Origin of the sequence: Paenibacillus polymyxa M1, from assembly GCF_000237325.1 — a bacterium.
GTDB lineage: Bacteria > Bacillota > Bacilli > Paenibacillales > Paenibacillaceae > Paenibacillus > Paenibacillus polymyxa_C.
In genome coordinates this window covers 57,672-288,357 of sequence record NC_017543.1, presented here as the reverse complement: position 1 = coordinate 288,357, position 230,686 = coordinate 57,672, and the positions used below count along the sequence as shown (strand labels likewise).

The 230,686-nt window shown below is 38.4% G+C and carries 186 protein-coding genes and 3 pseudogenes (1 of these 189 running past the window's edge); 79 read left to right on the top strand and 110 right to left on the bottom strand.

The genetic code is table 11. The annotated features are described in order from the left end of the window. Positions 1-248: 248 nt before the first annotated feature. From PPM_RS27580 to PPM_RS27535, 11 genes are all read right to left on the bottom strand, one after another. Complete coding sequence (locus PPM_RS27580) at positions 249-884, bottom strand: hypothetical protein (RefSeq protein WP_025677241.1); 636 nt, start codon at positions 882-884, stop codon at positions 249-251. 198 nt (positions 885-1,082) lie between these two features. Next, the gene (locus tag PPM_RS27575) at positions 1,083-2,240 is read right to left on the bottom strand and encodes a DUF262 domain-containing protein (protein WP_014600269.1); all 1,158 of its coding nucleotides are present in this window, start codon (positions 2,238-2,240) and stop codon (positions 1,083-1,085) included. Positions 2,241-2,604: 364 nt separating this feature from the next. Beyond that, positions 2,605-3,882, bottom strand: coding sequence for a DUF2325 domain-containing protein (locus PPM_RS27570; protein ID WP_014600268.1), 1,278 nt, complete (start codon positions 3,880-3,882; stop codon positions 2,605-2,607). A 624-nt stretch (positions 3,883-4,506) separates the two neighbouring features. After that, positions 4,507-4,971, bottom strand: coding sequence for a GNAT family N-acetyltransferase (locus PPM_RS27565; protein ID WP_014600267.1), 465 nt, complete (start codon positions 4,969-4,971; stop codon positions 4,507-4,509). A gap of 259 nt (positions 4,972-5,230) precedes the next feature. Continuing rightward, entirely contained in the window at positions 5,231-5,413 is a 183-nt protein-coding gene (locus tag PPM_RS27560; RefSeq protein WP_014600266.1) for a hypothetical protein, read from the bottom strand. Positions 5,414-5,453: 40 nt separating this feature from the next. Continuing rightward, complete coding sequence (locus PPM_RS27555) at positions 5,454-5,747, bottom strand: hypothetical protein (protein WP_014600265.1); 294 nt, start codon at positions 5,745-5,747, stop codon at positions 5,454-5,456. Between the two features lie 33 nt (positions 5,748-5,780). After that, positions 5,781-5,930: a hypothetical protein gene (locus PPM_RS29490; RefSeq protein ID WP_155252305.1), complete on the bottom strand. Its 150-nt coding sequence runs from the start codon at positions 5,928-5,930 to the stop codon at positions 5,781-5,783. 73 nt (positions 5,931-6,003) lie between these two features. Next, positions 6,004-6,198 carry a hypothetical protein gene (locus tag PPM_RS27550; RefSeq protein ID WP_025677237.1) on the bottom strand — a complete coding sequence of 65 codons (195 nt, stop codon included), beginning with the start codon at positions 6,196-6,198 and terminating at the stop codon, positions 6,004-6,006. Positions 6,199-7,224: 1,026 nt separating this feature from the next. Continuing rightward, entirely contained in the window at positions 7,225-7,647 is a 423-nt protein-coding gene (locus tag PPM_RS27545) for a disulfide oxidoreductase (protein ID WP_329799643.1), read from the bottom strand. After that, positions 7,644-8,330: a DsbA family protein gene (locus tag PPM_RS27540; RefSeq protein ID WP_014600262.1), complete on the bottom strand. Its 687-nt coding sequence runs from the start codon at positions 8,328-8,330 to the stop codon at positions 7,644-7,646. Before PPM_RS27540 ends, PPM_RS27545 begins: the two co-directional genes overlap by 4 nt. 419 nt (positions 8,331-8,749) lie before the next feature. Further along, on the bottom strand, positions 8,750-9,217 hold the full coding sequence (locus PPM_RS27535) for a hypothetical protein (RefSeq protein WP_014600261.1): 468 nt from the start codon (positions 9,215-9,217) through the stop codon (positions 8,750-8,752). Positions 9,218-9,625: 408 nt separating this feature from the next. Between PPM_RS27535 and PPM_RS27530 the strand changes: the two genes are divergently transcribed. Both PPM_RS27530 and PPM_RS27525 read left to right on the top strand, forming a co-directional pair. Next, on the top strand, positions 9,626-10,942 hold the full coding sequence (locus tag PPM_RS27530; RefSeq protein ID WP_014600260.1) for a hypothetical protein: 1,317 nt from the start codon (positions 9,626-9,628) through the stop codon (positions 10,940-10,942). A 25-nt stretch (positions 10,943-10,967) separates the two neighbouring features. Further along, positions 10,968-12,764, top strand: coding sequence for a DNA/RNA non-specific endonuclease (locus PPM_RS27525; RefSeq protein WP_014600259.1), 1,797 nt, complete (start codon positions 10,968-10,970; stop codon positions 12,762-12,764). A gap of 98 nt (positions 12,765-12,862) precedes the next feature. Here the strand turns inward: PPM_RS27525 and PPM_RS27520 are convergent, their stop codons facing one another. From PPM_RS27520 to PPM_RS27380, 28 genes are all read right to left on the bottom strand, one after another. Next, positions 12,863-13,354: a hypothetical protein gene (locus tag PPM_RS27520; protein ID WP_025677229.1), complete on the bottom strand. Its 492-nt coding sequence runs from the start codon at positions 13,352-13,354 to the stop codon at positions 12,863-12,865. Positions 13,355-13,383: 29 nt separating this feature from the next. Beyond that, complete coding sequence (locus tag PPM_RS27515; RefSeq protein WP_014600258.1) at positions 13,384-13,869, bottom strand: hypothetical protein; 486 nt, start codon at positions 13,867-13,869, stop codon at positions 13,384-13,386. A 66-nt stretch (positions 13,870-13,935) separates the two neighbouring features. Continuing rightward, complete coding sequence (locus PPM_RS28140; protein ID WP_014600257.1) at positions 13,936-15,765, bottom strand: bifunctional lytic transglycosylase/C40 family peptidase; 1,830 nt, start codon at positions 15,763-15,765, stop codon at positions 13,936-13,938. Positions 15,766-15,833: 68 nt separating this feature from the next. Beyond that, entirely contained in the window at positions 15,834-18,128 is a 2,295-nt protein-coding gene (locus PPM_RS27505; RefSeq protein WP_014600256.1) for a hypothetical protein, read from the bottom strand. After that, a complete protein-coding gene (locus PPM_RS27500; RefSeq protein WP_025677225.1) occupies positions 18,129-20,198 on the bottom strand; it encodes a VirB4 family type IV secretion system protein in 2,070 nt (689 codons plus the stop codon). Beyond that, positions 20,179-21,063, bottom strand: a complete 885-nt coding sequence (locus PPM_RS27495; protein WP_014600254.1) for a hypothetical protein — start codon at positions 21,061-21,063, stop codon at positions 20,179-20,181. Before PPM_RS27495 ends, PPM_RS27500 begins: the two co-directional genes overlap by 20 nt. 21 nt (positions 21,064-21,084) lie before the next feature. After that, positions 21,085-21,396, bottom strand: a complete 312-nt coding sequence (locus PPM_RS27490) for a PrgI family mobile element protein (protein WP_014600253.1) — start codon at positions 21,394-21,396, stop codon at positions 21,085-21,087. Between the two features lie 60 nt (positions 21,397-21,456). Continuing rightward, a complete protein-coding gene (locus tag PPM_RS27485; protein ID WP_025677223.1) occupies positions 21,457-21,834 on the bottom strand; it encodes a TrbC/VirB2 family protein in 378 nt (125 codons plus the stop codon). A 214-nt stretch (positions 21,835-22,048) separates the two neighbouring features. Then, positions 22,049-22,444, bottom strand: a complete 396-nt coding sequence (locus PPM_RS27480) for a hypothetical protein (RefSeq protein WP_025677221.1) — start codon at positions 22,442-22,444, stop codon at positions 22,049-22,051. 247 nt (positions 22,445-22,691) lie between these two features. Continuing rightward, positions 22,692-23,414, bottom strand: coding sequence for a hypothetical protein (locus PPM_RS27475; protein ID WP_014600250.1), 723 nt, complete (start codon positions 23,412-23,414; stop codon positions 22,692-22,694). Positions 23,415-23,997: 583 nt separating this feature from the next. After that, complete coding sequence (locus PPM_RS27465; protein ID WP_014600249.1) at positions 23,998-25,161, bottom strand: hypothetical protein; 1,164 nt, start codon at positions 25,159-25,161, stop codon at positions 23,998-24,000. 525 nt (positions 25,162-25,686) lie between these two features. After that, positions 25,687-25,950, bottom strand: coding sequence for a hypothetical protein (locus PPM_RS27460; RefSeq protein ID WP_014600248.1), 264 nt, complete (start codon positions 25,948-25,950; stop codon positions 25,687-25,689). Between the two features lie 80 nt (positions 25,951-26,030). After that, complete coding sequence (locus PPM_RS27455; RefSeq protein WP_014600247.1) at positions 26,031-26,618, bottom strand: hypothetical protein; 588 nt, start codon at positions 26,616-26,618, stop codon at positions 26,031-26,033. 217 nt (positions 26,619-26,835) lie between these two features. Next, positions 26,836-28,122 carry a DNA cytosine methyltransferase gene (locus PPM_RS27450; protein WP_230493820.1) on the bottom strand — a complete coding sequence of 429 codons (1,287 nt, stop codon included), beginning with the start codon at positions 28,120-28,122 and terminating at the stop codon, positions 26,836-26,838. A gap of 168 nt (positions 28,123-28,290) precedes the next feature. Then, complete coding sequence (ltrA, locus tag PPM_RS27445) at positions 28,291-30,213, bottom strand: group II intron reverse transcriptase/maturase (protein WP_014600245.1); 1,923 nt, start codon at positions 30,211-30,213, stop codon at positions 28,291-28,293. Between the two features lie 761 nt (positions 30,214-30,974). Beyond that, complete coding sequence (locus tag PPM_RS27440) at positions 30,975-31,214, bottom strand: hypothetical protein (RefSeq protein WP_025677216.1); 240 nt, start codon at positions 31,212-31,214, stop codon at positions 30,975-30,977. Positions 31,215-31,351: 137 nt separating this feature from the next. Next, positions 31,352-31,912: a hypothetical protein gene (locus PPM_RS27435; RefSeq protein ID WP_014600244.1), complete on the bottom strand. Its 561-nt coding sequence runs from the start codon at positions 31,910-31,912 to the stop codon at positions 31,352-31,354. Between the two features lie 336 nt (positions 31,913-32,248). After that, positions 32,249-32,686 carry a hypothetical protein gene (locus PPM_RS27430; RefSeq protein ID WP_014600243.1) on the bottom strand — a complete coding sequence of 146 codons (438 nt, stop codon included), beginning with the start codon at positions 32,684-32,686 and terminating at the stop codon, positions 32,249-32,251. Between the two features lie 157 nt (positions 32,687-32,843). Further along, positions 32,844-33,695: a DNA cytosine methyltransferase gene (locus PPM_RS27425; RefSeq protein ID WP_014600242.1), complete on the bottom strand. Its 852-nt coding sequence runs from the start codon at positions 33,693-33,695 to the stop codon at positions 32,844-32,846. 725 nt (positions 33,696-34,420) lie between these two features. After that, the gene (locus PPM_RS27420; protein WP_014600241.1) at positions 34,421-35,020 is read right to left on the bottom strand and encodes a DNA cytosine methyltransferase; all 600 of its coding nucleotides are present in this window, start codon (positions 35,018-35,020) and stop codon (positions 34,421-34,423) included. 70 nt (positions 35,021-35,090) lie between these two features. Beyond that, positions 35,091-35,612, bottom strand: a complete 522-nt coding sequence (locus PPM_RS27415; protein ID WP_014600240.1) for a hypothetical protein — start codon at positions 35,610-35,612, stop codon at positions 35,091-35,093. A gap of 23 nt (positions 35,613-35,635) precedes the next feature. Next, positions 35,636-35,941, bottom strand: coding sequence for a hypothetical protein (locus tag PPM_RS27410; RefSeq protein WP_025677212.1), 306 nt, complete (start codon positions 35,939-35,941; stop codon positions 35,636-35,638). Positions 35,942-36,090: 149 nt separating this feature from the next. Continuing rightward, on the bottom strand, positions 36,091-36,717 hold the full coding sequence (locus tag PPM_RS27405; protein ID WP_025677211.1) for a hypothetical protein: 627 nt from the start codon (positions 36,715-36,717) through the stop codon (positions 36,091-36,093). Between the two features lie 73 nt (positions 36,718-36,790). Continuing rightward, the gene (locus tag PPM_RS27400) at positions 36,791-37,450 is read right to left on the bottom strand and encodes a hypothetical protein (RefSeq protein ID WP_014600237.1); all 660 of its coding nucleotides are present in this window, start codon (positions 37,448-37,450) and stop codon (positions 36,791-36,793) included. A 701-nt stretch (positions 37,451-38,151) separates the two neighbouring features. Next, positions 38,152-38,505 (bottom strand): hypothetical protein, encoded by a 354-nt coding sequence (locus tag PPM_RS27395; protein WP_014600236.1) that lies wholly within the window; start codon positions 38,503-38,505, stop codon positions 38,152-38,154. Between the two features lie 717 nt (positions 38,506-39,222). Beyond that, positions 39,223-39,471, bottom strand: coding sequence for a hypothetical protein (locus PPM_RS27390; protein ID WP_014600235.1), 249 nt, complete (start codon positions 39,469-39,471; stop codon positions 39,223-39,225). Between the two features lie 183 nt (positions 39,472-39,654). Continuing rightward, positions 39,655-40,020 carry a hypothetical protein gene (locus PPM_RS27385; RefSeq protein ID WP_014600234.1) on the bottom strand — a complete coding sequence of 122 codons (366 nt, stop codon included), beginning with the start codon at positions 40,018-40,020 and terminating at the stop codon, positions 39,655-39,657. Between the two features lie 274 nt (positions 40,021-40,294). Next, a complete protein-coding gene (locus PPM_RS27380) occupies positions 40,295-40,558 on the bottom strand; it encodes a hypothetical protein (RefSeq protein WP_014600233.1) in 264 nt (87 codons plus the stop codon). A 283-nt stretch (positions 40,559-40,841) separates the two neighbouring features. Here PPM_RS27380 and PPM_RS27375 point away from each other — a divergent pair, with 283 nt between their 5' ends. Beyond that, positions 40,842-41,894 (top strand): hypothetical protein, encoded by a 1,053-nt coding sequence (locus tag PPM_RS27375; RefSeq protein ID WP_014600232.1) that lies wholly within the window; start codon positions 40,842-40,844, stop codon positions 41,892-41,894. A gap of 649 nt (positions 41,895-42,543) precedes the next feature. On the opposite strand, the gene PPM_RS27370 is transcribed toward PPM_RS27375, so the two are convergent. From PPM_RS27370 to PPM_RS27340, 6 genes are all read right to left on the bottom strand, one after another. After that, the gene (locus PPM_RS27370; protein WP_014600231.1) at positions 42,544-43,791 is read right to left on the bottom strand and encodes a hypothetical protein; all 1,248 of its coding nucleotides are present in this window, start codon (positions 43,789-43,791) and stop codon (positions 42,544-42,546) included. A gap of 719 nt (positions 43,792-44,510) precedes the next feature. Next, positions 44,511-44,951 carry a single-stranded DNA-binding protein gene (ssb, locus tag PPM_RS27360; RefSeq protein WP_014600230.1) on the bottom strand — a complete coding sequence of 147 codons (441 nt, stop codon included), beginning with the start codon at positions 44,949-44,951 and terminating at the stop codon, positions 44,511-44,513. Positions 44,952-45,055: 104 nt separating this feature from the next. Next, positions 45,056-46,357: a DUF3854 domain-containing protein gene (locus tag PPM_RS27355; RefSeq protein WP_014600229.1), complete on the bottom strand. Its 1,302-nt coding sequence runs from the start codon at positions 46,355-46,357 to the stop codon at positions 45,056-45,058. Between the two features lie 571 nt (positions 46,358-46,928). Next, a complete protein-coding gene (locus PPM_RS27350; protein WP_014600228.1) occupies positions 46,929-48,074 on the bottom strand; it encodes a replication-relaxation family protein in 1,146 nt (381 codons plus the stop codon). A gap of 2 nt (positions 48,075-48,076) precedes the next feature. Continuing rightward, complete coding sequence (locus PPM_RS27345; RefSeq protein WP_419185398.1) at positions 48,077-49,006, bottom strand: 30S ribosomal protein S1; 930 nt, start codon at positions 49,004-49,006, stop codon at positions 48,077-48,079. A gap of 153 nt (positions 49,007-49,159) precedes the next feature. Beyond that, positions 49,160-52,222 carry a TraM recognition domain-containing protein gene (locus PPM_RS27340; RefSeq protein WP_014600226.1) on the bottom strand — a complete coding sequence of 1,021 codons (3,063 nt, stop codon included), beginning with the start codon at positions 52,220-52,222 and terminating at the stop codon, positions 49,160-49,162. A 599-nt stretch (positions 52,223-52,821) separates the two neighbouring features. On the opposite strand from PPM_RS27340, the gene PPM_RS27335 reads away from it, so the two are divergent. After that, positions 52,822-53,283, top strand: coding sequence for a hypothetical protein (locus PPM_RS27335; RefSeq protein WP_014600225.1), 462 nt, complete (start codon positions 52,822-52,824; stop codon positions 53,281-53,283). 74 nt (positions 53,284-53,357) lie between these two features. Beyond that, positions 53,358-53,792, top strand: coding sequence for a hypothetical protein (locus tag PPM_RS28135; RefSeq protein WP_014600224.1), 435 nt, complete (start codon positions 53,358-53,360; stop codon positions 53,790-53,792). Positions 53,793-53,888: 96 nt separating this feature from the next. Here PPM_RS28135 and tnpB read toward each other — a convergent pair whose 3' ends face one another. The 6 genes and pseudogenes from tnpB to PPM_RS27300 all read right to left on the bottom strand — a co-directional run bounded on the left by tnpB (position 53,889) and on the right by PPM_RS27300 (position 61,645). Further along, entirely contained in the window at positions 53,889-54,977 is a 1,089-nt protein-coding gene (gene tnpB / locus PPM_RS27325; protein WP_014600223.1) for an IS200/IS605 family element RNA-guided endonuclease TnpB, read from the bottom strand. 250 nt (positions 54,978-55,227) lie between these two features. Continuing rightward, positions 55,228-55,935 (bottom strand): hypothetical protein, encoded by a 708-nt coding sequence (locus PPM_RS27320; RefSeq protein WP_014600222.1) that lies wholly within the window; start codon positions 55,933-55,935, stop codon positions 55,228-55,230. A 236-nt stretch (positions 55,936-56,171) separates the two neighbouring features. Further along, positions 56,172-56,759, bottom strand: a pseudogene (locus PPM_RS28985) (hypothetical protein); the annotation flags it as partial. A gap of 1,071 nt (positions 56,760-57,830) precedes the next feature. Beyond that, positions 57,831-59,375 (bottom strand): hypothetical protein, encoded by a 1,545-nt coding sequence (locus PPM_RS27310; RefSeq protein ID WP_014600220.1) that lies wholly within the window; start codon positions 59,373-59,375, stop codon positions 57,831-57,833. Positions 59,376-59,965: 590 nt separating this feature from the next. Next, positions 59,966-61,192 (bottom strand): hypothetical protein, encoded by a 1,227-nt coding sequence (locus PPM_RS27305; RefSeq protein ID WP_025675998.1) that lies wholly within the window; start codon positions 61,190-61,192, stop codon positions 59,966-59,968. Positions 61,193-61,309: 117 nt separating this feature from the next. Further along, a complete protein-coding gene (locus PPM_RS27300; RefSeq protein WP_014600218.1) occupies positions 61,310-61,645 on the bottom strand; it encodes a hypothetical protein in 336 nt (111 codons plus the stop codon). A gap of 330 nt (positions 61,646-61,975) precedes the next feature. Between PPM_RS27300 and PPM_RS27295 the strand changes: the two genes are divergently transcribed. Further along, positions 61,976-62,260 (top strand): hypothetical protein, encoded by a 285-nt coding sequence (locus tag PPM_RS27295; RefSeq protein ID WP_014600217.1) that lies wholly within the window; start codon positions 61,976-61,978, stop codon positions 62,258-62,260. A gap of 206 nt (positions 62,261-62,466) precedes the next feature. Here the strand turns inward: PPM_RS27295 and PPM_RS27290 are convergent, their stop codons facing one another. Next, a complete protein-coding gene (locus tag PPM_RS27290) occupies positions 62,467-62,730 on the bottom strand; it encodes a hypothetical protein (RefSeq protein WP_025675997.1) in 264 nt (87 codons plus the stop codon). A 379-nt stretch (positions 62,731-63,109) separates the two neighbouring features. On the opposite strand from PPM_RS27290, the gene PPM_RS27285 reads away from it, so the two are divergent. After that, a complete protein-coding gene (locus PPM_RS27285) occupies positions 63,110-63,970 on the top strand; it encodes a hypothetical protein (protein WP_014600216.1) in 861 nt (286 codons plus the stop codon). A 69-nt stretch (positions 63,971-64,039) separates the two neighbouring features. On the opposite strand, the gene PPM_RS27280 is transcribed toward PPM_RS27285, so the two are convergent. From PPM_RS27280 to PPM_RS27215, 14 genes are all read right to left on the bottom strand, one after another. Beyond that, positions 64,040-64,939, bottom strand: a complete 900-nt coding sequence (locus PPM_RS27280) for a hypothetical protein (RefSeq protein WP_014600215.1) — start codon at positions 64,937-64,939, stop codon at positions 64,040-64,042. Between the two features lie 146 nt (positions 64,940-65,085). Then, positions 65,086-66,576 carry a DNA cytosine methyltransferase gene (locus PPM_RS27275; protein ID WP_014600214.1) on the bottom strand — a complete coding sequence of 497 codons (1,491 nt, stop codon included), beginning with the start codon at positions 66,574-66,576 and terminating at the stop codon, positions 65,086-65,088. A gap of 335 nt (positions 66,577-66,911) precedes the next feature. Continuing rightward, on the bottom strand, positions 66,912-67,535 hold the full coding sequence (locus tag PPM_RS27270) for a hypothetical protein (protein WP_014600213.1): 624 nt from the start codon (positions 67,533-67,535) through the stop codon (positions 66,912-66,914). A 543-nt stretch (positions 67,536-68,078) separates the two neighbouring features. Continuing rightward, the gene (locus tag PPM_RS27265) at positions 68,079-68,975 is read right to left on the bottom strand and encodes a hypothetical protein (protein WP_014600212.1); all 897 of its coding nucleotides are present in this window, start codon (positions 68,973-68,975) and stop codon (positions 68,079-68,081) included. Between the two features lie 307 nt (positions 68,976-69,282). Beyond that, positions 69,283-69,720, bottom strand: coding sequence for a hypothetical protein (locus PPM_RS27260; protein ID WP_014600211.1), 438 nt, complete (start codon positions 69,718-69,720; stop codon positions 69,283-69,285). 155 nt (positions 69,721-69,875) lie between these two features. Next, positions 69,876-70,205, bottom strand: coding sequence for a hypothetical protein (locus PPM_RS27255; RefSeq protein WP_014600210.1), 330 nt, complete (start codon positions 70,203-70,205; stop codon positions 69,876-69,878). A gap of 379 nt (positions 70,206-70,584) precedes the next feature. Next, entirely contained in the window at positions 70,585-70,767 is a 183-nt protein-coding gene (locus PPM_RS27250; RefSeq protein ID WP_014600209.1) for a hypothetical protein, read from the bottom strand. A gap of 422 nt (positions 70,768-71,189) precedes the next feature. Next, positions 71,190-71,846 (bottom strand): hypothetical protein, encoded by a 657-nt coding sequence (locus tag PPM_RS27245; protein WP_014600207.1) that lies wholly within the window; start codon positions 71,844-71,846, stop codon positions 71,190-71,192. 63 nt (positions 71,847-71,909) lie between these two features. Next, on the bottom strand, positions 71,910-72,530 hold the full coding sequence (locus tag PPM_RS27240; protein WP_014600206.1) for a hypothetical protein: 621 nt from the start codon (positions 72,528-72,530) through the stop codon (positions 71,910-71,912). A 14-nt stretch (positions 72,531-72,544) separates the two neighbouring features. Continuing rightward, a complete protein-coding gene (locus tag PPM_RS27235; protein WP_014600205.1) occupies positions 72,545-73,126 on the bottom strand; it encodes a 4Fe-4S single cluster domain-containing protein in 582 nt (193 codons plus the stop codon). 6 nt (positions 73,127-73,132) lie between these two features. Next, a complete protein-coding gene (locus PPM_RS27230; RefSeq protein WP_014600204.1) occupies positions 73,133-73,342 on the bottom strand; it encodes a DUF2997 domain-containing protein in 210 nt (69 codons plus the stop codon). Between the two features lie 5 nt (positions 73,343-73,347). Beyond that, positions 73,348-73,722, bottom strand: a complete 375-nt coding sequence (locus PPM_RS27225; RefSeq protein ID WP_014600203.1) for a DUF1257 domain-containing protein — start codon at positions 73,720-73,722, stop codon at positions 73,348-73,350. Between the two features lie 43 nt (positions 73,723-73,765). Further along, entirely contained in the window at positions 73,766-75,412 is a 1,647-nt protein-coding gene (locus PPM_RS27220; protein WP_014600202.1) for an AAA family ATPase, read from the bottom strand. A 227-nt stretch (positions 75,413-75,639) separates the two neighbouring features. Further along, positions 75,640-76,320: a DsbA family protein gene (locus tag PPM_RS27215; protein ID WP_014600201.1), complete on the bottom strand. Its 681-nt coding sequence runs from the start codon at positions 76,318-76,320 to the stop codon at positions 75,640-75,642. Positions 76,321-77,283: 963 nt separating this feature from the next. Here PPM_RS27215 and PPM_RS27205 point away from each other — a divergent pair. Further along, positions 77,284-78,732, top strand: a complete 1,449-nt coding sequence (locus tag PPM_RS27205) for a hypothetical protein (protein ID WP_346836072.1) — start codon at positions 77,284-77,286, stop codon at positions 78,730-78,732. A gap of 596 nt (positions 78,733-79,328) precedes the next feature. On the opposite strand, the gene PPM_RS30450 is transcribed toward PPM_RS27205, so the two are convergent. Then, complete coding sequence (locus PPM_RS30450; RefSeq protein ID WP_268988022.1) at positions 79,329-79,457, bottom strand: hypothetical protein; 129 nt, start codon at positions 79,455-79,457, stop codon at positions 79,329-79,331. A 417-nt stretch (positions 79,458-79,874) separates the two neighbouring features. Here PPM_RS30450 and PPM_RS27200 point away from each other — a divergent pair, with 417 nt between their 5' ends. Beyond that, positions 79,875-81,080: a hypothetical protein gene (locus tag PPM_RS27200; protein WP_014600198.1), complete on the top strand. Its 1,206-nt coding sequence runs from the start codon at positions 79,875-79,877 to the stop codon at positions 81,078-81,080. Positions 81,081-82,328: 1,248 nt separating this feature from the next. Here the strand turns inward: PPM_RS27200 and PPM_RS27195 are convergent. After that, on the bottom strand, positions 82,329-82,928 hold the full coding sequence (locus tag PPM_RS27195) for an AraC family transcriptional regulator (protein ID WP_014600197.1): 600 nt from the start codon (positions 82,926-82,928) through the stop codon (positions 82,329-82,331). Positions 82,929-83,748: 820 nt separating this feature from the next. Here PPM_RS27195 and PPM_RS30725 point away from each other — a divergent pair. Both PPM_RS30725 and PPM_RS30720 read left to right on the top strand, forming a co-directional pair. Further along, positions 83,749-83,862 carry an IS3 family transposase gene (locus PPM_RS30725; protein WP_158309136.1) on the top strand — a complete coding sequence of 38 codons (114 nt, stop codon included), beginning with the start codon at positions 83,749-83,751 and terminating at the stop codon, positions 83,860-83,862. A 235-nt stretch (positions 83,863-84,097) separates the two neighbouring features. Beyond that, positions 84,098-84,373, top strand: a complete 276-nt coding sequence (locus PPM_RS30720) for an IS3 family transposase (protein WP_080567904.1) — start codon at positions 84,098-84,100, stop codon at positions 84,371-84,373. 2 nt (positions 84,374-84,375) lie between these two features. On the opposite strand, the gene PPM_RS27190 is transcribed toward PPM_RS30720, so the two are convergent. The 11 genes from PPM_RS27190 to PPM_RS27145 form a co-directional block, all read right to left on the bottom strand. After that, the gene (locus tag PPM_RS27190) at positions 84,376-85,164 is read right to left on the bottom strand and encodes a peptidase (protein ID WP_419185394.1); all 789 of its coding nucleotides are present in this window, start codon (positions 85,162-85,164) and stop codon (positions 84,376-84,378) included. A 60-nt stretch (positions 85,165-85,224) separates the two neighbouring features. Further along, entirely contained in the window at positions 85,225-85,647 is a 423-nt protein-coding gene (locus PPM_RS27185) for a hypothetical protein (RefSeq protein WP_014600194.1), read from the bottom strand. A gap of 351 nt (positions 85,648-85,998) precedes the next feature. Further along, complete coding sequence (locus PPM_RS29485; RefSeq protein ID WP_155252290.1) at positions 85,999-86,172, bottom strand: hypothetical protein; 174 nt, start codon at positions 86,170-86,172, stop codon at positions 85,999-86,001. Between the two features lie 42 nt (positions 86,173-86,214). Further along, a complete protein-coding gene (locus PPM_RS27180; RefSeq protein ID WP_014600193.1) occupies positions 86,215-87,333 on the bottom strand; it encodes a phosphoadenosine phosphosulfate reductase family protein in 1,119 nt (372 codons plus the stop codon). A gap of 36 nt (positions 87,334-87,369) precedes the next feature. Next, positions 87,370-88,230, bottom strand: a complete 861-nt coding sequence (locus tag PPM_RS27175) for an N-6 DNA methylase (protein ID WP_014600192.1) — start codon at positions 88,228-88,230, stop codon at positions 87,370-87,372. A 376-nt stretch (positions 88,231-88,606) separates the two neighbouring features. Next, complete coding sequence (locus PPM_RS27170) at positions 88,607-89,350, bottom strand: hypothetical protein (protein WP_014600191.1); 744 nt, start codon at positions 89,348-89,350, stop codon at positions 88,607-88,609. 461 nt (positions 89,351-89,811) lie between these two features. Continuing rightward, positions 89,812-90,204, bottom strand: coding sequence for a hypothetical protein (locus tag PPM_RS27165; protein ID WP_014600190.1), 393 nt, complete (start codon positions 90,202-90,204; stop codon positions 89,812-89,814). An 82-nt stretch (positions 90,205-90,286) separates the two neighbouring features. Beyond that, a complete protein-coding gene (locus PPM_RS27160) occupies positions 90,287-91,357 on the bottom strand; it encodes a hypothetical protein (RefSeq protein WP_014600189.1) in 1,071 nt (356 codons plus the stop codon). A 436-nt stretch (positions 91,358-91,793) separates the two neighbouring features. Beyond that, positions 91,794-92,609: a hypothetical protein gene (locus tag PPM_RS27155; protein ID WP_025675992.1), complete on the bottom strand. Its 816-nt coding sequence runs from the start codon at positions 92,607-92,609 to the stop codon at positions 91,794-91,796. A 264-nt stretch (positions 92,610-92,873) separates the two neighbouring features. Further along, positions 92,874-93,710: a hypothetical protein gene (locus PPM_RS27150; protein WP_025675991.1), complete on the bottom strand. Its 837-nt coding sequence runs from the start codon at positions 93,708-93,710 to the stop codon at positions 92,874-92,876. 808 nt (positions 93,711-94,518) lie between these two features. After that, a complete protein-coding gene (locus PPM_RS27145) occupies positions 94,519-97,638 on the bottom strand; it encodes an S-layer homology domain-containing protein (protein ID WP_014600186.1) in 3,120 nt (1,039 codons plus the stop codon). Positions 97,639-98,595: 957 nt separating this feature from the next. Between PPM_RS27145 and PPM_RS27140 the strand changes: the two genes are divergently transcribed. Continuing rightward, entirely contained in the window at positions 98,596-98,856 is a 261-nt protein-coding gene (locus tag PPM_RS27140; RefSeq protein ID WP_025675990.1) for a hypothetical protein, read from the top strand. Between the two features lie 436 nt (positions 98,857-99,292). On the opposite strand, the gene PPM_RS27135 is transcribed toward PPM_RS27140, so the two are convergent. The 15 genes from PPM_RS27135 to PPM_RS27065 all read right to left on the bottom strand — a co-directional run bounded on the left by PPM_RS27135 (position 99,293) and on the right by PPM_RS27065 (position 112,812). Further along, positions 99,293-99,943 carry a hypothetical protein gene (locus PPM_RS27135; RefSeq protein ID WP_014600185.1) on the bottom strand — a complete coding sequence of 217 codons (651 nt, stop codon included), beginning with the start codon at positions 99,941-99,943 and terminating at the stop codon, positions 99,293-99,295. A gap of 91 nt (positions 99,944-100,034) precedes the next feature. Then, positions 100,035-100,748, bottom strand: a complete 714-nt coding sequence (locus PPM_RS27130) for a hypothetical protein (protein WP_014600184.1) — start codon at positions 100,746-100,748, stop codon at positions 100,035-100,037. Positions 100,749-101,610: 862 nt separating this feature from the next. Next, the gene (locus PPM_RS27120) at positions 101,611-102,909 is read right to left on the bottom strand and encodes a hypothetical protein (protein WP_014600182.1); all 1,299 of its coding nucleotides are present in this window, start codon (positions 102,907-102,909) and stop codon (positions 101,611-101,613) included. Between the two features lie 241 nt (positions 102,910-103,150). After that, entirely contained in the window at positions 103,151-103,495 is a 345-nt protein-coding gene (locus PPM_RS27115) for a hypothetical protein (protein ID WP_014600181.1), read from the bottom strand. Positions 103,496-103,642: 147 nt separating this feature from the next. After that, complete coding sequence (locus PPM_RS27110) at positions 103,643-104,248, bottom strand: hypothetical protein (protein WP_014600180.1); 606 nt, start codon at positions 104,246-104,248, stop codon at positions 103,643-103,645. A 214-nt stretch (positions 104,249-104,462) separates the two neighbouring features. Beyond that, the gene (locus PPM_RS27105; RefSeq protein ID WP_014600179.1) at positions 104,463-104,864 is read right to left on the bottom strand and encodes a hypothetical protein; all 402 of its coding nucleotides are present in this window, start codon (positions 104,862-104,864) and stop codon (positions 104,463-104,465) included. Between the two features lie 477 nt (positions 104,865-105,341). Continuing rightward, complete coding sequence (locus tag PPM_RS27100) at positions 105,342-105,674, bottom strand: hypothetical protein (RefSeq protein ID WP_014600178.1); 333 nt, start codon at positions 105,672-105,674, stop codon at positions 105,342-105,344. Between the two features lie 41 nt (positions 105,675-105,715). Continuing rightward, positions 105,716-106,780, bottom strand: a complete 1,065-nt coding sequence (locus tag PPM_RS27095; protein ID WP_014600177.1) for a hypothetical protein — start codon at positions 106,778-106,780, stop codon at positions 105,716-105,718. A 121-nt stretch (positions 106,781-106,901) separates the two neighbouring features. Next, complete coding sequence (locus tag PPM_RS28960; RefSeq protein ID WP_049825419.1) at positions 106,902-107,246, bottom strand: DNA methyltransferase; 345 nt, start codon at positions 107,244-107,246, stop codon at positions 106,902-106,904. Beyond that, a complete protein-coding gene (locus PPM_RS28955; protein WP_014600175.1) occupies positions 107,246-107,812 on the bottom strand; it encodes a hypothetical protein in 567 nt (188 codons plus the stop codon). Before PPM_RS28955 ends, PPM_RS28960 begins: the two co-directional genes overlap by 1 nt. Positions 107,813-108,128: 316 nt before the next feature. Next, positions 108,129-108,896, bottom strand: a complete 768-nt coding sequence (locus tag PPM_RS27085) for a DNA-methyltransferase (RefSeq protein ID WP_014600174.1) — start codon at positions 108,894-108,896, stop codon at positions 108,129-108,131. Between the two features lie 292 nt (positions 108,897-109,188). Then, entirely contained in the window at positions 109,189-110,064 is an 876-nt protein-coding gene (locus PPM_RS27080; RefSeq protein ID WP_014600173.1) for a hypothetical protein, read from the bottom strand. A 454-nt stretch (positions 110,065-110,518) separates the two neighbouring features. After that, positions 110,519-110,698, bottom strand: coding sequence for a hypothetical protein (locus PPM_RS27075; protein ID WP_025675987.1), 180 nt, complete (start codon positions 110,696-110,698; stop codon positions 110,519-110,521). Beyond that, on the bottom strand, positions 110,695-111,258 hold the full coding sequence (locus tag PPM_RS27070; protein WP_014600172.1) for a hypothetical protein: 564 nt from the start codon (positions 111,256-111,258) through the stop codon (positions 110,695-110,697). The genes PPM_RS27075 and PPM_RS27070 overlap by 4 nt, the downstream gene beginning before the upstream one ends. Before the next feature lie 396 nt (positions 111,259-111,654). Beyond that, a complete protein-coding gene (locus tag PPM_RS27065) occupies positions 111,655-112,812 on the bottom strand; it encodes a TerD family protein (RefSeq protein WP_014600171.1) in 1,158 nt (385 codons plus the stop codon). A 478-nt stretch (positions 112,813-113,290) separates the two neighbouring features. Here PPM_RS27065 and PPM_RS27060 point away from each other — a divergent pair, with 478 nt between their 5' ends. Next, positions 113,291-115,138: a hypothetical protein gene (locus PPM_RS27060; protein ID WP_014600170.1), complete on the top strand. Its 1,848-nt coding sequence runs from the start codon at positions 113,291-113,293 to the stop codon at positions 115,136-115,138. Positions 115,139-115,467: 329 nt separating this feature from the next. Here PPM_RS27060 and PPM_RS27055 read toward each other — a convergent pair whose 3' ends face one another. Together PPM_RS27055 and PPM_RS30445 are read right to left on the bottom strand one after the other, a co-directional pair. Next, complete coding sequence (locus tag PPM_RS27055; protein ID WP_014600169.1) at positions 115,468-116,475, bottom strand: hypothetical protein; 1,008 nt, start codon at positions 116,473-116,475, stop codon at positions 115,468-115,470. A 664-nt stretch (positions 116,476-117,139) separates the two neighbouring features. Next, a complete protein-coding gene (locus tag PPM_RS30445) occupies positions 117,140-117,262 on the bottom strand; it encodes a hypothetical protein (RefSeq protein WP_268988020.1) in 123 nt (40 codons plus the stop codon). Between the two features lie 143 nt (positions 117,263-117,405). On the opposite strand from PPM_RS30445, the gene PPM_RS27050 reads away from it, so the two are divergent. Together PPM_RS27050 and PPM_RS27045 are read left to right on the top strand one after the other, a co-directional pair. Further along, positions 117,406-118,074: a hypothetical protein gene (locus PPM_RS27050; protein WP_014600168.1), complete on the top strand. Its 669-nt coding sequence runs from the start codon at positions 117,406-117,408 to the stop codon at positions 118,072-118,074. 26 nt (positions 118,075-118,100) lie between these two features. Then, complete coding sequence (locus PPM_RS27045; RefSeq protein ID WP_014600167.1) at positions 118,101-118,370, top strand: hypothetical protein; 270 nt, start codon at positions 118,101-118,103, stop codon at positions 118,368-118,370. A 190-nt stretch (positions 118,371-118,560) separates the two neighbouring features. Here the strand turns inward: PPM_RS27045 and PPM_RS27040 are convergent, their stop codons facing one another. The 4 genes from PPM_RS27040 to PPM_RS27025 form a co-directional block, all read right to left on the bottom strand. Next, entirely contained in the window at positions 118,561-119,916 is a 1,356-nt protein-coding gene (locus tag PPM_RS27040) for a replication-relaxation family protein (protein ID WP_014600166.1), read from the bottom strand. 1,474 nt (positions 119,917-121,390) lie between these two features. Next, positions 121,391-121,612, bottom strand: coding sequence for a hypothetical protein (locus PPM_RS27035; RefSeq protein WP_014600165.1), 222 nt, complete (start codon positions 121,610-121,612; stop codon positions 121,391-121,393). Positions 121,613-122,301: 689 nt separating this feature from the next. Then, positions 122,302-122,727 carry a hypothetical protein gene (locus PPM_RS27030; RefSeq protein ID WP_014600164.1) on the bottom strand — a complete coding sequence of 142 codons (426 nt, stop codon included), beginning with the start codon at positions 122,725-122,727 and terminating at the stop codon, positions 122,302-122,304. A gap of 57 nt (positions 122,728-122,784) precedes the next feature. After that, the gene (locus PPM_RS27025; protein WP_014600163.1) at positions 122,785-123,978 is read right to left on the bottom strand and encodes a ParM/StbA family protein; all 1,194 of its coding nucleotides are present in this window, start codon (positions 123,976-123,978) and stop codon (positions 122,785-122,787) included. A 723-nt stretch (positions 123,979-124,701) separates the two neighbouring features. Here PPM_RS27025 and PPM_RS27020 point away from each other — a divergent pair. The 25 genes from PPM_RS27020 (at position 124,702) to PPM_RS26900 (ending at position 147,859) form a co-directional block, all read left to right on the top strand. Further along, positions 124,702-125,487, top strand: a complete 786-nt coding sequence (locus PPM_RS27020) for a hypothetical protein (protein ID WP_014600162.1) — start codon at positions 124,702-124,704, stop codon at positions 125,485-125,487. 171 nt (positions 125,488-125,658) lie between these two features. Further along, positions 125,659-125,871 (top strand): helix-turn-helix domain-containing protein, encoded by a 213-nt coding sequence (locus PPM_RS27015; RefSeq protein WP_025675983.1) that lies wholly within the window; start codon positions 125,659-125,661, stop codon positions 125,869-125,871. 13 nt (positions 125,872-125,884) lie between these two features. After that, on the top strand, positions 125,885-127,321 hold the full coding sequence (locus tag PPM_RS27010) for a hypothetical protein (protein WP_014600160.1): 1,437 nt from the start codon (positions 125,885-125,887) through the stop codon (positions 127,319-127,321). A 159-nt stretch (positions 127,322-127,480) separates the two neighbouring features. Further along, positions 127,481-128,578 carry an SAF domain-containing protein gene (locus PPM_RS27005; RefSeq protein ID WP_014600159.1) on the top strand — a complete coding sequence of 366 codons (1,098 nt, stop codon included), beginning with the start codon at positions 127,481-127,483 and terminating at the stop codon, positions 128,576-128,578. Between the two features lie 11 nt (positions 128,579-128,589). Beyond that, complete coding sequence (locus tag PPM_RS27000; RefSeq protein ID WP_014600158.1) at positions 128,590-129,318, top strand: hypothetical protein; 729 nt, start codon at positions 128,590-128,592, stop codon at positions 129,316-129,318. Then, positions 129,319-130,152, top strand: coding sequence for a hypothetical protein (locus PPM_RS26995; RefSeq protein ID WP_014600157.1), 834 nt, complete (start codon positions 129,319-129,321; stop codon positions 130,150-130,152). Beyond that, positions 130,152-132,017 carry a pilus assembly protein CpaF gene (locus PPM_RS26990; protein WP_014600156.1) on the top strand — a complete coding sequence of 622 codons (1,866 nt, stop codon included), beginning with the start codon at positions 130,152-130,154 and terminating at the stop codon, positions 132,015-132,017. The genes PPM_RS26995 and PPM_RS26990 overlap by 1 nt, the downstream gene beginning before the upstream one ends. Next, complete coding sequence (locus PPM_RS26985) at positions 132,014-134,089, top strand: hypothetical protein (RefSeq protein WP_014600155.1); 2,076 nt, start codon at positions 132,014-132,016, stop codon at positions 134,087-134,089. Before PPM_RS26990 ends, PPM_RS26985 begins: the two co-directional genes overlap by 4 nt. 97 nt (positions 134,090-134,186) lie before the next feature. Beyond that, positions 134,187-134,603 (top strand): hypothetical protein, encoded by a 417-nt coding sequence (locus PPM_RS26980; RefSeq protein ID WP_014600154.1) that lies wholly within the window; start codon positions 134,187-134,189, stop codon positions 134,601-134,603. A 69-nt stretch (positions 134,604-134,672) separates the two neighbouring features. Then, positions 134,673-135,056 (top strand): hypothetical protein, encoded by a 384-nt coding sequence (locus PPM_RS26975; protein WP_014600153.1) that lies wholly within the window; start codon positions 134,673-134,675, stop codon positions 135,054-135,056. 17 nt (positions 135,057-135,073) lie between these two features. Next, positions 135,074-135,628 (top strand): hypothetical protein, encoded by a 555-nt coding sequence (locus PPM_RS26970; protein ID WP_014600152.1) that lies wholly within the window; start codon positions 135,074-135,076, stop codon positions 135,626-135,628. Continuing rightward, positions 135,615-136,589, top strand: coding sequence for a hypothetical protein (locus PPM_RS26965; protein ID WP_014600151.1), 975 nt, complete (start codon positions 135,615-135,617; stop codon positions 136,587-136,589). Before PPM_RS26970 ends, PPM_RS26965 begins: the two co-directional genes overlap by 14 nt. A 247-nt stretch (positions 136,590-136,836) precedes the next feature. Continuing rightward, positions 136,837-137,778 carry a stalk domain-containing protein gene (locus PPM_RS26960; RefSeq protein ID WP_014600150.1) on the top strand — a complete coding sequence of 314 codons (942 nt, stop codon included), beginning with the start codon at positions 136,837-136,839 and terminating at the stop codon, positions 137,776-137,778. Positions 137,779-137,782: 4 nt separating this feature from the next. Next, positions 137,783-140,983 (top strand): DUF5704 domain-containing protein, encoded by a 3,201-nt coding sequence (locus PPM_RS26955; RefSeq protein WP_025675982.1) that lies wholly within the window; start codon positions 137,783-137,785, stop codon positions 140,981-140,983. A 163-nt stretch (positions 140,984-141,146) separates the two neighbouring features. Further along, the gene (locus PPM_RS28115; protein ID WP_014600148.1) at positions 141,147-142,256 is read left to right on the top strand and encodes a GGDEF domain-containing protein; all 1,110 of its coding nucleotides are present in this window, start codon (positions 141,147-141,149) and stop codon (positions 142,254-142,256) included. A 103-nt stretch (positions 142,257-142,359) separates the two neighbouring features. Continuing rightward, positions 142,360-143,373, top strand: coding sequence for a hypothetical protein (locus tag PPM_RS26945; protein WP_014600147.1), 1,014 nt, complete (start codon positions 142,360-142,362; stop codon positions 143,371-143,373). 244 nt (positions 143,374-143,617) lie between these two features. After that, a complete protein-coding gene (locus PPM_RS26940; RefSeq protein WP_014600146.1) occupies positions 143,618-143,860 on the top strand; it encodes a hypothetical protein in 243 nt (80 codons plus the stop codon). After that, positions 143,860-144,252 carry a hypothetical protein gene (locus PPM_RS26935; protein WP_025675981.1) on the top strand — a complete coding sequence of 131 codons (393 nt, stop codon included), beginning with the start codon at positions 143,860-143,862 and terminating at the stop codon, positions 144,250-144,252. The genes PPM_RS26940 and PPM_RS26935 overlap by 1 nt, the downstream gene beginning before the upstream one ends. Positions 144,253-144,576: 324 nt before the next feature. Continuing rightward, on the top strand, positions 144,577-145,326 hold the full coding sequence (locus PPM_RS26930; RefSeq protein ID WP_014600145.1) for a VWA domain-containing protein: 750 nt from the start codon (positions 144,577-144,579) through the stop codon (positions 145,324-145,326). Positions 145,327-145,350: 24 nt separating this feature from the next. Then, entirely contained in the window at positions 145,351-145,635 is a 285-nt protein-coding gene (locus tag PPM_RS26925) for a hypothetical protein (protein WP_014600144.1), read from the top strand. Positions 145,636-145,793: 158 nt separating this feature from the next. Further along, on the top strand, positions 145,794-146,114 hold the full coding sequence (locus tag PPM_RS26920; protein WP_014600143.1) for a hypothetical protein: 321 nt from the start codon (positions 145,794-145,796) through the stop codon (positions 146,112-146,114). A 252-nt stretch (positions 146,115-146,366) separates the two neighbouring features. Continuing rightward, on the top strand, positions 146,367-146,792 hold the full coding sequence (locus PPM_RS26915; protein ID WP_148266427.1) for a hypothetical protein: 426 nt from the start codon (positions 146,367-146,369) through the stop codon (positions 146,790-146,792). 46 nt (positions 146,793-146,838) lie between these two features. Beyond that, positions 146,839-147,126 carry a hypothetical protein gene (locus PPM_RS26910; RefSeq protein WP_014600141.1) on the top strand — a complete coding sequence of 96 codons (288 nt, stop codon included), beginning with the start codon at positions 146,839-146,841 and terminating at the stop codon, positions 147,124-147,126. Between the two features lie 32 nt (positions 147,127-147,158). Next, positions 147,159-147,320, top strand: a complete 162-nt coding sequence (locus PPM_RS29740) for a hypothetical protein (RefSeq protein WP_173364609.1) — start codon at positions 147,159-147,161, stop codon at positions 147,318-147,320. A 263-nt stretch (positions 147,321-147,583) separates the two neighbouring features. After that, positions 147,584-147,859, top strand: a complete 276-nt coding sequence (locus PPM_RS26900; RefSeq protein ID WP_014600139.1) for a hypothetical protein — start codon at positions 147,584-147,586, stop codon at positions 147,857-147,859. 370 nt (positions 147,860-148,229) lie between these two features. Here PPM_RS26900 and PPM_RS28110 read toward each other — a convergent pair whose 3' ends face one another. Continuing rightward, positions 148,230-149,036 carry an HD-GYP domain-containing protein gene (locus PPM_RS28110; RefSeq protein ID WP_014600138.1) on the bottom strand — a complete coding sequence of 269 codons (807 nt, stop codon included), beginning with the start codon at positions 149,034-149,036 and terminating at the stop codon, positions 148,230-148,232. A 329-nt stretch (positions 149,037-149,365) separates the two neighbouring features. Here PPM_RS28110 and PPM_RS26890 point away from each other — a divergent pair, with 329 nt between their 5' ends. From PPM_RS26890 to PPM_RS26870, 6 genes and pseudogenes are all read left to right on the top strand, one after another. Then, positions 149,366-149,560, top strand: coding sequence for a hypothetical protein (locus PPM_RS26890; RefSeq protein WP_025675190.1), 195 nt, complete (start codon positions 149,366-149,368; stop codon positions 149,558-149,560). Between the two features lies 1 nt (position 149,561). After that, on the top strand, positions 149,562-150,158 hold the full coding sequence (locus tag PPM_RS26885) for a hypothetical protein (protein ID WP_014600137.1): 597 nt from the start codon (positions 149,562-149,564) through the stop codon (positions 150,156-150,158). A gap of 79 nt (positions 150,159-150,237) precedes the next feature. Then, positions 150,238-150,489: a hypothetical protein gene (locus tag PPM_RS26880; RefSeq protein ID WP_014600136.1), complete on the top strand. Its 252-nt coding sequence runs from the start codon at positions 150,238-150,240 to the stop codon at positions 150,487-150,489. 465 nt (positions 150,490-150,954) lie between these two features. Continuing rightward, positions 150,955-151,053: pseudogene (locus PPM_RS28950) on the top strand (TerD family protein); the annotation flags it as partial. Between the two features lie 168 nt (positions 151,054-151,221). Further along, positions 151,222-151,797 (top strand): RNA polymerase sigma factor, encoded by a 576-nt coding sequence (locus PPM_RS26875; RefSeq protein WP_014600134.1) that lies wholly within the window; start codon positions 151,222-151,224, stop codon positions 151,795-151,797. Positions 151,798-151,832: 35 nt separating this feature from the next. Next, positions 151,833-152,033 (top strand): hypothetical protein, encoded by a 201-nt coding sequence (locus PPM_RS26870; protein WP_014600133.1) that lies wholly within the window; start codon positions 151,833-151,835, stop codon positions 152,031-152,033. 852 nt (positions 152,034-152,885) lie between these two features. Here PPM_RS26870 and PPM_RS26860 read toward each other — a convergent pair. The 6 genes from PPM_RS26860 to PPM_RS26835 form a co-directional block, all read right to left on the bottom strand. Further along, positions 152,886-153,545 carry an ABC transporter ATP-binding protein gene (locus PPM_RS26860; protein ID WP_014600132.1) on the bottom strand — a complete coding sequence of 220 codons (660 nt, stop codon included), beginning with the start codon at positions 153,543-153,545 and terminating at the stop codon, positions 152,886-152,888. 5 nt (positions 153,546-153,550) lie between these two features. After that, positions 153,551-154,837 carry an ABC transporter permease gene (locus tag PPM_RS26855; RefSeq protein ID WP_014600131.1) on the bottom strand — a complete coding sequence of 429 codons (1,287 nt, stop codon included), beginning with the start codon at positions 154,835-154,837 and terminating at the stop codon, positions 153,551-153,553. Continuing rightward, positions 154,834-155,886 carry an ABC transporter permease gene (locus tag PPM_RS26850; RefSeq protein WP_014600130.1) on the bottom strand — a complete coding sequence of 351 codons (1,053 nt, stop codon included), beginning with the start codon at positions 155,884-155,886 and terminating at the stop codon, positions 154,834-154,836. The genes PPM_RS26855 and PPM_RS26850 overlap by 4 nt, the downstream gene beginning before the upstream one ends. 96 nt (positions 155,887-155,982) lie before the next feature. Then, entirely contained in the window at positions 155,983-156,387 is a 405-nt protein-coding gene (locus PPM_RS26845) for a hypothetical protein (RefSeq protein WP_014600129.1), read from the bottom strand. A 488-nt stretch (positions 156,388-156,875) separates the two neighbouring features. Beyond that, positions 156,876-157,766, bottom strand: a complete 891-nt coding sequence (locus PPM_RS26840) for an alpha/beta hydrolase family protein (protein WP_025675187.1) — start codon at positions 157,764-157,766, stop codon at positions 156,876-156,878. Positions 157,767-157,798: 32 nt separating this feature from the next. Continuing rightward, positions 157,799-158,674 carry a GyrI-like domain-containing protein gene (locus tag PPM_RS26835; protein WP_014600127.1) on the bottom strand — a complete coding sequence of 292 codons (876 nt, stop codon included), beginning with the start codon at positions 158,672-158,674 and terminating at the stop codon, positions 157,799-157,801. Positions 158,675-159,445: 771 nt separating this feature from the next. Here PPM_RS26835 and PPM_RS28105 point away from each other — a divergent pair. From PPM_RS28105 to PPM_RS26730, 18 genes are all read left to right on the top strand, one after another. Continuing rightward, the gene (locus PPM_RS28105) at positions 159,446-160,036 is read left to right on the top strand and encodes a hypothetical protein (RefSeq protein ID WP_014600126.1); all 591 of its coding nucleotides are present in this window, start codon (positions 159,446-159,448) and stop codon (positions 160,034-160,036) included. A gap of 218 nt (positions 160,037-160,254) precedes the next feature. Next, positions 160,255-161,907, top strand: a complete 1,653-nt coding sequence (locus tag PPM_RS28100; RefSeq protein ID WP_014600125.1) for an LPD1 domain-containing protein — start codon at positions 160,255-160,257, stop codon at positions 161,905-161,907. Positions 161,908-162,075: 168 nt separating this feature from the next. After that, positions 162,076-162,429, top strand: a complete 354-nt coding sequence (locus PPM_RS26820; protein ID WP_014600124.1) for a hypothetical protein — start codon at positions 162,076-162,078, stop codon at positions 162,427-162,429. Positions 162,430-163,058: 629 nt separating this feature from the next. Continuing rightward, positions 163,059-163,238 (top strand): hypothetical protein, encoded by a 180-nt coding sequence (locus tag PPM_RS26810; protein ID WP_014600122.1) that lies wholly within the window; start codon positions 163,059-163,061, stop codon positions 163,236-163,238. Between the two features lie 105 nt (positions 163,239-163,343). Then, entirely contained in the window at positions 163,344-164,102 is a 759-nt protein-coding gene (locus PPM_RS26805) for a helix-turn-helix transcriptional regulator (RefSeq protein ID WP_014600121.1), read from the top strand. 358 nt (positions 164,103-164,460) lie between these two features. Further along, positions 164,461-165,036 carry a hypothetical protein gene (locus PPM_RS26800; protein ID WP_014600120.1) on the top strand — a complete coding sequence of 192 codons (576 nt, stop codon included), beginning with the start codon at positions 164,461-164,463 and terminating at the stop codon, positions 165,034-165,036. Position 165,037: 1 nt separating this feature from the next. Next, the gene (locus PPM_RS26795) at positions 165,038-165,373 is read left to right on the top strand and encodes a hypothetical protein (RefSeq protein WP_025675185.1); all 336 of its coding nucleotides are present in this window, start codon (positions 165,038-165,040) and stop codon (positions 165,371-165,373) included. A 183-nt stretch (positions 165,374-165,556) separates the two neighbouring features. Continuing rightward, entirely contained in the window at positions 165,557-169,627 is a 4,071-nt protein-coding gene (locus PPM_RS28095) for a DNA topoisomerase 3 (protein ID WP_014600118.1), read from the top strand. A 151-nt stretch (positions 169,628-169,778) separates the two neighbouring features. Next, positions 169,779-170,120: a hypothetical protein gene (locus PPM_RS26780; RefSeq protein WP_014600117.1), complete on the top strand. Its 342-nt coding sequence runs from the start codon at positions 169,779-169,781 to the stop codon at positions 170,118-170,120. A gap of 270 nt (positions 170,121-170,390) precedes the next feature. Next, entirely contained in the window at positions 170,391-171,032 is a 642-nt protein-coding gene (locus PPM_RS26775; protein ID WP_014600116.1) for a hypothetical protein, read from the top strand. Positions 171,033-171,692: 660 nt separating this feature from the next. Then, on the top strand, positions 171,693-173,060 hold the full coding sequence (locus PPM_RS26770; RefSeq protein ID WP_014600115.1) for a helix-turn-helix domain-containing protein: 1,368 nt from the start codon (positions 171,693-171,695) through the stop codon (positions 173,058-173,060). Between the two features lie 471 nt (positions 173,061-173,531). Further along, positions 173,532-174,611: a hypothetical protein gene (locus PPM_RS26765; RefSeq protein ID WP_014600114.1), complete on the top strand. Its 1,080-nt coding sequence runs from the start codon at positions 173,532-173,534 to the stop codon at positions 174,609-174,611. Positions 174,612-175,342: 731 nt separating this feature from the next. Then, positions 175,343-176,287 (top strand): ATP-binding protein, encoded by a 945-nt coding sequence (locus PPM_RS26755; protein WP_014600113.1) that lies wholly within the window; start codon positions 175,343-175,345, stop codon positions 176,285-176,287. A 320-nt stretch (positions 176,288-176,607) separates the two neighbouring features. After that, entirely contained in the window at positions 176,608-177,711 is a 1,104-nt protein-coding gene (locus PPM_RS26750; RefSeq protein WP_014600112.1) for a hypothetical protein, read from the top strand. 346 nt (positions 177,712-178,057) lie between these two features. Next, positions 178,058-179,455: a helix-turn-helix domain-containing protein gene (locus PPM_RS26745; RefSeq protein WP_014600111.1), complete on the top strand. Its 1,398-nt coding sequence runs from the start codon at positions 178,058-178,060 to the stop codon at positions 179,453-179,455. A 585-nt stretch (positions 179,456-180,040) separates the two neighbouring features. Further along, positions 180,041-181,072 carry a ComEC/Rec2 family competence protein gene (locus PPM_RS26740; RefSeq protein WP_014600110.1) on the top strand — a complete coding sequence of 344 codons (1,032 nt, stop codon included), beginning with the start codon at positions 180,041-180,043 and terminating at the stop codon, positions 181,070-181,072. A gap of 125 nt (positions 181,073-181,197) precedes the next feature. Beyond that, complete coding sequence (locus PPM_RS28090) at positions 181,198-183,486, top strand: ThiF family adenylyltransferase (protein ID WP_231860501.1); 2,289 nt, start codon at positions 181,198-181,200, stop codon at positions 183,484-183,486. Further along, positions 183,483-184,160: a hypothetical protein gene (locus PPM_RS26730; protein WP_014600108.1), complete on the top strand. Its 678-nt coding sequence runs from the start codon at positions 183,483-183,485 to the stop codon at positions 184,158-184,160. The genes PPM_RS28090 and PPM_RS26730 overlap by 4 nt, the downstream gene beginning before the upstream one ends. A 674-nt stretch (positions 184,161-184,834) precedes the next feature. Here the strand turns inward: PPM_RS26730 and PPM_RS26725 are convergent. Together PPM_RS26725 and PPM_RS26720 are read right to left on the bottom strand one after the other, a co-directional pair. After that, entirely contained in the window at positions 184,835-185,170 is a 336-nt protein-coding gene (locus PPM_RS26725; protein WP_014600107.1) for a DUF4181 domain-containing protein, read from the bottom strand. Between the two features lie 78 nt (positions 185,171-185,248). Continuing rightward, a complete protein-coding gene (locus PPM_RS26720; protein ID WP_025675183.1) occupies positions 185,249-185,611 on the bottom strand; it encodes a hypothetical protein in 363 nt (120 codons plus the stop codon). Between the two features lie 118 nt (positions 185,612-185,729). Here PPM_RS26720 and PPM_RS26715 point away from each other — a divergent pair, with 118 nt between their 5' ends. Together PPM_RS26715 and PPM_RS26710 are read left to right on the top strand one after the other, a co-directional pair. Continuing rightward, positions 185,730-186,629, top strand: coding sequence for a copper amine oxidase N-terminal domain-containing protein (locus PPM_RS26715; protein ID WP_014600106.1), 900 nt, complete (start codon positions 185,730-185,732; stop codon positions 186,627-186,629). A 603-nt stretch (positions 186,630-187,232) separates the two neighbouring features. After that, the gene (locus PPM_RS26710; protein ID WP_014600104.1) at positions 187,233-188,108 is read left to right on the top strand and encodes a copper amine oxidase N-terminal domain-containing protein; all 876 of its coding nucleotides are present in this window, start codon (positions 187,233-187,235) and stop codon (positions 188,106-188,108) included. Positions 188,109-188,275: 167 nt separating this feature from the next. On the opposite strand, the gene PPM_RS26705 is transcribed toward PPM_RS26710, so the two are convergent. Beyond that, complete coding sequence (locus PPM_RS26705) at positions 188,276-188,734, bottom strand: AbrB/MazE/SpoVT family DNA-binding domain-containing protein (RefSeq protein ID WP_043921466.1); 459 nt, start codon at positions 188,732-188,734, stop codon at positions 188,276-188,278. A 537-nt stretch (positions 188,735-189,271) separates the two neighbouring features. On the opposite strand from PPM_RS26705, the pseudogene PPM_RS26700 reads away from it, so the two are divergent. The 13 genes and pseudogenes from PPM_RS26700 to PPM_RS26645 all read left to right on the top strand — a co-directional run. Then, positions 189,272-189,884 (top strand): annotated as a pseudogene (locus PPM_RS26700) (recombinase family protein). 863 nt (positions 189,885-190,747) lie between these two features. Next, on the top strand, positions 190,748-190,990 hold the full coding sequence (locus PPM_RS26695; protein WP_148266426.1) for a hypothetical protein: 243 nt from the start codon (positions 190,748-190,750) through the stop codon (positions 190,988-190,990). A 168-nt stretch (positions 190,991-191,158) separates the two neighbouring features. Beyond that, positions 191,159-191,734 carry a sigma-70 family RNA polymerase sigma factor gene (locus PPM_RS26690; protein ID WP_014600100.1) on the top strand — a complete coding sequence of 192 codons (576 nt, stop codon included), beginning with the start codon at positions 191,159-191,161 and terminating at the stop codon, positions 191,732-191,734. Beyond that, a complete protein-coding gene (locus PPM_RS26685) occupies positions 191,724-192,791 on the top strand; it encodes a hypothetical protein (RefSeq protein ID WP_014600099.1) in 1,068 nt (355 codons plus the stop codon). Before PPM_RS26690 ends, PPM_RS26685 begins: the two co-directional genes overlap by 11 nt. A gap of 513 nt (positions 192,792-193,304) precedes the next feature. Next, a complete protein-coding gene (locus tag PPM_RS29480) occupies positions 193,305-193,460 on the top strand; it encodes a hypothetical protein (RefSeq protein WP_155252318.1) in 156 nt (51 codons plus the stop codon). Positions 193,461-194,557: 1,097 nt separating this feature from the next. Next, entirely contained in the window at positions 194,558-195,565 is a 1,008-nt protein-coding gene (locus PPM_RS26680; RefSeq protein ID WP_014600098.1) for a hypothetical protein, read from the top strand. A gap of 1,123 nt (positions 195,566-196,688) precedes the next feature. Then, positions 196,689-197,468 (top strand): hypothetical protein, encoded by a 780-nt coding sequence (locus PPM_RS26675; protein ID WP_014600097.1) that lies wholly within the window; start codon positions 196,689-196,691, stop codon positions 197,466-197,468. A 50-nt stretch (positions 197,469-197,518) separates the two neighbouring features. After that, positions 197,519-197,863 carry a hypothetical protein gene (locus PPM_RS26670; RefSeq protein WP_014600096.1) on the top strand — a complete coding sequence of 115 codons (345 nt, stop codon included), beginning with the start codon at positions 197,519-197,521 and terminating at the stop codon, positions 197,861-197,863. 153 nt (positions 197,864-198,016) lie between these two features. Beyond that, entirely contained in the window at positions 198,017-207,733 is a 9,717-nt protein-coding gene (locus tag PPM_RS26665) for a hybrid non-ribosomal peptide synthetase/type I polyketide synthase (protein WP_014600095.1), read from the top strand. Between the two features lie 38 nt (positions 207,734-207,771). Beyond that, positions 207,772-215,058 (top strand): non-ribosomal peptide synthetase, encoded by a 7,287-nt coding sequence (locus tag PPM_RS26660; protein ID WP_014600094.1) that lies wholly within the window; start codon positions 207,772-207,774, stop codon positions 215,056-215,058. Further along, positions 215,058-222,491 carry a hybrid non-ribosomal peptide synthetase/type I polyketide synthase gene (locus tag PPM_RS28940; RefSeq protein ID WP_014600093.1) on the top strand — a complete coding sequence of 2,478 codons (7,434 nt, stop codon included), beginning with the start codon at positions 215,058-215,060 and terminating at the stop codon, positions 222,489-222,491. Before PPM_RS26660 ends, PPM_RS28940 begins: the two co-directional genes overlap by 1 nt. 45 nt (positions 222,492-222,536) lie before the next feature. Beyond that, positions 222,537-230,360 carry a hybrid non-ribosomal peptide synthetase/type I polyketide synthase gene (locus PPM_RS26650; protein WP_014600092.1) on the top strand — a complete coding sequence of 2,608 codons (7,824 nt, stop codon included), beginning with the start codon at positions 222,537-222,539 and terminating at the stop codon, positions 230,358-230,360. A 35-nt stretch (positions 230,361-230,395) separates the two neighbouring features. After that, on the top strand, positions 230,396-230,686 hold the start of the coding sequence (locus PPM_RS26645; RefSeq protein WP_014600091.1) for a non-ribosomal peptide synthetase. 5,373 nt of this gene lie beyond the right edge of the window; the window shows 291 of its 5,664 coding nt (coding positions 1-291); its start codon is at positions 230,396-230,398; the stop codon falls past the right edge of the window.

The window sequence follows — 230,686 nt, the reverse complement described above, 5'->3', positions numbered from 1 at the left end:
TATAAGACTCGACTATTACTGAGAATATATCTTTGAAAGAAAATGTCGCTCCTTAACCGCTCATAAACAGGTTGATCATTTAATAATCACTTAGGATATTAATCACTTATATAATTAAAAATGATGTATAGTATTTAAGTTAGAAAGGGTAAAGATAATAGTCCCCCTTTAGGGGATTTCTATAGATTATGGAATAAAGTAGTCTCGATACATAGAGCATCTTATATACGAAATAAAAATCTAGTAACTCATATAACCTCAATCATTGATATATCTATCATATACTTCCGTTGTGTACCATTAATACTCTGAATGGCTTGATTCAGCTCAGCAACAATCTCTTTTGTCCCCATTTTTCCACTTAGTTTAAATTCAAAGAACTTAGCATCATCAGCTACTAGATCACTTAATGACAAACTTGTGCCTTCCAGTTCAATAGTAGACACCGGCGTACAATCTGTAGGTCTTTGTAAATCTATTTTCGAAATAGGAATTTCGTATTGATCCTCATCCAATAGATCGAGTATAGGCAAATCCATCTCATTTAAGAAAAAGTTCAACTCATCAATTGATCCCACATCCCAAGCTTCTAAAATTTCTTCATTCTTAAACCTACTTTGCCATTCTAACCAACACCGGAAACGAATATCACGCGGTAGCAGTTTCAATTGTTCTATAGGAATTATATTTTCATAGATATTGTATGTTGAACTCACTTCGCTACGAGAATATTCCTTCTGTTGCGCTTTCGTCATAAGTGAGTACGCAGTGACCATTCCTCTTCGGCTCCCATTCACTCTGGAAAAGACTCCGTTAGCTGTTCGCTTTTTAGCTTTACTATCGTCCGAAAAAACCTTCCTTATATCTTCGTGCAATCTTTTCAATCTTTTCAATCCTTTCAAATATTAATTAAATCCGTTTATGACACAAAAGTTCAAACAATTCTGTTATATCAAATTTCTAAATTTTCTAGAAACACCCTCCCATTTTTACAAGCAACTATTCAGCAAAATAATATGTGAATATCTTTATAATCAAAAAAACAACCCGCTTTAAAAGCGAGTTGTCTGGGTTGTAGTAATCTATTTTAGTGAAAGAAGGTACTGTCTCATATGTACCAATGGAGCAGAATTACGAGCTTTTACCCTATCCCCACTTGTTGTACCAGAAGTTGCATTTGGTATTGCTATTTCTCTGGTATAATACTGGGTTGCCCACTCAAGAAAAGTTTCTTGATTATCTGGGAGAATTTCCTCGTCCCGCGCTTTTGATACAACGTACATAAGAGCGATAGTCTTTGTTTTATTAAAAATTTTGTTTCGTAACTTAGTCTCCTCAATACTTGTATAAATATCATTTAAGTATGTTGAAGCAAAGCTTACTTTTTCGATCACTTCAGTAGAAAAATCATAATGTATGGCTGAAATGGTCTTCATACTCAATCCCGTATTGTTGTCAGTATTTATAACTGCCATGGATTGTAGAATGGCCATAAGGTTCTCCTCGCGATCAACTTTTTTGGGCGAGAGGCCAGCTTTAAAGATTTCTTTCTCTTTTAAAGTTACCGTTGCCAAAAGCAATGGATCACTTAACTTAGATTTTAGTTTTTCAATTGGCGTTAAGGATTCACCGTTATTCCAGCGAGAGAACAATACCTTTTTAATTTCCGGATTATCAAAATAATATTCTTCTACTTCGAAGTTGTAACTATAAATACGATTTTGAATTGTAACAGGAAGATCCTTAAAGTAGAGTCCAGATATATCTAGGTATACCTTATTATCCTCATTATCGACCCCCTCAACAAACAATCCTTCAACGTAGATCGTGTTCCCTTCAGCATCTTTCTTGGCTTCGCCATCATCACCCTCCACAGCATATCGGAGCTTGGCCAAGGGTTTCAAATTTCGAATAATATTCTTTATCCAAGTCAATCTCTGTGCACCATCAAGGACGATATAATTTCTTCTTTTTGCTTTTAAATTTTGAATAACCTGTGTTTTTATCGAACCTATGGATACTCGTTCAATGATTGAAGCAAAGAGTTCCGAACCTTGTTCGTCAGACCAAGCAGTGTTGTTCCGCTGAATAGGATCATTCGTAATAAATATCGTTGGGCGCTCCATATATTCAGCTATAGTCCAAGTTCTTCCTCCAGCCTCCAAACCAAAGTCAAAAAATCCATTGATTTTATCCATCTTTACAATCGGAACATTGGGGTCAATTTTTATTGACAACATAATGAATCACTCCTTATTTGTCATAACGACAACTATTATGGGTTGTGAACAAAAGTTACATTAGTTCTCCGTTTTCCTCTAAATTACCTTTTACTATACTACTATTTTGTTGCACGTTCGAGTAGTACATCTCTTGCTAGATTCTTTTTAAAAAAACTATTAAAATAATTATTTTCAAAAAGAAAACACCAACCAAGTTATTGCACCTAAAAAAATAAAAGGTAGCAACAAAAACTTGAATTGGTGTATGTTCACACTTAATAAGATGGTATCGCCTGACTCCATCCCCAAAAAATTATTTTATGCTTCTATTATATGGTCTACTACTTTTTATGTAAAGTGAAGGTGAGATCCAGATCGATGATTAACTAGACTGAATTCGAAAACCAGTTTCATGGCTTTGTTTAATATATTGAAGTAATAAGCCTTCGAATGTAGTTACTCCCTTCGTATTTACATAAATAAAAGGGATATCCTTTGTTTTTGCTGCATTTAAAGCATCTCTCCAGTGAACGTGACCTGCAATTCCACTAAGAAAGAAAACCACGTCACTTTTTAAAACGGCACCTTCTACTAGACTAAGCTTATCTTCAGGAACAAAGTTGATCTCCCCATTATACCGTTTTACAATTTCTCTATAATGACGCTCCCTATTACCTCCAATGATCGCAAGGGTTTGGCCAGCTAAATCGCTTTTTTCAGGGATAATGTCTTCAATAAAAGACTTTTGCCGTAGAGTATTAATAGTTTCCTGATAATAGGCTCGCTCTTCTTCAAACATCTCTCTTATATAGGATAATTCCAGATTATGATCCTGTTTCAACTGTTGTAATTGCCTTTTAAGATCTTCGATCTGCTTAACAGCGTCATTGTATAAGTCATGCATTTGTGTAAGAAGAGCTTTTTCATTCATTTCTTTCTCATGAATAGTTCGTCGAAGTTTACTTGTATTATTAATGGCTGTTTTAAGATTTTTATGAAGTTTCTTATTTTCTTGTTGTATTTGATTCTTCTTGAATGACAATTCATAAGGCTTATCCATGATGATCTCATAATCCATAGTTATATAACACATTAAACACTTCCATAAAAAGAGGGCATAATCCTTCGGATAACTCTCTTTAAGATGTTGTAATAAATCTTCCCTTTGTGACTGATACAAAATAATCCATGCAAGAGTTTCTAGTTTAATCTCTGAAACTAAGGCATTTAAAGACCCATCTGGTTCACGTTTAAAAACATCAATACTTTCCGCGTGACTAAAAACTAAATAGTTAGAAAAATAATTTGTAACGTTTTTCCTGTGATATTTTCCTAGCAATCTTTGTATTATTCCGTCTTTCCCCTTTTTCAGATCTTTTGCCGTGTAAGTAATCCCTAAATTATTTGCGTGTTTTTTTAATGACTCAACCTCACATTTCAACAAGAATTCAACAATTTTAAGAAATAGAGTTGCCTCCTTCACCCCATATTTTAGGTCACACCATATTTCTTCAAAAATTGTTATAACTTTCACTATGTCAAGATCGTCATGGGTTTCTTTATCTATATTTTCTAAAAACAAATTTATTAAGTTTACATTTTCTTCAGATGTTTTTCCAGAAAAAATCTTAGTTGAATTCTCAACGATAAGATTATCCAATTATATCACCCTACACTACTATAAAATAATTTAGAAATAAAATCACGAGATGGAGAATCATTAGTCTGTTTTTTCAAAATGATTTCCTTGCATCAATCAATGATTGTTACTACCCAACTATCCCCTCTTTTATAATTTATAATTAGTTGCATAAAAGTCTGTTGATTCTAAAGTGGTTAGTCTCAAATTCTTTGAAATATTTGTAGTAGTGTTATGTAAAAAAGACACCATATGCAATGCAAGTGGCGTCTTTTGATAGATACATATTTTGAACCTTTCAATCAACACTCGCACATATGGCGAGAGACAATTCCCAAAAGAAACTAATCCACATATTACCTCACATATCTTTCCAAGTCAATAGTAAAGCTTACGTACCAGTTCCATATTGAAGCCATCGATCATTTCTCCGTCTGTACCGGCAGTCATGTTCCCTTCCTTCCCTTTAATTTTGGCATATGCCTTAAATAGAAGTCATGGTTAAATAGAATGCGGTAAAGATCGGTAAAGAGGTAATCTTCCTTTTGGGCGTTCTTGATTAGATTGACTAATACAAGTTGGGATTTCTCATGGTCTCACACCTCTTCCTAAACTTTTAATCAACACCTGTCTTCCTTCACCAGCTCACACGTTTTTGAGGAAAGAGAGATACGCTAAATATTGATTAAAGTTATCGAATGAGTGGCAGTTCGTGATTGTTTTTTTACGAATTATTTTCAGTCTAGCTGCCTTACCTTCAACAGTAAGATCGGTCCCTATTACGACATTATTGGGACTCAAAAGACCGTTCAATGTTCTGTAGAGACTCTTAGCAATTCCCTGCCTTTGGTGGTCTTTTCTAACATCGACATACGAAATACTGTACGTTAAAGGGTGTTGAGGATCTCGATAAAGCAGCATTACTCCCCGGACGTCTACCCCTTCGATAGCTATTACACAGTAATATTCCATTATCGATGCCATATTAAAGTCATGAGGAGAGAAAAAGTGAAAACGCTCGTAAACCTTACTACCGTTAACATTCTTTCCTTCATTTAAGCCGTCTGTGATTCCCATCAAGTCAATGAGAGGTAAAAAAACATACTTCACTATCTTCACCTCTCAATGATTTGTGAATGTCCCATATTCTCCAATTTAGGTGTACTAATGTTTTCCCTAGCTCGGACACTATGAAAACTCCGTTACCATGCCAGATATTCAGACCCCGTGGCATTAGCCCAATGGCTTCTTGGTCTAGGTAATCTCCGTTTAGCGCTATGAGCACATAGCTTGTTGTAATGTCGGATGCGACTTTCTCTATGCACATATCTATTTAGGCACAGACTAAAAGCACATTTTTATGAATGAATTATTTCGAAGTTCTCCTTGCTTTATTGAATTTCTCTCTGAATCGATCTAAAACCCAATCCTTTTCGTAATGGTTTGTATCTGCAACATCATCGCAAATTTTAAAAACCTCTTCTACAAGTTCATCAATTCGTCTCATCGCTTGTTTGTATATGCGATGAAGCTCTTCCTCTTCTTTCGACAAGCGACCACTCCCCCTATGTTGTATTGAATCAAGGTGTATTTTAGACTGAAATTTTGTCACTGAACTTGTTGAGGTCACGGATATTGTCCTTAAAATATGTTAAACAAGCATCGAAACCCTGCTCGATGATTTCTTTGTACTGTTTACGATGATCCCCATTCAAGATGAAGAATAAGTCCATTTGTCCAAGCACAAGGGCGGTTGTATCTGCACCATAAATAGCGCGGTCATGACTATTATAGCTGACATAGAACCCTTTATGTGTTTTACCACCTATTTCAATAAGAAGGTTATTGCCTTCAATTACTGAATTATATTTATCGACTGGAATCATTTTCTCCCACTCCATTCTGTATTGAATCAAGTTTTATTTAGACTTACGAAATTCAGTTTCCAATTCCGTCCATCTGCCAACAATTTCCCAACCATCATCAATCATTTGCTTTTCATGTTTTATAGCTTCTTCAGTATCTTCATAGTTATAGGTTTCATGTTCCCACTTAGATTCTACTATCACTGTTTCATTCTCCACTCTGATTAAAAGTTTGAATAAAGGTTTTTTATTTAGAATAACAAGTGTCAAAACAACTTTATTTTTTACACACCTCTATCAATTTCCATTGCTGCCCATAATTGCTTCCGTTTAATATAAAAAGTTTCATTTCAAATTTCCCTTTGTTCCTTGCAATAAAATCGTTGGCGTGTTCCAAAGCAGTTTTAAAACTATGCTGAAAGAAAAAAAACTCGTTATTGTTATATTCAATTTTAGCTTCTTGTTTTTCCATTTTTACATTCTCCATTCTGAACTTCTATTTGGCTTTTTTATCATGAACCCTTAGATGCTTTCTATGAGCCTGTTGAACACGATAAAAATCGATTACTGCCTTTAACAATAATTGAATTTTTACACCACAAAAATTACTCATTACATCCAACACTGCCGAAACAGCAGTCTGCATTTCTACATACAGAATCTCTAGACACGTACACTCGGAAGTTCGTCTATACCCAACTATGTAGTAATGGGCGAATTCGCATCATAAGACTCCAAGCACCACTTGATACAACCTTCCCCTCGGGATCAGTTTTTCAAACTAATTTATTATAAAGTCCTCATAAACAGAAACTTTATAGATCTCTCTCAGAATAAAGCTTCAAGTAAATTTACAGATTTATTCCTTTGCTTCATATAATATATAACGAGAAAAATCAAACATTCTCCATATTAAATTCATCTTTTCTACCTGAATAGCTTCTTAACGTGCTCCCACTCCTTTAGCGAAAAAGACCACAACTTTCCCATTTGGGATTCTGTGGTCTTTCAAAATTTAATTCATTATGCTTTATACTATTTCACTTCAATTTTTATTATCATCATCTCCTTTCTATTGGGGACAAAAAAGAACCCACGTTAAAGAGACTATTCTACTTATTAAGAAAAGTAGTAATTCTCTTAAAGAGGGTTCTTTAAAAACAGTCAGCAGATATGTCCCAGGACTTCGCCAAAAAGTTAAAGGTAATATAAAAATTATAATCGGTAATTTCTAATTTGAGAAGCACACTAGAAATTTAGGATTCGTTCTTAACAAAATATCCTGCAGAAATTCTCAAAAGAAATGCTATGGTGTCCATTACTAGCTGAATTCCTTTTGATTTTCTAAAGTAACGTTAAATACACGAGTTTTCAAAAATACTTATAAAGCTTGCCCGTAAATAAAATTCCCTCCTGTAAATGTAGACCACTTTTTGAGTGTTTTGATTTGGCCGAGGACTAAGGAATGTTTTAATATTTTTCCGTCCACCATATAGTTCTAGGAGACCTTTTTATTAGTCATCCATAATAATGATAATATAAGTGTAAAAGCTGTTAATGCCATCAAAGGTATTGTTATAAAACCGAGCCAGTTAGTGTAGTCTGTTTTACATGATACTCCTATATTGCAAGATAGCATTCTTTCAAGAGACACAAACTTTTGGCCTAAATAATGATACATCGCAATACCTAAACCAATAAATGAAAGCAAGAATGCAGGACGAGCATATTTCTTATCCTCAGTTAATGCTGCATATCCCAAAATCACAGTTAGAGGATACATACAAATTCGTTGCAACCAACATAATTTACAAGGTTCATAATGTAGAATCTCACTAAAATAAAGGCTACCGCATGTAGCACAAATTGAGACAAACCAAGCCATCAGAATTCCATAATACTGATACGTTTTTTTGATCACTTTCTTTCCTCCGTTTTATTAATGACATCATTTATTGCGCTCCTAATCTGTTCATAATCAAGGCCACCTGTTTCAATGACCATTCCGTTTACAACAAGTGTAGGTGTCTGCCGAATCCCCAATCCACGAGAAAAATTCAAGTCTTTATTTACCATTTCATCAAATTCTCCTGCTTTTAGCGATCTCTCCATTTCGTTATAATCGACTTTGACCTTTGCAATCTTTGCTATTTCAACTAAATAAGCAATTGTGGCCCAGTTTTCAGATTCATCTTTTTGAAGATTATAGATTTGCTCATAGTAGACCCAGAAATCTTCAGGGCTATTCTTTGCTACATATTCACCAGCCGCTGCTGCAGTCAAGGAGTCAGGACTAATGAAAGGAAAATTCACAAATTTGAAGTTTGCCTTTCCAGTATTAATATATTCCTTTATCAATTTTGGATAGATATCTGAGGCGAAGTGCTTGCATCCAGGACATTTAAAGTCGCCAAATTCAATTATAGTAGCAGGAGCATCCTTTTTACCTAAGACCGGCTGATTATCGAAATGATCTAACGATATTCCCGATTTAACCGCCTTAGGCTGGTTGTCCTTACTATTCGCATAAACCATTGCAACCATAAGACAGAATACCAACAAAACAGATACAGAAATTACTACAGCTTTAATTTTTCTTTTCAAAACTTCTCCCCCTTTAAATGAACAAAAGCACTCAGTGAAGACACTCCTTTTTAGAGTGTAATCACCGGTGCTTCCGATTTTTTTAATATTAATTTTGAACTTGAATCAATAAATCTAGTTGACGCTTTAATTTTAATCAAACATGTTGAACTATGATACTTCACTGATAAAGGATTCTTATTAGAGTATATCTTAATCTTTATTATTCGAGAAATAAGATTAAAAATCATAATTTTTTATATGCAATATAGCAGTTTAATGCGTTCAAGTAAGGCCCAAAAACTTCCTTTGAATAAAAGAGAAACGAGTGTCCGCCCTCAGACAAAGGAGATCGATGTATTATTTACAGCACAGTATTTCTTAACTGGGGTCTATAGTTCCGGAAGAACACACATAGAAAAGCTTTTTCTATAAACCATCTACGTCCATACCTCAATTGGATATTCGCTCATCCAATATAAATTCTTTAATGGTTGCTCCCCTTTTGTACATCCGTATTTCTCTTTAGTGTTCTCCTTATATTCTTCTTCTGGTAATACATACAACCGAATACCTTTGTTGTTTGCAATTTCGGTAGCTACCCTAAGTCCATATTCATGAATGAGCTCTCTCTGTCCCTGATATGTAAAAATCGATTCGACTTCACCCTTGCTATTGCATCTTAACGACAGATCTAATTCCGGATATGCAGGAATAGCACGCTCGATACCTCTTTTTGTAACCACCGTTAAAGTTCTTCTATTAAAAGATTTTATTTGAGGTAATAAATTCATATAGCGAATAAAATAAGCGCAATTTTTGGAAGTAAAATCAAAAGAGTTCGCTTGCAGTTGGCAAGACTCTTCACGAGGATTATAATTCGCACACAATTTACATTTTTTGTTCAAATAGAAGTCCCTCCATCTTAAAATTTCGTATATGTTTATCTATAAATCATTTAACTTATTTCCATTTTATAACATACCTATAAAAAACACAATATGATAAATGTTAATTCTAATTAAGTTGTTATATTTAGACACTAATTCAGACGGTAATAACAGATAATCGTCTTATAATGTTTTACCTTACTTCTATGACTTACTCATTAGTTACCAATGATTTTAGAAATGTCGGTTTTGTTATTTACACTTTTGTAAATATTCTCTTCTTAATAAAGGTTAGTCTTCCTAAAACTTCATCAAACCCTCCTTTATTACAAAACGTATTCATTTCAAGTTCAAACCATCAAATGAATATACAGCTTGCCTGAGGGACACGATATCGAATAAATCCATAAGAAAGGTTTGATGCAAGTGTCTGTTCTTGATGAAACGGCAGCTATTCGGCAACCCCATTACCCTCTTATATCAGGATCAATACCACATCATTATGTGGATACAAAAACGCGCCCTACCCTTGAATCAACCCGAATCATTGAAGCTCATTTAAAGACTCCCCAGTTGATAAGCTCATCTGAAGGTGCCTTCAAGAAAATATTGTTTACCATTCCCTCTTATGCCGTTCATGATCCTGAACAAAGAAAAAACCCCTACAAGGCAATTTACATGGATTTGTTGCATAAGCTTCCCGAGTATGTGGAACTGATTATTATTGTTAACAAGGGCAGTGAAGAGGAAGTACAATCTTGGTTGCAAGAAGTGAACCGGGATGAAAAATCAACCATAATAGTCTTACCAGACAATTTACATTTTAGTGTATGGGCGGAGGATGCTTACACCATCGTGCATGACTCCGATACCAACAAACATTACTTTTTGGAACCTCTCGATTTTATTCGCTATGCAGATTCCATGGTTGCAGAATATATCTCTAACGAAACGGAATTTGATTCTCTTCAAACTCCACTTCACTTTCAGGGGGGGAATATATTAATTGGTGATACCTTTTTTCTTATCGGAGCCGATTATCCAGCTTTGACTTTGAAATATGTAAATGACACCATACTTCCAAGCGGCGATGAAACGCCTCAACAAACGGTCTATCACGCATACGGACAGTATCTAGATACCACAAGAGAATTGTTTTACGTTAAAAGTAATGTACCTGTTCCGATCGAACGGTCAAGAAGGGTGACCATTGGTGGAGAATTGTGGACGGAACATATTTATTACGGAAACATAGATGGAACCCAACAGCCCCTCTTTCATATTGATATGTTTGTTACGCTTATTGGACGAAATCAAACAGGTAAATATGTAGTTCTAGTTGGCAGCCCCAAGTTGGCAGCAGATTTACTGGCTGTTCCTCTGTGGGATCACTCCATGAATGATGTATTTGACAGTGTGGCCGAACAATTAAGACGGGATGGGTTCGAAGTACAACGCAACCCGCTCCCATTGGCATATTTTGATGATAAGGAAACGAAGACAAGGCAGTGGTATTTTTGCACCTACAATAACGCATTAGTGGAGCGAACACCAACGAGCAAAAAGGTATGGCTTCCAACATTCGGATATGGAGAATGGGGTGAATTACAAAAAACTGACTTAGAAAATAAAACGCTTTGGGAATCAATGGGATATCAAGTAATTCAGATCACAGATTGTCATGTGCTTGCTTCAAATTTAGGCGTCCTACATTGTATAAAAAAATATTTAGAACGTAGCTAATAAATAGAAATAGGAGATGAATTACATGTCTATTCTTACAGTTGATGAAAAAACAGCAAAACAGGCTCAGGAACAATCAGCAATGCAACGTTATGTTGAAAGAATCGCAATAAGAGAACAAAACTTAGTGGGGTTACAATCTAAAACACCTATTGAAGTTGATACTCCCGAACGAGTAAATTCAAGAAAAAAGATGATCCAGCCAGGAGATGAATATACTTTGGAACGAATGGTGGGCGGAAACGATTTATTTCCGTTTCATTATTTGGAGAAGGGTACTATAGCAGGAAAATCGGTCTGTCGAATTGTTATTCATGATGGTAGCGGAAGAGAGCCTGGGCATGGTACCGGGTTTCTAGTTTCTCCCCAACTACTTCTAACGAACAATCATGTACTGAAAAATCAGGAAATCTCAAGAATGAGTACTGCCCAATTTGACTATGAACAAGATATTAATTTCAAGGATCGAGTTTATCAAGAATTCAGTTTAGCACCGGAAATCTTTTTTATGACTGATTCAAAGCTCGACTTTACCTTAGTTGCTGTACAAGAAAAATCGGCAGCAGGGAAGAGCATTCAAGATTATGGTTTTCTGCCACTTGTGAAACAAACTGGGAAAATTCTGTTAGGGGAATACGTCTCTGTTATCCAGCATCCAGAGGGAAACCATAAAGCAGTAGTCATCCGAGAGAACAAAATTACCGATATGCTTGATAACTTTATTCATTACACTACCGATACCTGCAAGGGATCTTCTGGTTCGGCAGTTTTCAATGACAATTGGGATGTTGTTGCTCTACATCATGCAGGTGTTCCCGATCCAGATCATTCCGGTAAATTTATCGCCAATGAGGGAGTCCGCATCAGCAGCATTTTAAATTATATAGAACAGAATATGTCTTCTCTTTCAGAGCAGCAAAAAACACTAATTAAAAATTTGAGCCACAATGTACCTATTGTTCCCAACCAAGAAGAAAGCATGGTTGTAGGAGAACCTTTCAACTTGGAATGGTTCGAGGGTTCTACCGGGTACGATTCCACTTTTTTAGGAGACGGACAGGATGTTCCTCATCCCAAGCTCAGCTCAGCTTTAGCAAACGATGTAGCGAAACTAAATAATGGAGAAAACATCCTCAATTACACTCATTTTTCCATCGTGATGAGTAAATCTCGACGCCTAGCAATTTATACTGTTGTGAATATTGACGGAAAGAAATTAAAAGATGTTGGAAGAGATGACAATTGGAGGTACGATCCAAGAATTGACGAGAGTTATCAATGCGGCAATGAGCTGTACAAAAGAAATAAGGTTGATAGGGGCCATTTGGTTAGAAGAAGAGATCCAGTTTGGGGTAATAATTCCGAAGAAGCGAATATGGATACATTTCATTTTACTAACTGTTCACCCCAACATTGCAACTTTAATCAAAGCAACAATTTATGGCTCGGTCTCGAGGATTACCTTCTGAAACATGCAAAAAACAATCAACAAAAAATGACTGTATTTAACGGCCCTATTTTTCGAGAGAACGATATCGTTTACCGTGGCGTTCGAATTCCAGAGGAGTTTTGGAAGGTTGCGGTAGTTGTAAAGGATAACGGAGAGCGATCCGCTACTGCATACCTCGTTTCACAGAAGCCTTTCCTCAATGATCTAGAGGCAGACGTTCCAGGAGCATTCATGACTTTTCAGGTGAAAGTATCATTGATCGAAGGTTTAACGGGACTCGATTTTAACGATCTTCGCAATTATGACCCATTGGAACGACAAGAGTCGACCATAGGTAATCCAATTGAACGACTAGAGGACATTCAACTATAGTTTTAATCCACACGAGGAATCGACTACACCGATTCCTCGTATTAACATATATATTGATGGATAAATGTGAGTTAGGGTCAAACTTTATCCTATACACTTTACAACATATGAGACAGCTTTGGTACTACATATGCCGCCAATAAGACTATAGGACTAAATAACATCATTCCTATTCCCAACCTCTTTTTCTGTGGATTTTTGGCAGCTGACAACCGTACTAAAAGACCATAGTAAAACATAGTAAATACGATTGGAATCGAAATATACCAGACACCTGTAAAGAGCTGAGGCCCAATGGAGCCTGCACCGTTGACCATATTCTCCACACTATCTCCAACATGTGCTGATTGCGGCCCTAGTCCCATAAATGAGTGTGCAATTAAAGGTGTATATGCAATAAGTAAGGCTCCACTACCGAATAAAACTACAAAGACATAACCCGTTTTCTTTCTCCGTGGATTCTTGCCTGACGTCAACAAAAGTAAAAAGCCTACAATAATCAAGACTGTGAAAATTGGTAGACCCACCAATTGCAATAGTCTAACTAGTTGCTCTACAAGAACTTTCAATCCGTCAAATAGATCATCCAACCGAAACATCCTTTCCTTCAAGATATTAATTACTTATTCTCATTTCCGAGCGTTGTGATGAATTGAACATCATCCACCTGCCACCCTTTTTCTTCTGAGTAAAGCAACACCGTGTGAACTATAATTGTTTGAGAGGTTTCGACATTATTGAAGGATGTACTCACCTTAAATTGATTTATGAACTCAGCTCTATCTCTATCTACAACATTCTGGAATGGCTGCAGTTTACTCATTTTTGATGATACTGAAGGAGTATTTTCATCATACTGAGGTAAATCAATTTCAGAAGGAAGGGCTGCACTAAACCCTTCTGTGGTCATCAATGGTTTTATTTGATCATAACGCTGCATTGTATTTGGATACGTAAAAAACTTTTCTATAAATTCTTTATTTGCATTTTCCGCTCCTTCCTGAACAATCTGTTCTTTTAGCTGCGCTTTTAAGTGTTGACTATACACCAATTGAGTAACATTTAAGAGAAACAAAACAGCCATCAAAAAGTATATTTTTTTCATGTCTCTTCTCCTAATCCTAGTTTTTTAAAGAAAGACTTAATGATCAGTTCATACTGAGCTATTTGATTATTTTACAATTCGTCTATATCCCAAGAAAGGATAAAGTTTGTTCCAGGTGTTTATTGAAGAAATGCTAAGCCCGTGGCTATTGTTAGAATTGATGAACTTATCATTGCCCAGATACATACCAACGTGAGTAGGTGCACTTCCTTTGGTCACCCAGAAAACAAGATCACCAGGCATAGCTTCTGAAGGATTTACCGGAACTGTTTTGTTATATTGTACTTGAGCCGTACCGTACATATTGATACCAATCTTATTAAAGGAATATTCCAATATCCCCGAACAATCAAATCCACCATGCTCCGGTCTTCGACCTCCCCAAACATAAGGCCTACCCATGTAATTACTCATGACATTAAGCACTTCCTGCACGTCAAAAATCTGTCCATCCGAACTTACCTGTAAACTTCCAGTTTCTGAATAATATCTAAGTACATGTTCCACGTAATTTACATCACCGTATCTTCTCCAACCATTTTTATCAGCCATCATCTCACTAAAAGCAACGGCGTTTTCTTTTGAATATCCCCCACGTTTTTTTGCATAATCTATGAATCCACCCCCAAAATTGTATGCTTGGAGGGTTAACTTGATATCCCCTCCCGCAGACCTAAATACTGCTGCGAAATGACGAACTCCATACATGATTGAAATCTCAGGATCTGTTAACGTATTGGGTGGTAATCCAGCTGATTCAGATGATTGCATTACATCTAAGGAATTCCCCCCAGATTCTTGTTGTATTAATGCCAGTATAAGATTCACTTGATCTTCAACACCGTTCAATTCGGCATATTTACGAACTAAGGATTCATAGCGCATAACAGCTTCTGTGACCTGGGCCTGTCCAAAATAAGTACCTGCATTAATCCCCCTGTAACCACCATACAGCATAGAGTTCCAACTTGGATCTGCAGTTTTGATAAATTCGTATACCAGTTTCATATCTGATTTTTTTATACCTTGATTGATTAGTATCTGTTGAAACTCTGGAACATCAATGTTGAGAGATGGTACAAAACGATCGTCAACCATCGTTTTTTCGTATTGACGATAGCGAGTAATTGTACAATCATCGCTTTTATCTCTCCAAACAAGTTCCCACTCACTCGGCCTAGTAGTGCCTCCACCTGGATAATATCTTTTTAAGGGCTTAATTACCATTCCCCCGTAATCGAAGCTAACTTTTGATAGAACATCGTGGTCTTCTCGAATATAGGTTGAATATTCTATGTCAGTCCCTGTGTTTGCACATGCTGTGATAGTTTTTGTCCACTCTTTATCATTTTTAATAGTCGTATATTTATACTTCGGTTTAAAAAACTCAATTAATTCATTAGGATCATAATCTGAGTATTCTACTTTTTTATTTTTTGCAACAATATGATATCTAACCAGTGCTGAAGGTATCCCCCAACTAGGTTTGATAGTATTTATGAGTTGTGTCTTCCATGATGCATCTGCATCTATTCCGTATATTTCTTCTACTGTTTTATCAGCAGCAAGTTTAAATTTTTGCTCGTATTCAATATCAGCCTTTTTTTGAGCCTCTGTTCTCGAGCCACCACCCAAAAACCAGTCTGAATAAGGGATGGCTGTGAGTATAACAGCAATTAGTATCACTACTGCAATTATCGCTAACCCGTAAGGTCCTATAAAGGCTAATAAACTCTTTCCTAAAGCCAGCAATAATTTCTTTATGAAATCCTTTGCTATTTTTTTCAGAAATTTTGCTGCTTTTCCTGCTGCTTTCCTTGCTACCTTCCTAGCAATTTTTTTACCGGCTCCACTTGCTTGTCCGGCAGCATCATTCGCTAGGTCCTGTGCGTTCATTTCACCACCGTCCATTCATACAACATGAGGATGATTCGGAAACTATCCAAATCATCCTCGCAATAAATCTATAGCACAATTTTGTTCTTCACTCGTTCTTTTTCGTGTGAAGCCTGATTTGCCATACTGTTTAAACTCTTCACTTTATTTGCAGGAGGGGAATATTGAGTATTCGATTGTGTTTTACGTGACAAAAGGTCTGCCCCCTTATCAGACCAATCTCTACGGTCAGCACCTTTTATATTATGAGAGAAGTAACTATCAGGATTAAGCTTGCCAGCATCAACCCGATTATCCTCATACCTTGACCCATCTTGACCTCTGATATAAGTTCCTGAGGTTCTTGCGAGATTTTCGGTTGAACCGCCTGGTAATCCAATCGGACCAGGATTTATGTTTTGAGATCCAATTGGACCAGGTATATTCTGAGATGCAGGAACAGGTAATCGATATGAGCCATTCGGCTGGCGTTCATATTTTTCGTTGTGCCCAGGAAACTTGTAATCCGCTGCCCTGATTTCTCCTCGTTTTAGAGTCGGATCAGCTGCACCATAGTTACTAATCCGTTGTTTTCCAGTTGGGGTTTGGACATAAAAAGCAGAACCGCTATTGCTTTGTTCCCAAGTAGCATTCAATCCAGCATATTTTTTTGCTAGGTCAGGCAATTGCATATCATTCATACCGCCATACATTTCGCTAGCCGCTTGAATTCGACCTCTACTTGCTCCAGAAAGCATATGACCTACCTGCTGTCCAATACCAGCAGCACCAACCATGCTTCCAACAGACTCACCCATGTTGCCCATAAATTTTCTTCGTTCACCCAAGTTGTTCCACATGTTCGAAAAATTCTCTTTACCCATAGAACCCAAAGCTTTCATATTGCTTACAAATCCTGATCCTTCACCAGAAGCCGATTGATAAGCTTTTTTTATACCTTCAGGATAAAAAGCGGCCTTTACCGTTCTTGTTGTGTTAGCAAGACCTGCGCTTACATTGCGAGCACCCTGCATGGTTGTTGTCACGGCCGTGGAACCTAATTTCGCTCCGACTGCTACTCCAGCTGGTCCGAGAGTTACCCCCATCGCACCACCAGCACCAGCTCCAAACTTACCGGCTATGGATTTAAATTTATGCCAACCTGAACCACCTTTCGCCGCCATGGAAAGAGCTGTCATTCCTGCATCACTCCCCATATCATTCCCGGGTCCAGGTACACCTGGGCTACTTGATCCTCCGGGTGACGTCTGACCAAGAGCTGATGCACCAGATCGCCTGCCTCCCATCATGTTTCCAGCTCCCTTAGCTAGCATCATAGCCCCAGCAACAGATCCCGCGCCCATCATTGTGGCCGTTTGGCCAAGCTTGGAACTGGAATCTCCCAAGTTCAACCATCTAGAAATCATTCCTGTAATAGGGATAAACATAATTAGCAGCCCAAGTTTATAAATAATAGCAAAGAAATTAGCCGCTCCCCCACCAGCCATACTCGATAGTTCGGCGAAGACGAAAATTGTAATTGCGTGAATGGATTGAAGAAAAATGTTGCCGGCTAATTCTTTCATCCATGTCCCAAAAAACGCTCTAGTTTTGGGAAAGATCAAACTATAAGCAGCAAAAGGAGATAGAACTACCAAGAAGATAATAATTACTTTCCTAGCAATATAAATGACGTTAAGGTACAGCGTAAGTCCAAATTCGGCCAGATAAACAATTGCATTACCGATATTGAAACTTCCCGCACTTGCTATTAGTGATACTCCGTTCGTATCTACACCCGTTCCCTGTAATGTATCGTATAATGAGGACACTAAAGCAAGATTCAAGCTCATCATAACCTTAAATATCAACCAAAAGCTCCCCATAAAAAATGCCGAAAGTACCCACATATTTATATCAGTCCAAAAATCAGCTTTTGCTTGTGGGGAATATGCTTTTAATCCGAATTTTGCGGATGACACCATAATTGCAGCTGTTAGTATTAATCCATAAAGTCCTGTTAGTAACCCTATTAACGGATTAATAATTTTATCCATTTCACCTTGGCTAAAGATTCCGTAATTCAAAGTTCCAGAATCACCATAAGGATTTCCAAAAATAAGTGTAGGCAAGCTGCTAATATGAATGGTTTTAAATAAACTCAAAATGAATCCAAGCATAATTCCATCAGTTAGGCTCGCGTTTTCTTTATCCTTTTCCATTTGCTCAATTTTAGAATCGTCGAATAGTTTCCCATCACCAGAGCCTTGCGTAGAACCAATAGGACCTATAAGACTTGTATCATTTGCAGCAAAGGTCGTGTTCTGAATAAAAAATATTGAGAGAATTACGGCTAGTAAAACCATTGATAATCTGCGTTTCACTTATGCCACTTCCTCTCCCTCAGAGTTGACCTGACGCTCAAGGAATTCAATCATATCCTCCCTTGAAGCTAATTTTTTATGAGGAGGGCCCATTTCAATGTTTTGGTTTGTATTCAGATATGCCCATTCATCAGGTGTTGGCTCAGACCTAAAACTTACAATCTGCTTACCAGCCTTCATGATTACGTCACCGGTATTTGCTGTACGTATCATATTTCCAACATCTTCAGATAATCGATACGTATTTAAAATTGGCATGATATCTTGATCAGATTGTTTCAAGAAGCATACCGTTTCGAATTGGGCAACGACATCCCGAGCTGCTTCCGTTCGATCAAACATTTCATAACGTTGACTTACAAGAGTAAGAGAAACGTTCCATTTCCGTCCGCGTGCAGACAGTTGCTTTAACCATTCCATCATCGTATTATACTTAATCATCATCCATGCCTCGTCTATGATGACTCGTTTTTTCACTTTTGGATCAGAAACGATAAATCTGTTCCATACCCATGTCATAAGAACGTGCTGTGCAAGCGGTCTTTCTATCCCATTTGAACTTAACTTTGAAATATCAAAAGTGACCACAGGGGCTGCATCAAGTGATATACCAGAATCAGATACAATTTGAGTTTGACCATCGAACATCCCAAAAGCTTTTTTTCGTGTAAACAGATGAACAATCGTGCACAGTTCTTTTATTTCAGGATAATGTTCATCCCGAATTTTACATAATTTCTCGTATGTTTCTGAAATGGTTGGCATGTCAATATATTTGCGACGGTATGTGATTCTTCCCTCAGCATCTATATCTTCTACGTTTTCGTAAATACTATCTGGATCTTCTGTAATGCCTCGGGAAAGATACATTTCTTCCAAGACATCATCCAACACTTCTATTTCAATCGGAGTTAACCCATGAGAATCACGAGTTAACGATTCTTTCATAACTTTGAAGAACTCCAAAAGTTCCTTAACTTTCTCATTTATATTGATCTTTTCAACTGTGTACTCGTTCTCTTCACCTTGATTTATGACTTCCTTTTCAGGAAATATATCGTATGGATTGATTCTGCTTGCTTGCTCTGATTTGGAAGGATATATGGGTATGACAATGCCTCCGAGTACCTTTGTCAATGCGATGTATTCGGGTTCACAGTCAATAATTACATTCTTCATAATCCCATCCATAAATCCTCGTCCAATGATCTGCTTGACCAATACAGACTTACCGGACCCAGAGACCCCAAAGATACCCATACTATAGTTATTTAGACTAATGTCGAAATTATTGTAGTAAACATAATCTCGACCAAATCGACCTATAGGAAAGCCACCCTTATGATTAAGTTTTGAACTAGCGTGAGGAAATATGGCTGTTAATGACAATTGGTCAAGGTTGCGATCTGTTTTCTCTAAATAATTCTTGCCAAGCGGTAAACAAGACAAGAAGCCCTCTTTTTGTCGACCATAAGCATTAATGATTTCAATGGATTCTCCGCCTAAAATACGTTCGATTTCGCGCGATTTCGCATTCAAGTCATTTAAATTACTTGCAAAAATTGTTCCTTGAACCGATACGTAGTAAAGTCCGTTCTGATTATTTTTGATTTGCCTTTGTAAAAACTTTGCATCATCACGCTTTTGTATCGAGTCTTCAATCTTTGCCCCTTCGTTGCGGTTTGCAGCTGAATAGACAACGGTCTCAAACTCGTCTATTTTCTTCTGCAACTTTTTAATTGCGGCCGTCCGATCTAGTGGTTCAATATGAACAGAAACGTCCATGTCATCGCCAGAGAATAGACCTTCTAACCAGCCAATTCTAACCGTTCTTGGATATCCAGAAGGTTTGACAAAAAATGACCGGCCATATTTCACATCGCCTAATCCCGTTTGAATCTCAAAATGATCCTTTGCAAAAGTAATTCCTTCATTAGCAAGATTATCAATCATACTTGGGAAAGAGAATTCACGTGAATCTTCTTTTCCTTTGTCCATAGAAATTCGGTCAGATAGGGCTGAATCATTCCTCGGGACTTTATTCTTTCTGTTAAATAGCTTCTTTAGCATAGTCCCGTACCTCCTCCACATCATTTACCAGCTCCTCATAGCCTGGTAGGGTTGTTGGGTCAATGGTTACATATAGAGAGCTGAGTTTTTCACGTTCTAACACATCTTGAATTGGATTTACAACCATCCGGTCCCTGTTCAATGCGCGTTTTATTAATTCCATTGCACCAAGACTATCTAAAATCTCCGAATCAATGTCACTCTGGCGCAGCATTTGAACGACTGTCCAAGCTCTTTGGTACAATTCATCTCGAATATCTTTGGCCTTATCTTTTGGTGATAACGATCCCATTCTTCCTGTTTGAGGAACATAAGAAACAATGTAATAAACTTTACGAGAGATACGAAACTCATCTTGAGACCGCTCTTTGATATGTTGTATGACCGATTTATTGTACTCACGAGTTTGCAAATTACATTGATCTAAATTTGCATAAAATCTTTCTTCTTCTTTTCGAAGATCTTGTGTAACGGCTTGCCCTAAAATTTGAACCGGGAAACGAATAACTCTAAATAAGGAGCTATATCCAAGAATAATAGCTTGTCTTGCTCCTTCGGAGAGCAAGTCGTAGTTTACCGAACTCGCTTCCAGCACCACGCAGTACTCATTGTGCTTTTTTTCAAAGATTCCAGCTTCAATATTTTCAATCCCCAACATGTCTATAACTCTCTCGGAGCCTTTTTTTAGTTTAAGAGGACCATTAATATTTCCATGAGCCAAAGCGTTTTCCTGTAAGTGTTGCTTTCTAGCCCAACCAAAAACGGGCTCATTACGATCCATTCGTTTTTTTGCAAAAATCACAAAAATGAATGTTAAAACCAAGAGGCCCATAGTGCAGTAAATTAAAATATCAAAACCATCCACGATGTAGCGCCCCCTCCTTTTTTACCAGGACAGATATGTTTTCTGAGATCTTGCAAATTTCCAATTTACTTTTATAAAATCACTTAGAAACATTTCGTACTTATCAAGTTTGAAAAACGCCAATAGAACAGCGAACCCTGTTACTCCTAAAAACATAACAAGCCGAACAATGAAGTCAGTTAGTCCATCTATAAAAGGAATGCTTCCCCAAATAATAAATGCGATCATGAAGAAGCCAACAGGTACCACCAAGAAAAATTGACGCAATGAAAAAATTGCTAAAACACTCTTTTCTTCTTGCGTTATATCAATCGGCACCAGTATTTCGTTCATCGCGCTCACCTCCATAGAAAAAACATTTCGAGCGGCGTATACCACTCGAAATGCTACAAATTAACATCCAGATCCATTTTGAGCAAGCTCGGCAATTGCTCCAGCAAACTTATATCCACTAAAGAATACGAATGCACCTGCAAAACAACCAATCAGTGCCGTCCAATACGTACCACGTTTTTGCGTACTGATAGAACCAAAAATAATCATGACGGCGATGACCATCACAGCCAGAGTAAATAAAAGGCCTCCAACACCGCCAATTATTTTAATTATAGATTGTAACGTAGTCTTAATTGTTGAATCTGCAGATCCAGATGATGCACCAAAAGCATCTGAGCATGTGACATCACCCGTTCCTGCAAAAGCAGTCAATGGGGCTATAACTGTCATGCATACCAATAAGAGCAGTAAAATACTCCCAACCTTTTTTTTCAAACCTTCCAATCTCCCTTCGTTTTTTCGAACTACTCATTTGTGTATCAAAAGGCCTACGAAAATGACCACCTCTTTCCTGAAAACGCAAAAAAAGCACAGCCTAATTCAGGTCAGTATTGACCTGAATAGGCGGTGCTTCCGCTCTTGTTAAAATATTTAGTTGAAAGGTGTGTGCCCTGCGAACATTATCATTGGTTCTAATCCTTTTGTCAAGTTAGAATCTTTTAAAGTGTTGCTCAACCTGGACTGAAATTGTGATATCCTTTATGTCTCCATTACCATCCAGATAAATTTTTAATCTTATCGTAGCATAATCTAGTGGTTTCCATTTAGTCAGTCGTTCCTCAGTTTTTTTCAAAAGAATTTCTAAGCCCTTTCGTGAAAATGCAACATCCTTTACATCGTCCTCTAAGAGACTTAATTTACGAATTTGAATATTTCTTTGAAGTTGCCCACCACGAACATGGTATTCAATTTCCCCATGGCCATTCGGGAAATCGCTGAACAGTTTTTGATGATAATCTCCAATGATGCAAAGGCGAATCTGCTCAATTAACTTATTATTACTTAGAATCTCACTACCACCGCGATTATGCTTATATGCTGACATCAAACTAACTCCCCCTCAAAAAACCTGCTTTTGGCTTTAAAAGTATGTAATTCAAATCAAGGATGAATATTCAAATGAATGTTCATTTTATCCTGTGATGTAATTTTACTACAAGTAAAGGTATGTTGTCGATACCCAACATAGGAAAATAATCCTATGTTAAAATAAGGCGAAAGTTACTTCCGCTTTTTTCAATCTATTTCTTTTGAAATAGATTGAAAAAAGCGAGGGAATTAACAAATTCCCTCTAACTTCCATATTGTAAATCCAGTTCTTGTTTACTTCTTTCAATCCTATCGGTTTCTTGTACGAAAAATAGCTCACTGTCAAGGAAAAATCCTTTGACCATGACAACTTCCCCGTCCATTTCCCGCTTAATGCTTTCTCCCTTTAAAAAAACAGATTTTCTATTATAAGTTAACTGACAGTCAGTCGTTTGATAATTGAGTCTTCCCATCATAATATCAACCTCATTAAGGGAAGGACCTAATTCAGGTGTTGTTGTTACCTGATCTGCAAAATCATACCCATAAAATCTGCCAATTGCATTATATTCGTCAGCAGGTAATTTAAGAGGCGGTGTTTCGTAGACTTCTTCATTGCTTTGATTATCAAGTAATGTTGGAGGTATATCTGAATCACTAGGAGGAGCCAAGAATCGTTGGCTTTCAGGCTCCACATTGATTTGGTCTTCCTGAACGGATTGATCGTTAGCTAATTCCTTAAGAAGTTGTGAAAGACTGTGCTCCACTGCAGGTGGAAGTGATGAAATTTCCGGTAAAGGTGATTGACCATTAGACTCTTGTGACTCTTGAGTTAATGGAGTTGGTCTACATACATCTTCATTGCTAATATCAAGTTCCTGAATAATTTCAGACCTATCTACTGTCATTGTATTTGTTAAAAATCCACTACAAAAGCCTACAATAATAGGAATAATGAAGACCAGAATAATGATTAATAATTCCATTTCCTAATCCCCCTATAATTGTATGACTATAAAGGTTACTTCTATAAATATTAAGACAATAATTATTCCTAACAATATCATTGCCTCCTGAAAAAACCATCTTACCCGTTGTTTGAACGCCTTCGCTTTTGCAATGGATCGGAGTAAGGTTATAGGACGTGCATGATTATTGTTGAGTTCCTGAGTGAGGTAAAATTTCTGTAGATCGTCTAAATCATGATCAATTGATAGATACGTAGTATTCGCCCACGTTACTTTTTTCATTTAGTAAAACCTCCCAATATGAGGTCTATACCATTTCCCATTATAAGAACACACGCATTACTGTCAATGGATGGCATAGCCATGTAAAAAATGAAGAAAATCAAAAAGCTGCATCATTAACAATTTGAAATTCTTAAATTCCAATATAAAAAACCCCAAAAGTGAAATGCGTCATAAAGACACAATTACACCTTTGGGGGTGAATGGCTGTGCATGAAATAAACCCTCATTAGTCGCTTGACGGAGGGAAAAGGAATAAATGTTTACATGAATATTTTATCATTGGCTAGCTACATAAACAACCTTTATTTTCTAATGCTCAGACAGAGACAAACTCCTTAAGATCTGCATTCAGTCCAGAGATACTATATGGCGATATAGCCATCTGAATATCAGGGGACTCATCGCAGCCTATAGTAATAGGACGATTAGGATCTTCAAGATATAAAGTCACTTCATCTTCAGCCTCAAAAAATTTAATGCAATCGAAAAGTTTCTCAGCATTTACAGCAAAGCTCCACTTTATTCCTTCTACTGAAGCGCCAATTTGTTGCTCCAAGACGTTAGGTACAACAGCAAAAACGATATTTTTACGGTTTTCGAATATTACCATCTTGGTGCCTGTTTCAGTGATCTTTTGTACTCTAGAGCAAAGTTCCATTAACTCCGGCCGATCAAAAGTGTATTTACATTTGACCTCATAGTTAAATAATTGGTCAGTTTTTGGATATATACCACTCAATACTCGACAGACACAAGTAGTATCCTTTGACTGGAAGATTACTAGGCCTGATTTTTTACTCACACCTACTTCAACATCTGTTTTCGTCGATATGAGATTGGATACACCTGACAAATGATCCGTATCCAAAATTACATCATCCTTAACCCACTGATAATCTGATATATATTTTACCATTATCTTTCTATCGGCTGCTCTTAGAATACATTGACCCGTTTGAGACTGTGACATAAATATCCCGGACAAAACAGGGGATTGTTTTGCCTCATCACTCGATGATTTTAAAGTAAAGGCTTTAAACTTATTAACCAGTTGAGACAAAAGGTTGGGGCCCCATAGAACTTTTTCGCTCAGAACTGGAACTTCTAAGAATTCTGTATTTTCGTTAAGGGTTTGAACGAAAATATTGCTTCGTCTACCATGACTCCCCCATAACATTTCAACATAATGAACACTACCACCTTTTGATTGTACATCTTTAAATTGAATTTCTTCATTGTTGGGCAGGCCAGCTACTTTTTTGGCCAGTTCTCTCATACTAATTGTTATATTGAAGCTAGACTCAACTTGAGCTGGGATACGTTTCTCCGCTGAGAGTTCTGGAGAGTTAAAGTAAAATGAAACAATCCCCAAATCAATATTTTTAATATAAACATTTCGTTCACCAATCCCAGAATCTTTTATTGCTTTAGCCATAGCTGCTACAACCGGTTGCAAAATATTTGAATTAATCTTAAACATCTTTATTACCTCCTGTTAGTGGTTTATTCTTTATCACAAGTGCGCTGGGAATAGATAAGATGAAGAGAATCTTAGACGTAAGTAGCGCAAAAAAGCCCTGTGAATGACATGAGCATAAAAATGCTAAAGTCACCCACAGGGCGTAATCTTATACATAACCTCTCTAAGCCGCATGGCAAGAGGACAAACAAATAATAAACTACTTAAATAATAAATCATTCTTCACTTGATATCAAGTTACCTGATGACATTTTAATTATTCTATCTTTCACCTTTCTGGAAAGATCGCTTGGCAATTCAAAAGGCAAATAAGAATTTAAAAAAGCTAAAGTAAGAATCACTTCCTGGTCTCCATTTTTCTTCATTTGATAATTTATAGTTAACCATTAGAAAGAACAAATCTTCTTTTTTTCGGAACAACAAGAGGGTGAAATCCTTTTCGATGCTAGCATAATCTCTACATTAGATGAATTATAGTGTTTTAGAAACTGATTCTACCCACATCATAAAGATAGTTGTTCCATTCTATGTACCTTCCTGAACCGAATAAACGAATTCATACTGTGAATTTTGAATACAAAATAAGCTTGCTACTGGCAGTTCCGAGATCAATTCAAGTAGAAGTAGGTTTCCTTTAGAAACCATTAATGCATTTTCGCAAAAGAAAAAGTTAATTTCCAATAACTCATGGGGAGTATGAATGCTCTGAAATAAGTAGTCATTCCTTTCAAGTACCTCCACGATTTTTACTGCATGTTTTGGATCAGTGAATGTTATTATGAACTCCATGATTTTCCTCCCGATGTGAAAACCCCCTGATTTTTAATCTCAGAGGGTTTTTAATAAATGTATTTTTGTTAAGCAGAAAATTAAAAAATTTGGCCAACAGGACGATAAACTATAAATGGTTTCTTATCAGCCCATTTTAATCCACAATTTAAAATGCATTCGTCAACTTTACCGTACTTGGCCATTTTTCTTATAAAACCATCTTTTCTTGTGGATTCTAACCATATGTTCGTGTCAATATTGATATAGCCCTCCCAAATAATAAACGTTTTATTTGGGTTTAAAATAACTTCGGTCCCCCGACGCTGGTTTTTTACTCGAAATGTTAAATGCAAGGCTTCTTCGTATTCCGAAGCAGGTGCTACAAAAACCTTCTGCATTGTGAGTTGAGTTGCGACTGGAAATCCTGTTAGATCATCATAAAAGAGTAGAGTATACCTTTGCTTAGTTTTCAATATTTCTGATATCTCTTTTATTTTTATATACTTTTCCTCACTAGTGTTTGTAAATTCTAATGACAGTTGAACACCAGTGTAGTCCACAAAAAATTTTTTGTTTGCTTCCACAAAAGGATCTATATGATTACCATCCAAGACAGTAGTTGCTACATCCATTTGTTCCGTGATTAATAAACTCTCATTAAAAGAAAATGAAAGTTGAGTTCCCATAAGATCGCTCCTTAATCAATTCTCCATACGCCCAATTACCTAAATAACACAACAAAAAAACGCCCATCTGTTACTACCATAAGTAGTGTTTTTCACAGATTAGACGCTTGTTAGCGAATTTAGATCAAGTGCTTCATTGCCGCATGGCGGAAGCAAACTAAAACCAAAGTATGGAGCTATCGTAACATGATTTAATCCGACAGAGAAGAAATAGCATTTAAACGAGCTGTAAGCCATTAAAGTTGGTTAGAGCATCGTTAAACCGCTGGATTGAGGTTTTTATAGCTTCAGCCACTGAGCGCATTAGGCGAACAGGAACAGCATTTGCAATCTGTTGCTGCATTGATGAAAGTTTACCTTTAAATTCGAAATTGTCGCTTACATCAAAAAGTCGAGCACATTCACGTACAGATAGAATCCGATCTTCTTCAGGATGAAGGATGCAAGATTTCCTTGGGTTGACGATCGTAACTGATGGTTTATCCCATTCCAATCTTTTATACATATCAGAATGTTGACCTTTGGGTCGAATGTTATCTGGAATACTAAATACATTCCCCCCTGGAGGAACTGCACTCATTCTTTCAAGCGTTACTTTTTTTGGTTTTGATACATGACGTTGATTTGGGATAGTATCATGTAAACCTTTAAACGCCTCTCTAACAGTCTTGTATTCCTCCGGCTTTAGTAGAGGAGCTGGCAGTTCAATTTTACCTATTTTACTTCCTATGAATATCGCACGTTCACGAGCTTGTGCACTTCCCATATCTGCAGACGACATGATACCAGCTGTTATTTCAAAATCAGATAGAACATTAAATATTTCATCCTTGAACTTCCCCTCTCCTGCTGTCAAAATGCGAGGTACATTTTCGAGTACGAATACCTTGCAATTTTTATTATTTTTAATTGAATCGATGAAATGTTTAAGCAAAAGGTTGTTGGGATTATCTAAGTAATTTGTATAACGATTGGAGTTGCTAAGTCCTTGGCAAGGGCTTCCCCCAATCATTATCGGAGCCTTGACTATCCTGCTTTTATCGATTTTAGTGATATCTCCTTGAATGACATGAGAACCAATATTATGTCGGTAAGTCTCAACAGCGTCCTTATCGAGTTCCAGAGCAAAAACAACATCGAAACCAGCTTCTAAAAAACTTAGATCCATTATGCCCGCTCCACTAAAAAGACTCGAAATTTGTAAAGGTATTTCTAAATTCGATAAGCTTGGTGCCAAATAAGCATTTGAACTGCTTGTTAAGTTTTCACCAAGATCAAACTCAAGTTGTTCATATCCAAGATATCCTGAGGCTTTACGAAATGATTTTCGAGAAAGGAGAATTTCATTTTTCTTTACAACAGAGAGGATGTCTGTTATATCCCTGACTTTCCTCTTTAACCCACATACATTGTCTACAACACGTTTCATTTTTTGAATAGGGGCAGAGTTAGCCTCAATATAACCTTGAACAACAACATGCTCTCCAAAGATATCGACTTGCAAATAGTCGCATCCATGAAAGGCAGCCAACGCATCCTATTGCGATAGGTAAGGTTTTGAGATTATCTCCACCTTTTCCCCCGCATCACACCGGGCATGCAGCTTTCACTGCACCCGGCGTTCCCTCTTATTCCAAACGACACATAACATCCTGACGATATGGTTAGTTTATTACCCAGCCACGGGTAGCGCTGCTTTGATGGCCTCCCTACCAGCTTTTCTACGAAGCCGGTTGAGGCTGACCAGATTTTTGCTATCTAGGTCAAGGATCTTCAACAAAGCATCGATTTTGGTCTGGTCGGTCATGTGAATCAGACTGTGAATGTCTCCATCCACTATGACAAGGTTTGAGAATCTGTCGTCTTTGGAGATATGGAACGGGACAACGTGGTGGCAGTGCCATCCGTGAAGCCCTAGTTCCCTTCCTGTGACGTAACACTTCCCATACTGGGCGAGGAACTTGGATATACGATTATCGTGGTACTCTATGCTTTTATCCGGAATATTTGTGAGCCCGAGTGCAAGTACATGCGCTGCAGAGCTGACTAATTTGTTGTGGATAAGATCTCGACCATCCGCGGTGAAGCCACACACTTTCTGGTTGAAATTCATTGGGGGTACATTCCTCTGCGCATGAATTGGCACAAGGGCGACACCGCCAAGGGCATGGAGCTTGCAATCATAATCCTTGTATCGTTCCTTCTGTGAATCAGTAAGATCCTTCATGGTGGCTGGTACCATATTGTTCTTTAGTCGATTAAAGATTCTCATCCGACAAGTAAAGTTAATTTCCGCCAGATCTAAAGAAATCAGGCTAGCTGCCCTATAGTAGTTTTGAATTCCCATCACTGTTGTGTTGAATCTTTGGACTTGCTTAACGGTGGTGGATTTTTGTAGTCGGCTGACAGCGTCTGATATTTTCAATCTCGCGTTGGTCTTTGCTTTGTGCGACATTCTGGATATACACACAAATTTGGGTATTTTCTTAACACCAGTGATAACCGTCTTGCGGATTTGCTTACCAGTGTTTTTGTCATACCCGCGGGACTCTCTTTTGGAGAGTTTCACCTCGTCAAAGCCTTTGCGTTGGGCTTTAAGTTGAAAGCCCAAGAACTCTGACCATTGCTTTTTGAGGTTTATAACTTTCGACTTTTCCTTTGAACACTCAAGATTGAGACGCTCTTTTAGGAACTTTTCGACAGCTATTCTCACCCTAATGGCTTGGTTACGAGTTCGGCAGAGAATTTTGAAATCATCGGCGTATCGTACAATGAAGGCTTCCTTTAGTCCGGTCTTCTTCATTGCTCGGTACTTCGCTAGGTCAGCGTACTTATGTTCGGTTTCAAAGGTTTCCCATTGGTTGCTTACCCACCAGTCTAGTTCGTTAAGTACGATGTTCGACAGTAGGGGCGATAGAATACCGCCTTGTGGGGTTCCTTTCAGAGGAACACCCTCTCCAGTTATCTCGGCCTTTATGAGCGCAGAGATGATGGACAAGAGTTTTTTGTCTCTGATACCAATGGTCCACATTTGTTTCAGGAGCTTACCATGATGCACGTTATCAAAGAATCCCTTGATATCGACATCTACGCAATGATGGAGTCCACCCAGGTTAATGAGTGATTTCATCCTAGCAAGCGCGTGGTGAGTGCCTCTGTTTGGCCTAAAGCCGTAGGAGTGATTGTGGAACTTAGCTTCGCAGATGGGTTCGAGCACTTGTAAGATGCACTGTTGAAACAGCCTATCCCAAATGCACGGTATCCCCAAAGGCCTTTGCTTACCATTCCCTTTGTCAATCATTTTCCTTCTAACCGGTTTGGGCACATAAAACCTGAACATATCTTGGACTCGTGCTACAACCTCATCCGGATGGAGTTTGGCTATGTCTTGCATAGTCAATCCATCTACACCAGGGGTATTTCTACCTCCATTGCGTTTGATGTTGCGGTATGCTAGCAGGATGTTCTTTTCATCTTTCATCGTCTGTATCAGGTTGTTGAAGTATTTTCCTTGTTGACTCAATGTGTACAACTCATCCAAAATATCTTGGAAGTTGTAGTACTCGTTGTGTCTGAGCTTCAGTCTTTTCGCCAAGTCGCTAATCCCTCCTTTGCAGGAGATTTCACTTTCTTAGTCGTACCGGAACCTTGGGAATCGACTAAAGTAGGTTAGGAGATATTGTCGTCCTTCATAAGACTAGAGGCTATCCCTCCACCGCTTGTTATCACGGCTTCACTGGTACTATGCCTCCACTTTCACTGATATAAAGTTGAGTTATCCTTTATGTGCTAGTCTCACACTATAAGTTTTCCTCAACACCGCTTCGCAGACAGTAAAGTCTCCACGTTATCAGCTTCCCACGTTCCACAGAACCTATCTGAGTGGATACCTTTAGGTGCTTCCTATGAGCCCGTCTACTTGATAACGCCTGTAACGTTATAAGGATTTTCATGGAAACAATGCTTACTCATCCTCATAGACAACTCCATATGGAGCAAGAGCCTTTCGACTCCTCTATTCTCAAGACCCGTACAATCGGAAGTTCGTCTGTGCGCTATGCTCTTAACATATCCAGCACATTCTCACCATGGGTATCCAAGACCACCGGCCTATATCACACTCGACCATCTCTGGTTCGCTTTTCCTTCGGCTTTGCCAATTAGGGTGTGACCACAGCCGACTTCACCGAGCTTCCAACACGAGAGTATTTACTTACCCTTGTGCTGGTCGGAGATTATGGAGAGCTCTTCGGGGCGTTACTCCGTCATTTAGCTCTTCGGTTCTATAGTTCTCCCACACAATGTGTGGTGTCTAAGCTTTACCATATTGATAGCATAGCGCTACCTTCTGTTGACTTAGAAACGTGTCGCACTATTCCGAATATCAATAACAGGCTTTATACCCTTTTTTAATTGTCGACGCGAAACAGTGTTATTCGTATCAAGTTCAGAACCTAAAATAATGATTTTCTTTGCCTTTTGATCAATCAGATACTTGAAATGAGTTCCAGGCTGGAATATCGTCTCTTGTAATATCTTGTCCTGAAGATATACCCCACGAAGAGAATTTTTTGCTTTTCTAGTTTTCAACAGCATATTTTAATATCCTCCTTTTATAAATGGATAAAAAAAGAAGGTAAGGATTGTCCTTTACCTTCTCTATTTTTAAATTTATAAATTTCATTTATTCAAGAAACGAATTAGCTCCATATCTGACTTTTAGTCCGAAATAGTTATTCTGGAGAAACTGGAATCGCATCAAATAGATGTTTTTTTAATTGTATATCAGTAAGATTGTATCTCTCACTTCCATTGATTCTGTATGCAGGGGTTTTTCCATTTTTCTCTCTACCTAATATGACGGGAACATAATCGTCTTTATATCTAAGAAAACCGACATTTCCCTCAGACCATTCTGATTTCAAATTCTTATCCCTAGAAGCGAACAAAAGTAACTCTTCAATTGCTAACTCACCATCTGTAAGAGCTGGAAGTTTACAATTAATGCGTCCCTGGGGAGTAATCACTGAATAAGATGATTTATTAATGCTACAAATAACTCCATGTTTCTTTAAATTTGGGATAAACACTATCTTTCCCGGGTATGCCTTCTCAAGGGAGAGTGCAATTCCATCTGTAATGGAATATTTGAAATAGCTTGGGAAGTCATTTTGAATTTTCTCTGCAACTTTCAGTTTAGCTGCCGCAAGCAGCTGTTCAACATCATCTCCATTTACCTGAACAGTAACTTCAAGACTAAGTGTAACGCTTTTAATACCTTGATTTTGACTCATAATTAATCCTCCTAAAATGGGTTGTGGTATAGTAGAACGCAAAAAAGCGCTCTTCCTTACGTCCAATCTCTTGAATCTCACGAGATTAGGCGTCAGGAAAAACGCTCTTTTAAAACTCCGTAGGCCGCATGGCAGGAGCTGAAAAAAATTAAATAACTAATAAGACTTACAATAACATATTTTGAATTAAAAGAAAACATTGAAATGTGATATCATGGAAAGAATCCATCTTACCCTCATTTCGCTCCTCTAATATGAGTTTCTTCTTACCATTTAGCAGTAGTAAATTCCGAGGGAAGAGTCCCTTACATTTCATAGTATAATGCTTTACTCAAATTAGAAACCTGTTGCCGGCATACTCATGACGGATTCAATGCGAAAATTCATGCGTTCGAGGACCATTCTTATCTCTTCGTCACCGAATTGCTCTAATTTCCGGACTGGATGGATACCTCCAAGGTTGGTTAATACTAAGTTGTAGAGTTCTTCTTGAGCTAATACATATAACTGACCGATAAACAGACTAAATGGCTCTGTTACACTCATCCAAGAAGTTATTGGAGAAAGAATCTCTTCCTCCGTAAAATCTTCACCACGTGATGTAGTATATACAATCTCCTTTGTAAAGATAGAATGTTCTTCAATCGTACCATTGTACAGTCCGATTTGTTCCAATATATCGGTGATGATTTGATTCATTTTTACATCTAATAAATACTCATTGGACTCATTAATGGGAATACGGACTCTCATATCCAGATAGCTTTTTTGCAAAACAGATTTCCTCCTCATTTGGATTCTTGCTAATTATAAAACACACTTCAAAAATCGACTAATAAACAAAGGTTCAAACAAAAAAAGGAGCCACTTGATAGCAAGTAAACTCCTCTTTTTGGGTAATTCTCATAGATATCGAAACACAATAAATAAATCAAAACATTATCATTTGTCCCGAGTCATCAAAAGTAAACTCTTTAGAACAATTTCGAAACTCCGATTTTCTTCCATTATCCTTAATAATACTCTTGATTTCACTTACTGAACGATGTAATTTTTCCATTAGAAAATGGTAGAGTTTATCGGTTATTACTTTAAAGGTCTGGATACATACAGATTGACCAATACTCTCAACAACCAATTTATTGCTCTGACCTAAGTAAAGATCCTTTGAAATACCATAAAGCTTTCGAATCTGCTCCCCGTTGAGATACGCATATAAATTTTTATCACTAGGATGACTAATCCAGTTCTCAGGCTGAATTTTATGGTGGGACTTAGTAATTGTCCCGATGTAAGAATCTGTTGTTATATCAAAGGTTGTCATATGGTGATTATGTTTCATTCCTTTTTTTTCGCGGTTGAGAAAATATTTAAGAGTTCCGCTTTCTGAGGGGGTAACCCAGTCTAAGTCCTCAAGTTTTAGCAAACCACTATCTTGAATGGAATTCCTTTGCCGTTCGTGTGGGATGGGAAAGCTAAACCCTTCAAAGATAGTTGCAACCATGAAATACCTTTCCCGCTTAGTCCGGCTACCATAGTCAAGACTATCCAGCCTTGCTCGCGTCACACTAAACCCTTCATCTTTGAAACAAAGTTCTAAGCTATTTCCTGCAACTTTTTCAAATTCAGGTACATTTTCGAGGAGGATAGCTTTGGGTCTTTCTGACTTTTTCTTGTCCCAGAATAAGCGCATCAAATGCATAAACAGATGCATTGTCTGATATTCTTTCTTTGTGCCTGCTGAAGCCTTTGAAAAATCTGTATTCTGATAGGTAACGTTCATCCTCGGCTAAAACGGTGGACTACTTGTTTTCCCCCAGATCACACCGTACGTGAGACTTTTGCCTCATACGGCGTTCCATCAATGGTATGCAAGCATGGAACCAGCATCTCCATTGACTATGCCCCTTCACTCCATGGGCATTACCCCATTTCGCCGCTACTACGGGCAGCTGCCCCTTAGATTCAACAACCATTTCCTGTTGTTTAGGTTCGTAGAATACACTCGGAAAAACAACCTTCTAAGGTTCACACGTTCCTCATTTCTTAGCTTTACATACTACCTTAGCCTTCTCCTATAACCCGTTAGCCATCTCATTATCCATTGTCGGAAGATGCAGAGACACTGTTCCTTTACTGGAGCAATATCGACATAGCAGATTGTAATACCATATCCACGACTAATCCCTTTCTCAAAGGATATAACATCTTCTTAATTAGATGCTTCACTCTTTACGGGCCTTTCAAACGGAGATTCCTGATGTGTAAGCTTAGTAGTTTTGTAGCACCCCGATTACTTCGCTAACCACTTCACAGGTCTGCTTTTCACCGACTTCACCGAGCTTCATACAACCTACGTGTATTCGCAGAATGCATGTCGGAGGATTAGGTACGGTAACCCGACATTATACCGTAGCAGGATCTACCCCTGCCGATTCAGAAATGAAGTTAGACCCGAAAGTCCCTTGGTTTTATCCATTGTCTCCAATGGGATTGATCAAGAACGTGTCACACACAATCAAGAGTTGCTACCCATAAGTCTACTTTTGGTAGGTGATCGGCCTCAAGCATTTGCATTGGAAGATTATACATAATTGTATCGGAATGATTTTTCATATAAATGTCAGAGAATTTATGTTCTTTACCTTCTTTGGGATTCCACTCCACAGCTGCTATCTCTTTGAACCCACTCTCTACTAAACATTGAGAGCTGATTCCTGATCCAGCACAGAATGAGATTGTAGTTAAAGCTTCTGTTTGGTTCATTTTATCGGTTTCATATAAGACATCTGCAGTCAGTTTAATTCCTTCAATGATCACTCTCTCTTGTTCAAATGTCACCTTGATTTGAGCACAATCTTTAAGTGCTGCTCTGATATCGTGACCAGTTTTATCAATAACCGGTACAGGATTTTGATTCCTTAATTTCTTAGATACCTTATTGGGTCCTTTTAAATCTATTTCGAACTCAACAATGTTTTTTTCTTGATCCGTAATAGTACGGTATTTAGCACCAGGCACGAATCCTACTTCGTTTAAAATCGCTTTATCAATATAAATACGTTCACCATTATAAGTCGTTTTCCCAAGAAATTGATGAATAATCACATTTTTTCCCCCAAGAATATATTAGATTTCTCATTAACATTAATATCTCGTGATTCAAGACTTGATTTATTCAAACTGTCTCCGTGAGGATTGCCACTACAATAATATCGTTATCCTTAAGAGTTAAATTAGGTTCAAAATGTTCATCACTTTCGCTTTTTCTCCACATTATCCGGTAATGAGCAAGCTCGGGATAACTAGGGTCCACTTCTTCCACTAAATCAGATATTCTTTTGACGATCTCTGAAGCTGAATTCTTTATGGAAAGTACGGATCGTAAAGCGTTAGTTGAGACGTACGCATCACCTTCGTTGCTCCTTATCATCACACGATCAATCAGGCCAGGTCTAAACACACGTAGTTCCGGTGCTATCTCACCATATCCTTCCGAATGACGATCAAAAGGAATACCTTGTTCAACTAAATATTCTTCCAATTCTTCACGTTGACCATTTGGAGCAAAACCAGAGAAATAATAAGTGTTTTCTAACACTTCTAAACTTACTTTAGCAAGCAAATTCATATCCTCCCAAATATTCTTAGGGTAATCCCCCTTTACAAATTCGATCGAACAATGAAAATAATCAGCCATAAGTACGTGTACTCCTTTATTTTTTACAATTTAGGAAACTCCATGGGTTTTCTTTTAAGTAACTGAGTTTTGGTGTAATTACTATAAATATGGTGCTCCATATGAGTACCCAGGAGAAAATATCCATTGATGGTTCTGCTTTGAGGAACTACAAAGTAGTCAACAGAAAAATCGTGTCCAACAGTCAATGTGTTATCAGACCAGATACGTATTTCATCTATACTTACAGTTCTATATTTGGATAAGTAGGATTGTAATATCTCTTCTTCGCTCATATACCATGTGTTTTTGTGTTCTGTTAATTCATTAAATTCATCGATATTTGGCATCCACATATCCTCATTTCTTGATTTACTAAGAGATTTTTTAGTGTTTAGACAAACTTAGAAAAAGACCACTTCGATTAATTAGGAAGTGGCCTTTCTATTCTAAAAAAGAATCTATTTATTGTTTCGAATGTTCAAAAGCGCCCTATGGTTTATGCAATTTCTTTTATAAGATCTTCATATTCGCTCGAAATGCACTCAGCTATTCCGTTTGTATGAGGGTTACTTCCATAAAAGCCATCGCCGCTATCTATAATTTCCCCATCTAAGTCCTTTAGAATGAAGCTATAAACGTCTCCCCTCAGATAATGATCGTATATTTCAACTTCAAGTTGAAGGTGAGACAGGACCTGAAAACGTAATTTCTTTGACACTCGTTTTACGTTGTACTCTTCCCGGATTTTTTTATTACTTACATAGATCCAGCCTATTTGCCCGCTATCCCACGGACATTGAAATGGAGTAGTACTGATAGTCAGGCTTCCATGATCATATAAGTACACTGGTAAAATCACATAATGCTTTTCTAAGACTTCGAATAGGTTTTTGCGAGAATCGACTCGACATAGTGTCTTTTCTGTGCGTCCCATTTCTTTTAGCAATGTTATGAAAAAATCATTACCATCTTTATACCTATGCTTATCGCCAAGATTATAACGACCATGCCAAAAAACCATTGATCCAAGATGTTCACTTTCAAAACGGGGACACATTGCATCGCTATCATATTCTATTGTTAGTATGGCCTTACCATTTTGAGCTTTTTTATATATAGACATATTATTCATCCTTTTTCATTATTGGGGATGGCATGAATGTTTATCTCATTCATAACCTATAATCATAGAATTGTTATTTATTTTTATCACCTAAGTAATAAGAATTATACTTGCTCCCTGCAAGTTTATTAATAGCTTTTATATGAATCCCTTGCTTTTCAAATGAACGTTCGAAACCCATAAATCCGCCACCAGCATTTAGTCCGTAACAGATATTATTAATTTGAATTAATACATCAAAATCTTCATCCACAATTACAGCAACTCTTTTCAATTCACCTTCTTTGGTATCCCTAATTAAGGGGAAAGAACAGTAAGGCCTTTTTTGAGCGGGCATTGAAATTAAGTGTACATCTGACATATAAAAGTTGAATCCACCTTCTGGATAACCAGGGTAAAAGATTTCATTGTTGATCCTCACAAGTACGCGTTTATTACTAGTTCTTGTTTTCTGAACAATGATTTCCATGCTCTTAAGAATCTCTCCCTTAACTATTAATGGGCTAATTACGTCTACTTGTGACGTCAACGAACCTTTTAAACATAGAGGACATATTAAGTTTACATCCTGAAGATTAAGGCTCTTCTCATTCTTCAGAAGAGTACACGGGTTCTCACCACGTTCTACTTTCCACTCTCGAATCATTGTGATTTCTTTACAAAGTCTGCAAAATAAGTTTTTTTGTGTTTTTTCACACTCCAGAAAATCTTGGGCTACTAAATTGTTTTTCATTTTTTATCCCCCTTGTAATTAATGGTAAAATGCAAAAAAGAGCGAGCATCTTTTAATAAAGACACTTGCTCTTTTTTGAGAGTTCATCTAAGAGTGCATCTCTCTTAAATGACACTATAATTACTTTAATGCATAGACATGGCCAGTGATAATTACAGGCTTGTTCTTAGCAGCAATTCTGCGCTGCATTTTAGAAATAGCGAGAGCTAATTCCCTTTGACTTTTAAACATAAAAAATTCCTCCTTGAAATTGGGTTGTGAAGTGAGCAAAACAAAAAACACCCACTTTTCAAAGAGACCAATCATTCCAATGGAACGCCTACGTATGTAGAGTTTGGTCACCTTGAAAAACAGGTGTTTACGAGTAGCTTGAAGTATCTCCTAAGACCCAGGTCAGAGATTGAAAGTAAAAAAACTTAATAAGTTTATCCTAACACAGAAAAGAAAAAAAGAAAAGTGAATCATATAGATTCTCTTTTCTTTTTATATTCCTGAACACCCTTGCTAAATTCTTTTAATCAACTTTTCTAAAAAACTGATTTTGTTAAATTATTATTAGGTAAATAAGAATTGTTCTTGAAGACACTAAAAGATCACAGAAAACTATTAAAAAATGGATTCTAACTTTAGGAGCCCAGAGATGTTTTACGGAGAATGGAATGGGCTTGACGATCATGATAATAGAGAATCTCGCTGAAATTTTACTTTACTAAACTAATCTTCATCCAATTGAATGGAACAATAGATGTTCTTAATGCAGCCTCCATTGTCTCAAGTGCCCAATCTTCTTGACACTCTCCTTCAAAAAAAGTGTCAATGTTAAAATCAAACACAACTTCTTCTCCCTTACGAACAATGTTCTCTACTTCCATTTCAATCGTTACAATTTTCCGACCGTCTTGTAATTTAATCCCCTGTAGGCGTTTTAAAAACTCATCAAGTAGTAACGAATGATCCATTTTTTTATGTAGAGAAAACTGAAAATGAAATAAAAACTTATTTTGTTCCTCACCCATTAAAGAGGCCCATTGTACTTTACTGTATTTCCTTATCACTCTGTTTTATCCTCCCCGGCGTCGTACATCGCACGTGTATTATAACATAGAGTTTGAATTTGATGTGAAATGTAATCACAATAAAACGTTAGGTATTTTCACCTGTAAATCCCCATTTATGATTATGTTCCATGTTTTAGCAAAACGCAGAGGTCACCAATAAACAAATAAGTTACTAGAGGAATACATCATTTTACTGGGAATATACTTAGTGGTATATAGGTCTTTAGAACGACCATATTAATCCATAATTTACCTTGTATGTACGACTATAGTATCATGTTTGTACATAAATTAAAAGGTATAATAACTTTTCACGTTTCTCGCAGATGTTTCCATATATAATTACTAATATATCAGTTTTTATTAAATACAAAAAAGCCGGATATTCCTCCGACTTTTGGGTATTTAACTTTCGAGGTGAAAATAGTGGAATTAGCCACTAAAAATAATCCATCTCAAAAATGTCTGTAAGTGTGGTTAATCTTTGTAGTGCGTCACACTTATCTCACGTAGTTAACGAATTCTTCGCATGGAGCAGACCAATCCGAAGGACATTCCCGAATGAGCTTGACTCTCAATTTCCTTTTTCGCATCGTCAAGGCTTCCCTTGTTATTTAGTATCTTTGCAATCTCTAAACAGCACCCAAGTTCCATTCCCTGAAACAGATCACCCAACCTAATTGGATAATTCTATCCCAATATTCCCATTTATCCTCATCGAGAATTTCTCTGCCTTTTGCTTTCCTCGATTTCTTTTCGTTGAAAGTCCTCGAATTCGGATTTAGTTTTTCCAGTGATTGCTTTATACGCTCCGTCCATCGTAACTGTATCCGAGTACAGAGTAGTGCCGTTAAAATCACCGCAGACCAGCATTCCTTTAACCTTGAAGTCCAATAGTTGGTTAACTGCTTTTTCAATCGTATTACTCGCCAAAAACCTAATTTTTGAATATTTCGTGTTCATACTAAGTCTCCTATTCTTGTTTCGCAATATCAGTCTTTTCTTCACCTTCAAAGTTCAAGAAGGTTTTGTATTGTAACACTATAAATTTGCGTGAATTTCACCCTTTAAATTCATAATTCCGACTTTTTTGTTTATGCAATCCTACTTTCCTGATCGAACATATACTAAATTTTAAAGTACTTCCTATGCTACCAAAACTGAAACTTTTTTCTTCATTCGCTGTAAATCGCGCATGATACTTATTTGATCATTTAAGTAGGAAAATGATTCAAGCCGGGCCAACTCCATCGGAGTAAAGCCTGCTTCGTTAAGTAAGATAGATATTTTAGACTCTATATGATTTTTTGGCGAGAAAACAACATTTACTATGTTTTGTTCAATTTTTCCCATGTCCGTCTCTTCTATTCCAAGTATAGTATAAAACAGTGTTAAGAAATCACATGATTCTAGCCCTTCCGGGGAATACTGAACTTTTTTTGCATTAGTGTACTGATCAATAACTTTGTTCAATAATTCTAGTTTCTTTGATTGTTCATTTTGTTTAGACATTTTCTCGTCTCCTCTTATGTTTAATTTAAAAAATACTCCACCTCACTGGATTGAAAAAAAACGCACCTTCAGAAAATCAATTCATCATAAAAAATGATGATAATGATCACCCGAAAGTGCGTTATTATATCAATTATCCTTACGCCGCATGGCCAGGATCAGAAAGGTAAAGTATATATTTTGTATTTTATCACTTAAGAGATCAGTTTACAATTTTATAAAAGAACTCTCTCAAATAAAAGCTTGATCTTTCTTGTTCCACTTATGCACAATATCAAGCTCTTTTAACACCTTTAAAAATCCGGTTCGGAGAAATTATTCCGTTTTTTTCTCTCAGCTGAGATAATGCACTACCGAAATACCCTAATTCACCAGAATCCAGCTCTTCTCCTATAATAATCTCTAGCCAATCATCATTTGTAATAAGCCCTTGTCTAACTATCCCAGCTTGATCGATCCATTGTTTAAGAATGCTCTCAAAACACACGCTTAAACTTTTCCCTGTAGCCTCAAAAGGAAGATGGACTCTTAATTTCATGTGATACCCTCCATTCCAGAGTATAACGGCAACAAAAAAAGAACCACGATCAAATGGTCGAAGAAATGACTAAGTCATTACTAGACACATTAAATCGTGGTTCTTAAATGTGAAACTCGGTATGTCGCCTGACTCCGAGATAAATAAATATCTTATATTCTAACTGTACCATAATTTCATTTAACCTACCACATTTCTCATTCAAAAATTGTATATGTCTTCCATACTAATATATAATCGAACCAGCTTAAGTTATGTAACTTTATTAATGGGGTGAAACAAGATGAAGATGAGATCTTCCCTTTCCATTTGGCATATACAATTTTGGGGAGTTATAGTTTCTGCTATCACGTATCTAATTTTCTTTATTATCCAAAATGCAATACCTACCTTGTATCTTTTCACCAGCTATCATAATCTCCTTAAAAAAGTAGGTGATTTTTTAATCACCCATAAAGCATTCTTTCTCGTCATTTTCATATCATTGATCTTTACTGGTTCTAAGCGATATTATAGCGTGACGGCGTCAAAAATAAGACAACGACAACTGGATCAAGAAATAGACAGATGGAAATTAACCCCTTATATCGCTCCACTACATCTGTATTATATGTTTTTTCCACCTCAAACATATAGTCTTAGCAGTTGGGAAGGGTCTCAGGCCATGGATACTTCATATCGTTACACGGTAGAACGTTTTCGTGATCTTATATTAAAACGTTGTTACACTTCCTTAGAAGCCAAAAAAAGACCCACTCTACTTCAAATAATTGGCTTTAAAACAACTGTGGAAATCTTATGCTATTTAATCAGCTTACTTTCATCAGTTTTCATTATGTTATATTTCATAAAAGATTTATCATACTACTCTGGTATGGGATTAGCTATGATACCTATTCAAACTTATCTGATACGCAGAATTTACTGGTTAATAATAGCTATATTCCATTCTGGCGCCACCTATACATATGTCGATAAATTCTTCTTGAATAACTATGGTACCCGGGAACCTTATATAAATTTAAATACCCTTTCTGGTCAAAAAATAGGCGTAAAGATTATGGAGGTTTGGGAAGAGGAATGTCTACGCCGTCAGAAGATCTATAATAAATTCAGGAAAATAGAAACTAATCATGCCATAATTTTCGATTGTCCTACTCTTCCCGAGGCCCCATTTTGTGAAAGGGATGCCATCAGTATTGTTGATGATTTAAGCGAAGATGGAATACGTATAAAGAATCAATCGAAAAAACAACAACTTAATCAATCCCTTATGAACACCGACTTTAATTCAAAAGTCATACATCTGTCCCACTATAAGCGCAGAAAAATTTGACTAGGTCCTTTCCTTGTATTACACTTATCTTATGGATGCTCCTCTCGGGACGACCTCCAGCCCGGCAACCTTGCATCGGTTGTGGAGCAGTGTTTTCTCTCCTTGTTAACAATGGGTTGTGAACAAGAGCGCAAACGGAGGCCAAAAGCACCTCTGGTAACAGAGGTGTTTTTGCTATACATGAGAAAATCTTTTAGGCTTCTATATGGTCTATTCTTCTACTGGTTCTTCAAAAAAAGTATCCAGAAAAATCATCATTGATAAATGGATGATTTCTCTTCTAAGTGGTATATATAAAATATTCACCTAACCCCATCCGTTTTCTACCTTGCTACATGATTTTAAGAAACAACGAATTATCTCAGATATACTGAATATAAAGAGGCTATCAAGTGTTCCACCGATAGCCTGACCTATTTGAATCTGAAAAGGTTTTGTTATATTACAAAAGCCTCAAAAAATTATTTCCACATATATATTATCTTAATCAACGTGATAATTGTAAAAAATATTCCTGATAATTTTCTAATCATTCTCTTCATTTTTTTAGCTAAGATGATTGTAAGCACCAAACCGATAGCAATCAAAATGTAGACTGGTGTATTTAGAAAAGTATTGACGAATTGTTCCAAGTTACTCTCCCCTTTTATTAAAATAATGTTAACGTCTCTGTCGACAAAGATGGCGGAATTAAAAACTCAAGTTGTTCAGAGGAATGGAAATCCTCAAGAGAGGAAAGTCGTTTGATGTTATAAGCAAAGCATTTTTCCTCGGTCCAATTCTGGTTGTTCTTATCCATTTTGATATGACCTTTCTCAGTAATAATAGTCTTATATCTTCGACCCATTAGTGGACCTGTCGAATCACATTGAAAAGTATCCCCATTAAAGATTAAAGGGCTGCTACAACCCAATAAATGAAAGCATTGATGCTCACCATAATTTTTGTTAATTGAACTAACAACCTTACACCGGTCCTCATGTTTCAAACTCAATAAACCACCGATCGCAATTACATCGAAGTTTCGATCATCTTTGATCAGCGCTTCTAAAGCTTCTACAGGCGATTGTGGATGCCATATAGGAATTGCCTTAATTCCTCTCCTATATAAGTAGTTCAAATTAAACATTGATTCTTCAAAATCTCCCGTTCGATCCAGATTAAATACATCATAGAGCACGGATTTATGTCTTAATATAAACTTTGCATAGTCCTCGATTCTTACAGGTTTCTGCATTTTCTTTTCTATTTCTATGAGATCATCAGTCTGCTTCAACCAATTACTTGTACCCTCTTTTAGCTGCAGCAGCTTTGCTCGCATTACTTCCATACGTTTATATAAGCGGTACATACTATACTCGCCAGAATCTAATAGAACTTTTAGGCCAAGCCTTTTAATATGATATCTCCAGGTTTCATGTTTGTCAGAGCGGAGATTCCAATAAGAAAAAAGTACAAAACGTCCACCATGCGCTTTAACCTTAGCCAGGTCAAGAGGGCTTTTACACATCCCTGCAAAAATGAAGCGCGTGCCTTTTAAAACTAACCTTAGGATTTTAGATTTTCCAAGACTTCTTTTTATCCAAGCTAGATCACTCATTTGAATGAATATGTGCCTTAGAAGTCCCATAAGGAAACTATTATACTTGTAAATCTCACCTAGTTTTTCTCGAGTAACCATCCTTCTATACAGAAGATATTCAATAGCTTGACGTATCTTTGCTCTTGGGACTCGAATTGCCTCTTTGCTCTTTTCAGTCTTAAAATATACATACTTACTTGTAATATTATCAATGAAATTTATTTTACCTTTTCCGGTACTGAATCTTGTTCCGTGTTTAGCCTTTCGAATAAATAGTTTTTCTTTTTCAATTGCCTTAATCGTAAAATAATTCATGTATTGATTTCCTCCATAGTTTAATAGTTAAGGGGTATATAAAAGAGCGAAGAAATTATCAGCTCTTTAATGAAAAGAGGACATCTCATCAATAATTTTTTTCTTAATAGATAAGATCTCGCTTTTACTTATATAATCAGGTATGAGTCTGAGTACCGCAGTGTTAAATAAATTATTAACTTTATTCGGATATATTTCCGTAAGCCAATGAGAAATAATTTGCTTCTTAGTCATGAAAGGAAAAATGATAAGTACTCCCATCATAGAAGGTCTTATTGTCAATTGTAATCGCTCATTATAAATTTCTACGCAGATCATGGTTTGATTACTTTGATTTGATATGTGAATATCCTCCTTAACAACTTGATACAAATCACATATATCATGGTTACATATTTTGCAGAGAGACAAATACAAGTTGGTAAATGAAATATCTTTTCTCAAAAATAACTTCGAGCATTTATCACATTTAATCCGTTTATTCTCACAAATACATCGGCTAGTGATGGTTTCTGTTTCCTTTGTCATTAAATATTCAGGCTTTCCGCACTGAGGACAATTTATTATTTCCATGAGAATTATCTCCCCTTTTGATTAAAAAAAAGCTACAACAAAGGCCGTGAGGAGTTTATATACCTTTCCCCACGGCAAGATCTACCTTGAAAATTTACATTTCTTTTTAAATATACAATTGTATTGTTGACTTTTATTTATTATAATTAGAATGGCAAGTCGTCATCTGAGATGTCTATTGGCTTACCATCATCGGGAAAAGGATCGTAATTTCGGTTTGATTGAGAATTTCTATTACTTGATATGTTTTCGTTTCTTCCTTCCCGTTTAGAGGACTCTAGAAAACGAACATTGTCGGCAACTATCTCTGTCACATAAACACGTTTTCCTTCGTTATTTTCGTAGTTGCGTACTTGAATTTTTCCTTCAATAGCAGTCATTCGACCTTTGCGAAGATAATTAGCACAGTTCTCAGCTAATTGCCTCCAAGTAACAATCGGAATAAAATCAGCCTCTTTTTCGCCTCCCTGGTTAGCAAACGGGCGGTCAACTGCAAGTGTGAACTGAGCTACTGCTATCCCAGATGGGGTATAGCGTAATTCTGGATCTTTTGTAAGTCTCCCTATCAAAATTACGCGATTTAACATTTGAACATCTCCTTAATTTTTTATTTGATATATTCATTATTCAAAATGATCGTAGTCTTTTTTATTGCTCAACAATGTAGTGTAAACTTCATATTTTAGTTCTCCTAAAAACGTTCTTTAGTTCTAAGATTTTTTATAGTTGGTAATTTTTTACTTAAAATTAAATCATCTAATCCCTTTCCGTCATCGGGGTTCCAAACCCATAATTCAGAATGAATGTTTTCTTCACTGATGAGGGCTTTGCCAAAACGAACGAGTTGCTTATAAACATTTTCATTCTTACCGGTTTTTTTCTTCTCATCAAAGAAAGCATCAACATCATAAGCAATGGCTACCTCTTGTATTCCCCATTTTTTTAGGAGTGGTATAACGTCGCGAAAGTTTCCAACACCAGGAATCGAAATAACAAGCATGTTTAGAAGCTCTGAAACAATATATCCCTTATGTTCCCCTTCAATAATAAGAACCTTTTTCACATTTATAATGTTAGTGATTTCCGTTCCTGGCTTCCATAAGGCCATTAGCTTTGAAGGAACAATAACATTGACATGGGCACCCGCTCCAGCTCCTCCTCTTCTTATAATTTTTCCTTTATTCATGGGAGCAGAAGAGAACCAAATATACTTCTTCTTATCTTCAAAATTGGTTCTTATTCTCAACCGAATAATTCTCCCCATATCATCACGAATTGGGATGTAATATTTCCCCATTCCAACAATTAACCAGTACCAATCCTGGTCATTTTCCAGGTTCCCATCTTTTCGAAGATACTGTGTGAAACCCGGTACTCTTTCAATTTGATACCCTTCAGAAATTAAGGTATCCACAATTTCCCTCGCTTGATCGATGGTCTTGGGTACTGACCGTAAACCTATTACTTCGACCTGCTCTTTTGTATACTGGCGTTTCGGCCCAAGCCATTCTTCCAAGTGTTCGTCAAATACCGGACATAAGTCTAAAAAACGCCGATATGTTTGGTCACATATATCTGGAGAAGCAGCAGGAATTTCAACAATATTAGGTTTTTCTTTTGGAATGTAAGCAGGACGAGTAGTGTCTTGCGATATTGAACCATCGCTATATTTCACAGGTATGCCCATAAGCCTAGCGATGCCAACAACAGACCGAATAAAATCTTCTTTCGGACTATATCTGCCAAATTGGTGCCAACTGAAAAATTGAATAGCAAAGCCGTCTGCTCCACATCCACCACCGCTATAACATTTAAAGTATCCAGTGCTCATGCTGATATATGTTTGGGGTTCTTTTTCACAGTGGTCTGGATTGGGACATTCAACGTTCCAGTAAGTACCAACTTGCTTTATATGAAGCCCTAGATTATCAGCAACCTCATACACAGATATACTTTTGACAAGTTCAATTGTTTCTTCAGATATAAACTTCATTTAGCCTCTCTCCCTTTGTTAAAATTTGGGTTGTGAATATATAAAAAAGACCATTTAAAATATTAACAATTCCCTTAACAGGAGTTAATACCTTAAATGGTCTTTTTAGCTTGATACTAAAGAAAATAGTCTTTTTGCCGCATGGCGAGACTTGTTATTAAATCATATTTATAAATGAAATAATAACATATTCTAAGAAAAAATAGAAGTAGTATTTCAAGCAACCTTAGGCGATTCTCTTCAACATTTAAGGATAGTTCTATATAGATTATACAGTTAAGTACAAAATGTGGTTCTTGTCCGCACATGCACTACAACAGATTTAAATTACATAAGCTTTCTATGCTTCATTTGGAGGACAAAAGAATCCCAGTAATCTCAACTTTGCAGCATTCTTCGCCCTTTTTTATACCCCACTTTTATTTCCTTTCTTACGCTTCAAAATAGATTTAACTTAATAATGAAGAGAATACTGATTAGTCTTAAAAATCAATTAATATATTATACGGGAACTTCACACTTCCTTATCAATAAAGGGAATACCACGGTAATCCAAGGTATTCCCTTATTTTTACTCTTCAAATTCATCGTCATCAGGCACCATCATTTGTGAGGCTAGATATTCTGATGCAGTCATACCTTCAGAATTAGGCTGGAGAAACCCTATAGATTGTGCTTTAAGACACTTTCCAGTATTATCCCATATTACAAAGGTCTGCTTACCAAGTCCTTGGAGCAGCCGCTCGTCAGTAGTAAATCGAACTTCCACACTCGGCATAAACTCTCGAGCTAATTCGGCCAAATACGGTATTCTAGAATCCCCATCAGCAACTACAATAACACGAGCTGGCTTTTGAAATTCATTAACATATTGTATTGCATTTTGGGTTTTTTGGAATCGGTTTTTGACTTTGCTTACCCAGTCTTTACCTATTCGAACAGTTTCAACCCAGAAAGTACGCATCTCCCCAGCGTCTTTTATAACTTGAAATGTTGATGTGGGATGGTGGATCTGGCCATTCTTCAATCGAACTAACGGATTTCGCTGCCATGAAATAAGACGATCAATTCGAGTTAATTCACAGTGAATTTCGGCCGAGACCAGATCCTGAAAAAGTGGTGTCATTTCCGGTCCACGACCAGCAGGTATCTCGATTGGTTGAAACCAAAAATCGTCTGTAAATTTACGTTTAAGAATGATTTCAGCAGCATCTGCACCAACTCGTGTTAAAGCATATACAAGAGGTTTTTTCCTTTGATCTTTCAAAGGTGTTACCCAACTGAAAGCACAAAGCACACCTGTTCGTCGACACTTCTTCAAAAAATCTACAACCACTCTGTCTTCGTCAGACTCCTTGAATACGGCTCTCCGGATTTGGCTTCGTGTCGCTATACGAACGTTCGAAAGAAAATCAAGCAATCGAATCTCACGTTCGGTGAATGTTCCGTCTTCAATCCTCTCCTCAAGCCAGAACCGGCCATTACGTATTCCCTCTGCCGGTTTGTGATAAAACATGGTAGCATATGGGTCTGAAAATAATCCAAACAACTCACCGTTAGGCAACAAGTAATCCATAATGTCGTTGGGGCATAACGAATCTATATATGGATTTTCTTTTGCCATGGGTGGCGTTAGAATCAGCGATGTAGATCTCTCCGCTGATTCTAATGTACCACCTGTAAATTCATCTTCAAACTTAAGAAGCTCTTGAGACACGATTAACCTCTACTAGCTCCCCGACGTAAAACACTATTTCTAAAGTTCTTACTAGATGCCCCAATTCTATTTCGAGGAAGTATTATTAAACCACGGATTCGACGTTCTTCTTTATCAATGGTGCTAATTTTGACTTCAAGCTCATCGCCCTTTTTAAACTTCTTTCCATGTGCTCCAGGTGGAACATTACATAAAACTGAGAGTCCTGGCTCCAACTCGATAAAAAAGCCCAGATCAGGGCGAATCCTAGTCAATTTCCCCAAATAGAAACTTTTTTCTTTATAATTGATGATATTATCCCATGGGTCTTTATTAAGAATTCGTGCACTTACCTCCAAAAATCCATCAGAAATACCTTCTTCAGGTTTCTCAAGCGTTGTAATCTTAACCTCGATGCTATCCCCAATGTTAAAAATCTCTCTTAGATCCTCATAAAGGCTGTAATCTACTTCTGTACGATGCATTCTAACAGCAACGCCCTCAACAAGTAGGTATAAGTTATAAGGGTCAATACCACGTATAAATGCCTCGTAAATTCGGTCAGTTTGGGCCTTATTCCAGAATCGATTAGCCAGAATTCTCAGTGCTTCAATTCTATTTGCAACAAACGTCCCTGTCTTATTACTTTCTTCCGTGATAAGTTCTTCAACTACAAATTCAAAGGTTTTACCTAAAAAATTGTGTAAACCTTTGAATTCATAATTATCGATTTTGTTTTGAGGGAGATAACCAAAAATACCTTCAAAGTTCAGTTTTAGACATGGCATCGAGAGACTACCGAAAGCTACATCTTCTAAACCAACGGCTCGAGCGAATAAGACACGCTTGCGATTTTTTGCATCTCGAAGTTTTGACCAAGCTACTTCCTCATTGTTTAATCCTTCATATTCTTCCATATTATCAATTCCTAGTCTTGCTGCCAATTGAGGCACCTTCCTTCTGCTATTTTAAAATTTCAAATCAGACGAAAAAGAGCACCTCTAAGGACGGGCTATTAGCCCGTTCCCTAGAGGTGCTCCCTCTTTTTGTTTCGTATGCGTCGTCTATCTAAAACATATATTATTTAGTTCTAAACTAATTGTCAACTACAGGTCGTCTGTTTCAACATCCAATAGATTATTTACCTTTGAATTTGCAAAGGTTTGTTCTTGAGATTTAGCCGATGAAGATTGGTAAGAGGCACTTTCTCGAGTTGTATCATCAGTAGTCTGAATGTTCTGTGTAGTAAAAAATGAATTTTCATCGGACTCCCCTGATACGGGTAGTTCAACATCACTTGCAACCAAATCAAATATGTTCCATTCTTCCATTGCTTTTTGATTTTTTTGCTGAGCTATTTGATTGTTATTAACAAAACTCGTTTCCCCAGATACTTCACGAACTAATTCTTCAATTGCTGAACCGGTCTCTTTATTAGGTTCCGAATATTCTATGATATCATCCTTAAGAACAGTCTCTTTATAAGAATTAGAATTTATTGATTCTGGGTTTAGCCCCTCATAAAAGAAGAAATCTGTTTCTTTCTGCTCTAACGCATCACTAGGATCTGGAGGAGCTGGCATTTCAATGATCCACTTTTCGCCATCTTTAACTTCGTCGCTTTGGTCCTTAAGCAGATCTACTTTTACAGGTGGTTCTTCTACTTTACTGTTACTGTAATCAATTTTCACCACCTCTGTGGTTTCTTCAGTTCGGATAGGAAGAGCATTATTTTGCGGAGACTTCATGGGTGTTACTATTTCCTCCTCTATAAGATCTGATGTTTCCTTTTGCTCTTCAGTAGTTTCCTCCAATTCTGTCGACTCAACTTTTTCTTGTTTTTTGTCCAATATATCCAAGGGTTTAATTTTATCTGCTGTATCGATAGCAAGTTTTTGAATCCACTTCATTGGACTTCCTAAGGATTTATATTTACTTGTTTCTAATTCAGCTTCACCAATTTTTATAAATCGCTTTAAGAATTTCGTTTCGTCAATAAATTTTCCATATGCTTGAACAGGAACTTGTAATGAACCATCTTCACCTACCATTTGAACTATAAAATTTTTAAATTCTTGTTCTCTAATCTCTGTAGGGGTAAATCGAGGTGTAAGTTGGCGTGCCGTGTTATATCTGTACCCAACAGTGGGATTAGGCATGCTGATTGGTGTTACAGATTCATTCAAACTCTCCTCGACTTCAGGTTCTTCCCCAAACAGTTTACTGAACAGTTCATCATCAGTAACCTCTCCACGTCCAAAAACTGTCTTATTAGAAGCATTGGACATGATCGTTCGCTCGTACCCACGAACAACAGATTCAAGCTGCCCTAATGACTGTATTGCAATCAAGGTTCCGACTAAATAGGTGCGTCCCAGCGTCAGCAAACGCACAAATGCCTCGTTAATATAAAGTGGGAATTCGTCTATAGTAAAAAAAATCGGAATGCGTTTGAAAAAAGAATCTTCTGGCGGTCTTCTAAAAACGCTAGATTGGAACTGACGAATAAAGAATTGGCCAAAACTCATACTTAACTCTTCTAATTCTCCAAGTGCTGTATTAACAAGAAGGACTCCTCCTTCGGCAAGGAACTTGTCAATATCCAGCACTTCTTCACCCTCGTTTGCAATCATAAGTTGAGATAGCATAGCATTCATGCATATGTCGTTGACATACTTTTTTGCTCCTGTAATAAACTTGTCTTTTTTATTATCAACTACTTGCAATCCCTCATACTTGTGACCATCAGGGTATAAAACGGGCATAATTCTTTGTTCTTTATCCCTGTAGGTTTTATATTCAATAACCTCATTTTCAAAATAGGAACATACTCTCTCATATCGGTCCAATAAAACTTGAGTTTCCTGTGAAAGTGATGAGTTTTCTAAATTTTTAGTGATCCATGATCGCACTTCTTCAGTCATGTTAGCAAGATATCTTGGATCACTATACATTCTTTGCATATGAACAATTGAAAACAAATTACCATGACGGATTTTTCCAAGCATAGTGTACAAGGCTGCCGTTTCCGATTGCTGACCTTTGAAAAATTCATCTTGATCCCCAGCCAAAGCATCCAGGACACCCCGGAATGTTTCAGCTGCCACCTCCATCGGGCCTATAAAAGGATTGAATTTTGTGGAGTGTATTAAATCAGTTGGATCAACAACTTTTATCTTGCTTTTTGGGATACCGAGTTTATCACACAACTTAAGTACATCACGAATCAGGTCCCCTTTTGGTTCTAGTACACAAATACCTATCTTCTTCCCTCGTGCAATACGTATTAAATCTTGTACAATTCTTATTAAGATAGTTGTTGACGTTTTACCCGTACCAGTCGCCCCGTTTACTAATTCATGGAGAAAACGGGCGCTTTCTACTAAAACAATCGGTTTGTTTGTTGCTTTTTCCCAACCAATAATTACGTCAGCCCTGTTTGAACGTAATGAAAATGATTGACTGGCCAAAAGCCCAAACTCCCACTTGAAGAACATTTTTCTTAAATCTTCGTTCATATGAAATTGCTTCATAAGTAGGTATCCACCTGTCAAACAAATGAATACCGGAACGCACATAAGTAAATAACCGAAACTAGCCATGGATTTAACGACAAGATAGGGTGCATCTGATCGAATACCATTAAAGAAATCAAACATGTAATGTTCAACATACCAAGCAAAAATTGCACAATAGTGTGCTACTAAAGATACTCCATTTAGTAGAGCTGAAAATATTCGTCCCTTCCTACTTCTCCAATCAATGTAGGTTTTATATCCTCTCTTAATTGGTTGAGTAATTGTAGAGTAAAGCCACGTCAATAATGGAAGGTTAAGAAATACTAAGAACCACGATACCAGATGTGCGTCTAATTCAACGAAAGGTATACTTAATATGCCTGTCATAAAATGAGGCGGATAAGGAAAAAACAAGGTTAAGAAGGATTCAATACTACCCTCCTTATGATTCCATTGTGCAAAATATATGATAGTTGCAGAGTAAGCAGTAACCACGTTCACAACCATGAGTATGGAAACGAATATGGTATGAAAATAGATACGATATATTTCCATGATTCGTTCACGATTATCAACCCAGTATTTCCGATATAGAGCTTTTATCGGAGTCATTGATTCTTGTTCATCTTCCTGCTGCATGTTTATTTCCAAAAAAAAGTCTCCTTTCTTTTACCCTGCTTAAAAATCAGGTTTGAATTGCTCTGTGTAAATTAGATGGTGCGTGCATGATCAGTTACTATTCCCTCCTTTTCTTCATGCAAAAAAACACCGGGAACAAACCTTAAATAAGGTTTGTTCCCGGTGCTTCCGGTGTAATTTTAGTATGCATTTAAATATTTCTGCTTATTATATATGATTATGACAATATCGAGTAGTATCCCATTATCTATCAGTTAATTAATATCTTAAAGGGATATCTTGTTACTAAAAAAGAATTACAGAGAAAAGAATTGGACTTTCGTTCTAAAATGATAATCCTTATAAACACTTAGTCATAAATAACAGTGGACATAGAGACTAATATTTTGACTCTCTTTAAAGAGTCTTGCATTATCATAGAAGAAAATACTCTATTAAATAATGATGTATTTAACCAGCTTTAGAAAAAGTTCTGCGAATAAAGTTCCTCTTCCCTAAGACAGTTATCTGATCTAAAGTTCAGTCCTCAATGTCTTTGTTTCTCGATTTAAAACATGCCGTTTATAATTGCACTAGTCTATGGACTGAATTTTATATTGGAGGAATACAGGATGCTACAAAGAAATATTCAAGATCTTTATTCAGAATTAAAAAAAGCTGGTTCACCGCATTTTAAAAATAAAGTAATTGAATCATTAGAATTTGAGGAAGCTATTTCTTTATTAAAGCGTGTATTTTATTCGGTGGTTTCCGATCCAGCTAATTTTTCTCCTAGCCAGAAGTTTTTAGCTTTGAGCCTTGATTATGAAACTAACCTGCTCTATGCAGAGGTATCGACCGGCTTTAGAGAAAGTATTGATGTATGTGTGGATTCAACTACACTCTATAAACCAAATTTAAAGAAATTTTTAGTTCTTCTTTTTAAACTACCGGAGACGACTAAGGAACTTAGCGAATTCGAAGCCAAAAAGTCTGTAGCAAATATTAGTTCAAGTGGAATTTCCCCTGAAGACCTCTTCGTAAACTCCGAATACTATGAATTAGTTCATGTTTCGGATTTATCTTTTCAATAACAACTATGGCTATTCTTTAGAAAATAAAGCACTGATATTTATATAAAAAAACTGATTGAAAGGGCGCATTTAAATTGCCGAATATAAATGATTTAATCGCAGAAAATAATTGGTCTATGCTTAGTTGGCGTGAAAGATATGGGGACGGAATCTGGTTAGCATTGGCCCCATCTATAACGTTACTTGATAATATCGAGTTTATTAGTACAGGTGGGGATATCCAAAGTATCGAACTCTCTTCTTATTTCCATGACCAGGGCTTATGGCTCCCGGTAGTAAAAGCAGATACTATAAATTCTGCACTAAGTAAACTGGATCTTAAAATCTTTTCTATTCCAAAAGAATTTGTAGATAAATGGATGGATGCCGTACATGAAGCTTATGAAAGGGTTTATGAACTGGGACGCACGAACAATTACATGCTAAACTCTGCTATTGAGCAAAAAGATTCGGGATTAATGCCTCCAAAAGAGCTACAAGAATATATGTTGAACACTCCCACCACTTAGCTAATGCTTGAAGTGGGGGATTCTTGGGTAGTCGAACCTAGTGGTTCGAAGTTGACCAAGCGATCCCTGTGGTTCCCACAGTTCAGAGGTTGTAGTTTACACCGCAACCTTTTTTATATTATGAGCGGCATTTTCGTCCCGATCATGTAGCGTTTTACAAGAAGGACATTCCCACTGTCGCACCTTGAGATTTTTGACTTCTTTATGTACGAAGCCGCACACATGGCATGTTTGACTCGTCGGAGCAAAGGTGTCGGCTACTTTCAATGTGCGTCCGTGCCATTCTGATTTATAAGTAAGCTGGCGTTGAAATTCACTCCAGGACGCATCCGCAATGGATTTTGCCAGCTTATGATTTTTCATCATATTGGCAACTCGCAAGTGTTCAATGCTAATCGTTTGGTTCTCACGAATCAGCTTCGTGGTGAGTTGATGCAAAAAATCATGGCGAACATTGGCAATCTTTTCATGAATGCAGGCAACCTTCTGCTTGGCTTTTTGCCAATTGGAGCCGCCTTTGTTGCGGCGAGCCATCCTTCGTTGCCAAAATGCTAGTTTTTGTTCATGTTTACGAAAGACTTTTGGGTTGGCAATACGCAAACCATCCGAACAAACCGCAAACTCTTTGAGGCCAAGATCAACGCCAATGTGCTTGTTGGCTTGCGGCAAAGGCTGGATCTCGACTTCACAAACAATGGAGACGAAATACTTCCCTGCCGCATTTCTTCGCATGGTTGCAGAGAGAATGCGTCCTTCCAATGTTCTTGAATTGGCAAAGCGAAGCCAACCAAGCTTAGGAAGCTTGATTTGGTTATTATTCACGGCAATATTGCCATTGGTGTATTTGGTCGTATAACTTTGCACAGGATGCTTACGGCTTTTGTAACGTGGAGCCTGATTCTGCTTTTTGAAGAAACGATCAAAGCTATCTGCTACGTTTCGAACAGCCGATTGCAACGCAATACTATCCACGTCCTTGAGCCAAGGACGATCCTTTTTCAGTGCAGGAAGTTGTGTAGCACAGGAGTTGTAGGATAAGCCTTTGCCTGTCGCCGCATACGTGTCATTCCACAAATGCAAAAAGTGATTAAACACAAAGCGACAACAGCCAAACATCTGCTGAATAAGGGCATGTTGTGCCTTATTTGGATAGATGCGGTACTTAAATGCTTTATGATGCAACATGCCACACAACCTCCTTTCATGTAAGATATAGATATTATAGCACATACGTTCGATATAGTGACAAAGAAGAGCGATTCATCCCCCACCTACAGAGGATGGGAGTATTCTCGCTTAATATTGATAAAAATTAAGAATATCAACTCAAATGGTTTGTGAAGATAATATTCAGTTTATTTCTTCTTTTCTCATAAAATATATACTACTAGAATGCCAGCAGCCTGAAGCTACTGGCATTCTTTAGTTATTTCAGTTATGAGTTTGAAGAGTAGGTTTGAATCGATTGTATGAACCGTTCAGCCTCTTCGAAATTTTCTAATCTCATTTTGTCAATTTTGGATGTTGTAACACACGGGTAAAAACTATATTCATTACCCCCAACAAATTCTGCGAATGGTTGAAGTGTGTGTTTACCGTCTTTTGAAATAACTTCAGAAATGGACACTAACTTGTGAGCCTCAACTGTTAACACATAGTCAATTGTACCAATTGACTCCATGCTTCTTGAACTATTTTCTAAAAGCTCTGCAACCTCGTCCAGGGCAAAGTTTAATGTCTCTCCTTCTAATGAAGCCAAGCCATGTCCGGTAGAACACATATACAAAAATAAATTAATATTAGATGCTGTTAGTCCATTAATCACAGCTGCAGTCGAACCAATGAAATCGAGAGGTGAGACATTCATAGCATCGAAATCAGAGCTGTTGATCTCCATGATTTTTCGACGAGGATATAAACTTTTAATGGAATCAGGACCTAAATACAATGTTGAGACAGAATTGCTTTTGGCATCAAATAAGGTTTTAAGTAATTCATCTCCACCAGAACCTTTACGGCCATGTACAAGGATACTTGAGTTGCAATTAATCATAGATTGTAGCAAGGTGTACACCTCAAAATTGAACATACGATTGTAAAAATACATGTTGTGAAGAAATTGTCTTTGTTGGATCTGTTTCATTGTTGAGCTCCTCCCAAAATAAAAAGCACCCTTGAACGACAGAATATCCCACAGATGTGGGATGTTTTCGTTCAAGGGTGCTTCCCTTAGATAGATATATAAAGATTTCAAAATTCATTATTTCATAAACCCTATCTTCTTGTAAAGAAAAGTATATTTAAAAAAATATAAAAGATAATTCGTAAATAAGCTAACCCATTATTCCATAGGAAATATATGATATGAATATTAATTTTTTAGAATAGCGAGGTTACGAACTTCACCTCCGGAAAGCGGCTATCCGGTCCTTTCATTAAGATTCCACCTTGGTTTTTCAGATACATCTCGAAGAAATACAGCATAAAGGCATTGATAACGGAGTTCGCTCTTTCCGGCAATTCGTGGATCGTAAGAAGTGTCAAAGGCCGTCGATCCGCTGATGGAATGACCGAACACCCCGACATGACCGAGATCAATCCTCCCTTTTAAATGACTTGTAATCTGTTAAAACTTTTCCCAACTTGTCGCAATTTTCGCTTTCCGCCCGGTAATCATGGTCGGGCGAGAATAAGTTGTTGGTTGTGCTGGTCGTGATTCGACCGTCCGGAAACTCGGTTGCAAATGTATTGTAAGTGTGGTCGATCACTGCCACGATATATCCGTGACTCGCGAGATTTTTGGCTTGCGACGTGTGGAGGAACTTGGAAGAGCCGTTCCGGGATTCGCAAGGATCAGCGGGTATGAAGCCTGTGCCGAAGAGACTTCGGCTCCCTAATAAGCATACTGGATACGTATTTCAGGTGTTGATACGTAAATCCGGGAAGGCCATAGTTCGCGGCCATATAACATACTTTCGGACGGGGTTGTTTGTTTTAAAATTGTGAAGAAAGCTCAGTTATTTGAAAATTATTTCAGATGAATATTCCTTGGATAAAAAACTAATCATCCAATATCTCAAGGGTAATTGAGTGGCGCATCCGGAAAGGATTACCCCATCCACCGCATGTCATGACCAACGGATGTTTTTATTCTCGGACATAGAAAACAGATCCCGTCGCCGGGGTCTGTTCGCTGTGCGGTGTAATAATTGTAAGGCTGTGTGCTATTCGCAGCATGCAATCTCTGCGTGATTTGCTTCGTGGCCGCTTGCGAAGGATGAACCAGATCTATCGATTGATTTTCGGTGACGATCCAGACAAGCTATTACCTCGATCAGCGTCACTTCCACTAACTGGTTAAACCATAGTCCTGCATAACTTAGCCCTCATCTAGTTGAACAGGTAGGGGCTTTTTGTCGTGTTAGAACAGAAGAACTAAATTACTCTCCTCTGTTTGTTAATCTTCAATAGTCTCAGCATCGACGTAGGTGATGTATTTTGGAGGTTCTAATAGGTCTCTAAAAACATATTTTAGTTTCTAAAAAAAGAAAAACGATACTATAGAGTTTATTGGCTCCAAAACCTAGTACCTGTAAGGTTTTAAGAGCTTTTAGAGAATAAAAAATCAAATTAAAAACTCCGTTGTGGAAAAATAAATCAAGCTTTGGCATAACCTAAGATATAAAAAACCAAGTCTTTTTTTATATTTATAGAATTAACATTATCCACAAGTTATCTTATTTATTAATTTGATTTTGTATGATAAGCGGACAGTAAAAATTTCCTCTCAACATCTTTTACTTTTTTTTAAAAGGAGAACATAATAATCCACTAACAATATACAAAGAATAACTTGAAATTTTATGATTTTAAAAAACGATATAGTGAGTTTTTTTAGTTATATAAAAAAATGTGTATAATTAATTATGTTTATTTAAAGGTAAAACATACATTGAGCGGATATAAAAATCTAGGAAGGAGAAATTGACAAAAACGAAGAACCCTCAAAAAATAGAATTTTGAGAGCTGAAAGGATTCTTATTCATTAAAGAGGAATTTTTCCAATCTGAAGTTGTATGGGATTAGACGTTTGCCAGGTAAAACAGGTAATCTATGTAACTCCCCATGCATCCATTTTTCCACAGACCTCGGATCTTCAGTACGGATGGCTAGGAAGGCATTATACTCTAAATCACCATAATAATACGGATCAACTTTTAACTTAAGTGCCTTCTCTTTAATACTATCTATATTAAGATATTTTCGTAGTTCAGAAGCTTGATACGTGCTTTCACCCCCACTATAATCGGAAATTTGCCACGGTAATATGGGATAGGCAAGATTAAGATTCTTAACAGCATCTAGCAGCCGCGTACGCAGCTTCCTTATTCCTATTTTACTCTTTAAAGCAGCATGAGAAAAACGCCACTTACGCTCCATAATACCTTCTTTCTTTGTTTCAGGCCAACGTATAAATTCCTCAGCACCAGTTTTGATTATGACTTGATCGAGCATCTCATTGAATTTTGTCTCAATGCTTTCTTTAATAATAAACTCCGGTTTACGTGGCAATCCTTTCATAGTCACATAGCTACTAAGTTGATAAAATGCATGTCTAATTAGCCTAACATTCACATTTCTAAGAATTTTTACGAGCCGGTTCGCATCAGAACGATCTGATAACACTTCTCCGATCCCGTAGTATGCAGCTTCCCTTTTTAAAAGGGAATAAAATTTAGGATAGAGAGTACACGCGTCAATAGGTCGATAATATTTTTGTGGTTCCTCTTCAGCAACAGAAATAAGAAAATCTCGATTGAATTTCAGTTGTGCCTTAAAGCCAGATTTCCCTTTTAACAGTTTTATATCATCGAAAAGAGCACTTTCCTTCTGTGTTTCAATTGGAAGGGAGAGGGATTTCAAATTGTTCAGAACCTCTAAAATGTGACTCTTCTGGCTTTTATGCAAAAACTCAAATAGACCCGCAAATTGTGCGTGTTTAAAACTTCCGTTGTGCTGTTTTAAATTCCGAGAAATAACTTTATTGGGATTACCACTAGTCTGTGCATAAGCAGAAATAATCAGTTTCTTTTCTGCAAGGGTTAACTGGTGAAAGGTACGAGTAAAGACAAAAGGATGAAATAAGACATAGTGCCCAATTTTGTTCGTTTTCTCATTCATAAAATAATTAAGTTTATGACGAATTGATCCATCAGAGGCAACTTCAGACACAATAAGTTTATGGTGAATGAACTTTTCTAATGAGGCATAAAATTGACTTTCACTGATAGGAACCTCGAATTCCCTCTCTAGCTGGCGATATATTGCTTTACGGTTTGAAAGTTCTATATACCCATAAGCATTACAGCATCTAAAGAGAATAAAGAGAAGTTGCAGATCTGCTTGTGTCACATGATCTTTTAGACGCAAAGTACCGCCAACTCGAAACGAAAACTTTACTCGACTCTTAAAGTTCATATTTATATCAAACAGATGTGATAAAAATAAAGATGTAACCTTAACAGGATAGGTAGAATGGTTATCTTCAAGTCCTAATTTATTCGCTAAAATAAGTGTCTGCATTTAGGTGAACCCCCTTTCAAACGTAGTAGTTTATGTAGACTTAAAGAATAGGATTTGTTAAAATACAGGTATAGAAGACAGCATGAAAGCAGGCCTCCTGCATCCCTTTTAAATAAAGGGAACAGAAAGCTAAAGCTTAAAAAGCGAGATCTGGTGGTTGCCGGTGATCTCCGTATATGATTTGAGGATATGTGTGTTGGTAGCACATATATCCACATAAGAGAGTCCTTTTTTAAAAGGGCTCTTTTCTATTTATCCACTGTGGATAATTTGTCGAAAGGTCTAATTTACCATTGTGGATAATATATTTTTACAATAACACTTAACAAATATTTTGGCTATCGGGGTTCAGTATATTATTTGTGTGGGGGTTCAGTATATAGTTTGAATTTGTCCATTTCTATTAGCAATTTATCAATTTTATTTTGAAGTGACTCAATATTTTGGGGGTTGAGTATAGACTTTTTAGGGGTTTGGACATTTGTCAGGGGTTCAGTATATACTTTAAGTCTGGATAATGTATTTTTTAAATGTTTAGAATGATAGTTCCAATAAAAAAAGAAAAACCACACTCATTTGGCTTAGTGTGGTTATGGTCTTTCATCATGAGTAAGAATTAAATCAAACTTACCCTGAAGCGTTTGTGATTGAATTTGTAGCAAATCTCCTGGCACAAAATTTATGAATTGTACGCTTTTTCTTTGTCCGTAAACGATATCATAGGAGTTAATGACATCCATATTTTTTAATTCTTCAAAAGCTTCTAATAAATTACTAACAAGTAATGATCGATTTGCTGTCTGGAGGTTAAGATGTTGGGTAAGAGTCTCTACACTATAAGATGTTATATTTTGAGCAGCAGAATTAATCATATTTACATATAAGATCTTGGTAGTCGGTTTCAAAAAATCATTGAAAAGTACGACATTCATAGTCAGAAAATTCCCTTGTTGAAGGGACTGGTGAATCAAATTATGAAAGGACACAGTCGCAGCCCGTTCTCTTCCTACTTCTTCACCTTCTCTTAAAACAAATGTAAGGGTATCGATCGGATGATACATACTTGTTCTTTGTCGGACTTTATTACCTGGTAAGTAGTATTCCTCCATAATAATCTGGGTACGAGAAATATTCACAAGACTTTCGTAAAGTTCCATATACTCTTTCCCAGAAGGAATAGTATCCATTTCTTTAGCAAGTTCATTAAAATTAAACGAAAATTGTTGTTGCATGCCTTTTTCAAAATACAATTTTGTTAAACCCGCTAAAACTCGAGCATCAAATGTTCCTAGAAAAACCCCAGCCGAATTCTCATAGGTGAGTCGTCGGAAACCGTTTCGTGTCTGCTGGACTACGCCAGTGGAATATTTTGTTCGCATTACTTTTTTTGAGTGAGAGCCAGCCGAAAATAATCCATGCTCGATTAAATTAGTTTCGATGGGCGTGTCTGGGACATTACGATTTTGTACTTTTTTTATTTCTAAAGCTTTTTCAAGTATTTTGTATTCAAGCTCAATGATTGAATATTGTAAATATTTTTGCTCGTCAATTTTGATGTTGTTACGTTCTTCTTCATTTATTTGTCGGCCCAACTGATTATACTCTTGCCCAATATAAGTAAATTCTAGTTTGAGCTGCATTGTCTTATGTCTCACAAATTTTCTAGCACATTTTTGAGTCTTAGGAGCAAGTTGCTTATCTATATCATCCATACTTAAGTTCATTTTTTTCAAGCTTGTATATAGCGGAATCAAATTGAGCGCTTCTTGTCTTAATGTATTTCGGATAACTTTCATCTTTAATTGTTCACCCTCCAACCCAGACATCTCTCCTACTATTGTATATTTAAAAACAAGAAATTAGTAGCACAGTGACAGTTCAAGCTTGTCACCAGTGCTTCTTAAAGTTGAATTTATAATTTCATTACAGTCTATCTAATTCATCTGGAACGGTAATGATGATACTGAAACATCTGATGACTGTTTTTGGAATGCCTTCAATTCAGTTATACAAATATGAAGGTCTAATATAACATTGTTTGTTTGACTTTTAAGACACATTTTAATACGCTTGCTAACACTTTTCTTTAGCTCTTCGAGCGTTTGTATTTGTGTTTTTTTATGTAAAGAATCTATCTTTTTTACTCTTTCAAGTTCTTCATTAATCCACTTTAGATCACTAAGATAGGAACTTAAACTGGTTGAGGAGTAATACTCGTTTAGGTAATCGATTTCTATTTCGTATAATTCAATAATTTCGTCAAAAATCATGTGTGTGCTCCCCCCAATTACTCTTTGGTTAAGAGCAATTATTATTATAGAATTATTCATGATTATATTTATCAAAAATGTAATTTTATATAATATAACGACAAAGCACCCTTTACGGCATCATGCCGAAAAAGGGTGCTTCCCTTGATCCGAGAGTTTTTATTTTTCTCCTCTTTCTATTATCGTAAGTTCTAAGTGTACAGTCAATCTTGTAATGGATACAGTCTAAATTTTCAGTGATGAGAAAAAAATGATTTCAATTTTTAGGGGTAATAATGAGAATGTTAAAATGTAAGTGTTATTTTATAAAAATATTATATGGAGGTTCTTATGAAAGATGATGATCGTAGTTTAATTCGAAATTTAATTAGTTCTGATTGGTCGAACCATCCAGAGCACTTAGAAAAATGGTTAAAGTCGACTTCTGAGCAAAGGCTACGCGGCATATGTATTGAGATAGATCAAATCATAACGAAATCGTTAGACAAGGTCTCTCGAATGAACGCAGCAATAAAAGATCATGACAAAGTATATTTTCTTGATGAAGACGAATTACTCGCTATACAACAAATACGAACGATTGTAGAAAATGAGTTAAACCAGAGAACTGATTAACTCTTAAAAAGGCAATTCTAGTCTTCTTTAAAATGGCTCGAATTGCCTAGGTTTTAGTTTCAAGGATGGACGGCTTATTGGTAATTGATCTGATTGGAACTCCCATGCTTTTCTTCCCTTTAAAGCTACAGCTTTTTGTATCCCCATAAGACCGAAATAATCTCAGGAGAGATTAGTAGATATTAGTTCTTTTTCTCCGAACGCATCTAACTAATAAGGATAGTCAACACAAAGAAAAAGATAATCATTATGAGCATTAAAGCAAAATGATTAGTCCCCTTGTGTTTACACTTAGACAGTATTGTCATATAGACAAAAATAGTTGATCCTACAAAAGGAACAATTAATATTGAAGACAATATTCCGAATTCCATGTGCATCATTGCAGCACCTGATCCAATAACCAAGCTGAGAATCATTGATAACCCAATGAATCTAGCTTCTCTATGCAGTGACACTTCTTGTTTCATCTCCAATCTCCTTTTGGCAGGTAGTCCGGAAACGAGAAAAAGAGCACCCTGAAATAACCAGCTAATGGTTACTTCAAGGTGCTCCCCTGATCGTTTCAATAATTTTATTTTAATTATGCTTATCTTGGTTGAAAAAGTCAATCAGACATACCAAAATTAATTCTTAACTATACACTTATAATTCGATATAATAAATCTATACATTTTTTTGCTTTGAGCTTTGTCATGCGACGTGAGCTTAATGGATCTTCAACATACACCGTCTTTGGTGTTCTATTGCCTTTTTTGGCATTCCCACTTCCGTGGATAGAACCTGAGGACGGTTTTTTGTCGTTTCATTAGTAGCAAGAAAGATGAAAAGATAAAAAGGAGTGTCATTATGAAAATTGAAAAACCATTGGAGATTGAAAAAACAAAGACATTAATACAAGTACTATCAACTGCTTTTAAAAGAGGTTACTTTCAGTCTCACAAGCATATATTTAAGTACGCTGATTTGATTTTAGAAAGTGCAAGGCGAGATTCTTATCATAATAGAGAGCTATACCTTCCTCGATTGTTAAAATTCTTAGAACAGGCCCTTATATGTGGAATATTTTCATTCAGCCAATATGATTCGGAAATGGAGGCAAATGAAAAACAAGTGGCTTCTACACTCATTTCTGAGTTACTAGAGAGTAAACATTTGAAAGGGATAATTATCTTGAACGATGAAATAACCTTTTATGATCAGTTCGGAATAATTAATTTTTGGGACATAGAAGACGTAAAATATAATCCGGATGTATGCTTTTATATAGCAAGTTCAATCCAAATGTATTGGTCTGAAGGACCTACGGCTTTGAGGGAAATGATTGGAAGAAAACATGTAAATAATCCTCAAAAAAAAGAAAAGCTTGAAATAAAAACACCTCTTCAAGAACTTATCTTCCCTTGTGAATCAGATGGTACAAAATTTAATGTTCGCATTGTAAAAATAGGCAAACATAATACTAAACAGCTTTCTTTAGAGACAGACATAATTGAGTTCTATGATGCCCGTTATGATTTCACCAAGTACGGCCAACTCGTAGCAAGCTATTCTATTAAAACATTTCGTGGATATAGCCTAAAGTTTAGGATGAACAGGTTTGAAGGGTTCACCCTAAATAAAGCTGTTAAAGCGTGGACAATTTCAAGTGACACAATGTTTTTAATCCATGAGTGGCTAGACCAACTTGGATATCCGGCAAATGATTAATAGCTTTTAAACAAAAGCCCTATTTAACTCGTTATGAGAGTAAATAGGGCTTTTTTCATACGCAAATTATCATCTTTTATAAAGCCGTTTGGTATTATATATGATCTTCACAAAAGACCCAATTACTATACCAAAGACAACAAACCAATTAATACCTATTAGCCAAATGATCTTCATTGTTGAAGCTCCTAACCCATTATATAGTAAATATTCTAAATATCTTAAAAGGCTTTTCATAGGATTAGAAAAAAAGAATGAATTGGTGATTGTAACCATACCATCCATAACAATACCAATAAGTCCCCCTGTATAGATCGTTTTCCACCCTTTGTACCCTATCGTCCCTATGACGATTGTGAGGAAAATACAATGAAATATATCGATCAAAAAGGTTGTTTCAGAATGATTGTATACAAAAGCAATATTGCTCGAAATATCAATAATTAAGCAAAATAACAACGTCTGATGGTATGCTAGATGATCTTTTGAGGATGGTAATTCTATAAATATTTTCTTAAAATACTTTACTTTTAAGCTTGTTCTACTTGCAAATGACGATACTTCAAATGATTGTCTAGACGTTGTAAAACGATTTATGATATTTTTTCCTATCTGAAGAAAGATTCCTACAAAAAAACTTAATATTATTGAAGACATTATGATACAAACATAAGGCATACCAGCTCTAAGAAAAGGTTGTTCAAGAATAGATATGATCATGCAAATTAGGTAAGCTGGTACACAACACCAATGTAGTGTATTCCAACCTATGAATCCAGCCAGGGTAATTAGAATGCCCCAAAATCCAAAAATAATCAGTGAGCTCCATATGTAACTGAAATCAATGTGGGCAGTGTACCCGTCGTGCAAAACCATCGCCATGAAATATAAGATAATAACAATCAAAAGAATGAAAATTCGGTTCATGTTAGTGAACTTAATACTTGAAAAAAAGTTTCGTATATTCATTATCTCCTTCTCCTTTCATAAAGATCATAACAAGAGGGAGATAGTTCGAGAAGGAGAATCAAATTCAAAAAGGAGCGAGTAATTATATAACTGCTCGCTCCTTTTTGATATCCAATCTTAAGAAAAAGATAATAAAGATAAATCGATTATGAGTGCAGCAAAGGTGTCAGTTGCTTCCTAATGGTTCTGGCTAAAAATAGTGATACTTTAAAATCAACACAATTTTTTAGCATTTCAAATATGCTTGTCAGTGGTCCGCTAAATATAAAATCGTCTGGTAGACTAAATAATCTAGCAGTTTCTCGTACTGTTAAATATCGATTCAAAAGAGGATGAATGAATACTTCATCCTGAACATGAGTTATCGTTGGCGCATAGCCATTTAAATCAAGACGTTGACAGAAATTTGAAAATTTTTTCTTTTTAGAACGCAGCTCAATGGGAACTGAGTTAATGTTTCCTCCTTGTGGAACATGTTTCATACGCTCAAGCGTTTTAGTTGTAGGTGTAAAGTACATGTCTTGTTGTGGTTTACCTTCAATATTCTTAAATGCATCACCTACTGTAGTTAGTTGTGCAAGGTGAGGTATATCTAAATTAGGGTCTGCCCCCTGTAGGCCCAGAATAAAGGCTCTTTTGCGTTTCTGAGGAGACCCTAGTGAAGTAGCATCAATCACACGAGTGATTATATTGAACTTGTTTAATCGCTCTTTAAATCTTTTTATCATAATCCCACCTTTTACAGTAAGAAATCGCTCTACATTTTCGATTAAAAAACCCTTACACTTGCTCCAGTTAATTATATTAAGAGTCTGTTCGACTAATGGATGTTGCATAGACTCCTCATCTCTAAAATTTTTGATTACATTCAAATTACTAAAATCAACACAAGGTATACCAGCTGCTAAGAAGTCAACTTCAGGGATATCCTCCTTAGTGAATTCCATAACATCACGCATAATGATATGATCACCAATATTGTTGCGATATGTCTGTATGTGGTTATCCCTTAATGCTCTGCTTACAAATCGATCATTCGCAAAAATTATATTATAATTTTCCTCTATGAATGCTTTATCAATGGAGCCACAACCGCTGAACAGACTCATCATTCTAATTGCTTTTTCTTTAATCTTTAAGCTAGCTTGCCCACTCATAGAATCTTGAATGTCATTCTTCTCAGCATGAAGTAGATCGAGTAAATCTATCTGCTGGTAGTTAACGACTTTTCCGAATTCCTCGAGATTAACAAGGTACTGTTTTTTTTGCATTATGAGTTTTAGACTCTTTGCTGCCTCGAAATCAATAACATTAGTAGCTTCTAAAGTGGATTCTAATACTGTAAATACAATTTTCCCTTGCTGAATTTCTACCTCGATTTTTTGTTGTTTGGAGAAAAAATCTTTAACCTCTTCCGCTTTTATATCTATGACAGGAACACTCATTCCCGATTTTTGAGTGGTTTTAGCAACATGCTTTCTTGCGTTTTGGGTAGGAACAACTGTGATTTTTTTATTAGTTTTATCAATTTCGTACTTGATAGCCTGACCTATATTAAATCCGAATGTGGCCAAGTATTTAGCTTCAATATATAAACGATTCTTAATTTTATACAGCCTTTTTATGCTTTCTTTCATAATGTGAATCCTCCTCTAACTTTAATGGGTTATGTGTAAGGCGCAAAGAAATACACCTTAGCGAAAAAGACCCCTCAGTCTTTAGACATTCAGCCTAAAGGCAATTAAGTCACTTTCGTTAAAGTGTATTAGTACTCCATCTTATGAATTTGCTGAGATTATTTATTTTTTATTTAGCAAAAAAGGATTTCCAACAAGCGAGTGTTTAACTCGCTTATTGTCATGGATGTAAAAAATGAAATCTCAGTTTAATTAGTTCTGATGTAGGAATGTATTTGTCTAAACCGTGTTTAATAACAAGTCCCGCACCTGAGCTCTTCAAGTTTTCATAAATCTTATTCTTCATATCCTCTCGAGACGCATACAACACCATATTTGGTCACATCATCCTCGATCATTCTAAAATTAAACTTAAAAGAATTTGTTTTCATATTTCGAATACGATATTCATCTGGCTCTATCCAAAAATAATTACAGTTCTTAGGTAGGTCAGCGTCCGAAGCATATAACGCTTCCGTCACGACCTCATAGAGACTTACTTCAGTTGGTTTCTCATCTAAGTAGATTGTTTGAGTTCGACTATCGTTAACTTCGATTTTCAATATCCACTTTAGTCTTCTTAAAGACTGGATGTTGAACATATGGTAAGCATCGATCGCTTCCAAAGCAAGCGCTCTTACTTCATCCATATCCATCGTTTTAGAAATAGCTATCTGTATAAGCAAGGCAGCTAACACTTCTACATCATTAGCATGCGACTTACTACGAATCGTTTCTTGAATTGCTTCTTCATGTAATAGATACAAATTTCTTATTAGTTCCTCGCGGTTTTGTCGTTCTGGCGGAATTAAAAACATAGACGGACCTGTTATAGGCTCTATACCGTACAAATTTTTGATCCACGCATAGATATCTGGATCGAGATTATTTTTATTAGTACGCACAGCATTATTTTGCATTTAAACTCTCCTCAAAATGATTTAGTAGACAAATGGGTTGTGAAAGCACAAAAAAGTGCAGCTAATAAAACACAACAAGCCTTACAGACGTAATGTAGCGATATATTAGCTACACATAATTGAAAATGTGTAAACGTGGGTTTTCCTCATAAATTGGCTACTTCGAGTTAATTGCATTATCTTCTTTATAATTAAGTTAAGTTAAGTTAAATGAACTAACTTATCTATCTGCAGGTATACCTATTTCAATATCAGGATGGATAAATGTAAGTTTCATAAGTAAGATCTCAAAAGAGCACTAAGCCTTCTGTCTTTTATGTTAACTCCGGCACTCAGGCACGGAGTGCCTATAATTTTCAAATGAAATCATTTGTGACTTTAGCTTGAAAAGAGTACTATAGGAAAAATAAAAGGTCCTTTTACCTTCCCATGTGAGATGAAAAGGACCCATTTATTCTTTATCTGTTCATTCGCTTTAATGCTTTTCCTTTTGTGCGGATCTTCTCTCGCACGATCCTCTATTCGGGTTTTTATTCGTATGAATTAATTTAAACTAACCAACGACCCTTGACCAAATTTTAGCAACGCTAAAATACCAACATATTCTCCTTCAGAGATTTCTGAGTAATCACTTTCTAGAGAATCAAGGTTTAAATTAATAGTTTCGCCATTCATTTCATCAACTATTGCGTATCCTTTTTTATCCTTTTGAAACGGTGGAGCTACATAAATATACTGATACTGATCTGAGCTAGGATTATTATTCATAAAGTACTTGTAGTCTCTTCCTTTCAGATAACTGTTTATAATATTAGCAGCATGTTGTTTGTAAGATCTTTTACCTGAGTGTTTCATTAAGTAATCATAAATCCTCTTTGGTACTTCCAATGATTCATGCCTCCAAACTTCTACACACTCTTGTTTATCGTCCCATAGATCAATAATTACGTTTTCTCGTATGTCATTCGAACGATGACGAAATACACGCTGATAATACCCATTTGATGGATGAACGATAATAAAATAGCGTTCTTTAGGTGTAGTCGTTAGTGTTATATTGACTGCAGTCTCATCAGGAGTAAAATTAACCGTCTCTATATGTAAACGGCTTGTTCCAAATAAATTTGCAATGATATCAACTGCAAATTCAATCGCAAAATCAATATTTTCGTAATAGTCTCTTACCATTTCAAAAAGAGAACGTATTTTCCCATCTTTCTCAACAGCACGATGAGGTGCATTCAAAAATAGTGCTAGCTCATTATTAGAGCATTTTTCCGCATACAATTCTGCTTCAATCCCTATAGTTTCACGTAGCAAGCTCTTTATGTTTTTTAAAAGATCAGTTAACGGAAAAATAAAGCAGATTTTAGATGGAGAAGCTTTAACTCCAGTAGCTAAATGATGGTTCCAATCTAATTTCAATGTGCTTTTATTCATTAAGATTCCTCCTAGGGCTTTTGTTATAATTGCACGCTAAAAAGCACTTCTAAACTAGATTCAACCTTACACGGGAACTTCAACGTGAGCTGGTTAAACAAACTAGAAAGAAGTGCTTTATTCTTAAATAGACACTAAGTCATGCCACGACCAATAAGAATAGAATACCTTTAAGGTTAACATTAATAATGTAATCGCTCGATTGTTATAGTAAAAATCACCAGTTTGCATCAATGATCTGATCAGGGTTCCTACGGGCCCTCGAATTTCTAATGCGTAATATCCTCTCTTTTGAAGAACCAGGGTTTTATGATGTTGCTTCTTTCACTTTTTGATACAAGTGCTCTTCTTCAGTAACTGGGACAAGATACTCGTATTCACCAATAACAGGTAACTGCCCAGGGAAATACGCTGAGGCAGCGTTAATATCTGATGTATACGTTACTCCTCTGTATACCTCAACACGATATTCGGTGTAACCACCAAGTTCAATTGCAATCACATATTTTTCTTCTTTATTTAGCCTTCTTGTTTTAGCCAGATCTTTCTCTGCAAAAATATAAAAATTTCCTTCTCCAACTATATAGTAGAAGTTCTGCCCATGATCTTTAGAACATATGATATCCAGCAGCAGATTCAAGGCTTCGCCTAATGATTGAGCAAGAACCAAATGTTCTGAATTAGGGATAATATCGTCTTTAGTTACTGGGTGTAAAGATGGAAAAATAAAATTGGTTATCGTCATCTTGATATTCTCCTTTTATCACTGGATACTTGATTAATGAAAGCTGAGATTTATTAAGGGAAATATTAAGGGGAATTATAAGAATGGTATTAGAAGAAAGAACGAATTGAAGTTCAGCTATGAAGAAGTTATATCTATTCCAAAGTCGTAAACCTTCAGGTACAGTTCACACCTGCTTCAATAGATTTCATTGCTTGTTGCAATTTAACCCAGCAGGGTGTAGTTTCAAAATCAAACTTAAGATTATGATTATTTTTATCTACAACTACTTCATCAATTCCAATTAATATCGTGCAGCTTTCATTAAAATATAGAACAGTACTAAGAGTATCCATTTGGTCGGTTTCAAATATTACCTCGTAACGATTGCATTCCTCATAATGTTTTCCTATTTTCGCTTGAACCCAATCAGCCATACCAAAACTAAAACCATGTTGAATCAAAATTTCAAGATTGATGTTTTTACCAACTCTTTTAATTGCCATACGACTCCTACTTTCCTTGATATTATGGGTTGTGAACGAAACGCAAAAAAGCGCTTCTCCCAGAATATAATCGCACAAAGGCATAATTCACCCTAAGGTAGATCATAATCTTGGAGAAACGCTTTTAGTTAAATGGTTCTTTAGGCGCCTGCCAGAACCTTAATAAGTTTCGTATATATTTTTATATTATATCATAATGAGATACCTATAAACAAGATTCGAGAAACAATCATGTTAAGAGAAAAGAATGATGAAACAGAGATATAAATAGTAAAAGCCCCGCTAATCAGGGGCTTCTAAAAGATTTTGTTGAACTAGATATAGCTATTTATTCGAATACATTTCATTATTTCTAAAAATAGCTTTAGTCGTTCTTTAGTTACTTCTCAGTCTTATATACTTCATACTCTTCTGATCCTGGCTCTCCTGCTGAGACTAATCCAGTACCCCAACATATATCACATTTTTCTCCATCATTATAACCATCAATACAACCTGGAGACTGACAAGTTACAAGACCGTGTGTCCGTTTGGCTGCGTGTAGAAGTGTTTCTTCATTCATTTTTTCTACCTCCACTCTCTTAACATATTACACACAGATACATGTGTGGTGAGATATAGGAACATGATAACCTGTTACATTAATTCTCTTAAAAATGGAGCTTTCACCACATTAGGTACTTTTAAACGCTGTAATTCCTCCCATATCTGAATTATAAAGTTCTTTAAAAATTCCTTAAATGTATATCCTTTTTGAAACGCAAAAACGCTTCTCGCAGAGAACGAAAGTAAACAAAGGCTTGTGGCCATAGTTTATTCCTTCACTTCGAGAAGCGCTTTTCTAATTTGGTTCATTGGCGCATGCCAGAACCCCAACATTTCAAACTTATTTTATTATTATACCAGTTAGGAAATATATTCTCAATTAGCATGAACAGCCTTATCATTAACCTTAGAGGTGTAAAGCAGTTCATATCCCTGTTTTTATAATCGAATTACTCGTTTAAAAGCTGACGATTCTCTCTCCGAATCATTATCTGGTATTGCTGCCGGTTCAAGATCACGAATGGTTCTAAAAAAGTTCTTCTCATTAATTATCTCATTCTTATTTAAATTGATATCTGGTTGTTCGGTACAGGTTTCATTGATACTTAGATATCCGTTTGAGTGGGACTGAATTAGGTTATCTAAGGCGTCAGCAACTGAAGGTTGTCTTTGCTCGTTTTGATCATGGTGTTGAGTTCTAGCGAAAGGAGGCCGCCGTAATACTGGAACTCTAAGTCCTAATCCCCTAGACTCCCTACCCACTAATCTATCATTATAAAACCAGAGCATAAACCTAAAGAAATTCAAAGTGAAACTGGCAAGTATACCAAAGAAAAGAAGTGGTTTTAAGAAATGTAATATGAAATCTATAAGTGATTGCATTGCTTTAAATATATTTTGGTTTGATACTTTACTTTGTTCTGATTCAGTCGAAACTTTTGAAGTACTAAGATGATCATTAACAACTGATATACTGCCATCTTTCTCTAATTGTTGTGGTATTACCACATTGAGTAAAGACGGAATAATTAGCGTGATAAATAAATACAGTATAATTAGTTTGATTGTATGCCAAAAAAAACGTATAAAGTACATATTGGCCTCCTGTGTAACTCATAAAAAACCAATGCTTATTTAAAAGTAAAGTAGAAATAGTGATTAGAAGTGGATAACACGACTAACCAACTCTGTCGTCTTCTCATCTTCCCCATTTTTCTTTTGGTCATTATCACGAATAGTTCGCTTGATAATATCTTCGTTAACGGATTTAGTAGCCTTTGTGTTGTTTAATCTATGAATAGGTTCAACTGGACTTGGTGGTGAGACAGATATCATTTTTTCAAGAGATTCAGCGATAGATGCAGTTTCCGGTTCTTTATCCTCTTCGGATACATTTGAGATATATCTTGATGACCCAATATTATTCCCACTAAACCTTTCAACTGACCAGAATGTTTTCATAAACCAGATACAAACAGCTACAATACTGAGTAACAAAATTCCAACCCCAAGTACTCTAATGATTTTAAAAAATGGATCGAGTACTGATTTAGGCAATTGAGCTGAATTGGCTTCTGTTTTATTTTCAGACTTAATAATTTGTGTTGAAGATTCTTTTCTTTGATCATTTTTTTTTACTAAAGTAGTTTGCTCATTAGATACAACTGTATAAGCTGGATTTGTTAGTGCCTTCTCCAAAGTAGGATAAATAAATATAATCATTCCAATAAGAGATAAACCAAATGCAAAAAATATTAAGTTTCTCATTTCGTCAAACAAATTGAATCTCTCCTTTATTGCTCAATCTCACTCCTCATTCCCATCAATCGCATTTCTCTAAGTAAATCGGTGGATGGAAAACCTGTCATTGTAAGACTACCTTCTGCATTAATGGTTACTTCTATGTTACGCTCTTCGAACTCTTCAGCAAGGTGTCGTTTGGTCAAAATATGAATTGTTTGATTGCTTGATCCTCGAAGCCCTGTTGTTTCTTTTTTTGCTTCATTAAATCGGCCATCGATCAGAACATCTATAAAATCTAGAATATGGGGACCAAAATTTATTTTTAAAATTTCTTCACGATAGAAACCTGTAAATACCACGATTGATAAACACATTTGTCTTAATGCTTGAACAAGTTGCAACAAAGAGGAAGGTTGAAGGAAAGGCTCTCCACCACTGATAGTCACACCATCAATGTCACTTGGGAGAAGAGAAAGGATTTCGTCTAGACTCATTTCTTTTCCCTGATCATTTGAATGAGTGTTGGTATTAAAGCACCCCGGGCATTTGAGTGTACAACCTTGAAAATGAATCATAGCTCTTTTTCCTGGCCCATTTACATATGTGCTTGGGGTAAAAGAATGAATACGCATAGCTCTCTAACCTCCATTTACTCTATTAATTTGTTGATTTGAAAGTAAATCGACAGCAAGAAATTCAGGTTTTCTAATTTTGTTTAATCCTTTTGCTCCCAATACCCTTTCAAAATCTTTCGTTGCCTGATCGCAATTGGTACCCTGAAAATCAAAGGCTTCAATAGTAAATGTTCCATCTTTGTGGCAAGTAACTTCTATTCTCTGATCTGTCATTATGTTTAGGCCCCCGCTCTAAGTATCAATTTAATATCGCCATTTTCAATTCGTCTCATTTCGATCTGTTTCCCTTGTGCTTTTGCCACTTTTACAGTAGCTGCTGCTGTATAGGCTTGAAGTAAAGTAGAACCCTTTTCCCCAATTACTTTTGCGACGTGACCAGCCCACCAATCCGCTTGGATCGAATATGTTTCCCCTTCTTTTACGAGCCCAACATCAAAAGGACCATTAAGTTTGATAACGTAATCAGCTTTTATCGTTCCATTGTGAATCCGGGCTTTTCCATTCTCAAGTAATGTAAGCTCTAGCATTTTACACGCTTCTTTTAATGATTCCTCATCACGAATGGATGTTACATTAGTTCCTACAAATGACATTTTGAAAACCTCCTTGAAATTTGGATGCGAGTTATTATAAATACTAGTGTGAAATCCTTCTATAATTCTCGGCAAGAGATTTGATTTCTACTACCTTTTTCGAAGCACTAGCGTTACGAGCACGGCCTTTTGCCCACTCTCGGATGTGTTCTATGGATTCTTTCTTTGTAACAGATACCGGGATTGTCTGTTGTAATGCATGTATGATATCTCCGGTAAGAACATCTCTTCTGTCTTCATTGAAAGCTGTCCAAAGTGCATCTTCTATAGCACTTTCAATTTCAGCACCACCATAACCTTCACTGTGTCCTACAAGAGAATTTAAATCAAACATCTCAGGATTTCGGCCGCGCTTGCGAATATGAATTGCAAAAATTTCTGCCCTTTCCTCATCCGTTGGTAGATCGATAAAGAATATTTCATTGAATCTTCCTTTACGAATTAGTGCAGGATCTAATTTGGATATGTCATTTGCTGTACCGAACACAAATACGGGCTTTGTCTTTTCTTGCATCCAGGTTAATAAAGTTGCACCAACACGAGATGTCGTTCCTCCATCCGTACTGTTCCCATTGGACATACCACTTAATTGTTTTTCAATCTCATCAATTTGAAGAATACAAGGAGCAAGTGCTTCAGCTGTTTTAAGTACATTACGTAGTTTTTGCTCAGTTTCTCCCAGAAGACTTGAAAAGATGGCGCCCACATCAAATCGCAGCAGAGGAATCTTCCATGCGGCTGAAGCGGCTTGTGCAGCTGCGGATTTACCAGTGCCAGGTTGTCCTGTACAAATGATCCCTTTGGGTCTTGGTAAACCAAATTCCATAGCTTCTTTTGTAAAAGCTTTTTCATATGTAATGAGCCAATTTTTAAGTTCTTCTAAACCGCCGATTTCATCAAGTGAGGTTTTTGGTGGTATATACTCCAAAAATCCTGAACTGTTGATGAATTGTGTTTTTATTTTTTGTACTGAGGTTACAGCTTCATCAGAAGTAAAAGACTTGTGTCTTACCCAGGTCAAAGCAAAGGCATTTTCCGCTTCACTTTGTGTTAATCCTTGTGCAGCCTGAATTAATCGGTACCGGTCTTCTTCTGATATGTTCATTTCTTTTATTCCATCATCAATAACTGACATTTTTTCTGTTCTAGATAATTTATCAAGATTTAGTTGCATTGAACCAATTACAACCGAAGAAATTATGCCATTCAATACTTTACCGAGATCCCTAGCTTCGGGTAGATCAAATTGAAGATGAGTGATATCCTTTGATAGTTCAAGGGGCAAATTAACTTGTGAACTCACAAAAACAAGATGTCGTTCATTTAGCTTTCCCGTGGGAATTAGATCTTTTATTAATTGAATGATTGTGTATTTTGTATTTGGGTTTTCAAGATACGGATGGAAATTTTTGAAAACAAAAACTGAGAAATCTGGTGTTTTTTCGGAACCGACAAACTGAAGAGCATTCGTTGGATCAGTTGTATCCTCAATGATTTTATTGGTAAATGGATTAAAAAAACCTTTAGTACAACTCCATTCAAAATAATTAAGAGAAGATTTCGAATTGCCCTTCTTTTTCCCTTCTTCAGCAATCCTTCGCAATTCATTACAAACTCGATCCTCTTCCCAGTCTTGAATCCATAAAGCTGGATAACCAGCATTAAGATACTCTTTGATATCTATTTGCATTGGAAAATGCCCCCTTTTACTTTTTGCATTTTTAATATAAACAGTTCTAAATGAGGTTTCAACAAATCCAACTCGTTTGAAAGCTATATCCGTTTTTCTAAAGATGAACTGATGATTTGTGTGAAGAGTTCACCCGTTCCATAATTCTTATGGATTAATAAAAATCAAACAAAAATATGAAAGCACCTCTCTATGTCAAAAGAGAGGTGCAGGACATTGATCGTTTTTTATTTTAACTCTTTTTGTATGGATGCTTTTATATCTTCATACGAAGAACTCCTAAGAATTTTACCATTTACAATGAAGGTTGGTGTACCATTGACTCCATAAAACCCACCTATTTTATAGTCTTCTTTTACAGAGTGAAGATATGTATGATTTTTCACTTCGAGTTCAAATTGTTTTTGATCGATACCCTTTATATTGTCTTTGACAAGCTGAATTAAAAAGGTTGGCGTAGCCCATATTTCTGTTTCTTTCCCTTGATTTTTGTAGAGTAACTCATAAAATTCCCAGAACTTTTCGTTATTTTGGTGGTAGATTGATTCACCAGCAGCTCCAGCTAAATAAGAATCGCGATCAATAAAGGCATAATTCATAAAGAAAAATTCAACTTTGCCAGTATCTATAAACTCACGTTTGAACTTGTTAAAATTTTCACTGGTCCATTTTTTACATGCTGGACATTTAAAATCACCAAATTCAATAACTTTCACTTTTGCATTAGAATTACCTATATGTGGCTGCTCTTTATATTTAAATCCATCCACTACAATCTTTTGTTTATCATCGGTATAGTTGGGTAATTCGTTAAGCACTTTAGATTTCTGGTTCTGTTGATAAATAAAAATACTTGTGATCATAACAAAAAATACAATAGTTAATCCAATCAATACTTTCTTCTTCATTAATTTTCCTCCACACCTAGCGATTGATTGCATCTAACCCAAAGATGCTGGTGACAAGCGTATTATAGGTGAATTAAGTTCGAGAATGACAATTATCACACAATTAGAGTTGTGAGGAATAAAATATACTGCAGAAGCCCGGTGGCACAAGTGTAATATGACAAGCCTTTGCCTGTCGCCAGGAAATCAGACGGGCTCATCGAAGTTAACAATACCCTTTGGGCGGAAACGTCTGTCAAACGCCCTCCCGGTTATTTCGATTTTGGGGAGTCAGAAGCAAATGGTACCGCTACATGCTTCATGGTTTCTAAGGAGTGGTTGGAACATACACCAAAGAGCATAAGAGAAACTAAACGCAAGCAATGGGGAATCAAATGTTAAGTTTATTTCATCATTATTACAAACATTTAAATTTAAATATGCTTCAATACATTTGTAGTCGCAAAAAAGGCTACAAGAAACGCTATAAGAAATTTGTGACTTTTTTTGATATCCTAACCGGGCATGCACATAACAATATACAGTTCATAAATATGGATGGAGTAAAGAATATGACGGATATTCAACGTCACGTCGTACTTTACGAAGATCTTATTGCTTCAATGTAATACATGGGCTGCTTGATTTAATTGATATTTTTGGTTCAGAAATAAAGAATAAAAAATTGAAAGAACTTAAACACCTCAAACGGTCGGTTAAAAGCGCCGACTCTTCCTTTCTTGCCCTATTTACAGAGGTTCATTTAGACTCAGCTCCTACGTATCTTGAAGACTTATACAAAGCCTACCTAAATGACAGGGAAAGAATATTTGCATCAAGCTTCTTTCTTTTCCCTTGCTTTGCTTTCTCTCCCTCTTGCGTCCCCTCATTGTATTGCAATCTACTTTTGAGAAACTTTTAATCATCCATACTATTCTTACCAATCAATTTTGCTTTACTTTATGCTATGATAAGCATATGGAGGTGTTTCTTTTGAACGAACAACGTGTACCTCACTACTTTCTCAATCAAGTCGTTACTGAATTAGGTGAGCAATGTGAGGTTCTTTTTAATGAATTAAATCAAGGGAATATTCGTGACTTTCTCAAAGATATTATTTCTAACGAATTCACTCCTACGAATACAAATGAAATTCGAAGAATCACTTATAAATATACGCAGGCAACAAAAAAAAGATGGTATGAATCACTTTCTCAAACCGTTAACTCACACAAAAAGTCTGCGAAAAACACGGAATTAATAAAGGAACTTGAACTGTTAGAAAAACTTGTTGAAATGTATGGTCCTGCAGAACTTAAAAAATTACATGATGTAGACACCGTTAGTGCTTTGCTACAAAAACGATTGGATGAGGTGCACGCATGGTCTGTGGATAAGGATTCGCGCCTTTTTGAATATAGGTACATACGCGACAAAACGCCTGTCCAAATTAAAAAAGCGATTCGGTCAGATGCGATTATCATCGTCGCCGACATCTTAATCAAAAATTTCGACGGCAACCTCAATAAAATAATTGTGGATCAGCCATTAAAGTATGCTGACCACCCCGTTAGCAATGCCAGTCTTACAAAAATGAACTTAACCAATAAAAGTGTATTGATTGATAACAAGGTTCATTACATCAACGAATATCGTCCCGATGAAAACTACTCTCTTTTAACCTTGGTGAGTCAGGATATTGTTAGTGAAGAAAAAATCTTGAGAGCGATCGACAACACCGATTTAAACATATTTCGTTCAGTGATCTCCATGCGTGACCGAAAGCTGTTTTTCGAAGAGCGCAAAGTGTATGTGACCATTGGTGATTTAGTACGTAATACTTACGGATCAGATAACAAGCAGAGCTACGATGCCGTTAAAGAACGTTTAATGAAGATGGCTAATGTAACTTTTAATGTAGTGGATTCGAATCGAACGTTGGTATTCGGCATTTTTGATCGTTTAGATATTCAACCTCACGGTAACGGTGAGATTGCCGAGATTACGATCAACGAGGAGATACACCAAAACTATGTAAGAGGACAAGTGATCCGTGCTTATAGTGATAGGCTGGGGGCATTTGAAAACAAAGCTTCTCAAAGCTTAATCTTCCCGCTGCAAAAAGAACGCTTTTTATGCTATTTCAGGCAAACTGGCTACTCGTCGGATTTTGATTACACCTACTTTATTCATAAAGTTCAATTTCGCAGCAAACGTAAAGATGTTAACTTATCCATCATCGAAGAATGCCTACAAGATTTCATCAATCATAAAGTAACCGTTGAATCTTATGTACGAAAAAAAAATACTTTTCACATTACTTTTCTTCCTGTCGAACCTTATGAGGTCGCTGACTTGCTTGGAAATCAGGAACTTGCTCATTTTATTGAAGATCTCACACCGGAACAACTTAGTCTTCCACTTGAACCTTAAAACCACTTGAATAGTGGTTTTTTATTTTGTTCCATTAGCGGTGAACGTCCGCTCCTAATGAGTTTTCGAATACGCCTTCACGAAAACGCTATTTGCCGTTCATGTCGCTACTGCATCCTCATATTACAATCAATTATGCAAGAAAAACGAATCTTTAGCTCGATTTTTTTCGCCCATTTTTCCGCTATTTAAATTAGAGTATCTCCATTTAGTCCATTTTCTTTGGATGATTATCCTATACCCAAAACAATCGTAAAAAATTTCGCCCATTTTTCCGCTATAAAAAAATAGCAGTAATAGCTTCAATCAAAAAATTTCGTCCATTTCTCCGCCTTATTCGAAGTAAGGCTTTGAAAAAGCACTATCAAATTGTTTTAAAATTAAACAGACAGCAAAAGGTAAGATCGATGATAAAAAAAATCGCCCATTTTTCCGCTTTTTACGGCTTTTTAATTGGCTTGAACACTAACTTTTAATTAATTCGCCCATTTTTCCGCTAATAAAAAAAAATCGTCCATTTCTCCGCTAATAATCTTTCATAGTCATCAAACAAAAAAAAAATTTATGGGGATATAGACCTATACGTAGCTCTAAAATCACTTTAATTCGCCCATTTCACCGCTAATCACCTTTCTATCTAAGGATCGTTTTTTCTCATCAAGAATATGACGAAAAATTTCGCCCAAATTTCCGCCTGTTTTTTTTATATTTTTTTTTCTAACCATAAAAACCCTTTTACATGAGGGCTTTTATAAAATTCGTCCATTTTCCCGCTAAGAAATCAAGCAAGCTTTTTGTTGAATAAACAAGCTTAAATGTTTTTTCGCCCAAATTTCCGCTATTTACCTATGTATTTACCGACTTTATCCACAGTGCTATAATACTCGTGAGTCTGATAGATTCCCTGTTCTACATATGTCTGTAAACCAATCTATATATAACAATGCAAAAAAGACCCAACCTCATAAGTCTAATAAGTGGTAAGTTTGGCGACTGGCACTTTTTAGACTTCAAAAAATCGGGACTGTTTTTGCTTCTTTAAAGATGTGTTTTTATTATATCACGCTGCTAAAAGAAGTGAAAGCCAGTTCCCTGTATTTCCTATACACTTTTTTTGGGTTGGAAATAAGGAGTGGCTATCCATGAAACATCATCGCAATCTATTCGATGCACGATCCCTTCATAACGACACCCGTCTGCTTTTTAAACTAAAATTGTTACTCGGCACGGTCTGTGCATATGGCGGAGAAATTCCTTTAACGAATGCTGAGCTTGCAAAACGTATGGGCACTTCCAGCTATCGCATTTCCGTTCTCTTGCAAAAATTAGTCTGCGAAGAGATTGTTCACTACGACGTTCGAGGTAAACTTTTTTTCAACCAATATGTTTTTATCAAGGAAAACGAAGACATCGGCAAAGACGGTTTGTATGCTAAAAATTTTGTCTTTTTCAATTCGGAAAGTTTCCTCCAAGAAGATCGCAACGTGCAACGTCTCGTTTTGCATTACGTGGGCAAAGAGCTGGTTTACCTCCCTGGAAACTTTCGGTGGGGGCATATTAATGATCTTTATGGACCCTTAGGTCTACTTAATATCCGTACACGAAAAGAAGCTTTAGCCGTTTTAAAAAAGGCAGAAAAGTATCTTAAAATGAAAATTTACAAAGATAACTTTCAGGTGCTAAATGTGCATCAAGAATGGTTGGATATGGGCGAAGTCTACTCTGAAGGTGCTGAGTTGTGGGTCATGAAGCAACTAAAAAAGCATCGTTTTTGCTGTGATTTCTTATCCCGCAAAGCCGTTTGGCAAATAGCTAAAGTGATGGAAGACTACTATGCTAAATTCGACTACGAATATGCAACCGAAATTTTCGATACAGCTCTCTTCCAAATTCAGAAAAATAAAATGCGCTCTCAAAACTTCTTTAAACTGATCTATCGTGAAGATGACGAATATATCGTTAGCGATGAGAAGAATGAACTGGATGAGATTAGTGCTTATTTTCGCGCTGTGATGGAATCTGCCGAGCTTAATTATGCAGTTCAGCTCTCCTTCGATCTTCATGAAATCAATAGGAAGAAACAAATGGCGGAATCCAACTTATTCTCCAATGATCAAATTACACAATTAAATCAAGAAATCATCCAAGAAGCAAATCAACAGCATGAAAAAGTATGGGATAAGCTTCGTCAAATAAATCGCCACTGGCTTGATCGTTTTCGTCAAGACCCAGAATGGTTTATCAAGCATGCTTATCAAATCAAGTTCCTTCCCGATCCGATTTTAGAGATAAAAACCGAAATTGAAAAGGCTCTCTCCAAACAGAACCGTAAAAATTGGGCAATTTAGTTTAGCAGCTACAAGCAGGCTTATTTGCTATGCCTAAATTGTTTTTTTTCAAATTCATCCATCAAAGAGCTAACAGTGGCATACATCCTTATAAGGCGACTGTTATTTAGCATGCCTTAATTTCCTCGTTTTCCCCCTCCTCAAAGTCCTTTTTCGACTTTTCTTCATTCATTGAGAGAATTTGCAACCTTATCTATCAAACTCATCACTTTATAAATAGACAAGAAATAGTTTTTTTTATTAAAATGCTGTGGATAACGTTTTATGCGGTGTGGTTAGTCGAATATGGATTGTTAATAAGGATCATTAATGCTGGGGATGACTCTTTCATTCATGTGTAAAGAAAGTTCCCTTCATTGGATTTCGTATTTTTTAGCGTGTACGAATACTAAAATCCTATGAATGAGGAGACTGAACTACCTTATCCAAATTCTTGCAGCTTGAAAAAGCCTATAGCCGCAAGGGTTACGGGCCCCCAATTACGTCTCTAAAAAGGTATTAAATAAAGGTGTTATCTTTATGGTTTTAATTTATTGTTTTAAAAAAAGGGGTTAACTGATGGTGTTGATGAAGGGTGTTCACAAGGCAGAAGTGCCATCACCATAAGATATGAAAAACATCTGAAAGATAGAACTTCTCTTCTGCTAACAATACAAAGAAGGCTCGAATTTACTTCCACCGCAAAGTTATACCTGATCCTTTTTATCATTGAGATGATTAGTGCATATAAGTGCATATAATGAAACATTCTATTTCCAAATTCAGATATGAGAGACGAACTGAATTTGGAAACTACGATGCTATTATCAAGCATCACTGTTAGCACTACGTCTCTAACTGACACGCCGCTGATGGGCGTAAAACAGGATCTGGCCGCTGTTGTCCGGTAAAACTAAAGTATTAGACTGGAGTCGTTGATTTGATGTGGTTTTTGAATTGAAAAATTGTCAGCATTAAAAAAATATAATTTTAGACTGACCCATTAATAGAAACCGCAGTGAGACCATGACTTGAAATATAAAGTTATAGATTACCGCAGTTGATAATTTTCACTTTAAAGGTGACAGTGTTGAGAAACAGAAATTTTAACGAAATCGATATGCCTTGAGGTATAGGGAGAGATGTATTCCATGAGAAGCTGGTAAAGTACAGCTCATTGGAACGGAATGAGTTGTGGAAACGGGTGGCACTTGCATGAGCAATGGCAAAAAATCAAGAAGCAGCCGGTTGAAATTCGTGATCAGAGCATTAAATTTGCGGATTCCATCGTCCCCCTTTCACCCTCGCGCGCAGTCGTTTCATATCGGCGATTGGCGGCAGGCCGAACATCCTTGCATACTCACGGCTGTAATGGGAGGGACTGTCATAGCCTACCTGAAAAGCGGCTTCTGACGCATCAGCAGTTTCGGATAACAGCAGGCGCCGCGCTTCCTGCAATCTGATTCTTTTCTGATACTGCAGAGGGCTCATCGCTGTGACTTCTTTAAAATGTCTATGCAACGATGAAGGGCTCATATTGGCCAGCTCGGTCAGTTCCTCGATTCGCAGCGGCTGGGCATAATTCTCCTTGATTTGCTCGATGACCTCCTTGATCCGGTAAGCGCTGATTCCCTCCACAGCAATCTGCTTCAGCACATCCCTCTGCTGCCCTTTCAAAATCCTGTACAAGATTTCACGAATATACCTTGGTGCCAAAGCTTTAATGTCCTCAGGTGTCTCCAATAACCGTACAAGCCTTATAGCGGCATCAAGAAGGGATGTGCTTGTTTGGCTGATAAACAGCCCGCACCTGGAATACGCTGGTTGAACCGCGTGATGCTCGGACTCCTCCAGAATCTCTACAATCACCTGAAGGCACCTGACCTGGGTGGTTCTTTCCTTTTTTAATTAATATATAATTCGACTTTGAAAACTCTGGAATCGTCAACAACTTGCATAAAGCTATTAATTGCCCCTTCAGACGTTTATCTTAATGTATTCCATTCTGAAAGCCCTGTACAAGTATTCAGCTCTTCAATTTTATTCCCGTTCGATTGTCGAGACCTGAAAGAACATCTCTTCGCAAAAAAAGACCTGCCTATGAGTGGGTCTTTTTTTATTGAGGAGTATGTAATGTTCAATTATAAAAAAGGCGATTCATAACACTTATCTAAAAAATAAGATCTCTCCATTTTTTAAACTTTCATTATTTAAAATTTCACAATAGGAAAACATTCATTGTATAAAGAGCGATTTTGGCACACTCTTCTCAGTGCAGTTAAACCTTTTTTTAGCGGTCGAGAAATTATTCTGCCTATCGGCGCGTTCGAAGAAAAAACCGCCATCTTGCGTTGAAGAAGCGGTTCGGTTCGTTATTTGCTTGTATATCTTCATCGTATTATGATAGCCTTCTTTCCAACCGAGGATTTATTCGCTACATACGAAACAAGACACAAATGGACACTTGGATGATATGGTACCGTAATGGCGAGCAGAACCGTTTAGAGCAGCCTGCAGTTGCTAAAACAGTACAGGGTACTGGAGATGTGGTATCGTCAACGATCGTAAGGGAGTGGATGGAGTAGATCCGAGGGGAAGTAAGTGTGAAGCAAGCTTGTGCATGGAAAGGAATAACTAGCGCCACGTACGATCGCTGGAAGGCGGAGTATGCGAGCAAACTGAGGACCACTTGGTAGAGAAAATTCGCAAACTCTGTATCCAGCATAAATATCGTTATGGATACCGGAAAATCACCGCCTTGCTTCGGTGGGAGTATACAGTGAAGGGCTGCGATGTCGTGTAAAAGCGAAGAAACGGAAACCTACTGGGCAGCACGTTCATATCGCGAGGGCATCTGCTAATGTGACAGTTTGAAGCAGACTTGCCTATGCAAAAACTCGTAACGGACATTACGTATTTGCCATTAGCGATCAAGGCAGCGTCTATACATCCTTGGGCTTCCAGTAAGCTATAAAGGGAAAAGGCATGATCATGAGCATGAGCATGTCCCGTAAGGGAACGCCAATTGATAATGCCCCATCGAATCGTTTCATTCGACACTAAAGTCTGAAACGTTCTACCTCGAAGGTTTAACCTGTACGAGGATGGCAATCGAGCAGACCGTTCGAGGGTACATCCTTTACTATAGCTCAATTCGCATTCAGACAAAACTAAACAACCAGTCACCGGTTCATTTCCGACAACTGGCTGCTTTAAACTTGGAAGGTGTTTTGATCCCTGTCTCACAAACGGTGGTTAGTCTCAAGGAATGCTCTTTTTTAATTTTTCTTTTAAGTAGAATAAGTAATCATTAGATTTACTTAGCCTCATCCTTGACTTCATAATTAGTTACGACCTCAAATTCCCCAATGTTTTTTTTCCCTTCTACATCATAAAGGGGGATTTTTCGAATGTCACCATTTTTGCCTGTTTGTTTAATTGCTTCGTCAATAGAGGAAACTTTAGGTGCTAGATCTTCCGATCTAATATAACCTTTAACACCATTTGTACCTTCGGCAGAAATTAACTCGGGTTCGACTCCAATCGTATTAGCGGATAACGCGGAACCGAAAGTTTCTCCGTTACTGTTTAATGAGTATTGGGTTTTAGACAGTAACTCCTCTATATCCTTCGAGTTTTTGACTGAGATTCCGGACTCAGTATTTGAAAAAGTTTGATTTGGAGATCTATAACCAACATAACTTGTATATCCACTGCCATAGTAAAAAGCAGCTTTGGTTTGAGAATAATATACCCCTTTAGAAGTTAGTCTGGGCGAATATGCATAATTATTTATGTTTCCATCGTTTTCGTTATACGCCATAGAGCTTGAAGTTTTCATAGTACCCGATTGATCGAACAAACGTGCTTGAACACCCATATACCCTGCGGGAACACCGGTATTGGCCTTAACAAAACCAACAGCTTCGATTGTTTGGCCAGTTGTAGGATATCTTAACCACACTTCAGACGTAAATGAATAATTATAGCCATTAATTGTTGGAGTGTCGTAGTAGCCAGAGCTGGTGTTGGCTGAGGCTGTTGTCGACATAAAAATAATTGAAAAAAAACATACTAGTAAAACTTTTACATTTTTTGCAATCACGTTAACCAAGATACTTTTCCTCCCCGACTGTAAGAAATTTTGGATTATGTTTAAATTTCATTAATCCCCTTTTGAAGAATACATTTTAAATTCGCCAATGACGGTTGTTCCATCGGAATCATACAAAGGAATCGATTTATAACCGGCGTTCTTTATAGACTTTTGATCTGTTAAAGCTTCTTCTGGTGAAGATACGGAAGTTTCCATATCAGAGGACTTTACATATCCGATAACCCCATTTTCCCCTTCTGCCTTTATCAAATCTGGTCCATGTTTTGATCCTGAAGGGTAAGGGCCATGGCCATAAGTTTGCCCTTCTTTATTAATGGAATAATTAGGGAGGTTTTCATCAACATTAGATCTATTCTTAGCTGAAATGTTTGCATCAGCATTGAGAATCGAAGATTTTACAGTCAGTATTATGATTGCAAATAAACTGAGTGATAGTATAATTCCCATCAACGAACGTTTTTTCATACCCATAATCGATACCTTCCTTTCATAAGTAATTTATTGATATGATTGCTAGCCAGCTCTCATTATTTTCTGTTTATAGAATCTTCTTCAAAGGAATTCAGTACTAATAAATAGAATATATTTCCTTATATTAAATGCTATCACAATTCAACTTTGTTTACAATACAAATATGGACGCTCACTGTTGTTACACAACCATCAAAATTTAACTAAATACACGTGTGATTAACCACCAATTGAATATTTCATTTCTGAAGAGGATTAGCCAAACTCACAATGATTGTGTTGGCATATACACAAAAAAGCCTCGACAAATGCCCGAGGCTTTAAAAAGATTACTCCATAATTATCATGGCTCTAGTGAACCAATCCACCAAAATCACGAGCATCCATTGCTTGACCAATATTAATAATGCTTACAATCCCCTTACCCCAAATATTTTCCCAGGTTTGGATAGCATCCATTTTACTTTCTTTAATAAACATATGCTCAATGGTACCAAAATTGTCAAAAGTTATTCGTGTAAACAAGTTTAAGACCTCCATTTAATGGTTTGATATTTATTGTTCTAATCAAAATTGAACAAAACAACCGCATCCACCGATATCGAATAGATCGATCTGTTCAGGTTTTGAATTCTCGAGTAAAGCAAACTCGCGAAGCGTGAAGGGCTCACTTGGATTACGAACATTTGTATACAAATGTTCGTTATCTTCTAATTGACTTACTTCTGGATTTTTCCCTTTACGCTTCATAAAGCTATACTTTTTTATTTTCATGTATCTTGTTGATGCGCTTGCTGCCGGATGTATATAGAGTTTTGGTTTTGTACACTTGCCGTAAAAGTATCCCCGATAGGCATCATCTAATTCTTGCAGCATTTCTTCTTGGAGATGTGATGGAATCTGATTTTCGTCAGGTACGCTCTTGTCTAGAATATATCTGTATGCTGACACACACATATAGAGGTGATATTCCTCTTCCATATGCTTCTGAAATATCTCGGGCATAGTTTTTTTTAGGTTTCGATAGTGTCCCTGTCCAGCTTTTACGCATCGCCCGTTACAATTATTGTGAGCAAAGCCTAGCTTATATAACTCAGGTTCCATAATGTTGTATTCTTTAAGCACATTGTCTATGCGTATCATGTTATCAATGAGTGGCATTTCAACACGAAATGGTCTCCAGTTTCTAGCAATTGCTTCTTCTCGATGCAGCTCTTCAATGCCTATTCCAAAATAGAGTGTTGCGTCTTTAATGAAATCTGCTTGTTTCAAAAATTGATGATTTAGCCATCTTTCAACCTTCGGTTTAATCTGCTTTTTCAAGTAGTCAGAAGCAACGCGCATCTTGAGAAGTTTAGAGCAATCGCCGATCATATTGTTAAAAACCAACTTTTTTTCAAACATGAGTTGCATCGGCGTTATACCTGCGCTATGAATTAACAAGGGAAGTTTTAATTTATCGGAGCATTCTTTGATGAAACGGTACGTATCAGGGCTTTCCCATAATGTGTCCGTAAAATATAGTAAAATATTGTCATCAGGATAGCTTTTCTTCACAAAGTCGGCTACAACAAAACTGGCCCTTCCCCCGCTAAAAAAAATGATTCTATTTTTTCGTAGTACAAGTTTTTCTTTCCTTTTAGAATCACTATCAATACCTTGGTTATGATTTAGTTCAAAACGCAATATATTTCCTCCTTAGGTAACCTATGATAATTGCACTTAAAATGCGAAAGAATACTGACCACCATCGCTATTCCTAGGAGAACCTTCGATAGTAATCTTAATGGGTTCTACATCGTCGAATCCTGCTATATCTTTTCCTGGTTTTGCATACCACGGTGCATAGAAAAACATTTGAATGATACAGAGCTTCACTGCAATTCCGGAAATATCCTGTGCGTAAGCTCTTAGATAATAGTTAGAAGCTGGAAGTAACATAGCACCGCAACCTACACAAGGATCAGAAACTGTTTGTCTCTTCATAACTTCTAGGTCCTCATTGCCACGATTCATCTCAACCATCATCCTTGTGATCCCCATTGGTGTTGGAAAATAACCAATTCCTTTTTTATAGCCATGTCCGGAATGTTCACTCAAAAGATACGATAAATAATCAAAGGGATTATCGAGAATAAGAAATAAATCGAATATCTTATAATAGTGCTCATTTAACTTTTCAGAGATACTCAATCTTTGGTCTGTTTTACCTAACCCCCACAATAACCATTCAGCAAAATTATCTATGGTGGCTTCAGGGTGACTTAGGCATTGAAGAAGCATTTTTTTAGTTTGCTCTACTCTAAATGTTCCATTGTCAGCCCAATCAATCTGAGGTATAGGCCCGCTCCCTGAAATTGTTCCCTTCATCTGAATGTTTAGCCAGTAATCCCATCTCCCCCACAACAAATCGTCATATGCGAGGAGAAATGGCAATAACCAGCCCTTTTTCTCAAAAACCTCTTTATGATGCTGAGGAAGACCTTTGAAGCCCAAAGCGTAGTTAGCAAGACTTTGATTTAATTGAAGAATTTGATCTTGTGAAAAACGCTCGACTCTATACATATTATCTTTATTATTCAAAATATGCCTCCAGAATTGTACCCTCTCACTGCACGAGGGGTAAATTGATTTATCCCTGTGCAGAGGGTAGGAAAAAACAAATTTGAAAGCTTTGAGTAAAAAATTTTGCATAGCAAAAAGAAGCACGATTGTATGCAAGTCACTTCAGGTGCATAATGCTACCTAAAAAAGTGAAATAGACACATAATCGTGCTTCTTGTAATGATTGACTCTTTTGCGCGTGCGAGAGCCATTGTAATGAATGCAGTTAAAGTATTAATAAATGATAGCACAGTTACTGTAGGTCAGCAAGCAAACACTAAGTAGTAATTAGTATTGTTTCTTGATGCCGAGAACTTTGTTAAATAAATCTAAGGATTTATAATGTTCTTGATATCTATTTCTTATAGAGATCAAGAGAACTAGCCATATAAAAGGAATAACTGTATCCATGAGGCGAGTTATAAACATCAAAAAGTATATATTGTTCGTTTACTCGTACCCTTGTAACACCGTTTATGTGTAGATAAGTCCCTTGGGTGCCTAAAATTGAAAGTGTATTACCTTCCCACGAAATATGTTCCAAATAAAGAGGTAGACTGGTGATTTCCTGTAACCAGTCATCTGGAGTTCTTAAAATTAGATGAACTGATTTTCCTATCATTTCACGAATAACAGTTCGAATGGTAGCATTCTCTGTCATTGGGGGGATAGATGTTGCACGTACTTTCCAATAATCACAGAGTTGAAATTGAGCTGTACCTTTCAGTCCTTGTGTCACAATGTGACTCGCGTTATGAGGATATTCCTTTTTCGTGTAAACAGCTTGATACCCCTCTTCTGTTTCAATGATACCTGTCAAGTAATGCTTAATTTTAAGTACCGAATCCTTATCTCTTATTTGAACTAACTTAACAAAATCCCCTTCTTGTGGTTTATCATAGTACAAACTGAAATGTAATTCCCCGATTCTAAATGGAACACGGAATGACATACATACATCCTTGTACTCCATAAAAGCGGCTGATCCTTTGAGCCCATCCAAAAAATCAAGCATTATCCATCTTTCTACTAATCGTTTGATCGGCTCTTTAGAATTCAAAAAAGTATCTAAAGTGTCTATTGTTAATTGTTCGATCATTGGGATACCTCCTCGATTTAATATCAAACTATGAAGGACTATTAAAATTTGGTTAAACACAAAAAAGCGCCCTTTCCAACGAATAACTACTTTAAAGGAAATTCTTCCTCTTTTTGTAGTTCATTCGCTCGATTGAGCGCTTCTTTAGAATAATGACTCTATGACGCATGTCAGAGCCTAAGATTAAACGATTTATTTTTGAATTATAGCATTTTAGGAGAAAAATTACAAATCACAAACAATATTTTATTACCCAACTCTCGTACTTCATTGTTTTAAAAATGGTATTGATTTAGGGTGTTGGTGAATGGTTTTAACATGGCTTTAATGAACACCACATCCTAAGAGATTTATGACATCAGTTAAAGAATAGAACAATCTTAATTAATTAAAAGAAAGAAGGCCGCTCATACTTTTGAAGCAGCCTTCTTATTTTTTAGAAACAATTTAATTTTTCTATTTCAGCCCCAACTTGCTTCTTGCCATTCAGGTAAATCCTCAATTATGGCATTCTTTAAAGCCTCAATAGCAGTATCTATAAAAGTGTAATCGAATTGATCTTCTGGTAATTCTATATTATATTTTATTGCCCGTAGCGCTTTTAGTGTTGCCGCATTATTGAGGAATTTCTCATTCGAGTCATACTTAATTTTAAAATATTGAATTTCCTCACCTTCTTTGTATTTCAATGTATAAGATCTTATATTGGCTATACGTAACTCCTCAACCAAACCTTTCATTTTTGTATAATCTCTGAATTGCTCCAGGTGTGATCTTATATGATAGTGGTAGTTGAAGAAAAGAGAATTTAGGACCTTGATAAAAGTAATATTCTTTATGATCATAACTGACATGATTAATAACCTCTTTCAAAAAATTTAGTTAGATTTCTTGGACCCTAATAAGACTCTTTATGCTGATGTTTTACTTATCTTATTATTTATCCCAAAAGAATTTTCGTAGATACCATAGTCTACTTCGTATATTGAAATCGAAGCGGATTCTCTCCTTGTAATTTGTATCGACATAAATGTTGGTTACCTCAGGAGTAATCTCCTTATAGGCTCGAACCAAACCTCCATTCATAAGGATGGCGATTTGTGGTAAGTGCAAGTAACCTTCTAAGTTTGGAACCATAGTGACTCGGTAAGCACCGTTAATTCTGTATGTGTGCTCTTGAGTTTCTTCTCCCAGTGTTAAGCCGAATTTGTCCATCCATCGTTTTAGCGCCTCAGGACTCTTAAAAGAAGTGTGTCGAACTCCTTTAGAATACACATAGTAAATGGTATTGTTAGAAGCATTCTTTTCCTTGTGAAGTATGAAGTTGGTTTCAATTTGCCCTAAGTATCTTTTAGTTTCCTTATTTTTGGGCTTATTTAATGCAGTTTGAATAAGTTTTGGATCAATGCCTTCTTTGTTTGCGCTTGGATAAATAACGTTATCCAGAAGAAGTAGGTATTCAGCAGTGTTATGTCCTATAAGGTCTTGATATTGCTCAGGATTGATATGACTAGGAAGTCTCTTACAGATCCCAGCGTAGAATTCACAATGGTCAGTAACATGTTTGTACAAACTTGCAGAATATTGATCTGCAAGTTTTAACTCATATGTACCACTGTATACGTCTCCATTAGTAAACAAAATCACGAAATCGGTCTTATGGTATCCTATATCAGGAGCTGTTAGAGCCATTCGCTTTAGAACATTGTCTGCATCCTCCCAACTTGTTACATGATGAGGTATGCAGCATTCAGAGCTTGGACCTTCACCACGAGTTACTACTATCCTTTTTATTTTTACATGTGTAGTGTAGCCATATTTCAAAGCATTTTTAAGTTGTCTACTGTTCATTCCATTTAGACCTACATAATTAACCCAGCCGTTTGGATTCTGGGAATGTACTTCAATAAGTTTTTCTGGATTGTTTGAAAAGGTTTCAGTGCTCATGATAGCTTCTAAAGCAGCGGCTTGCATTTTTGTAATCGTTACTGGAAAATTCTTTTTCATTGTCAAATCTCTCCTTGTTTTTTGGATATGGGTTGTGATAAGGCGAAAAAAATACACCTTAACGAAAAAGACCATAAGCCCTTAAAAAGGCATGCTACCATAAATGGCAGATTGGTCCACTCTCGTTAAAGTGTATTCTTAACTCTCAAAATCCCTATAGCGCGTGCTTGGGACAAATTGAAAAATATCTTTAGGTCATCTTATCATTTTAGATGTGAGTTGAAAAGTTCTGGTCTCTCCCACTGGGTTAAAGAAGCAGAGGACTTATGATACAAACATAGCCTTTGCTTCTCAAGGTAAATGGTGGAGATGAGTTAAGCTACCTCTCTGCTCCTATTATCTTTTTAATAAGATTCATCTAGTGGGAATTGTACAGGCTTATTGATAGATCGAATAGGTAATTACCTTCCCATAAGGATGTTGCAGTGTAATGTTCTTAGCTCTGAATTTTAATATTATCTACGCTCAAGAGATTCTCAACCAGGTGACTGGGGACCACATCGACAATGGGGTTCTCAAGATTAAATGCAAACCATTCAATCAATTCCTCCGTTGAATGAAATGAAGGCTCACAGAGTGTCCATCCCGCATAATCGATATTCAGGAATCCATAGGTTGGATCTATAAATCTGCCATTAATCGGTTTACCATTCTTCACAACGATTAAATATCGGCAATCTACTGCACCTATAATCAGAGAGCCAGCATCAGCGGCTTCCTTCCATGCTTCAAGCTTTTTTTTTGAAAGCAACAGTTCTGAAGGAAGATGGATAAATGTGTATAATTCACTGGAAGCATCTAACTTTACTAGTTCCCGATTGAAAGCTTCGATTTTTCTCATTAATAGGTCTATACTAGAGACCAATCCTTTTTGTTTGAAATAATCCCACGCAGCCTCTCGGTTTTCGGCTTTAACATTGTCCACTACTATGTCGAACAGTATTCCATCAGATGATTCCAACAATCGATAGAAGCCCAGCTCGTCTTTCGCAACGATTTGCTTTTTATTATCAACTTCTTGTATCGGTTTTTCACGGTACACGATTATTTCCTTAAAAGTACCTACAATCTTTACTACATCGATGACTTGTGCAATATTTTCGCAAAATTCAGATTTGAGTTGGACGTAAAAATCCTCTCCTTCTTTTGTAAAAACCAAGCCCATATTTCCATGGTCCTCAGTCAAAAGAAATTGATCCTCACTGCTTCCTGTAAGTTGGGTTAAGGCTTGCAACGCTTTTTTTTCATTCATACTTGTGTTCTCCTTCTCAATTTGGAATCTCAAACGCAAAAAAAGCGATCCTCACCAATGAATGTTCTTATAGAAGTGCAACTCCTACCTTATGGTAGAACATTCGCTCAGAGGAGCGCTTATGATTAACTGGCCGCCGGCATGTGCCATAATCCAATTTACTAATGTGAAGAAAAGTTTAATTTTTAGAGTTGTTCGATTGGAGCGTACGAAGTGGCAAAAGAGCTGCGACGCAGCTCTTTTTTAATCAAGAACCAAAATATTCTAATTTTTTACGCCTATTTTCGGGAATGTGATCATGCTGCTTTGCACTTTCGCACTGACCTTATAGTCTTTAAGGGATTGGATGGTAAGCTCCGGATCTTCGCCAGTTGTTTCCTTTTTGGAAATGAGATAAAGTTCATTATGGTCAAGACCATCAATGTCAGCCTTAAGTACGATAACATCACCAGCTTTGTAGACCCCGGGACTTTCTGAATCTGCAGGGACAAACGTATAACCGCCAAATTTAGCTTGCAGTTTATCATAACGTTTCCGCATATAATGTTTGGCTCCATAAATTGGTTTGTGACCTTCTTTTCCAAGAGCAAATATCTGAGGTTCGCCTTCGCTTTTCCAATCCCCATATGCGAAGTGAATTAGCCCGTCTGCACCGAAAAGTTTTACATAAATGTCTGTGTCCATGTCATGCTGAAATGGTGAGGCTGCAACCGTTTTACGTACAAACTTCATAACGTCAGCAAGTGAAGTGAACATGTGATCCTGATCAGATTCGGGATACTCTTTGATCGTAAAATCGATCTTTTGGTCCCCACCCCACGAATAATGATAGTGATGTACGTAATAGTTTTCGACATTCTTAGTTGGGTCCGTGTATCGGTAATTCCAGCTATGGTTCCGCTGGTTCACGTATGAGGTAATGCCATACTCCAGCAGCTTTCGGGTGTTGTCCGCTTGAGAGTTATTAAGGCAGGAAATTATACGGCGATCATTAGCGAATAAGTCACCCTCGTAATCACATGTCATTTTTACTGCTGTAAGCAGGTCCTTCGTGTGTAGTTTGCGGATGCCTTCATTACTGACCATTTTAAATTCTGGCATTTTCATTTTCTCCTTAGCTTGATTAATTTTGAATGGGTTGTGATTGGGCACAAAAAAAAACGACCCTCCCAATAAACGACCGCACGTAAGGTGGAATTCGACCCTAAGTAAGGCTAATCGTTCACTCGGAGGAGCGCTTTTATCTGCATGATTGACTCTTATGGCGCTTGCCAGAGTCTGAATGTTTAAAATCAATAGTTTCATCCTAGCACACACATTTTAAGAGATCAAGTTGCCTTTAACATAGAGAAGAACGATACGGGTTGATTGACATCCCTATTGCTTAATTATATATACAAATATAATCAAGCCGTAAATACTCTGGTCGGGGTATTTGTAATTCCTGCGCTTTTGACATATCTGCGATCTGCGATCTTCCTCCCTTTGTTGTCGTGTATCAGGGGAAGACTATATTTAAAAATTAGGGAGCATTTAACCCCTACGGGCGACCCGCTCACACCGATCTTTCAATTCTCAGTATCGTCTGCCACGAATTGTTCTTTCATTTTTGTTCGAAAAATGGGAAGCGATCTCTTTGATGTGCATAGGTTTTGCATGATGCACCATAGAGTTGATAATAATATATAACACATAGAGGGCAATTTCAGAAAATAGAAATTGCCCTCTTGTATGTGAATAGTTGAGACTAAATGAGCACAAATTTAGATTCGTTATGCTTAGCATGAGATTAATTATTTCGTGGCCGGAATTCTATTCGCCAAATAACTATAGTATCAAAATGTACCGTTTAAAAGTCTCATTTATTAATGAAATTTGTCTCATCCATAACCGTTACTCACATTGTACATCACTTATTATTGATTTTGGATAGCATTCTATAAATCACAACGGCTGCCTCTGCTCTGGTTATCTGTCGTTTAGGGAGAAAAGTTCCATCAGAGTAACCATTAAAAATATCTAGAGATGATGTGAAAAGAACATCAGATCTGGCCCAATCAATAATGTTATTTTTGTCGGTGTATAAAATTTCATTGCCGTTATCCGCCATTTTAGTTCTCATTATATTAGCAACCATGACAGCTGCTTGTTCACGTGGTATTAAGGAATTGGGTTTGTAGGTATCTTTATCGAAGCCCTTAGTGACTTTGTTATTCAAGGCGACTGCCAACTCTTTAGAATACCAAGTATTCATATCAAAATCTTTGAAATTGTTTACGTAACCTTCATCACTTGAATACTTCATAGCTCTTGTTAACATTATGGCAAACTCGGCTCTAGATATTTTCTTATCGGGTCCAAAGGTACCATCTTCATAACCAATAATGGTACCATGCTTGGCTAATGAGTAAACAGCCTGTTCTGCAAAGTTTCCAGTAAGGTCAGTGAACATATATGTGGATTCACTAACGGTAGATTGAGGTGCGTTTGTAATTTCAGCAAATCTTTTGGAGCTATCAGGGCTAATGCTATTTTTCACACTAGATAAAGTACTACCACTACTTCCGGTAATTGCTTTACCAGTGCTGTTATTTGAAATAACATCCTCGTGAGAATCTTTGTTCTTTTTACTTTTACTTTTGTCCCCAGGTTTATCTTGAGTAGAGTCTTCTTCTGCAGGGATTGTAACACCACTACCATCAGAAGGTGTATTTATAGATACTTCACTCTTACCTATGACCTCAGGGATACCAAGTGACGACATTCGAATGGCAGTGATCTCGTAATGATAATCTTTGCCCGGGTCAACTCCTGTTTCATAAAAAGGTAGTTTGTTATCGATCGGAGTGACGTTTCCATAATCTCTTGTTTCTCCAGTTACAGTGTTGAAGTAAGTTAAATGAAACGTACCATTACCGTTATTGTCATATGTCACTTCAGGGTTGCGCTCTACTTTATAACTTTGCGCTCCCTCTACCATATTAAATTTAAAAGTAATTGTTCCTTCTACTACTGGAGAAGGACTCACTACAATTGCAGGAGCTTCAGCAGGAGTGGTGACTGCTATCGTAGAGGAGGGTAAGCTCTTACCAAACTGATTAGCTGCGATAATGTGGTACGTATATGATTCCTCAGGACCAGTTGTCTCGTCTGTTATAGCGGTCAATGGACCACGATAAACAAGAGTTCCTGAATCTCTAATCAGGTCATAATAAGTAGCATCACTTACAGTTGCCCACTGTAATTTTACTTTATCAGCATAAGCTCGAGTTACTTTAAAACCACTAGGTATTCCAGGAGCTAATCCTTCAATAGGTTTTGTAGGAACGGTTACTGTCAATTTACTATTTTCACTTTTTATAGATCCATTAATTGCCATTACACCGTAATCATATTGAGCACCAGGCTGCACATTCTCATCACTAAAATTTGTATTAGTTGTTCTACCTACTTCTACTCCATCCCTTTGGATGATGTAACTTTCAGCGCCATTAACTGAGTTCCATTTAAGAGAAATAGTGTTGTAAGTTGCATTCGTAACGCTTAAACCGATGGGATAATCCAAAGTGTTTTCTTTGATAGAAACTTTTACTATCGATTCGGGCCCTGAAATCCCGTCTGAAATCGCTTTAACTTTAAAGGTATAATCCCCTGGACTCAGTGAGGAAATATTGATCTGAGTATTAGAACCTTCATACGCTACTGAACCGTCGCTAGTTAACTGATAGGATGTTGCACCCACGACAGCATCCCAGCCTAGAAGTACAGAATTATGAGTTTTGCCAAGTTCTTTAAAGTTAGCGGGTGCTTTTAATACTGGGGGAGCCTGTACGTCTATCTTCAGGCTAGCGGATTCTTGACTACTACTACCATCAGTACCTTTTGCAGTAATAGTATAATTATAAGAGCTGCCAGCTACAGTAGAGCTATCCTCAAAAACTGTAGTACTGACAGTCCCAATGTCAATTCCATCGCGTTTTACAATGTAAGAAGTAGCTTTTTCTACAATGTCCCAGGAGAAAGAAGTATGGCCTGCTTTAGAAGACACTAGCTTTAACCCGTTTGGAGTTTGTAAGGATGGATTTTCTGGACCTACACTAGATATAGTGTATGGATTTCTACTAGTCCCTTCTCCTGAAAGTTTGGTTGAACTCTTCAAAGTTATAACTAAAGCTGTGGGAAAAGAGCTCGAAGTACTTCTGTGAACCCGTATTTTATGAATATTGTCAGAGCTACCATAGACATAAGTTATAGAGTTATTGAACATCTTGTCTCTTACAAACTGTCCAGCGTTTAGATTCTCTGTCGGAATATCATAGAGACTAGAATATTTCAGTAGTTCTTTCATGGTAGGGGGGACAGCCCGCTCATCTACAATTGGATTAGTAATTAGATTACCTTCCCATCCTGGGGCGCTGTATGATGTAACTTTAAGTGATTCATACTCAGTATCATTTAGCGTTGGCAACCAAGTGTTTTCTATTTTCTTATCTAATCCTGAGTTTGAAAAGTCATTTTTCTTCCAGTTTGATGGAAGCCAGTTAGATTCTACAACTGCTTTAGAAGATATTAGATAATTATCGGCCAACGGTCTAAAGACAACCCCACCTATTTTTACAAATGAAGCATTAACACTCGCAGTTCTATTTCCAATTTTAAAGGAAGTTGGAAGGGCTTCATCAGCTTCTTTAGTGTTCACAGTGATACTTTCACTGTCTATAAGTTTGGTTCCGGTCACTGTGTCAATCGCGTCTATCCGATAAACGTGAGTTCCAGGTGTTGCCTCTTCATCCCAGAAGGAAGGAACGTATCCAGCCGGCACCTTTCCTAAAAGCACATTATCACGATAGATCCAATAGTTCCCACTTATTGGCTGTTGATCCCAATATAAATTAACTTCTCCGGGGCTTAAAAGTTGATATTTTGTATTAAAAGATCCAGAAGCCTCAGTTTTAATACCAAAACCAATAAATCCTCCCACTAATAAGCTTGTTACAAGCAGTGTACTTAAATGTTTCTTGATTTTCATCAAATGGTGATCTCCCTTACATTATAAAATTTATTCTCATAAATCTGTCCTAATTTAACCTCTAAGTACTAAACCGCCACTTGCATCTTATGTAAGTCACCACCTTATGTTATTCTTGGTGAAGTTTATACCAATTAAACCTTTTAATTCTTTTTAGCTGCATATCCTATCGCTTAAAGCTTTCTACCATGTTCCCAATTTTCTTATCTTCGTACATACCGTTTTTTTAAAATGAAAATCATTCAGTAAGTGATTGTGTAATGGTTGTTGCTGATTGTTTCCATTTAACAAGTGCTGATTTGAAAGATAATGATTCCGTCTTAAATATTCACTCATTTTGACGGAATTCAGTAAATGGTGAAGGCGATTCAAGATCATAAATCTCGTATCTTCTCTTCGATATTCATCCGATGACCCCCCTATTCGTTGAAGCACTTTGGCTCATTTAGTTCAGCAATATATATCTTTAAGTCTCTACGACATTCCAAGTGTATCATTGAGGGATCAAGTTCGAGAAAGAGATGATTGTGAGAGCGTGTTCATTTTGTTGAGGACTAGTTTTAATTTTCCGCTCAAAATGAACTGAGCATGAAGTGATGGATTGGAAGAATTAGAAATGAGGTTGTTCCATGACCATGTCAATAATTGAAGAGCTGGGTTTCCCTGGGGAAGTCAGGCGATCCGAGTATCAGTAATGACTCCAGAATCACAGTGATCGGAAAGGAAACGGGTTCTACTAAAAGGGGTAGCCCAATTTCATGAGCCAGAAATGACATATCTTATTTAATTTAATACACAGATCAGGAAATCCGCTTTATTGCAATTAAATGTGATGAAATCGAAAATATGAGCAACTGTGAGATGAGTTTTAACTGGGGAATAGTTGATGTATCTCAAAAACCATAAACTGTTCGATATTTTACGGGCTATAGCTTATTATTTGATGAGAAACCTTTGATGAATACTTTCAAGATTGGCTCATCCTTATTTGATGTAAAAGTCGATAGGAACATATATACGGGAGAGGTACTGGTCTTATCAGGCTTTCTTCATCAGCCGATCCAGCAGCTCAATCACATCTTTAATCTTCGATTTGGAGATACGCCCGTACAGATCGCCGACACTGAGTTCGTAAAAACAAGTAGACTCTCCGGTTTCTCTCAGCCTGCGGTCAGTCCAACCCCATATGGTTCAGATCCGGGTGTATACGCGTCATAAAAATGAGATTACATCCCGCTTTGGGGAATTATAACAGCCGCAGCTGTAATGAGCCCTGGAACAACACTGGATGGAGAATTGGCTGTATGTGATGTATTGACAGGAAAGCCCGATTTTTCGTCCATGATGAGGCGGTTTTTCCTACAGAAAGATATACTCCTGGGCTCACATATGTTGTATAAAGTCATTTTATTTTCTTCGCACAGCTTTTCTAGTAGATTCATTTTCCCCAATCTTTTCATTCCTCTAACGGGATGATGGTAGAACAATCTTTACAGACTTGTATTCCATTTTTAAGTTGACTATTACTGGGTTTGAATTTTTTACAAATATCGCAACAGAACATCAGAGGACCTAGCTCAAATTTTTTTGGAGTAGCCAGTAATTCAGCCATCTTTTTATAAAATTCCTCGTTTATTTTAACTTCCTCCTATAGTTAAGCGGACACGGTGAAGTTTTGTTCAATCCATCTCCATTTTCCCGCGAGTTGTGTAATACCAGCCATAATACCTGTTAAGGCGATTGGTCCAATATCTTCTGCAAGATCAAGTCGATGACATAAAAAAGAAGCTACATATTCCAAAGGGCTTTCTGCGTTACTCACAGCATCCGATGCCACTAAATAATAATCATGTACGGCTGTTGACGAGTTCTCCCCGATCTCGTCCATCTTACCGACCAACGTTAATACCTGCTCATGTATTTCAATTGCTTGCTCTTTAGAATAAAGGTTGTATACTGCTAGTAAGTCTAGCCCTATCGAAGCAAGTATGAACTCAAACTGAGCCCATTCTTCAGGGACATCATTAAAAATTACATCGTATCCTATTATTTCGCTTTTGATATTTTCCCATTTCAAAGAAAGATCATCCATAGCCGCCTTAAAGACGAATCCCACTGCCATTTCGGTACTTATTGAATCTAAAGCAGATTCTCTAACAACCGATATTTTCCCTTGTTCCTGCATTGTTTCTAACCACTTTTCTGTTACGGTACGCTTAACAATACCCCCACTACCATCAGATAATTCAAGCGTAGTTTTCTTTCCGAACAAGCGATCAAATAGTCCTACTGAGAATTGAGTCATAATATACCACCTCCATGAACATGATTATTTATTTCTTATACATGTTATCCCATAACCCCGTCAGCAGCTCATGTCTATGGGAAGTGTAAGCCTAGTCCTGTGAATTATTCGGTAGATCAATAGAAATACTAAAATTCACGTTGTTCCCTGATATACCTAAATCATAAGTACCCCAGGAGGATGTGTGTTGCCTTGTCAGTTCGTGTTTGATCCACTTTGTTCCAATTGCCACCGAAGACAAAATCTCCCTTGCAGTCTCTATAGTGACGTTCGAATTAACTGAAGGTATCAGGTGGTATTGCGAAATTTTCACTTTAGCCTGCACCTCTATGAAAGCATCAACCCCATAAAGTTCCCGAATAATCGAACGAATAGACATGATCGCATAGGCTACTTTACTATACTTTGCAAAATTCTTAGGAATTGCACGCGGGCGATGGATCTTTTCCCCTTCTGATTTGAAGATAATCAACTCCAGCCCTTTGTTTACTCCTGTTCCTTTTGCATCAATAACATTAAGAATCCCTTTATTTTTACCATTATCCAGATAGCCTGGAACCTCTCTGCAGTTTCTTTCCCATCCTTCAGTACCCACCACCATGTCCTTCATGGCCAGTTTTGCAAGATGAAGTGTAGTAGGCCAACCATGAATCCTGACCTTTACATCCACATCAAGGTTGTGTTCTTGCTTGATTACATTTCGGAGAGCGAAAGTTGACTCGGCTACTGTATTTTGCGATGAAACAGAAAAAGTTTTGGATCGATTCTTTTTTTCTGCTGCCATTTGTAATTCACAACCTTTCATAGAACTGATCCATCACCTACAGACGCATTAGCTAAATTTTTTATTTCCTGAATATATTTCTCAATCTCATCCAGTGAATGATTCTTGAGAATATCTCGTATTTCCAATCGTCTATATGCTTATTTTGATAGATTTCTTGAAACTATCCCTTAGGAATGAATGACACAGCAGACTCTTCCACTTCGCAATTCTCCAACTAACGTATTGATACCCTTTTCAGTCAGTATTCGTCCTGCGGATAGAGTACCATATTACCTGCTTGGTCGCCATCATAAAGAAACAGTACATCATCGTTTTTTTCGTAATAGACATCCATGTTCACCACAAAATTTTTGTTTCCCCTTGCTCATAAACTGTGATCAAAACCTGTACTTGATCCTGGGACATAGCAAAATGAACTTGTTTAATTTGTTCGATACCAACTCTGACGGTAGTATAGATACCCTATAACACTTGTTGAACAAGGTCGCAATGTGGTAATAGTAACTGGCCAGGATAATTTAGATTGAGACTGACCAAGTTACCGTCATGCCGCATTTTTCAGATCTTCGATTCCTCTGTTAAGTCCTTGCTTTTTCCTCCTGGTATTGCTCCTGCATTTCCCCTAATGCTCTTATAGAAAAATATATACACACTGTCGAATAACCCACATATCTCAGCAACTGTTTGGCCGTAATAAGGTAGTACCTCAAACTTCCGATCACCTTGTCCTCTCCATACATGTCGCTTCCAAGAGTGCCCTCTAATTCGGCAAAGCTTTTTTCGAAACTTGGACTTGAAGTGATAGATAAGGATAAGGAAAATGTTATAGAATAGCCCCCTGCTCTCTTTCAAAAGCAACGCGGAGGGCTGAAAGTTCATCTTAAAAGTACGATACCGGACTTATGGTGGTTGTTTTAGGAATTTCTTTTAGGGAAATTGTAATTTGAGGAGTGTAGCTCAGTATATTGTTTATTTCAATATCCTTGTCAGGGGTAATATTAAATAAAGCGAAATTGATGTAAGTATTATATTCACTTCTATTCCCATAAACGTTGCTGTGAACTCCCTCATATTGTACGCCATTAAATCCAATTAAACTGCAACACGCTCCGATGAAGTTTGGAAGAAGATACGCTTCTTTAAGAGCTTTTGTTTCTTCGTTCTCTTCGTTGAAGAATCCTTGAAAGTTTGGATCAAATGAACCGATATCAAATAGCTTGAGTTCATCTTTTAGAATCTGGAAGTCACCAATATCCAAGGTATCTTCATGTGTAGGATGTATTTCATATGGGATGGCATCCAGCCTGTTGCAAACGTAAAGTACTGGTACGCCAATACAATTATACCGACCATGTTGTGGTAAACCTGCAGGTGGAGCCCACATATTTTCCTTGGAAAAAGGTTTAGTTGTATCTCGCTTGCGAGTACGGCCGCGATATAAACAACCGAATTCAGGGGTGATAACCGTATAGTCTTTCTCCTGAAAGTGCTTTTCCAAGGTTCGATAAATGGCTTGTCCAACATCATGTTTTAAGGCAAGCAATGGATAATTGCTGAGATACACCTTAAACTCCTTAAGTGCCTCAACCTCAATCGTTTCTCCGTATTTCTCGCTAAAGACACAGAATTGTTCATAATCATGTCCCCAATATTCTTCAACATCTTGTTTCGTATATATATCATCATGTAAGTTGAACCATCCATGATTCATATTACGATCGACTTCTCGACCATGTCCACATGGACACTGAAGGTGTTTGCACATTAATTGATACAATTCTTCTGGTACATCTTTAGCACTTAGGTAATCGTTAACGCTAATCCCTTCAGGAGGGTCCATCCGAGAATCTTTATCGTAAGGATCATTATTAAAAAGATGTACTAAATAGCCTCGCTCCTCTCCTTCACACCACGTACATCCACCAATGTCCTTTCCAATTCGGTCTGCAATACTATCTAAAACATTGTCATCAACTGTTAGCTCATAATAAGTATCCTTTGCTTCGATTTCATTTTCACAGCAATTACAGGAAAGGCTTTCAACCTGGTCATTTGTTTTTCTCTGACAGTTTTCTTGCGACTCCATAATATTTTGGCCATGTGTCTTAGCGAACTTGATTACAAGATCCCCACATTCTAAACAAAGCTCAGTTTCGTTTAAATCAATAATCCCTTTCATTTTGTTCTCTCCTTATATGTTTGCTCTAAATTTAGCAGATTTCTTTGAATTAGAATAGCCGCGAATGTTCTTTTGGTAGGTCACTTATCTCCCCATAACGAAAAGAAAGAGACCGGCTCCAATGGAGCTAGTCTCTGATGATTTGATCATTTAACACATATCAGCTATCCCTAAAGGATTACCATTAAGACATTTCGTAAAGCTTAACACTATTGTACTTTATATCCAATCTCGACAAAAGTCATATTTTATGTTTATCAACGAAGGCATAGTGACATTTAAGGTGTGCCTCTTTGCCGTTTGGATAAACATAGGTTTCATCCAAAGGTGTTACTTTATTTCCGCAATCATAAATGCAATCCTTGTATGCTTTTCTTTTTTCTTTCAAAATGCCATTAGAACATATTTCACCTACGATTTCCCACTTTTTCTTTTCAGATAATTCCTCGTATGCATCGATTACTGCTACAGGAACAGTCTCATAAGCTTCATCTACCTCTTTAAGTCTGTCTAAAAGAATACTCACAGAAGACGTGCAATCATTTTCTTGAAGATATTTTTTAATTACATTTTTCGCTGTACTCATTTAATTATACCTCTCCAGCTCGTCATTTTTTCATTTGGACTTTACCTCTTCAAATTCGTCTCCAACCATTTCTTTCAATTTCTTCTTCGCTAAATACTTTTGCCTGAAATCTATCAGTAGTGCTCGTATGGACACTGCCAACTTGAATCAAATAAGCTGAATACCATGCGCAATAAGATAAGTATTCAATTCCCTAAGGGATTTAAATTGAGCTGTATGATCTGCATCTACTGGAAGGGTTTGCTCTGCGATACATTCTGCTATTAGTTGATTTTGGGTATCTTCATTACATACCGGAGTAGTTGTGCCTTTCTCAACAAGTATACCATTCGTAAAGTCCCATCCAGAGATCTGAGTGGTTGAACGGATTTCATCTAAAGATAGTTCTTCAATATCTACGTGCACGTAGCGTAAGAAATAATCATCTTCAGCAAGTACACTTATGTCGATGACAGTGAAGCAGGTGTTTGAATCTTTTCTTACAAACTGCAAATCATCAGTTTTGGTCCAAGACAACTTCGGTATTGTTTGAGTATATTCTGGGTCGCTGTCTGGATCGTTGTGATTCCATACTCGTACAGCATCCTGTTCATTTAAGGAGTCATATTCTATTAACACTAGTTGTGTTCCATTAACAGATACATAGATACCAGGATAGTTGGGATCAGATGCGGGTTGTGCCTCGATTTTACCTATTGGAGTTTCAACTATCAAAGAGTTTGAACTCGAATATAATTGATTACTATCATTCATTTTTAGGGCCTCCCTAAGTTAAAAGAGAAGTCTATCCCTAAGGATGTCTTTCCCTATTAATAATTGTGTTGTTTGTTTATTTTAATTTTGTTAATTGGTTAATTACATATGATTTAAATGAACGTTCTCCTTTTTAATATAAAAAAGAAGAACGAACTGAGGGACATTTGATGAGTATTAATAATTGAGGATCATCCTTAGTGTGTTCCAGAATTTATGGTTTCTTAAGATTATCATTTTTTCGTGTTTCACTTGTTTGTTTCAATGTATGTTTGAGATAACTTAGAGCATCAAGTAGAATATGCTCAATTTCAGAGGTTAAAAGGTGAATAAGCGATGGTTCAAACTCATTACAATCTGTGGATGATATCTGGTCACTAACAGGTATAAATGCAATCCCATCGACTAAATGAATCAGCATGTATCCAATCCATTTATCGATGACATTATTATTGTAAGGAATGTACAAGTACGAGCTATTATTTCCTAAAGTTTTATTAAGATCGATCTCGTCAAATCCTGATAAATTTAACCCTTCAATAAGCTCCTTAAAAGTAAGATTACTCTGGGGCATGTTTTTTTCCCATACAAGTTTTCGCTTTACTTCCACGTTCATTCGATTCACTATCTCCTTTAAATTTAAATAAAAAACGGCAAGATTGATTACTTCACTCCTTTGCAGATTCTAGGAAAGGCGCAAAAAAGAAGCACCCTTCCGAATGAATGATCACGTATAGGCGGATTTCAAGCCTAAGGCTGATCTATTCACTCAGAAGAGTGCTTCTTACAAGAAATAATAACTCGTATGGCGCATGCCGGAGTCTTCAGTAGAATCATAAATTTATATATTTAATATAGCATTAAAGGAAAGTTAGAGACAAGATGTCAGATAACTGAAAGCCCTTTTATGACAGAGAAGAATTACAAGAACCGTTCATATTGAATGGTTCTTGTAATAAATATGGTTATTGGTCTGTTCACATATTATAGTTGTGTTGTTGAATCAGTGGGTACTCTCTCGAAATTTAATAAAACCCAGAAAAATAATTATCTGTGACAGATTATCTTAAGGAATAGGTAGGGGGATTACCCCTTATAAGTTGATATCGAAAGAGTCCAAATTGCTCAAAATTGACCGCTGCTGTACACCTGTCATACGCTCCAGATTATCTAGTAACCATCGTAATTGTTTTGGAGTTGGAGATTCCCACATAAAGACATGGCACCCTCCATTACCTTCTTTGCCTACATCGTGGTCGCAACCGAATTTAATAAACTCAGGCACTTTGTTTCCATTGCCATCGAAAAAGTTAACCTTATAGCTCTGCACCAACTCGACCGCAAGATTTTGATGTTCTTTATACCCGCACTCATAAAAAATACCGTCCGGTGCCAGAAAACCAGATAACCCATATTTAGCAGACATATTAATCCTCTTTCTTATCCCTTATAGAAGGATATTTTCTTCTAAACTGTAGCTTTTGATGGAGAGACTACGTCCCATTTATCTATAATATACCCATGCCACTCTGCAATCCATTGCGACAGCTCTTTTTTATAGGCATTTGTGAGGTATTTCGCCTGCGGGAAGACCTCCGAAAGTGGCTTTCTGCTGTAGTGTAGATATGGGATACTCCGCATGATTTTTGTGCCGGTTGACTGCACTTCTCTCAACTTGGCATCAAACCAGAGGGCTTTTACAAAAGAGAAAGGTTCCGATTCAATGATTTCTTCCCAATCCATTCCTATGGCTCTCTCTGCTGAACAGTTGAACGGACAAAGGTAGCAGCGTGATCTCCGAAGCGGGTATCCATGCTGCTCCAGGAAAAGGATGCTGTCTTCCGTGGTCTTGTTTGCCTCAACCAACGGATACGCCAGTTTTACATAATCATATTGTGGCGATTGATAAGTATTTATCCGGCGTATCTCGTCATATGAAAAACCAATATCAATGATAATGCCAACATTTTTGGGGATCTGCTGTTTTGGCCCCAAACCATGTTCTTTTAGGACCATTTGCCGAACCCTCTGTTTTACAGGCACTATTTTAAAATCTACCGTACATTGCCGTGGTAGCATTCCTCCAGCCTTAACTTCTCCATTCTGGTTGACTGAATTACAGTACACGGGCATTTGGAATCGTTGGTAGTCTGTCAGGATGTACCGCATTAGCATTTCTTCGAGCCCACGCTCCATACTATTGTGCCGGGTGATGAGAAAGGGAGTATGATTCCCCATATTAACTTGGTGTTTACGCCACCAATCCACTTGCTCATGGATAAATTGTGGCTCAGCTCCAGTGTCTGAAAAGATGATGTAGTCGTAATGAATTTCACCCCGAAAATGCTGTTCGAGTAGGTGTGACGATTGGGTACCCCCGCCAAAGGATAGTACATGGTAGATTCGTTCACGACCCTCTGTCTGAAGCTGCTCAATCAACTCTTGTTTGGTCTTAAATAGACCATCTAGGTACTTTTTGTGAAGCCGGAAATCTCGCATGTTATCGAACAAATCCATCTGCTCCAAGATCATATGTGTTCACTCCATATTATCGCTGCATGTTGTATTCCTTGTGGTTTAATGAGACTCTTGCAATCTGCCTACCATTAGAACAACATTGACTGACGGTAAGCAGCGGAAATACTTCTTACATTTATGAGAACATTAAAGGTAGCTCTGGAATTGAAAGTTTTTCTCGGATCTTTTGAATATTCTCTTTAAGAATCTCAAATAGAATAGCTATTCGGCCTTTCCTCATCGCGGCTTTTCCTAGATTTCCACCCCCAGCAAATTGATCAATCACGATTTCTCCTGGTAAGGTTATGGCTTCTAGGATAGCTTCAAATAGCTCTACTGGCTTCTCTGCTTGATGAATCTTAGTCTTAGGAGATATCGGCTGAAAATCATAGACAGTAGGCAGCATGTATGCTGTTCCGCTCATTTTACCGCCTCGTTTGTCAAAACGTAATGATCGAGCTCTGTCTTTGACGAAGAACATTACATCTTCTGTGTTCTTTGATTTACGGCCGGTATTGAATACACAAATTCCTTTTTCCAAGGGACTTTCGCATAATAGTTCAACCCACACTTCTCGGCCATCATTTTTAACTCATACAAATACTTGTAATTATTTTCATTTTCTGCAGGCAATATCTCGACCAAGAAACCACCTGGTTTCAGAACACGTGCTTTTTCTCTAAAATCCTCCAATGTGGAGCGAAAGGTTGTGTCTTCATCCCCCGCATCAAAACGTCGATTGCCACCCGAATTCGAGGATTTATCTTGCCATGGGTGGTCCGTTACTATTGCATCAATACTATTATCATGAAAGGTAGAAAGATCTCGACCATTCTCTTCGACGACAAATGCAGCACCATCATTATTGAGAAACATGTAAAAATCACGGGAGACTCTTTCACATCGGTCTTTTAGCTCTCGGTACAGTCGACCCCGGATTGTGCTCTCAGGTTTGTCTGGAAAATAGGATGCAATCTCTTTAATATGCATCGGCTTTGCATTTTGCTCCATTACTTCTGCAATACGTTTGGCCAGTGTTGTTTTCATAAATAATTCTCTCCTTGTATGAATTTTGGGTTGTGAATAGGCGCAAAAAAGAAGCACCCTTCCCAATGAAAGATCACAAATAGGCGGATTTCGAGCCTAAGGCTAATCATTCACTCAGAAGAGTGCTTCTTACAAGAAATAATGACTCGTATGGCGCATGCCGGAGTCGTTGTTTTAGTTTAAAGATGCTTTATTATCCTAGCATCGCAGTGGGCATAAGGAAAGAGTGGAAAAACCATTGTCGTATCACTTGCATAGAACGACAATGGTCTAGTGTCTTACGGAAGAAAAGAGGGCATAAATTCAAAGAACAAATTCAATTGCTAGCAAGAGAAAGGCGTTCATAAATGATCTTGATATAGGAATCAAGTAATTCAAACCCTATATATTTTCGATTAAGCTGAGTTGCTGCGACTGCAACTGTTCCAGAGCCCATAAAAGGGTCCAATATTAGGTTATTTGGATGGCTGAGTGCCTTTATTATGGGACGGATCAAGTCGAGGGGAAACTGACATTCGTGGCTTGTTTTTTCCGGATGATTATGTTTAACATTTGGAATTATCCATACGTCACCTGGATTCTTACCAAGTGGATTACCAGAAAACTCCCCTTTCTTGTCTCCTTTGTAATGTTTTTTACCAGGATATTTTTGCGGCACACGTATTGAATCAAGATTAAATGTGTAGTCATCACCTTTGGTAAACCAAAGTACAGTTTCATGACGACCAGACAGTCGGTTTTTGCAATGCAGACCACTTTCAAAGTGCCATACAATACGGTTTCTAGGAATAAATCCAAATTCAATAAAAGTAGCGAATAGAAGGCAATCGAGAGGATATACTTTCCCATTATCAACATAGCTACCTACTTGATAGGCGATACTTCCCCCGGGTTTCAATACTCTTTCGCAAGCCTGTATAATTTCACGCTGCCAGAATAGATAATCCTCTAGTGCAGTCTTTTTCTCATATGACTTCCCCAAATTGTAAGGAGGGGAGGTTATTATCAAATCGACTGACTCCGCTTGCATGGAATTCATACCTACTAAACAATCTATTTGCTTCACAATGTTAAAAGTATTCATAGGATTTCACCTTCCAAATCAAACAACTGACTTGGACAAGGCGGAACTCTGTTGTTGCCCTATCTAAAGTAAGATATCTTTAGATGCTACTCTTCCCGAACGGGTTGTCAGCAGATCACGCGCCACATTGGACGTACTAGTTGGTATCTAACCACTTGTGATCTTCGCACCTTTATCGGAGAAATCCTACTGCTATGGATTGATGCATGTGCATCACCCTTTCACTTTACTTTATTTCTTCTATACTGACTATATAGGGATACATTACCTTAATATTTAAACTTCTTAATCATTACGACTTTATCAAGGCAATTTGTAGTCGAAACATTGCCTCACTGATTCGATTTAATGTATTTTTGACGTAGCCCTGCTTTATTAGCAAAGTAGTTAAACTTGCCATTAATCGACCATTTTTAGAATGGAATTCGGACATCTGAGAATTAAATAAGTCCGATAAACTACGCAAATTATCCCAATATCTTTGCAGGTCCCTTCTTTCTTCTTCATTAATAGATTGTTCGAACTTATCCTTAACTTCCTGTGCATGCCTTAATTGTTGTTTATATTGACGAAGTAGCAATCGTATCTCTGAAAAAAGTTTTTCTACCCCATATTTATGAGCCACAGCTGCATACTCTTTAACAATATGCTCAGCTTCTTGGGGGGTAAAGTATTCTGGAATTGCAATGATCTTTGCTTTCTCCATTTTTAGATCACGCATTCGCTTCATAGCACGTTCCTGTAGAATTAAATCATTATAGTATTCAGATTTTTTCAGAAGTTGCTTTCCTTCTGCAAAAATTGAATATGAGATAGCTTCTTTTTTTAATAGAGGAACGAGGGCATTGGTTATTGATTTTCCTGCATGGATATGGACTTCTGCTGTAGGATAGTAAGTTTTCAAAAAAACGATAATTCGTTCTGCAAATTGTTTTTGAACTTTTTTTTCAGGAGCAATACTTATAGGGTAATTTTGTATCAGTGCATAGTAGGGAATAATTCTAAATTCATGAAAACTTAAGAAATAAATATGTTCTGTAGGAAAATCGATCACCTTCATATACTCAAGAACTGATTTTACCCAGCGATTTTTTGGTCCTGCGTAAAATTGATTAGCAGGGGCAATGCCAGTTCGATTAGATGATTCAATAACTAGAGCAACTTCCATTTGTTATCCTTCCTTTACTTGATTATCATGATGCGATTATTGGATAGAGGTAAAAGCCTTCCTTCTATCCAAACAAGTTTCTTAAAAGAGATTAGTAGTTTTGTGTTGAAAGTTTCCTTTCATACTGAATATCAATAAAATTGTTTGGCTTTTTTGGCAATTCCCAATTTATATTTCATTGTAAATATGAACCGTTGGTCTTCCTGCATACATACTAATCTTTCACGAAAAAACAAAAAACGCATTCATTTCAAACGATTAATTGCTAAGAGGCAATTTCAGCTGAGCTGATTAATCATTTCGAAAAGAATGCGTTCCACGAATCACATCATGCCGAGACTCGAAAATTTTCTTCACTGGGAAGAGGTCTAATATTTCAAACAATGAAACAGAGGTCTAACGATACCAGGCCTCTGTTTCATTGTTTTTTAATTCAATTAATAAAATTGAAACGTTATTTTAGCGTTCCAGTTTTAAGACTAAGATTTATTCTCTTTTTAGTGAGATACTCTTGCATGAGACGATCTCGTTCTTCCTGTTCCTTTTCATTTTGTGGAGGGACGGCAAGAACGCCATTACCAACGTCAGACAATTCATCAAAGACACGGATTATTTCATTTTTATTTTTGTTCATGTATGCTCCTCCTCACGGAAGTATATATCAACTAATTCTTTTGCTCTGGCAGTTTCAATGGCCATAAGGTGACCACCAATTATGATTGCTCCAAGCTTAACCTGATAATGTTCAATTAGATTAGTTTTAGAAGTAAACGCAACAACACCTTCAAAACCATACTCAAACGAAAATTTACAGGCAATCGCGAATAAATGTGCGCCTACTCCAATAAAAACTTTATCTGAGGAGCCCACATTCCAAGGTGCACTCTCGACAAGAAAAACATCGATATACCCTTCTGCAACTTCAAAACTAATTAAGCCCTGAATTTCATCTGAGCCTTTAATTAACAGTTTAAATACGTGCCGATCTGAAATAGACAGCTCATGCTTCCAATTAAAATTTACCCAACCCTTATTTTTGGTTAATTGTTTTAGGTCCGATTTGAGCAATGGCTCATAGATCGTCTTATATTCTTCCCCAGATTCTCGATGAACTAAACATGGTGTTAATTCATCAATGATAATACCTACAGATGCTGAGGTTCCCCTAGATTGAATCAATTTTTCAAGTTGCATTACTTACCTCCTAATTATATCACTTTTGTAGTCTCTGGTGAATTACATGTGCCAACAAAAAAAGAAGCGTCTCTGAAACCAGCGACCGCACTGAAGGCAAATTTCTAGCCTTAAGGTAGATCAATCGCTTGTCATAGCGCTTCTTCAATAGTATGACTCATCAGGCGCATGCCAGAGTCTCAATGTCAGATTATAATATAATGATCCTATCATAATAGAAAGCATCTTATCAAGAATAGAAATTAACCTAAGGGACTTCTTTTTATAGCGGGGAGTCTTTTTAGAAATTAAAACATTACAAAGAAAAAAGCCTGCCAATTTTCTGGCAAGCTAATGTTACATTATGGCTTTCGCTCTAAAAAGATGTGGATTGCCGAATAATAATCAAGCTAGGATTTATTTGAATTCTGCTATACCTACATTCATTTTGAACGAACCATCTTCATAAAGAACTGGACTGCGTTCAACCATACTGCGAGAATATTCCTCTACGTGACTGACTATCATTTCATTGGGTCTAGTAAAATCGATATGGGCAATAGCTACCCAATACGAAAAGCTGTTTCTCTTATGAAGAGGAGTTGCAACAACCTGCCCTTGGTGATTATCAACAACAGCCCGAACTTTCATGGATTTAAAGCTGCCGAAACCATTTTTGATTGCACTATAGGCGGCAAACAGAACAAAACGTAAGGCTTCTGGTTGATGAATTATAATTGTTTCTTTACCATGAGCCAAAGAATCACCATCAAGTTGAATATAGGGCGCACTATGGGGGGAACCTAGATTGCGGTAATAAATTTTTCCTACTTCATTGTCTTTCGTCACATAAAAACAATATAAGTCTAGGTCCTTCTTAGTTTCCCACTCTAGAGTGGCAGTAACTTTCTCTGATTTATGTATGTTGATTCTCTCTTTTTTCTTAAGCTCCAGTTTCATGGGTGTAACTGTCCCTGGAATGGAGAGTGGGGTTCTATCGATTTCTGCAGGTGCTTCGTTTTGTGCCGTTTCATCTACTTCAAGCCCGAAATTTTTTACAAGTGCAGTAAGACCACCGTTGAACCCACTACCCACAGCATTAAATTTCCATTCTCCTTTATGAAAATAAAGCTCCCCTATGACAATGGCCGTCTCTTTATTGAGGTCTTCACCAAAGTAAAAACTTGCAAGCTCTTCTCCGGTCACAGGGTTAAATATCCGGCATAAGGCATCACTGACATTGGAGAAAGATTGTCCTTTCGTTTCTCCTTCATGAATAGTAAGTGTGAGGGCAATTTTTTCAATGTCGGGAGGGATCTTTTTTACTGAAATTCGAATAATCTCAAGAGATCCATTTTCGGGACCAGAATGGATAATAGCCTGTTCCCTGCTTATGTGCTGGTTATAGAAGATCATATCCTCGTCTCTTGTACAAATTCCCAAAGAATTTAAAAGGAAAGCAGATGCATTAATATCTATCTCCGGGGATATAGTTTTCCAATTAAGTCCAATCGCAATTTCCTCAAAATTCCTCTCTTTTGTTACATCAATTTTTTGGCCCTTTGCAATGATCACATTAATCACTCCTGAATAAGGATGGTTGCATGAATGTTATATTTTCCTCCGAGTATAGCACACGCGAATTATATTGAGAAAGACTTCAATTAGAGTTATTCTCTGCATTCTGCCTACCTTAAAGCAGGTTCATAAAGAAGTGCTTCTCCCCCCTTTCCTATATGGTAAGGTGACGTAGCGAGGGCTTCCTCTCTTAGATATTGAGTTTATAGGCCTGACAGCTTGTCAAGAAAGGAAATAATCATATAACTCCATGGGTTATGATCGAAATTACGACCATATTACATAGAAAAGTCACTTAAATGTATAAGAATGATGGATGAAACCCATTATTCTCTCTATAGCGATTAGAATACCTATTGCGGATCTGCTTGAAAATATAGATTATTTTCTCACAAGCTTAGTTATATTTGGACTCTATAATATGTACTTAGAGAGGCATAATAACTCAAAATAAAAGGAAGAGGGATTAGAATTTATGGAGCGACATCTAAAAAAAATGATAAAAGATCTTTTGAAGGAAGCGGGGCTTGATCCAGATAGTTCTAACTTTATACATGATCCAGCGTATGCACCTTTCAAACACACATATATGCTCGTGACAGATTTGGGGTACACTACTGTGGACTACTACATCTGGAAAAAATGGCTGTCCCAAGAACAGAGAAACAAGCATAAGCGAAGTATATTTGACATGGGGGTAACAGAGAAGCCTCAAATACTAACCCATTCTATGCTGTATAAGGAGATAGCTAATGAGGAATTAGCAGATGATGAAGTTGTGAGGCAGAAAATCGTTGGTGAAAAAAGCAGTATCAAATCCAAACTGAAAGAGGCTTTGGACTTTAATATGGATAGGTTTGGACCAGAACAAGATTATGAGAAACTGAAGCTTTTGAATCTGCTTTATTGGTACGAGAAGTCCCCAAAGAATCCGGAGAAGGTAAATATCCTATCGGTTCTCTCGGTGCCTTCCATGGTCAACCAAGATCAGCGGCTAGAGGGTAGAGAAACTCCTTACGGACGAATCCTGACGGAGCTAAAGTTTGAAGTAAGAAAAGAAGTAGATGATTCTTTTGCTATTGAAGTGGCAGCTAATACGAGCAATATCATTAAAAGCTGGGACTATGGACACTCTAATGTTATTCATCTGGTCAATCGGGATATTTCAACATTGGATATTAGAAGTGAACTCGAGAATATATTGAAACACCTTCGGGAGGTGATTGATATGGTTAGTGTGAATGAGAGTACTACAGAGTATGAGTCCAATTTGATGGATGCGTTCTATCTGAAAGTTCATCAATTGGACAAAACGACGAGATTAGAGGATATGCGAAAGGCAATACTACATATTTGCCACTCTTCTCACACTCAAAAGCTCCTAATTGGTAATGGTACTAAACCGCTTCCTTATGAAGATGGCTTAATTGAAGATTTGAAGGGATATGCCGAGGTTAATCTGGAGAGGATTACACAGTTGGCATTTGGTAGAAAAGAGATTACAAAATCAGAACTGATCTTTATTAAGCGGAAATTAGAGAGAGTTGAAACACTGCTAACGATTTTCAATAAGCAGCGGCCTAGTGTTTATTCTCATTCGTTAACCATGACCTTCTTAATTGCTTCGTTACAGGAGATTATTCTTTCAGAATACTCTGATGAAGGCGATTCTGAAACGTCTTATGTATATAAATATTATAAGTCTAAACAAACGGTCCGAACCTTATCATCTGCTCTTAAAAACTTTGACGTAGAAAGAAATGTCGAGGATGAAATTTATGAAGTTCTTTGGGTAACGAAAATCGAAAGACGAATTTATGCTCTTAAGGGAAGACTCGATCTATATTTGCTCTCAGTACAGATTGGAGAGCAAATTAATCAGATCATAAAAATAATCACAAGGGTTCCTCATTTAGCCTCCATGTACGCACTTCATAATTATTTTACTGATCAGCTTATGCTTACGGAGAAAAAAACAATTGGCCAATATCAAAATGAGTTCACTACAGCTGTTAAAGAAAAGACAAACTTTGATTGTGTTATTCGTACCAGGCGGATATTTAGTTTGTTTGATGACGAGGATGTATGTAAGGGGTTCACATGTCTTATGATCTGCGCAATTAATGGGCTACTTGACCTAACAAAATGGAATCGTGATGGTGAACTGTACCGAACAGTCATTTACGACCATCTTATTGAAATTGAGATCAATCGACAACAGCGGCATTTCATCCTTCACAAGTCAAGGAAATTTGCAAACGGGAATGAAATAAAAGAGCTTCAGAATAATGGGTTAAGTAAAATGGTTACAAATAAGTTATAGCATGATCTTTGTTGAACCAATACATTTTTTAACGGGGTGGATGGAATATAAAAACAGCTCCCCCTGCAGGTTCAAATCATGGGGAGCTGCTTTCATGCTTAGCTTGTCATCACAAATATTCCTTCGCTATTCAACTTGGACCTTAGGAGCTGCAACCTAGTAACGATAATAGCTCAGATGATTAATTGAGATTTTGGATCTGCGAAGTCGTAACATAAAAGCTTATTATCTTTCCTCATTATGATGGTATTTGTTCTTCAAGTTAATCACTGTACCTAGTTAAGGGTTAAGTATAGGAATAGTTTATGTTATGAATATAAATGAAAAAGCTACGATTTTCTTTCTTCTTGATTCCGTTGAAATACAGCTGCAGACCGATCAAGTAGGGATTGAGGTATATCTGTTACAACAGAAGTTGTTTTTTTCTCTTTGAAGTAGTGATGTTGAATGACGGATTCATGTAGTAACCAAATAGATCCTGATTGCCTCAGCAGGCCCATCTCCATATATCTACCTAATTGATCTCGGTGGATGTCTTTCCTGATTTGACCAGGTGTAAGGGCGTGTCGAGTCTCAGCTTCACTAGTTGTGATTACTTGTTCAATTGTATGTTTACATCTCTTACATAACGTAAAGTGTCCCAATAATATAGGAAGCCCGGGCTCTTTAATCCATCCATTGCATTGACTGCATCGAAACGGATGTGTACCTCCTTTAATTATACTTAATCGATTTTCATAGTCTCTTATTTGTGCATCTAAGCTAAACATCTGCCAAGTAGAACCAACTAGAGAATCCTTTATATCACTAATTATTCTATGCTGTGTTTGAAGTAATTGCAGATGCTTCTCCATCTCTTCGATCCATGTTAATTCAAAATGTTTTTTACTGCGGCCGGCATCATAAAAGAGTTCTAGTAGTACTTCATGAACAAGCCAACATTTACCTGACTTGCGTATGAGTGAGGTATCTTTTAGAGAATGAAGTATGTTGTTGCAATCAGTCTTTACTGTTCCAACTTTCATGGATCTCCGCTCTTCCATTTCTTTAGTATTCATCACTTGGGAGATTGTTTTGAGACACCGGTAACATATGTTGTGAATTCCAAAGGTCACAGAATGGTCGCTCTCCTTAATTGGTCCCAGACATTGGGTACATTTTAATGGCGAATAGCTGGTCTTGAGCTTCTCATAACGTAATTCTGCATCGCGAATCATCGCGTTGATACTGAATATATGATACGGGGCATCAGGCAATTCATGTTTTAAAGCAAGTATCTCTTCTTTCTTCTGATTTAGCATGAATATTTTCTGTTGTGAATTATCAATTAATGACATTAAACTCCCCCTCTTCGACTGTTGACGTTTACGTTTTTTATCATACACTAAAACGTCGAGTTGATTCAAAACATTCCTTTCGAGTTCTCCCCTTTTAATTAAGAGGGAGGCCAAAACCATTGATATGTAAGGATTTTAGGACGATTATCTATCAGGAAGAGCTAAACTACTTCATGACGCGTATTCTCATTGAATAAGCGTCTAAGATCCATCATTCTTATCAGATTAACTATTGTTAAACAGGAGGATTAAGAAGAAAAAATTTTTGAGAAAATGTAATTCTTATTTGTACATTTCACAATGCATGTTCATAAGAAATATTGGGAACTAGTGTAAATTAACGATGCTAAGTAAAATGTAAACCAACAAAAACGTCTCTGAACAATTGGAAAAGCAGAGACTATGTTATAGGTTGACGTTTACGATTTTTCCTTGCACCTTAAACGTCCTAAAGCTTTATTTGAATCTCTTTTATATCTTCCTGGTATGTAGTGATGGAGGCTCAAAACCCTGATGTTACGGTTTTTTTTCGTTTCTAATTGTGAGGGAGGAAGCGAAATATTTATCGGCAACACAGACATATTAAATTGGATCTTATTAAGGGGTGAAGGTTGAATATATATGATTATCAATGAACGATAACTTGCAAAAAAAAGGCCCTCCTCTAAGGACGGACCATTTTCTTGTTTTTTAAGGGATAGCCCAATTTTTTTGCCGTTTCAACAGTACTCTTAGCAAGGGATTCAAGTTCTTTCTGTCCCATTTTAAGTTGCAATCCTCTTTTCATACATCTTACCTCCTGTCAAACTAGTTTTATTGCATTAGTATGGTCAACACTGCGTTCTATTATACCTGGACGAGACATAGATTAAAGTAGGAACTAAGGAACGGAGTGCCTATATTAAAGCCTTATTACTGGGGGGATATAATGTGACAGTAGAGCGTATTGCAACGCGAAAAGAAAGATCTGATAAAAAAAAATCAATTGCTCCGTATGTACCGGATGTCTTTCGGGTATGGATTCATCGAATTGCAAGGCACCTAGAAATCCCAGAGGGTGAGATCGGTGTCTTACTGATAGATGCTGCGGTTCACAATGAGGATTGCATCAGATTTTTTAGCGCTTACTATAAGCGAAATTTTTCTCATGAGAATTCACTATTTTTAGGGAATGAATTCGCAGCTTCCATTGATGAATATATACAAATCACCGGGAATCGGGATCGTTTTAAAGTGAGGGTTGGTAAAGCCCTATATAATCGGATTGGGGAGTTTCAAATAGCATTAGGAACGCCGTATTTAGCCCATGCTACACATGCCTTGATTCGATACGCCCTGCATACAAAATGCATCGTACTACAGATAGCTCCAACACTTAATTATGATGCCTTGTTTAATAACGCCCCATTCCCTAGGCCACATACTCAACTCAATGTTTCAGACCTTGCCTTTCCAAAAGGTTCACCCACCAAATCTAAAAAAATAAAGCCTGAAAACAGCATAGCTTTATCAAAAGACCTAAAGGAACCAAAAACGGAAATTGCAAAAAGTGTTGAGGGTAAATTAGAGGGGCGCAGCGTGTGGAGTATATTACGTTAATTGAATAAAGGACGGGGTGATAACGTATGGTTATTGATTCGATCTATCAATGGTGGAAGGAAACATGGAGATACAGAGTCATCACATTTCGAATTAGTAGGGTGAGTCATTACCAACTGCAGATGATTTGTGAGGCTATTAATAAAAGAGTCAACACGGAGTATGAAATTACGCCTGAAATGATTACAAGCCGGGTTATGGAAACGTTTATTGAAGAGGCATTTTCAGACAGCACAAATAGGATCGCAGAATGCGTCGTACCTGAGCTGAAAAGAAAACGACGGCATATTAAATAAAAATGGAGAATATACCATTGAAACGCAAGTGTGTTGTTCTACTTAAATTGAATTGATCTGTTGAAAAGAGAGCACAAAAAGGTAAAAAAATTTTTCGCTTGTCCAGCCGTAAATTCTCGCTGAAGGTGCATTTTTCAGCGAGATTAATTAATTTAAAGAATCCATATTAAATTCAATACTGCCATAGCTGTTAACATCTGTACATCAGCGGGTTAGTATGAATCTGACTTTGATCGTTCCCATCTAACCATACATTATTTTTTGCATCGTGCAAAATCAATTTGTTAAAGATCCCACGTAAATCAATCTCTACAGATGTCATAGTGTAGGATTGAGCATTAGGTACAACATCGAAAAAATATAAAACAGGGATAATTTCTTTTATGTGCTCGGTTTTCCCTATTTCTAAGGACTTAAATTTTTTATTGAAATCAAGGATTCTAGCAAGTCCTATACTTTCCATTCCTTCAAAACGTTCGAATAGAAGAATCTGTTTTGTTCCGTCACTTTTATCGACAATTATAATGTTGGGCGACCAACCTAACGCTTTTTCATCGGAAGGCAACAACTTTATGAAGTTTGGCTTTTGAGTACGTGTATCTGGCAACCCTAAAAATCCTTCCTCTTTCATTAGATAGAACTGTAAGTTTTTAAGAACTTTGTTCTGATGTTCTTCTCGTGAAAGTTCAGCAACTACTGCATGTTCTAAAGTTGAGTTGTTGGTAAGTCTGAAATTTATTAAGCCGGTGAAATGTTTCATTTTTGTTATAAAGGCGTTCAAAACTGATTTCCATCGTGCTGCTATATAGATTGCTGATGAATGAAAGATAATTGTATGCGGAGTCTCATTCATTTCGGAAAATGGTATTCCCTCAGTAATAACATCTAAGTAATCTCGATAGGATTCAAATTTGTCAGCTAATTTTTCACCACGTTCAGTAGACATATCTATTTCTATCCAATAATGATAAATATCATTAATTTTAAATTCTCCATCTGGTCGAAAGAACCTTTTCATTTTCCTTCCCTCTTTAACTAAAGTAAACTCTCTAGAGGCATAACGATTATCAATAAATTCATAGTGGAAATTTTTAAAGGATGCATAATACAACATCTGAATATGGAAGTTTACTGAAAGGTTATGATGCATAAATCTTTCTACTGAAGGTTTATAAAGATGGTAATCAAAATAGCCAAAATCACCTGACCACCCACTCGCAAGACTCGCGGAGTGCTCTTCTATCCCAAGAATGGTATATGCACAATTTAAACCCTCTTGTGTGAGAAAATAAATCAATCGCATCGAGTGAGGAGTCTTCATTGTTGTTACAAGATTTCTCTCAGCTAGATTATGTAATAGTCTAGCTATATATTTTGTGCGACCGCTATAACCTTTAACCTCATCCTTCTTGATCGTGAGGTTTTTTGCTAGTTCAGGTTGTATCATATATGTAATTTGCTCGGCCGTGCCGCAACGATATATGAATAAAGATGTTATAATGCTCAATTCGGTGTTACTGAAATAATATGACCCTACGTTCGGCATTCAAAAACTTCCTTTCTTAGAACCTTAAAAGGGCTCATATTTCATGCGTTCCTTTAATCGTATTTATTCACGCTTCTTTTAACCCTTTTCAATAATAAAGTCAAACTATCAGATTCTAAATGAGTATTCAAGCAGATCAAGACTTTCAGTTTATCTTTAAAGGTGTAATTCGAGGTGTAAAGTAAGGTGGAATGCAAGGTGCTGGTTCCACACCAAATTACATTAGATATTCCACTTTACATTCCACTTATAAATACACCTAAAATTCCACTAGAGAATACTGGTTTTTTATTGTAATAAAATCAATCTGAGAGAATCTGCTAGGGTAATAGAAATATACAAGTCTTTTTAACTTAACTTAAATTAAGTTAAGTTAAGTTGAGTTAAGTTAAGTTGAGTTAAGTTAAACACAAAATGTATTGATTACGTCTTGCTTAATAGGGTGTTTATATCTTTCTTATTATAAAGTCTTAGAAAGTTTACTTAGGTTCGGGATGAGTTTTCTTTGGGTCGGAAGGCAAAAATGACTTCCCCTCTTGTAAGAAATAATTCTTATCTGGACGTTCCCCGTTCAAAACCGTGAAATAAAGAACAAGGTTTAGTCAGACACAATAAAATTAAACCAACGAAATCATTCCGATTAATGAAAAAAATCAATCTTAAGAATCAATCTGAGAGCTGTAAAGTCGTATCCTATCTGTCTGCACTTAGACCATTGAATTGCTCATAAAGCATTCAGCTCTTCTCTATCTCCAAGTTTGTTCCAGCTTAATCGTTTTGATGCAATTATCACTACCATCAAAGACCTTGGTAATGACTTCGCTTGGAGTAGCTCCAATATGGGTACCTTTAATTGGTTACGTTGTTTCGTTGAATCCTGGTGGAATTTGTTTTTCCAATCTGTTTTGTCATAATCTTCGGCTCATAGCCTTAAGTAGCGAGCTTTTGGCCGTAGACGTTTTACTAGCAGTGGCTGGTACCATACTCATTAACTGGACCAACCAGCACGATGATGTGATGTTGTGTACCCCAATCTGGCGTTCTATTCTTAGTCAGATAGGCTAACTGGCTGTGATGTCCTTCCGTACCATTATCTATTGAATCTTCAATGCCTTACATTTTTAATTTTTACCGTTATAACGGCTGTTTCACCTTTCTGGCTCTGAGAAGGCTTATCTGAGATCGATTAAGCAATCAGATCTACCGGAACAAGCCTAACCATATCAGCTATGATTTCGTTTTTCTCGTACGCTTTTGTAGGAGATTCCACGGCTCAATCCTGATGGCTCGGTTGGTTTATAAAGGCGTCGGCCGAAATTTATAAGTCGCCGATATACACCTCAACTGAACAGCACATTAAGCCCTGGCTAAATCCTGATCGTTTTAATGATCTTAGGTACACTACAGTACATCTAATGAAGCGTCTGTTTGCCCGTTTCCTGGCTTTGTACCGACCACTTAGCATAAATAGGTATTAAACGTATCCGTAGATGTAATCTCCCCCATTAAAGTTCTCTCTGACGTACTTCCTCTTGAGCCAAAACTGAAAGCCATCCATTAAAGTCAGATTAGTAAGAATAAAGTCCATCGGATTTGGTGGTCCTAACAAGTGCAGCGTATGATTCGCCGTACGTCCATATCCATCATCAATTACAACATCAATATCCCAGTCAAAAAAATTGGCAAAAATCCTCATAGGCCACGCTCAAACTGTCTGTTCTACCGCTGCTGACGTATGAACCAGCTTCCTACTGTTTTAAAATCTAGAAATACGCCCATTTTGCTGGTTACAAACTGGATATCGCACTTAAGTATGCCATATCCGGTGTAGTCAATTTTAAGATTTCCCCCTCTTGCTGCCGCCTTTAGCAAAGTTGGAAAGAGTAAACTTAGAGATCCTTCCTATAAATTTACGTTTATTTTAAAAACACTGAGTTTTGCAAGTTTATATTGCAGAAAGATTTAATAATTTTCTGATTATTCACTGGTTTCGTGTTCCAAGTTTCTATGAGAAAAAGAAAAAATCTTGAAAGGGCTTATTTAGTACTCGTATAGTCGACTTTGTAATATAGATAAACTACAATAGGTTCGGATTAACCGAGTAAGTTAGAGAATGTGAATATGGACATCTTTTCATTTAAAACAAGAGGTAACACTGTCCGTTGGCGATCTTTTATAAATCTTAGTGACTTAATAGGAGAATTAGGAGGCGATCTGAATGAAAGCCTTCTAATTAAATATTTAAATAGAAATTTTTTGGTGAAATAATAATTCATTTTATGTTAACCACTCAAAAAAACGTTCAGCTGCTCTAATACTAGAGAAAAAACCTTTATATGCACTCTGTAAATAAAAGAGTTCACATAAAGGTTTCCAATTAAAATTTTAAATTTTTAGTTTCGTTTTCCTTGCCCTCTCCATTAAGCGCATTTCAACATCTGACATTCCTGTATGTTCAGAGGTATCCGGTGTAGAGGATTCGTTAGATACTATCTCCGGTTTAATAGGAATTCCATAATCATGATTATTTGTCCCTGTAGAAGTTGCTGCTTGAGTGGTATTTATAGGAGTTCCACCCGAAGTTATGTCTGCATTAATTTTATTAAGGAGCCCTGCTGACTTTAATTTGTTATATGCAATAGCATCTCTTAACATAGTCTCCATAAACTTGTTTTGACTTTCATGGCTATTTTGTAATAACTGATTTAGCTCAGTGATATAATCAAAACCATTACTATCAGGAATACGGGAGGGGGTAAAGGTAAACCCCTTCCCTCTTACAAATTGCTTCAGGTTGTGTTGTTCACTCATAATTTACCCCCTTTTGATGCAAACACCCTTCCCTTTTCGGTTGTTTGTTATTTGATGTTAATTCCCTATCATTTGTGAAATGTACGAGTTTATGAGATAAGCTCGACTTGTGAAGTACTGAGCTTCCTCAATTACTTTAATATCGGGAAGTTTGTAAAACTTTAAATTTCGGAAATAATAGTATCCGAATAATACTCCGCCACCAACTAAGTAAAAATTCCGGACATTTGCTGCTTTTGTATAAGAAAATAGATTGAAGTTCTTGTCTACTTCTTTGGAATAGTCTTCCATATACTTAAGAACAGTTTGAGTTACATCGATGTCAACTACACGTCCCCAGGAAATTTTAAATTTTGGTTCATATTTTTTGTCCTGTATCATTTGCTTCACTTGTGGTTTAACAACTTGATTTATAAATTGTTCACGATTAGAAAATGGTGATTCTATTTCAATATTGTTCTCTTTCAAAAATGCATGAGTATCCTTAAACTCTTGGATTTCAGATATTTCTTTGATTATATCATCGATAAACTTGTTTGTGCCAAATGTAAAGTTCGTACTATTTATTCCATTAAGACCGTCTTCTTGGAATAGAGCAACATCTGTTGTACCGGCGCCCAAGTCACCTATAACATAGTCGTTTTCATCAAAGTCTTTAGCGGTCGGCAACTCAATAATCTTATTATTTACAATATCGTTAGTTAACGCTAAAGAAGTTGTAGCTCCCTCAATATTAACTTCCCCGCCTGTAATGTTAATCGTAACAGTTTTTCCTAAAAATAAACCGTCCAAAAATTCAATTTTGTGTTCTCCTTTTATTTTTTCAAGGAATTCTCCGCCTCTTACCTTGAATTCTTCAATAGGAAGTCCACCTGCATAATTGTGAGTAACATAATATTCTTCTAAAGAAGCAGCTGCAATTGCAAGGCCAGTCAATTCTGTAACAAAGTGTAATTCGCTTGAAAATTTTGGACCCCCATCAGGTTGTTCTACATCTTTCTTATCACGTGCAAAGTTACCTACGTAATAATAAGTACCCTTAATAGCCTTTGATTGTATGTAGACATGGAGCCGATCCGTCATAGAAACTTTACTATTGTTTTTTAGAGGATCACCTTTCTCATCAGCCGGTGCTACTAATGTAGCGATGGGAAAACTTTCAATATTACCTTCTTTATTTACAAAAGATATTTTAATTGTTGTGTTTCCTGCGTCTGAACCCCCAAATAGATTAAAAGGTTTGTTTTCCAAAATGTAAAACCTCCAATTTTTTAGTAATATTGAGTTAACTTATTTTAAGTTAAGTTAACTCAATTAACTTAACTTATATTGATTATATCACAAAGAGGTAGAGAATCAAGGCGAAAAATATATTCTATACCTATAATATATGCTACATATAGGACGGTCACTTAAAAAAGTGGATTTTAATATAGAATATATAACTGAAATTATATAGTATACATCATAAATATATCCTATATGTATTATAGAAGGTTAAGTAGAACTACAATGAAGAGAGAATAATATAATCTATAAAACCAATAATGTATCCTATATATACAGGAAAATTTTATGTATTCTATATAAGTTTGTAGATTATAGAATACATAAAATTTTGTTCGTTTCCGATATATTATATATTTATTTTGTAGTTTATATTATAAGAAAAAATATATTCTTCAAAATTTAATTTGTATTTTTGCTTGAATCTATATATAAGCTTTATGTAGTCTCTATTATTCTCATAGCCTATATTAATATTAATGCTTGAATTCATTTATCAATCCTTAGATTATCTCAATAATGAAATGATTTGTTTGTTATGGTATCAGGCAGTTGAAAGCATGAATATATTCTATAGTTTTTGTGTTGCGATATAAATATAAATTTTATGATAGGTTATATATAGCTTATGTTTTAATTGGAGCTTATAATTATATTATGTATTTTCTGCTGAAAGGGGTGAGGGAATTGTCTACAATTGAAGAACCTTATTGGACACTAGGGAAAGCTTCCGAATACTTGAAGCAAGAAAAAGGATTGAATATCCCAGTTGTAACATTAAGGACATGGTTCAATGCGCTTGAAAAGTATAAAGTTCACACGCTATCGCGTACAGAACATAAAAGAGAAAGAGTATTATTCCAGCTCGAAATCGATATAGTTATATTTTGGCATCAGCAAAAAGAACTTTATGGAAAAAATTTATCTTCAGAATTTATGGCAAATGCAGTTCAAAAACAATTTGAAGGAAAACTAAATTACTATGATTTAAATCAGCAGACTTCAAGTAGCAGCGAACTAGTTACAATGGATCGATTTATTGAGAGAGTTAATGACGAGTTGGATGACCGGATTGAACTTATGAAGGATGAGATGCGCAAGTTTAAAGAAGAGTTATATCAAGAATTTGAGAATAGAACAAGACTCGCTCTTCCTGATCCAAAGGTGAGAGAACAAGAAGAAGCTGAGAGGGCCAAGGAGGCTGCAGAGAAGGCAAAAGTTGAGGAGGAAAAAGAGAAAGAGAGACAGAAAGAAACTGAGATACTAATAAGAAGTTACCAGGTGGACATTTACATTACTGAAATGCGACTTAAGAATGAACTTAAAAGAGAAGCAGAAGAAGAATGGGCGAAAGATCCTGCCAAAGTTGGTTTTATTATTAAAAGAGAAGACACTGCTAAAAAGGTACAATTTATTAATGATTATGTAGATAAACATCTTCCGGAACGGATGGAAGAAGAATTAAAAAAATAAGCTGGATAGAGCGTTTGACACCTCATTTAGAATATACTAGGATAGTTTCTGTAAAGAGTGTATAAATAAAAACCACATAGAGATGTCAATAGCGAAGCACGCTGACCAAACCCTATATAGGGTTAGTTGGTGTGCTTTTTTGTTGTAAAAAAAGCGATGGGGGGTGTCTCTGTGGTTATTGATAAACCTGCTGAAAAGTTGAAATTATTACGAATGAGGAAGGGGTGGACGCAAGAGAAGTTGGTAGAAGTTTTAAAAGAGAAGAATCCAAAACTTCGTGTATATCAAGTAATGATTTCTCGATATGAAAAAAATAAAGAAGAACCAGGTACGGAGATCAAACAAGCAATAAATGAAATATTTGGACAGTCTCTTTGGGAGTAGGGGGTTAAACACAGTGGTAGGTAATGAACCACGAAGAGTGATTATTGGCTCTCAAAATACTGAATTTGCAACGAAACTGAAAAAGTTTGTAGAACAACATGAGTACAAAGTTAGTGACATTGTCGTTATGGCCGAACATTTAATTGAAGCAATTGAAATGAGCTATATAAATGATGAACCCATATACGCTCTTATTATTACAACAGACTTATCATACAAGTTGAATGATAAGAGATTAGAATTTTTGTCTGATTGTCTTTTAACTATTCGTTCTAGACACAGCGACATTAAATTCGCTGTTTTATCAAACGAAAGTGAAGGACATCCGTTCCTTTCGGAACTAGTGGGGATTGGAATTTACAATATATTCGTTAAAGCCTCAACAAATAATTCAATAGATGTAAGGGAACTTATTAGGAGCTTTGAATTCCCTAAAGAATTTGCTGAGGTTTCTAAGTATCGGGAGTACAACAAAGACATTTTATGGAGAAAAATTGATAGGGGAGCAAGTGAACTTACTTTAAAAAGTGAACGGGTTTATCATACGGCAAAAAATGAAAGTCAGAAAGAAGAAGCGGTGACGCAAACCGATGTTCAAGCTCCAAAATGTGAAAAGCAAAATAATCAGATATCAAAAGAAGAGAAAAAGCGGCCTGAAAGAGAGCTGATTATAGATGATGAAATGGAAGATTTTCAAATTCCATTTCCGAGTGTCAAAGAAAAAATTGTAGTTAAGGACCGGATAATAGGTTCAGTTGTTGTAGGCATTACTGGAGTTTATTCGGGGGTGGGTGTAACACACACTTCTGTAGCTATGGCAAGTTTTTTGGCACGCCAAGGAAATAGTGTTGCTTTGGTAGAATGCAACGAAAGCTCTGATTTTAAGTATCTTGAACTGGCGCATGAAGGAATAAAAAATGATGATGTTTCAGTAGGGACAAAAAGTTTCAAAATCGCTGGTGTTAACTATTACAAATCAGATGTATATGAAATTGATTTAATAAGTCTTTTATCATCAGAGTACACATTTATTATCTTAGATCTAGGATTCTATGATACTACGAAATTTTTCGAAGAATTTCTTAGATCTGATATTCAGATTGTGGTAGGTAGTGGGATTGAGTGGAAACAGAGGCATCTTGAGAGGTTTCTTTCTAGTACAAATGGATATGAGCAACAAAAGAAATGGAATATTGTTCTCCCATTGACAGATGGCCAAGCTATAGCAGATGTAAAAAGAAATTTAAAGGTTGGGAACGTGTTTAAACTCCCATACCAACCAGATCCTTTTGAAGAGGATATTGAAACCGAGGAGACTCTTGAAAATATATTAAGCACAGTTAAAGTGTTAACAAAAATAAAAAAAAGTAAGTCATTAATAAAGTTAATTATAGGTTGTTCTGTTTTTTTAATAGTTTTATTGATTTCAATATTACTAATAAAAATTTAAGAGGACTAACAATTTAGTGTATGAAAAATTCCACTAATAAAAGGAGAGGATAGTGGTGGTCGTTAGACAAATATACTTATTCAATTAAGTTAAGTTAAATTAACTTAATTGAACTTAACTGAATAAGAATGATCCAAACCAAATAAAAGGAGAATAAACATGTCAAAGGTACGTTTACGACATAAACAACTCATGATTGCGGGTGTTGTCGGAGCTGTAATTATGTCACTCATTGGCCTCGTTATTATGATACTAGTGATTCGAAATATACAAGATTCTTATAGGGTTGATCGTGTAAAAGTAGAACAGCAGTTACAGGATGCAAATAAGACAATTCAACAAGAGATGAAGCAGGTTCCCGTTGTAATAAGGAAAAATGGGGTTAAAGCCGGAGATGTTCTATCAGAATCGGATATTAAAACTATTAATGTTCCAAGTGCATCTGTACCAGCAAACATCATGAGGAAAGAAAACATAGTAGGTAAGTATACCAAGATTGATTTACCACAAAACACACCTGTCACACAATCTATGTTATTTGAAAAAGGTGTTACAGCTGCAGATCTAAGAAACCAAGAGTTTAAATTAATTCAATTGCCGACCAAGTTGGACTCAAGACAATTTGTAGATGTAAGAATTAAGTTCCCTACAGGTGAAGATTATATAGTTCTCGCTAAAAAGAAAGTTAGTGATTTAGCCGGGAATGTTATTACTTTTCAAATGAATGAACAGGACATTTTGTTAATGTCCAGTGCTATTGTAGATGCCTATATCAACGACGCAACCATTTATGCTTTGAGCTATGTTGATCCTTATATGCAAAAGGAGGCGATTGTAACTTACCCTCCGAAGGACTCTGTTAATAAATTGATTAAATCTGATCCTAACATTGTTGAACGTGCCACTGAACAATTGGAGTCACGCAAACGTACAGTGCTAGAAATGAATTTACGATCGATGACAGAGGAAGAACGAGCTAAATACAACGCAGGTGCTGGAATTGGAACGTCTGGTAGTCCTGCAGACACCTCTAATAATAGTGGTTATTCTTCAAGCCAACCACCTGTTAAGGATGCTATACCAACAAATGAAGCTAATAGTGAAGGTGCTGAGTCTCCAACGCAAACTATAACGCCTACAGGAGATAACGATGTTTCTAATCTACAACCTGTACCGCAACCAGTAACAGTAGAACCAGATACACAGTCTGAAAGTAAGATTTATGGGGAAACGTCTCAAACTACAGTAAAACCTTAAGGGGGGCAACAATGCGACATATTCTGTTTATAGGAGCAACTGACAAAACGGATTTGCTATTTTATATAAGTAAAGTATTAGCCACAGTAGGAAAGCGAGTACTAATTGTAGATGCAACGGATCAGCAGAAACACAGTTACTCTATTCCTCATATAACAAAAGGAAACTTAATTACTGAATATGATGGGTTTGATGTAGCAACAGGATTTGAAAAACAAAATAAAGGAATTCATGAAATCCTACAACATTATCTCAAGAATAAAAATGAACGTCTAGAATCCTATGAATATATCCTCTTAGATACAGATTCGGAAGAATTCTTATCCGAAGTTCCGAAAGCTCCTTGGAATGACGTTCATAGTCATGTTCTGATCACAAACTGTGAGAGGTTCACGATAGAAAGAAATGTTGAAATTCTTGAGTTTTATGTAAAAGGGCATGATGATATTCCTTTTGTTAGGGTTCAGTATCCATTTGTAGATTCGCATGTAAAAGAGGACTATTTAAATTCTGTTCTTTCGCATTTAAAAATTCAGTTTGATGAGGATAGAGAATTCGAATTTTATTATGACGAAGTGAATTATGCAACTAAAGTTAATAACCAATTTGAAAGTCGAGTTTATCTGAAATCTTTGTCCCGTCAAGCAAAAAAGGCATTGTATGAGCTTATTAAAACGATAACTACAGAAGATAGTAATACAATCAAAGCAGCTTTTAAGATAGCTGAGAAAGGAAAATAAATGGCTAAAATTGTATTCTGGAGCCCAGACCCAGGTCGAGGAAACACATCCAATACACTTGCTATTGGGACAATGATTGGACAAGACTATGATATCAGAACCTTAATTACACAAACTCAATTCCGTCGTCCTAATTTAGAAAATGCATTTATGAAGGCGAAGGAGCTTCAGTTCCGAAACCTCGTTAATACAACAACTAGTGGTATGGACAATTTGGAGAGACTATTTAAAAGCAAGCGACTAAGTGCTGATAGTATAAGTGATCATACCATTTCGCTTGAAGCTGGAAGACTGGACTTATTAATGGGAACTAAAAAATCTGAAGCGCACGAAAATTTCCCTTCCATAGCAGGAGCAATATTTGACGAAGCAGATCGTTATTACCAGGCTGTGATTTTAGATATTCATAGTGGGAATAATAGCAGCGTAAGTGAACAGTTAATTCAAGACGCAGATATAGTTGTTATTACTTTAAGTCAGGATACTTCTGTTATTGAAAGTTATGTTGAACAAAAAGATTGGCCAGATAATCTTCAGGAAAAGTCAAAGATCATTTTACTTGGCCAGTATGATAAGTATTCCAAATATAATGTGACTAATATAAAAAGAAATTTCAAAATAGATGATCCGATTTACGGTCTGCCGTATTGCTCTGAATTCAGGGACGCTATTAATGACAAGGATGTACTAAATTGGTTCCGCAGAGCAAGAAATGCAGGCAAGCGGCATCCAAGTTACTCCTTTTTCCAGGAAGTACGGAAAATCTCAAAGGATTTGCTCATTCAAATTGGTGTGAATACGGAAATCAAGAGAATTGAAAGAGGGGTCTCTTAATGCTTTTATGGAATGGAATTACAATAGGTATAATTTTGCTGGTCCTTCTTGTTATCTTAATCTACAAGTTACGAAATCCTATCGTTGTTCCGAAGTTAAAAACGAATGTAGATTCTGAAAAATTTAATATTAATAGTATGACAAAATATATCAAGACACAATTTAATGAAATGACGGGAAGAAATCTTTATGACAATGCTCTGGATAGGGCTGACTTTGAACGCCAGAAAAATATGAGAGTAGAATTGAAAGCTGCTTTAAAAGGCTGTAATAGTGGTGATCTTTATGACAAGATGTACGTCAAAGATCTCATACATGATCTCCTCATGAAGGGATACGGGATGGATGAGCAGAATGTCAATTACGTTCTACCATTTGACGATCCTGAAAAACTAACTGTGCAGGATAAGTTTGAAATTCTTATGCAAATATATAAGAAAAAATACAAATATAAAGCATTGCCGCAAATGATTGAGGAGTACCAGCTAGATGAGCTGAAATATGTCATCGAAGATGGTCAAACAGAATCCTACATCATTACTGAAGAGGAGATACTTGATATCTATCAAGAAAAGGCGGGTAAACTGTCCTTTGAAGATAAAATGCAAGTAATTGTTCAACGGATTTATCAAGAGTATAAGGGTTTTGGAGTTATTGATGAAATCAGAAACATGCTTATTGATGGTGTATCTGGTGGAGTATCTGGGTTACCCGCGTTTTCTCAAGATATAGAGGACGAACAAAAGCTGTTAGAGGCCATGCGAACAGCTACTAAAGAAGATGTATTGCATTCAGTATGGATTATGTATCGTGGTAAAACCATGCATTTATCCTTTCTGTCATTTGGAAGCGAAAGGGAAATAAAGAGAATATGCCAATCTATTTATAAATATAATAACCCAGGACAACTGACGGAACAAAACGGATATATCATAAACGATATGAAGGACAACTCACGTATTGTTGTTATGAGACCACCTTTTGCGGAGACTTGGGTATTTTTCAACCGTAAATTCGATTTAACTTTTGCTGACTTAGAAAACTTTTTAAATCCAAAGGGTAGAGGCTACTCTTTTAAAAATACGATCTTACCATTAAGATTTATTCCTTTTTTAATGAAGTCTACACGCACTATAGCTGTTACTGGGGAACAGGGGTCAGGTAAGTCCACTTTTATAATGGCTTGCATTAAATTCTATGCAGCTACTCTCGCTTTACGAATAATGGAAATGGCTTTTGAACTACACTTAAGAAAATTGTTCCCAAGACGTAATATTGTAACCACGAAAGAAACTGCGGAGATTTCTGGTCAACAAGGGATGGATGTGCAAAAGAAAACGGATGGAGCCGTGAACATTATTGGTGAAGCTGCAACTGATGAGCAAGTTACATGGATCATTCAGGCGGGTACAGTAGCGAGCAAATGTACGATATTTTCGCACCATCCAAAAACTTTTAAGGACTTAATATCATCTTTACGAAATTCAGCTCTTAAAACTGGGTTGTTTCAGAATGAATTTATCGCTGAGCAGCAAGTTGTTAGCATTCTTAATTTTGATGTTCACTTATTTAAAGATCCTGAGGGAAGAAGATATATTGAGCGAATAACAGAATGTGTCCCCCTTTTTTATCAGGAAAATCCGTATCCTGAAGATTCCGAGAAAGCAAGGATCGAATTCTATAAGCGGATGACTGATAAAAGGGCATATGAGGAACGGGATATTATTGTATTCGAAGATGAGGGGTATGTGGCTAAAAATCCAATAACAGAACAACAAAAGAAAGACATGATGAAACAAATGACTAAAAAAGACTGTGCTGCATTTGAGGAAATGTTGGCAACATTCTGGCCGGTGGCATCATGATTGGATGGGTTATTCTTGGTATTTCACTAACTATGTTCCTGTTAGTTCTAGCTGTCTTTTTTATAACTTCGTTTGTAAGAAATGCTGATGGGGAAAACATAGAAGAATTATTTAAGAAGCATTTCGGAAAAAAAGCCCTTCAAAATAGCCTAAATCTTTGGTACCAAAAGGGCTATATACATTTTCAACGTATACCATTTCTAAAAAAATATTTATGGAAAATAAGAAAACGTCTAGAAGTTCTTGAGACATTTGATGAGTATGCTATTAGAAGTAATACGATGAAAATCACCTTTATTACTCTTGGATCTACAGCCCTTATAGTTCTATTAGCCTCAATAATTAGTCGAGATTTGTTCACTATATTTTTTGTGCTTTTTGGAGCTGTAGTTGTAAATGGGATGATGATTGATACCTTTGTAAATAGAGTGGAGGACCGACTACTTAAACAGTCCATCATACTCTTTGAGGATTGTAGACATCATTATCAACGCACAAAAAACGTTGAGGAAGCGTTATATGAATCTAGCCAAACTGCTCCTCATGAAGCAGCGCAGCATGGAGAGAGAATTTATGAAATTTTAACCGGAGAGAATCAGGAAAAAGCGTTAGATACGTATTATGAGGTTGCGCCTAATAAGTTTTTTAAATTATTTACGGGCTTTTCTTACTTAGTATTTGAGTTTGGTGATCAAATCGTCAATAAATCATCTATGTACCTAAACTCCTTGGCTAAGTTAGTGCAAGATGTAAATTATGAGATTCTGAGAAGAGAAAAATTAAACTATTTACTCAAAGGGCTATCGACTATAGCCGTTTTATCTTCTCTTTGTATCAGACCGATCGAAATATGGGCCAAAAACTATTTTCCGATAATGAACGATTTCTATGATAGTAAAATTGGGTTCTTTATTAAGGTTGTATTCTTTGGTGTTGTACTAATTTGTTACGCCTTAATTAAGAAATTGCTAAATAATGATGAAGCTCGTTATGTGGAAAAAACGGATCGAATTATGTGGGAAAAATTTTTTTATAACAAGGTTTTTCCGATACGCTGGTTAGTTGATCGATTAGTACCTGATTCAAATAAAGGACTTCATTTTAGATTGTCAATGCTCATTAAAGATGCCAACTCGTATTTAACAATAGAGTGGCTATATGTTCAACGGATTGTTTTAAGCGTAATGGTTTTTTTGTGTACTATTTTCATTGCTTTCCAAATGCACAGTATAACCATTCATAATACACTCTATGTACCTGTACAGGGAAATGGCATGCTTGGAAAATTGGGTCCAAAAGAACAAGCTCAAGAGATTCGTAATACTAATTTTGATCGTTCTGTAATCGAAACCTTGGATAGAAATAGTGAGGTTACTCCAGAATCCTTGATTACTACAGTAAGTGTTTTAACATCAATGAGCAAAAACGATCCAGCAACGATCATTACAGCGAACCGAATTTATCAAAAGTTTATGATTATTCAAAATGAGTTTTTCAAGTGGTATGAGTTATTAATCAGTATTGTTTTAAGTTACTTAGCTTACTTTTTCCCTGTATGGTTACTCCATTTTCAAAAGAGAGTTCGATATATGGAGATGCAAGAAGAAGTCGATCAATTTCATACCATTATATCGATTTTGGCAAATTTTAAACGGATGGATGTTGAAACCATCCTTGAGTGGATGGAACGGTATAGCATTATCTTTAAAGATCCAATCAAAAATTGCTTGAATGACTATAGCGGTGGTCAGGAGAAATCTCTAGAACAATTAGAAGAAGATGTTTCATTTGAACCATTCGTTAGAATCGTTCAAAAACTAAAGCTTGCAGCTTCAAAGATACCACTTTTAGAGGCATTCGATGACCTTGAATTAACGAAGGAATATTATTCTGAAAAAAGGAAAGAACATTTCAACCGTGTCATCGAAATGAAGGCTAATTGGGGAAGAACGCTCGGCTTTACTCCTGGAGCTTATCTTGTTTTTATTTATCTGGTCGCACCTATGATCTACCTAAGCATTATTCAAGCAGGCGAGTCATTTCAACAAATTAGGAATATTTCAGGGGGGTGAAATGACTATGGTAATTCATTGCTACAGATAGATTAGTTAAAACATTTTTTTGTAACACAACAACTCTTAAAAAAACATTGAAGGAGAAATGAACTAAATGAATAACGCATCTTCTGCTCTGAAGGTAGCAGCAGGACTATTTCTGACTATTGCACTGATTACTATAGTTGTTATGTTGTTTGGGTCAGCCCAAGAAGGTACGAAACAGGCACAAACTGAATTTGCAGGGATACAAACAGAATTAACAGGGCAGGCCTTTGTTGGTTATGAAAATACCATTTTAACTGGAAGTCAGGTAGTTAGTTCTATTCGTAGGTTTGGTAATAAGGAGGAATTTAAAATTGAAATAAAAACGAAAAAAAATAGCGGTGGTACGAGTTACACCAAAGGAAATGTAGGGAATACACAATCAATAACATCAAATGAGTATGTAAATCCATCCGGACAATTTAAGGGAGAAGTTGTACGTGATGCTAATAATGTCGTAACAGGACTTACATTTACTCAACAATAAATCATCTGTTATGCTTCCCTTTTGCATTGAATAGAGGGAAGCATAACAAATTTAGAATGGAGCAAAAAAATGAAAAATGCTGCAAGTATGATTGAGTTTTCCGCTTTATTCTTTCTCTTTCTTTCAGCACTTATTTCAGGCTCATATTTATTTGAGACAACTCATTTAACTTTGACCGAAGCGGATTCTACTATAAGCGGCAGGGATAGGAATCTTATTGAGACACCCCTAATAGAGGGATCAGAAACAGTTGATGGAGCATCTGTTGTCCAGTCTATTTTTCATATTGCAGAAATTAATGCTGACATCCAAGTCGATGGACTTTTATATGATAAGAATTTAAATATGGATTATACTGACGTATCCATGATTAATGTTAACGATATGTACCGTACTGAATACCAACGTGATAGTAATGGAATTCTTCAGAAATTAATTTTTAGAAGGGTGTAAAAGAAAGGGGGCTAAACATGACCAAGTATTTATCGATCCCATTTGCATCCGTTATAGCAGTTTTGCTCCTTTTTTATTTCCCGCTTCAGTCAACCTACGAACAGCAAGACCAAATGGCTTATAACTTATCTTATAATGCAGTGACAAATTTTGTAGACTCTGTGCGGAATAAAGGCTATATATCTCCCATGATGTATAACGATTTTACGAGAGAACTGGGCGCAACTAATAACCTATTTGAAATTAAGATGGAGCACAAGTCAAAACGCTATAATCCAATTTATAAAGATCCAACTGATGAAGCCACGTTTATGGGAACAGCAGAAGTATACTATGATGCCGTTTACCAAGAAACTATTCTTGCTACACTCTTTCCAGATAACGGTGTTTCAGATTTTGACCCGAGTAGAAAATATTATCTCAAGGAAGGTGACTTTTTTACAGTTACGGTGAGAAATACAAATACAACAAAGGCAAAGCTTCTATCCGATTTTCTAACCAACGGGAGTTCGGTAGATCCAACTCGCATTGATATCCCGTATGGAGGAATTATAAATAATGAGGATTATTAATTGGGCGCTCGTGTTTGTTATTATTGTTTCCCCAGTCTTTTTTAAAAATTATTGGCGCGGTATTGAGCAAGAGCGAACCCAAGAAAAAATAATTCTTTATGACGGAGCTCTCCGAACAGCGGTTCAAGATGCTGCATTTTCATTGAGATTAAATGAAGACCAGAATATGGAGGTTCGTTATGATTCAACTAAGAAGATTAGAGCAAACAAAGAACGAGCTGTTGAAGCTTTCTATGAAACGTTATTCAATAATGTTGACATTCGTGATGATGAAGTAGCGCAGGGGGTTCTAAAGAGATACATACCTGTACTTGCAATTGTTGATTATGACGGGTTATGGATTTACACAAATGACACCTTTACAAATAAAGAGGGAGAAAAAGAGAACCGACAAGTTTGGAAATCTAAAATGCCATTTTCGTATGCGGACAACCAAGGAAATAGCCTCTCATTTACCTTAGATAATTACGTTTATGCATATGATGCTCAGCAGAAGCAATGGTTTGAAGGAAAACGGGAGGACGTTGCTTCCCAAGTAAATCACAAAATATCTTTACTAAACGACCCTGAGTTATTTGACCAAGTGCGGAGAACAACTATTATTAACGTTATTCAAAAAAACTTAGAGCACTACATTAATGCCTATAATGTGTATGCAAGAAATTTAGGAATTACGTATAGGTTTACGTTGCCAAGTGTAGACCAAGAAGAATGGAATAATACTATTAATGATGTCGGTATTCTATCTTTCATTCAGGGTGTTCCAGTTGGTTTAAATTATTATAATAATTATGCTCTTGGTGGTAGCCGTCTCGTTAAGCAATCTGTTATATATGGTTATTTACGTGACGGAATAAAAGTTTATTTTAGAGAAAGTGATCATTACAGTGGAGTCATAGTGGAGAAGTTTTCTAGCGAACATGAAGCAGCTCTAGCAGGTTACTTTCCTGGTAAGAAATAAAAATGTATTTTGAAATTGTATTTTCATTTTAGAGAGGGATATAATGGAAGCCGGTGAAAGTTGAGTAATTCTACTAAATCTAAAGTTTCAGCTTCTTTATTATGGAACAATAATAAAGAAAATGAGGCTATATATCTTCATAAATACATCGATTAGGAGATTATAAAGATTATTTGTGGGGCTACACTTACTACCCTTAATAGGGAACCGGAATTTTTCATACTAATTCATACAAGGAGAGTTTCTTATGATTAAAAAAATGATTCTTTCGATTTCAGCAGTATCGTTACTTTTTGTTGGTTCGGTTGTACCCACTCAGGCAGCTAAAAGTGAGAATGCCAAGCCGATCAAGGTCTTGCTGGATGCTAAAACGATTCAATTTCCAGACGCGCAACCGTTCCAGGACGATAATGACTACGTTATGGTACCGATCCGTTTCGTGTCTGAAGCTTTAGGAGCGAAAGTCGGTTGGGAAAAGACCGGCGGCAAACTGGCAGTGTCGATCAAGAATGATGCTCATTCTGTTGCTATGACGGTCGGCCAGAACACGGCCACCGTGGATGGCCAAACTAAAACCTATGAAACTAAGATTATCCTGAAGCAGAGCCGGACATTTGTACCCCTGCGTCTGGTAAGCGAAGGTTTGGGGCAAACGGTGGAATGGGATAAGGTCAGCCGCTGGGTTTGGATCGGCAAGAGGGAAACTGTTGCGCTGGAAAATAAGGGGCTTCAACCAGTAAGCATTGAACCATATAAAAAGGCAATTAACACTGTTCCTAACCTCATTAATAATGTAGCAGGTACACCATATAACAAAGTAGTCGTCTTCAAACAGTCAGACCTTCCTATCAAACTACTGCATGATATTTACTCAGTGGAACCCTATACTACGTCTGATGGCATTCCTTACTTGAAAATGAGAGTGAAAACAAAATCAACTGCGGGAACTATTTTTTATTTGACGAAAAATAATGATGCCCGCATTCGTTTTCCAATGGACCAAATGACTCAAGATAATGGTGACGGTACTAAAATGGTCTACTACAAAATTTATTCTTCCAGCGATGAAACAATCCAGGGTATCAAAAATTATAAATCTTTTAAGCTATCGGACATTGAGTATATTGCATTTGGACTTGGGTCAAGAGAATACATTCCGATGATGGTCAACCCGTGGAAAGGTAATTAAGCGCATGAAGAAGACTCAACGCATTCTGGGCGTATTTCTGGTGGGGGTACTGCTTCTATTGCAGCTCCCACCTTTTTCTTTTCCTATGAACAAGGCTGCTGCTGATCCGGCAATTACGCCGCTGTCTTATTATGCAGACAAGAATGATCGCTACTTTGTCGGCATGATGTACTTCGATATGTGGAAAAACACTGCTGGACAATGGGTTACAGACGGCGGAAAACAACCCGGAAAGGGCATGCATGGTGAAGCCACCTTTACTTATAAGTTTCAGTTTCCAGGCCGCAAGATCAAGAATGTGACAGCCCGTTTATATACAAAGGCAGACAACGTTAGTCACCCGGAATATTTCCTTCAATCCCGTGCAGATAACTATGATGATTATGCATTTGCTATGAGTAGTGGCACCAAAGATTCAGATGTTCGCCCCTTTCAAAAACAAGGGATTGGTACGGAAACTACTGTTATACCGATTACTGTAAACATAAAACTGAATGCAGAGGTTGCTCCAAGAGATATCAAGGGAGAAAGCTGCCCTAGCTGTGCGAAGGAAGTGGAAGCCTACCGCATTTTCCAGCCTATTCTATTCAAAATCGAACTAGACGGCGGCCTGACCGTGAAACATTTTACCGAATCAAACAAACCGCTAGATGCCATATTTCCACCGCGCAGCGAAAACCTGAAGGTCGGACAAACCTACGAATTCACACCAGGCAGTAATCCGAACTACGAGTACGTGGGTTACAAGAAAAGCTCCACCGGCGCACCGCCGAGTGGCAACATAATACCCGGACAGCTCCCACCCCTGACGTATGACGGCAAGTTCGAGCAATACACTGTCCATTTGTTCTACAAGGAGCTGAAACCCGAGGAGGACCCGCCTGAAGGCGTAAAATGCAGCCGTCCGACTCCAGCAGGAACCCAGTCTGACAAATACTTAGATCCGATGGTTTCCGCCGTCATAAAGGCCGACCAGCGCGGCGCTCATCGCTTTGACGTGTCCAAGGGCATACCGACCTCCGAAAGCCTGTACGGAAACGTCATTGCCAGGAACTATCTATTCCAGAATACATTCCAGCAGCTCAAGGGCGAATGCACGTACAACGTTAAGCTGAAGCGCACGTATGAGCTGGAATGGGAAGATATTAACGATACCCGCCATATGACCATCGTCCAATACTACAAATATGAGATCGTAAAGCCGTATTCCTACTGGACCATAGACAATCTGGAAGTGTTCGGGATCAAGAACGCGCAGCTCCGCAACTATGCGCTACCAGGTGGTGGCATTACCATTCCGCCGCGTAACTACACGCCGCCTGCGGTAGAATCTGCGAACAACGGCAAGTATTATCCAGGTTCAGCGCCGGGAATCATCGACGGCGGCTCCAAATACATTTACGGTGGTAAAAGCATGCCGAAGGTGCCGGATGAGGAACGAGCGCTCAAGCCTGTTGCTCAAGAGCGCACTCCGGATGTGGAGGTCGAAAACGACACGCTTAACTTTGACGGCAAGATCATCATGAATCATAAGCGTGTGAAGAAGGAAGGACCAACGCCTGGGAAAATTCCAGCGCCTGAGAAGATCGGACAAGATGTGCTGTACAGCCCCGGTCATGTGATTGAGATGTTTAAGGTGAACAAGCTGAACACGCCAAGTAACGGAACGATCAACTACGATGTGATACCTGGCAGTTCCGAAGGGACCGAGGATAAATCCTATCCAATTAACGGCATTAATACGGTTACTGTCCATACACCAGTTGTTATGTATCCAAGCATCACCGACGACAAGCCTCATAATCAAAAGGTGTACCCGACTGCTGGACGGGCCGCGCTTATCCTGGATCGTCCATTCACGGTGACCATCCCGACCAAGGGACAACATCGAGACATCCTGGGCTACGGTAACCGGGATTATGCAAAGTACACGGCCTACAAGCAAGTACGATTTGAGTTTCCGGTGCTGAATCAGGACAAATCGAAGTATATCCCGGCGAACACCTGGATCGATATTCCGGTTAACCAAGAAGACACCACGTTCAACATGCCTGTATGGGTGGACGAGGGTGACTATACCGTGCATTTCCGCTCGATTGCGGAAAATGCTCCTAAGGAATTTACGTGGGAGAAGATGGCTAACCTCGATTTGGCTAACCATGTCGCCATCAACACCATACCAGTTCAAGTCATAGGACGACTTTATGATTTCCGAATTGCAGATATCGGTGACTTTGATTGGGAGCAGGTCTTCCGTACGAAGAAAGGTAGTTCTCAACACACCGGTGCGTTTTATTGGGTTGGACCAAACGGTATTGATGGTGCGCCACGTGGAAATAAGTTCCCTTTCCTGCTTCCTATCAGACCAGGAAGCCATACCAACGAGGGTTACAAAAATATCGCTATCAAGACGGGTTATCATATAAAATTTGATTTTAAGACTAAAGGTAACATGGCTTCCTCTGGTGACCATGTTAGAATCAAACCGACCTTTTATTTTGTTGATAAAAACGGAAAGAACAGACAGCCAGTAGATATCTATTATCACGATCAGACCAAGAAAAAATATTTCGTCAAGGTAGGGTCCAACCAGGATACTGTTCAACGCAGTATCAAGCTCAATGATCCCATGAGGAATATATCCCAGACGGATTTAAACAACACGGCGAACTTTGTGAAAACCTACGGTTTCCAGAATTTCGCCCACGAAGCTAACAAGAATAGTCTGATTGGTGGTTATAGCTGGCTTGATCTTACCCAGCGCGTACGGACCATGATTGGACCAGTCGATAACATCCCTGAAGGGGTTAATGTAAATCGTACAGTGTCAGCCGAGCAGCAGTGGTACGGAGAGTTCAGTTTACCGGCAGCTCCTTATGTTGTGCCAATGGGTTATAACATTATGGAATACGGACGCACTCATAACGGTCTGACTGACAGTTCCCCGATCTGGCTCAAAAATGGTTACATCGTGGTAAATTTCAATATAGAGACTTACCGTAACGGAGAGAACAAGCCTTACCTTCGATATTATCGTTTGCCTGGAGACTCCACGCCACTGGATAACCAGTGGAAAATGGAAGGCTATAGCAACACAGTCAGCGATAAATATGGTCACAAGTTTGCTGCTCCAGATGGAGACATAGCTTATTACCACGCTAATCTGTCGTCTTACGATGATTTTAGATCAAATGTAACCCATTAATAATAGACTGGTTTTGATTACCGGAGAGGGTTCCGTGAACGTGTAGATACAAGAATGAGAATTTGGTACAATGTTTTTAATCAAATACACATCAAAGTGGAAGCACCACTAAGCCGAGAATATCGGGTTAGTGGTGCTTTTTTGATGGAGAAGGAAGGTTTATATGTTTAGAGATTTATTGGGAGCTAATTTTTCCGCTGGAACTGTCTTCATTGCTTTACCGCTTACCCTTATTTTGCTTTATGTAACTTACCATTTATACCTAGCAAGGAGAAGTCGATACTTACCAATAACAGTTTGTGCTCTTGTGATGACTGTGTCACAGTTCATATCACTTATGTCATATGTGTTAGGTTCCACATTAGTAGGGGAAATATTCCAAAAAATTTCCTTTACAAGTATAGTGGCTCTTATTGTTTTCTTGACTCAAGTTCAATGGGTACAAAAAAGGTCTGAAAAGATAACATTGTATTCTTTAGTAATGATTCATCTAATTTTTATACTTCTAGGTTCCTTGATATTGTCCAATGTAGTAACAATATTGATTTCACTCCTACTTTTAAATCAACTTAAAGAGAATGTAAAGGCAGCTATTAAAACAACTATAATCTTATTGGTTCTGCCTCTTCAGGCTATTTTAAACTTTGCAGCAATTCTAACTAAATTCCCTGAATTATGGACCTTATCCAATCTTTTATTACCACTTACACAGTTAATGATATTTGCAACATTACAAGATCGTTTGAAACTTTTACTTATGAATTCGTATTTCGCATCTGTCACTGACCCCTTAACAGGTATTTTTAATAAAAAGCATTATCACAAACAGCTACAATCACAACTTAATATGCCGACCAATACTATATACGCAATTTTTTGTGACATCGACAATTTCAAAAACTTAAATGACTCTGAAGGGCATAATAAAGGGGATGAAATATTAATAAAAGTAGCTAGTATTGTACAAGAAGAAGTTAGTCACTATGGTTTAGCTGCTCGTTATGGTGGTGAAGAAATTGTTGCATATGTAAATCTGGAATCTAGCGGTATAGATATCAAATCTCTGACGGAGCGCATTAGGGAAAGAGTACATTCTGAAACTATTGTAACCCTAAGTATTGGTTACGCTAAAAGTGAACCTAAAGTTACGTATGACCATTTAGTTCACATGGCAGATACAGCTATGTATTATTCAAAGCAGAATGGGAAAAATCGTGTGACAGATTATGATGATATGAAGGTGTCGGGTAAGGCGACTTCTATGGTCAAATGATATCGGTAGCGTTATAATAAGTGAAACTATGCGGAAGCACCGCTATTACATGGCTAAATAAGCCTGTTTTAGTGTGTGCTTCTTTATTTTTAGGAGGAATAATATGAGTGAAAATATTGCATATAAGACTATTGTTTTAGGGAAAGATGCAGAAACGGCCGCGGATATATTTTGGCCTTGGTATGAAGAAGAGCATTCTACAATGATTGTTGTTGGATCTTCGATCAAAAGCCCTAGGTCACCTTTTGTTGAACGTTTAATCTCAGAGATTCAGATCCAAGACAAAGAAGTTGTCTATCGAATAACAACATCGGAAAAGGTGATAGGCGTTCGGTTCAACAGTGATGCAATTCTCTGGTCTGAAAAAATGCCTGATCCATCAGAAATATATGAGGATCGAGATGTTTTCGTAAATAATAGAAGATTTTTTTCAAAGGCTTATTTTAATTTAATTGCTTTTTCAAAAGGAGTGACCCGTAGTGATTTGATGCCTCCTACTTCATACAAGTGGCATATGGAAGGGCCATTAAACGGGTATATCCGGACAATTAAGAACATAGAAGAGAGTAATCCTTTAAAGAACGATTTAATGAATGAACTAGAAAAGCTATGTAGGGTTCCCTGGTATAAGTCTAAAGAAAACGGTACGGTCTATTACATTGAAGAAAATAACGACATTACTATAAGAGCACTCTCTTTTTTAAGAGCTGTATGGAGCTTCTGGGCTATGGTTGGAAAGCTAGATGAACAACAGCAGATGGTACTTGTAATTGATATACCCAGAGAGTTTCTGGAGATTACTATTGATCCTTTGATTACTGAAATTGTTTCAGTTTCGTTTAATATTTTACGTTATCTATCACACGAAACCACATTGAGTCTTCTCTTATCATCTGAGATGATGTATCCAGCACCAGAAAATCAATTTAGAAATAAAATTGTCTTCAATACTGAACCAAGTTCTGACTTTCACTTAAATAGTGATGATATTAAGCCGGCTATAAATCCACTGCTTTTTGAAAAATGGAACAAAGGTGAAAACAATACAGGGGTATATTTTGACGATTTGACCGGGTCGCAAACGATATTAAATCCTAATATTAAGACTGATAACTAACCTAGTATAAATAGTTGTTTATTAAGGATCTGAAGATAACATTATTATTTTCTTCGGGTTCTTTTTGTCCTATAAAAATATTAAAACAATCCTTTAGAAACAGCTTAATAAAAGTGGGTTCAAACTATGATTGACATATATAAAGTGATAAAATAACAAATAAGTTATTCGAGTGTAAGTAAATGAGTAGCTTCCAAAAAGAATTACATAGTGTTGAACTATATTTTAGAAAGAGGTATTTGCCATGACTTTTAGAAATGAAGTTCCAGACATTATAGGAATAAATCAACTCGAATCGGGTGTGTTAATTCAAAAGTATATATGTGTTCTTGCTATGATAAATTACGGAACTCCTAAGGAGAAATTACGTGCAAAGAAGGCTTTAGCTGAACTTGAAGAATTAGTCGGTGTACACGTTAATGCGGCTGCTTTTCATTCAGCTTTTGAACGTTTTGATTGGAGATCTGAGGAAGTGGAGATTTCATAATGTATTTTCGTAAACCATCAAGGTATTGGTTTTTGAGTCTCCTACTTTTAGAAATATTGCTTTTAATCTTAACAATTTTTCTATTTAGCTCACTAATATCAAATCACCCCTCTCTTGTAGAAAAAACTTACTTCTTGCTAGGTCTTGGACTCTTATTAATAAATACATATCTATTTATCGGGTACTGTTATTTAGTGTGGGCAATACCTTATAAGAATAGATTACTTGAAGTTTCTCTTGAGAATCCTCAAGTTATAATTTATAAATTTGATCGTTATTTCATTATTGATAAAGTTCTTCAACAAGAAGGGTTAGATAATAAACCATTTAGTAGGCTCTCACAAAAGGATCTTAGAGAAATTAATTTAATTATAAAAGAAAGAGAAAGGTAACTATTGTCGAACATTTATCATAAATACATACCTGTAACAAAAAAAGGTAACAAATTAAATGACTTTAACCCTATATAATGGTATTATGATAGTGAAATTACTTCTTTAAAAATTGGGGTTACATAATTTTATTTTTTATTCATCTATTGCCCTTTTTTCTATCACTGTAATAGTTACTGCCAATTGAATGACATTAAAAGTTGCGAAGCACGCACAGCTCAACCCTAATGGGGTTAGTTGTGCTTTTTTTGTTTAACTGCTAAGGAAATCATATTTATCTAAACTAAAATTTTTTCAAAAAAGCAGAATTAGGAGGTTCAAGAAATGATTAATTTAGAAAAAGCACAAATTGAGTTAATTGATTTGAGCAAGAAAGCTTCAATTAGTTTAGCAAAAAGGGGATTAGGTGGTCAGAAGGCGAAAATTAGTGTCATTATTGATATCTCTCAATCAATGGATAGTCAGTTCCGTGATGGGAGAATACAACAGGCTTTTCAACGACTACTTGGTCTAGCCATGAACTTTGACGATAATGGTGCAGCGGATACATTTGCTTTTGGTATAAACCATTACTATCTTGGTGAAATTGAGCAAAACAACTTCTATCAGTTTGTTGATCGTGAGATATTGAATAAACATCGGCTTGAGGGTGGGACTAAGTATGCTGGTGTATTAAAACGGGTCGTTGATTTTTATTTTCCGGAAATAACAGTTAAGAAACCAGGATTTCTTGGTTTCGGACGTAAGTCTTACAATGTTAGAAACATTAGACCAGATCTACCATGCTTGGCGATTTTTATTACGGATGGAGATTGCCATGATCCAGAAGAAACTAAAAACATCATTCGAACTGCATCACATTTAGGTCTTTTTATACAGTTTGTAGGTATTGGTAAAAGTGATTTCTCATTTCTCAGTGAGTTGGATATTCTTGAAGATCGCTTTATCGATAATGCAAATTTTTTTAGTATAAATGATCTCTCAGAAATTAGTGATAACGAGTTGTATGATCGATTACTGAATGAATTTCCTCAGTGGCTTTTATTAGCTAAGCATAAGGGACTTATCATATAATTTAAGAAAGAAGGGCAGTTTAGAATGAAGCAACCAATTTCAGTCCTAAACGAAATGATTACTAAATCTCCCGCGTACTCTAACGCATCAAGACATTTTATAATACAGGCAGGGAAATTGAGTGAAACTAAACCAGTTCGTTTTGAAGGTTATTTGCTGACAGAAAAGGAAAAAGAGTATCTTATCGAAATGGTTTCCAAAAAGCTTTCGAAACGTGATATACCAGTAGATGGTGAAGTTTTTCTAGATTATCAATTTAGTTTAAATGGTGGACTTACGGATGGTTCTATTCATGTATATAATTTTTAGAAGGATTGCTAGGTGAGTACAATTACACAAAACTCACAATGCTAAAAGAAATATTAAAGGGACCAAGCTGAATTAGAGGAGAAGCTTAAAGTATTTCTTCTAAAAATTATTAATGGATCATTGTAAATCAAATTTTTCATTACAAGGAGTATATGAAAATGGGACACGATATTAGTGGGTATAACAAAGAAAACAAAGAAGTTGTGTATACTCGATACGGATCTTGGAACGAAGGCGCAAGGTATTTATATAGAGTTCTAGATGTTCAATCATTAGACGGTGAGGACAGTGGTGTAGGTGAAGAAATTTATTTCGATGAAAACCAAATTAAAAATGCTATTTTAAAATCCGAAACAATTGATTGGTCTAGCATTGAACAAACCGAGCCTGAGTATGAGAAAGACAAATTAGCCAAGTTTCTCGATGGACTTTTAACCATAGCTACCAACGAAGGCAAGGTAAAGGTCTATTTTGGATAAATCGTACAGTTTATCGTAAAGGAAGCGATGAGGGTGCTGAAAAATAAGCAACATGGTAGATGGCATCACATTTATTCTGGCAGTTATAAAGACAAGAATATCAATAAAGCAACGCCTGGAAAGTATCTATTCTTCTCAAACGATAGAGTCTAACTGATTCGGATAGCTGAAACAGAAATAGAGCAAAATGGATTCTATTGGGCTAAAGTAGTCGATGAACCTCAGACACCCTCAAGTGGTTATGTTTTGTGTTTGAACTGGAACGATGATTCAAGATTGGATGAGCTTAAAGAGAGATATCATGACAAAATTAAATGGAAATCCGACGAGGATACTCGAAACGGAAAGTACTCTGAAGGTTATTCTACATTTGATATAATGGGATGTGTGCCGTTCGATTTAAAGTATAGAAAGCTTTACGAGGACTACTATAGAACATGGTTCCATGACAACCGCCACGATGAAAAGTATGACTTTGATAAGATTATTGATGAAGTGGTAGATGAAATATGCGTGAACTTACCAGAGGAGTATTTAGCTAAAATGTCTCACTTTGACCTTTCGGTTATATCAATAAAGAAAAATCATCGCAAGGCATATATTGAAGTAAAAACTCAAAGGAAAGATGAAATGAAGTTTGGTGAAAAGGTAATATCAATTAAAGGTGTTACTGTGTAGGCAGCAAATCGGATGAATTTTCCTTTTACAGAAAGGGGTTGTAGTCTTGACCACAACTTTGTCAGTGAAGGTAAAGAAAGATGGAAGCATTGAATTGCTGGATTTATTTGATGCACTTTCACTAGAACTGATAAGCAGAGTCCCCGGCCTTTTGAAAGCAAACCCATTATTTGACGACAAGAGAAAGAATGCATTATTGATCAAGGAAATAAACGAACTAATTTATAACAAGAAACTAGACGAACAATTCACGCTGGCAAAAAACAGTTCCTTGGAATTTAAAATGATGCTTGCTGGTGTAATTGAAAAGTTGATTCGTTACGAGAACAGATGAAATTTTCCTTTACTAAGAATGGAGGTTTAGGTATGCAGAATGAGAGCAAGCAAAAGGTTGAGGAGTGCTATGATGCTTTAGAATGGGTCGTAATTCAATTTAAAAAAGTTCTATCTGGAGAAGTCGCAGGGAATGTACAAGAAAGCCTATCCTATGCTGAATCAATCCTAAAAACAGATAAAAGTTTACTTTGATTAAAAATGGAGGCTAGTTAATGCAATTGTATGAGATTTGGTGTAATGAAGCTTGTCAAGAAAACCGTTGGCACACAAAGACTTTTTTACAAATGAGGAATTGGCAGAAATGATCGAAGAATACGACGAGCGTTATTACTTGGAAGGGTTAGAGAAATTCTAACTGATAACAAGAGATCTTTCTGACCATATTCTATTAGTGTTAATACCGGGAATCCTTTTGGATAGACATCAAAGAAGACGACAATGAGGGGACTACAACAATGAGCGAACAAGAATTTAAGATCAGGCTGCTTACAAGTAATCAATACAGTGAGTTTTATTTTTATGCCTCTATCGATGAGCTAGAAGAGTATTTAAATGAAACGTTGGCAATAACACCAGAACAGTTTTTAGAGTGTTACACTTTGGTGCAGTCACGACAGTTTTTTGAATGGATTAAAGTGAAATCTAATCAATTAAATCAGAATGAACTAAAGGAAACAAATGAAGAATTAAAGAAACCAAAAGAACCAAAAGAACCAAAAGAACAAGAATAGTAGAAGGTTGATTTTACTACGAGAAGGAGGTGGTAATTTGAGTCTATATGAAAATTTGTCGGAACTTTTCCATAAATTAGGTTGGGAGAACTAGGAACTACATGTCGCGGTAGAAGATGATAATAAAAATGAAATATTGCGACTTAATGATAATTCATTAATGCAACAAAGCGAATAATAATATATTGAAAAAATACATACAAAATTTTCGTAAAAATGTAGATGGGTGGGATATAATCTAATTTAAGCTTCAATCAAAATCATATTACTATGAGTTGAGTTAACTTAACTCAACTCAACTATAATTATAAAACATTAAATGAAGTTCTAAATAGGATCTTTTCTAATCTTAGAATCAAAAACATAATCGCTAAGATGTTTTTTTTAATGTGATTGCTGACATTTTGCTGTTAGTTTCTTTTAAGTTTACATTATGAAAGCACTTAAAAAAATGATCCGCCACAACAGGGTCAAACTGCGAGCCTATATTATTTTTTATTATTTCAATAGCTTTTTCAGGGGGCATCGCAATACGGTAGGAACGCGAAGTTGTCATCGCGTCATATGCGTCACATAAGGCCACGATCCTTGCCTCAAGTGGGATTTCTTCGTTTGATAACCCTTTAGGATATCCCTTACCATCCACCCTCTCATGATGAAAAAGAACAATGTCTGGAATGCAAGTTTTTTCAAATACAGGTATTTTAGAGACAACTTGATATCCTCTCAAAGGATGTTGCTTCAACATTAAAAATTCTTCTTCTGATAACTCCCCAGGCTTATTTATAATCTCCGATGGAATATATATTTTGCCTAGATCATGTAATTTGCACCCAATATAAATATTTTTACAAACCTCATCTGAAAGTTGCATACTTTTAGCAACATGATATGCATATTTAGCAACATTAGAGGAATGAGTTCCTGTATATTCGTCCCCTACCTCGATCATTGTAAAAAGAGAGGATAAAGTATTTTTTAATGTAAGGTCTTTTTTAATTTTAGAGTGAGGTAGGAGTATGGTAATGTACATATGAAATGCTATTAGAATAGTCCCTAAAATTAAAAAAGAAATTTGAATTGAGGATAAGCTCTGTTGATCACTAATATTTTCAAATGTAAAAAGACTGACTAATCCTATTATAAAACTCCAAAAAATACAAGAGACTCTCTTCAAAAAATTAGACACCTCCACAAAAGAAAGCACCACGAATATGACCTTTTCAGGACAAGTTCGTGGTGCTCCCACTTGATAGTTCTTTTGATTTCCTTTATTGTATCAAATATATTCAAGTTTGATAAACCTGTCTTAAGACCTATAAAAAAATCTTGACAATACGAAAGTCATAGGTTAATTTATAAATATACAAGAAAGTTACCAATTATATTAAGAATTTAAAAATAAATGTTTTATGAGGAAGCACCTCTTAGGCAAGAGAAAAACTTGCATAAGGGGTGCTTTTTGTCTTTTTTTTACTTCTGAATAGAAAAGCTTAGGAGGTTTCTATGAATGTTGGGGATATAGTGGTTACAAAGCATGGGCAGAAGGGTGTCGTGAAAACTGCTCGTAAATGGAGTCGTAATGTGACGATTGAGATAAAAGTCGTAAAACATAATAACTGTCAGATAACTGTAAGAAGTCGATTTTTAGCATCGGAATTGCATGTTTTACAAAGAAAAATGGAATGGGGTATAAGATAACATGGAAAAACAGATTAAAATCAGAGAAATTGAGATGGATATACTCAATGTATTACGAAGTGGGGTAGAGGTTACACTTGACATTGCTACTCAACTCAATCGTACATATTCTGCCGTACATTCAGTACTAAATCGGATGGTAATGTACGATATAGCGCAAAGGAAAGGGAATGGAATTTATTCACCTGTTGATGGGAATTTCGTCGTTGCCCCTGATGTAGAGGTCGTAGCATACCGACGTAAAAGGCAAGATCGTTTATCATCAAAGGCTACAAGTGACGTCTTAAACATTGATCCTGAGATCATTAATTTTGTCCGTACTGAATATTGTAATAACGTAGACCGCAGTATTATCCAAAGTCGTTTGAAAGATAATGGAGTGCACATAAATAAATATATGGTAAACCAAATCATATATACTTACGGGATGGATCAGGAACTTTCAAAACAAAATCGCGAGAAAATCACAAATGATGTTGTCGAATTTGTCCGTCTTCAATATTTTAGTAATGTAGAAGGAAGCATTATACAAAATCGACTGAAAGAAAATGGAGTAAATTTAAGTAAGTTTAATCTTAATCAGATTATCTATGCATAAGCGTACAAACAAATTTTTACAAACCAATTCATTACTAATGAGATGAATTTTTCATAAAGTCAAGTTATAGGAGATACCCATGTTTGATGGCTTAATTGTTCTTCTTATGCTGTTTATTGTTCTTGTATATTTAGTCAATTCAAGAGGTATGAAAGAGGCTGCTATACAAATGATCCAGTCTACAGAAATGACTGTGAATGATCCTGACAAAGAAATTCGGAAGCTCCAACTACAAATTCATTGGTGTACATCTGGCATGGTATCTCTAGCCATCGTCATATTGGCTTTAGGTGTAGTGGTTATTTGGCAATTTGCAATATTACTATTTTAGTAGAAATTGCTTAAGGGAACTTTATCAGAACAAGTGAATAGGAAGTGAAAGCTACTGGTGGGCATCGCCAATTCAAACAGTACAACTTATTTCTAAGTTCTTCATAAGCAAAAGGACTACATTTATGGCAGGTTGCAGTATGATTCATGATGCTAATGAACGCAATCAAAAATCTGGACAAGTTATACGCCTTTGTGTGTGTTCTGAATGGTGCAAATAATGGGGAGTAGATCAAATTTAACCCGGGTAAAGACTTTTCTGTAGGAACTGCAGTTATTAGTGGGTAACTAAATCGCAACAAATGATTAATGGAAATTCAACGTGGTAGAAGCTGGATATATCTATGGGCATAAAAGACTTTGTTAGGACTGCGGTGCCCCTTTCTAACCGGCCATACACTATAGTAATTAATTTTAACTGGCCGCACGAATGCGGCTCTTTTCATGGAAAACTAGTTGGAGCTTTATGGAATCAATTAATCTCGCAAAAGGCCAAAGAATCGATTTGACTAAAGGGAATCCAGGTCTGATAAAGGCGATTATTGGTCTAGGATGGGACACTAATTAGATAAACTCGTTAGTAAGCAATACTAACTAATGTTCAATATAGGTGCATTAACTAAATGACTCCATAATATTTAGAACATCACTTGAAAGTCTCCTTGTTAGTGGCCTTTTCTCAAACAATAAATGCTCTGATACAATAAAGAGCTAATATTTAATTGGAGGGAAAATGAATCCAAGTATATCAGTTGAAAACCTAAAAAAATTGCTTACAGAAGATGAGCAGGCTTTTACTCAATTTTATAAAGAATATCATGCTATGCTCTATTACCATGCACTTAAATATATGAAAAATCATGAGGATGCTGAAGATATTGTTCAAGAGGCATTTACTCGTATTTATCTCAACATTCAAAAATTTAATTTCTCTTGTAAAATAAGTACATGGATGAAAGGGATCGTCAAAAATTTATGTATAGATCGTTTTCGTGAAAAAAGTAGAAAGTCATCCACTTCCTTAGATGTACCAATTGGCGAAGATAATTCGAACCTTGTCGACACCATTATTGATGAAGGAAAGCTTCCTGAACAACTTGTTATTGAAAAAGAAGAACACATAAGCATAATAAATATAGTTGAAGAGATGCCACTCTCCTATAGAAATGTATTTGTCTTAAGATTCTTTTCTGACTACTCTATGAAGGAAATTTCAAATAATCTTTCTATGGAACTAAATACGGTAAAAACCAATATTTTTAGGAGTAAGAAATTTTTAAAAGGTAGACTATTACAATTTTTAATATGAAGAATTAAGACTATGCTATAGATAGAGGGTAATATATGAAACTGCGAACTTGCCATGGCAAGATCATGGAATTAGAAGTTATTAAGGATGAGTACGATCCAGAAGATATGATTTTTTCATTTAATTGTAGTGTTTGTGAAGATGGATACTCGGTAGGATGGTTAGAATTATGTGGAGATGTTATATATCTTGAAAAGGATGCATTACAGCGTTTAAAGAATAACAATAATGATTAATATCAGGAGAGATCACCATGTTTCTTGTGTCATTTCTTGGTTCCATCATATTTCTTTATGTATTTACAGGCCTTATCTTAGGAATTATGTGGTTTGCTTTAGCGAAAATACTAGAGCTTGATAATCAGAGCGATTATTGGAGCCTCATATTAAATTCCCCGATTGGTCTAGCATATTTTTTGGTTGTGATGCTATTTTTTTGGCTCCCAGCCCTGTTACCTTTTATACGGCAATGGAAAAGTGTTTTTTCACCTGAAAATCAAGGCACTTCTCAGTTTCAACAAGTTACATGGAGAAGAATTATCTTAAGGCCATTCCGATCGCTAAAGGAACATATTTTTAATTGGTATTACATACAATAAACAATCGGAATATTATTGAATAGAAAGGCCCCAAGCATAGAACTTTTTTTTTGTAGTGCTATTTAAATATTTAGCTTGTGCCTATCCACTTGCAATATTTCTATTAGGGATGGGTACACGCACAACAATTCCCTGGAAGAGTTCACTAGTTAACAAGTTTTCTTCTGTTTTACACAAGACTTTTTGACCAATTGTATAATGGTTTTTCCTCACAAGCATTAGCTTCGAATGTCTTTCTCTCCTAGGATACTCCATCCAAAAAAACGAGCAAAATTTCTGGGTATATAGGTTCTTACTGATTCGAGCTGACTAGCTAGAATCTAAATCGAGAAACGCTATACCCTTAGCCAGAGCCCTTAAGCGACAGAGAACGCAGCCCAAGAAGCTATAATTCCTGTCGCCAGATTAACACGACCCACAGATCGCAGAGCCTTGATACAAACTAAGTATTGAACGCCGAATTATTCCGTTAGAGCATTAAAAATGCTATTTAAACTAACTCCCCATTTTTTATTGAATATATTTTATGGCATCTTTCTGCTACTTGTTGATTATGAGTTACAATAATGATTGTTTTGCCTTGTTGGTTTAGTTCTTTGAAAAGAGAAAGTACTTCGATTTCTGTCTGTTCATCTAAAGCCCCGGTTGGTTCATCAGCTAAGATAAGTTTTGGATTTTGGATAAGTGCTCTAGCAATGGCAATTCGTTGGAGCTCCCCTCCAGACAATGTATCTATGGAGTTATACTGCAAGGGTTTAATATCTAATGCAGCAAGAACGAATGCTACTTTTTTATCAATATCAGCTTTTGAGGATTTTGTGTATCGCAAAGGTAAAGCAATATTATCAAAAACATTTTTACTATCAATAAGTGCAGAATTTTGGACTACATAGCCAATATTTTTTCTTCTGAAATTAGCAGACTGTTCCAGGCTCATTTCATTCACATTTTCATTGCCATAGAAATAAGTACCGCCTTCTGCTTTCAACAAACCTGCCATAATATTTAACAAGGTAGATTTCCCAGAACCGCTTCTCCCCATGATAGCAATCATATCACCTTGATTTACTTCCAAATTTATATCTTTCAATACATCTATTTTACGATTTCCAACGGAATAATATTTTCTTAAATTTTTAATTTGAATCACAACATTCACTCCGTTCGTTTTAGCAATTTACTGATTTCTAATTTTCTGAATTGTATCAGTATTGGAATTACTGAAAAAAGAACCATTCCTATAATGCAAGATAGAATCAATAAGAGGTAAGAACTAAATAGAAAATCAACAAAGAATTTATAAAGCATAAGAAAAAGAATTCCAGGAAGCAAAATTATACTTATTACTTCAGCTACGTAGTAAGAAAACACCTGTTTCATAGAGGCTCCAGAAATCAAATGTACAGATATATTTTTTAATTGATCTTGTAACTTAGTTATAATTAAGATACTAATACTAAGAACACAAATAACGAATATTACTGTTGTTATAAGACTTAGCCATGACATACTTACCTCAAGGGTAGAGAGTATATAAGTTAAAGGAAGCTTATTTGCGCCAAGAATACCTATCTTATGGAAATCAGATATTTCTTTTATCTCTTCTAGCTTGTTTTGGACAACGTACTCATTTTCAGGACTAAAAATATGCCCGTTAATTAATTGGAGGTAATGTTTCCTCTGAAACGATAATTCATGCTCATTAACAGGAGCAGGGAATTCTTGAGCAGGCATAACTATATAACGATCCAAATATATTTCTGGAAATTGTGCATTAAATACCAGAGTATTTGGCTGAATGAACCCTTTAACTACTAACGTGAAGTCTTTCATCAAATAATTAGCTGTTATTGTATCACCAATTTGATATTTTCCTTCATATTCAGATCCTAAAAGTATAGGAATATCTTTATTATTCTTATTGACGAAGTCATCTGTCGAAAAAGGCGCTCCTTTATTGACCTTAATAGAATAATTTTTAAAAGCTTGTTCATTCATTTGTACAGCTTTAGTTGCATAATAGGGCTCTTTGTTATTTAATCGGAATGCTGGACTATCTATTCCATCTTCGTATCCAAAGAGAAACTTCTGATCCCACTTTTTTGAATCAGGTAGGACAGCGATAGATTGGTTAAACAAGTAAATATATTTATCATCCAGAATTTTATTTAAGTTATTGTAGAATGTCTTTGCAATTACTAAAAATTGGGGATTGTTTGTAAATTCCTTCATATCTTGATCTTCAAGTAATGTATCGGAAAGCTGATAATCATTCATAGCTTTGAGTGAATTAACTTGGTCTGATTTTTTTTCAATATTAGAGTACTGTAAAAAAAGAGTAGTAATCAGAGCAAAAAAAATAACAATTTGAAGTATGATTAACAAGGAGAACATTTTTTTTCGTTTGAGACTCTCTACGACTTCGGTAATGATCATTTTCATTTATCTAAATATCCTTTCAAAGTTATCTGTTCAATTGTCTTTTTAAAAGATATCCAAACAGATAGTGCTGATGGGAGTAAGATGATAATGTAGCCCTTAAAAAATTCGAAAGCATATCTTAACAATTCATTAAAATTCGAAGAGGTATTTAGGATCAAAAATAAAAAGCTGATAAGGCAAACAGCTAGGTAACATATGAATGTGATTAAAAAGAATGACATTGCAAAACGCTTGAAAATCTGGTTAGTTTTTATGCCACTTTGCCAGAGGATTAAGATTTCTGTTTTCTTTGTTTTAATCCAGTAGAAAGCAAAGATAAAACTTGAACAAATAAGTATCAAAATAATGAAAATAAGTGTCAAGACCTGTAAAACATCCATATTTAATAACCGAGTAGAACCACTATTTCCCCTATCAAATACATTAACTGATAAGGTACTGTCTTTAAATTTCATTATCCCTTCTGGAGTGATTGGGTTTTTATTTATATTAAGGACATAAATTTTAGATTGTAATGAATTTTTAAAATCCACGCCATCTATATTTAACAATACTGTGTTATCGAGTTTGGAAGGATATTCTGCGCCCATTGTTCCAATAATCTCAAAGTCTCTTCCAAGATAGTTGTAGTAAGATTTATTGTTTTGAACTTTTATATTGGTTTTATCAACATTCTTACCTACAACAGCTATTTTCTTATTACTGTAGAAATCAGTACTATTAAAAAATCTTCCTGACACCATGGGAGGGAGATTAGTATCATTTTTAAAATAAATGGCTCGAATGTCCTGAATTTCATTTTTGAATTTTATAGTTTCTAGTTCCGAGAAAATGGTGTAGGATTGCGAGGTATCAATTTTACTCCAATCCAATGGTTCTTCATGGCTATCCACGGTGAAGGAGATACTGTTTTCATTATATAAACTTCTAGATAATATATTTAACTCTTTATGTTTTACTTGGTAGTAACCAAATGAAATTACAATAAGGCTTAGCAATAAATACAATATCGCAACCCATAGTGTGCTGTTTCTTGTGGTTATTTTCATTTTTTATACCCTCTTTAAAGAATAGTGAGATTGCCGGATAAAGAGGAGCAATCTCACTATTTCACAATTTATATTATTTTCAGCTATTTATACGTATTAATCCTTACCATAATAAGTTTTAGCTAAGAAGTTTGGATCTGCATAAGGAGAAGCTGCATAAGTGTTTACATACCCGTATTGTCTACCACTATCCGTAACAGCATTACCACCAGGTAATTCCATTCGTGCTCTTGTGTAATGGTACGTGTCTTTCCACCAAGTGGTTCCTACAGCTCGTTCAGCTCCCCAAGAGTTTCTTTCTGCCCAACCATTATGGTCAACTATCACCTCAGCGCTTGGAGATATTTTTCTCTCTGTTGTGGAAAAATACCCCCCATCCTCGCTCCATCCTCCTTTAACAGTTTCATCTGGGGAACTTGGAGTGGCAAGCGCAGAATTTGAAAATCCGATTAAAAATGCAAAGCCAGCTAAGAGTGGAACTAGTTTCTTTTTATTTCCCATTTGAATCCTCCTAAATTTTATATATACAAAAATTCACAGAATAATAGGGTGAATTTTTTGTACTCAAATTTCATCGTTTTCTAATGGTTTCTTTACATATAATTAATATAAAAAACATAAATTACAAAAATATATTTGTTATTGTAAATTATATTGAATGTCGAAGTAAGGGGAAACTTGTCATAAAACAAAAAAATAAAAGAACTATCACAGTAAGAAATGCAACTGTTCGTTTAAAATAAAGTTCTAGACTGGAGTTGTTGATCTAATGTGGTTTTTCAATTATTAATTTGGCAGCCTTCGCAAAATAAGTTTTAGACTGTTCCAATAAAGTAAGCAGCGGCGGACTAAGACGTGAAAATAAAGTCTTAGACTGCCGCTGCTGTTGCAGCCTGATATTGAACTAACATTCCCCAGTTAGCGTAACGATTAGTTAATCGAACACTCAGTTAACATTTGATTTCGACGGAAAGTGATTGTTCCTAATGTTAAGTCAACAGAAACTCTACTACTTCAGCCTTCAGCGTTTCGTGAAATTGCACGCGATCAAAGCCGGGCGGGTCTTGCGAGGGGGGAAAGTCTGGTGAAATCATCTCAGCTGGGAAATGAGTCAGGAAGGAATAATGTCCGGCATTCTCCACCGTCCGATAGCGAATCATTTGCGGTTCAGCAACACTATTCATGATGATCTGCGCGTGAAAAGGAAGTGCGTAAGGGTCTCGCTCGGCATCCAACATGAGAATGGGGAGCCGAACGTTGTTTAATGCTCCCTCATTACGGAACCAAACGGACGCCGGGGCTAGCAAAATCAGGGACCGGATGCGTGAATCATGAGGGACATCGATCTGCTGCGGCTTCCCATCCGGGCTCTCAGTAGGGAAGGAGGTCGGGATACCACCAGCTGCTGCAAGCGCGGTGTAGCCCCCCATGGAATGCCCGATGACCGAATGGCCTCCCTGCTGTAGAAGTCCCTTAAACCTCTCATCTTCAAAAAACCAGTCGGCTGCCATGCGAAGGTGCCGGGGGCGATAGGTGAGGTTTTGGACAGTACCTTCCAAACTATTATCATTGCGGTTATTAAATGGATGTTCGAGAAGGCCAACGATAAAGCCGCATCGCGCCAAATGCCGAGCGAGCGACCGGTACACAAGCGGTGAACCGCCTGTACCGTGCGAAATGAGGACTAGTCTAAATTTTCCCTCCAGCGGCGCAGCGTCTCTGGCCACCTCCAACGAGTACGGCCCTAACCTATCAGTCTGTTCCGGTGCATCTGTCGGATACATCACGATCATGGGAACGGTCACCTTCAATGCGTTGTCGGTAATTTGTACCTCACAGCAACCTGCATATCCTTCAACTATGTCTTCTATTTTGTTCATCTTAATTTCATCTCTCCTTGAGCTACATGCTCCTATAATGGCGAGCCAACGGGAATATATATGTCTAATACCGAATCCTCGTTCATCGGTCCTAGATATCGATGGTCGTAACGCACAAACTCCGGGTAATTCGTACGAGCTCTGCCTGACTGGGGTAACCAGGTTTCATAAATGTACTGCAACGTATCGTTGAGTCTCGATAATGTCCCCATATGAGTAAAAACCGCATAAGTTACAGCTGGGAGCAGCTTAGCGACCATTCCCAAGGGAACTACACTCTCCTCGCTAGCCACCTCGACACAAGCGATATACGTGACTTCCCATTGCCTACCTGTAAGTTCAATGACCGCATAAAATATGTCTTCCGTATCCGGCTTTCGCTCAATTTCAAACAAACGCTGCCTAAAGCTCCGCCATAGCTTTCCGACTTCGTCCGAATTGACACCCGGTATCGACATGCCGACCAGATGCAGCTTATTCAGGCAGACAATAGCTGGCACGAGGGAGACGCTCTTATTCAAATGCTGTAGCCCCACTTCATCCAAAGGAAGCTTCTCCATTGCCCGGAACAGCGTGTCCTTCATGTCCCTTTGCTTTCGAAATTGTCCAGGCGAGATGGAGAACATTTTCCCAAAGGCTCGGGCGAAGGATTCCTGAGACTCGAACCGGTACAGGATGGCAATACCTATGATCCTTTGGTTGGTATAAAATAAATCGTATGCTGCTTGTGTCAATCTCCGCTTGCGTATGTACTCCGAGACGGAGTTTCTCGTAACCGATAGGAAGATCCGGTGAAAATGGTACGGCGAATAGCCCGCAGCCTCCAGAACCTTGGTGCTTAATCTCTCATCGGTCAGATGATCCTCAATATAGGTAATGGCCTTGATTACCAAATCCTTATAATTCACTTTAATGCCTCCATATCGATATACTCACTTTACGACAGATGGAACGCTCTGTTTTGATATTTTTTGCGGAATTTCACTTTACTCAACAGCTAACATTACTTTCCAAGCGCAGATAGTTTCCTGATCAGCCACACTCTTCGGTTCGCCAAAAGAGCGATCTCTGGAAATTGCTCAGTCTCGCTGGTTTTAAACAAATCTGCCCGTCCCTCGGTTAATGATGAATCGTTAGTCTAAGACTTTATTTTCTCAGTCTACAACTTTATTTTCCAGTCTAAGGCTTTATTTTCTTTCTACAGCAACCACGTGTAAAAAAATATCATGAGGTACATTGCTCCAGATTCTGCGCCATTGATTGGAAAAACACGGTCCTTACCTTTCTCTATGAAAACCAATGAGCTGTCTGGGGATGTGCTTTTCGCTTGTACAAAATGAGTCATAATTATAAAGAACGTGCAACAGAAGTATGATTTTATTGAAGTAATATCCTCTAAGAACAAGGAGAAGACATCGTAAGAGATACTTCAGTCTGTAGAAATCTGAAATTAAGTATAAGCGGGGCTTGTTGTTATTCTTTGAAAGGTTGTAGAAAAGTTTCAAAATTAGTAGGTTAGGTAACGACTGAAGAAAACTAAGGGCTTACTTCATTGAAAGAGGGTATTTACACTTAAGAGTCCACTGTAGGCGAGTAATACGCGTGGTATATAGATAAATTGAGTTGGCAAGAATGATATTATCAAAAAATGAAAAGGGCATCGAAAGGAGACAGAGAAAGTGAGTGATAACGGAAGTAGGAAACGAGAGCCTGTATGGAGTGATATTGAAGACATGATTCTTAGTGATATAATTTTGCAACATATAAGTACGGGTTCAACACAATTAAAGGGTTTTACTGAGGCATCTAATCGCTTAGATGGTCGTACTAGCGGAGCATGTAGCTTTAGATGGAATAATTTTCTCCGAAAAAAGTTGAAAAAGGAAATCATTGAAGCCCGTAAAAAGAAGAATTATTATAAATCTGGAAATGAAAATGGGACTCTGCAGTATACTGAATCAAGCATTCAAAGTACAAGTGAATTATCGACAGTATATCAATTGGAACATTTGTTATCTCCGGACAAAGTGAAAACAGTGATTGAGTATATACAGGAATTAAATACGATTCATTCCCTCTTTCGAGATCTACATGCAATGTTGGAAGAGAAGGATAGAGAGGTCAAATCCCTCAAGGAAATAAATCAAGATTTACTTTTGCGAAACAAAATCTTAGAAGAGGATTGGCAAGAATTTTCTAGTTTAGCTGAACGATTTAAACATAGGGGGAGTACACAATTCACAACCACAACAGAAAATGTTATTATGTAAGCATTACCTGACTAAATTCTTACTCTAAGCCATGCGGCACTGGAGATTTCATTCAAAACACACTTGTAAAGTGAACTTTCAGATCATTATGATCGGAATACCTTAACGGTATAGTTCATTTTTCGGTGTGTTTTTTTGTTATCCCTTTTTTCGCATATGGTTCTAGATACGAAATTTTGGTCTTATACACCATAAAGAAAAATATAGGGGATGAATTTATGAAACAACGTATTCACACATTAAAAAAAGATGAGATATTAAAACAACAATTTGAATATTATGGCCTATCTCATCTATTGTCTGATGTTAAATTTTCTGTGATGCCTGGACAGAATATCTATGAACAAATGGGTAAGTTTGAATCGGCCGTAAAAAGAAAGGTTAAAGGTATTTTTATGGGCCTAAATGTTCAAAAAAAACTCGAATTTATTGAGGATATATCCTTAGGTCCTTATAATTTAAAAGTTGAGTTATTAACAAAGTTTGAAACGGAAACAGAAAAAACTATTCTAGAATTACTTTACAGAGGTGCAAATTTAATAAATAAGGACAATGTTATTGAGAAGTATCAACCGGCCAAAATAACCATTAGCTATAAGGGGAAATTGGATGTTGCTTATACTTTTCTTAACAGTACGCTTAAGCCCAAATATCATATGAGATATTGGGGTCTAAAGAGCAATTGTAAGAAAATAGGGCACTTTTTGTTTGCAGATTGCATAAAGATTTTAACTAAGACTATTTCGATTAACTCTTTGACCAAGTTTACAGAAAACCAGGGGGATTACATTCGCTTTAAAATAGCTGAATACTATTCTCAACGCTCTATTAAGATGAATTTGACTATTCTTCCTGAAGATAAACGATTAGCTGAGATGGTTACCCGGGAAATTTATAAGAATAAGCTACCATTTATTGATTGTGAATCATCCTTGGTAGATAATTATTACACCTATGAAGATTTTTCTCTTCAGAAAAATGAAGGTACTCCTCATATCTTATGCACAAAGCAAGGGAAGGAAATTATAATACCACGTTTCATTCGGAGCATGTTCATTGCTAGAACTAAGGCGGAACGGCTTTTAGAGGAACACTCCACATACGCTAAGGCATTCCAAGATAAAAAATATGTTAGTGGTAAAGTGTTAAGCGTTATGGAGAAAAATGATTTTTTAACTCATTACGGTAAAGTTGAACTTGATAATGACGTTGATTTAGTACGATTTAACTCATTGGAGCTAGAATTTAACGATTTAAAAAATAAGATTTATATTCCTAAAGCAAGTGATTATAGCTTTAGAATTAGAAAGCTTGGCCAGCATCGTGCAGCTGGGCTTCATTATTCGTCTTTTCGTGCAACAATTATTGATATTGAACATCCGAATGCCTACATTCACGAGCTTGGACACCAGATAGATCATACAATGATAAGAAACAAAATAATGAGTGAAAGTTTAGATTTTCTTGGTATCATTGAAATCTATGAAAAACTTACTGAAGAAAGTGTTAAACACTTACCCAATGAAGATCCTTTTAAACAAACTTGGAATGGTACTTCAAAATACAATCGAAGTTATTATTTCCAACCAACAGAAGTCTTTGCTCGAGCGTATGAACTATATATCTTCAAGTGTCTGCAAATAGAATCATCATTCCTCAAAGAGAATTATGACTCCCCAGTATATCCTTCAGAGAAAACTTTTCTTAACTTAATACAATCCTACTTTAATAATTTATTTTTTAAATTTGTGTCGGGTAATAAAGTGGAAACATCTCATAATAATGCAACCGAAGAGATTGAAATAAACATTTTAAAGGAAAAGAGTATGAATATAGAAATAATGAACAAATTTACTTGTTTTAATCAGTAGCATTTTTCTTTTAAGGCATCAACATATTGATGTAGAAGTTTGAATAGTAGTAATATAAATGGATAAAAGTCATGATATTTAATTAGAAAGAGAGCGAAAATGGAAAAATACGATAAATTGAGAACTGTGCTAGATCAATTGGACCATTGCCACCTAGAATGTGATGGGATGACACGAGTCATAAGCTTCCTACTCAGTCTAGCCTTGATACCTCATTCTGTCATGGTCGGAGATTTAACAGATATTCGGACGAAGGGTACAATTCAGCCACATTTATGGATCAATTTGCCGGAAGGTATGATAATTGATTATCGTGCTAGAATGTGGCTTGGTGACGGAGAAGATATCCCAAATGGTATTTTCGATTCAACGCAATGGGGGCAGGTTCGATACAAGGGTCGTGAATGTGTTCCATTCCCAGTGAATGATGCTATCGGACATATTCTAGCCTCCACTAATGGCATCGACATTAATAAGATCGTTTCCGAGTTGTCTGAGATAAATAGTGAATTCAAGTTATAATTCGAAATTACAATGAACTTACGTATTAAGAATTCTGAAAATCCAATGACTAAAACTTAGAAGAGAAACAAGTCGACTTGTTTCTCTTCTATTTTTTATAAGAAATTGAACTTGATTATTTCCGTATATACAAGTTTTCAAACACCTCATTCTACGGACATATAAAGTACATAATGTGATGTATCTAGCTACTAAGCAATCATTCTTCATTTACCTATATTTAAAAACTCTGTTAGGTTATAAGCCTCTATGTCCTTAAAGATTAGTCTATGCTAAAATTAAAAGATTATATAACTTCTTAAATATTTAAAATATTATGTACATTAAGTTTAAAAAAAGAGTAGGGCAAAGATTGGGGGAGTAGATGAAATTATTTATTTTCATCGGAGGGGATTTCATTGAAAGCGAAAGTGTTTGTAAACGAAGGTATGGTGACAAGGAGCATGACAATGAAGAAATACCCACACTGCGAAGAGGAATTGTTCTCGGCTGTAGTCCAATGCAACTAAGCAAAGAAACCTATATTACAGTTGAGAGGTTGAGATCCACTATTCTGAAATGTGTGAGTATGTTATTGCCGCTGAATGGACTTAGATTATAAATGATATACTTAAAAAGGAGAGGATGAAATGTTTTACTATAAGGGGGCTCTTCCAAGAGTAGACAACTTCATTTATTTTAAAAGTGAAGTTAAATTGAACCAGCATGATGTAGTGGTATTGGATGATAGAAAGTATTTTATTGATAGTATAGAAGAAGGATTACTTATTCTTCAAAGAGTTGGCTCAATTGTCTCAGTGAGTGTGTAAAAAAAGTAATACTTAAAAAAGATCCTTGTTAAAAAATTCTTGATTTGTGAACTCATAAACAGTGTCAGAAGAAAAAAGAATTTAAGTAAAGTAGGAGGAGTTGTCTTGGAAAAAACCTTGACTCCCTTGATACCCACTAAAATCGGCCTTAGTGCGAAAGACGTTATTTATTTAATTGTTTTTCGTGAACTTCAAAATGGTCCAAAATATATAAAAGAATTATTTGACTCAGTTATAAATGAATCAGTCAATTTGAAATCTAAGTCTTATATCTATCAAGCTGTCCAAGATATGGATTTAAGAGGATGGATATCTTGTATCGAGACTAGAGGGAAGAGACGTATCATGACTATTACTACTTCTGGAATAAAAAAACATGAGCAATTCATAAATACATACTTGAATTTATTGCAACGTCTGAAGGGAGCTGCAGATTACTTCGCATATATTATTACTGGTTCCGGAAGTAGAGAACAGCCTATTTGGGATGAAGGTGTATTGAAACATTTCAACCGTCTCATCAGTGTACGACATCTGGCCCGCTATCTGTTTCTACTGATTTTGAATGATCTTGAACATAAGTTAGGGACAGTAGTGAACATTTATGAATTAATGGAAAAGCGATATAACTGGCAATGTGGAGAAGGGTACATATATGATCTTGCTCATGAAATGGAAGATATCAGTAATGGATGGGTTGAGGGTAAATGGAATTCCATACGAAGACATCATTATATTTATCGTCTTACAGATATCGGAGTACTTATGATCTCTAAAGAAGGTGAGGCTGCTCTTAATTATATACGAAACCTCCAGCAATACACACGTAGTTTGCTCCGTCTGTTTCCAACAAAAGATAAATAGTTGCCTCAGAATATAATGGTTTTGTTTCTCGAAAAAAACCTTTTCGTTTATTATATAAAAAGTATCAATATTCTATGATGAACCCTCGTATGATGTAGTACATCCAAGAAACATTGGATAAAAAGGACGTACAGATTAGATTACCTCTTCGACAAGAAGTCGACTCCAAACCTAATTGTATATATATTGCTTTTTTCTTTGAACCTTGTGGAGGATGATGGTAGATTCCATTCATCCTTTTTAGTGAGCGTGAAAATTATCTAATCGAATAAGTAGCATAGCCAAACTAAAAAGGCAAGAAATCTATATCTAACGAGTTTTATCATTCTTTTAACTCTCAAATAGAAAGGTGTTTTTTATGAATAGAGAAGAATTCATTGAACAAATTATGATGTCTTGTACAAAGACAAAAAAAGATTTCGTTGAATTAGTTGACTCAGAGAAAACGAAGATATCAATAAGCGTAAAGAGAGAAGAGCTTGAGCTTGGACAGATCCAAAAACATCTAAATATTATTGAGCGAGCGGAAAAGAAAAAAACAAAAGCACGTAGTTCCATCACGCTTATGTTCGAGGGCTACAATAATCGTGGTCTTTTACAGCATGGTGAAATACGTCAATATCTACGCAGGCTCTTTAAAATAAAGCCACACATGTTTTATTTCCTTAGCAAAGAAAGCAATATTCAAGCTATACTACTATCTCTGTTAGAAGTAGATACCGGAACATATGGAAAATTGTTTGCTGATAGACTTAAGGGCCACGCTGAATTTACTTTCTATGGAGCTGATCTAAATTCGCTTATACGTAAACATGTTACCCCAGCAGTACGGTATGCAAATAAAATGAAAGAACCTCCTTGTGCTCAAAAAGATTTAATTATCTTCCTTTTAGACTCTATGGACTATGAGAGGCTTAACGAAGAGAGTATATGAGATGTGGAGTGAAGAAGGTGAAATATACATGACTCAATCAATTAAATACCCCATTAGCTTGTTTGGGGTTGTCTTCTACTGGGAGAATAACTGCTATTATGAACTGTTTGAAAATAGAGACCCCGAGGAAATGACTCGTGAAGTATTTGAATTGCGCTCATATGAATACAACCAAAATGGAACTTATATCATGATTATAGATAGTAAACAAGTTGATTTGTTACTTCTAATCTGGAGTCAAGCTCCAAATAAAATTGATAAAGAACGACTGCAATTTTACTTTGATTTCGGCATCATCTCAGAAGATGAGTATACGTTTTTTAATCTTCTGAAATAACATAATTTTAGTGGATGTATATCTGTCCTTTATTTAGATAACTCAAATGGTACACGGTATCAGATTTTTGCTATAATAGTATTAAATATCATAAAACATACAAAAGAGAAGCACTCTTTCCCACTTTAATGGGATAGTTGTGCTTTTTTTTGCATTTGTTTTTTATCAAAAGGAGGTATAAACATGAAAGTCGTCCTTGCGGAGAAAAAAATTCAAGCTGAAGAATTGGCGAAACCTTTTCCTCATAAAAAAGCTCACGGATACATTGAACTACTACCAAGTGAAACCTTTCCTAAAGGAGGATTTCTTGTTTGGGCTTCTGGACACCTGATTTCTTTAGCTGAGCCCGATGAATATGATCCAAAATATAAAAAATGGGACATTCAAGATCTACCCATAGTCCCTTCGACATTTAAATATAAAATCGACCGTGCTAAGTCTGGGCTTTACAGTATTATTAAAAAGTTTGTAAATGATTCAAAGGTGACCGAAGTCATAATAGCTACCGATCCTGGTAGAGAAGGTGAACTTATAGCTAGACTTATTTTAAGGCAAGTAGGGAATAAGAAACCTATAAAACGTTTATGGACTTCCTCTCTTACCAAAAGTGCTGTTGAGCAAGCCTTTCAAAACTTACTCCCTGAGGCTGCAAAGAGGAATCTTTACTACGAGGCATACAGTAGACAGTGCGCAGATTGGCTAGTTGGTATGAATACGTCTCGCTTGTATACATTAATGCTTCAAAAAAAAGGTGCTAAAGAGGATGGTATCTTTTCCACAGGACGTGTACAAACTCCGTTGCTCGAATTAATCGTTGAAAGAGAACTTGGAATTGAAAAATTTGTTTCAAAGCCATTTTGGCAAGTTTTCGCTGAGTTTGAGGTGAACGGAAAGAAATACCGTGGTCAGTGGTATAAAGATTCATTGACGAATTTACCTGTACAGAAACTTTCTTTAGATTTGAAGCATGCTTGTGAGGGTAAACCTGCAGTTATACGTGATGTTAAAGAAGATCAGAAGCAGTTTAAACCACCTTTGCTACATAATCTTTCATCATTGCAAACTTTAGCAAATAAAAAGTATCGTTACTCAACTCAAGAAGTGTTGGATATCGTTCAGGGACTCTACGAGCGTGGGATTGTGAGCTACCCGAGATCTGACTCACAATATATCACAGAAAATGAAGCAGCTATATTTCCGTTAATTCTTAATAAGTTAAAAAATGTACATGAATTTTCTGATCTACTACCTGCCCCCATTAGTACATTGATTGGAAATAGAAGGTACGTAAATCCGGAAAAAGTTTCTGATCACTATGCCATTATTCCAACAGAAAACGTCCCCCAACTTTCTGATTTAGATGATCGTGAGCGACATATCTACGGGTTAATTGCACGTTCATTAATTGCGGCTCATTATGAAAATGCAATTTTTGATTACAAAGAAATTATCACATATGTAGATGCTAAGTTTTCCTTCATTTCTAAAGGGAAAATCATAGTTCAGGAAGGGTGGCGTAAAGTACTTTATCCAGGAGGACAAATAGAAGAAAAGGAGACAATTGATGCAGATGAGCAAAATCTACCTCCTCTTGTGATAGGGGAACAAGGTATAGCTACTGAGGTTATTTCTAAGGAGGGTAAGACGCAACCTCCTAAACGTTACACTGAAGGTGATCTGATTACTTTAATGAAAAATGCCGGAAAGAGTCTTGAAAATCAAGAGTTGGAAAAAATACTTCAAGGCATTGATGGTTTGGGCACTGAAGCTACACGTTCGGGGATGATAGGTAAACTCAAGCAACAAAAGTACATTGAAATAAGAAGGAATTTGGTTTACTCAACTTCAAAAGGTAGAACACTCATCCAAGCGATCGGTAAATCAATTCTTGCAAGTGCAGAAATGACTGGCCAATGGGAGAAAAAGCTTCGTGAAATAGGACAGGGCAAAGTAAATTACAATCAATTTATCGAAGAGGTAAAAGCTTTAACCTTGAACTTGGTTCAAGAGGGATATGTTTCAGTGCAACGAATGTCTTCTTCTGTTGCTTCACCATCAGCATCAATTGCTGAAACCCTTAGTGTATCCAATTCACGAAATTCGATGAGGAGAGAAGGTCCTCAGACAACAACTGATTCAACTAAAGAAGACTTATCTCAGCCTTCGACTGAAATCGCAGGATTACAAAGTAAGGTTTCTGCTTCCGTAATTGGCACACAGCATTTACACCATACTTATGCTCAGGCTCAAAGTACTAATAATGAGTTGATTAATTTAGGGGATGAGTTATACTTTAAAGCCGTCTCAGAGGTTGTACAATCAAGGCAGGTTAGTGTTTCTTTCTTACAGAGACGATTAGCCCTTGGTTATACAGAATGTGCAGGACTCATTGACCGGATGGAACAGGATGGCGTTATCGGTCCTTACTTAGGATACTCACCACGAAAAGTACTTATTGATCTTATAGAGTTACAAAAACGATTTCCGCGTGTATCAGCGGACTCGGTTCAACAGCAAGTGCAGCAAAATTCATCGTATACAGTACGGAGTGAAGAGACAAAATTATCTCCTGAGGTAAATACACAGGCTACAAGTCTAATAGAGGAAGTTTATAATCAACCTATATCTTCATCTGATCATACAACTCCTGAGATGCAGCAGCTAGCTCAAGATGAAAATAAACCTACGGTTTTGAAGAGCAATAAAGAAGGTCTCGGTTACACTGCTTCCCAAACTCGACTTGTTAATTATACAAAAACTAGTGGGGAAGCATCTAAGCAGAACAATCGGTCGCCGATGCAGTCACGCAAAGCTATGAATATGCATGATCTCGGCTATTGTCCAAAGTGTCAGGCAGCTTTAGTCGTAGATAAAGGTAGATTTTATGGTTGCAGCGGATACAAGTATACTGGTTGTGATTTCACGATTAGTAAAGTGATTCTCGGTGTGGAGATAACAAAAGATGATGTTCAGCAATTACTTAATAAAGGTGAAACCCCAGTAAAAAAAGGATTCAAAAGGAAAAATGCTAACGATTACTTTGATGCGGCAATTGTTATGAAAGACAATGCTGGCATCGAATTCAAGTCTCCCGAACCGAGAGTACTTCAATTGCCTACATCATTACTACGGTTTCAAGAACAACATAAATCAGAAGAGAACAATCGTCAGGAGATCGAATGGATTGAAACTGCTACTGCGATGATTAAGATGCCTGCAAAAGTAAAAAAAGTCTCTCATGGCCCTAAAGTTGTTCGTTATGAAATGCTCCCAGAGACGTTAAAGATTAATATTTCGAATTATCGACGTTATAAGGATAATTTCCAGGCAGCTCTTCAGGCCGAAAGAATCACACTATATTCACCCATACCAGGTTCGAATCACGTTGGTATTGAGGTACCTAACAAAAACCCGTATATCGTAAATTTAAGAGGAATGTTAGATAATAGAGATTTTCTCGTGAAACGGAGTGCTCTCCTTTTCCCCATTGGTGTTGATATGGTTGGAAATCCGATTTTTGCTGATTTAGCGAAGATGCCCCATTTACTAATAGCAGGTGAAACCGGCGCGGGTAAATCTGTGTTCCTCAATGCACTTATAATCAGTTTGCTTTATGGTTTGAAGCCTAGCGAATTGAGATTTGTTATGATTGATCCAAAGAAGGTAGAGCTGTCGGTATATTCTAAACTTCCGCATTTGTTCTGTCCGATAATAATTGATCCTCAAAGGGCAATTATGGCACTTAAATCTTTAACCAATGAAATGGATAAACGATATGATCTTTTTGCTGAATTGGGTGTTCGAAATATTCAATCGTATAATGAGCAAATTACACAAAAAAATCCGAAAGCATCAAAACTTCCGTATATTGTGCTTATTATAGATGAGCTTGCAGATCTTATGATGACTGCTGCTGCAGACGTAGAGATACAAATTCAACGTTTATCTCAACTAGCCCGAGCTGCAGGTATTCATATGGTAATAGCTACCCAAAGGCCAACAAAGCAATTTTTATCTCCGAATATAAAAGCTAATTTACCTGTACGTTTAGCGTTTGCTGTAGCAGCTACGAATGATTCTATGGTTATTTTAGACGAGTCTGGTGCAGAAGATTTACTTGGAAAAGGAGACATGATCTTTAAACCTAAAGATGGGCCAAGGCAGCGACTTGTTTCGGCTTATGTATCAGATGAAGAAATAGAAAATGTGGTGAATTACATCTCTCAAACGAATCCTTATCGAGAGGATAAATAAATATTCCTGTAGAAAATTGATAATTGATAATGACTCAAACATAATGAGAAAGAAAGAGAACAATCCGACTCCAAGATTAGGATTTTCTTATCTATTACTTCGGATACATGGTTCAACGTATGTTTCTGAAGATGGAAGGGGAAAAGTTATCATGAATTATACTATTGATCTTTCGAAATTTCCTAAAGTCGCAGAACTGGTCCTTCAATCAGGCATCCAAGATAGACAAAACTATATCATTTGGACAAAACTTTCTAGAACAGAGACGGCTTCAGCACTTGCGGAGTTAAGCTTGTTCTGTAGAGCAAGTGTAAGTAGTAGTATTTCAGCGCGGAAAAGGGTAAAGTTTACACTGAATTACTACAAAAAAACAATAGGTAAAAAGATTCATCCCTTTGCAAACTCTCAAGCTTTGGAAGATTTGGGGCTGTCTCAAAAACGAATGCAGGAGCTAGTTCATCTACAATTAGAACAACTCAGAACTGTAGAATAATCCGCTCAATCTTAGCTTTAAGTATTAATGACTCACTCATCAGCTCAGTTATTTTAAGTGTTTAAGGCAAATAAGATATAAAGACTGCCCCCATAAAAACAGCGACAGACGAGAAAATAAGACTGTCGCTGTTTTTTATTGATTTAGATAATTACCCTTCAGACAACCTTTTGTGCTTACTAAACAATCCATTTGTGTTCCATCGGAAGATTGGCAAACATATACTAAACAATAGGCAAACTGAAAAGGTTGAAGGTGATCAATATAGCGATGTATAAAAAAATTCAAGTTAGTGTGCCAGTTACACCTGTAAGCGAAGCGCTGCCGGAAACTATGTTTTTTTACGTGGATACGCAGTTTACTACGACTCAGGTGATTCGAATAAGACAGATGATCTCTGTTGTCCTTAATAACTGGAACAATCACTTCGAGGAATTAAATAGTGGAGCAGTAAGGTCAAGGTACCAAATCAGTTGTAATAAGTACGCACGATTTAATTTAGCTCCAGTTTGGTTTGAAGAGAAGATAGCAAATGGTTCTGCTGCAGCCAGTGTATCAATGGACGCATTCACAACTGCAGTAGCTGCAAATGGATTTGGCAAAGTTAAAACGTATATCATGTACCTAGAATCTCCGCTGAAAACCTCAACGGTTAAAGGAAAAAATGCATCAAACCCAGAAGTAAACTCCTTGTCAGTAACGATAAATCCAAAAGCATTAGATTTTACAACAGTATCCACAGTATTTTTATCTGGTTCTCTTTGGCATGCATGGCTTCATCGACTAGGGTATCGACATCCTGCTCAAAAATATACCTCATACTTTGCAGGTGAAGCGGCTATGTCTATAATGCGAAATAATCAAGAAAAAGGCAGTACACCAAATAGAATTTACACAAGTTGGCTAGACTGAATCCCTGTACCCTCAATGGAGTAGAGTGATAAAATTCAGGGATATTCTATGTACCAGAAGACAAAGCCAAATCTTAGTTGGGAGGGGGACTATTAGACAACCAGAAAGTGCTTCTTTCTAAATCACATACGCAAAATCTTTCCTTGGTGTGAAACAATGAAGACAAAAAACAATTCATTTAAATCTAGGATATTAGAGTGTTCGTCCATTACTCAGTATTCAGCTACAAGGAAGACCCCTAGGTCAAGCCGCATGCAGCTTTTTAAGTGGATAAGGTGGACCTACGCCAGGACAATTTGTTGTTTTTTGTAACGGCATGCTTTCCCTCTCATGATATTCCTCGCATGTTGACATTTATACGAGAGATGAGAGATGTTCTCTGCCTGCCTTCACCTTCTTATTGCTTATCTTGCAGTAGGGAACACTCCGATAATTACTCCCGGATCATTATTTCAACTCTTCAGATTATATAGGTTAAAAATATATCGGAAAGGTAATTAAAACCAATGAATATTATGATTGTTTAAATATACAAATTAGTTCTTTGTTATAGTTCCGCTATTTTGTTAGCCTCCTTCTTTAATGTGAATTTTTAGTTTATAATTATCTCACAATAGGACGGAAGTCCCTATTTGATTTCTTTATAAGAGGGGAACTCATGTGGAAAAGAAAATGTATAATTTTCAAGATTTTGATCCCGTTAAAGTTGGGATCAATCTAAGAAAGGCACGCCAAAATGCTAAAGTAAGTATAGCCAACTTATCAAAAAACGTTAATATCTCTGTTGGAAAAATATCCTCTATAGAAAAAGGAAAGATACATAAAGACTATTATGATGAGATAAACTCTATAGCAGAATCATTAAATATACCTGTGGCTAATATCTTGAATGATGATGCACTATTAAAACCACCTATTGAAAAGTATACTTCGGATCTCGAATTAGCCCTACAATTTGTAACTGCAGGGCTGTTAAATGAAGCTAAAAAATTAACAGAAAAGATCAAAATCACATTAAGTTCTAGAGAACAAAAATGGGTCCACCCCGCATTATTGTTTACTCAAGCAGAGATTTATTCTTCGAGTGGATTATACAAGGAAGCTAAAGCTATTTACAAAAAAATAATTAATTTATCTGGAAATCACTCACTCCTGAATCATTACAGGGTTCGCTCACTAAATGCATTAGCATGTAGGGCATTTAATCAGAATGAAATTATTGTAGCATTGAAGTTTACAAAACGTGCTGATGTGCGTTTTGATAAAAACTTGTCTGAAGAGCAGCGGTACAATACATATTTAAATATGGCTCTATTGTATAGTTTTGTTGGGTACACAGACATAGCTATTTTTCATGCTCATAACGCTGAAAAAATATCACAAGAAAATCTATATTATCTGACGGAAATCAAATTTACTTTAGGAGTTTTATATTTAATTAAAGAAGATAAAGACCGAGCATATAGCTATATTTCAGAATCCCTGTCCTTCTACCAAAAAATAAAAGACAGCGATTCGATAAATAATATGTACAAATGCTTTTATATACTTTATAAGATAGATCGTTTTAAATACTCTGAGATACGTGATTTTTTCGAAGTTAATTATCTTACTATTGTAGATAAAGAATCATTTCAGATAGAATATCTTCATTTATGGATAGAACAATTAATTGAAGAAAAAAGACTAGATAATATTGAACCACTACTAGATTGGTGTATGGGAATGAAAAACAAGGTATCACCGCATACAAATTATAAGACCTATTGGCTAGCTTCGAATTTCTATAAATTGAGTAAGCAATTAACTAAACAAAATGATGCATTAAGAAGTGCCTTGTATTTTGTTGACGAAAATATGAATAAAGAGAAAGGCTTCATTCTATTCGAACTTGCAACATTAAAAGAAAATGAGTCAATTTCACCTTTTTATGAAGTAGCTTCAATATTTCAAGATGTTATAAAAAAATATGAACATAAATATCAACTTGATAAGTTGTTGTATCTTTTACCAAAACCTCGTTACTGAGATAAGGGTGGACCATATGATTTCTTATATTATATATTACTTTTCGGATCTATCATCAAATTAAACACATATATGAACTAGGTACTTTTATGGAATTCATAGGTGCTTAGTTCAACTAAAGTTAAAAAATACTTAGTTATTAGAAACTGCCATAGCTATTTCTCTTTCATTGGTAGAGACGTCTACTGGCAAATACGTTCATAATATCATGACTATAACTACTGAGATCATTGACTTAACGCATTGCGATCTTTTCCTTAAATTTTTTTTGATATTGCTCTTTTTTAGTTACTAATACACATTGTCTTTTGAAATCTTAACTTCTCCCACTCGGTTACTTGACGTATATCATTCTATATTAAATAATGGGAATATATATTAGTTTAATGAGGAAGCACCTCAAAGAAGCCATAACGGTTTCTTTGAGGTGCTTATTTGTATTTTACCCAAAATGATAAAGGAGAGGCTTTCATGTTCAGACTCTTTGGAAATAAAATATTCAAAAAAGCAAAGGATGTTAGATTTAAGAAGCATGTAAGCACAGAACCCAGTTTATTTACCGACATTGACCGCTTTTTTTCTGAAGCATTTTTATGTAAGGAGACTGGTAAATCTCCCAGTCACTTATTAAGAAGGATTACTGATGACTTGATTAGAATTGCGCGTGGTGAGGAACGTTCTTTAGTGGTTTTGGAGGAGAAGGGTACTTTACTTAGGAATGCTGAGAAACAAATGAATGGACTTGCAATCTCACCAACTCAAGTGGTCATTTTAAGTTCTTGTAATCCACAATTTGAATCAGGCTGGAATCCACTTTTAGAAGAACATGCTCCACATACCGTTTCGAAGGCATTAGCAAGGAGTTTATCAGTTGACGAGAACCTTAAAAGCATTATAGAACGGGATTGTGTATGGATGATAAGATTGGCAAAGGCTTTTTTCCAAGAGAATGTTAATTTCACTCACTTACTTCATCTATATAAAGATTGTCGATACCTAGCTAATGTAGTTATTCAATTACAGGAAATTAAGGACATGGATAAAAATCCTGAGTGGAGCTCCATTATAGATTACTTTAACAATTACATCTTTTCTTACCTTCACCACGAGCACGATGGGGTCATTGTTCCCTCGATTTATCCAATAGGTCATCAGTATGAAAGTCAGCAAATTGTGATTTCCAGACATGAAACGACGAATGTAGAATTAATTAGACTCCTTGAGGAGATTTTAAGTAATAGACAATTGTCTAAGATCCTAAACAGTACTTCTACATTTAGAGTTCCCGATGCAATTAATTCAAGTAAAATTGTTTTCATACATTCATCCAATTTAAAAGGTGGGAAAATGCTAGGGAATCTATTTTTATATGCTTTTGTAATGGAGTTAGTCAAACGGCCTACGGTTGCTCATTCATGTTTTCTAACTGTCGATGATTCGCGAAATTATGACCTGTTACCTATCGAATGGATTCTACAGAAGGGGAAAGAGCTTAAATCCGGAGTTTATTTATCATTTCAAAAGTATACTAAGTCTTTATTTGGAGATTAACCAATTGCCGTAATAACTTTAAGTATAAGGAACCAGGAGAGCTCCAATATGATGGCATTTATGTTTATTTAGAAAAGAAATTTTCCTTAACTCTATCGTATAGTTCATTTGCTTGATCAATAAAGAAAAAGCGAATGATAATTAGTTCTATGAGGAGACCCACTCCAGTGATCAAGATAGCTCGGGGACTTAAAAGAATGATATCCCAAATCAAATAGAAAAACTGAACAATTGTAATAGCTATTATGGTACAACAACCCACCATTTTATGATTCATTCAATCCACTACCTTTCAACATATCATAAGTATACTTGTATAAATAAACAATTGTCCAACGGAACAATAATATAATGTGGCGTCATTGAACGAATCGTTGATCAAGTAGGCAGCTTTGGAAGGTAGGTGGACAGAAAGAAAATACTCTCTCAAAAGGTGCAGATGTTGGCATAATAACATGTTGTTGCTCTCTTAATGGAACACCAATCGAGTTAATACAAAAAGAACCGACGAGTTAATAATAAACTAGGGGAAGGTTAAGTCTTTCTCGAATTATATTTACTTAAGTTACAATTGGTATGTCAAGTCCTTCAGCTTATCTGGGAGTGTCTGTTTTTTACTGGTGTCATATATAGGCGCTTTTTTTAAATAATAAGCTATTAACTTATTGAATATCAATTGAATTAACTAAGAATATGTTTAAACATGAAAATTCAAAAGGGGAATTCGTATAATGGCAAAAAATATTCTCAGTGACGAAGCCAAAATCTTACGCTTGATAAAGTGGGGATTATCAGCAAAGAATGCCAAAGATATACTAGAAAAATTGGATGGGGAGGGAAAGATCCTTATACATGGAAGTATAGGTTCGGGTAAAACAAATTTCCTCAATGAGCTAATCCGTTTAAAAAATAATAATGAATGTTTCGAGTATTATACTAATGGGCATGACTGCGAGTTAACAAATGATAATAAAGACCGACTTAGTAAAAGCGGCCAAGCCGATTTTATTGTCATTGACGAACAGAGAAATAACGTTGAATCATTGATTAGATATCTTAAAAGCAATAATAGTAAGTGTGTCATATTTACCTTTCTTACTTCCAGCATCAAAGACATTATCAGTATGGATAAGAAGATTACTCCATACTCAGACATTATTATTTTTATGGACCGTAATAATATTCATAGTGTAAGAATAAACACAATTCATGATAGATTACTTTTTGATGCTAATAATAAAATGGATATTTTTCAGCGTGATCTCTATCCATACATGTACATTCGAGCTGAATGGTTAAAAGTACTAACTCCAGCACAAAAAGCAGCTGTTCAGCTTGCGAATATGAATTATAGTTTAGAAGATGGAGGGTTAGGTGGCTGGTACCAAGAAGATGGAGAAATTATGGCGATGGATATTCCAGACTTGCTTCAATTGTGTGCCATCGGGATTGAACAGAATATTCTTGGGTACACATTTTTGTATGGTTGGCTTAATACAGTGTGTAAAGAATATCTACCCTTAATATCATCTGAGCTATCCTTGCCCGAGGATAAAACTAAATTGCCATATGACTCAGAAGGTCTTATCAAACAATATTATTCATGGATTGATCGGAATGATTCTTTTGATAAACTCCTGACCTACTTAGATAAAGGATTTGCTGGGTTAAGTTAACTTAACTTAACTGATTTTATAATTTTGTTTTGACACGAAAGCTTTAACTAGAATTCATATTAAACGCCTCTAAAGATATGACGATAAAACCATGTCACATTTTTAGAGGTTTTTTTGGCTGATAGTGAAATATAAACTTAATAAGAAATTATGGAACCCGAAGGTTCTTATAACAAACAAGTCTATTAACGATTTAAGTAATAGGGGATTAAGTTGACTAGGAAAAAAATCAGTATAAATTTCTATTTTTTTATTATAACCATATAATTGATATAGTGGCTTGTCTACAAGGAGGCTTTATAACTGAAAGGGGAAACATAATGAAACGTTTTGATCAGTCCGCATTAAAAATAAGTGAGTTAATTTCAAAAAGTACATTTTCTAGGTACTTAGAATATATACAAAATGGGTTGAGTGATATTCAACGAATATGGAAAAATGAAAACTGGGATGATATGCTTGAAGATTACATGAATATCCACTGGAAAGAACTTATCGATCTTAACGAAAACCCTTATTGGTCTCCTGATAATATTACCAATGAGGATAAAATTTTGGTTTTCATGAAATTACAAAAGGCAGTATTATCGACAATACACATGAATTATCAAGCCCTACTTGAAGAACATTTAAAGCAATTGCTTCAAGATGGTACAGAAATGTGGACTATCTTTAAAGAAAGTATTAATGAAATTGAAATTATAAAATCATCTGCAGATATTTGGAGATTTCGTAATCAAATCGATAAGTTATTTCTTCACTATATGCAAATGGAAAAAACAAAGCTTGTATGGGAAGGGCCCTCAAACTACTCGGATATATCTATTGTAAGTCCAAAGCTACCGAATAATGAGATTAAATCTTCTACTCGTCTCGTAACTGAAGACTATGGAATTCCCCCAACAGTTTCACCTGAGCTATCCGACGAAGATCAATTTACTTTATCCTATGAGAATGATAAAAAAACTATCTACGTTTTCAAAAGAAATTTAAAAGGGGGGATAGTACCGGATTACCCACCAAGTGGGATATTTATTTCTGAGCGAATTGTCAGAGAAAAAAATATTGAGCATGGTGATAAGCTAAAACTCACTAGCAGGTTTACAAAAAATGAACAGGAATATTATGACTTTGAAATTGTAGAGAAGGTATCACTTGTTCAAACTGAACGTATACAATTTAACTACTGTATATTAGAAAAAAACGAAAGTAGCTGGTATGTTGAACACTATGAACCTTTTAAAGGGGTTGCAAATAATAAGCGGATAAGCATCATCTGGAACGATACACCCCTTAGAATCTATTTAAGTGATGTTGACGTTCAGGCTTTAAATTTGAGTGCTGGTAATTATATTGATGTTTCTTTTTGGAGAAACAACCCTAACTCACCAAAGGTTATTTGGCACCATCGAAATCTTGAATAACGAACTGAGAATGTATTTTTAATCAACTCATTGTGTCAGGATAAAATAAATAAACCATTACTGTTGATACAAAATGGTATAGATAAGAATACCCGTGATGTGCAATTGAATATTGGATGGGTATTAGCTGTTGCTTTATATTAGGAAATAGTAGTGATAAAAAATTAATTATTTTCTCTGTCTCTGCTAATTCAGAGTAGAATCCACCTGTTATCTCATATTTCCCAACACTATATAATGATTACAAAAGATGGTATGATAGATTGAAAATATTTACCTGAAAAAATATAAATAATTATAACGTTGGGTAACACCACCATGTTAACGTAAAGGGGGAAGCTATATCTTGAATAATGCAACCACGATACGCATAGAGTTGGAAAATTTAATGATTAAGAACGGGTATAGTATGGCTCAACTCGCAAGGTCAACACATTTGAACCCTGGTACAGTGAGTGCTATTCTTAGCGGAAACCGTACTCTTTCCATGGATGAACTAGATAGGATCACATCAGTAATGGAACTCCCCAAAGGTCATTTTTATGAGCGATATTTCGAGGAATATTTAGTTGACTTAAAGCCTAACTGGACTAGAATAAGTTCTATTTTGTACCACAGTGTTGAACTTGATAATTTAGATTTATTTGAAAAGGTTGTTACAAGGTTTAAGGATAAAATAAATTATGCTTCTTCTCTATTTGAAATAGCTGAGGATTTATTTGAAAACGGTAAGATGGAGGGGGCGGTTTTTCTTTACCAAGCCGTTGCTGAGAATGAAAAAAATCAATATTCTGAAAGGTTGGCAAAGTGTCAGTATCGGATTTTTTTGATAAAGCAAGGTGATAATCAGCAGCAAAACTATCAGGCTGCCAGCCAATTTGAACCATTTGCAGAACGACTAAATGAATTAGATCAATTGGACGCTCTGAAGGATCTGGCCAATACATATCGCTCTTTAAGACGGTGGTATAAAGTCGAAGAAATTGTGATTAAATTAAAAAATAAGGCACATTACCAATACCATCATAAACGTGATGGGAAATGTATTAACCTTGAATCCTTAAAGTCACCCAAGAGACCGCTATTTTTTTACCTGGCTTATTCCAGCCTTCTTATGGCAGGAGTCTTCGAAGCCCGAGGGGATTATACCAATGCACTACAGTGCACATATGCTTATGCTGATTTAAGTTGGGTAAAGGAAGATGATGAACAGACATTACATTGGAAAAATCTTTTTAGGGAATGGGCTGTGGCCAACACCTATGGTAACAAACTTTTATCAGGGGATTTTGAAATCCTACCAGAGTATCTTGATTATATCCAAAATAATGAAGATGAGATTCTCCCTGCCTTAGTAAATATCATGGAAGCTGCCAACCGTTTTAACCAAAATGTAGATCCTATACTTCATAAGTTTGAAACTGAATTAAATAGATTTATATCGAAAACCGCTGTGGGGATGTATACTGAATATCTTATAGTGGAATATATGATTTATCTTTTTTATGAAATAGCGGATTATTACCTGAATCATAGCATATATTCTAAAGGATATGACTTTTTAGTATCATGTTTGGAAAAATCTGCTTCGACAAATAATAAATCATATATAATAATGTGTGTAGGGTTGTTCGAATCTTTTAGAGACAAGGCTAGTTCTGAAATCATTGCTATCTATCAAAGAATAATTAAAGGAGTGAGTAAAAATGAAAAAGGCAATCGTTTTACTTTGTTTGGCGGTTAGCTTTGCTTTTGTGTTTGTAATTCCTACACTTGCAAAAGAACCTATCTTTAAACCTATGATTCAGCATGGAAATGGCTGAAAAAAGCTAAATTTAATTTTAGGACCAGCTAAATGAGCTGGTCTTTTTTATTCATTATCAATTTTTAGGGGAGGAGTCATTTCACAAGACAAATGACAGCTTGGTTTATTTGCTCTGGCTCCTTTCATTCGTTCCAACTGGATACTGACGATGAATCTATTAGTTAGAACATTTCATCAATTTTATTCAAAAACATACAATCGCTAGGACAAAAGAGAAAATGTATGAACCGAGCTGCTCATCTATTCTAGAAAAATTCCCGTCATTTCAACTGGGATTTTTCTTTGCAAGCATTAATTAGCCATAAGGCTGCAGAGGGAGGCCATATGTACACGTACCCTTTCATCTGGAACAGGGGGCAAATCTTCCATATTATCCTTGTTGTCTCCTAAAGCACTATGCTATAATCGGTGCGGAACATCTGTTTGCGTTTTTCCGCCATTACCCAGACAGTTTTTCTTGTAGTGAAAAACCTCATTAAAACAAAAAGAACAGAGGGATAGGAAATGACTAACACAGCAAAGAATGTTTTGGTACCTGCTGACGACAAGACGTTTCGAATTTGTTTCCTATACGTAGGACAAGGCGATGCCACGCTGCTCTCGATTCCATCAGCTGAAGGAAGGAAATGGATGCTCATAGACTGCAATGTAGACAGAAAAGCGGAAGGGATTGACCTGGTCCCACTGCTGAAAGATTTGCTGGACGATGGGCTCGATGCGTTTGTAAATACGCACCCACACAAAGACCATCTTTGCGGGCTCGACTGCATTTCGGAAGAGATCGATATTCGCGAAGTTTGGCACTCAGGATTTGAGCCGAAGGGCGATCATGTTGGAACCTACGAGAAGCTGACCGACTTGATCGAAAAAGTTGGTGAAGAAAATACGACAGTTCTGCGAGGAACACGATCAGAAGCTGAAATTGGCTATGTGAAATACGATATCCTTTCACCAGCCGAACACGTAAGCGATGACATCATGAGCGGAACGGATGATGAGGTCAACAAGCGAATTCATGAACATTGTGCCGTTATCCGGTTCAAGTACGGGACGAACGAGAAGCAGGTTCTCATCACCGGTGATGCGGACTGGGTTGCCTGGAAAGAACATATTACCGAGTACCATAAGGAACGACTCCCTTCTACAATTCTTAGCGCTGTTCACCATGGATCGAGAACCTTCTTCATGGAAAAAGAAGACGACGAGCCATATCTGACGCACTTGGATAAAATGAACTCTACTTACCTCGTGGTCAGTGCCCCGCGGCAATCAGAAAGTAAGCACGAACACCCACATACTGTCGCAATGAATCTATACAAAAACTATTTTGAGGAAAGTAACATCTTTCATCTTGGTGAAAATCGTGAATGCGTCATCGTTGATATTCAAGAAGACGGAACCTATTCCATTAAAACGGACAAGGAGCTGGCAAAAACGTACGGCTTCAAGGAAGAAAAGTCTACTTCCAACCAGAATGCACCTATCAACCCGTACACGAAGACGCAACTAGATCGGAAGCCGATGGGAGGGCAATAAGAATGTGGTGGAAAGATCACGAAGCATACTTTAAAGACCAACGATCGGAGCTTTCTCAAAATTCGAATTACGATGAAAAAGCATGGGCGCTGAATAAGCGCCTTATTTCGTCCGGCAATATTCGGGTGAGAGGTAGTCATTCCGGTCTCTTTCCGATCATGATCCTTTATCCAGACGCGACCCCATATCAAACGCCGCACGTCTTTTTGTTAGAAGAGCCATTAACGCAAGCGGAAGTCGACCAAGTAACGAGTGCGCCAAGCTCTACCAATGCCTTTCATCTGGCAATTCGAAAAAAGAAGATTTATTTTACACGCCATCAGAATGTCGAAGGCATGCTCTGCATTTTAGAAACGGATGACCTGCACAGCGAGCAAGCGGAAGTGGTAAGTGTCGGCGATATTATCAACCGTGTCATGGAATGGTGTCGGGGAACATTAACCGGAGAATTCCCTCTCGATACCAATGAATTTGAGCTGATTCAGCATTTTCACAAGCATGCGAAGGATCTGAATTTTATCATCAGCGACGCTTTTTTTGATTTGACGATAATCAAGGGTGATTTCTATTTCGAGCAGATGACCGCCCTTTCGGGGACCCTCTTTTATGGAGCAGGCATTGCCGGTGAAGCGGAAAATGGAGTATCGAGCTACTCGTTTGGAAGCCGAAATTTGCTCGACAGTACGCTCCAGACAAGTGCTGAGGAATGGTTTTCAGAGAAGAAAATTGTCCAGGAAGGTCTGCAAGCTGGAACGTTGATTAAAGGGAGATGGTGGTCACTCAATTCCGAACCCAACCTTGTGATCGACAAACAGACCTTTTTGGATTTATTCCGAGATGAAGCTGGAAAGGTCTCTGAATCGTGGCTACGAGAGCTGGAACCACTTTTGAAAAGGGCAAGCGCTCATTTCTTTATTGGAATTCGGTATCCCAGTCGTAAAGGTGAGTTGGAATGGTCTTTCTTCAGATTTGTTCGTACTGGTGAAGCCTCTCCCCTCTTGGATCTCGGCCCGCTGGATGTCCAGGAACTTCGCGATCGTATTGATTTGTATGATGTCGAGGCAATTTTCACCGAAGACATGACCGAGGAAAAGTTCCATATCAGGAACCGTGGTCGGGTTTCGCGTAAGGATTTGAAAGATCAGAAAATTACGTTCTTTGGACTAGGAGCGCTTGGGTCCACACTGGTTCTTCAATTCAGCAAGGCAGGTGTTGGCTACTTGAACCTTTTTGATAAAGACATGGTTCACGCGCACAACTTGGTGCGCCACCAGGCGTCCCTAAGCTGGATCACAATGCCGAAGACGAGAGCGTTACGAGGAATGGTAGCTGAACAAAATCCATTTGTATTCGCCCGGGAGTGGCCGCCTTGCAGCGTTTATTTGCTGGATAACGAGTCTTGGAGAGTTTTGAGCGGCTGCCAGACAGCAATTTCAAGCATAGCGGACGATAATGTCGAAGCGTATATGAATGAGCTGGCGATCAGTGAAAATACGACCATGTATTATGTACGCGCTCTTAGGGGCGGAAAAGCTGCTCGGATTTTTCGGGTCATTCCCGGTACCGACGCTTGTAAGGAGTGCCTAGCACATTACTTCGCGGAAGGACATCCAGATTTCATCGACATTCCGGAGGATTCGGCCCTTCCGGTCATAACGAATGAGTGTAATAATCCGATCCGTCCGGCAAGCGCTGCAGATCTCGAGCTGATCTCTTCGCTGACAAGCCGCCTGGTGCTGGAAGAGCTGCAGAAAGAAACACCTGGCGAAGCTAACCACTGGGTTTGGACAACAGAAGAAATTGAGGGGGTGGATTATGATCAAGCTTCCCCCTTTCGGCTCCATCAGCGATCGCTTAAGCCGCATTCATTATGCCGCCTTTGCGCCGGAACGAAAATCCGCAGTGTTCGTATATATGGCGATGTGGCGGAGTCCATTTTGTCGCAATCGAATACAGCTGCTCCAGCTGAAACTGGTGGCATCCTGGTCGGTTATCTGAAACACGGCATCATGTATATCACGGGTGCCTCAGACTCAGGTCCACATTCGACAGAGTGTCCGGATCTCTTTGTTCGAGATAATCAGTACTGTCAGGCATATTTGGATCAGATAGAGACGGAGACCGGTCGAAAGATCCGATACGCAGGTGAATGGCATTCCCATCCTAGTGCCGCTTACGAGCCGAGTCAAACAGATATTAAAAGTCTCAAAGATATCGCGAATCAACGTCATTATGCAGTTGAAGAAGCAGTATCGATTATTATCTCTGAAAACAAAGAGCTGGGCGTGACCATTCATCAAAAGGATGGCAGCTACAAACGTTTTGCGGCTGTGATCGTTCCCGGGTCGTACGCAGAGACAAATCCGTCGCTTGATCCCTTATCTCAAGCTGCAGTTGAAAAGGAGCGAACATGAACATTCCTCTTCAGATCTATGATTTCATCGCGGTTCTTTTTCCGGGAATCGTGCTGATCTCTTTCATTCAAAGCCAACATCCGGAAGTTGCGGTTTGGCAAGACGCTGGTCAAGTGGGAACTATTGCTGTTATAGTAGTGGTTGCCTATATTGGCGGGCAATTGCTGACTACGTTATCAGGAATGCTCGAGCGTGTAAAGTGGATCAAATGGTTTTTTATAAGTGAGAAGCAAGTAGGAGGCGGCCAAATCGCTTTTCAAAGTCGTACGACTACAGTCATTATGAGTCAAAAAAAAGCCGAGGCTGTTAAAGAAGCCTTCAAAAACGTATACGGCTATGATATGGACATAACGAGCAGCGAGAATTTCGGTATGATTTATAGCATTGTTCACGATCGTATGGCGAAGCGGGACATGTTCTTAGCTATAGCGAATATGATGCGTACGACTTTGATGCTCGCTTTTGCTTTCTTGTTTTACTATTTAGCGAAAATCCTGATTTTGCAAAGCGTGTTTATTACGCCGCATGTTGCTTTTATTGTTTTTGATTTTTGTCTAATTTTTCTCTTCCGACAAAGCTATAGTAAATTTAAAAGCTTCTCGGATTCGATTCCATTTGATGCGTTTCTGGCTTGGTACAAACAGCAAACGCTAAAAAAAGAAAGCACATCGTAATGTTATGATCTCTCTATAATAGACAGAAAAAAAGAAAGACGATTAATCTGTTTACTTATAGAGGGATTTTTTATGAGCTAAACGAGAAAAACTCACGATGAGATATTTAAGTAAAAGACAGTCGACCTCTACCTCAAAAAGGTAGTCTATCACTATTGCTTGGTTTTAGCTCAGGGCTATGAGCTTGAAAACCATGAAACTAACAATGAAGCAAGAATTGGCCGATCGAGCGTAGATGCCTTTGAACAAGATGATGAATTTCTCAACCAAGTGTACAGGGGATAATTGGGATCTACGAGGAGTAGAAAAGCCGGTGAAGCTACTTACCTGTAGTTCACTGGCTTATAATTGGCTCTTCTACCATTAGGACATGTTCTTCTTACACATTCAAAGGAGGTCAAGGATATATGAGATAACAATAATATAAAAATCTACAAGCGTTAATGGTGATAAAGGCTATGTAAATGTTGGATGACAGGGGATAACGTTGACGGCGTAGACACTGGACTCATTGCTGCTTTTGTAGAGTACTCCAACGCTGAAGGTATAACACGTTACATCACTCAAGCTGGTCCTATTGACCGCATGCCACGACTCGATGGAACTTGGATTTACTCTTCTTAATCATCAATAGTAGTACAACAAAAAAACCGCACTAAGTATGCGGTTTTTTGTTAAATTAAAACGTAAACAATTGTACCAACTACAGATATGGCCATCATCAATAGTGAAATAATATGCTTTTGTGAACTGCGAATATATTTCCATTGAAAGATAGATCGAACACCGAACACTATAATAAGTAATACGCCAATCCAAACATATTTATAAGGGGGTTCATTAACAAAAAAAAGTGATAAAAATATACCAATACCCCCAATCACAACGAACCACCTGTAAGGGATAAAACCATCCGTGTCTGATATCTTCTCATCTGTTTTGCTGATAATTTTATCCAGAATAAATTGAATCACAGCTGCAATAAATAATACAAGAGCAAAAGTCGTCATTGGTATCACCTTCTTTTTCAATTCAACTATACTTCACGAATACAAATTATTACTGTTATGCATCAATAAACATATTATCTAATTCTGTCCTTTTTTTCTGATTTCAAAAATATTTACGCACACACCAATAAGTAAATTTAGCTCCGCAAGCAGAAAGATTAATTGATCTGACCCTGAAAAGTCCTTAGTTGAAAATATGGATATGATAACTCCGGATGAAATGAGAAGCATAAATAATTCTACAACCCAATCAGTTATCCTATTGGTCATCCCATTTTTCTGATATGTTGCATGAATAGCACGTACAATTAAACGGATTATTAATAATGCTAATAACCAGTTATAAAGAGCATTCGGATAACTATATGAAATTCGCAAATCTAGACTAGCTATGAGCCATACCAAAAGAACAATAGTTAAATAATAAGGATTTTTTAGCATCGTTCTTTCCCCTCACTGAATTTACAGTTATACAATTATTATACAATATAATAGAAACTTTTCGGATAATTCATTCGTCATATATGAGGGTGCTCATTGAAAAAGGAGGAAATTTATCTTGAAAAAGGTTATTGTGTTTGTGTTTTTCTTCGTACTTACGTTTCAATCTTGGGCCATTGCTGATGCTGCCAATCCGATATCCGTTAATGCGGTGAATGTGAATGGAAAGTTTATAGCAACTGATGTTTCACCTATTATTAAGGACGGGCGTGTTTTGTTCCCTATACGCACGCTTGCTTCACTTGGGGTAACCTATCAATGGGATAGTAAAAGTCAATCTGCTCTCATCACAAAAGGCAAAGATCAAATTAAGCTGACGGCCAACAAAAAAGAAGCATTTAAAAATAACCAAGCAGTTCAGGTATACGTTCCTGTCCAAATGACTCAAGGAAGGATACTGGTACCTTTTCGTTTTGTGTCGGAGAACTTTGGCTACAAGGCAAACTATGAGAAGATTCGGTCCATATTATTCATTCAAGATAGTAATTATAAGGTAGACCAAGAGAGCTTACAGGCAGAAGATTTACAAACCGCTCGTCAGGTTGCTATATCGCTGCCGGTTCAATTTTCTTTCAAATCGCTTTCTTCTTTAGAAAAGCCGGGGGCTAACAAAGAATATACTTACGTTTTCCCAAGAGGGGATTCATCCAGATACATGTATTTTAGCAATGATTGGTCAGCTGGTAATACGGTAGTTGAAATTAAGGATGGAGTTGCTAAGGCAGTTTGGCAATTTACATCAGGAAATGGTCTGGATGATATTGTATCTAGTGCTGGCCAAAGACCAAGTTATAATTATGTTGAATGGGTAACTGATATTATGATGTTTAATGATGAGAATGGGAATATCAAAGCTGTATACAACGATGATAAAGGTCAACAAAAGGAGATTACTGCAAAGGCGAAATCCTATATAGATGTTATCCAATCTATTCCTAATGAGACGAGAAAACACTAGCTAATACTGAATCGGTTTAGATGAGAATAAACCTGGAGGAAATGGTGATACAGCCCACATTTATGCAGGTGGAATTGCAGCAAATGAGGTTGATGCGGGTTTTTTCCATCAGCCTACAAACGATAACTGGGCAATGTTCATAAGACAGAATGGCTATTCACGAGGTCTAGTCTTTGAATCGGGCCAAAATGTATTTTTGAAATTTTATGTTCCAACGTCTGATAAAGTCGCTTTATATGCAGCGGGTTCCATTGTAGGTAGTTCTCAAAAAGATTGCACTGTGGTAAGAGATGTTAAGGGTTGGAATACTAGTGGCTATAATCAATCTATTAAACGATCGACAACTATAGCGTCTACAGGTTCTCCACATTCTGGATCGTTTATTAACGGAGTTCACTGGTACAATTCATATAATGTCACAAGCTCAACAAATAATACTCCGTGGACTACATCGTCACAAACTGCAGGATACTGCAATGTACCGATTTCGCAAGTTACAGCTTCATTTATTAATCCTGGTGAAGAAACTATAAATATTAGAGTTCCGTAAATGTTTGCAACAAAAAAAGACCTTGCTTCGTTATATAAACGGAGGGTAAAAAAATGAAACGAAAATATTTTTATAGAACGGCTGTATTATCTCTTGCAGTTCTTGTGAGTGCTATATTTGGAACCTCTTCTTATAACGCTAATGCAGCACCGATTAATCACTCTATTCATGTCAATGGAACCTCTTTGCTCAAAGTGAATGATTATGATGTTTTGTACTGCACACCGATTGGTCCCTACGTTAATGAAGAAAAACGTCTCATGGTTTCGCTTCGTTCCGTTGCCGAGCTTCTTGGCGCAAAAGTTGATTTTAACGGTAAACTTCAGGAAGCAAAAATCAGGTGGAGTTCAAATGAAATTGTGTTTCAAAAGGGAGCAAAAACATATAAACTGAACAATACTCCAGCACAGATGGACACTCAGCCCGAAGTGATTCAGGATGCCTTTGTCATTCCGCTTGGAGTATTGCTGAGAAGTATGAATATCCCGTTTGAGTACAGGAACAACAAAGTGATTTTAAAAAATCCGTCTTTTGACCAAAGCAAGATTTTTCAAAAAGTAATAGAAGCGGACCAAGGAAGATTCATTCTTGACAATCCTTCTGCACTGGATATTCAAAATTTCAAGCTTGTGGAAGAGAAAAACTCAGCAGGCGAAACCAGAGGGAGTATTACGGTGAGTGGATTAAATCGGACAGGCTCTACGATTAGAGAAGGGAAAGAAGATTTGCACATCATTTGCTTATTTAATCAAACGTTGGATATGGATGCAGACTTCGCGTCTATAGATATCCCGGATCGAAAACGTCCAAAAGTTAATCCGGAAGGCAGCGTGTCTCAAAGTCTATCGTATCTCAAAATAAATGATGATCCTTTGCAGTATATATTTACTGCCGGAAGAACAATACAAACGAAGAATGAACGAAAATAGTAATTTAAATATAAATGGCATGGAGCTGAACCTCATCGATCGTTTAATATGGCCATCCAGTGGCCAATAAACAGATCGACGAGCAGCAGTTATCACGCTGGCTTGAAAGTAACTCCTATAAAATCTGAAGGCTCCTTAAAATAGGGAGCCTTTTTCAATTCTACTGTCTACAGTAATTTTTTAAGTTGCGAAACACGCCCTTGCGATATACCAAGTTGTTTAGCATATTCTTTTTGGGAGGCGTTTGGATCTGATTCAATAAGCCTTCTAAGCTTATCAAGCATTTGCGGTGCGGATTGATACATTCTTTTTTTAGTTTTCGGATAAACATCATCTGCAGCTGCTGGATAGGGAGAAGGTAATTTACTGGAACCTGGATGACTCTTCAGCTCACAAATGCAGTTTACACACATAAATGAGTCTCTAAAGTAAGTTAAGCCCTCCAATGATCCGCACAGCATGCAAGCAACTCCAATATACTTCCGAAGGCAAAGAATACCCGCCTCTTCATCAAGGAAGAATTCAATGGGATCGCCTATCTCGTAATCTAGCACTCTCCGCATTTCTTTGGGAATGACAATACGACCTAGCGCATCTAAGGGACGTGTCATACCTGTACTTTTCAATGATTTCACTCCTTTTCACCTCTAATAATAGCAACTAATTCAAGAGAATGGTATGAATTTACATAGTTGGGGAGCGTATGCGTATGTGACACCACCCGCAAAGTAGATGTTATTATATGGGGAATCTATTAGTTTTGACATTGGATTTAATTTGGGCGTATTGCTGTTTGTGATTTAAAAGACATAAGATTAACTTTATTCATAAATAATATTAATATGTTCTTGAAATGAAGTATAGATTTTGGTTGCTCATGTGAGCCGACCAGCGCCGGGAAAATCGCTGGATTTTCCCGGCGCTGGTCCTGTGGTCAGAGACGCAGCCAAATGATTTTTCGACATCCTGGAAGAGCATCCCTACGAATGCCCTTTTTTATTCATATAGCAGCACATATACCTCGTCATTCTGTCCGTAAAGGTATGCTTTTCGAGACACTATAAATCCCCCCTTTTTAGCGTATCAAAATGTACTAAAATGACTTTAGAAACGTATCAAAAAGAATACTAATATTTTGATACAGTATTTCGGAGGTGTGATAATTGAAGCTGGCATATGGACGAGTTTCTTCAAAAGATCAAAACCCAGAACGGCAACTCGTAAAATTTCGAGAGCTGGGCGTGGATGAACGGTACATATTTGTCGATAAGATGAGTGGCAAGGATTTTGAGCGCCCTAAGTATCAGGCTATTAGATTGCTGATTCGTGAAGGCGACCTTGTTTATATGGATGCGTTGGATCGGCTTGGCCGGGATTACGACGGGATTATCGCGGAGTGGAAATATATCACCCGTGAAAAAAAACGCAGACATTGTATGTCTTGACAACGAAGCTTTGTTCGATTCAAGGAAGTTTAAAATGATGGGCGACTTAGGGAAACTACTTGAGGACCAATTTTTGAGCATGCTGGCTTACGTGGCTGAGCAGGAGCGGAAAAAGAACATGCAGCGGCAGGCGGAAGGGATTGAAGTTGCACGAACAGCTGGAGTGACATTCGGCAGGCCCAAGAAAAAAATTGATGAAACGTTTATTCAAGCTTATAAGGAATGGAAGGCTGGCAGGATAACGGCAACGGCGGCTATCCAGCAATCCGGATTAACAAAACCTACCTTTTATCGCCGTGTAAAGGAATACGAAGCTGCGGTAGCTAAATAGTTCAAATGACTAATGTTAAAAAAAGGTATAGACGATGGAAGATACGGAAAAATCTTTACAAGAGCTGAGTCCTTACGTGGCAAGGTTTCTGATGAGTTCTATCATAGAGGAAGTATGAATACATTTGAGCTGTTTCTTTAGAAATCCGAAACGTTAAGAAACCGTGAAAAAATATACCCGATGTTTACCAAAACCTATTATTATTCGAAAATAGTCACCTATACCTAAAACATGGGAACATGATATACTTAATCACGAGACTTATAGGATGAGCAAAACGGTGCGGTGCAAGTCTTCCGGAAATCCGGGAGGTGAACAGCATAAAAAACGTTTCTATCGTAACCAATATCTTGATGGTCGTTTTTACAGCCATTAATTCTTTGTTAGCGTTATTAACATTTATAATGCTTATAAAATAGTAAAAGGACGCCCCAACCGACCAAAGTTTGGCAATCCTTTTACCGTCCAATTATATTGTTTTTGTATCACAAGTACATCCAAAGTAACCGGATTACTTGAATATACATTGCTTCGTAAATCATCTAAAAGTCTCAGCCGTAGCCATTTTTAGGTTACGGTTTTTTTCTTTATCGGAAATCCTATGTCCAATATACCATGTAACACATTTGGGAACAATGGGAATAATTCAAAAAGAATGCAAGAAGAATGCAAAAAGAATGCAAGAATAATGCAGTAATAATTCTTGAATATAGCTTCTTAGACACAACTATACCAACCTACTGATAAGGGATACGATGTATTTCATAACATGTAATGGTTCGGAAATAATTTTTAATCAAAAGAGAAGGAATATGAAATGAAAATATGGGGTCGCGTTGAGGTGAGAAGTGCAGGCAGACAATGTGAAAGAATTGCAACTTGTTATTGAGTACGTGGAGCTGCCCTTTTTGTTGACGATACTGGAGCTGAATATCAAGAAGATAAAGGAATCAAATTTTAAGCTTGGCCCTCTGTTCGAGCTACACATGAGGACGATGCAGGATCGTGTATCAAAGGAACAGTACCGTGTACGCCAGGAAATGAGAAGGCGCAGAATCAAAGTTCTGGAGCAACATCAACTGGAGGATCGTATTACGGCCAAGTAATGAAAAAAAATTGTGATATCTATCGGGTATAAAGATTCTTCCTAGGTCATCAGTTCTTCTTATCCATCCTAAATCCATAGACTCCCAACCGAAAATATAAAAAACCGAACCTTTTTTCCATCGAGCGACAATATAGGGTGTAGCTGCTTGCTCAGGAGGGCCCTCTGAATGCAAAGTGAATCTATGTACCACGTGCTCACAAAAATGATCGAAGGAGATCAGAAGGCGTTTCATACGTTGTATGATGCCACTTACAAGGATGTTTACCGGACCGTCTCTTTTCTGATGGATCATCCGCAGGATCGCGAAGATATTATGAATGAGATCTACATGCAAATGTGGACCTCGCTTCCCAACTACGATCCGAGTCGTCCTTTCCACTTCTGGTTGCACGGCTTGGTCATCCGACAAGTGCAAAGATTCCGGGTGAAAAGCTGGAGGAGATTCCGAATTTTCGAACGCATCCGTGTCTTTTCTCGGGAAGAGCATCACTGGGATCAGCCCACGTTGAGGACGGATGGGACAGACCCCGAGATATCGAGGGCCATGCACAAGCTGACCGATAGACAGCGAACGGTGATCATCCTCCGCTTTTATCACGATTATACGCTGGAGGAGATTGCGACATTACTCGATATTCCGCTGGGTACAGTCAAGTCCAGATATCATGCTGGTCTGCAGTCGCTTCGAAAACAATTGGGAAATCTCCCGTTGGAAAGGATGGATAAAAACAATGCCTATTGAAAGACAAATCAGCGAGTACCTGCACCAAGAGGCAGAGGCCATGGAATGTCCCCCGGCTGTTTCCAAACGAATCGAACAATCTTATTCTCAATACGTACAACAGCAAAGGAGCAAAAAAACGATGAAAAAACGATTGATTGGCAGCATCGTTGCTGCAGTAATTATGATTCCAACCGCGGCATTCGCGGCCCCTCCCATGATTGAAATGATTACGAGAACACCGATGACAGCCAAACAAGTCAAGATGGATGCGGTTGGCGAAGCAGCACTTGAAAAGTTGTATCGCTCTTATCCGGAAACCAAGTCGTTTGAAATCATCGATGCCAGCCGGCTTGGAGGAGACCCCACGAATGCAAGTCAGGGGAAAGCCATTCAAACAAGCATCGTGCTGCAGGAAAAGGGAGCTCACGGCAAAAAGATCCGACTTGATTTGAACGCCACGGGTGAAATCGAACAGGTGAACCAAGAAAATTGGGAGCCTCAGGAGAAACCGGTCATCTCCTTAACCGATCAAGAAATCAAATCGAAAGTAGATGATCTCATTAACAAACTGTACGGTAGCTCCAGTAAGTACGAATGTAACATGGAGACGATGCAGAATCCGGACCAAAAAACGCTTATATTGAACTACACCGAAAAGGGATCAAAAACGCCGTTTTATAAGGTACTTGTACAAGGGAATACGATCAGCGTTTCTCTGATCGGAGGCGGCCCGGCTCCATCCGTGGAAGGCTTTTTCACGACAAACGGCAAGCCTGACTATACTGCGGATGTCTTTTTAAACGATGAAAAGCTCTTTTCTTTACTTCGCATGAGTCCAGAAGACTTGAAACAAGAATTGGCAAAGGGGGCATCGGTCGTCGAGATCGCTGCATCTAAAAAGATTTCCAAACAACAAGTCGTCGACATAATCGCAAATACGCAGGCAAAAAAACAAATCCAAACCAATCCGCATGGTGGAGCTACTGTTGACGATCATACGCTGGAACTATTGAAACGGATTGTTGAACCCAAAGTATTGAAAGTGATTGAACACAAAACGGAAACGCCTTGGTAGGGAGACAATACAGGCGCCAGAAATGACGCATGTATTTTACTTTTTAGATATTCTTATATTACGCATTCGAAATGCAATTGATGTATTTTGGGTTGCTCATCCTGCTAGCCACGCAGTAAACTTCGTTACAGCTAAAAAGTATGGTGCTTGATATAGTTAATTAAAACGCAATAAACGAAACAAAGAAAGCTTCAGGCTGATTCATCCGGTCTGAAGCTTTCTTTTCATTTGTCAGCTCACTATGAAATTCGAGCTTAAATAATCCAAGAGATCCCGAACAATATCACTATAATTAGCACAATAAAGTCGCTCATGACAGCTTTAATTACTGATAATTGACGAAGAAAATAGGAATTTAAATCATCTAGGCGTAAAGGTTGAGAAGATAGAGAAGTATGAAGAAGTGGAAGCCGAAAATTAGAATTAAAAATATGTTACAGATGATTCAAAAAGCTTACTTAAAGAAACGGTTCTAATTAGGGCGTGTCTTCAACGTGCTTAAGTAGGAATATATTGGTTAAAACCATTAAATTAGAATGGCTGATCGGTAAGTATGGGAGCGAGCGAAAGGAAGAGCGGGGAGGCTGGCTCATGCTACTGGCTCTAAGGCAGCAAGAGCGGTCACCTAAGAGCCAGTACGTACCGCTGGGCCGCTACTCACGCCGATAACTAGAGCGCCTACGCCAGGAGAAAGCGCCCGGCCAAGGCGCTCTACGTTCCTGTCGTTCCTTTCACGGAGCCCACGGAGCGTAAGAGCTGTGGGTTGAATCAAAGATGGCAAGCATACATCATGAACCGCTACGCTGGCGCTGCGCTAATCATCATGTATGCATGCACAGGGCAGCACCATGATTCCGCTGCGCTCCATCATCGCGCTTATCGATTAAAATCGTTTTGAAAGTAGGTCAAGTTAGAAGGAGAGAACCAGCTGCAGCCGGTTCTTTTTATTGAACGCGCATTTTCGTTTTTGACTTCCGCATGGTAACAGGGGCAGCAGATGCCAAGCGCTCCAGCCAGCTTCAAGATTACTTGAGAAGTTGAGAAATCGATAAGAAGAGGGCGCTCACGCTTTCAGCCGTTATACAGGAAGCTATTTATTATGTACATTTAATGAAGTCAGCCATGCGAACTATGATTTAAAGAACGCTGAAGCTAGCATTTTTACGTAAACATACTCGTTCGCGTCTGACTAAGAGGTAGAGAGTATCCTTGGTTGGATGTTCCCCATCTCTAACAATGGAGCGCTCTTTGAAAGACAAGTGACTAATTTCCTACTTTACAATATAAAAAGGAGGAAATTTGATCTAATTTGTCGTATTATATTATTGGCATAATTTACATCCTAAGTGAAAGCGGGAAGTTTATCGTTTTTTGAAATTGCGTGATATTGATTTTTACATGGATTTGGTACTAAATTTATCGAACAGTTGAAGAAACGATATAAATAGGAGAGAAAACGAGTTTTAGACGATCCCTAATAACGAATATATCGACTTTGTATCTGGACATATATAGGTGAAGAGGGGGGGACCCGATTATTATAGAGACGGACAAAAAATTAGCTATTTTGATGTTTATCGTTTCTCTATAATCAGCGTGTTAATTTACTATCTGAGACATTGAATTTCAATTTCAACTCCAATTCTTTTTACGGATGCGGTGCCAAGTGGTAATTGAAAATGAGATGATGAACTTTTTGTTTTTTATGGAGAGGATTAGCCAGGATCAAGTCATATGTGAAATGAAAAAGGGGTTAAATTAAATTTATGAAAAAGATTCTTGTTTTACTAATTTTGCTAATAATATTTGGTGCTACTGCTTGCAGCAATCAAGATCCATCTGAATCTTATAAACAAATAGATTATGATTCAACATCAACAAGTGAAGTTACAAAAGAACAATTTGTTCTAAAAAAAGTAAATTTACAATATGGTAATCAGCAGTACACGAATATAAATGATGAATCCACGAGTAGGTATGCCTTTGAACAGGATGACAGATTAACAGTCTCTTCTCAAACGAATCCAAGTAATTATTTCGATACTCCAAAAATATATATGTCAGTGGGAAAAGATGGAAACTGGGTATCAAAAGATTTAGCATTAGGTCAATTAGAACAATATGCTTATGCTGAGGGGGTTCCTGGTGGCTTTATCTTTGCTGATAAGGAATCATATTCAGTAAAGTACCTAGACAGCAATAATAAAATTCAAGTACACTCTTTTGTTGATAATGGAATAGACAAATCGTGGAAACTGGATAAAATTATTTTGACATCCAAGGGGTACGCTTTAAAATTCGACAAAGGAGACTCTGTAAAGCTCATTTTATGTAGCGATTATCAACATTCTATAGATATTAATATCAAATTTAAGTTTGGTTCGTCAGAGCGTTTTGATTATCAATATATAGACCTGAATTCTGGAGATATTGTAGCAACAGCTGATTCAAATATTTATATACTTAATCTTAAAACCGGTGAACCACAATTTGACGATCTGGGCCAACCTAAAAAATATCCATTATTACTTGGAGATTTTGTTGGGAGATCAAAGAGTGGCCAATGGCTTTATGTTGAACATTCAGATGATATAGTAAGAATTGGATACCTAGACGATGAACTTCGCTTCGTCGACTATTCAACTATAGAAGGTATACCTCATCCACATATAGGTGATAAGTATTTTTTGGATGGGAAAGAATTAAGAATGATAGGGACTTACAAGTATAGAGGAAAAGATTCTATTTATGAAGCCCTAATTGATATAAATTAACTGTTAAATAAGCAGTTTTGGTGAAAAAAACTTGCTGCATTGTTACGAGAAAGGTGCCTTGAAGAGTGTGGTTTAAATATGATGTACAGGAGTGATTAGATCAACTGTGGCTCTGTAGAAGAGCAAAATAAGGATACAGACTAATTAGAGACATAATAAGTATAAAAGCCGGTGATCCTACTATAGAGTAGTTCACCGGCTTTCATTTTAATGGCCATCGGTATTCTAATATAAAATGCTCATGGTTATGATACTAAATGATGGGGCTAATCACATTTTTTCGTCTTTACTAGCTTGGAACTTTTCTATTAACTCAGCAATCCTATTTGAATGTTTTTCCGACAGTTCATTCTTCAATTCAGATAATTTTTCGTGCCGTTCACTTTTTACTCGAAACTCTGCTTCTTTAATCTCTATGGCTTTTTCCTTTATAAATTTCAGAGTATTCGCTCAAATTCCTTCTTAATCTGTAATCTACATTCCATATACTAACATTTATTGTTGAAAATTATATAAAAAGAGCGAAGGAAATTGTTGATGTCTTAGGTTATCCTTAAGCCTTTGGGTGTACCCCTTTTATGTGAAAAAAATCGGTGGAATCGAATCTTATACTGACCGAATAAGTCAGACTTTCAATAGGCTAATAAATATGTTTGTAGTTTCTCATATGTAGGTAGAGCTTGTAATCATTTTAGGTAAAATCAACCCCACGAATCAACCGAAAGGTTGATTCGCATTTTTTAGTTGAGAGTTTAAAATAAAGACGTAAATTAGAACAAAATCTACTTGAATAAACGATAAAGAAAACTTTTAGCTTGGGTATCATAATTCTGTCAAAAGCCGTTGAAGACAAATGGTAGAATAATCTTTAGAAATTAATACCAAATAATCTTTTAATTAAGTCAATATTTACTTTTGTTATAAAAATAACCATTATTGCATATCGAGTTATAAATTATAAATAGAACATTTATGATGAAAATTTTATTCTTAAATTTCTCAGTGATAGTTTGACGAGTTATCGCCTTCTAACTACGATCCAATTCCTTCCGCACATCTTGATTTTACATATCTGATTTACCAAAACCGCAACACCACTTTTTAAATGAGAGGAGTTATTAACATGGCACAAGTTATTCCGAGTTTAGAATTAAAATGGGGGTTTCCGTATACCTCTCCTAATGGAACAGAGCCTTCGCCTTATATGTACCAAATTGATTTAAATCATGAAGTAGGACCAGGTATGCTGTTCCATGATTGTTTGTTGAAAATTGCAAATGCTCACAAAGAACACGAAAATGGGAGCACCTATTCCTGTTATGGAAGTTGGATTGGTGAAGGAGTAGTATGGCTAATGTATCCATTAAATGACGCTGATGGACGTGAAAAAGCGCCCTCTGATAAGGAAATTATGTATGAAATATACGGGGAAAAGGAAGGCAAAGAATGCTTAGAAGCGTTTGCTTCTACGCTGATTTCAAGTGAAAGCAAGTTGCTAAAATACTATCCTACGGCCAGTAACCCTTCAAAAGAAAAGGAAGAAACGCCGTTGGAGTATATTTATTACGCCATCGTCCAGCTCAACGAGCTAACTGACACGGAAGAATATCAAGAAATGGTATCCAAAGCAGTTCAAGCCCATAATCAGCACAGTCAAGGCTTAAAGTGGGTAACCTATGTCGAAGAGGGGACAAATCATCGCATGCTTCATCTATATGTGCCAATGAGAAGCTTCGGTGAAATGGATCATTGGCAAGGTCTAAGGGATATTTTAAGCGTATATGGAAGTGAAGAGGCAAAGAGAATTTATGACTCACTCCTTTCCGGCGTTGAAGACTACAAATCATATTTGATGACTTTCGTACCTAGTTGCGATAATTCCGGTTGTGAATTCGTTGAGTAGTAATCTAAATATATGATTATTTTGAACTTTAAAAAAGGAGTTGTTTACTTATGGAACAATTTTTATATAACCTTGATTTCTATATAATACCAAGCAAAAAAACTCAATTTGAAGAAAACTTCACCAAAATCCTTGTGGCACATAATAATCATCCTCAAGGACTGGGACACAGGCTGACATTTTACCGGACGTTTATTGGTGGAGATGACGTTTTGTCATTGACGCTTCCAATGGAGTCGTTGGGTGATATGGATCTATGGATGCATACACCTGAAATTGTTATTGAGTATTTCGGTCAAGAGGAAGGAATCCGTATTCTGAACGATTACTCTGCAGCTATGAAGATATGGAAGAGCAAGATTACGAAACGCTTCGAATTTAACACAGCAATTTAACAAATGCCGCCATCGATGGATTAGCATTTCAACGGTGGCGGCACTATTCACTCTATCATTCCAGCCAATCTTATCTAAAAGTGTTCCTTCACTTTTCAAAAGAAGAAACACTTTTTAATTTTACATGGCTTTTTATTTGTGGAGGTGAAAGTGTTGTTAAAGAAATCTTCAATTCTGGAAATTATCCAACAACGTGTGGTAGAAATGCCAAATCAAACGATACATACGTTTCTTAAGGACGGAGAATTACCGTCTGACTTGCTCACCTATGCTCAGCTAGACCTTCGAGCCAAAGCCATAGCAAGTGCTTTACAGGTAAAGGTTAAACCGGGTCAGCGGGCGATTCTTCTTTTTAATCCTGGCATCCATTATATAACAGCGCTTTTTGGGTGTTTATATGCTGGAGTCATTGCGGTTCCTGCTTATCCTCCCCGTCTTAGACATCAGTCACTTGACCGGGGGAGCCTACGAATTTGCTCTATAATTCAAGACTCTAATCCCGTAATTCTGTTAACTGAATCGGGTTTATTGGCACAACTTGAAGATTGTAAAGAACAGGTCCCCGAACTCTTAACGGTGCTACGCTTAGTGGTTGATCACATCCCTTGTGGTCAAGCGAACTCCTATGTTCCATTTGATGCAACTTCGGACATGGTAGCCTACCTTCAATACACATCTGGTTCAACTTCCACCCCCAAGGGAGTAATGATCACGCACGGTAACTTGTTGGCACAATGTCATCTTATGGTGCAATCCTTGCGATATAAAGAGGACTCCGTTTCTCTTATATGGCTCCCTCCTTTTCATGATTGGGGACTAATCGAAGGAATTATGCTCCCAGTTTACAATGGGCATTGTGGATATCTGATGGACCCGGTCTCTTTCGTGCAGCGGCCAGTTCGCTGGCTTGAGGCGATTACACAGTGGAAGGTTACGCATGGTGGAGGTCCAAACTTTGCCTTTGATTTATGTATACAAAAGGTTTCGCCAGAGCAAATAAGTGAGTTAGATTTGAGCAGTTGGGGTTCCGTAGCAGTTTCGGCAGAGCCCGTTCGAAAAGATACGTTAGAGCAATTTGCATCAAGGTTCGCCACTTGCGGATTTAGACGGCAAGCGTTGGCACCCGCGTATGGGATGGCGGAAACAACCCTTCAAGTTGCGTCATCCCTAAATAATGGACCGTCCTATGTCATAGCAGATGCTTCAGAATTGGCCTTGAATCGAATTGTAGATTGTAATGATGAAACAAATGGAGTTGCCTTGCCATCCTGTGGGAACGCCGGTTGGGATACGAGAATTCTTATCGTTGACCCGGAAACACTTAAAGTTTGTCCCGATAATCAGGTGGGTGAAATATGGGTAGCAGGCAGCTCGGTAAGTGCAGGATATTGGAACCAGCCGAAGGAGACAGTAGATATTTTCCAGGCCTATACTAGCGAAACAAATGAAGGACCTTTTTTACGTACAGGTGATCTAGGTTTTTTACGGAACGAAGAATTGTACTTTACGGGGCGTTTTAAAGATTTAATTATCGTCGATGGGCAAAATCACTATCCACAGGATATAGAACTCACTGTAGAGAAAAGTTGCTCTATTGTACGCAGAGGTGCGGGCGCAGCATTTGCTGTAACGACCATGGGAACGGAAGGGGTTGGTGTTGTCTACGAAATCGAGCGTTCAGCTCGCAAGGCTAAACTTGACATAGAGGCGATTGCTCATCAAATTCGGGAGACGATCTCCGGCGCTCATGGTATTTCACTAGTATGCCTCGCCCTAATTCGTCCTGGAAGCATTCCAAAAACAAGCAGTGGGAAAATTCAACGTAGCGCCAGCCGTAAGGCTTATGAAAACGGGTTGCTGAATACTATTGTTAGTTGGAGTTCCTTGGAGCAATCTCAAAAGAAAGACAGGGCAATTCAAGTGGATCATCACAAATGGGGGAAATATGCCAGTCCTGAGAAAGCAGAGACGCTGGAGCGATGGATCTGTGAACAGATAGCTCCCCGGCTAGACATTCTTCCTGAGGAAGTTAACGTGCGGATGCCTTTTTCGTCTTTGGGGCTCAGCTCAAAAGAAACCATCCTTCTGACGAGTGAGATAGAGTCGTACGTCGGATGGAAGCTATCTTCGACGTTGCTTTATGAGCAATCAGACATCCATGAGTTGACGAAATACCTAACAGAGAGAAATTCTGTTAACAACAGGGTGAACAAACTTGAGTCAAATCCGCCCAAGCCAACCGATAATGTGGAATCTGTTGCGATTGTTGGAATGGCGTGTCGCTTCCCTGGAGCATCCGATCCGGAAGATTTCTGGCAGGTGCTTCAGAGAGGAGAGGACTGTATTAGCGAGATCCCGACAGATCGTTGGTCTCTGGAAAAATATTATGATGCTGATCCTGACGTGCCAGGAAAAACTTATAGCAGGCATGGGGGGTTCCTATCCGATATTGATGTCTTTGATGCTGGATTGTTCAATATCTCACGTCCTGAAGCAATGGAAATGGACCCGCAGCAGCGGATTCTGCTGGAGTTGAGTTGGGAGGCTCTGGAGCGTAGCGGTCAGTCGCCAGATCGTCTGGCAGGTCATCCTACAGGGGTATTTCTTGGTCTTAGCAACAGTGACTATCAACGGTTGCAGTTTATGGATATTGAACGACTTGGCCCGTATGCTGTTTCTGGCGGAGCGTTAAGCACGGCTGCAGGACGAATTTCATATTGCTTGGGACTACAAGGGCCTTCAATAGCAGTAGATACCGCCTGTTCATCTTCGTTAATGGCCGTGCACTTGGCCTGCCAAAGCTTACTCAATGGAGAATGCGAGATAGCACTAGCGGGTGGTGCCAATCTTACGATCGCGCCCCAACTGTATATTAGTCTCTCAAAGGCAAAAATGTTGTCCCCAACAGGACGATGCCACACCTTCGACAGTACCGCCGACGGGTATGTACGTGGGGAAGGTTGCGCAGTAATTGTATTGAAGAAGCTATCGGATGCTCAAGCTGCAAAAGACAATATCTTAGCGGTGATCCGTGGTTCGGCTGCCAATCAAGACGGGCGAACGAATGGTCTCACCGCACCGAACAAGGCTGCCCAGACTTCGGTTATACGCGAAGCGCTCAGCAATGCGGGTGTACTGCCGAATGAGGTCCAATATGTGGAAGCGCACGGTACAGGAACTGTATTGGGAGACCCTATAGAAATGCATGCTCTCGCAGACGCGCTTTGTGAGGAACGAAATGGGGAAAATACTCTTTTTGTCGGATCTGTAAAAACGAATATAGGTCATTTGGAATCAGCAGCTGGCATCGCGGGTCTACTAAAAACAGTTCTTTCGCTGCAAAATCGCTCTATACCCAAAAACCTCCATTTCTATCAGCCTAACCCTTACATTGATTGGAACTCGCTTCCTATCAAAGTACCGACACTAAATATGCCCTGGCAGCCAGGACCTTCTCTACGAAGGATCGCTGGAATCAGTTCATTTGGATTCAGCGGAACGAATGTACATGTTATTCTGGAAGAAGCGCCATCTGTTGTAGACAAGCCAATAACAGAACCTGTCGATTCTTCGTTACAACTGCTAACTTTGTCAGCGAGCAGTGAATGGTCGCTACGGACTTTGGCAGAACGATACGGGAGGTTTCTGCAAGAATCTCCGTCAGTTTCATTAGCAGATTTCTGTCATGCGGCAAATACGACGCGAGCTGATCTGCAGTATAGAATTGCTATGGTGGGGGCAACTAAAGAGGAAATGTCTGCTCAATTGCTCTTAATCGATAAAAGAATGGACAAACCACTCTCTTTAACAAAGACTTTCAAAACACCCAAAATTGCTTTCATTTTCGCTGGACAAGGAGAGGCGTACCCCGGTATGGGTCGGCAACTGTATGAGACGGAATTCATATTCCGAAAGACCATTAATGCTTGTGATCTAACGCTTCAGGCATTTCCTGCATTTCAAGGGCGATCAATTAAAGCTGCAATTCTTGGAGAGAAGGAAGCAAACAACTGGATGGAAGACACTTCTTATGTTCAACCGCTTCTTTTTGCTTTTCAGTATGCCCTAACTGAACTTTACCGCACTTGGGGGATTGAACCTTCTGCTGTGAGTGGTCACAGTTTAGGAGAATTTTCTGCTGCGTGTGCCTCCGGCATGTTGGGCTGGATGGATGGATTGCAATTGGTGGCCGAACGCGGTCAGTTAATGCAATCTTTAGTAGAACCCGGCCGCATGGTCGCTGTTATGCTGGGATTAGCCGAAGTAGAAAACCTGCTGGCACCTTATGCAGATCGTTTATCAGTCGCTGCTATTAATAGTGCAGGGAATACTGTGGTTGCTGGGGATACAGAGGCTATTGACCAACTGTGCGAGCATCTGAATGCCAATCGAGTGGATAGTCGACTATTGCGGGTTTCGCATGCTTTTCATTCTGCCAAAATGGATGTAGTGATGGAGCCATTTGAGGCTGTTGCGACAAAATACGCTTATGGAGCACCTCAAATTCCACTCATTCGTAATTTGACTGGGACAGTTTGGCAAGCTGGAGTAAAGCCGAATGCCGAGTATTGGCGTGATCACCTTCGTCAGCCGGTAAAATTTGCGGCGGGTATACAAGTGCTCGGTGGGCTGGGTTGTGATGTATTTATCGAAATCGGGCCAACAGCAACACTCACACATTTGATATCTCAGACTCTGATTAATACCGTCTCTCTTCCGTCATTGAGGAAAGGAGGGGACGAAAGAAGAACTCTTTTGGAGACACTAGGATCATTGTATTCGAGAGGATCTATTTTAAATTGGAGCGGCAGAAATACACGACAGTCAAAAAAAATTGCACTCCCTACTTATCCATTCGATAAAAAGCATTATTGGAGTCCATCAGTAACGGCTGATTGGTCAAATTACAGGGAAGCAAGAGGAAGCGAGCTTACAAGTAAAGCTGAATTAAGTAACATCTTATCTTCTGGATTCGAGTCAACGATAGAGGATCACCCGTACTGCGATGTGCGGAAGGAGGACATCAACTATATTGAGCGAATCCTTGAGAACGGAATAGATCGAACAGAGGCGCTAGCCGCTTATCTTCACGATGTGCTAGCTTCAATGCTAATGCTTTCAGAACAATCTCTGGAAGACCAGCAAGTGATGAGCACAATGGGATTCGACTCGTTGATGGCTATACAATTGCGCAATCGTCTGAAATGTGATCTTGGGATTGATCTATCCATCGCCTTGCTGATGGGGGAAGCGACAATAGTAAGTATAGCTTCAGAATGTGCTCGACTCGTGGACCTTGCGATAAACGCCGGTTTGCAAGTTGAGCCAGAGGTGATTATGCGACTGGACAGGAAAGAAAAATCGTTCGCGCTGTCGACGTCGCAAATGCAACTCTGGTTGCTTCAAGAAATAGACCCTTTAACGACTGCTTACAACTTGCCTACTGGCCTGCGACTGAAAGGAACGCTGCAACAAGACATCTTACACCGATGCCTTCAGGAGCTTCTTGACAGACATGAGATTCTACGGGTTCGTATTGATGTTGTTGAAGGGGAACCACGCCAGCGGGTACTTGCTCCCGAACCAATGCCATTACCAATCGTTGATCTTCGCCATCTCTCACTAGAACGGGCTGAGCAAGAAGCGCGCCGTATTGCTTTAGAGGAGGCCAGTTCTCCGCTGGATTTGAATAAAAATCCGCTTATGCGGGCGCAGCTTATAAGACTTAGTGATGAGGATCACATTTTGCTCCTCTTGTTTCACCATATCGTGGCAGACGGATGGTCTTTGGTCGGTGTATTACTACAAGAGCTGGATTTATTGTACACCGCGTTTTTGAAGGGGGATGATTACCCGCTTCCTGAACTGCGAATTCAATATGTTGATTATGCCCAGTGGCAGCGGTCACGATTAAGTGCCACTTATCTCGCTCCTCATTTGCACTATTGGAAAGAGCATTTGGAAGGGGCTTCTTTTGAACCCTGCTTTCCAGCCGATCGGCAGCGAAATGCCTTTACTAAGCATGTTGGGCGCAGGATACACGCTTACCTGTCAACTGATTTAATAGAAGCGGTGAATGCATTGAGTCGGGCTCAGAACGTTACTCCTTTCGTGACACTAGTTGCGGGTATGAAGGCTTTATTGTATCGCTGGACTGGCCGTGAAGACCTCATCATTGGCACAACTGTGTCCAATCGAACAACGGACGAGCTTGAACATCTGGTGGGTGACTTTACCAATCATTTGCCTTTGCGTACGACAGTGAGTGCGGAAAAAAGTGCTTTGTCATTCATTCAAAGGGTTGGAAACACAGTTTTGAACGCTTTTGTTCATAGTGAATGTCCTTTTGAGAAAATTGTTAATGCGGTTAATCCTGACCGTTATGGCAATCGAAATCCATTGTATGATATTGCAGTTGTTATGCATACATTTTCAGACAGAGCGACTTCGCTAAAGATTGGCCCTGCCTTGGATGTCTCCTTTATCGCTCCAGTGGCACAGATCGACAATGGTACGTCTGAGCTGGATTTGATTTTCGACCTTCTTGAAACTCCAAAAGGTTTGCTGATCGAATGCGAGTTTGATACCGAGATATTCGATGCTACGACTATTGAAAGATTTATTCAAAGCTATGAAACTTTGATGTGGGGGCTGGTCACTAATCCAACATGTGCTGTTAAGGACTTGCCGCTTTTATCAGAGACAGAGAAGCGTAGGTTAATAACAGAGAATAGACAAAATCTTATCGAATTTTCACCACAAGCTTGTTTGCATCAATTGTTTGAGAAACAGGCTCAATCTCATCCTGACAACGTGGCCGTAGTTTGTGGCGACAGCCAACTGACCTATGAGCAGTTAGAAGTCAGATCGAATTACTTGGCACGCAGACTCATTGATTTGGGAGTTGGGCAAGGGATTGGGGTTGGTATTTGTACCGAACGCTCCATTGAAACGGTTATTGCAATTCTTGGTGTTTTGAAAACCGGGGCTGCATATATAGCCTTAGATCCAGTGTACCCTACAGAACACTTAAACTTTATTCTCAGTGATTCATCAGCTACATTCGTTGTGGTACAAGAGACAACGCGTGAGCGTGCGCTTCAATTGAAGGGGGCTCAAATCATCTGTATTGATGCTAGAGTGAAGCCCCGGTTAGAAGATGGCAAGCCTCTTAAAGTTGCTGTGAGTCCCCATGACCTTGCTTATGTCCTTTATACGTCGGGTTCAACAGGAAATCCAAAGGGGGCACTGATCACACATTATAATGTCGTTCGGCTATTTCAGGCAACAACGGATTGGTATCATTTTGGAGAAAAGGACGTATGGACCTTGTTTCATTCGTATGCGTTCGATTTCTCCGTTTGGGAGCTGTGGGGGGCGTTACTTCATGGGGGTAAGCTGGTCGTGGTCCCTTATACTACAAGTCGTTCGCCAGAATTGTTTTTGGACTTGTTACGTGAACAAAAAGTAACGGTGTTGAACCACACTCCTTCTGCTTTCCGTCTTCTGATTTACGCGATTTGTCAGCGCTCTGATTCGGTTCCACTTGGTTTGCGATATGTAATTTTCGGCGGTGAAGCACTTGACCCTAGGCAACTTGTCCCTTGGATTGAGCGATACGGATTAGACAGTCCACAGTTAATTAATATGTACGGTATTACGGAGACGACGGTACATGTGAGCTATGCCCCAATCCAATCCATACAAGAGGCGATACTGCATCCCGCTTCGATCGGCATGCCAATACCTGATCTTCAGATTCATATTCTCGATTCTAGCCAGCGTCCACTGCCGCTTGGAGCTATAGGAGAAATTTGCATTGGTGGAGCTGGGGTTTTCCAAGGTTATCTGAATCGTCCTGATTTGACAGAATCTCGGCTGATTAAGAATCCATTCGATACACGCAAACTTTTATATCGATCGGGAGACTGTGGACGTATGTTGCCAGGAGGTTCGCTAGAATATTTCGGGCGTGGAGACGGGCAAGTCAAAATTCGTGGTTTTCGCATTGAATTAGGTGAGATTGAAGCTGTGATCAAGCAGCATCCAATGGTTCAAGATTGTGTGCTGCAGGTATGGGAACCGACATCAGAGGATCGCCGATTGGTTGCGCATGTCGTTGCAAAGCCAGAAAGTGCTAAAACTGTTTTGTTCGGAGAACAAATGGAACAAGAGCAAGTTTTTCAATGGCAAACCGTCTTCGATACGACCTATGGTCAGGGAGAAGCATATGAAGATCCTACCTTGAACATCACAGGTTGGACTAGCAGCTATACCAATCAGCCAATCCCTAAAAATGAAATGCATGCTTGGGTCGAACATACGGTAGCACAAATTAAAAGATTAAAAGCGGATCGTATTTTGGAAATAGGCTGCGGTACCGGTATGCTTTTGTTTCGGCTGGCTCCAGGTTGTACATGCTATACGGCTTTAGATCTGTCCGATGTGGCTTTGAACTATATTCGGAGTCAAATGGCAACTGTGGGGATAGAGGAAAACAAAGTGCAATTGCTCCATCGATCCGCAGATGACCTATCCGGACTGGTAGACCATTCGTATGATACAGTCATCATCAACTCCATGATGCAGTATTTACCGAGCATTGAGTATTTTATAAATATATTGCATCAAGCGGTGCAACGGGTGAAACCAGGTGGGACAATCTTTGTTGGCGATGTAAGGAACGCTGCTCTGCTAGAAATTTTTCATACCTCCATACAATTTTTTCATGCGCCGGAGGACATGAAGTTATCACGTATTTGTGCTGCTGCCCAGCATGCAGTAAGAGAAGAAAACGAACTGCTCGCTGAACCTGAATTTTTTTATGCACTCAAACGTCAGATACCGCAAATAAGTCATGTGGAGATTTATCTCAAACATGGAAGCTGCGACAGTGAGTTGGTACGGTATCGTTATGACGTGATGCTTCACATTTCTGCTGAGGATGCTTTCAGTGCGGATTCACCTGAATGTAATCCACTAGTGCTTGATTGGCAAAATGAAAGCCTCACCCTCTCTTCTCTACGAAGCATGATAGAGCAAGAGAATCCTGAAGCTTTAATCGTAAAGAGGATACCGAACCGGAGATTGTCCAGTGAACTGGGGATTTGGGAGCAGGTCATGCATGGACCCAAGGAGCGGACGAAATTGGACGTGCTGCCTCTGCTTTCAACTTGGACTAAGGAAGGCATTGATCCTGAAGAACTGTGGGCTTGGGAGCACGAACTGCCTTATTCCGTTCATGTTGGTTGTGGTGATACAGCAGATGAGCGCCATTCTTTTCATGCTGTCTTGTTGCATCGAGGGATGAGCAGACAGGGAAAACGTTTTTTTCTGCCTGAGCCTATATTTGAGGAGAGACCTTTAATTTCGTATGCAAATGACCCATTCCAAGGTACGTTGGCAAGGAAGCTTGTACCACTTTTACGCACTTATGTATCCGAGAGGTTGCCTGCTCATATGGTTCCATCTTCATTTGTGATTTTGGATAAAATTCCTCTTACTGAAAATGGAAAGCTAGACCATAAAGCTCTTGTCGAGCCCGATTCCGAACGGCCTGAGCTGGAAACTGTTTACGTGAAACCCCGCAACCCGATTGAAGAAATGCTGGCTACTATTGTTTCTGAGATTTTAGGTATCGATCAGGTTGGAGTGAATGACAATTTCTTTGATCTTGGAGGTAATTCACTGCTTGCCACCCAATTTGTGGGTCGAGTTCGCGCAGCTTTTATGGTTGAGGTACGTTTGGTTGAACTGTTCACCTCTCCCACGATTGCTTTATTATCCGAACACATAGCAGACTTGCTGGTACAAGAAGTGGGGAGCGAGATATTGGAAGAAATCGCATTAGCAGAAGATGCTTTCGAATAATTATGTTCGCCAAACAGAAGAAGCGAGGGGGGAGTAACGTGAACGAGTCATCACAAAAAATGAAAGCATTAACGCAAACGCAGTTGAACCAAGTACTGGAGCGTATAGGAAGCAAGAAAAAGGGGATGACCCCTATACCACGTCGTGACCATAAGGAACATGAAGCAGGTCTTTCTTTAACCCAGCAGCGATTGTGGTTCATGTGGCTTCTTGATCCGGACAATCCGTATTACAACGTTCCTGGGGTTCTTCATCTAACGGGGGCGTTGGATTTCTCTGTACTGGAACGCAGTTTGAGCGAAATCGTCCGCCGTCATGAAGTACTACGCACCGCTTTTATTGAAGAAGAGGGGCGAGTCGTTCAGCGCGTAATGCCAGTAGAAGATTTTCGTTTATCGTTTTTCGATTGTAGCACACTGTCAGAGCCTGACAAATCAACAGAAGCAGAGAGAATCGTCTTGGCCGAAGCCAGTCGCACGTTCCATCTGGGAAAAGCTCCTTTGATTCGGGGAGTGGTCGTGCAAATGAGCCCACAAGAGTCTTTATTTGTGGTTGTTATGCATCATATGGTTTCAGATGGATGGTCGCTCGGAGTGTTCTTGAAGGAACTGACCGCTCTTTACGATGCGTTGAGATTAGGAAATGCATCGCCATTAGCCGATCTTAAAATCCAGTATTCTGACTTTGCCGAATGGCAACGGAGCAAGTATGAAGCAGGGGACATGCGGGAGCAACTAGCTTACTGGAAAAAGAAGCTGGGACATGATAATACTCCTATTTTTCTTCCTGCAGACCATCGTCGTCCGGCAATTCAAAGGTACAAGGGAGCCAAATTGCGAGTAATGCTACCATCTGACCTGCAGCAAAAACTGGAAGATACTGCTCGTAAAAGAAATGCCACTTTATTTATGATCCTATTAGCTGGTTTGCATGCTCTACTGTACCGTTATTCTAACCAAAGCACGATCCGCATCGGCTGTCCTGTTGCGAACCGGAAATATCCGGAAATGGAGGATCTGATCGGTGTTTTTATGAACACACTTGTTATGCGTGCTGATCTGTCTTCTGAACTTTCTTTCATTGAGTTGTTGGATCAGGTTCGTACTATCGCTCTGGAAGCACTTGAACATCAAGATGTCCCTTTTGAAAAATTGGTAGAGGAATTGCAGCCTGAAAGACACTTGAGTCACAACCCTTTATTTCAAGTGGCTTTCTTTTTTCAGAATTCACCGATGCCACCTCTGGATCTGGCTAACTTAACGATACAACAAATTCCAGTAGATTGTGGAACCTCTAAATTCGATCTTACGTTTCAAGTTACTCCATGCGAGGAGGGATTGGAGCTCGAAATCGAATATAATACCGATCTGTTCGATGAATCTACCGTAGCCCGTATTTCATCTCATTGGCAAACGTTGCTTGAATCCGCTGCAAGCAATGCGGAACTGTCGATTGGCGAACTACCGATACTTAACAAAGAGGAATTGCTTGATTTTCAAGCATGGAACAATACGTCGTCCAGTTATGACGGCCCTTGGCTGCTCCACGAAATGTTTGAGAATCAGGTTCGTCGTACACCGAATGCCGTAGCCTTAGAATTTGAAGGTGAAAAGCTCACATATCTGGAAATGGAGCAGAAAAGTAACCAACTGGCTCACTATCTGAGAAAGAAAGGGATCGGACCGGAACAGACGGTAGGTATGCTTTTGGATCGTTCGTTCGAGCTCGTTATTGGCATTTTAGGTATCCTCAAGGCCGGCGGGGCTTACGTACCTATAGGTCCGGATTATCCGTTGGAACGAATCCGCTTTATGATTGAAGATTCTAACGTGCAGGTTCTTCTTACACAAACGCACTTAAAGGAAGTTTTTCCTGAGTTGGAAATTCATGCGGTTATGCTTGATGCCGAATGGGAGAACAAAATTTCTCAAGAAAGTGTATTGCCGGTAAACGTCGATATAAAACCGGAGCATCTAGCATATGTCATATATACCTCCGGCTCGACGGGCAAGCCCAAAGGGGTTATGAACGAACACCGAGGGATTTGCAACCGAATGCATTGGATGCTTGAAACTTTTCAGCTTGAAACCTGCGATCGAGTCATTCAAAAAACGACATACACGTTTGACGTCTCCATTTGGGAGATGTTCTGGCCGCTGATAACGGGCGCACGGCTGATGATAGCCAGACCGGACGGGCATGTGGATAGTGCGTACTTGGTTGATTTCATCTCAAAACACAGAATTACCGTGGCTCATTTCGTCCCTTCTATGCTGCGAATTTTTCTGCAGGAGCGGGATTTGAGTCGCTGTTCCTCACTCCAGCAGGTCTATTGTACAGGCGAAGCACTTGCCCCAGATATTGCGCAAGCGTGTATAAAAAGACTAGGAGTCCGTTTGATTAATCTGTACGGCCCAACAGAAGCCGCAGTCGAAGCCACTTGGTGGGAATGCAAGCAGGATGAATTAACAGTGCCCATAGGTCGACCTATTGCGAATATGCAGATGTATGTATTGGATGCTCAAGGACATCGTGTGCCGATCGGAGTGGCAGGGGAACTTTATATAGGCGGAGTAGGTGTAGCTCGCGGCTATTGGGGCCAGGAAGAACTGACAGCGGAACGATTTTTGCCTGATCTATATACAGACAGACCCGGCGCTCGATTGTATCGTACTGGCGATTTGGCACGCTTTCGGTCGGACGGTGCGTTAGAGTTTCTCGGCCGTAATGATGATCAGGTCAAGGTCCGTGGATTTCGGATTGAACTGGGGGAAATCGAGGCAGTGATGAGGCAACATGCGGGCGTATGTGATGTTGTCCTGATTGCGCAGCCCGATGCCTCGGGTAGCTCCAGACTTATCGCCTATTGGGTGAGAGCAGAGGGCGCAACGCTATCGATCGCTGACCTTCGTGAATATACACGGCAAGCGTTACCTGCATATATGGTTCCTTCATTGTTCATTGAACTGGAACATATCCCCCTCTTGGGCAATGGCAAAGCTGATCGTAACTCCTTGCCTTCACCCGATGCGTCGCAGTGGGACAAAGACAAGGCAAAAGTATCTCCCCGGACACCGTTAGAGAGAACGTTGGTCCAAGTATGGAGCGAACTTCTCGGTATTGGTGAGATTGGAATAGAGGACAGTTTTTTTGAATTAGGAGGACACTCTCTTTTAGCCATTCAATTAGTTTCCAAAATCCGAGAGATTTTAAAAATAGAGTGCCCCCTGCGTGAATTAATCGCTGCACCGACGATTGCTGAGCTATCGGCTTACTTGGATAAAGCTGCAGCCGCAGGAGCTTGTTCCGGGTTGCCGCAAAGTTCTGGAGATTATGCTTGGAAACCTGCTGTTCCAGCCCCAGAGGATCTCTATGAGCCTTTCCCGCTCAATGATGTGCAGCAAGCTTACTGGATCGGCCGTCGTTCTGAATTTGAGCTTGGCGATGTAGGAGCACATCTTTATATCGAGATTGAGACCGATATATTCCCGGTCTCACGTTTGAATCATGCTTTAAACGTACTCATTAATCGTCATCCGATGATGCGAGCTATCGTCCGTAACGATGGAATGCAGATTATTCTTAAAGAAGTTCCGCATTATGAAGTAAAATACAGAGATTTGCAACATTTGAACTCCATCGAGGCAGAGCAAAAACTTAATGAAATTCGGAATAAACTCTCACATCTTAATAAACCTGCTGATCAGTATCCTATGTTTGATGTCAGTGTAACCCGCTTTTCCATAGACAAGCTTCGTTTGCATTTTAGTGTAGACCTATTAATCGGGGACGCACAAAGTTGGTACGTTTTGCTGCAAGAACTTACTCAGCTTATCCATAATCCGCAAGTTCCTTTAAAACCATTAGAGTTAACATTCCGCGACTATGTGCTTGCTGAGCAGCAGATACTTGAAAGTGAAGCGTATACTCGTTCGGAAGCTTATTGGGCCGCACGGATACCGGAACTGCCGCCAGCCCCTGAACTACCTATTGTCCGCTCGGCGGGTCCATTAAAAGCATCAAGGTTTCGCCGTCTCGCTTCTTTTCTTCATGCGGAAGATTGGCGTTTGCTTTGTGGCTATGGAGGACGCTTCGGAGTTACTCCATCGATTATTTTACTAGGGGCATTCAGTGAAGTGCTAGCCGCTTGGAGCAGGAATCCGAGGTTTACGATAAATTTAACGCTTTTCAACCGCCTTCCCTTACATCCAGATGTGAACCGGATTATTGGCGATTTTACGACTCTAACGTTATTAGAGGTGGACTGTTCTAAAGAAGCTTCATTTGGATCGCGGATAAAAATGATTCAGCAGAAGCTTTGGGAGGATTTAGATCATCGTTTTTATAGTGGTGTAAAAGTGATGCGTGATTATGCGCGCACCAATCTGGACAAGGCTGGCGTAGTTATGCCGGTTGTTTTCACTAGCACTTTAACGGCGGTCGATGGTCTGGATGCCTCCGTGATGCGGGGCTTGGGCGATGTGGTGTATGGGATAAGTCAAACCCCGCAAGTCTTTCTGGATCATCAGGTTTACGAAGATGCCGGCATGTTGCGTTTTCATTGGGATGTGGCTGAGGAACTTTTCCCTCCTGGAATGATCGACGATATGTTTACGGCCTACTGTTCTTTGCTCAGCCGATTGACGGAAGAGGCTCAGGCTTGGGACGAGCCTGTCAGACACTTATTGCCGATGAACCATTTGGAGCGGATTCATGAAATCAATGCAACGGAGACAACACTACCGGGAGGATTGCTTCATGAGCCATTTTTTGAACTGTCACGCCAACATCCGGGGAATTTGGCCATACAAACGCCTGAATTAACATTAACTTACGTTGAATTGGCGTGTCTTGCAAACAACTTAGCCTGCTGGATCGAAAGCCGGGGTATAACTCGGGATCAACCTGTGGCGATAGTGATGGAGAAGGGATGGGAGCAAGCGGTAGCTGTGCTTGGAATCCTGCGTGCCGGTGCCTCGTATCTTCCGATTGATCCGAGCTTACCGGACGAGCGGATTCAATTGCTGTTTTCAGATGGAAACATCCGTTATGCCATAACGCAATCAAGGGTGAATTCACGTATTGACTGGCCCAACCGGGTCGAACGTTACTGTGTGGACGATCACAATTTTCAGGAGGATGAAATCCTTCAACCTATGCAACATTCGGCTTCAGAGGATGATTTGGCCTACATTATTTATACGTCGGGATCAACAGGGGTACCCAAAGGGGTAGCTATTACGCATAGAGGTGCAAAGAATACACTAGAAGATTTGCGTACCCGCTATCAGATAGGGTTTGGAGATCGGGTACTGGCTTTATCTTCGCTTAGCTTTGACTTGTCGGTGTTTGATCTAGTAGGCATGCTTCAATCAGGCGGTGCAGTCGTTTATCCACATTCCGAGGGAGCGAAGGACCCCAAACATTGGCTTGACCGAATGGATGAATGTCAGGTTACTGTTTGGAACACAGTTCCTGCTTTAATGGGTCTTTTGGTTGATTATGCGAATGCGTCATTTCGGCGTTTGCCGGACAGCCTGAGGTTGATATTACTAAGCGGCGACCGGATTCCTATTCGCTTACCAGAAAGGATTCGTGAAATTGCTCGGCCCGATGTGAAAATTGTGAGCTTAGGGGGTGCGACGGAAGCCTCAATTTGGTCGGTTCTATATCCCATTGAACATATTGAGTTGGCTTGGAAAAGCATCCCATATGGTCGACCAATGGCTAACCAGCATCTCTATGTGCTGAATGAAAAACTGGAGCATCGTCCTGTCTGGGTTCCCGGGGAATTGTATATTGGGGGAATCGGATTAGCCCGGGAATACTGGCGAAATGCGGACAAAACTCTTCACAGCTTCATTACTCATCCAGAGTCGGGAGAAAGATTGTATCGTACCGGAGACTTGGGACGGTACTTGCCAAGCGGTGACATTGAGTTCCTGGGACGAGAGGATACTCGAGTCAAGATTCGTGGCTTTCGGATCGAACTTGGCGAGATTGAAGAAGCACTGAGGCGGCATGAGGCCGTTAAGGAGGCACTTGTAACAGTGAAGGCGGGTCCATCGGGTGATTCTTTAGTTGCAGGATATGTGCTGCTTCATACTACTTATACCAATGAACTCGACGGTCAGCACTTGAGAATGTACCTAAGCGATAAACTCCCGGATTACATGGTTCCAGCCACAGTCTTTATCCTGGAGCAGTGGCCAATAAACGCTAATGGAAAACTGGATGTCAAGGCCTTGCCCGCACCACATCAGATTGGACTGACCACAAAAACGGATGCAAGCCAACCAAAGAAAGAAACAAATCGGAACCAAATTTTGGCCTTAATTAGGGAGACCTTACAGTTTGAGATTTTAACAGAGGAATCCGATCTTCTTAAGCTTGGCGTTACCTCGATGGATGTTGTGCGAATGGCGAATGCTTTGGAAAAAGCATTCGGTATTCGAATTAAATTCGATGAATTCTACCGTCATCCGACAGTTGGGGACATAATACGCTCGTATACTTCCAGACTGGATAAAAATACAATGGTGAAATCCCGGCAGGCCCAGGCGGTCAAAGCTGAGGAAGAAACCGCTATGGTTGATTATGAAATCATTTTGGACCCTGAAGAACGCGAGCATTTTAAACGACAGCGTCACTGGTTGCGATCGGAACCGTACGCTCCTTCAATTGACCTAACCAACAAGAAAAAATCTGCCGGATTCAAAGGATTGGAGCCATGTCGCCATTTTGCGCAAGAGATTGTACCCTTTATCCGTCTGGCAAGAATGCTCCAATCGCTGCGGCATAGTGAGGTGGGTGGAAAAAGCAGCAGGCAATACCCATCTTTCGGGGAACTCTATGCGGTTCAGACGTATTTATATGTTCATGGTAGACACGTCGAAGGATTGGATGAGGGGATATATTACTATGATCCGTCCAAAAATAGGCTTTTGTTCCTGTCGCCTGAAGCACGGTTAAGTAAAGATATTCACGTCCCGTTCGTATATCAGCCCGTATTCGAGCAGGCAGCTTTCACGATTTTCCTAATAGCTGATCTGGATGCCATCGGACCGATGTACGGAGAGCAGGCTACCCGTCTGTGCACTCTTGAATCTGGTTATATGGGACAGTTACTTATGTCTGAAGCGTCAGCATGTGAGCTGGGTCTATGCCCAGTCGGCGTAATCGAATTTGATTCTATCCGAAGTCTGTTCAAATTGAAAGACAATCATGTGCTGGTGCATTCACTTCTCGGCGGAGTACCCGAAAGCCAGACTAACGATCTGGAAGGGGACGGAGAAGAATACGTTTGGGAGGAAGGCATATTGTAATGAATGATACCACTACCAGCCTTATACGCGCCAAAGTAGACCAGATTCGTAAAAAGGGGATTGATCTGTGGGTTGAAGATGGAAATTTACGGTTTCGCGCGCCCAAAGGAGTTCTGACACCGGAGTTACGTTGCGATCTTCAAGCTCACAAAAAAATGCTGTTATCTTATTTGCAGGAACAAGAGGGAGGTAGTGGGCTGTTAAGCCTACCACTCGCCCCCATTAGTAGAAAAGCCGAACTGCCTCTGTCATTTGCCCAACAAAGATTGTGGTTTATGCAACAGCTTGATCCTACTCATATTTCATACAATGTACCGATTACTACTCAGATTGAAGGGGCATTGGACGCTGACATTCTAGAACGTTGTTTGAACGAAATCATCCGTAGGCATGAAACGCTGCGGGCCACATTTCCATCATCTAATGGAAAGCCAGTGCAACATATCCAAGACTCGATGTTTCTCAAATTAGAACGTGTCGATCTTAGGGGGGAAGTAAATACAAATCGGAAGAACCTAGCCCTGAAGTTGGTCGTACAGGAAGCACGCATTCCTTTTAACATTGCATCGGGTCCGCTAATTCGTTCAAAGTTGATCCGTGTAGAGGATGAATCATATATTCTTGCATTGAATCTACATCACCTTGTAACTGATGGATGGTCTATGGGGATTTTGGGCCAAGAGATCTCGATTTTGTATGGAGCCTTTTTGACAGGAGAGCCGTCGCCCCTGCCCGAATTGGAAATCCAATATGTTGATTTCGCTTATTGGCAACGTCGATGGATAGAGACAGATGCTTTACAAACTCAAAAAGCGTATTGGCATCAAAAGTTGGAGCATTTGCCTCCTTTAGAACTGCCTACGGATTATCCTCGTCCAGCCCGGCAGAGTTTTAAAGGGGACATGGAAACCTTTTTATTTCCTTCTTCATTAGCCGAAGCGCTCGCTGATTTTAGCCGTCAACAGGGTGTAACCATGTTTATGACCGTCTTGACAGTTGTCAGCGTGCTTTTAACCAGATATACGTCACAGGATGAGATTTCGCTGGCCACCCCCGTATCTACACGCAGGATAACCGGATTAGAAAAGGTAATCGGGACCTTTATGAATACGTTAATCATGCGGATTGATGTAGCTGAAGAACCTACTTTTCTTGAATTACTGGAACGCGTGCGGGACGTGGCTATCGAAGCATTCGAGCATCAGGAATATCCTTTCGACAAGTTGGTAGAAGAAGTTCAACCAGATCGAAGCGTAAGTCAATCGCCTTTATTTCAAGTGCTTTTCTTATTTGAGACTGTTAAGTCTTCTTTGATTCAATTGCCCGGATTGCAAACTGCTTCCATCCAGGTCCCTTTAGGCACTTCTCGCTTCGATATTGTGCTGTTACTCACTTCCACTGAACGCGGGTTAGAAGGAGCTTTAGAGTATGCAACAGATTTGTTTGAACCTTTAACTATTCGTCGAATGATCAGGCATTTAGAATTGCTTTTAAATGGAATTGTTGCAAACCCCCAAGCTCTTCTATCCGAACTGCCTTTACTTACGTCTGAAGAAATCCGGATGCAGGAGAAATGGAATGCGACCAAAACTGCTTTGGTGCAGGAACGCACATTGCATGAGTGTTTTGAAGCGGCTGTGGAAGCCTATCCTGATCAGACAGCACTTGTTTACAAAAATGAGAAATTGACCTTTCGCGAATTAAATAGACGCTCCAATCGTTTGGCCCATCGTTTACGTAAACTCGGTGTGGGACGGGGGACTCGGGTAGGCTTTTGCCTTAATCGTTCAATCGAAGCGATTGTGAGTTTGCTTGGGATTGTAAAAGCGGGCGGTGCTTATGTTCCAATTGATCCCACTTATCCTGAAGATCGAATTCGTTACATGATCCAAGATGCTTCACTGGCAGTGATCCTGACTGACAAGTTTCTGGATAGCAAGCTTAACGACAATTCAGCGATTCGTGTATATTTGGAGGCCGGGGAAGAAGGGCTAGCTGAAGAATCCGATCTTAATCTGGATCGTTTGGCAATGCCAGAAGATCCGGTCTATGTCATCTATACCTCGGGCTCGACAGGTCAGCCTCGCGGGGTCGTTGTAATGCACAAATCAGTATTCTATTTAAGTGAGGCCTTAGAGGAAAGGATTTATCGACATCATTCAGGAGTACAGCAGATTGCAGTAAACGGTTCTTTATCCTTTGACACATCGGTCAAACAGATTATTCAGCTTTTTCGGGGCCGCACATTGCATATCATCCCTGAAGATATTCGTTTGAACGGCAGCGCCTTCGTGGCTTACCTTCGAGATGAGGGAATTGACGCTTTCGACTGTACGCCCTCCCAGTGCCGAATGTTGATGAGATTCGGGCTTTTGGAGCATCAGGGTAATCGTCCATTGCTTGGATTGATCGGTGGAGAGCCGATCGAGGAATCAACATGGTTGGAGATGCGTGAAGCCAAGGGACTGGAGTTTTATAACTTATACGGACCTACAGAGTGTACGGTAGATGCTACCGTTGCCCGGGTGCGAGACAGTGTTTTTCCTTCCATAGGCTATCCATTATCTAACGTTACAGTTCACCTGCTTGATGCACATCAGAATCGGGTTCCCCTAGGAGTTAACGGTGAAATCTGGATCGGTGGCTCCGGCGTATCCGAAGGCTACTTGGATAGACCGGATTTGACAGCAGTAAAATTTTTGCCGGATCACTTTTCTGATGTGGAAGGAGCCCGACTATATCGGACCGGCGATATTGGAAAACAGCGTGATGACGGTTCAATCACTTTTTTGGGCCGGATCGACGACCAAACCAAAATCCACGGATTTCGGATTGAGCCAGGTGAAATTGAATCTGTATTTACTAGTCATCCAGATATCGAGGAAACATGTGTCGTAGTTCGTAAAGATGAAGCGGGACAGGATACTTTAGTTGCCTATGTCGTACCGACACTCGAACGTGCTCCCATGGTTTCAGGGCACAGGCGATATCTACTGGACAATGGTCTGGCTGTCGTGCAGTTGAATAAAAATGAGACCAACTTTTTGTATCACGATATTTATGAAAATCTGGCTTATCTTCGGCATGGTATATCGATTGAGGAAAACCATACTATTTTTGACGTAGGTGCCAATATCGGTTTGTTTACTCTGCAGGCCCATATGCAAGCTCCCGGCGTGCGTATTTTCGCATTTGAACCCAATCCATATGTACGGGAATTAACGACTTTAAACGCTCGTTTGTATGAAGTCGAGGCCACGATCATAGACTGCGCGCTCGCCGCGGAGGAAGGAATGGGAGAGTTTGCTTTTTACCCCAAATTTTCTTTTTTGTCAGGTTTACACACAGATTTACATGAAGAAAAAGAACTGGTGCGTTCCTACATTCGCCGTAACGGTACCCCATCGATGGACATGGATCAAGCGCTGGAGACTATTCTGAACGACCGTTTGAAAAGCGTACAACTGTCTGTTCCTGTCCGCAGGCTCTCTGATATAATGCGCGAATATCAGGTCGAACGCATTGATTTATTGAAAATTAATGTAGAAAAAGCTGAATTAGCCGTGCTCCAAGGGATAGACAATGAAGATTGGCCCAAAATCGAACAAGTTGTATTGGAACTCCACGATGTAGAGGGCCGTCTTCATATCGTCACCGAGCTGTTAAGGCACCATGGCTTCGAAGTGATCTCGGAGAAAGATTGGTCTCTGGATGTTTCGCAAAGCGTCTATTATATTTATGCGACTCGCGAACTCAAAGAGACTAAGGTGAAAGATTGGGTGACTCCAACACTTCCGATGAGTGCCAATGAAATTCGCAGCTACGGTAAGCAAAGGTTGCCAAATTATATGCTCCCATCACAAATTGTGTTTATGGAACAACTACCATTAACACCGCATGGGAAGGTTGATCGCAAACGGCTTCCTGCACCTGAAGAAGCTCGTGAACAAGATTCAGGCACACAGCAGTTTCCTCAAACTGCAGTTGAATGCGCGGTTGCCTCCATATGGAAAGACCTGCTAAATATCAGCAGTGTGGGTCTTGATGAAAATTTCTTCGATATCGGAGGGCATTCTTTATTGCTTGCACAGGTCCACGCCAGATTAAATGCCGAACTTTCCAGCAATATTGAATTGTTGGAGTTGTTCGAGTATCCAACGGTTCGTTTATTGACTCAGCGGTTAACTCACTTCTCAGAAGAGAATGTGGAGAACACTCCGAATCGAACGGAACTTGCAGCAAGAGACATGGTAGATGCCGACCCCAAAGATGAATCGGTGGCCATTGTTGGCATGTCGGGAAGATTCCCTGGAGCATCCGATATAGAACTGTTCTGGGCAAATTTGACTAACGCGGTCGAATCCATCCGGCATTTCACGCCAGATATGCTGGAAAAAATCGGCCTTTCCAAAGATATATATGCATCGTCTGAATATGTATCTGCTCGAGGAACGATTGATGGAATTGAATGGTTTGATGCAAGCTTCTTCGGCTATAGTCCAAGGGAAGCGGAGATGCTTGACCCTCAGCAGCGTTTGTTCCTTGACTGTGCTTGGGAGGCGGTGGAGAAAGCCGGATACGATCCCTCAAGAGGTGAAATTCCTATAGGTGTTTATGCGGGGTCAGGCATTAGCACCTACTTACTTTTCGCGCTGTTCTCTCACTTTAATCTGGCAGATCCGCTACTTTCTTATCAAGCGCTTATGGGGAATGATAAAGACCATCTGTCAACTCGTACTGCCTACAAATTAAATTTGAAGGGGCCCAGTCTTTCGGTGCAGACTGGGTGCTCGACTTCTTTGGTAGCCGTTCATCTTGCCTGCCAAGCATTGTCGCGAGGCGATTGTGACATGGCCATTGCGGGTGGAGCGACCATTACTGTTCCTCACGAACAGGGATATGTCTACCAAGAGGGGGGGATTTTCTCGCCAGACGGCCATTGTCGGGCTTTTGACGCTCAGGCAAAGGGAACGGTCGCTGGAAGCGGTGTAGGTGTCGTGGTCCTTAAACTGCTGAACAAGGCATTACAAGATGGCGATACCATTCATGCCGTCATTAAAGGATCTGCCATTAACAATGATGGCGGACGAAAGGTAGGCTACACGGCTCCAAGTATTGGGGGACAGGCGGAAGTTATCCAGATGGCACTGGATTCGGCAGGTGTCAAACCCGAGACCATTTCATATGTGGAGGCTCATGGGACCGGCACTCCACTTGGTGACCCCATTGAGCTGGCGGCGCTAACGAAGGTGTTTGGAGCTTCGGCGAATGGTCCCTGGTGCGGGATTGGCTCGGTGAAAACCAACGTCGGTCATTTGGATGCTGCCGCAGGGGTGGCCAGCCTGATCAAGGTGGCGTTATCGCTGCGTCACGAGATGCTACCGGCGAGTCTGCATTATACGAAGGGCAACCCGGCAGTGGATTGGGCCAACAGCCCGTTTTATGTCGTAGATAAGACACAGCCATGGACCCATGACCAATCACTTCATCCTCGCCGGGCAGGGGTCAGTTCCTTTGGCATTGGAGGCACGAATGCGCATGTCATTGTGGAACAAGCTCCTGCACAACGGACGTCGGACGCTCCATCAGCGGAAGAGGTGCTCGTGTTGTCGGCTCGAACGCCGTCGGCGTTACAAACCATGTGCGAGCGATTGGCAGCGCACTTAGAGGCTCATCCGTCGCAAAAGCTTTCCGATGTGGCTTTCACTCTGCAACAGGGGCGCAAGGCATTCGATCATCGCTGGAGCGCCGTGTGCGGCAGTACGGAGCAGGCGTTGCGCGCCTTGCGAGGCGACGACGTAAGCCTAGTTCGCACCGGTGCAGTAGCTGCGGGAGAGCGTCCGGTTATTTTCGCTTTTCCCGGACAGGGAAGCCAATATGTAGGCATGGGCGCGGAACTGTACCTGCAGGAGGCGAAATACCGGGAAACGGTGGATCGCTGTGCCGAGCTGTTAAAGCCGCAACTGGGTATGGATATCCGGGATGCGTTGCTGGGAAGAGATGGCTTTGAAGAGAAGCAATTAGAGGAGACATGGCTGACCCAACCAGCGCTGTTTGTGACCGAATATGCCCTGGCCCAGTTGTGGATGAGTGTGGGGGTGAAACCCATTGCGCTGATCGGGCACAGTCTGGGAGAATATACGGCCGCCTGTATAGCAGGAGTGTTCAGCTTGGAGGAAGGGCTGGAGCTGGTGAGCGTCCGTGGGCGACTGATGCAGCGATGTGAAGCGGGAGCGATGGCGGCAGTTGGCATGGTCGCGTCCGAGTTGGCCGAACAATTAGGAGGAACGCTGGAGATCGCAGCCATCAATGGACCGCAAATGAGCGTGGTGACGGGACAGACGGAAGAGGTAGAAGAATTGATGGTTCGCATGCAGGAAGCAGGTGTAGAATGCCGCCAACTGCGAACGGGCAGCGCATTTCATTCCTCGCGGATGGAAGCGGTGCTGGGAGAACTGGAAGAGGCTTTGAAGCGTGTAAAGCTCCATGCACCGCAGCTACCTTACGTATCTAACGAAACGGGGGAGTGGATTACCAAGGAGCAGGCAAGCAATCCGGCCTATTGGGTGTCGCATACGCGCCGAGCGGTGAGGTTTGCAGACAATGCGGAGCAGGTGCTAAAGAGGTATCCGAATGCGGTAGTCATAGAATTAGGTCCGGGGCAGACATTAACGACATTGATGCGGCAGTCAGGCTGCTGGGAAGCGGAGCACAGAGGCATGCGTACATTACCAATGTACAAAACCGGGGGCGGAGAACGGGGGCAGTGGCTGAGAAGCGTGGCAGAACTGTGGAGCGGAGGTGTAAGCATCGGATGGGGAGCGTTACACGAGTCCCGGGTGCGTAACCGGGTAGAATTGCCAACGTATCCGTTTGAGCGTCAACGCTATTGGATCGAACCTCGTTTGACTGTGTTTTCGAACGCAGCATTATGTGGACTCGGCATAGGTCAGGTTCCTTTACACGGCGCTGTGGAGGAAATAGCTCCGATTGTGGAATCAGCAGAACAAATGTATCCACGCCCTCAACTAGCAACGCCTTTTAAGCCACCGGAGACTCCTTTGGAAGCAGGTCTAGTGGAAATTTGGAAGAAGATTCTCGGTATTGAACAAATCGGAACACATGATGATTTTTTTGATTTGGGCGGACATTCTCTTCTAATTGTACAAATGACAGCGGAAATTAAGCGAACTATGGGCTTTGACATTGAGGTACCACGTTTTTTTGAATATCCATGCATCGCACATTTGGTTCTTCTAGTGGAGGAACAACAAACAACGGAGGGGCGAACGGATTTGGATTCACTGGGGATAGACGATTCTGCAGAGTTACTGGAGCGGGTGAACAGTATGACGGATGAAGAGATAGATACCTTACTGAAACGAATGGAAGCGGGGTCTGGCAAAGATATCACGCTGTTCGAGTCCGAGTGATTTACGTTTTAGTGTGAAGATGAATGGATGGGAAGTGGATAAAACATGGAGCTCAGTACGGAGGAAAAACGACTTCGGTTGATGCGCTTGCTGCAGGAACGGGAATTGCAACCTCGGCAATATCCCCTCAGCTTATCTCAGCAAAGATTGTGGTTTTTAGAACAGATGGCACCTGGAAATACATCTTACCTGATTGCAACAGCCATTCACATTGAAGGTGATTTCAAGCTGGAGTTGTTTGAGCAGTGTATGCGATACCTTGTGCGACGGCACGAGAGTTTACGTACTCGGTTTCAGAACAGGAACGGTGGAGCAATACAGTATGTCGACCCACCAGCAGAAATCACTTGCTTTCCCATAGGTGTAACAGATTTGAGTCAATGGGGGGCGATAGAAAAAGAAACGGAGATATCCCGGCTTCAGCAGGTTGAAACGGAAACTCCATTTGACATAGCCCATGATCGGTTGATTCGTGCCCATTGGATCATGTTGGGCGAAAAAGAAGGCATTCTCCTGTTGACCATGCATCATCTAATCTCCGATGGTTGGTCTCTCGAGCTTCTCATCCGTGAAATCGAGGCCTGTTACCTAGCTTATGTTCAGGAAGAAACACCCAAACTTGACTCTTTGCCTTTTACCTATGGAGAATATGCACATCGTCAGCGTCTTGCGTTAGCTGGAGATATCCTCAAACAACGACTAGCTTACTGGAAGGTGCAACTTCACGACAATCCGCCTCAACTGGCATTGCCTGTCGACCGAATACGGCCAGCCACGCCGACGATGCGTGGCGGTACAGTTTCGCTTGAACTGCCGACGGAAATAGTCGAAGGGCTTAAGGGTTTGGCTAAAGGTAGGGGAGCGAGCGTTTTTATGGCGGCTCTCGCCGGATTTTATGCACTACTTGCCAAATATAGCGGTCAACATGATGTCGTTCTAGGCTGTCCTGTCGCTAATCGCAACGAAAGTGGAACGGCGGGAGTGGTTGGTCTTTTTGTGAACACGGTTGCTCTGCGAGTGAACGTTTCAAGTAGTCTCACCTTCCTGGAACTTCTCTCACAAGTAAAAAATACGATGGTCGAAGCTTTGGCTCATCAAGACATACCTTTTGAGAAGATCGTTGAAGAACTCCGTCCACAGCGTACTCTGGATGCCTCTCCGTTGTTTCAGGTTATGGTGGTTCAGACGGTACCATCGTCGTTGCCGGATCTTCCGGGGCTAAAGTTCTCCAAGGTAAGCAGTATTGGAACTTCCTCCAAATTTGATATGACCTTGTATGTGGAAGAAACAGGATCGGGCCTCTCAGTTTTGCTGGAATACAGCAAGGACCTTTTTGACGCTGAAACGGTGGAAAGGCTACTGGGACATTATAAGACTATCCTAGCTGCTGCTGTTGCCAATCCGCATTGTTCAATAATGGATCTGCCGCTCATGACTTCAGAAGAGGAACGCCAGGTGCTAAAAGACTGGCATACACCGGTAACTGTTGCCGAGGACGAAGAAACTTCTCTTCTGGAGCTGTTTGACCGACAAGTCCAGTCCAGTACGGATCGCACGGCCTTAATTGAGGACGGACAATGTATTTCCTACGGGATGCTGAACCGTATGGCAAACCGGATCGCATGGCAACTTTTGTCATCCAATGTAGGACCGGAAGTATTGGTCGGCGTTTGCATGGAGCGGGGAATTGAGCGAACAGCCGTACTATTAGGTATTTTAAAAGCTGGAGGAGCTTATGTACCGCTTGATCCAGAGCATCCGACCGAGCGGATACGATTAATTCTAAAAAAAATAGCCCCTCCCGTAGTTGTGACCCAATCTTTTCTTGCATCCAGGATACCCACAGGAGATTACCGTATTTTGAGTGTGGATTTGTTAGACGAACAGACGGAGCATTATAACGAGAATCCTCCAGCTCCTGATGTCCACGGGGACAATGCAGCGTATGTCATTTATACCTCAGGATCTACAGGAGACCCCAAAGGGGTTGTGGGTTTACATCGAGGAATACTAAACCGTCTCCGTTGGGGATGGGAAACATATCCATATTCTGCAAACGAAGTTTGTTGCCATCAGGCCGCACTTACTTTTGTAGATGCGATCGCCGAGACGTTTGCTCCGCTCCTGTGCGGTATCCCGGCTGTTATTTTGCCAAAGAAGGCTCTTCAAGACCCCCTGATTTTGGTGGATGCCTTGTTGAAACACCGTATTTCGCGCATAGTCATGGTTCCCTCTTTGCTGCGAGTTCTTCTCGAAACATGTGCCAAGCGAAAAGAGTATCTACAAGATTTGCGCTACTGGTCTGTGAGCGGAGAAACTCTCCCTCAAGTATTATGTGAGCGGTTCTTCGAACTGCTGCCTGGGCGAACGTTAATCAACATTTATGGATCATCGGAAGTATCGGCAGATGCAACATTCCACGCCATGACATCCCCTCCTCCAGGGATCGGCGTTCCAATCGGACGACCACTTCGCAATATGCGGATTTGTCTTTTAGATGAGCGGCTTCGTCCGATCCCTCTCGGGGTTGCTGGTGAAATCTGCATCGGAGGCGCTGGCTTAGCTCGGGGGTATCTCCATCATCCGGACTTAACAGCAGACCGATTTATACACTTTCCGCATGCCGAGGGTCCAGACGAACGCCTTTACCGGACTGGGGATATCGGTAGATTGCGTCCAGACGGCACGCTTCTTTTTGAAGGCAGACGAGATCATCAAGTCAAAATTCGCGGCATGCGTGTTGAACTGAGTGAAATTGAGTCGGTTCTTATCCGTCACCCGACAGTTCGCAATGCCGTAGTCACTGCTACAGAGCAAAATAATAGAAACAAGCGTTTGATCGCCTATGTGGTGCAAGAAGGTGAACCATGTGACCCGGCAGAACTGCGCAAATTTTTAAGTGAATATCTGCCGGAGCATATGATTCCTGCAGTATATGTTCCTATGGACACTTTGCCTGTTACGGTAACAGGTAAGATTGACCGTAGGGCGCTCCAAAGTTGGACAGGAGCTTCGATTCCTGAAAAATCTGTTTTTACCCCTCCAGTCACAGACATGGAACAATGCATAACGGAGATATGGAAGAAGTCGCTACAAGTTGAGCGGGTAAGCATACACGATAACTTCTTTGATTTAGGTGGGCATTCGCTGCTCCTGGTGGAGGTGAGAGACCGACTTCAGACTGAAATATCAAGAGAATTAAGCATCGTTGAATTGTTTCAATTCCCAACTGTTGCCAAACTAGCGCGATATTTGGTCGGACAAAGCAATGAAGCGAATTCTCATTTCAGACAAAAGCGAGGTACCACAGAGGGAACAGCAGCCCCATTCAAGAGAACGAATGAAGTTGCGATCATAGGAATGGCTGGTCGATTCCCTGGCGCGGAAGGGATCGAAGCATTCTGGAGCAATTTGCTGCATGAAGAATGCGGAATTCGAAGCTTTTCGAAAGAAGAGTTGGGGAAAGCAGGAGTTCCTGAAAAAATGCGTGGTGACCGACATTTTGTAAACTTTGGAGGGAAGTTGGAAGGGATTGAGTCATTTGACGCTGCATTTTTTGGATATACCCCAGGTGAAGCCGAGATTCTTGATCCACAACACCGAGTGTTCTTGGAATGTGCTTGGGAAGCAATGGAACGAGCTGGTTATGCTCCTAACGGAAGCGATGGTGCGATTGGGGTTTACGCAGGTACCACTCAAAGCACTTATTTGTTGTGCTCACTTCTTCCTCGTATGGACCCGGCAGACCCGACCAGTATGTTTGCGATAACTACAGCAAACCATGAGAATTATTTGGCAACTCGCGTGGCATACAAACTGGATTTTCAAGGTCCGGGGATCACCATACAAACGGCTTGTTCGACGTCACTTGTCGCTGTACATACCGCCGCACAGGCTCTACTTGCGGGTGAATGTGATATGGCACTAGCAGGGGGAGTTACGGTAAAAGTACCTCAAACTACAGGATATTTGTACCGGGAAGGTTCCATTGTATCGACGGACGGCTCATGTAAAGCTTTTGATTCGGAAGCAGACGGCACGGTTTTTGCCAATGGTGCAGGCGTTGTGATTCTCAAGCGCCTGGATGAAGCGCTACGTGACGGCGATACCATTCATGCCGTCATTAAAGGATCTGCCATTAACAATGATGGTGGACGAAAGGTGGGCTACACGGCTCCGAGTATTGGGGGACAGGCGGAAGTTATCCAGATGGCACTGGATTCGGCAGGTGTCAAACCCGAGACCATTTCATATGTGGAGGCTCATGGTACTGGCACTCCACTTGGTGACCCCATTGAGCTGGCGGCGCTAACAAAAGTGTTTGGAGCTTCGGCGAATGGTCCCTGGTGCGGGATTGGCTCGGTGAAAACCAACGTCGGACATTTGGATGCTGCCGCAGGGGTGGCCAGCCTGATCAAGGTGGCGTTATCGCTGCGTCACGAGATGCTACCGGCGAGTCTGCATTATACGAAGGGCAACCCGGCAGTGGATTGGGCCAACAGCCCGTTTTATGTCGTAGATAAGACACAGCCATGGACCCATGACCAATCGCGTCATCCTCGCCGGGCAGGGGTCAGTTCCTTTGGCATTGGAGGCACGAATGCGCATGTCATTGTGGAACAAGCTCCTGCACAACGGACGTCGGACGCTCCATCAGCGGAAGAGGTGCTCGTGTTGTCGGCTCGAACGCCGTCGGCGCTACAAACCATGTGCGAGCGATTGGCAGCGCACTTAGAGGCTCATCCGTCGCAAAGGCTTTCCGATGTGGCTTTCACTCTGCAACAGGGACGCAAGGCATTCGATCATCGCTGGAGCGCCGTGTGCGGCAGTACGGAGCAGGCGCTGCGCGCCTTGCGAGGCGAGGACGTAAGCCTGGTTCGCACTGGAATAGCAACTGCGGGAGAGCGTCCAGTTGTGTTCGCTTTTCCCGGACAGGGAAGCCAATATGTAGGCATGGGCGCGGAACTGTACCTGCAGGAGGCGAAATACCGGGAAACGGTGGATCGCTGTGCCGAGCTGTTAAAGCCGCAACTGGGTATGGATATCCGGGATGCGTTGCTGGGAAGAGATGGCTTTGAAGAGAAGCAATTAGAGGAGACATGGCTGACCCAACCAGCGCTGTTTGTGACCGAATATGCCCTGGCCCAGTTGTGGATGAGTGTGGGGGTGAAACCCATTGCGCTGATCGGGCACAGTCTGGGAGAATATACGGCCGCCTGTATAGCAGGAGTGTTCAGCTTGGAGGAAGGGCTGGAGCTGGTGAGCGTCCGTGGGCGACTGATGCAGCGATGTGAAGCGGGAGCGATGGCGGCAGTTGGCATGAACGCATCCGAGTTGGCCGAACAATTACAAGGAACGCTGGAGATCGCAGCCATCAATGGACCGCGAATGAGCGTGGTGACGGGACGGACGGAAGAGGTAGAAGAATTGATGGTTTGCATGCAGGAAGCAGGTGTAGAATGCCGCCGACTGCGAACGGGCAGTGCATTTCATTCCTCGCGGATGGAAGCGGTGCTGGGAGAACTGGAAGAGGCTTTGAAGCGTGTAAAGCTCCATGCACCGCAGCTACCTTACGTATCTAACGAAACGGGGGAGTGGATTACCAAGGAGCAGGCAAGCAATCCGGCCTATTGGGTGTCGCATACGCGCCGAGCGGTGAGGTTTGCAGACAATGCGGAGCAGGTGCTAAAGAGGTATCCGAATGCGGTAGTCATAGAATTAGGTCCGGGGCAGACATTAACGACATTGATGCGGCAGTCAGGCTGCTGGGAAGCGGAGCACAGAGGCATGCGTACATTACCAACGTACAAAACCGAAGGTGGAGAACGGGGGCAGTGGCTGAGAAGCGTGGCAGAATTGTGGAGCGGAGGTTTAAGCATCGGATGGGGAGCGTTACACGAGTCCCGGGTGCGTAACCGGATAGAATTGCCAACGTATCCGTTTGAGCGTCAGCGTTATTGGATCGAACCTCGTTTGTCTCAGAATGCGTCTACCTTAACTCGCGGTCGTGGTTTAGAGCGCTTAGAGCCTGAACAATGGCTGTATGAGCCTGTACTCCGTCAGACAGCGTTATCTTTGTGGCATCCTGAGGAATGCCATGGTTTATGGATGGTATTTGAGGAAAATCATGATGGATGGATTGATTTGCTGGCTGAAAGGCTCGAAAGTACCGGACAATCAATCGTTCGCATTCGTGCAGCATCAAATTTTGAAAAAATTGACGATCAGTTGTATAGCCTGAACCCGACAAACCCTGAGCACTATGAAAAAATCTTTGATTCTTTGTCCTCTGATGAACCTCTGATTCGCATCATCTGCTCATGGAGCGAAAGCGAATCTGACTTTGGTGGACTGGCTGGTTTTTTTCAGCTCTCCAGAGCAGTACAGGTTTATACGTGCAAGATTCCTGTCCATATTTACATTGTTACTGAAGGACTATACAGTATTGCAGGTGAAACCGAGGTTCATCCTGAGCGCATGATCCTCTCAGGAATTGGAAACGTCTGGATGCAAGAACATGAAAAGGGTGCTTTTCACTTGGTAGATGCGATGATGCCAAACCATCGTCTTCAGGCATCGCTAATGGCGGATGCCATGTTGGAAGATTTTGTGTCTGCCTCTGCAGGGGCTCTGCGTATCTATCGTAATAATCGTCGGTGGACAGTCGAATATGTGCCTATGACGGAAATGGTTGAGGAAAAGGGTATTGTGCAGACTTCATCTGCAACTTATCTTCTGATTGGTCCGTTCGACTCTAAAATGCAAACCTTCGCTCAATATCTCGTGCAGCAGCCGACTAATCAAGGCCATGTACGAATAATCGTGATGAATGATACGTTTGATGATGCTGACTCAATCAATTCGCCATTAATTGAAGCAGACCATATGAATGTAGCGGGTAATACTCAGCACATAGCGTCCCAAGTTTTAAAGCTAGAAGAGCAGGGAGCAGAGGTTCATTTTATCCCAGTTAAATTTCAGCTGCAGGGGGCATTGACGGAAGCTATTGCTCAAGCTGCGATTTTGTACGGAAACATTATCGGAGTTGTTTATACAGATTGGTCTTCGGAAGAAATTAATTTTGTGGCTGGGAGCGATCTGAATCACACAACAGTGGAAGTCGAACTTGGCCGTACGGTGAAGGGATTGAACGAACTGGAACGTGCTTTGGTACAACATCGCCCCAAATATTGTCTTATCCAATCCTCTATCGCCTCCAAGCTCGGAGGGTTAGGGTTGTCAATACATGCTGCCGCAGCGGCTTATACAGAAGCATTTGTACGCAGGCATAATGAGCAGTCGGATTCAGTTTGGCATTACATCGGTTGGGACGCTTGGAGTTTGGATACAGCACCTGAGCTAGAAAAAAGAGGAGGAGAGCTGGGCAGAATGGCTATTCGTCCACAGGAAGGGACTCATGTATGGTCTCAATTAATGACGAGTGGAAATGTACATCATTATCTTGTTTCAACGTCCGATTTCACCACTCGGCACAATTACGCTTTCCAAAGCTGGAAAGCAGAGCAGGTAGATTTGGATAGGGAGCAACCGCTGCTTCAACCTCGTCCGGTACTGCCTGTACCCATAGTGGAGCCTCGCCATGAGCTGGAGCAGCAGCTTGCAGATGCTTGGATTAACTTACTCGGAGTTGCTCCGATCGGCGTTCATGATGATTTTTTTAGTCTTGGGGGACATTCTTTGCTCGCTACACAAGTGATCTCCTGGGTGAACAGTCGATTTCCCATCGAATTTTCATTAAAGTATTTTTTCGAACATCCGACAGTGGCAGAGATTGCAGAGGCGATCGAGCTGATGTTAATTGAAAAGCTAGAAACGATGACCGAGGAACAAGCCAGCCAACTTTTATAGCGGCTCTGATCGTGAAATAGAAAGGGTGACAAAAGGTGGAAAATGAAGGTTTATCTCTATCTGGCAGCAATCTATCGGATGCTAAGCGAGCCCTACTTGAAAAATGGAAAAAGGGGAAAGTTTCCACTGGGGAAATGAAGCCCCGTGATCGGAATGAGTCGCTTCCGCTGTCATTTGCTCAGCAACGATTATGGTTTTTAGAACAATTAGTCCCGGGAACACCTGTCTATAATATTCCGGGAGCCGTGCGCTTGAGTGGAAGTTTGGACTTAAAAGCACTGCAAATGGCGGTCTGTGAGATCATTCGACGGCATGAGGTGCTCCGC

What these genes read in the sequence shown, in the direction of transcription:
- PPM_RS27575 (WP_014600269.1), bottom strand. Translation starts at nt 2,240, where the DNA reads ATGTTGTCAATAAAAATTGACCCCAATGTTCCGATTGTAAAGATGGAT.
- PPM_RS27555 (WP_014600265.1), bottom strand. Translation starts at nt 5,747, where the DNA reads ATGATTCCAGTCGATAAATATAATTCAGTAATTGAAGGCAATAACCTT.
- PPM_RS27550 (WP_025677237.1), bottom strand. Translation starts at nt 6,198, where the DNA reads ATGGAAAAACAAGAAGCTAAAATTGAATATAACAATAACGAGTTTTTT.
- PPM_RS27525 (WP_014600259.1), top strand. Translation starts at nt 10,968, where the DNA reads ATGTCTATTCTTACAGTTGATGAAAAAACAGCAAAACAGGCTCAGGAA.
- PPM_RS27515 (WP_014600258.1), bottom strand. Translation starts at nt 13,869, where the DNA reads ATGAAAAAAATATACTTTTTGATGGCTGTTTTGTTTCTCTTAAATGTT.
- PPM_RS28140 (WP_014600257.1), bottom strand. Translation starts at nt 15,765, where the DNA reads ATGAACGCACAGGACCTAGCGAATGATGCTGCCGGACAAGCAAGTGGA.
- PPM_RS27500 (WP_025677225.1), bottom strand. Translation starts at nt 20,198, where the DNA reads ATGCTAAAGAAGCTATTTAACAGAAAGAATAAAGTCCCGAGGAATGAT.
- PPM_RS27490 (WP_014600253.1), bottom strand. Translation starts at nt 21,396, where the DNA reads ATGAACGAAATACTGGTGCCGATTGATATAACGCAAGAAGAAAAGAGT.
- PPM_RS27480 (WP_025677221.1), bottom strand. Translation starts at nt 22,444, where the DNA reads ATGTCAGCATATAAGCATAATCGCGGTGGTAGTGAGATTCTAAGTAAT.
- PPM_RS27475 (WP_014600250.1), bottom strand. Translation starts at nt 23,414, where the DNA reads ATGGAATTATTAATCATTATTCTGGTCTTCATTATTCCTATTATTGTA.
- PPM_RS27465 (WP_014600249.1), bottom strand. Translation starts at nt 25,161, where the DNA reads ATGTTTAAGATTAATTCAAATATTTTGCAACCGGTTGTAGCAGCTATG.
- PPM_RS27460 (WP_014600248.1), bottom strand. Translation starts at nt 25,950, where the DNA reads ATGGAGTTCATAATAACATTCACTGATCCAAAACATGCAGTAAAAATC.
- PPM_RS27455 (WP_014600247.1), bottom strand. Translation starts at nt 26,618, where the DNA reads ATGGGAACTCAACTTTCATTTTCTTTTAATGAGAGTTTATTAATCACG.
- PPM_RS27440 (WP_025677216.1), bottom strand. Translation starts at nt 31,214, where the DNA reads ATGCTGTTGAAAACTAGAAAAGCAAAAAATTCTCTTCGTGGGGTATAT.
- PPM_RS27435 (WP_014600244.1), bottom strand. Translation starts at nt 31,912, where the DNA reads ATGAGTCAAAATCAAGGTATTAAAAGCGTTACACTTAGTCTTGAAGTT.
- PPM_RS27425 (WP_014600242.1), bottom strand. Translation starts at nt 33,695, where the DNA reads ATGAACGTTACCTATCAGAATACAGATTTTTCAAAGGCTTCAGCAGGC.
- PPM_RS27415 (WP_014600240.1), bottom strand. Translation starts at nt 35,612, where the DNA reads ATGGCTGATTATTTTCATTGTTCGATCGAATTTGTAAAGGGGGATTAC.
- PPM_RS27410 (WP_025677212.1), bottom strand. Translation starts at nt 35,941, where the DNA reads ATGCCAAATATCGATGAATTTAATGAATTAACAGAACACAAAAACACA.
- PPM_RS27405 (WP_025677211.1), bottom strand. Translation starts at nt 36,717, where the DNA reads ATGTCTATATATAAAAAAGCTCAAAATGGTAAGGCCATACTAACAATA.
- PPM_RS27400 (WP_014600237.1), bottom strand. Translation starts at nt 37,450, where the DNA reads ATGAAAAACAATTTAGTAGCCCAAGATTTTCTGGAGTGTGAAAAAACA.
- PPM_RS27390 (WP_014600235.1), bottom strand. Translation starts at nt 39,471, where the DNA reads ATGAACACGAAATATTCAAAAATTAGGTTTTTGGCGAGTAATACGATT.
- PPM_RS27385 (WP_014600234.1), bottom strand. Translation starts at nt 40,020, where the DNA reads ATGTCTAAACAAAATGAACAATCAAAGAAACTAGAATTATTGAACAAA.
- PPM_RS27380 (WP_014600233.1), bottom strand. Translation starts at nt 40,558, where the DNA reads ATGAAATTAAGAGTCCATCTTCCTTTTGAGGCTACAGGGAAAAGTTTA.
- PPM_RS27375 (WP_014600232.1), top strand. Translation starts at nt 40,842, where the DNA reads ATGAAGATGAGATCTTCCCTTTCCATTTGGCATATACAATTTTGGGGA.
- PPM_RS27370 (WP_014600231.1), bottom strand. Translation starts at nt 43,791, where the DNA reads ATGAATTATTTTACGATTAAGGCAATTGAAAAAGAAAAACTATTTATT.
- ssb (WP_014600230.1), bottom strand. Translation starts at nt 44,951, where the DNA reads ATGTTAAATCGCGTAATTTTGATAGGGAGACTTACAAAAGATCCAGAA.
- PPM_RS27355 (WP_014600229.1), bottom strand. Translation starts at nt 46,357, where the DNA reads ATGAAGTTTATATCTGAAGAAACAATTGAACTTGTCAAAAGTATATCT.
- PPM_RS27335 (WP_014600225.1), top strand. Translation starts at nt 52,822, where the DNA reads ATGCTACAAAGAAATATTCAAGATCTTTATTCAGAATTAAAAAAAGCT.
- tnpB (WP_014600223.1), bottom strand. Translation starts at nt 54,977, where the DNA reads ATGTTGCATCATAAAGCATTTAAGTACCGCATCTATCCAAATAAGGCA.
- PPM_RS27320 (WP_014600222.1), bottom strand. Translation starts at nt 55,935, where the DNA reads ATGAAACAGATCCAACAAAGACAATTTCTTCACAACATGTATTTTTAC.
- PPM_RS27310 (WP_014600220.1), bottom strand. Translation starts at nt 59,375, where the DNA reads ATGCAGACACTTATTTTAGCGAATAAATTAGGACTTGAAGATAACCAT.
- PPM_RS27300 (WP_014600218.1), bottom strand. Translation starts at nt 61,645, where the DNA reads ATGATTTTTGACGAAATTATTGAATTATACGAAATAGAAATCGATTAC.
- PPM_RS27295 (WP_014600217.1), top strand. Translation starts at nt 61,976, where the DNA reads ATGAAAGATGATGATCGTAGTTTAATTCGAAATTTAATTAGTTCTGAT.
- PPM_RS27290 (WP_025675997.1), bottom strand. Translation starts at nt 62,730, where the DNA reads ATGAAACAAGAAGTGTCACTGCATAGAGAAGCTAGATTCATTGGGTTA.
- PPM_RS27285 (WP_014600216.1), top strand. Translation starts at nt 63,110, where the DNA reads ATGAAAATTGAAAAACCATTGGAGATTGAAAAAACAAAGACATTAATA.
- PPM_RS27280 (WP_014600215.1), bottom strand. Translation starts at nt 64,939, where the DNA reads ATGAATATACGAAACTTTTTTTCAAGTATTAAGTTCACTAACATGAAC.
- PPM_RS27275 (WP_014600214.1), bottom strand. Translation starts at nt 66,576, where the DNA reads ATGAAAGAAAGCATAAAAAGGCTGTATAAAATTAAGAATCGTTTATAT.
- PPM_RS27270 (WP_014600213.1), bottom strand. Translation starts at nt 67,535, where the DNA reads ATGCAAAATAATGCTGTGCGTACTAATAAAAATAATCTCGATCCAGAT.
- PPM_RS27265 (WP_014600212.1), bottom strand. Translation starts at nt 68,975, where the DNA reads ATGAATAAAAGCACATTGAAATTAGATTGGAACCATCATTTAGCTACT.
- PPM_RS27260 (WP_014600211.1), bottom strand. Translation starts at nt 69,720, where the DNA reads ATGACGATAACCAATTTTATTTTTCCATCTTTACACCCAGTAACTAAA.
- PPM_RS27255 (WP_014600210.1), bottom strand. Translation starts at nt 70,205, where the DNA reads ATGGCAATTAAAAGAGTTGGTAAAAACATCAATCTTGAAATTTTGATT.
- PPM_RS27250 (WP_014600209.1), bottom strand. Translation starts at nt 70,767, where the DNA reads ATGAATGAAGAAACACTTCTACACGCAGCCAAACGGACACACGGTCTT.
- PPM_RS27245 (WP_014600207.1), bottom strand. Translation starts at nt 71,846, where the DNA reads ATGTACTTTATACGTTTTTTTTGGCATACAATCAAACTAATTATACTG.
- PPM_RS27235 (WP_014600205.1), bottom strand. Translation starts at nt 73,126, where the DNA reads ATGCGTATTCATTCTTTTACCCCAAGCACATATGTAAATGGGCCAGGA.
- PPM_RS27230 (WP_014600204.1), bottom strand. Translation starts at nt 73,342, where the DNA reads ATGACAGATCAGAGAATAGAAGTTACTTGCCACAAAGATGGAACATTT.
- PPM_RS27225 (WP_014600203.1), bottom strand. Translation starts at nt 73,722, where the DNA reads ATGTCATTTGTAGGAACTAATGTAACATCCATTCGTGATGAGGAATCA.
- PPM_RS27220 (WP_014600202.1), bottom strand. Translation starts at nt 75,412, where the DNA reads ATGCAAATAGATATCAAAGAGTATCTTAATGCTGGTTATCCAGCTTTA.
- PPM_RS27215 (WP_014600201.1), bottom strand. Translation starts at nt 76,320, where the DNA reads ATGAAGAAGAAAGTATTGATTGGATTAACTATTGTATTTTTTGTTATG.
- PPM_RS30450 (WP_268988022.1), bottom strand. Translation starts at nt 79,457, where the DNA reads ATGGTTAGAAAAAAAAATATAAAAAAAACAGGCGGAAATTTGGGCGAA.
- PPM_RS27200 (WP_014600198.1), top strand. Translation starts at nt 79,875, where the DNA reads ATGAAACATCATCGCAATCTATTCGATGCACGATCCCTTCATAACGAC.
- PPM_RS27185 (WP_014600194.1), bottom strand. Translation starts at nt 85,647, where the DNA reads ATGGGTATGAAAAAACGTTCGTTGATGGGAATTATACTATCACTCAGT.
- PPM_RS27170 (WP_014600191.1), bottom strand. Translation starts at nt 89,350, where the DNA reads ATGATCGAACAATTAACAATAGACACTTTAGATACTTTTTTGAATTCT.
- PPM_RS27165 (WP_014600190.1), bottom strand. Translation starts at nt 90,204, where the DNA reads ATGTCAGTTATGATCATAAAGAATATTACTTTTATCAAGGTCCTAAAT.
- PPM_RS27160 (WP_014600189.1), bottom strand. Translation starts at nt 91,357, where the DNA reads ATGAAAAAGAATTTTCCAGTAACGATTACAAAAATGCAAGCCGCTGCT.
- PPM_RS27155 (WP_025675992.1), bottom strand. Translation starts at nt 92,609, where the DNA reads ATGAATGAAAAAAAAGCGTTGCAAGCCTTAACCCAACTTACAGGAAGC.
- PPM_RS27150 (WP_025675991.1), bottom strand. Translation starts at nt 93,710, where the DNA reads ATGCCAGAATTTAAAATGGTCAGTAATGAAGGCATCCGCAAACTACAC.
- PPM_RS27145 (WP_014600186.1), bottom strand. Translation starts at nt 97,638, where the DNA reads ATGAAAATCAAGAAACATTTAAGTACACTGCTTGTAACAAGCTTATTA.
- PPM_RS27140 (WP_025675990.1), top strand. Translation starts at nt 98,596, where the DNA reads ATGAATACTTTCAAGATTGGCTCATCCTTATTTGATGTAAAAGTCGAT.
- PPM_RS27135 (WP_014600185.1), bottom strand. Translation starts at nt 99,943, where the DNA reads ATGACTCAATTCTCAGTAGGACTATTTGATCGCTTGTTCGGAAAGAAA.
- PPM_RS27130 (WP_014600184.1), bottom strand. Translation starts at nt 100,748, where the DNA reads ATGAAAGGTTGTGAATTACAAATGGCAGCAGAAAAAAAGAATCGATCC.
- PPM_RS27120 (WP_014600182.1), bottom strand. Translation starts at nt 102,909, where the DNA reads ATGAAAGGGATTATTGATTTAAACGAAACTGAGCTTTGTTTAGAATGT.
- PPM_RS27115 (WP_014600181.1), bottom strand. Translation starts at nt 103,495, where the DNA reads ATGAGTACAGCGAAAAATGTAATTAAAAAATATCTTCAAGAAAATGAT.
- PPM_RS27110 (WP_014600180.1), bottom strand. Translation starts at nt 104,248, where the DNA reads ATGAATGATAGTAATCAATTATATTCGAGTTCAAACTCTTTGATAGTT.
- PPM_RS27105 (WP_014600179.1), bottom strand. Translation starts at nt 104,864, where the DNA reads ATGAACGTGGAAGTAAAGCGAAAACTTGTATGGGAAAAAAACATGCCC.
- PPM_RS27100 (WP_014600178.1), bottom strand. Translation starts at nt 105,674, where the DNA reads ATGTCTGCTAAATATGGGTTATCTGGTTTTCTGGCACCGGACGGTATT.
- PPM_RS27095 (WP_014600177.1), bottom strand. Translation starts at nt 106,780, where the DNA reads ATGATCTTGGAGCAGATGGATTTGTTCGATAACATGCGAGATTTCCGG.
- PPM_RS28960 (WP_049825419.1), bottom strand. Translation starts at nt 107,246, where the DNA reads ATGTTCTTCGTCAAAGACAGAGCTCGATCATTACGTTTTGACAAACGA.
- PPM_RS28955 (WP_014600175.1), bottom strand. Translation starts at nt 107,812, where the DNA reads ATGAAAACAACACTGGCCAAACGTATTGCAGAAGTAATGGAGCAAAAT.
- PPM_RS27085 (WP_014600174.1), bottom strand. Translation starts at nt 108,896, where the DNA reads ATGAATACTTTTAACATTGTGAAGCAAATAGATTGTTTAGTAGGTATG.
- PPM_RS27080 (WP_014600173.1), bottom strand. Translation starts at nt 110,064, where the DNA reads ATGGAAGTTGCTCTAGTTATTGAATCATCTAATCGAACTGGCATTGCC.
- PPM_RS27075 (WP_025675987.1), bottom strand. Translation starts at nt 110,698, where the DNA reads ATGAACAAAAATAAAAATGAAATAATCCGTGTCTTTGATGAATTGTCT.
- PPM_RS27070 (WP_014600172.1), bottom strand. Translation starts at nt 111,258, where the DNA reads ATGCAACTTGAAAAATTGATTCAATCTAGGGGAACCTCAGCATCTGTA.
- PPM_RS27060 (WP_014600170.1), top strand. Translation starts at nt 113,291, where the DNA reads ATGGAGCGACATCTAAAAAAAATGATAAAAGATCTTTTGAAGGAAGCG.
- PPM_RS27055 (WP_014600169.1), bottom strand. Translation starts at nt 116,475, where the DNA reads ATGTCATTAATTGATAATTCACAACAGAAAATATTCATGCTAAATCAG.
- PPM_RS30445 (WP_268988020.1), bottom strand. Translation starts at nt 117,262, where the DNA reads ATGAAAAGAGGATTGCAACTTAAAATGGGACAGAAAGAACTTGAATCC.
- PPM_RS27045 (WP_014600167.1), top strand. Translation starts at nt 118,101, where the DNA reads ATGGTTATTGATTCGATCTATCAATGGTGGAAGGAAACATGGAGATAC.
- PPM_RS27040 (WP_014600166.1), bottom strand. Translation starts at nt 119,916, where the DNA reads ATGCCGAACGTAGGGTCATATTATTTCAGTAACACCGAATTGAGCATT.
- PPM_RS27035 (WP_014600165.1), bottom strand. Translation starts at nt 121,612, where the DNA reads ATGAGGATTTTTGCCAATTTTTTTGACTGGGATATTGATGTTGTAATT.
- PPM_RS27030 (WP_014600164.1), bottom strand. Translation starts at nt 122,727, where the DNA reads ATGAGTGAACAACACAACCTGAAGCAATTTGTAAGAGGGAAGGGGTTT.
- PPM_RS27005 (WP_014600159.1), top strand. Translation starts at nt 127,481, where the DNA reads ATGTCAAAGGTACGTTTACGACATAAACAACTCATGATTGCGGGTGTT.
- PPM_RS27000 (WP_014600158.1), top strand. Translation starts at nt 128,590, where the DNA reads ATGCGACATATTCTGTTTATAGGAGCAACTGACAAAACGGATTTGCTA.
- PPM_RS26995 (WP_014600157.1), top strand. Translation starts at nt 129,319, where the DNA reads ATGGCTAAAATTGTATTCTGGAGCCCAGACCCAGGTCGAGGAAACACA.
- PPM_RS26990 (WP_014600156.1), top strand. Translation starts at nt 130,152, where the DNA reads ATGCTTTTATGGAATGGAATTACAATAGGTATAATTTTGCTGGTCCTT.
- PPM_RS26985 (WP_014600155.1), top strand. Translation starts at nt 132,014, where the DNA reads ATGATTGGATGGGTTATTCTTGGTATTTCACTAACTATGTTCCTGTTA.
- PPM_RS26980 (WP_014600154.1), top strand. Translation starts at nt 134,187, where the DNA reads ATGAATAACGCATCTTCTGCTCTGAAGGTAGCAGCAGGACTATTTCTG.
- PPM_RS26975 (WP_014600153.1), top strand. Translation starts at nt 134,673, where the DNA reads ATGAAAAATGCTGCAAGTATGATTGAGTTTTCCGCTTTATTCTTTCTC.
- PPM_RS26970 (WP_014600152.1), top strand. Translation starts at nt 135,074, where the DNA reads ATGACCAAGTATTTATCGATCCCATTTGCATCCGTTATAGCAGTTTTG.
- PPM_RS26965 (WP_014600151.1), top strand. Translation starts at nt 135,615, where the DNA reads ATGAGGATTATTAATTGGGCGCTCGTGTTTGTTATTATTGTTTCCCCA.
- PPM_RS26960 (WP_014600150.1), top strand. Translation starts at nt 136,837, where the DNA reads ATGATTAAAAAAATGATTCTTTCGATTTCAGCAGTATCGTTACTTTTT.
- PPM_RS26955 (WP_025675982.1), top strand. Translation starts at nt 137,783, where the DNA reads ATGAAGAAGACTCAACGCATTCTGGGCGTATTTCTGGTGGGGGTACTG.
- PPM_RS28115 (WP_014600148.1), top strand. Translation starts at nt 141,147, where the DNA reads ATGTTTAGAGATTTATTGGGAGCTAATTTTTCCGCTGGAACTGTCTTC.
- PPM_RS26945 (WP_014600147.1), top strand. Translation starts at nt 142,360, where the DNA reads ATGAGTGAAAATATTGCATATAAGACTATTGTTTTAGGGAAAGATGCA.
- PPM_RS26940 (WP_014600146.1), top strand. Translation starts at nt 143,618, where the DNA reads ATGACTTTTAGAAATGAAGTTCCAGACATTATAGGAATAAATCAACTC.
- PPM_RS26935 (WP_025675981.1), top strand. Translation starts at nt 143,860, where the DNA reads ATGTATTTTCGTAAACCATCAAGGTATTGGTTTTTGAGTCTCCTACTT.
- PPM_RS26930 (WP_014600145.1), top strand. Translation starts at nt 144,577, where the DNA reads ATGATTAATTTAGAAAAAGCACAAATTGAGTTAATTGATTTGAGCAAG.
- PPM_RS26925 (WP_014600144.1), top strand. Translation starts at nt 145,351, where the DNA reads ATGAAGCAACCAATTTCAGTCCTAAACGAAATGATTACTAAATCTCCC.
- PPM_RS26920 (WP_014600143.1), top strand. Translation starts at nt 145,794, where the DNA reads ATGGGACACGATATTAGTGGGTATAACAAAGAAAACAAAGAAGTTGTG.
- PPM_RS29740 (WP_173364609.1), top strand. Translation starts at nt 147,159, where the DNA reads ATGCAGAATGAGAGCAAGCAAAAGGTTGAGGAGTGCTATGATGCTTTA.
- PPM_RS26900 (WP_014600139.1), top strand. Translation starts at nt 147,584, where the DNA reads ATGAGCGAACAAGAATTTAAGATCAGGCTGCTTACAAGTAATCAATAC.
- PPM_RS26890 (WP_025675190.1), top strand. Translation starts at nt 149,366, where the DNA reads ATGAATGTTGGGGATATAGTGGTTACAAAGCATGGGCAGAAGGGTGTC.
- PPM_RS26885 (WP_014600137.1), top strand. Translation starts at nt 149,562, where the DNA reads ATGGAAAAACAGATTAAAATCAGAGAAATTGAGATGGATATACTCAAT.
- PPM_RS26880 (WP_014600136.1), top strand. Translation starts at nt 150,238, where the DNA reads ATGTTTGATGGCTTAATTGTTCTTCTTATGCTGTTTATTGTTCTTGTA.
- PPM_RS26875 (WP_014600134.1), top strand. Translation starts at nt 151,222, where the DNA reads ATGAATCCAAGTATATCAGTTGAAAACCTAAAAAAATTGCTTACAGAA.
- PPM_RS26870 (WP_014600133.1), top strand. Translation starts at nt 151,833, where the DNA reads ATGAAACTGCGAACTTGCCATGGCAAGATCATGGAATTAGAAGTTATT.
- PPM_RS26855 (WP_014600131.1), bottom strand. Translation starts at nt 154,837, where the DNA reads ATGAAAATGATCATTACCGAAGTCGTAGAGAGTCTCAAACGAAAAAAA.
- PPM_RS26850 (WP_014600130.1), bottom strand. Translation starts at nt 155,886, where the DNA reads ATGAAAATAACCACAAGAAACAGCACACTATGGGTTGCGATATTGTAT.
- PPM_RS26845 (WP_014600129.1), bottom strand. Translation starts at nt 156,387, where the DNA reads ATGGGAAATAAAAAGAAACTAGTTCCACTCTTAGCTGGCTTTGCATTT.
- PPM_RS26840 (WP_025675187.1), bottom strand. Translation starts at nt 157,766, where the DNA reads ATGAACAAAATAGAAGACATAGTTGAAGGATATGCAGGTTGCTGTGAG.
- PPM_RS28100 (WP_014600125.1), top strand. Translation starts at nt 160,255, where the DNA reads ATGAAACAACGTATTCACACATTAAAAAAAGATGAGATATTAAAACAA.
- PPM_RS26820 (WP_014600124.1), top strand. Translation starts at nt 162,076, where the DNA reads ATGACACGAGTCATAAGCTTCCTACTCAGTCTAGCCTTGATACCTCAT.
- PPM_RS26810 (WP_014600122.1), top strand. Translation starts at nt 163,059, where the DNA reads ATGTTTTACTATAAGGGGGCTCTTCCAAGAGTAGACAACTTCATTTAT.
- PPM_RS26800 (WP_014600120.1), top strand. Translation starts at nt 164,461, where the DNA reads ATGAATAGAGAAGAATTCATTGAACAAATTATGATGTCTTGTACAAAG.
- PPM_RS26795 (WP_025675185.1), top strand. Translation starts at nt 165,038, where the DNA reads ATGTGGAGTGAAGAAGGTGAAATATACATGACTCAATCAATTAAATAC.
- PPM_RS28095 (WP_014600118.1), top strand. Translation starts at nt 165,557, where the DNA reads ATGAAAGTCGTCCTTGCGGAGAAAAAAATTCAAGCTGAAGAATTGGCG.
- PPM_RS26780 (WP_014600117.1), top strand. Translation starts at nt 169,779, where the DNA reads ATGAATTATACTATTGATCTTTCGAAATTTCCTAAAGTCGCAGAACTG.
- PPM_RS26775 (WP_014600116.1), top strand. Translation starts at nt 170,391, where the DNA reads ATGTATAAAAAAATTCAAGTTAGTGTGCCAGTTACACCTGTAAGCGAA.
- PPM_RS26765 (WP_014600114.1), top strand. Translation starts at nt 173,532, where the DNA reads ATGTTCAGACTCTTTGGAAATAAAATATTCAAAAAAGCAAAGGATGTT.
- PPM_RS26755 (WP_014600113.1), top strand. Translation starts at nt 175,343, where the DNA reads ATGGCAAAAAATATTCTCAGTGACGAAGCCAAAATCTTACGCTTGATA.
- PPM_RS26750 (WP_014600112.1), top strand. Translation starts at nt 176,608, where the DNA reads ATGAAACGTTTTGATCAGTCCGCATTAAAAATAAGTGAGTTAATTTCA.
- PPM_RS26740 (WP_014600110.1), top strand. Translation starts at nt 180,041, where the DNA reads ATGACTAACACAGCAAAGAATGTTTTGGTACCTGCTGACGACAAGACG.
- PPM_RS26730 (WP_014600108.1), top strand. Translation starts at nt 183,483, where the DNA reads ATGAACATTCCTCTTCAGATCTATGATTTCATCGCGGTTCTTTTTCCG.
- PPM_RS26725 (WP_014600107.1), bottom strand. Translation starts at nt 185,170, where the DNA reads ATGACGACTTTTGCTCTTGTATTATTTATTGCAGCTGTGATTCAATTT.
- PPM_RS26720 (WP_025675183.1), bottom strand. Translation starts at nt 185,611, where the DNA reads ATGCTAAAAAATCCTTATTATTTAACTATTGTTCTTTTGGTATGGCTC.
- PPM_RS26710 (WP_014600104.1), top strand. Translation starts at nt 187,233, where the DNA reads ATGAAACGAAAATATTTTTATAGAACGGCTGTATTATCTCTTGCAGTT.
- PPM_RS26690 (WP_014600100.1), top strand. Translation starts at nt 191,159, where the DNA reads ATGCAAAGTGAATCTATGTACCACGTGCTCACAAAAATGATCGAAGGA.
- PPM_RS26685 (WP_014600099.1), top strand. Translation starts at nt 191,724, where the DNA reads ATGCCTATTGAAAGACAAATCAGCGAGTACCTGCACCAAGAGGCAGAG.
- PPM_RS26680 (WP_014600098.1), top strand. Translation starts at nt 194,558, where the DNA reads ATGAAAAAGATTCTTGTTTTACTAATTTTGCTAATAATATTTGGTGCT.
- PPM_RS26675 (WP_014600097.1), top strand. Translation starts at nt 196,689, where the DNA reads ATGGCACAAGTTATTCCGAGTTTAGAATTAAAATGGGGGTTTCCGTAT.
- PPM_RS26670 (WP_014600096.1), top strand. Translation starts at nt 197,519, where the DNA reads ATGGAACAATTTTTATATAACCTTGATTTCTATATAATACCAAGCAAA.
- PPM_RS28940 (WP_014600093.1), top strand. Translation starts at nt 215,058, where the DNA reads ATGAATGATACCACTACCAGCCTTATACGCGCCAAAGTAGACCAGATT.
- PPM_RS26650 (WP_014600092.1), top strand. Translation starts at nt 222,537, where the DNA reads ATGGAGCTCAGTACGGAGGAAAAACGACTTCGGTTGATGCGCTTGCTG.